This is a genomic window from Thioalkalivibrio versutus (genome assembly GCF_001020955.1).
GTDB lineage: Bacteria > Pseudomonadota > Gammaproteobacteria > Ectothiorhodospirales > Ectothiorhodospiraceae > Thioalkalivibrio > Thioalkalivibrio versutus.
This window is the reverse complement of record NZ_CP011367.1, coordinates 1,652,547-1,880,476: the sequence shown is the minus strand read 5'-3', so window position 1 is coordinate 1,880,476 and position 227,930 is coordinate 1,652,547. Positions and strand designations below refer to the sequence as shown.

At 65.2% G+C, this 227,930-nt stretch carries 214 protein-coding genes, 4 tRNA genes and 5 pseudogenes (2 of these 223 cut by a window edge); 129 read left to right on the top strand and 94 right to left on the bottom strand.

What is annotated here, in order from left to right; translation table 11 throughout:
- The 5 genes from TVD_RS08755 to TVD_RS08735 form a co-directional block, all read right to left on the bottom strand.
- Window positions 1-240, bottom strand: the 5' portion of a protein-coding gene (locus TVD_RS08755) for a DksA/TraR family C4-type zinc finger protein (RefSeq protein ID WP_018938096.1). 27 nt of this gene lie to the left of the window's left edge; only the first 240 of its 267 coding nucleotides appear in the window; its start codon is at window positions 238-240; the stop codon falls past the left edge of the window.
- 96 nt (window positions 241-336) lie between these two features.
- Window positions 337-1,533, bottom strand: coding sequence for a tryptophan synthase subunit beta (gene trpB, locus TVD_RS08750; protein WP_019568633.1), 1,197 nt, complete (start codon window positions 1,531-1,533; stop codon window positions 337-339).
- Between the two features lie 148 nt (window positions 1,534-1,681).
- Window positions 1,682-2,305 (bottom strand): phosphoribosyltransferase, encoded by a 624-nt coding sequence (locus TVD_RS08745; RefSeq protein ID WP_047251375.1) that lies wholly within the window; start codon window positions 2,303-2,305, stop codon window positions 1,682-1,684.
- Window positions 2,306-2,348: 43 nt separating this feature from the next.
- On the bottom strand, window positions 2,349-2,882 hold the full coding sequence (locus TVD_RS08740; protein WP_047251374.1) for a macro domain-containing protein: 534 nt from the start codon (window positions 2,880-2,882) through the stop codon (window positions 2,349-2,351).
- Window positions 2,883-2,974: 92 nt separating this feature from the next.
- Window positions 2,975-3,970, bottom strand: coding sequence for an LLM class flavin-dependent oxidoreductase (locus TVD_RS08735; protein WP_019568634.1), 996 nt, complete (start codon window positions 3,968-3,970; stop codon window positions 2,975-2,977).
- A gap of 92 nt (window positions 3,971-4,062) precedes the next feature.
- Between TVD_RS08735 and TVD_RS08730 the strand changes: the two genes are divergently transcribed.
- Window positions 4,063-4,536 carry an aminoacyl-tRNA deacylase gene (locus TVD_RS08730; RefSeq protein ID WP_019568635.1) on the top strand — a complete coding sequence of 158 codons (474 nt, stop codon included), beginning with the start codon at window positions 4,063-4,065 and terminating at the stop codon, window positions 4,534-4,536.
- Between the two features lie 101 nt (window positions 4,537-4,637).
- Window positions 4,638-5,075 (top strand): nucleoside deaminase, encoded by a 438-nt coding sequence (locus TVD_RS08725; protein ID WP_047251373.1) that lies wholly within the window; start codon window positions 4,638-4,640, stop codon window positions 5,073-5,075.
- Between the two features lie 51 nt (window positions 5,076-5,126).
- Here the strand turns inward: TVD_RS08725 and TVD_RS08720 are convergent, their stop codons facing one another.
- From TVD_RS08720 to sohB, 6 genes are all read right to left on the bottom strand, one after another.
- Window positions 5,127-6,200 (bottom strand): succinylglutamate desuccinylase/aspartoacylase family protein, encoded by a 1,074-nt coding sequence (locus tag TVD_RS08720; RefSeq protein WP_038038162.1) that lies wholly within the window; start codon window positions 6,198-6,200, stop codon window positions 5,127-5,129.
- Between the two features lie 97 nt (window positions 6,201-6,297).
- Complete coding sequence (rimK, locus tag TVD_RS08715; RefSeq protein ID WP_018144195.1) at window positions 6,298-7,203, bottom strand: 30S ribosomal protein S6--L-glutamate ligase; 906 nt, start codon at window positions 7,201-7,203, stop codon at window positions 6,298-6,300.
- On the bottom strand, window positions 7,200-7,703 hold the full coding sequence (locus tag TVD_RS08710) for an ATP-dependent zinc protease family protein (protein ID WP_047251372.1): 504 nt from the start codon (window positions 7,701-7,703) through the stop codon (window positions 7,200-7,202). Before TVD_RS08710 ends, rimK begins: the two co-directional genes overlap by 4 nt.
- Before the next feature lie 104 nt (window positions 7,704-7,807).
- Window positions 7,808-8,272 carry a DUF302 domain-containing protein gene (locus TVD_RS08705; protein WP_047251371.1) on the bottom strand — a complete coding sequence of 155 codons (465 nt, stop codon included), beginning with the start codon at window positions 8,270-8,272 and terminating at the stop codon, window positions 7,808-7,810.
- A gap of 194 nt (window positions 8,273-8,466) precedes the next feature.
- Window positions 8,467-8,970 carry a DsrE family protein gene (locus TVD_RS08700; RefSeq protein WP_018175758.1) on the bottom strand — a complete coding sequence of 168 codons (504 nt, stop codon included), beginning with the start codon at window positions 8,968-8,970 and terminating at the stop codon, window positions 8,467-8,469.
- 77 nt (window positions 8,971-9,047) lie between these two features.
- Window positions 9,048-10,133, bottom strand: a complete 1,086-nt coding sequence (gene sohB, locus TVD_RS08695; protein WP_019571719.1) for a protease SohB — start codon at window positions 10,131-10,133, stop codon at window positions 9,048-9,050.
- Between the two features lie 47 nt (window positions 10,134-10,180).
- Between sohB and TVD_RS08690 the strand changes: the two genes are divergently transcribed.
- The 4 genes from TVD_RS08690 to TVD_RS08675 all read left to right on the top strand — a co-directional run bounded on the left by TVD_RS08690 (window position 10,181) and on the right by TVD_RS08675 (window position 14,083).
- Window positions 10,181-10,570, top strand: coding sequence for a hypothetical protein (locus TVD_RS08690; protein ID WP_018144190.1), 390 nt, complete (start codon window positions 10,181-10,183; stop codon window positions 10,568-10,570).
- Window positions 10,571-10,868: 298 nt separating this feature from the next.
- A complete protein-coding gene (locus TVD_RS08685; protein WP_476718446.1) occupies window positions 10,869-11,762 on the top strand; it encodes a LysR family transcriptional regulator in 894 nt (297 codons plus the stop codon).
- A gap of 100 nt (window positions 11,763-11,862) precedes the next feature.
- The gene (locus tag TVD_RS08680; protein ID WP_019571722.1) at window positions 11,863-13,647 is read left to right on the top strand and encodes an N-acetylglutaminylglutamine amidotransferase; all 1,785 of its coding nucleotides are present in this window, start codon (window positions 11,863-11,865) and stop codon (window positions 13,645-13,647) included.
- Window positions 13,648-13,654: 7 nt separating this feature from the next.
- Entirely contained in the window at window positions 13,655-14,083 is a 429-nt protein-coding gene (locus TVD_RS08675) for a DUF488 domain-containing protein (protein ID WP_047251369.1), read from the top strand.
- A 10-nt stretch (window positions 14,084-14,093) separates the two neighbouring features.
- Here the strand turns inward: TVD_RS08675 and moaB are convergent, their stop codons facing one another.
- Entirely contained in the window at window positions 14,094-14,630 is a 537-nt protein-coding gene (gene moaB / locus TVD_RS08670; protein ID WP_018170056.1) for a molybdenum cofactor biosynthesis protein B, read from the bottom strand.
- A gap of 59 nt (window positions 14,631-14,689) precedes the next feature.
- On the opposite strand from moaB, the gene rluB reads away from it, so the two are divergent.
- The 4 genes from rluB to TVD_RS08650 all read left to right on the top strand — a co-directional run bounded on the left by rluB (window position 14,690) and on the right by TVD_RS08650 (window position 17,866).
- Window positions 14,690-15,694 carry a 23S rRNA pseudouridine(2605) synthase RluB gene (gene rluB, locus TVD_RS08665; protein ID WP_018144185.1) on the top strand — a complete coding sequence of 335 codons (1,005 nt, stop codon included), beginning with the start codon at window positions 14,690-14,692 and terminating at the stop codon, window positions 15,692-15,694.
- Window positions 15,695-15,699: 5 nt separating this feature from the next.
- Window positions 15,700-16,341, top strand: coding sequence for an endonuclease III domain-containing protein (locus TVD_RS08660; protein ID WP_047251368.1), 642 nt, complete (start codon window positions 15,700-15,702; stop codon window positions 16,339-16,341).
- A 79-nt stretch (window positions 16,342-16,420) separates the two neighbouring features.
- Entirely contained in the window at window positions 16,421-16,636 is a 216-nt protein-coding gene (locus TVD_RS08655; protein ID WP_018144183.1) for a LapA family protein, read from the top strand.
- Window positions 16,637-16,678: 42 nt separating this feature from the next.
- Entirely contained in the window at window positions 16,679-17,866 is a 1,188-nt protein-coding gene (locus TVD_RS08650) for an MFS transporter (RefSeq protein ID WP_047251367.1), read from the top strand.
- Between the two features lie 32 nt (window positions 17,867-17,898).
- Here the strand turns inward: TVD_RS08650 and TVD_RS08645 are convergent, their stop codons facing one another.
- Entirely contained in the window at window positions 17,899-18,618 is a 720-nt protein-coding gene (locus TVD_RS08645; RefSeq protein WP_047251366.1) for a hemerythrin domain-containing protein, read from the bottom strand.
- Window positions 18,611-19,237, bottom strand: a complete 627-nt coding sequence (locus TVD_RS08640) for a hemerythrin domain-containing protein (protein ID WP_082119107.1) — start codon at window positions 19,235-19,237, stop codon at window positions 18,611-18,613. The genes TVD_RS08645 and TVD_RS08640 overlap by 8 nt, the downstream gene beginning before the upstream one ends.
- 55 nt (window positions 19,238-19,292) lie before the next feature.
- Here TVD_RS08640 and TVD_RS08635 point away from each other — a divergent pair, with 55 nt between their 5' ends.
- The 5 genes from TVD_RS08635 (at window position 19,293) to rnk (ending at window position 22,094) form a co-directional block, all read left to right on the top strand.
- Window positions 19,293-19,691: a hypothetical protein gene (locus TVD_RS08635; protein WP_026305984.1), complete on the top strand. Its 399-nt coding sequence runs from the start codon at window positions 19,293-19,295 to the stop codon at window positions 19,689-19,691.
- Complete coding sequence (locus tag TVD_RS08630) at window positions 19,691-20,143, top strand: biotin/lipoyl attachment domain-containing protein (protein ID WP_018144178.1); 453 nt, start codon at window positions 19,691-19,693, stop codon at window positions 20,141-20,143. Before TVD_RS08635 ends, TVD_RS08630 begins: the two co-directional genes overlap by 1 nt.
- 10 nt (window positions 20,144-20,153) lie before the next feature.
- On the top strand, window positions 20,154-20,822 hold the full coding sequence (locus tag TVD_RS08625) for a glutaredoxin family protein (protein ID WP_018175769.1): 669 nt from the start codon (window positions 20,154-20,156) through the stop codon (window positions 20,820-20,822).
- Between the two features lie 49 nt (window positions 20,823-20,871).
- Window positions 20,872-21,219 (top strand): rhodanese-like domain-containing protein, encoded by a 348-nt coding sequence (locus tag TVD_RS08620; protein WP_018175770.1) that lies wholly within the window; start codon window positions 20,872-20,874, stop codon window positions 21,217-21,219.
- Between the two features lie 464 nt (window positions 21,220-21,683).
- Entirely contained in the window at window positions 21,684-22,094 is a 411-nt protein-coding gene (gene rnk / locus TVD_RS08615; protein ID WP_018144175.1) for a nucleoside diphosphate kinase regulator, read from the top strand.
- 15 nt (window positions 22,095-22,109) lie between these two features.
- On the opposite strand, the gene TVD_RS08610 is transcribed toward rnk, so the two are convergent.
- The 4 genes from TVD_RS08610 to TVD_RS08595 form a co-directional block, all read right to left on the bottom strand.
- Complete coding sequence (locus tag TVD_RS08610) at window positions 22,110-23,543, bottom strand: Y-family DNA polymerase (RefSeq protein ID WP_047251948.1); 1,434 nt, start codon at window positions 23,541-23,543, stop codon at window positions 22,110-22,112.
- A gap of 160 nt (window positions 23,544-23,703) precedes the next feature.
- Window positions 23,704-24,336, bottom strand: a complete 633-nt coding sequence (gene imuA / locus TVD_RS08605) for a translesion DNA synthesis-associated protein ImuA (protein ID WP_047251365.1) — start codon at window positions 24,334-24,336, stop codon at window positions 23,704-23,706.
- A 3-nt stretch (window positions 24,337-24,339) separates the two neighbouring features.
- On the bottom strand, window positions 24,340-24,957 hold the full coding sequence (lexA, locus tag TVD_RS08600) for a transcriptional repressor LexA (RefSeq protein ID WP_047251364.1): 618 nt from the start codon (window positions 24,955-24,957) through the stop codon (window positions 24,340-24,342).
- 331 nt (window positions 24,958-25,288) lie between these two features.
- Entirely contained in the window at window positions 25,289-25,780 is a 492-nt protein-coding gene (locus TVD_RS08595; protein WP_018938071.1) for an Lrp/AsnC family transcriptional regulator, read from the bottom strand.
- Between the two features lie 179 nt (window positions 25,781-25,959).
- On the opposite strand from TVD_RS08595, the gene TVD_RS08590 reads away from it, so the two are divergent.
- Window positions 25,960-27,645 (top strand): 2-isopropylmalate synthase, encoded by a 1,686-nt coding sequence (locus TVD_RS08590; RefSeq protein WP_018649961.1) that lies wholly within the window; start codon window positions 25,960-25,962, stop codon window positions 27,643-27,645.
- A gap of 151 nt (window positions 27,646-27,796) precedes the next feature.
- Here the strand turns inward: TVD_RS08590 and TVD_RS08585 are convergent, their stop codons facing one another.
- The 3 genes from TVD_RS08585 to TVD_RS08575 form a co-directional block, all read right to left on the bottom strand.
- Window positions 27,797-28,240 (bottom strand): type II toxin-antitoxin system VapC family toxin, encoded by a 444-nt coding sequence (locus tag TVD_RS08585; protein WP_018938069.1) that lies wholly within the window; start codon window positions 28,238-28,240, stop codon window positions 27,797-27,799.
- Window positions 28,224-28,451, bottom strand: coding sequence for a type II toxin-antitoxin system Phd/YefM family antitoxin (locus TVD_RS08580; protein ID WP_018938068.1), 228 nt, complete (start codon window positions 28,449-28,451; stop codon window positions 28,224-28,226). The genes TVD_RS08585 and TVD_RS08580 overlap by 17 nt, the downstream gene beginning before the upstream one ends.
- 90 nt (window positions 28,452-28,541) lie before the next feature.
- Window positions 28,542-29,384 (bottom strand): ion transporter, encoded by an 843-nt coding sequence (locus TVD_RS08575; RefSeq protein ID WP_019568654.1) that lies wholly within the window; start codon window positions 29,382-29,384, stop codon window positions 28,542-28,544.
- A 152-nt stretch (window positions 29,385-29,536) separates the two neighbouring features.
- Between TVD_RS08575 and TVD_RS08570 the strand changes: the two genes are divergently transcribed.
- On the top strand, window positions 29,537-30,139 hold the full coding sequence (locus TVD_RS08570) for a class I SAM-dependent methyltransferase (protein ID WP_018950837.1): 603 nt from the start codon (window positions 29,537-29,539) through the stop codon (window positions 30,137-30,139).
- Window positions 30,140-30,275: 136 nt separating this feature from the next.
- Here the strand turns inward: TVD_RS08570 and TVD_RS08565 are convergent, their stop codons facing one another.
- Genes TVD_RS08565 through TVD_RS08555 form a run of 3 tightly spaced genes read right to left on the bottom strand, consistent with a single transcriptional unit; the run spans window position 30,276 to window position 34,145 of the window.
- The gene (locus tag TVD_RS08565) at window positions 30,276-30,878 is read right to left on the bottom strand and encodes a Maf family protein (protein ID WP_047251363.1); all 603 of its coding nucleotides are present in this window, start codon (window positions 30,876-30,878) and stop codon (window positions 30,276-30,278) included.
- Window positions 30,871-32,706, bottom strand: a complete 1,836-nt coding sequence (gene oadA, locus TVD_RS08560) for a sodium-extruding oxaloacetate decarboxylase subunit alpha (protein WP_047251362.1) — start codon at window positions 32,704-32,706, stop codon at window positions 30,871-30,873. Before oadA ends, TVD_RS08565 begins: the two co-directional genes overlap by 8 nt.
- 20 nt (window positions 32,707-32,726) lie before the next feature.
- The gene (locus TVD_RS08555) at window positions 32,727-34,145 is read right to left on the bottom strand and encodes an acetyl-CoA carboxylase biotin carboxylase subunit (protein WP_047251361.1); all 1,419 of its coding nucleotides are present in this window, start codon (window positions 34,143-34,145) and stop codon (window positions 32,727-32,729) included.
- 130 nt (window positions 34,146-34,275) lie between these two features.
- Here TVD_RS08555 and TVD_RS08550 point away from each other — a divergent pair, with 130 nt between their 5' ends.
- The 6 genes from TVD_RS08550 (at window position 34,276) to TVD_RS08525 (ending at window position 38,391) form a co-directional block, all read left to right on the top strand.
- Window positions 34,276-34,797, top strand: a complete 522-nt coding sequence (locus TVD_RS08550; RefSeq protein WP_018175778.1) for a YceD family protein — start codon at window positions 34,276-34,278, stop codon at window positions 34,795-34,797.
- A 110-nt stretch (window positions 34,798-34,907) separates the two neighbouring features.
- On the top strand, window positions 34,908-35,105 hold the full coding sequence (gene rpmF / locus TVD_RS08545) for a 50S ribosomal protein L32 (protein WP_018144163.1): 198 nt from the start codon (window positions 34,908-34,910) through the stop codon (window positions 35,103-35,105).
- Window positions 35,106-35,204: 99 nt separating this feature from the next.
- Window positions 35,205-36,233 (top strand): phosphate acyltransferase PlsX, encoded by a 1,029-nt coding sequence (gene plsX / locus TVD_RS08540; protein ID WP_018144162.1) that lies wholly within the window; start codon window positions 35,205-35,207, stop codon window positions 36,231-36,233.
- Window positions 36,230-37,192, top strand: coding sequence for a beta-ketoacyl-ACP synthase III (locus TVD_RS08535; RefSeq protein WP_018144161.1), 963 nt, complete (start codon window positions 36,230-36,232; stop codon window positions 37,190-37,192). Before plsX ends, TVD_RS08535 begins: the two co-directional genes overlap by 4 nt.
- A 97-nt stretch (window positions 37,193-37,289) precedes the next feature.
- The gene (locus tag TVD_RS08530; protein ID WP_018144160.1) at window positions 37,290-37,766 is read left to right on the top strand and encodes a CYTH domain-containing protein; all 477 of its coding nucleotides are present in this window, start codon (window positions 37,290-37,292) and stop codon (window positions 37,764-37,766) included.
- Window positions 37,756-38,391 (top strand): uracil-DNA glycosylase, encoded by a 636-nt coding sequence (locus tag TVD_RS08525; RefSeq protein WP_047251360.1) that lies wholly within the window; start codon window positions 37,756-37,758, stop codon window positions 38,389-38,391. The genes TVD_RS08530 and TVD_RS08525 overlap by 11 nt, the downstream gene beginning before the upstream one ends.
- Window positions 38,392-38,488: 97 nt before the next feature.
- Here the strand turns inward: TVD_RS08525 and TVD_RS08520 are convergent, their stop codons facing one another.
- Both TVD_RS08520 and TVD_RS08515 read right to left on the bottom strand, forming a co-directional pair.
- Window positions 38,489-38,818, bottom strand: coding sequence for a type II toxin-antitoxin system PemK/MazF family toxin (locus TVD_RS08520; RefSeq protein ID WP_018938063.1), 330 nt, complete (start codon window positions 38,816-38,818; stop codon window positions 38,489-38,491).
- Window positions 38,808-39,008 carry a DUF2281 domain-containing protein gene (locus tag TVD_RS08515; RefSeq protein WP_018144158.1) on the bottom strand — a complete coding sequence of 67 codons (201 nt, stop codon included), beginning with the start codon at window positions 39,006-39,008 and terminating at the stop codon, window positions 38,808-38,810. The genes TVD_RS08520 and TVD_RS08515 overlap by 11 nt, the downstream gene beginning before the upstream one ends.
- 137 nt (window positions 39,009-39,145) lie before the next feature.
- Between TVD_RS08515 and uvrC the strand changes: the two genes are divergently transcribed.
- The 8 genes from uvrC (at window position 39,146) to TVD_RS14760 (ending at window position 48,033) form a co-directional block, all read left to right on the top strand.
- Window positions 39,146-40,972, top strand: a complete 1,827-nt coding sequence (gene uvrC, locus TVD_RS08510) for an excinuclease ABC subunit UvrC (RefSeq protein WP_047251359.1) — start codon at window positions 39,146-39,148, stop codon at window positions 40,970-40,972.
- A gap of 9 nt (window positions 40,973-40,981) precedes the next feature.
- On the top strand, window positions 40,982-41,533 hold the full coding sequence (gene pgsA / locus TVD_RS08505; RefSeq protein WP_018144156.1) for a CDP-diacylglycerol--glycerol-3-phosphate 3-phosphatidyltransferase: 552 nt from the start codon (window positions 40,982-40,984) through the stop codon (window positions 41,531-41,533).
- A gap of 76 nt (window positions 41,534-41,609) precedes the next feature.
- Window positions 41,610-42,959 carry a sensor domain-containing diguanylate cyclase gene (locus TVD_RS08500; RefSeq protein WP_047251358.1) on the top strand — a complete coding sequence of 450 codons (1,350 nt, stop codon included), beginning with the start codon at window positions 41,610-41,612 and terminating at the stop codon, window positions 42,957-42,959.
- 42 nt (window positions 42,960-43,001) lie between these two features.
- Window positions 43,002-43,077: transfer RNA gene (locus tag TVD_RS08495), tRNA-Gly, on the top strand.
- 91 nt (window positions 43,078-43,168) lie between these two features.
- Window positions 43,169-43,242 (top strand) — tRNA-Cys (locus TVD_RS08490).
- A 517-nt stretch (window positions 43,243-43,759) separates the two neighbouring features.
- Window positions 43,760-44,854: a GGDEF domain-containing protein gene (locus TVD_RS08485; protein ID WP_018649972.1), complete on the top strand. Its 1,095-nt coding sequence runs from the start codon at window positions 43,760-43,762 to the stop codon at window positions 44,852-44,854.
- Between the two features lie 269 nt (window positions 44,855-45,123).
- Window positions 45,124-47,568, top strand: a complete 2,445-nt coding sequence (locus TVD_RS08480; protein ID WP_156167538.1) for an EAL domain-containing protein — start codon at window positions 45,124-45,126, stop codon at window positions 47,566-47,568.
- Window positions 47,569-47,877: 309 nt separating this feature from the next.
- Entirely contained in the window at window positions 47,878-48,033 is a 156-nt protein-coding gene (locus tag TVD_RS14760) for a hypothetical protein (RefSeq protein ID WP_018950846.1), read from the top strand.
- Window positions 48,034-48,147: 114 nt separating this feature from the next.
- Here the strand turns inward: TVD_RS14760 and TVD_RS08475 are convergent, their stop codons facing one another.
- The 7 genes and pseudogenes from TVD_RS08475 to mgtE (TVD_RS08450) all read right to left on the bottom strand — a co-directional run bounded on the left by TVD_RS08475 (window position 48,148) and on the right by mgtE (TVD_RS08450) (window position 54,110).
- Window positions 48,148-48,411 (bottom strand): BrnA antitoxin family protein, encoded by a 264-nt coding sequence (locus TVD_RS08475; protein WP_019568665.1) that lies wholly within the window; start codon window positions 48,409-48,411, stop codon window positions 48,148-48,150.
- Between the two features lie 13 nt (window positions 48,412-48,424).
- A complete protein-coding gene (locus TVD_RS08470; protein ID WP_019562923.1) occupies window positions 48,425-48,703 on the bottom strand; it encodes a BrnT family toxin in 279 nt (92 codons plus the stop codon).
- Between the two features lie 64 nt (window positions 48,704-48,767).
- On the bottom strand, window positions 48,768-49,922 hold the full coding sequence (locus tag TVD_RS08465; protein WP_047251356.1) for a transposase: 1,155 nt from the start codon (window positions 49,920-49,922) through the stop codon (window positions 48,768-48,770).
- Window positions 49,923-50,422: 500 nt separating this feature from the next.
- Window positions 50,423-50,721, bottom strand: a pseudogene (locus TVD_RS14930) (pilin).
- Between the two features lie 8 nt (window positions 50,722-50,729).
- Window positions 50,730-50,889: pseudogene (locus tag TVD_RS14925) on the bottom strand (prepilin-type N-terminal cleavage/methylation domain-containing protein); the annotation flags it as partial.
- Between the two features lie 493 nt (window positions 50,890-51,382).
- Window positions 51,383-52,741 carry a magnesium transporter gene (gene mgtE, locus TVD_RS08455; RefSeq protein WP_018950850.1) on the bottom strand — a complete coding sequence of 453 codons (1,359 nt, stop codon included), beginning with the start codon at window positions 52,739-52,741 and terminating at the stop codon, window positions 51,383-51,385.
- Between the two features lie 10 nt (window positions 52,742-52,751).
- Window positions 52,752-54,110 (bottom strand): magnesium transporter, encoded by a 1,359-nt coding sequence (gene mgtE, locus TVD_RS08450; RefSeq protein ID WP_018950851.1) that lies wholly within the window; start codon window positions 54,108-54,110, stop codon window positions 52,752-52,754.
- Window positions 54,111-54,574: 464 nt separating this feature from the next.
- Between mgtE (TVD_RS08450) and TVD_RS08445 the strand changes: the two genes are divergently transcribed.
- The 4 genes from TVD_RS08445 (at window position 54,575) to TVD_RS14255 (ending at window position 59,795) form a co-directional block, all read left to right on the top strand.
- Entirely contained in the window at window positions 54,575-55,291 is a 717-nt protein-coding gene (locus TVD_RS08445; RefSeq protein ID WP_047251355.1) for an ABC transporter ATP-binding protein, read from the top strand.
- Window positions 55,288-57,831, top strand: coding sequence for an ABC transporter permease (locus TVD_RS08440; protein ID WP_047251354.1), 2,544 nt, complete (start codon window positions 55,288-55,290; stop codon window positions 57,829-57,831). Before TVD_RS08445 ends, TVD_RS08440 begins: the two co-directional genes overlap by 4 nt.
- 110 nt (window positions 57,832-57,941) lie before the next feature.
- Window positions 57,942-59,078: a lipocalin-like domain-containing protein gene (locus TVD_RS08435; RefSeq protein WP_047251353.1), complete on the top strand. Its 1,137-nt coding sequence runs from the start codon at window positions 57,942-57,944 to the stop codon at window positions 59,076-59,078.
- 171 nt (window positions 59,079-59,249) lie between these two features.
- Window positions 59,250-59,795, top strand: coding sequence for an REP-associated tyrosine transposase (locus tag TVD_RS14255; RefSeq protein WP_082119106.1), 546 nt, complete (start codon window positions 59,250-59,252; stop codon window positions 59,793-59,795).
- 143 nt (window positions 59,796-59,938) lie between these two features.
- Here the strand turns inward: TVD_RS14255 and TVD_RS08425 are convergent, their stop codons facing one another.
- The gene (locus TVD_RS08425) at window positions 59,939-60,139 is read right to left on the bottom strand and encodes a PA3496 family putative envelope integrity protein (RefSeq protein ID WP_018145403.1); all 201 of its coding nucleotides are present in this window, start codon (window positions 60,137-60,139) and stop codon (window positions 59,939-59,941) included.
- A gap of 216 nt (window positions 60,140-60,355) precedes the next feature.
- Here TVD_RS08425 and msrP point away from each other — a divergent pair, with 216 nt between their 5' ends.
- Both msrP and TVD_RS08415 read left to right on the top strand, forming a co-directional pair.
- On the top strand, window positions 60,356-61,330 hold the full coding sequence (gene msrP, locus TVD_RS08420; protein ID WP_047251352.1) for a protein-methionine-sulfoxide reductase catalytic subunit MsrP: 975 nt from the start codon (window positions 60,356-60,358) through the stop codon (window positions 61,328-61,330).
- A gap of 12 nt (window positions 61,331-61,342) precedes the next feature.
- Complete coding sequence (locus TVD_RS08415) at window positions 61,343-61,987, top strand: protein-methionine-sulfoxide reductase heme-binding subunit MsrQ (protein WP_047251351.1); 645 nt, start codon at window positions 61,343-61,345, stop codon at window positions 61,985-61,987.
- Window positions 61,988-62,587: 600 nt separating this feature from the next.
- Here the strand turns inward: TVD_RS08415 and argF are convergent.
- The 3 genes from argF to TVD_RS08400 form a co-directional block, all read right to left on the bottom strand.
- The gene (gene argF, locus TVD_RS08410; protein ID WP_018145406.1) at window positions 62,588-63,505 is read right to left on the bottom strand and encodes an ornithine carbamoyltransferase; all 918 of its coding nucleotides are present in this window, start codon (window positions 63,503-63,505) and stop codon (window positions 62,588-62,590) included.
- On the bottom strand, window positions 63,502-64,698 hold the full coding sequence (locus TVD_RS08405) for an acetylornithine transaminase (RefSeq protein WP_018938045.1): 1,197 nt from the start codon (window positions 64,696-64,698) through the stop codon (window positions 63,502-63,504). Before TVD_RS08405 ends, argF begins: the two co-directional genes overlap by 4 nt.
- Before the next feature lie 103 nt (window positions 64,699-64,801).
- A complete protein-coding gene (locus TVD_RS08400; protein WP_018145408.1) occupies window positions 64,802-65,383 on the bottom strand; it encodes a superoxide dismutase in 582 nt (193 codons plus the stop codon).
- Window positions 65,384-65,544: 161 nt separating this feature from the next.
- Between TVD_RS08400 and TVD_RS08395 the strand changes: the two genes are divergently transcribed.
- Together TVD_RS08395 and TVD_RS08390 are read left to right on the top strand one after the other, a co-directional pair.
- Entirely contained in the window at window positions 65,545-67,053 is a 1,509-nt protein-coding gene (locus TVD_RS08395; RefSeq protein ID WP_047251350.1) for an SLC13 family permease, read from the top strand.
- Between the two features lie 161 nt (window positions 67,054-67,214).
- Window positions 67,215-69,125: pseudogene (locus TVD_RS08390) on the top strand (methyl-accepting chemotaxis protein).
- 658 nt (window positions 69,126-69,783) lie between these two features.
- Here TVD_RS08390 and TVD_RS08385 read toward each other — a convergent pair.
- The 11 genes from TVD_RS08385 to TVD_RS08335 form a co-directional block, all read right to left on the bottom strand.
- Window positions 69,784-70,617: an amidohydrolase family protein gene (locus TVD_RS08385; RefSeq protein ID WP_047251349.1), complete on the bottom strand. Its 834-nt coding sequence runs from the start codon at window positions 70,615-70,617 to the stop codon at window positions 69,784-69,786.
- Between the two features lie 29 nt (window positions 70,618-70,646).
- A complete protein-coding gene (locus TVD_RS08380; protein WP_018145412.1) occupies window positions 70,647-71,084 on the bottom strand; it encodes a glutathione S-transferase N-terminal domain-containing protein in 438 nt (145 codons plus the stop codon).
- 722 nt (window positions 71,085-71,806) lie between these two features.
- Complete coding sequence (locus TVD_RS08375) at window positions 71,807-72,412, bottom strand: DsrE family protein (protein ID WP_047251348.1); 606 nt, start codon at window positions 72,410-72,412, stop codon at window positions 71,807-71,809.
- Window positions 72,413-72,511: 99 nt separating this feature from the next.
- Window positions 72,512-73,234, bottom strand: a complete 723-nt coding sequence (gene phoU / locus TVD_RS08370; protein WP_018145414.1) for a phosphate signaling complex protein PhoU — start codon at window positions 73,232-73,234, stop codon at window positions 72,512-72,514.
- Between the two features lie 286 nt (window positions 73,235-73,520).
- Entirely contained in the window at window positions 73,521-74,351 is an 831-nt protein-coding gene (gene pstB / locus TVD_RS08365; protein ID WP_019568776.1) for a phosphate ABC transporter ATP-binding protein PstB, read from the bottom strand.
- A 201-nt stretch (window positions 74,352-74,552) separates the two neighbouring features.
- A complete protein-coding gene (gene pstA, locus TVD_RS08360) occupies window positions 74,553-76,220 on the bottom strand; it encodes a phosphate ABC transporter permease PstA (protein WP_047251347.1) in 1,668 nt (555 codons plus the stop codon).
- A gap of 27 nt (window positions 76,221-76,247) precedes the next feature.
- A complete protein-coding gene (locus TVD_RS08355; RefSeq protein WP_047251346.1) occupies window positions 76,248-78,518 on the bottom strand; it encodes an ABC transporter permease subunit in 2,271 nt (756 codons plus the stop codon).
- Between the two features lie 212 nt (window positions 78,519-78,730).
- Window positions 78,731-79,705, bottom strand: coding sequence for a PstS family phosphate ABC transporter substrate-binding protein (locus TVD_RS08350; protein ID WP_018145418.1), 975 nt, complete (start codon window positions 79,703-79,705; stop codon window positions 78,731-78,733).
- A 300-nt stretch (window positions 79,706-80,005) separates the two neighbouring features.
- Window positions 80,006-81,328: a phosphate regulon sensor histidine kinase PhoR gene (gene phoR, locus TVD_RS08345; RefSeq protein ID WP_047251345.1), complete on the bottom strand. Its 1,323-nt coding sequence runs from the start codon at window positions 81,326-81,328 to the stop codon at window positions 80,006-80,008.
- Window positions 81,329-81,343: 15 nt separating this feature from the next.
- On the bottom strand, window positions 81,344-82,033 hold the full coding sequence (gene phoB, locus TVD_RS08340; RefSeq protein ID WP_018145420.1) for a phosphate regulon transcriptional regulator PhoB: 690 nt from the start codon (window positions 82,031-82,033) through the stop codon (window positions 81,344-81,346).
- Between the two features lie 146 nt (window positions 82,034-82,179).
- Window positions 82,180-82,965: a 3',5'-cyclic-nucleotide phosphodiesterase gene (locus tag TVD_RS08335; RefSeq protein ID WP_018176571.1), complete on the bottom strand. Its 786-nt coding sequence runs from the start codon at window positions 82,963-82,965 to the stop codon at window positions 82,180-82,182.
- 251 nt (window positions 82,966-83,216) lie between these two features.
- Between TVD_RS08335 and TVD_RS08330 the strand changes: the two genes are divergently transcribed.
- Window positions 83,217-83,292: transfer RNA gene (locus TVD_RS08330), tRNA-Ala, on the top strand.
- 1,234 nt (window positions 83,293-84,526) lie between these two features.
- On the opposite strand, the gene TVD_RS08325 is transcribed toward TVD_RS08330, so the two are convergent.
- Window positions 84,527-84,730, bottom strand: a complete 204-nt coding sequence (locus TVD_RS08325) for a helix-turn-helix transcriptional regulator (RefSeq protein WP_018176572.1) — start codon at window positions 84,728-84,730, stop codon at window positions 84,527-84,529.
- Window positions 84,731-85,284: 554 nt separating this feature from the next.
- Between TVD_RS08325 and TVD_RS08320 the strand changes: the two genes are divergently transcribed.
- Window positions 85,285-85,671 carry a hypothetical protein gene (locus TVD_RS08320; protein ID WP_047251946.1) on the top strand — a complete coding sequence of 129 codons (387 nt, stop codon included), beginning with the start codon at window positions 85,285-85,287 and terminating at the stop codon, window positions 85,669-85,671.
- A gap of 715 nt (window positions 85,672-86,386) precedes the next feature.
- Here TVD_RS08320 and TVD_RS14250 read toward each other — a convergent pair.
- Window positions 86,387-87,564, bottom strand: a protein-coding gene (locus TVD_RS14250; RefSeq protein WP_156167534.1) for an IS3 family transposase whose coding sequence is annotated in 2 segments (ribosomal slippage) — window positions 86,387-87,297 and window positions 87,297-87,564 — 1,179 coding nt in all. Because the reading frame shifts where the segments join, the coding sequence is not laid out codon by codon here.
- A 309-nt stretch (window positions 87,565-87,873) separates the two neighbouring features.
- The gene (gene lexA, locus TVD_RS08300; RefSeq protein WP_047251342.1) at window positions 87,874-88,518 is read right to left on the bottom strand and encodes a transcriptional repressor LexA; all 645 of its coding nucleotides are present in this window, start codon (window positions 88,516-88,518) and stop codon (window positions 87,874-87,876) included.
- A gap of 105 nt (window positions 88,519-88,623) precedes the next feature.
- Here lexA (TVD_RS08300) and TVD_RS08295 point away from each other — a divergent pair, with 105 nt between their 5' ends.
- Genes TVD_RS08295 through TVD_RS08285 form a run of 3 tightly spaced genes read left to right on the top strand, consistent with a single transcriptional unit; the run spans window position 88,624 to window position 92,976 of the window.
- Window positions 88,624-91,059, top strand: coding sequence for a DEAD/DEAH box helicase (locus TVD_RS08295; RefSeq protein WP_047251341.1), 2,436 nt, complete (start codon window positions 88,624-88,626; stop codon window positions 91,057-91,059).
- Window positions 91,046-92,296 carry a ribonuclease H-like domain-containing protein gene (locus TVD_RS08290; protein ID WP_047251340.1) on the top strand — a complete coding sequence of 417 codons (1,251 nt, stop codon included), beginning with the start codon at window positions 91,046-91,048 and terminating at the stop codon, window positions 92,294-92,296. Before TVD_RS08295 ends, TVD_RS08290 begins: the two co-directional genes overlap by 14 nt.
- An 11-nt stretch (window positions 92,297-92,307) precedes the next feature.
- Window positions 92,308-92,976 carry an SOS response-associated peptidase gene (locus TVD_RS08285; RefSeq protein WP_047251339.1) on the top strand — a complete coding sequence of 223 codons (669 nt, stop codon included), beginning with the start codon at window positions 92,308-92,310 and terminating at the stop codon, window positions 92,974-92,976.
- A 191-nt stretch (window positions 92,977-93,167) separates the two neighbouring features.
- On the opposite strand, the gene TVD_RS08280 is transcribed toward TVD_RS08285, so the two are convergent.
- Window positions 93,168-93,503, bottom strand: a complete 336-nt coding sequence (locus TVD_RS08280) for an MbcA/ParS/Xre antitoxin family protein (protein WP_156167567.1) — start codon at window positions 93,501-93,503, stop codon at window positions 93,168-93,170.
- 348 nt (window positions 93,504-93,851) lie between these two features.
- Here TVD_RS08280 and TVD_RS08275 point away from each other — a divergent pair, with 348 nt between their 5' ends.
- Entirely contained in the window at window positions 93,852-94,385 is a 534-nt protein-coding gene (locus tag TVD_RS08275) for an outer membrane protein (protein ID WP_420804903.1), read from the top strand.
- 28 nt (window positions 94,386-94,413) lie between these two features.
- On the opposite strand, the gene TVD_RS08270 is transcribed toward TVD_RS08275, so the two are convergent.
- The 3 genes from TVD_RS08270 to TVD_RS14755 form a co-directional block, all read right to left on the bottom strand.
- Window positions 94,414-95,142, bottom strand: a complete 729-nt coding sequence (locus TVD_RS08270; protein WP_047251336.1) for a DUF3320 domain-containing protein — start codon at window positions 95,140-95,142, stop codon at window positions 94,414-94,416.
- Window positions 95,139-96,134 carry a hypothetical protein gene (locus TVD_RS08265; protein WP_047251335.1) on the bottom strand — a complete coding sequence of 332 codons (996 nt, stop codon included), beginning with the start codon at window positions 96,132-96,134 and terminating at the stop codon, window positions 95,139-95,141. Before TVD_RS08265 ends, TVD_RS08270 begins: the two co-directional genes overlap by 4 nt.
- A gap of 77 nt (window positions 96,135-96,211) precedes the next feature.
- Entirely contained in the window at window positions 96,212-96,373 is a 162-nt protein-coding gene (locus TVD_RS14755; protein WP_205622105.1) for a hypothetical protein, read from the bottom strand.
- Window positions 96,374-96,696: 323 nt separating this feature from the next.
- Between TVD_RS14755 and TVD_RS08260 the strand changes: the two genes are divergently transcribed.
- The 3 genes and pseudogenes from TVD_RS08260 to TVD_RS08250 all read left to right on the top strand — a co-directional run bounded on the left by TVD_RS08260 (window position 96,697) and on the right by TVD_RS08250 (window position 98,658).
- Window positions 96,697-97,668 carry an ADP-ribosylglycohydrolase family protein gene (locus TVD_RS08260; protein ID WP_205622072.1) on the top strand — a complete coding sequence of 324 codons (972 nt, stop codon included), beginning with the start codon at window positions 96,697-96,699 and terminating at the stop codon, window positions 97,666-97,668.
- Window positions 97,669-98,266: pseudogene (locus tag TVD_RS08255) on the top strand (cyclin-dependent kinase inhibitor 3 family protein).
- A complete protein-coding gene (locus TVD_RS08250) occupies window positions 98,263-98,658 on the top strand; it encodes a hypothetical protein (protein ID WP_047251333.1) in 396 nt (131 codons plus the stop codon). The pseudogene TVD_RS08255 and the gene TVD_RS08250 overlap by 4 nt, the downstream one beginning before the upstream one ends.
- 15 nt (window positions 98,659-98,673) lie before the next feature.
- Here TVD_RS08250 and TVD_RS08245 read toward each other — a convergent pair whose 3' ends face one another.
- On the bottom strand, window positions 98,674-98,910 hold the full coding sequence (locus TVD_RS08245) for a type II toxin-antitoxin system HicB family antitoxin (RefSeq protein ID WP_047251332.1): 237 nt from the start codon (window positions 98,908-98,910) through the stop codon (window positions 98,674-98,676).
- Between the two features lie 198 nt (window positions 98,911-99,108).
- Here TVD_RS08245 and TVD_RS14920 point away from each other — a divergent pair.
- From TVD_RS14920 to TVD_RS14595, 4 genes and pseudogenes are all read left to right on the top strand, one after another.
- Window positions 99,109-99,393, top strand: a pseudogene (locus TVD_RS14920) (hypothetical protein).
- A 308-nt stretch (window positions 99,394-99,701) separates the two neighbouring features.
- The gene (locus TVD_RS08240; RefSeq protein WP_240472257.1) at window positions 99,702-100,181 is read left to right on the top strand and encodes a hypothetical protein; all 480 of its coding nucleotides are present in this window, start codon (window positions 99,702-99,704) and stop codon (window positions 100,179-100,181) included.
- A 130-nt stretch (window positions 100,182-100,311) separates the two neighbouring features.
- Window positions 100,312-100,938, top strand: a complete 627-nt coding sequence (locus TVD_RS08235) for an outer membrane protein (RefSeq protein WP_047251330.1) — start codon at window positions 100,312-100,314, stop codon at window positions 100,936-100,938.
- 430 nt (window positions 100,939-101,368) lie between these two features.
- Complete coding sequence (locus TVD_RS14595; protein WP_156167532.1) at window positions 101,369-101,695, top strand: hypothetical protein; 327 nt, start codon at window positions 101,369-101,371, stop codon at window positions 101,693-101,695.
- Window positions 101,696-101,839: 144 nt separating this feature from the next.
- Here the strand turns inward: TVD_RS14595 and TVD_RS08230 are convergent, their stop codons facing one another.
- The 3 genes from TVD_RS08230 to TVD_RS08220 form a co-directional block, all read right to left on the bottom strand.
- Window positions 101,840-102,817, bottom strand: coding sequence for a GGDEF domain-containing protein (locus TVD_RS08230; protein ID WP_047251329.1), 978 nt, complete (start codon window positions 102,815-102,817; stop codon window positions 101,840-101,842).
- Window positions 102,818-102,870: 53 nt separating this feature from the next.
- On the bottom strand, window positions 102,871-104,679 hold the full coding sequence (locus TVD_RS08225; RefSeq protein ID WP_047251945.1) for an AAA family ATPase: 1,809 nt from the start codon (window positions 104,677-104,679) through the stop codon (window positions 102,871-102,873).
- A 466-nt stretch (window positions 104,680-105,145) separates the two neighbouring features.
- Window positions 105,146-105,334, bottom strand: a complete 189-nt coding sequence (locus TVD_RS08220; protein ID WP_012982523.1) for a hypothetical protein — start codon at window positions 105,332-105,334, stop codon at window positions 105,146-105,148.
- 186 nt (window positions 105,335-105,520) lie between these two features.
- On the opposite strand from TVD_RS08220, the gene TVD_RS08215 reads away from it, so the two are divergent.
- From TVD_RS08215 to TVD_RS08140, 19 genes are all read left to right on the top strand, one after another.
- Window positions 105,521-106,552: a helix-turn-helix transcriptional regulator gene (locus TVD_RS08215; protein WP_047251328.1), complete on the top strand. Its 1,032-nt coding sequence runs from the start codon at window positions 105,521-105,523 to the stop codon at window positions 106,550-106,552.
- Window positions 106,549-107,157 (top strand): hypothetical protein, encoded by a 609-nt coding sequence (locus TVD_RS15055; protein ID WP_047251327.1) that lies wholly within the window; start codon window positions 106,549-106,551, stop codon window positions 107,155-107,157. The genes TVD_RS08215 and TVD_RS15055 overlap by 4 nt, the downstream gene beginning before the upstream one ends.
- A 20-nt stretch (window positions 107,158-107,177) precedes the next feature.
- Complete coding sequence (locus TVD_RS08205; RefSeq protein ID WP_047251326.1) at window positions 107,178-107,879, top strand: YajG family lipoprotein; 702 nt, start codon at window positions 107,178-107,180, stop codon at window positions 107,877-107,879.
- Between the two features lie 183 nt (window positions 107,880-108,062).
- Entirely contained in the window at window positions 108,063-108,725 is a 663-nt protein-coding gene (locus TVD_RS14230; protein ID WP_082119105.1) for a DUF4124 domain-containing protein, read from the top strand.
- A gap of 258 nt (window positions 108,726-108,983) precedes the next feature.
- Window positions 108,984-110,963 (top strand): type I restriction-modification system subunit M, encoded by a 1,980-nt coding sequence (locus tag TVD_RS08195; RefSeq protein ID WP_047251324.1) that lies wholly within the window; start codon window positions 108,984-108,986, stop codon window positions 110,961-110,963.
- Window positions 110,960-112,381, top strand: a complete 1,422-nt coding sequence (locus tag TVD_RS08190; RefSeq protein WP_205622071.1) for a restriction endonuclease subunit S — start codon at window positions 110,960-110,962, stop codon at window positions 112,379-112,381. Before TVD_RS08195 ends, TVD_RS08190 begins: the two co-directional genes overlap by 4 nt.
- Window positions 112,378-113,331 carry a GIY-YIG nuclease family protein gene (locus TVD_RS08185; RefSeq protein WP_047251323.1) on the top strand — a complete coding sequence of 318 codons (954 nt, stop codon included), beginning with the start codon at window positions 112,378-112,380 and terminating at the stop codon, window positions 113,329-113,331. Before TVD_RS08190 ends, TVD_RS08185 begins: the two co-directional genes overlap by 4 nt.
- 14 nt (window positions 113,332-113,345) lie before the next feature.
- Complete coding sequence (locus TVD_RS08180; RefSeq protein ID WP_047251322.1) at window positions 113,346-116,540, top strand: type I restriction endonuclease subunit R; 3,195 nt, start codon at window positions 113,346-113,348, stop codon at window positions 116,538-116,540.
- Window positions 116,541-116,774: 234 nt separating this feature from the next.
- Window positions 116,775-117,728 carry a toll/interleukin-1 receptor domain-containing protein gene (locus TVD_RS08175; RefSeq protein WP_047251321.1) on the top strand — a complete coding sequence of 318 codons (954 nt, stop codon included), beginning with the start codon at window positions 116,775-116,777 and terminating at the stop codon, window positions 117,726-117,728.
- Between the two features lie 77 nt (window positions 117,729-117,805).
- Complete coding sequence (locus TVD_RS14590; protein ID WP_156167530.1) at window positions 117,806-118,390, top strand: hypothetical protein; 585 nt, start codon at window positions 117,806-117,808, stop codon at window positions 118,388-118,390.
- Window positions 118,391-118,513: 123 nt separating this feature from the next.
- Window positions 118,514-119,236: an LEM-3-like GIY-YIG domain-containing protein gene (locus TVD_RS14225; RefSeq protein ID WP_205622070.1), complete on the top strand. Its 723-nt coding sequence runs from the start codon at window positions 118,514-118,516 to the stop codon at window positions 119,234-119,236.
- A gap of 117 nt (window positions 119,237-119,353) precedes the next feature.
- Window positions 119,354-120,331 carry a hypothetical protein gene (locus tag TVD_RS14585; RefSeq protein WP_156167528.1) on the top strand — a complete coding sequence of 326 codons (978 nt, stop codon included), beginning with the start codon at window positions 119,354-119,356 and terminating at the stop codon, window positions 120,329-120,331.
- Between the two features lie 202 nt (window positions 120,332-120,533).
- Window positions 120,534-121,766, top strand: coding sequence for a DUF6361 family protein (locus TVD_RS08165; RefSeq protein ID WP_047251319.1), 1,233 nt, complete (start codon window positions 120,534-120,536; stop codon window positions 121,764-121,766).
- A complete protein-coding gene (locus TVD_RS08160; RefSeq protein WP_047251318.1) occupies window positions 121,766-123,565 on the top strand; it encodes a phospholipase D family protein in 1,800 nt (599 codons plus the stop codon). The genes TVD_RS08165 and TVD_RS08160 overlap by 1 nt, the downstream gene beginning before the upstream one ends.
- Window positions 123,558-126,692, top strand: coding sequence for a helicase-related protein (locus TVD_RS08155; protein ID WP_047251317.1), 3,135 nt, complete (start codon window positions 123,558-123,560; stop codon window positions 126,690-126,692). The genes TVD_RS08160 and TVD_RS08155 overlap by 8 nt, the downstream gene beginning before the upstream one ends.
- Before the next feature lie 41 nt (window positions 126,693-126,733).
- On the top strand, window positions 126,734-127,192 hold the full coding sequence (locus TVD_RS08150) for a DUF6998 domain-containing protein (protein WP_047251316.1): 459 nt from the start codon (window positions 126,734-126,736) through the stop codon (window positions 127,190-127,192).
- A 348-nt stretch (window positions 127,193-127,540) separates the two neighbouring features.
- Window positions 127,541-128,146: a hypothetical protein gene (locus TVD_RS14580; protein WP_156167526.1), complete on the top strand. Its 606-nt coding sequence runs from the start codon at window positions 127,541-127,543 to the stop codon at window positions 128,144-128,146.
- Between the two features lie 437 nt (window positions 128,147-128,583).
- Window positions 128,584-129,471, top strand: coding sequence for a PD-(D/E)XK nuclease family protein (locus TVD_RS08145; protein WP_047251315.1), 888 nt, complete (start codon window positions 128,584-128,586; stop codon window positions 129,469-129,471).
- Window positions 129,472-129,479: 8 nt separating this feature from the next.
- Window positions 129,480-130,109: a hypothetical protein gene (locus tag TVD_RS08140; protein ID WP_047251314.1), complete on the top strand. Its 630-nt coding sequence runs from the start codon at window positions 129,480-129,482 to the stop codon at window positions 130,107-130,109.
- A gap of 426 nt (window positions 130,110-130,535) precedes the next feature.
- On the opposite strand, the gene TVD_RS08135 is transcribed toward TVD_RS08140, so the two are convergent.
- The 10 genes from TVD_RS08135 to TVD_RS08090 all read right to left on the bottom strand — a co-directional run bounded on the left by TVD_RS08135 (window position 130,536) and on the right by TVD_RS08090 (window position 143,402).
- Complete coding sequence (locus tag TVD_RS08135; RefSeq protein ID WP_047251313.1) at window positions 130,536-131,786, bottom strand: tyrosine-type recombinase/integrase; 1,251 nt, start codon at window positions 131,784-131,786, stop codon at window positions 130,536-130,538.
- A 238-nt stretch (window positions 131,787-132,024) separates the two neighbouring features.
- A complete protein-coding gene (locus tag TVD_RS08130) occupies window positions 132,025-134,490 on the bottom strand; it encodes a putative bifunctional diguanylate cyclase/phosphodiesterase (protein WP_047251312.1) in 2,466 nt (821 codons plus the stop codon).
- Window positions 134,491-134,617: 127 nt separating this feature from the next.
- Window positions 134,618-135,064: a cyanase gene (gene cynS, locus TVD_RS08125; protein WP_018145423.1), complete on the bottom strand. Its 447-nt coding sequence runs from the start codon at window positions 135,062-135,064 to the stop codon at window positions 134,618-134,620.
- 35 nt (window positions 135,065-135,099) lie between these two features.
- Window positions 135,100-136,011 (bottom strand): ABC transporter ATP-binding protein, encoded by a 912-nt coding sequence (locus TVD_RS08120; RefSeq protein ID WP_047251311.1) that lies wholly within the window; start codon window positions 136,009-136,011, stop codon window positions 135,100-135,102.
- A gap of 29 nt (window positions 136,012-136,040) precedes the next feature.
- Window positions 136,041-136,889: a nitrate ABC transporter permease gene (gene ntrB / locus TVD_RS08115; protein WP_047251310.1), complete on the bottom strand. Its 849-nt coding sequence runs from the start codon at window positions 136,887-136,889 to the stop codon at window positions 136,041-136,043.
- A 3-nt stretch (window positions 136,890-136,892) separates the two neighbouring features.
- A complete protein-coding gene (locus TVD_RS08110; RefSeq protein WP_047251309.1) occupies window positions 136,893-138,347 on the bottom strand; it encodes a CmpA/NrtA family ABC transporter substrate-binding protein in 1,455 nt (484 codons plus the stop codon).
- Window positions 138,348-138,535: 188 nt separating this feature from the next.
- A complete protein-coding gene (locus TVD_RS08105; RefSeq protein ID WP_018952024.1) occupies window positions 138,536-140,185 on the bottom strand; it encodes a sigma-54 interaction domain-containing protein in 1,650 nt (549 codons plus the stop codon).
- A gap of 198 nt (window positions 140,186-140,383) precedes the next feature.
- Window positions 140,384-141,223 (bottom strand): ABC transporter permease, encoded by an 840-nt coding sequence (locus TVD_RS08100; RefSeq protein ID WP_047251308.1) that lies wholly within the window; start codon window positions 141,221-141,223, stop codon window positions 140,384-140,386.
- The gene (locus TVD_RS08095; RefSeq protein ID WP_047251307.1) at window positions 141,220-142,503 is read right to left on the bottom strand and encodes an ABC transporter substrate-binding protein; all 1,284 of its coding nucleotides are present in this window, start codon (window positions 142,501-142,503) and stop codon (window positions 141,220-141,222) included. The genes TVD_RS08100 and TVD_RS08095 overlap by 4 nt, the downstream gene beginning before the upstream one ends.
- A 44-nt stretch (window positions 142,504-142,547) precedes the next feature.
- The gene (locus TVD_RS08090; protein WP_024327900.1) at window positions 142,548-143,402 is read right to left on the bottom strand and encodes an ABC transporter ATP-binding protein; all 855 of its coding nucleotides are present in this window, start codon (window positions 143,400-143,402) and stop codon (window positions 142,548-142,550) included.
- A 415-nt stretch (window positions 143,403-143,817) separates the two neighbouring features.
- Between TVD_RS08090 and TVD_RS08085 the strand changes: the two genes are divergently transcribed.
- From TVD_RS08085 to TVD_RS08070, 4 genes are read left to right on the top strand one after another with little or no spacing between them, the layout of a single operon-like run.
- Window positions 143,818-144,366, top strand: a complete 549-nt coding sequence (locus TVD_RS08085; protein ID WP_047251306.1) for an OsmC family protein — start codon at window positions 143,818-143,820, stop codon at window positions 144,364-144,366.
- Window positions 144,367-144,400: 34 nt separating this feature from the next.
- Complete coding sequence (locus TVD_RS08080) at window positions 144,401-145,540, top strand: acyl-CoA dehydrogenase family protein (protein WP_047251305.1); 1,140 nt, start codon at window positions 144,401-144,403, stop codon at window positions 145,538-145,540.
- Window positions 145,541-145,595: 55 nt separating this feature from the next.
- Window positions 145,596-145,976, top strand: a complete 381-nt coding sequence (locus tag TVD_RS08075; protein WP_019563543.1) for a DUF302 domain-containing protein — start codon at window positions 145,596-145,598, stop codon at window positions 145,974-145,976.
- A complete protein-coding gene (locus TVD_RS08070) occupies window positions 145,976-147,409 on the top strand; it encodes an FAD-dependent oxidoreductase (protein ID WP_047251304.1) in 1,434 nt (477 codons plus the stop codon). The genes TVD_RS08075 and TVD_RS08070 overlap by 1 nt, the downstream gene beginning before the upstream one ends.
- A 62-nt stretch (window positions 147,410-147,471) precedes the next feature.
- On the opposite strand, the gene TVD_RS14750 is transcribed toward TVD_RS08070, so the two are convergent.
- Window positions 147,472-147,636 carry a hypothetical protein gene (locus TVD_RS14750; protein WP_018140916.1) on the bottom strand — a complete coding sequence of 55 codons (165 nt, stop codon included), beginning with the start codon at window positions 147,634-147,636 and terminating at the stop codon, window positions 147,472-147,474.
- A 3-nt stretch (window positions 147,637-147,639) separates the two neighbouring features.
- On the bottom strand, window positions 147,640-148,686 hold the full coding sequence (ygfZ, locus tag TVD_RS08065) for a CAF17-like 4Fe-4S cluster assembly/insertion protein YgfZ (RefSeq protein WP_018938543.1): 1,047 nt from the start codon (window positions 148,684-148,686) through the stop codon (window positions 147,640-147,642).
- Window positions 148,687-148,864: 178 nt separating this feature from the next.
- On the opposite strand from ygfZ, the gene sdhC reads away from it, so the two are divergent.
- From sdhC to TVD_RS08030, 7 genes are all read left to right on the top strand, one after another.
- Entirely contained in the window at window positions 148,865-149,245 is a 381-nt protein-coding gene (gene sdhC, locus TVD_RS08060; RefSeq protein ID WP_047251303.1) for a succinate dehydrogenase, cytochrome b556 subunit, read from the top strand.
- The gene (gene sdhD, locus TVD_RS08055; protein WP_047251302.1) at window positions 149,242-149,580 is read left to right on the top strand and encodes a succinate dehydrogenase, hydrophobic membrane anchor protein; all 339 of its coding nucleotides are present in this window, start codon (window positions 149,242-149,244) and stop codon (window positions 149,578-149,580) included. Before sdhC ends, sdhD begins: the two co-directional genes overlap by 4 nt.
- A 10-nt stretch (window positions 149,581-149,590) precedes the next feature.
- On the top strand, window positions 149,591-151,366 hold the full coding sequence (gene sdhA / locus TVD_RS08050; protein ID WP_047251301.1) for a succinate dehydrogenase flavoprotein subunit: 1,776 nt from the start codon (window positions 149,591-149,593) through the stop codon (window positions 151,364-151,366).
- Window positions 151,367-151,472: 106 nt separating this feature from the next.
- Window positions 151,473-151,835: a TraR/DksA family transcriptional regulator gene (locus tag TVD_RS08045; RefSeq protein ID WP_047251300.1), complete on the top strand. Its 363-nt coding sequence runs from the start codon at window positions 151,473-151,475 to the stop codon at window positions 151,833-151,835.
- 57 nt (window positions 151,836-151,892) lie between these two features.
- Complete coding sequence (locus TVD_RS08040; protein WP_018169984.1) at window positions 151,893-152,594, top strand: succinate dehydrogenase iron-sulfur subunit; 702 nt, start codon at window positions 151,893-151,895, stop codon at window positions 152,592-152,594.
- 136 nt (window positions 152,595-152,730) lie between these two features.
- Window positions 152,731-152,985 (top strand): FAD assembly factor SdhE, encoded by a 255-nt coding sequence (locus tag TVD_RS08035; RefSeq protein ID WP_018938539.1) that lies wholly within the window; start codon window positions 152,731-152,733, stop codon window positions 152,983-152,985.
- Window positions 152,939-153,895, top strand: coding sequence for a NifU family protein (locus TVD_RS08030; RefSeq protein WP_167540814.1), 957 nt, complete (start codon window positions 152,939-152,941; stop codon window positions 153,893-153,895). The genes TVD_RS08035 and TVD_RS08030 overlap by 47 nt, the downstream gene beginning before the upstream one ends.
- A gap of 16 nt (window positions 153,896-153,911) precedes the next feature.
- On the opposite strand, the gene TVD_RS08025 is transcribed toward TVD_RS08030, so the two are convergent.
- Entirely contained in the window at window positions 153,912-154,844 is a 933-nt protein-coding gene (locus tag TVD_RS08025; protein ID WP_047251299.1) for an AraC family transcriptional regulator, read from the bottom strand.
- A 215-nt stretch (window positions 154,845-155,059) separates the two neighbouring features.
- On the opposite strand from TVD_RS08025, the gene TVD_RS08020 reads away from it, so the two are divergent.
- The 4 genes from TVD_RS08020 (at window position 155,060) to TVD_RS08005 (ending at window position 157,664) form a co-directional block, all read left to right on the top strand.
- Window positions 155,060-155,656 (top strand): HvfX family Cu-binding RiPP maturation protein, encoded by a 597-nt coding sequence (locus TVD_RS08020; protein ID WP_476718448.1) that lies wholly within the window; start codon window positions 155,060-155,062, stop codon window positions 155,654-155,656.
- Window positions 155,657-155,730: 74 nt separating this feature from the next.
- The gene (locus TVD_RS08015) at window positions 155,731-156,027 is read left to right on the top strand and encodes an HvfA family oxazolone/thioamide-modified RiPP metallophore (RefSeq protein WP_047251297.1); all 297 of its coding nucleotides are present in this window, start codon (window positions 155,731-155,733) and stop codon (window positions 156,025-156,027) included.
- The gene (locus TVD_RS08010; RefSeq protein ID WP_047251296.1) at window positions 156,017-156,901 is read left to right on the top strand and encodes an HvfB family MNIO-type RiPP peptide maturase; all 885 of its coding nucleotides are present in this window, start codon (window positions 156,017-156,019) and stop codon (window positions 156,899-156,901) included. Before TVD_RS08015 ends, TVD_RS08010 begins: the two co-directional genes overlap by 11 nt.
- Entirely contained in the window at window positions 156,894-157,664 is a 771-nt protein-coding gene (locus tag TVD_RS08005) for an HvfC family RiPP maturation protein (protein WP_047251295.1), read from the top strand. Before TVD_RS08010 ends, TVD_RS08005 begins: the two co-directional genes overlap by 8 nt.
- Window positions 157,665-157,899: 235 nt before the next feature.
- Here the strand turns inward: TVD_RS08005 and TVD_RS08000 are convergent, their stop codons facing one another.
- The gene (locus TVD_RS08000; protein WP_047251294.1) at window positions 157,900-158,886 is read right to left on the bottom strand and encodes a serine/threonine protein kinase; all 987 of its coding nucleotides are present in this window, start codon (window positions 158,884-158,886) and stop codon (window positions 157,900-157,902) included.
- 60 nt (window positions 158,887-158,946) lie between these two features.
- On the opposite strand from TVD_RS08000, the gene TVD_RS07995 reads away from it, so the two are divergent.
- From TVD_RS07995 to TVD_RS07945, 11 genes are all read left to right on the top strand, one after another.
- Complete coding sequence (locus TVD_RS07995) at window positions 158,947-159,651, top strand: TVP38/TMEM64 family protein (RefSeq protein ID WP_047251293.1); 705 nt, start codon at window positions 158,947-158,949, stop codon at window positions 159,649-159,651.
- A 162-nt stretch (window positions 159,652-159,813) separates the two neighbouring features.
- Window positions 159,814-160,800, top strand: coding sequence for an MBL fold metallo-hydrolase (locus TVD_RS07990; RefSeq protein ID WP_047251292.1), 987 nt, complete (start codon window positions 159,814-159,816; stop codon window positions 160,798-160,800).
- Window positions 160,801-160,950: 150 nt separating this feature from the next.
- Window positions 160,951-162,867, top strand: a complete 1,917-nt coding sequence (thrS, locus tag TVD_RS07985; protein ID WP_047251291.1) for a threonine--tRNA ligase — start codon at window positions 160,951-160,953, stop codon at window positions 162,865-162,867.
- Between the two features lie 22 nt (window positions 162,868-162,889).
- On the top strand, window positions 162,890-163,408 hold the full coding sequence (gene infC / locus TVD_RS07980) for a translation initiation factor IF-3 (protein WP_077276933.1): 519 nt from the start codon (window positions 162,890-162,892) through the stop codon (window positions 163,406-163,408).
- A 102-nt stretch (window positions 163,409-163,510) separates the two neighbouring features.
- Window positions 163,511-163,708, top strand: coding sequence for a 50S ribosomal protein L35 (gene rpmI, locus TVD_RS07975; protein ID WP_017942014.1), 198 nt, complete (start codon window positions 163,511-163,513; stop codon window positions 163,706-163,708).
- 20 nt (window positions 163,709-163,728) lie between these two features.
- Window positions 163,729-164,088, top strand: coding sequence for a 50S ribosomal protein L20 (rplT, locus tag TVD_RS07970; RefSeq protein WP_018145454.1), 360 nt, complete (start codon window positions 163,729-163,731; stop codon window positions 164,086-164,088).
- A gap of 189 nt (window positions 164,089-164,277) precedes the next feature.
- The gene (gene pheS, locus TVD_RS07965; protein WP_018145455.1) at window positions 164,278-165,306 is read left to right on the top strand and encodes a phenylalanine--tRNA ligase subunit alpha; all 1,029 of its coding nucleotides are present in this window, start codon (window positions 164,278-164,280) and stop codon (window positions 165,304-165,306) included.
- On the top strand, window positions 165,306-167,669 hold the full coding sequence (gene pheT / locus TVD_RS07960; protein ID WP_047251290.1) for a phenylalanine--tRNA ligase subunit beta: 2,364 nt from the start codon (window positions 165,306-165,308) through the stop codon (window positions 167,667-167,669). The genes pheS and pheT overlap by 1 nt, the downstream gene beginning before the upstream one ends.
- Window positions 167,670-167,672: 3 nt before the next feature.
- Complete coding sequence (locus tag TVD_RS07955) at window positions 167,673-167,972, top strand: integration host factor subunit alpha (protein WP_018140932.1); 300 nt, start codon at window positions 167,673-167,675, stop codon at window positions 167,970-167,972.
- Window positions 167,956-168,312 carry a MerR family transcriptional regulator gene (locus TVD_RS07950; RefSeq protein WP_018140933.1) on the top strand — a complete coding sequence of 119 codons (357 nt, stop codon included), beginning with the start codon at window positions 167,956-167,958 and terminating at the stop codon, window positions 168,310-168,312. Before TVD_RS07955 ends, TVD_RS07950 begins: the two co-directional genes overlap by 17 nt.
- A 251-nt stretch (window positions 168,313-168,563) precedes the next feature.
- Window positions 168,564-168,640, top strand: a tRNA-Pro gene (locus tag TVD_RS07945).
- Between the two features lie 77 nt (window positions 168,641-168,717).
- On the opposite strand, the gene TVD_RS07940 is transcribed toward TVD_RS07945, so the two are convergent.
- From TVD_RS07940 to flgA, 4 genes are all read right to left on the bottom strand, one after another.
- Window positions 168,718-169,434, bottom strand: coding sequence for a flagellar brake protein (locus TVD_RS07940; protein WP_019568523.1), 717 nt, complete (start codon window positions 169,432-169,434; stop codon window positions 168,718-168,720).
- A gap of 82 nt (window positions 169,435-169,516) precedes the next feature.
- On the bottom strand, window positions 169,517-170,002 hold the full coding sequence (locus TVD_RS07935) for a flagella synthesis protein FlgN (RefSeq protein WP_047251289.1): 486 nt from the start codon (window positions 170,000-170,002) through the stop codon (window positions 169,517-169,519).
- A 15-nt stretch (window positions 170,003-170,017) separates the two neighbouring features.
- Complete coding sequence (gene flgM / locus TVD_RS07930) at window positions 170,018-170,332, bottom strand: flagellar biosynthesis anti-sigma factor FlgM (protein ID WP_018938525.1); 315 nt, start codon at window positions 170,330-170,332, stop codon at window positions 170,018-170,020.
- Window positions 170,333-170,471: 139 nt separating this feature from the next.
- Window positions 170,472-171,149 (bottom strand): flagellar basal body P-ring formation chaperone FlgA, encoded by a 678-nt coding sequence (gene flgA, locus TVD_RS07925; protein ID WP_047251288.1) that lies wholly within the window; start codon window positions 171,147-171,149, stop codon window positions 170,472-170,474.
- 522 nt (window positions 171,150-171,671) lie between these two features.
- Between flgA and TVD_RS07920 the strand changes: the two genes are divergently transcribed.
- The 14 genes from TVD_RS07920 (at window position 171,672) to TVD_RS07855 (ending at window position 185,261) form a co-directional block, all read left to right on the top strand.
- The gene (locus tag TVD_RS07920) at window positions 171,672-172,610 is read left to right on the top strand and encodes a chemotaxis protein CheV (RefSeq protein ID WP_047251287.1); all 939 of its coding nucleotides are present in this window, start codon (window positions 171,672-171,674) and stop codon (window positions 172,608-172,610) included.
- Window positions 172,611-172,814: 204 nt separating this feature from the next.
- Window positions 172,815-173,630, top strand: coding sequence for a CheR family methyltransferase (locus TVD_RS07915; RefSeq protein ID WP_018145462.1), 816 nt, complete (start codon window positions 172,815-172,817; stop codon window positions 173,628-173,630).
- A gap of 216 nt (window positions 173,631-173,846) precedes the next feature.
- On the top strand, window positions 173,847-174,254 hold the full coding sequence (gene flgB / locus TVD_RS07910) for a flagellar basal body rod protein FlgB (protein WP_047251286.1): 408 nt from the start codon (window positions 173,847-173,849) through the stop codon (window positions 174,252-174,254).
- 27 nt (window positions 174,255-174,281) lie between these two features.
- Window positions 174,282-174,701 (top strand): flagellar basal body rod protein FlgC, encoded by a 420-nt coding sequence (flgC, locus tag TVD_RS07905; RefSeq protein WP_047251285.1) that lies wholly within the window; start codon window positions 174,282-174,284, stop codon window positions 174,699-174,701.
- Between the two features lie 10 nt (window positions 174,702-174,711).
- On the top strand, window positions 174,712-175,386 hold the full coding sequence (locus TVD_RS07900) for a flagellar hook assembly protein FlgD (protein ID WP_018145465.1): 675 nt from the start codon (window positions 174,712-174,714) through the stop codon (window positions 175,384-175,386).
- A gap of 37 nt (window positions 175,387-175,423) precedes the next feature.
- Window positions 175,424-176,668, top strand: a complete 1,245-nt coding sequence (gene flgE, locus TVD_RS07895; protein WP_018145466.1) for a flagellar hook protein FlgE — start codon at window positions 175,424-175,426, stop codon at window positions 176,666-176,668.
- A 32-nt stretch (window positions 176,669-176,700) separates the two neighbouring features.
- The gene (gene flgF, locus TVD_RS07890) at window positions 176,701-177,441 is read left to right on the top strand and encodes a flagellar basal-body rod protein FlgF (protein WP_018145467.1); all 741 of its coding nucleotides are present in this window, start codon (window positions 176,701-176,703) and stop codon (window positions 177,439-177,441) included.
- Window positions 177,442-177,486: 45 nt separating this feature from the next.
- The gene (flgG, locus tag TVD_RS07885) at window positions 177,487-178,275 is read left to right on the top strand and encodes a flagellar basal-body rod protein FlgG (protein WP_018145468.1); all 789 of its coding nucleotides are present in this window, start codon (window positions 177,487-177,489) and stop codon (window positions 178,273-178,275) included.
- A 4-nt stretch (window positions 178,276-178,279) separates the two neighbouring features.
- The gene (gene flgH, locus TVD_RS07880) at window positions 178,280-178,978 is read left to right on the top strand and encodes a flagellar basal body L-ring protein FlgH (protein ID WP_018145469.1); all 699 of its coding nucleotides are present in this window, start codon (window positions 178,280-178,282) and stop codon (window positions 178,976-178,978) included.
- Window positions 178,979-179,005: 27 nt separating this feature from the next.
- Complete coding sequence (locus TVD_RS07875) at window positions 179,006-180,223, top strand: flagellar basal body P-ring protein FlgI (RefSeq protein WP_018938519.1); 1,218 nt, start codon at window positions 179,006-179,008, stop codon at window positions 180,221-180,223.
- Window positions 180,223-181,263, top strand: a complete 1,041-nt coding sequence (gene flgJ / locus TVD_RS07870; RefSeq protein WP_047251284.1) for a flagellar assembly peptidoglycan hydrolase FlgJ — start codon at window positions 180,223-180,225, stop codon at window positions 181,261-181,263. The genes TVD_RS07875 and flgJ overlap by 1 nt, the downstream gene beginning before the upstream one ends.
- Before the next feature lie 62 nt (window positions 181,264-181,325).
- Window positions 181,326-183,218: a flagellar hook-associated protein FlgK gene (gene flgK, locus TVD_RS07865; RefSeq protein WP_047251283.1), complete on the top strand. Its 1,893-nt coding sequence runs from the start codon at window positions 181,326-181,328 to the stop codon at window positions 183,216-183,218.
- Window positions 183,219-183,239: 21 nt separating this feature from the next.
- Window positions 183,240-184,496 carry a flagellar hook-associated protein FlgL gene (gene flgL / locus TVD_RS07860; protein ID WP_047251282.1) on the top strand — a complete coding sequence of 419 codons (1,257 nt, stop codon included), beginning with the start codon at window positions 183,240-183,242 and terminating at the stop codon, window positions 184,494-184,496.
- A 75-nt stretch (window positions 184,497-184,571) separates the two neighbouring features.
- Entirely contained in the window at window positions 184,572-185,261 is a 690-nt protein-coding gene (locus TVD_RS07855) for a hypothetical protein (RefSeq protein WP_047251281.1), read from the top strand.
- A gap of 908 nt (window positions 185,262-186,169) precedes the next feature.
- Here TVD_RS07855 and TVD_RS07850 read toward each other — a convergent pair.
- Genes TVD_RS07850 through egtC form a run of 3 tightly spaced genes read right to left on the bottom strand, consistent with a single transcriptional unit; the run spans window position 186,170 to window position 188,920 of the window.
- The gene (locus tag TVD_RS07850) at window positions 186,170-186,919 is read right to left on the bottom strand and encodes an SIMPL domain-containing protein (protein WP_018169953.1); all 750 of its coding nucleotides are present in this window, start codon (window positions 186,917-186,919) and stop codon (window positions 186,170-186,172) included.
- A 12-nt stretch (window positions 186,920-186,931) separates the two neighbouring features.
- The gene (locus tag TVD_RS07845) at window positions 186,932-188,122 is read right to left on the bottom strand and encodes an SUMF1/EgtB/PvdO family nonheme iron enzyme (RefSeq protein WP_047251280.1); all 1,191 of its coding nucleotides are present in this window, start codon (window positions 188,120-188,122) and stop codon (window positions 186,932-186,934) included.
- Between the two features lie 15 nt (window positions 188,123-188,137).
- Complete coding sequence (gene egtC, locus TVD_RS07840) at window positions 188,138-188,920, bottom strand: ergothioneine biosynthesis protein EgtC (protein WP_047251279.1); 783 nt, start codon at window positions 188,918-188,920, stop codon at window positions 188,138-188,140.
- A 71-nt stretch (window positions 188,921-188,991) separates the two neighbouring features.
- Here egtC and egtD point away from each other — a divergent pair, with 71 nt between their 5' ends.
- The 4 genes from egtD to TVD_RS07820 all read left to right on the top strand — a co-directional run bounded on the left by egtD (window position 188,992) and on the right by TVD_RS07820 (window position 192,370).
- Window positions 188,992-190,014: an L-histidine N(alpha)-methyltransferase gene (gene egtD / locus TVD_RS07835; protein WP_018145478.1), complete on the top strand. Its 1,023-nt coding sequence runs from the start codon at window positions 188,992-188,994 to the stop codon at window positions 190,012-190,014.
- Between the two features lie 5 nt (window positions 190,015-190,019).
- Complete coding sequence (locus tag TVD_RS07830) at window positions 190,020-190,532, top strand: SixA phosphatase family protein (RefSeq protein ID WP_018145479.1); 513 nt, start codon at window positions 190,020-190,022, stop codon at window positions 190,530-190,532.
- Between the two features lie 2 nt (window positions 190,533-190,534).
- A complete protein-coding gene (gene ppx, locus TVD_RS07825; RefSeq protein WP_047251278.1) occupies window positions 190,535-192,034 on the top strand; it encodes an exopolyphosphatase in 1,500 nt (499 codons plus the stop codon).
- 120 nt (window positions 192,035-192,154) lie between these two features.
- Window positions 192,155-192,370 (top strand): hypothetical protein, encoded by a 216-nt coding sequence (locus tag TVD_RS07820; RefSeq protein ID WP_047251942.1) that lies wholly within the window; start codon window positions 192,155-192,157, stop codon window positions 192,368-192,370.
- A 223-nt stretch (window positions 192,371-192,593) separates the two neighbouring features.
- Here the strand turns inward: TVD_RS07820 and ppk1 are convergent, their stop codons facing one another.
- Window positions 192,594-194,678 (bottom strand): polyphosphate kinase 1, encoded by a 2,085-nt coding sequence (gene ppk1 / locus TVD_RS07815; RefSeq protein WP_019628077.1) that lies wholly within the window; start codon window positions 194,676-194,678, stop codon window positions 192,594-192,596.
- Between the two features lie 200 nt (window positions 194,679-194,878).
- Here ppk1 and TVD_RS07810 point away from each other — a divergent pair, with 200 nt between their 5' ends.
- Together TVD_RS07810 and TVD_RS07805 are read left to right on the top strand one after the other, a co-directional pair.
- Window positions 194,879-195,496, top strand: a complete 618-nt coding sequence (locus TVD_RS07810) for a hypothetical protein (RefSeq protein WP_047251277.1) — start codon at window positions 194,879-194,881, stop codon at window positions 195,494-195,496.
- A 49-nt stretch (window positions 195,497-195,545) separates the two neighbouring features.
- Window positions 195,546-195,875, top strand: a complete 330-nt coding sequence (locus TVD_RS07805; RefSeq protein WP_038068268.1) for a putative signal transducing protein — start codon at window positions 195,546-195,548, stop codon at window positions 195,873-195,875.
- Window positions 195,876-196,171: 296 nt separating this feature from the next.
- Here TVD_RS07805 and TVD_RS07800 read toward each other — a convergent pair whose 3' ends face one another.
- Entirely contained in the window at window positions 196,172-196,915 is a 744-nt protein-coding gene (locus TVD_RS07800; RefSeq protein ID WP_018650027.1) for a lytic transglycosylase domain-containing protein, read from the bottom strand.
- A 113-nt stretch (window positions 196,916-197,028) separates the two neighbouring features.
- On the opposite strand from TVD_RS07800, the gene TVD_RS07795 reads away from it, so the two are divergent.
- The 3 genes from TVD_RS07795 to TVD_RS07785 are packed head-to-tail and all read left to right on the top strand — an operon-like array spanning window position 197,029 to window position 198,819.
- Window positions 197,029-197,835, top strand: coding sequence for a biotin--[acetyl-CoA-carboxylase] ligase (locus TVD_RS07795; RefSeq protein ID WP_047251276.1), 807 nt, complete (start codon window positions 197,029-197,031; stop codon window positions 197,833-197,835).
- Window positions 197,828-198,610 (top strand): type III pantothenate kinase, encoded by a 783-nt coding sequence (locus TVD_RS07790; RefSeq protein ID WP_047251275.1) that lies wholly within the window; start codon window positions 197,828-197,830, stop codon window positions 198,608-198,610. Before TVD_RS07795 ends, TVD_RS07790 begins: the two co-directional genes overlap by 8 nt.
- Entirely contained in the window at window positions 198,598-198,819 is a 222-nt protein-coding gene (locus TVD_RS07785; RefSeq protein ID WP_019571771.1) for a hypothetical protein, read from the top strand. The genes TVD_RS07790 and TVD_RS07785 overlap by 13 nt, the downstream gene beginning before the upstream one ends.
- Window positions 198,820-198,826: 7 nt before the next feature.
- Here TVD_RS07785 and TVD_RS07780 read toward each other — a convergent pair whose 3' ends face one another.
- From TVD_RS07780 to dapC, 4 genes are read right to left on the bottom strand one after another with little or no spacing between them, the layout of a single operon-like run.
- Complete coding sequence (locus TVD_RS07780; RefSeq protein WP_047251274.1) at window positions 198,827-199,354, bottom strand: DUF2062 domain-containing protein; 528 nt, start codon at window positions 199,352-199,354, stop codon at window positions 198,827-198,829.
- Between the two features lie 13 nt (window positions 199,355-199,367).
- Window positions 199,368-199,721, bottom strand: a complete 354-nt coding sequence (locus TVD_RS07775; RefSeq protein ID WP_047251273.1) for an ArsC family reductase — start codon at window positions 199,719-199,721, stop codon at window positions 199,368-199,370.
- Complete coding sequence (dapD, locus tag TVD_RS07770; protein WP_018145491.1) at window positions 199,714-200,535, bottom strand: 2,3,4,5-tetrahydropyridine-2,6-dicarboxylate N-succinyltransferase; 822 nt, start codon at window positions 200,533-200,535, stop codon at window positions 199,714-199,716. Before dapD ends, TVD_RS07775 begins: the two co-directional genes overlap by 8 nt.
- 45 nt (window positions 200,536-200,580) lie before the next feature.
- Window positions 200,581-201,774: a succinyldiaminopimelate transaminase gene (gene dapC, locus TVD_RS07765; protein WP_047251272.1), complete on the bottom strand. Its 1,194-nt coding sequence runs from the start codon at window positions 201,772-201,774 to the stop codon at window positions 200,581-200,583.
- Between the two features lie 233 nt (window positions 201,775-202,007).
- On the opposite strand from dapC, the gene TVD_RS07760 reads away from it, so the two are divergent.
- The 4 genes from TVD_RS07760 (at window position 202,008) to TVD_RS07745 (ending at window position 204,373) form a co-directional block, all read left to right on the top strand.
- Window positions 202,008-202,385, top strand: coding sequence for an ArsR/SmtB family transcription factor (locus TVD_RS07760; RefSeq protein WP_047251271.1), 378 nt, complete (start codon window positions 202,008-202,010; stop codon window positions 202,383-202,385).
- Between the two features lie 112 nt (window positions 202,386-202,497).
- Window positions 202,498-202,968, top strand: a complete 471-nt coding sequence (locus TVD_RS07755) for an ArsI/CadI family heavy metal resistance metalloenzyme (protein ID WP_047251270.1) — start codon at window positions 202,498-202,500, stop codon at window positions 202,966-202,968.
- Between the two features lie 29 nt (window positions 202,969-202,997).
- Window positions 202,998-204,089, top strand: coding sequence for an ACR3 family arsenite efflux transporter (gene arsB / locus TVD_RS07750; protein WP_047251269.1), 1,092 nt, complete (start codon window positions 202,998-203,000; stop codon window positions 204,087-204,089).
- Window positions 204,086-204,373 carry a CC/Se motif family (seleno)protein gene (locus TVD_RS07745; protein ID WP_047251268.1) on the top strand — a complete coding sequence of 96 codons (288 nt, stop codon included), beginning with the start codon at window positions 204,086-204,088 and terminating at the stop codon, window positions 204,371-204,373. Before arsB ends, TVD_RS07745 begins: the two co-directional genes overlap by 4 nt.
- 121 nt (window positions 204,374-204,494) lie before the next feature.
- Here the strand turns inward: TVD_RS07745 and TVD_RS07740 are convergent, their stop codons facing one another.
- The 3 genes from TVD_RS07740 to TVD_RS07730 form a co-directional block, all read right to left on the bottom strand.
- Complete coding sequence (locus TVD_RS07740) at window positions 204,495-205,226, bottom strand: glycosyltransferase (RefSeq protein WP_047251267.1); 732 nt, start codon at window positions 205,224-205,226, stop codon at window positions 204,495-204,497.
- A 5-nt stretch (window positions 205,227-205,231) separates the two neighbouring features.
- Complete coding sequence (locus tag TVD_RS07735; RefSeq protein ID WP_018951981.1) at window positions 205,232-205,552, bottom strand: rhodanese-like domain-containing protein; 321 nt, start codon at window positions 205,550-205,552, stop codon at window positions 205,232-205,234.
- Between the two features lie 324 nt (window positions 205,553-205,876).
- Window positions 205,877-206,530 (bottom strand): Crp/Fnr family transcriptional regulator, encoded by a 654-nt coding sequence (locus tag TVD_RS07730; RefSeq protein ID WP_047251266.1) that lies wholly within the window; start codon window positions 206,528-206,530, stop codon window positions 205,877-205,879.
- A 691-nt stretch (window positions 206,531-207,221) separates the two neighbouring features.
- Here TVD_RS07730 and TVD_RS07725 point away from each other — a divergent pair.
- From TVD_RS07725 to TVD_RS07710, 4 genes are all read left to right on the top strand, one after another.
- On the top strand, window positions 207,222-208,262 hold the full coding sequence (locus tag TVD_RS07725) for a fatty acid desaturase (RefSeq protein WP_047251265.1): 1,041 nt from the start codon (window positions 207,222-207,224) through the stop codon (window positions 208,260-208,262).
- A gap of 732 nt (window positions 208,263-208,994) precedes the next feature.
- Window positions 208,995-209,171, top strand: a complete 177-nt coding sequence (locus TVD_RS07720) for a CsbD family protein (RefSeq protein ID WP_047251264.1) — start codon at window positions 208,995-208,997, stop codon at window positions 209,169-209,171.
- A 137-nt stretch (window positions 209,172-209,308) separates the two neighbouring features.
- Window positions 209,309-209,917 carry a PAS domain S-box protein gene (locus tag TVD_RS07715; protein WP_047251263.1) on the top strand — a complete coding sequence of 203 codons (609 nt, stop codon included), beginning with the start codon at window positions 209,309-209,311 and terminating at the stop codon, window positions 209,915-209,917.
- 22 nt (window positions 209,918-209,939) lie between these two features.
- Window positions 209,940-212,486, top strand: coding sequence for a chemotaxis protein CheB (locus tag TVD_RS07710; protein WP_047251262.1), 2,547 nt, complete (start codon window positions 209,940-209,942; stop codon window positions 212,484-212,486).
- Between the two features lie 418 nt (window positions 212,487-212,904).
- Here the strand turns inward: TVD_RS07710 and TVD_RS07705 are convergent, their stop codons facing one another.
- From TVD_RS07705 to TVD_RS07690, 4 genes are all read right to left on the bottom strand, one after another.
- Entirely contained in the window at window positions 212,905-213,219 is a 315-nt protein-coding gene (locus tag TVD_RS07705; protein WP_018169928.1) for a BON domain-containing protein, read from the bottom strand.
- A 112-nt stretch (window positions 213,220-213,331) separates the two neighbouring features.
- The gene (locus TVD_RS14200; RefSeq protein ID WP_018145506.1) at window positions 213,332-213,490 is read right to left on the bottom strand and encodes a DUF3309 family protein; all 159 of its coding nucleotides are present in this window, start codon (window positions 213,488-213,490) and stop codon (window positions 213,332-213,334) included.
- A gap of 628 nt (window positions 213,491-214,118) precedes the next feature.
- Complete coding sequence (locus TVD_RS07695; protein ID WP_047251261.1) at window positions 214,119-215,888, bottom strand: putative bifunctional diguanylate cyclase/phosphodiesterase; 1,770 nt, start codon at window positions 215,886-215,888, stop codon at window positions 214,119-214,121.
- A 408-nt stretch (window positions 215,889-216,296) separates the two neighbouring features.
- Window positions 216,297-224,939, bottom strand: a complete 8,643-nt coding sequence (locus TVD_RS07690) for a glycoside hydrolase family 94 protein (RefSeq protein ID WP_047251260.1) — start codon at window positions 224,937-224,939, stop codon at window positions 216,297-216,299.
- Between the two features lie 612 nt (window positions 224,940-225,551).
- On the opposite strand from TVD_RS07690, the gene TVD_RS07685 reads away from it, so the two are divergent.
- Entirely contained in the window at window positions 225,552-225,854 is a 303-nt protein-coding gene (locus TVD_RS07685) for a DinB/UmuC family translesion DNA polymerase (protein WP_240472255.1), read from the top strand.
- 296 nt (window positions 225,855-226,150) lie between these two features.
- Here the strand turns inward: TVD_RS07685 and TVD_RS07680 are convergent, their stop codons facing one another.
- A protein-coding gene (locus tag TVD_RS07680) for a TRIC cation channel family protein (RefSeq protein ID WP_420804902.1) crosses the window boundary here: on the bottom strand, window positions 226,151-227,930 show its 3' portion. It continues 422 nt past the right edge of the window; only the last 1,780 of its 2,202 coding nucleotides appear in the window; the start codon falls outside the window, past its right edge; its stop codon occupies window positions 226,151-226,153.

Sequence of the window (227,930 nt, the reverse complement as noted above, 5' to 3'; positions counted from 1 at the left end):
CCGCCGGTTGTAGGGGCTGGTGGCCTGCTGCGCCGCGTCCTCCGCCTCCTGGCAGCCCACGCACAGGCGCACGCCCGGCAGGGCCTGGCGCCGGCCTTCGGGAATCGGCGCCCCGCATTCCTCGCACTCTTTCAGACCTTCCCCGGTGGGAATCTGGCTGCGCACCCGTTGCAGGGCGTCCTCGACCGTGTTGTCGATCTGCTCCTGCTCCGCACCGTCTTTTGCCCATCCGCCTGCCATCGCGAGGCCTCCGCCCGTGGTCAACAAGACTGAGACCGGCGCAACCTGGCCTGAAGTTCCCGTAGCGCCGCCTTCGAGCCGTATTGGCGAGGCGGGCTACCCGTGTCCGAACTCGCGGGCGACGTAGTCGATGTCCTTGTCGCCACGACCGGAGAGGTTGGCCAGGATCGTCGTGCCCGGGTTCTCGCGGCCGTGCTTCATGGCCCAGGCGACGGCATGGGCGCTTTCCAGGGCCGGGATGATCCCCTCGGTGCGCGAGAGCTGGTAGAAGGCATCCAGGGCCGCGTCGTCGTTGATGGCGTGGTAGGCGACGCGCTCGGTGGTCTTGAGGTAGGAGTGCTCCGGGCCGACGCCGGGATAGTCCAGCCCGGAGGCGATGGAGTGGACCGGGGCCGGATTGCCTTCCGCGTCGGCCAGCAGCATGCACTTGAAGCCGTGGATCATGCCCGGCTTGCCGTAGGTCATGGTGGCGGAGTGCTCGCCGAGCTTGGTACCGCGTCCCAGCGGCTCCACGCCGTTGAGTTGCACCTGGGCGTCCTCGATGAAGCCGGCGAACATGCCCATGGCGTTGGACCCACCGCCGATGCAGGCGACCACGTGATCCGGCAGCTCGCCACCGCTCATCTCCAGGTACTGCTCGCGGGCCTCGATGCCGACCACCGACTGGAAGTTGCGCACCATCAGCGGGAACGGATGCGGCCCGACCACGGAACCGATCGCGAACAGGGCCTCGTCCGCTTGTGAGAGATAGGACTGGAAGGCGGAATCCACGGCCTCCTTCAGCGAGCGACCGCCAAAGGAGACGGGCACCACCTGGGCCCCCATCAGCTTCATGCGGGTCACGTTGGGTGCTTCCTTGGCGATGTCGATCTCGCCCATGTGGATCTCGCATTCCATGCCGAAGTAGGCCGCCGCAGTGGCCAGCGCCACGCCGTGCTGGCCGGCCCCGGTCTCGGCGATCAGCTTGCGTTTGCCCATGTGCTTGGCCAGCAACGCCTCGCCCATGCAGTGGTTCAGCTTGTGCGCGCCGGAGTGGTTCAGGTCTTCGCGCTTGAGATAGATATGCGCGCCCACCGAACGGCTCAGGTTATGGGCGTAGTACACCGGCGTCGGGCGCCCCTGATAGTGCTTGCGGATGTAGCGCAGTTCGTTCAGGAAATCGCCGGAGCGCGCCAGGGTCCGATAGGCGTGGTTGATCTCGGCGAAATGCGGTTCCAGTTCCGGCGGCAGGAAGGCGCCGCCGAATTCGCCGAAGTAGCCTTCCGGGTTGGGAAAATCCTTGAGATACGACATGGGCAGTCTCGATGCCAGGTTGGTGGGCCGGGTGGAAGGGCCCGTTGGGTTGGATCGGGTTTCGTGACCCGGGGTGACCGGGCCGGGTCCATATCATCCGTTCCCCGAACCCGATTGCCAACCCGGGCGGATCCCGGTCCGCGTCGTCCTACGCGGAAAAGGGCAGGTCGTTGTAGCGGATTACGCGGTCCAACTGGGCCGCGTCGAGTTCGAGGCCGTAGTCCTGCTGCAGACGCGTGCGCAGCTCGGTGGCGGTGGTCGGGGGCGGGTCCATTTCGCGGGCGAACTGGCCGACATCTTCGATGACGGCCCAGGGGTAGAGGATCCAGCGCCATTCCTGCACGGCCTGACTGTGGAAATCGGCGGGGCACTGGGTGCTGGCCTTTTCATGCAGCACGGCGGTGCGCACGGCGGCCGGTTGGAAGCCCTCCAGATGGGGGCGGGCGGCCACCAGGGTGTCGCCGGAGTCGTTGACGTCGTCGACCAGCAGGACCCGTTCGCCGCGCACATCCCCGGCCAGCGGGATGGTAACGGCCGCTCGCTGCTTTTCGCGCGCGCCCGAGGTGTAGTGCTCGACCTTGAGGCTGAGCAGCTTGTGCACTCGGAGGAAGTCGCACAAGAATCGCGCGGGCATGAACCCGCCGCGGGTGATGGCCACGATCGTGTCCGGCCGAAAGTCGCTGGCCCGTATCTGGCGTGCCAGGTCGTCGGCGCGGTGGACCACCTCCTCGACCGGGATCAACTGCACGGGCATCTTGCGCGGCGGGTTCATGCGTGGAGCTCGTGGAGGTGTGAAGCCGTGGGAACGGCGGTGATCATGCCGCCAGTTCGCCAAGGATGCGGGTATGGGTCTCCAGATCGCCCTCGGTATGCAGAACGAAGCGGACATGGCCGACGGCATCCAGCCGGGGCGTGGCGGCGATCACGGTTTCCAGGGCGATGCGGGCGGCTTCCTCGACGGGATAGCCGAAGGCCCCGGTGGACAGCGCGGGAAATGCGACGCTGTAGGCCCCGGCTTCTTCGGCGCGGGTGAGGGCGTTGCGATAGCAGGCAGCCAGCAACCGGCTGGCCGGTTCGTCGTGCCCGTAGACCGGTCCCAGGCAGTGGATTACGAAGCGATTGGGCAGGTTGTGGGCACCGGTCAGTACGGCCTGGCCGGGTTCAATCGGAGCCAGGGGCTGGCATTCACGCTCCAGACCGGGCCCCGCGGCGTGGTGGATGGCCCCGGCCACGCCGCCGCCGGGCCGCAGCCAGGCGTTGGCGGCATTGACGACCGCGTCCATGTCGCGCTGGGCGGCGATATTGCCGGTGATGCATTCGATGGTGATGCCGTGGACCTTGACGCGCATGTGTCCCCCTGTTTCTGAATGGGCTCGGCCACTCCGGCCGTCGCCTCAAGCATAGGGCCCCAGTTCGGTCGGGTGAACAGGTGGTCCGGTTTTCACATGGTGATTCGGTCGCGCACCTCCGCCGTTAGTTCCAGCGAGCGCCGGCGCGCCGCATGGTCAAAGGTGGAGGTGGTTACGATCAATTCGTCGGCGCCAGTCTGGTCGAGAAACTGGCGGATCTCGGTTTCCACCGTGTCCGGCGCGCCAATCGCGGAACAGGCCATCGTCTGTTCGACGATCGCGCGTTCGGCGCGGTCGAGGCGTTCGCGGTAGCCCTCGATCGGCGGCTGGATCGGTTCGGGGCGACCCCGCCGCAGGCTGACAAAGGCCTGTTCCATGGAGCTGGCCAGGGTTCGCGCCGCGGCGTCGGTGTCGGCGGCATACACGTTGTAGCCGAGCATGGCGTAGGGGCGATCCAGCCATGCGGACGGCCGGAACTGGCTGCGGTACAGCTCCAGTGCGTTCATCAGATGCCCGGGCGCGAAGTGCGAGGCAAACGCATACGGCAGGCCCATCTGGGCGGCCAGCTGGGCACCGAACAGGCTGGAACCGAGGATCCAGACGGGCACGTGCTGGCCGGCGCCGGGGATGGCGCGGATCACCTGGTCCGGCTGGGGGTCGTCGAAATAGCCCAGCACCTCGGCGACGTCACGCGGGAACTGGTCGGGGTCGATATCCGGGGCCCGGCGCAGGGCGCGCGCGGTGGTCGGGTCGGTGCCGGGTGCGCGCCCCAGCCCGAGGTCGATGCGGCCCGGGTACAGCGCGTTCAGGGTGCCGAACTGTTCGGCGACCACCAGCGGGGCGTGGTTGGGCAGCATGATGCCCCCGGCACCCACCCGAATGCGCTGTGTGGCGGCTGCCACCTGGCCGATCACCACCGCCGTGGCTGCGCTGGCGATGCCGGGCATGTTGTGGTGTTCCGCCAGCCAGTAGCGCTGGAAGCCGAGGGCCTCGGCGTGTTGCGCAAGATCGAGGGTGTTGTGCAAGGCGTGGGTGGCGTCCCCGTCAGCGGTGATCGGGGCCAGGTCGAGTACGGAAAAGGCAGTCATATGCTTGATTGTACCGACCTGCTGGATCCGTGCAGACGTAGGCGATCCCGGTGGGGTCTATAGTCGAAGGAAGACACTGCGGAGCGTGCGCCATGAGTATCCCCGGGACCCTGAACAACTTTCTGGCCGAACATGCGGTGGCCTACCAGCTGGTGCCCCATCCGCATTCGAATTCGGCCAGCCGCACGGCCGAGGCGGCCCATGTGCCGGGCGACGCCGTGGCCAAGGCGGTGTTGCTGGTCGAGGAGGATGGACAGTACCGATTGGCCGTCGTACCGGCCACGCGCCGCGTAAAACTGGGGCAGTTGCACCGGTTGTTGGGCGAGCACGTGGGCCTGGCTACCGAGGACGAGGTGGCCCGCGTCTTTGCTGACTGCGAACGCGGCGCAATCCCCGCTCTGGGCGCCGCTTACGGGCTGGAAACCCTGCTTGATGACAGCGTGCTGGAACAGCGCAACGTGTATTTCGAGGCTGGCGATCACGAGTCGCTCGTCCGGCTGCGCGAAACAGATTTCCTCCATCTGCTCGGCCTGCCGCGGCGGGGCCAGTTCAGCGCCCACATCTGACGCCCGCTCCATCGGCGTCTCACGCGTGGGGCGGACTCGATCTTGCAATGCCGCATCGGCTACCGTCAGCCTGAATTCGTTGCGACAACTGGGTGACGACGATGGATCCGTTTCTGGAAATGGCGCTCGACGAAGCGCGTACGGGGCTGGGCGAGGCGGGGATCCCGATCGGGTCGGTGCTGGTGCACCGGGGCGAGGTGATTGGGCGCGGGCACAACCGGCGGGTGCAGCAGGGCAGCGCGATCCTGCATGCAGAGATGGATGCGCTGGAGAACGCCGGCCGGCAGCCGGCGCAGGTGTATCGCGAATGCACGCTCTACACCACGCTCTCGCCCTGCGCGATGTGTAGCGGCGCGATCGTCCTCTACGGCATTGCGCGAGTGGTGATCGGGGAGAACGAGTCGTTCCTGGGGGAGGAGGCGTGGTTGCGCGGTCACGGCATCCAGGTGGACGTGGTCCAGGACCCGGGCTGCCGCGAACTGATGCGTGCGTTTATCGAGACGCACCCCGAGCTGTGGCACGAGGACATCGGCCACTGAGCCGGATGGCCGGCGCAAGGGCCGTGCCCGGCGTGTCCCTCGGCGTCTCCTTCAGGGTGTCTCGAGCCGCTGCTGATCGGCGTAGGGGTAGTCGCTGGCCTCCAGGTTTTCCTGAAAGGTCTCCAGGCGTTCCACGGCGAGGTCCGTACGGTTGAACTGGGCGATGTGGAACAGTGCATCCCCTTCGTTGATCAGCGGCAGGTTGAGCTGACCAATGATGATGCCGGAGGCCGGGGCGAGGATCTCGGTCTCGGTTTCGCCAAACGGGTCGGAGATGATCGCCAGGCGGGTCTGGTCGCGGACCACGCGGTCGCCGTGGCGCACGAAGGTGCGCAGGATGCCGCTTTGGGGCGCGCGGACCCAGCCGCTGGTGCGCGCCATGATGGGTTCCTTGCGCGGGCGCCGGCGTACGGCCGGCAGCATGCCCAGATGGCGCATCACCTCGATGATGCCGTGCACCCCGCCGCGGATGGAGAGCTCGTCGAAGCGCAGGGCCTCGCCGGCCTCGTACAGCAGGATGGGGACTTCCCGTTCCGCGGCGGCCTCGCGCAGGGAGCCGTCGCGCAGGGCCGAGTTGAGAATCACCGGGGCCCCGAAGGCGCGCGCCAGATCGAGGGTCTCGGCGTGATCGAGGTTGGCGCGGATCTGCGGCAGGTTGGAGCGGTGGATGGCGCCGGTGTGCAGGTCGATGCCATGGGTACTGTTCTGCACGATTTCGCGCATGAACAGGCGCGCAACGCGAGCCCCCAGTGAGCCTTTCTGCGAGCCGGGGAAACAGCGGTTCAGGTCACGCCGGTCGGGCAGGTAGCGGCTCTGGTTGATGAAGCCGTGCATGTTGACCACAGGGATGGCAATCAGGGTTCCCTTCATGCGCCGCAGGGCGGGGACTTTCAGCAGGCGGCGGATGATCTCGACGCCGTTGATCTCGTCGCCGTGGATGGCGGCGCTGACAAACAGCACGGGCCCCTTGCGCCGACCGCACAGCACCTGTACCGGCATGTTGGTCGGGGTGTGGGTGTACAGCGCTCCCAGTTCCAGCTCCACCGTGCGCCGCTCGCCGGGGCGGACGGTGGTGCCACCAATGGTGATCGGCTTGTTGCGCAGTGACTGGGGTATGCCGGGCATCAGGGAGCCACCGAACAATGTGCATACGCCCGCGCGGGTCGCTCTTGCGTGCGGTCCACCCGCTGCGAGTGAAGTGTAGCCTTGCGACTCAAGGACACTAGCCGCTCCCTTTGGTCTTCGTCCGGTTGGGCTTGGCGTTCTTCTCGATGAACTCGATGATCATGCCCGCCACATCCTTGCCCGAGGCATTCTCGATGCCCTCCAGGCCGGGCGAGGAGTTCACCTCCATCACCACCGCGCCATGGTTGGAGCGCAGCAGATCCACGCCACAGACGTTCAGGCCCATGACCTTGGCCGCGCGTACCGCGGTGGCACGTTCTTCCGGGGTGATGCGGCACAGGGAGGCGCTGCCGCCGCGGTGCAGGTTGGAGCGGAACTCGCCGTCCTTGGCCTGGCGCTTCATCGCCGCGACGACCTTGTCGCCGATCACGAAGCAGCGGATATCCGAGCCCTTGGCCTCCTGGATGTATTCCTGCACCAGGATGTGCTGCTTCAGGCCCATGAAGGCCTGGATCACGCTCTCGGCCGCCTGCTTGGTCTCGGCGAGCACCACGCCCAGCCCCTGCGTACCTTCCAGCAGCTTGATCACGCAGGGCGCGCCGCCCACGGTCGCCAGCAGGTCATCGATGTCGTCCGGCGAGTGGGCAAACCCGGTCACCGGCAGGCCGATGCCGCGGCGCGAGAGCAGCTGCAGGCTGCGCAGTTTGTCGCGCGAACGCGAGATGGCCACCGACTCGTTCAGCGGGTAGACGTTCATCATCTCGAACTGGCGCAGGATCGCGGTGCCATAGAAGGTGATCGATGCCCCGATCCGCGGGATGACCGCGTTGAACTGGTCGAGGATGTCGCCCTTGTAGTGGATCTGCGGGCTGTGCGCGGTGATGTTCATGTAGCAGCGCAACGGATCCACCACGCGGACCTCGTGGCCGCGCTGTTCGGCCGCCTCGACCAGGCGTCGGGTGGAATAGAGTTTGCTGTTGCGCGAAAGGATGCCGAGTTTCATTCAGGCGCCTGCTGGGCTGTAGGGATTTGCGGTCGGTGGCTGGCGACAAACGAGGCCTGGGGGTCGACAAGAAAGCGACCGCGCATGGCCTCGCGGCCGAGCAGCATGCGAAAGAGCATGGTATCGCGGCTGGTCAGGGAGAGTTCAACTGGCAGTACTACGGCACCGAGTTGCACCCGGGTGGCGATGAAGTAGCGCTCCCCGGTGTGCCCGCCGGAATCCGTCACCTTGCGGACGTCCAGCACCGGCGCCTCGCACCACATTTCGGTCTCGCTATCATGCTGGTGGGGGTGGATGCCGAAGCGCACCCACTCGTGGTCATCACGCGTGAAGGGTTCGATCTGGAAGGTATGCAGCGCGGAACTGCGGGCTCCGGTATCGACCTTGCACTTGATCGCGGGGATGCCGAGGTCGGGCAGGCCGACCCATTCGCGCCAGCCGAGGATGGGCCGGTCGCGGATGTCGGGTGAGGTCTGGCTGGAAGGGGACGGGCGATCCACGTCGGCTCCCGGAAAGGATGGAAGCCTCACTATAACCAATCGCCCGCCCGGCGCGAGTGAACCTCAGCAGGGCTGCGCCCGTGCGGCGGGGATCGAGCAGGTGCTCAGTCCTCGGCGATGGCCGCGTTGGTCAGGTTGTCCAGCGCGTTGCTCATGGTATCGAGGATGTCATCGCGGTCGTCGATGCCGTGGCGTTCGGCCACCCATTCCGGATCGTTGTAGGCGAGCCAGGTCTGGCCGTCTGCATCGGTCCACGCCAGCGCCTTCATCGGCAGGTCGATGCCGGCGGTCTGCTGGCTGGTGAACAAGTGGCTGCCGAGCGCCGGGTTGCCGAACATCAGGAGTTCGGTCGGGCCGAGTTCGATATCCACGCCGTCCGCCTTGGCGGCGTGGTCCCAGCGCAGGGCGACGCCGATATCGTTGGCTTCCAGGGCATTCTCCAGCCGATCCAGGGTCTCGGAGGCGGAATGCGGGCTGGCCTTGGCGATCATCCCGGGTACGTCGGCGGCCAGCGCCGGGGCCGCGATCAGGGCCAGGGGCAACAGCGCGGTCAGTAGCGTCTTCTTCATGACAAAGTCCTTGTGCAGTAATGGGTGCGTCGAGCGAGTGGCGACGATCGACCGGGTGGTTTCGTCATCACGTCCGGAAAAGGTAGACGACCCATGCAGAATTTTCAGCGACCGGTCTACGGAAGCGTGATCGGGTCGTGGGACAACGCCCGTGCACGGTGTTCGGCCCTGGGTGGCCGAACACCGTTCGAGGATTACTGCATCAGCAGATAGCCTTCGTGCTGCAGTTCGATGATCTCGGCATCGGCCATCGGTACGACGTTCACGAAGCCATGCACGTCTTCCACGTCGATGCCGCGCAGGCGCGCCGAGGCCTCGCACATGCGGAACTCGATATTGCCGGACTGGGTGAGCGAGCGCGCGCGACGCATCAGTTCCTCGTGCTCGCCAAACTCGTCGCGAGTGAAATACGGGACCTCGGCACCGTGCAGCACCAGGACGATGTGCGATTCGAACGGGTCCGCCTCGTAGACGTTGTTCAGCATGCTCACGCGGTCCAGTACGCCCTCCAGCTCGCTGGGGCTGCTGGTATACACGTCGTAGACCACCTTGCGGGGTTCGTACTGCCGGTCCATCTTTTCGGCCGAGCCCCAGGGCAGGTTGTCGTCCGCGCCGGCCACAAGCGGCGTGGCCATGAGACTGGCGGCGGCCAGCAGGATCAGCAGAAGACGGGTCAGTGGGTGGTTGTTTCGTTTCATGGGGGACTCCGATTGTTGCAGTAGATCGTGTGAGGTTGACGGTCTCGCCCGCCAAAGCGTTCCCCGGCAGGTGGACTTTACATCCGGGTTTCCGGCCCCTGGCTGCGCAAAACGCGCTCGAGGATGGATTCCATCGCAAAGGTGATGCGCCGGCCCAGGGTCTGCGGGCGGTGATAGGTCAGTTCGAAGACGTCCGCCTCGCGGGTCAGCTCCAGCAGCAGATCGTCGCTGGTGCGCAGTTCGTCGGCCAGCCCCATCTCGCGGGCCTGTTCGCCGTACCAGTGTTCGCCGGTGGCGACCTGGTCCAGGTCCAGTTGCGGGCGGTAGCGGGCGAGAAAGGTCTTGAATAGCTCGTGGGCCTCTTCCAGTTGTTCGCGGAATTTCTTCCGGCCCTCGTCGGTGTTCTCGCCAAGCATGGTCAGGGTGCGCTTGTATTCGCCTGCGGTCAGCAGTTCGATGTCGATATCGTTGCGCGACAACCAGCGGTGAAAGTTGGGGATCTGGGCGACCACGCCAATCGAGCCGAGCACCGCGAATGGCGCGGCGACAATGCGGTGACCGACCGCCGCCATCATGTAGCCGCCGCTGGCGGCGACGCGGTCCACCGCCACGGTCAGGTCCAGCCCGGCTTCGCGCAGGCGTGCCAGCTGGGCGGCCGCGAGCCCGTAGGAGGGCACCAGCCCGCCGGGGCTCTCCAGGCAGACGATGGCGCGGTCCTGTTCCGGTCGCGCCATGGTGAGGATGGCGGTGACCTCCTCGCGCAGGCTCTCGACGCTGGAGGCGCGGATATCACCGTCGAAGCGCAGGACGTACACGCGCGGGCGTTCGGCATCCGCCTCGCGGTCGGAACGGGTGCCACCGAGCTTGTCGGTCTGTTCGGTTTCGGTTGTGGCGGTCGAGTCCCCCATCCCCTTGCGCGGCAGCTTGCGTGCGGCCCAGTGGCGCAGGCGTTCCACCCGCCCGCGGCGGCGCTCCACCGCCCGGCGCACGGTCTTCTCCATCCGCTCGAAACGATCGTTCAGGCGTTTGACGTTCAACCGGTCCGGCTTGCCCTCGCGCGACCGGCCGACCAGGCCGGCGATCGCACTCAACACAATGAGCCCGGCGATGACGGCCGTGGCGGCCTTGGCGACGAAAAGTCCGTATTCCTGAAGAAATTCCATTGGGTGTCCTTGATGAGCCGGGATGTCCGCGCAGGCATAATGCCAGCATGGATACCGATACAGTTGAAGACCCTCGTAGCGCGGGACGGTTTCACGGCCAGGAAGGTTCCGCGGCCGGGCCGACGCCGGAGCCGATCATCCATGCCGGGTATGCGACCCTGAGTCTGCGCCAGGTCGATGCATGGAACGGCGTGCCCAAGGGCACGGCCTTCCGTCTGTTCAAGGCGCGCAAGCATCAGCTGCGCGAGGGCGTGGACTTCTTCTACATCCCGGAAGGTCGCGACCCCGAACTCACCGAGACCCTGCGTCTGGACGGGCGGATTTACCCCTCCACCGTACACCTGGTCCTGCTGACCGGCGCGGCCTATGCCCGCATGCGCGAGGAATGGCATGCGCGGACCCACAATCCGGGCTGCGGCTGCCCCGAGGAACACTAGGGGTGCGCGCATCAATGGTCCCGTTCGTGCTCGAGTCGATTGTGCTCGCGGACCCGGCAGAGCGACTGCCATGCCCTCGCTCTGCACAAGGGAGCCGCAACGCCGTCAGCGGGCCCAACGTTAGTAGAAGGCAAACGCGGCCGCGGCGCGTCATGCAATGGTGTGTGGGGTTGATGCCCCAGGTTTCCCGACCCTGTGTTGCGACCCGAGACAGACAAAAACCGGCCGGTAGCATCACGCTCGGTGGCGCGCCGCGCCAGGTCCCGGGAAACCCGGGGCACCAGCGCGAGCGGGTAGATTGATCCGCGTCACTCTCGAACAGTGGCGCATGTTGCAGGCGGTGGTGGACGCCGGGGGCTTTGCGCGTGCTGCGGAACGGGTGCACAAGAGTCCGTCGAGCATCAACCACGCGGTGCAAAAGCTGGAAGAACAGCTGGGCGTCGACGTCTTCGAGATCAAGGGCCGCAAGGCGGTGCTTACCGCGGCCGGCGCGGCGCTGTTGCGCCGGGCCGGCCACCTGCTGGAAGAGGCGGCGGAGATCGAGACCCTGGCCGGTGCGCTGGCCGCCGGGGTGGAATCCGAAATCCGGTTGGCAGTGGATCAGCTCCTTCCGCGGGCGCCAGTGATCGGGGCCCTGGAGGGGTTTTCACGGGCCTACCCGGCCACTCGCATCCAGCTGCACGAGGTGGTGCTGAGCGGTGGGCCGGATCTGCTGCGCGAAGCGGCGGTGGACATCCTGCTGGGTCCGGAACTGCCATCCGGCTACCTCGGGACCTGCCTGGGCGAGTTGTCGATGGTGTGCGTGGCGCACCCTTCGCATCCCCTGGCGCAGGGTGAAGCGCCGCTGACCCGGCGCGATCTGCAGCCGCACCGCCAGGTCGTGGTGCGGGACTCGGGTGCCCAGGCCTCCGGTGAGGGCGGCTGGGTGGAGGCGGACCAGCGCTGGACGGTGTCGCACATGGGTACGGCCTGCGAGATCCTGCGCTCCGGGATCGGCTTCGCCTGGATGCCGGAGGACCGGATCGCCGAGGATCTTGCCGCGGGAGGCCTGGTCGAACTGAATCTGGAGGCCGGGGCGCGTCATGCGGTGCCGTTCTACATTACGCATGCCGATCGCGACCGAGCCGGCGCGGCCAGCCAGTCCCTGATGGACGCACTGGAGCAGGCGTTTCGAACCGAGCAGTCGTCCTGATCGCCGCTTGGGGGAGCGGGTTTGCCCGCGAAGCCCCGCCCGCGTCGGACGATGGCCACGAAGCACAACCCAAGAAGTCCCAACCAGCAAGGAACCAATCATGTGCGGGATCGCAGGAGAATTCGTCTGGGGTGAACGGCGCGCGAGCGGCGAGGCGGTCGCGCGCATGCTGCCCTGTCTGGAACGGCGCGGGCCGGATGCCGACGGCCTGTGGGCTTCTGGTCGGGTCGCCCTTGGCCACCGGCGGCTGTCGATCCTGGACCTGTCGCAGCGCGCGCACCAGCCGATGTTCGATCCGGAGACCGGGCTTGCGCTGGTGTTCAACGGCGCGATCTACAACTTCCGTGCGCTGCGCAGCGAACTGGAAGGACGCGGCCACCGCTTCTTCTCCACCGGCGACACCGAGGTCATCCTGCGCGGCTACGCCGAGTGGGGCGAGGGCATCGTCGCCCGACTGCATGGGATGTTCGCGTTCGCACTGTTCGATGGCAACGCCCAGCGTCTGTTGCTGGCGCGCGACCGCATGGGCATCAAGCCGCTGTACCTGGCCCGCGTCGGTGAGGGCATCCGCTTCGCCTCCAACACCCAGGCGCTGCTGGCGGCCGGCGACGTGGACACCGAGCTGGATGCGGAGGCCCTGCACATGCTGTTCTCGCTGCACGCGGTGGTGCCCGCGCCGCGCACCGTGCTGCGCGGCATCCGCAAGTTGGAGCCGGGGCACTACCTGAGCATCGACGCGCGGGGCCAGGAGCGGTTGCAGCGCTACTGGACGCTGCATGCACACCGCCCGGCCGAGCCGGTATCGGACGGCGAGTGGCAGGAACGCATCGAGCATTCGCTGCGCCAGGCGGTGCGCAAGCGGCTGGAGGTGGCCGATGTGCCCGTCGGCGTGCTGCTCTCCGGTGGGCTGGATTCCTCCCTGCTGGTCGCGCTGGCGATGGAGGAGGGTGCGCAGGATCTGCGCACCTTTACCGTCGGCTTCGAAGACCAGCCGGAGGAGAAGGGCTCCGAGTTCGAGTATTCCGACCCCGTCGCGGAGCGCTATGCGACCGACCATCAGGCCACGCTGATCCCCAACGACCAGGTGCTGGCCCGGTTGCCGGAGGCGGTGGGTGCCATGGCCGAGCCGATGTTCGGCCAGGATGCGGTCGCGTTCTACCTGCTGTCCGAGCAGGTCTCGCAGCATGTGAAGGTCGTGCAGTCCGGTCAGGGCGCCGATGAGGTGTTCGGCGGCTACTTCTGGTATCCGCAGATGGCGGAGGATCGCCATGGCGACTGGGTGGAACGCTTCCGGCGCCACTACTTCGACCGCGATCATCCGGAGATGGCCGAGATGTTGCGCCACCCGCCGGCGAACGACGTCACTGGTGACTGGCTGCGCGAGCAGTTCGCCGAACTGGAGACCGACCGCGCGGATTCCTTCATCGACGCCGTGCTGGCGCTGGACGTGACCACGCTGATCGTGGACGACCCGGTCAAGCGCGTGGACAACATGACCATGGCCTTCGGCCTGGAGGCGCGGGTGCCGTTCCTGGACCACGAGCTGGTCGAGACCGCCGCCGCGATGCCGCCGCATCTGAAGCTGGGCGATGGCGGCAAGGACGTGCTGCGCCGCATCGCTCGTGGCCGGCTACCGGACGCGGTGCTGGACCGGCCCAAGGGCTACTTCCCGGTGCCGGCACTGAAGTACGTGCGCGGCGATTTCCTCGAGTTCATGCGCGACATCCTCACCTCGCGCGCCTCGCGCGAGCGGGGCCTTTATCAGCCGGCCTACATCGACAAGCTGCTGGACGCGCCTGATCAGTACTTCACCCGCATCCAGGGCTCCAAGCTCTGGCACGCCGCCCTGCTGGAGTACTGGTTGCAGACCCACGTGGACCGGTAATCGCCGTATGGAACAGGTGCGGATCCGGCGCGTCTACGACCCGGTCGATCCCGGGGATGGGACGCGTGTGCTGATCGACCGCCTGTGGCCGCGCGGGGTGAAAAAGTCGGCGCTCCTGCTGGCCGCCTGGGAAAAGTCGCTCGCTCCGTCCACCGACCTGCGACGCTGGTTCGGCCACGATGTGGAGCGCTGGCGCGAGTTCTGTCGCCGGTACCGGGCGGAACTGGGAGCGGCTCCCGAGGCTTGGGGCCGCTTGCTGGGGTATGCCCGTCGCGGCCGCCTGACGCTGCTGACGGCCACCCGGGACGCCGAGCACAGCCATGTGGCGGTGCTGCGCGCTCTCCTCGACGCCGAACGGGCCGAGGAGGAACCAACGGGCGAGCGCGCCTCGCCGGTATGCTTCGCGCCCGACGAGTCCGGGCCGGCCCCGGATTGATCGTGTTTCGTCAAACTTCCTTCAGGCGCGGCATCAGCATGGTGAGGTTGCAGGGCATGGTGCGGTCGTCGAGCTGGGCCTGGATGATGCGGTCCCAGGCGGTGCGGCAGGCGCCGGTGGAGCCGGGCAGGACGAAGAGGTAGGTGCCGTTGGCAACGCCGGACAGGGCCCGTGACTGCAGGCTGGAGGTGCCAATCTCATCGAAGGAGAGCATGCGGAACAGCTCGCCGAAGCCCTCGATGGTCTTGTCCAGCAGGACCGAGGCGGCCTCGGGGGTGCCGTCGCGGCCGGTAATGCCGGTGCCGCCGGTGGTCAGCACCGCGTCGATAGCGGGATCGGCGATCCAGCGCGAGAGTTCGGCGCGGATGGCATAGATGTCGTCCTTCACGATCTTGCGCTCGGCCAGCCGGTGACCGGCGCTTTCAAGGCGTTCCACCAGGGCGTCGCCGGAACGGTCCTCCGCGAGTTCGCGGCTGTCGGAGACGGTGAGCACGGCGATGTTCAGCGGTGTCTTGACGGGCGTGGTTTCCGGCGCGGAATCGGTCATGGCAACGTCCTGTTGGTGTATCGTGGCGTCCATCTTAATGAGTTGCTGGAGTTCCGGGAATGTCGGAGCGGGTACAGAAGGTCCTGGCGGCGCGCGGGCTGGGTTCGCGGCGCGAGATCGAGGGCTGGATCGAGCGCGGCGAGGTGCAGGTGAACAACCGCACCGTGAAGCTGGGCGACCAGGTCGACGAGCACGACGTGATCCGCGTGCGCGGGCGCATCGTGCGGCGCCCGGAGCATCCGCATCGGTGGATCGTGTATCACAAGCCGGTGGGCGAGATCTGCAGCCGCTCGGACCCCGAGGGGCGGCGGCCGGTGTTTGCCAGCCTGCCGCGGTTGAAGGGGCAGCGCTGGGTGGCCGTGGGCCGGCTGGATCTGAATACCTCGGGCCTGCTGCTGTTCACCACCGATGGCGAACTGGCCAACCGGCTGATGCACCCGAGCATGGCCCTGGAACGCGAGTACGCGGTGCGCGTGCTGGGCGAGGTGCCGCCGGCGACCCAGGACATGCTGCGCGAAGGCGTGGAACTGGAGGATGGCGCGGCCCGTTTCGACAGTCTGGAAGAGCAGGGTGGGGAAGGCGCCAATCACTGGTTTCATGTGGTGGTCAGCGAAGGCCGCAACCGGCTGGTGCGCCGCCTGTGGGATGCGGTCGGGGTCACGGTCAGCCGCCTGATCCGGGTGCGCTACGGGCCGGTGGTCCTCGGGCACGGGCTGAAGACCGGTGCGGTGCGGGATCTGGAGACCCGCGAGGTGGCCGGGTTGTACGAGGCGGCGGACCTGCCCGTGCCGGACTCCGTGCGCACGCGCGGTCGCGGCGGCCCGCGACGCGATCCGCGCGGCAAACCGCGGGATCAACGCCCCGGCAAGGCGGCGCCGGCGGGCAAGGCCCGCACCAGCCGGGCGGCGCGCGAGGACGGCTGGAGTTCGTCGCCGCCGAAGAAGCCGGGCAAGTCTTCGTCCCCCGCGGGGCGCGGCGGCTCCCGGGGCGCGAAGCCTGCGGGAGGTCGACCCGGCGGCCGCTCGGGCGGCGGTGGCAAACCGGGCGGTAGCCGTCAGCGGTAGCTCCTGTGCGGATCCCCGAGCTCCTGGAGGCCCTGCGCGCGGAGTACGGCGACCTGCAGTGGTGGCCGGCGGAGACGGCGTTCGAGGTGATGGTCGGCGCGGTGCTGACGCAGAACACCAGCTGGACCAACGTCGAGAAGGCGCTGGCCAACTTGCGCGGTATCGACGCGCTGTCGCCGGAGGGCTTGATGGCCCTGAGCCGGGAAGAGTTGGCCGAACACATTCGTCCCAGTGGCTATTTCAACGTGAAGGCGGATCGCTTGCGCCACCTGCTGGCCTTCCTGGAGGCGTCCGGCGGGATCGAGGGGCTGGCGGCGCTGGACACCGACGCGCTGCGCGCGGCGCTGCTGGGGGTCAAGGGTGTCGGGCCGGAGACCGCCGACGATATCGTGCTGTACGCCTTCGAGCGCCCGGTGTTCGTGGTGGATGCCTATACCCGCCGGTTGTTCGAGCGTCTGGACCTGCCGCAGGCACGGGCTCCGTACGATGCGCTGCGCGAGCACGTCGAGGTGGCACTGGGGCCGGATGTGGCGGCGCTGAACGACCTGCATGCGCTGATCGTGGAACATGGCAAGGAGCGCTGCCGGCCACGGCCGCGCTGTGATGCCTGTCCGGTGCGGCGGCACTGCACCCACGCCGAGGCCTGAAACCCACCGCCCGGCCGGTTGACGCCCGCGGCGGGGCGCCGGAACCTGAGAGGCATGTCCGACTGACCAGGGAGGTCCCATGCGTTACCTGTACACCCTGTTGATTATCGTGTTCGTCGCGGTGGTTGCGATCTTTGCGATCCAGAACCTGCGTCTCGTAACGCTCAACTTCCTCACCCTGTACGTAACCCTGCCACTGGCGCTGCTGATTGTCGGAATCTACCTGCTGGGCCTGGTCTCCGGGGGTGCCCTGGTCGCGTTGCTGAAGCGCTGGATACGCGGCGCCAGTCGTTGAGCCGCGTGGTGTCCTTCGGGGCGGCATCCCTCGATGGCTGACATGATCCGCCGCCATCCGCTGGCGGTGATCGTGGTGGCGCAGCTGTTCGGGACGTCACTGTGGTTTTCGGTCAACGGGGTCGGGCTGTCGCTGCAGCAGGCACTGGGGTGGTCGCCCGCCGAGATCGGCTGGCTGACGATGGCCACCCAGCTCGGTTTCATCACCGGGACGCTGGCGGTCGCCGCCACGGGGCTGGCGGATCGCTTTCGTGCTAGTCGTGTGTTCGCCATCTCGGCGCTTTTCGGGGCCGGGCTCAATGCCGTCTTCATTCTGCTCGCCGGCGTCTGGGAGCTGGCCCTGCTGACGCGCTTTCTGGTCGGGCTGGCGTTGGCCGGGGTTTATCCGCTGGGCATGAAGCTGGTGATCGGCTGGACCCCGCAGTACAAGGGCTGGGCGCTGTCCTGGCTGCTCGGAATGCTGACCCTGGGGACCGCGCTCCCTCATCTGCTGCGTGGCGCCACGCTCGATTTCCCGTGGGCGGTGCCCGTGCTTCTGGCCTCGGGCCTGGCCCTGCTGGCCGCGCTGATGATCCTGCGTCTGGGGGATGGCCCGCATCTGCCGCCACCGGGGAGCACGCCGGGGCTCGGGAAGGGCTTCCATGCCCTGGCACGGCGGGATTTTCGCGCCGTGGCCGGGGGCTACTTCGGGCACTGCTGGGAACTGTATGCGTTCTGGACGCTGGTGCCTCTGCTGGTAGCCCGTGAGCTCGCACGGATGGAGGCCGATGCGGCCCTGATTCCGTGGCTGGCCTTTGGCGTGATCGCGCTGGGTCTGGCGGGCTGTGTCTGGGGTGGGCGCCTGAGTCGGGGCCTGGGAAGCCTGCGTGTGGCGCGGGTGGCACTGGCAACCTCGGGCCTGGCCTGTCTGCTGTACCCGCTGCTTGCGGGGCAGTCGCCCTGGTTGCTGTTCGGCCTCCTGGCGCTGTGGGGGCTCACGGTGATCGCGGACTCGCCCCAATTCTCCGCGCTGGCCGCGGACAGCGCGCCGGAGGATGCCGTGGGTTCCGCGTTGAGCGTGATGAATGCAATCGGCTTTGCGCTGACCTTGCCGGGCATCTGGCTGACCGGCTGGTTATGGGCGGATGGCGGGGTTTGGGTCCTGTGGCTGTTGCTGCCCGGCCCGTTGCTGGGGCTTTGGGCGCTGGCGCGCCTGTCGGCGCCGCATCGCGCCCGGGAAGCCGTGGATTGACTCGAGTGCGGCCGCGCAGCCATGCGGGGCGCTCAGTTGCTGTGGGGTGCCGGGTCGGGTGCCGTTAGCAGGGTCTGGGCGCGTTCAAGCAACTCGGCGGCGGCATCGGGCTGTTCGCGCAGGGCGCGGCTCCAGTGCGGGAACAGGTTCTGTTCCTCGCGGCCTTCGTGCTTGGCCAGCGCGCCGGAGATCAGGGCGAAGAACGGGGCCACGGCCCAGGCCTCGTCCACGCCTTCGCTGAATTCGTGTTCCAGCATCGCGGTCTGTTCCAGGATCTCGTCGTGCTCGCGCAGCATGATCGAGGTGGGATCCTGGCCGTTCGGGCTGCGGGGCAGGTCCAGCAGGGGGACGATCAGTTCGTTTTCCACCTCCACGTGGCGACGCAGGCCGTCGACATAGGCGTGGAAATCCGGCGCTGCGCCTTCGAGGTCGCCGGCGTTGACCTTGTGCAGGGCGCTGGCGAACAGGCGGTCGATGCGCAGGTGATCGCGTTCCAGCAGGTCGACCAGGTCCACCGGGGCGACGTCCTCGCGGCGTTGTACCGCGAGCTTCCACAAGGGCGGGCCGTCTTCGAGCACCCGCCAGTGGATGGCCTGACGCAGCTGCAGGCTGACCGCGTCCATCAGCATCTTCGGTTCCTGATCCAGCCAGACCTCGAAGACCTGACCGCTGCGCAGTTCGCGCAGGGTGTAGTACGCGCGGGTGTGGGCATGCTCGGCCAGGCCGCGGAGGTCGAGTACGAAATCAGCCACGGTCTGCGCTCGCGATGCCCCGGCGTGCGGCCATGGCGGCACCGATGGCGCGGCGGTCTTCCGGGCCTAGCAGGTGCTCGGCAAAGGGGAGTACGGCGCGCTCTTCCAGATCGAGGTGGATGCGGTATTGGCGTATCCAGGCGTCGGCCCCGTCGAGGTCCGCCGGCTGGCCCGCGGCGATGCGTTGCAGGGCCGGCTCCAGTCGATCCCAGCCGGCCTCGATCTCGTCATGTTCGGCGGTCAGGCGGTCCAGCCATTCGCACAATTGCGGATGACTCTCGGGGTGGCCACAGTGCTGGCGCAGCACGGGGAACAGGTCCTGGTCCTCGTCCGCGTGGTGGTTGGGCGCTGCCTCGTGAAAGTAGTTCAGGACCCGTTGCGCGGCGCCTCGGGCCTCTTCGTCGGCGCCGTTGTCGGCCAAATGAGCGGGCAGGCGCTCGAGGATGTCCAGAGAGTTGAGGATTCGGCGATGGCACGCCCGCAGCAACTCGATGGGCTGCTGGAATCCGGGAACACTTTCGTGGAGTTGCGCGTGCATGGGGTATCGGACCTTCGCAGAGTGGTCAACAAGCAGGCGACTTTCGCCGAAGCGCTCGCGCCCCGTCTTGATCTCGATCAATGTAAATTGAATATAGCTTAAAGTATGCTGTGCGAAACCTGGCCTGGAGCTTTTGATGCACCCTCGGAACCGGATGTTCATCCTCGCGGCCCTCGCCTATGCCCTGCTGGGCGGGCTGCTCGGCATCCTCTGGCTGGCCCATCCCGGCCTGATCCCCGGCAATGTGCCGCGCATCCATGGCCACCTGATGCTGCTGGGGTTCGTGACCATGATGATCTATGGCGTGGGTCTGCATGTGTTGCCGCGCTTTTCCGGACGTTCGCTGTTCTCCGAGCGCCTGGGCCATGTGCAGTTCCTGCTGGCCAATCTCGGGCTCCTGGTGATGATCGCGGGCTGGCTGGCCTTTCATAACCCGACCGTCGCGGTCGGCGGGGCGATGGCCTGGGGGGCGATGATCCTGTTCGCACTGAACATTGCACTCACCGTGCGTCACTACGGTCCGAAGGGGGCGTAATGAGTCATACGGAATACAACGGCTGCGAGCTGCCGGACGACCTGTTCTATGACCTGGATTATGTCTGGGTCCGTCCGGAGGACGACGGCACCTTTACCCTCGGGATTACCGATCCCGCCCAGACCATGGCGGGGCGGGTGCAGTACTTCCGCTTTCGCAAGCCGGGTTCGCACCGCGCCGCGGGCAAGCCGGTGGCGCGGCTGGAGTCCGGCAAGTGGGCGGGGGGCATCCCTACGCCGTTCGACGGCACCATTGAGCGCATCAATCCGGCCGTGGAGGCCGATCCGGGGCTGGTGAACGTGGCCCCCTATACCGATGCCTGGGTCGTGGTGATGCGCCCGGACGATCCGGAAGCGGCGCTGGAGCGGCTACATACGGGGGCCGAGGCGATTGCCGGTCTGAAACAATGGGTCGATCGCTACGACATCCACTGCATGCGCTGCGCGGACTGAGGGCGGGATCATGAAAGTGGAACTGCTGGTGTCCGAATGGTGCGCCTCCTGCCACGATGCCGAGCGCATCTGGCGCGAGGTGGCGGAAAACAAACAGATCGACTTCGCGGTGGTCGACATGGGCCAGCCCGAAGGGCGCGAACTGGCGACCCGGCTGCGCATCCGGTCGATCCCGGCCGTGGTGGTGGATGGCGAGCTCAAGCACATCGGGCTGCTGGATCGCACCGCCGCGACCGCACTGGTGGCGGAGGCCCCGGAACGCACACAGAAGGCCGCGCGCCATGTCGGGCTGGGGTTGTCGGCCTCCAGCCGGGCCTCGGTGCTGGGCGCGATGATTTGGCTGCTGATCGCGGGTGCCGCGTTGCCACTGGGCGGGTTCTTCCTCGAGGGTGCGGCGCGTCCGGCCGCGCTGCATGGCTTTACCCTGGGTTTTCTTCTGTTGCTGATCATGGGGCTTGGCGAGCACATGCTGCCGCGCTTTACCGGCCACCCGATCGCCAGTGGCTGGCTGTGGGCCTGGACGCCGCAGGTCCTGGTGCATCTGGCCGTGCTGGGCATGGGGCTCGGCTGGATCCTGGGCGTTGCGATGTTAACGGCGGTGGGTGCGGTGGCGGCGCTGGTCGGGCTGGTCCTGTTCACCCTTCGGGTGGTCCCACTGCTGGTACGTCCGTCGTTGTGACCCGGGCGCGCGCTAAACTTGCGGTTCACGCAGCCAACGGAGTCCTCCTGTGAGTCTTTTCGAGAAGCGTATTCGCGAGCTGGAACAAAGCCTGCCGCATCTGGAACCAGGGGAGGTGGCGCGCTGGCTCGAGGAAGAGAAACCGTTTCTGCTGGTGGATGTGCGCCAGCCCGAGGAGGCGGCCGAGGGGACGATCGAGGGCGCGATCAACATCCCGCGGCCCAAGCTAGAGGCCGGTATCGAGTCTCATATGGCGGATGCGGACCAGCCCGTCGTGGTGTTCTGTGGCGGTCGCGGCCGGTCCCAGCTCGTGGCCGACAGCCTGCGCACGATGGGTATCAATGCGCATGTGCTGCGCGGGGGCTACGCGGCGTGGCGGGAGACCTGGCCTCGGTGAGGGCGCAAGGCAAAGGCTAGGGAGACGCTGATTAATTCGCACGTCCGCGTTGGTGCCCCATTTTTTCCGAGACAAGGCGCGGTGCGCAGCGCCGTAGTCACTCTACGGTCAAACGCCGCAACGCAGGATCGGGGAAAATGGGGCGCCAACCCCTTGAGGGCTCGGCCGCCCGTTGTTGACGAAAATGGGCCCGCTGACCGCGTTGCGGCTTGCTTATGTAGCTCGGCTACACTTCGCTCACCGCGCCTTGTCAGCGAGCAAAATCGATCGAGCGCGGACGTGCGAATTAATCAGCGTCTCCCTATGTGCGGCTCCCGCTTACGAGCACGGTGATGGGCGCTATAGCTTTTTTGCCGGGTCTTGGCTAGTCTCCCGAGTAAGTTTCCCGGTTTCCGGAAATTCCCTGAATATTATTTGCCTGGCGCGTCTCCCCGGAGGCGCGTTCTGCATTCTGGAGTAAGAAAGTGAACAAGCCGAAGATCATTGTCTCCACCACGGACATGGAGCGCCTGGACAAGCTGCTGGAGTCGCTTCCGGATGGCAGTTTCCCCGGCAAGGCCGATCTCGAGTCCGAACTGGATCGCGCGGATGTCGTGGATTCGCACGAGGTTCCGGGTTCGGTGGTGACGATGAACTCGAAGGTCCGGTTCCGGGTGATCGAGTCCGGCGACGAGTTTTCGATGACACTGGTGTACCCACGTGATGTGGACGAGAGTGGCGGCACGCTGTCGATCCTGGCGCCGGTGGGCAGTGCGCTGCTGGGCCTGTCCGAGGGCGACGAGATCGAGTGGCCGCGCCCGGGCGGGGGGCAGATGCACGTGCGCATCGAGGAGGTCGAGTACCAGCCGGAGCGCGCGGGCGAATACCATCGCTGACGCGGCGTCCCCCCCTCAGCCCCAGTAACCCTGGCGATACCACTGGCCGCTGCGCAGGCAGCGGTACAGCCAGAGCCGGCGGCCCTGACGGTCGCGGCTGCAAGCGTAGTCGCGGCGCGCGTCCTGGCCGTGATCCCACCAGCCGTCTTCCAGTCGTCCCAGCCATTGGGGCTGGTCGGGGGGCGCGGCGGGCTCGGGGCCCTGTAGCCAGAGGGCAGTTCCGCAGGCCCGTTGGCCCGGGGTTGGAGCGGTGGGGGCCGGAGTGGTGGCGAGATCGTGTCGCGGCCGCTGGGCATCCTCCGGTCTCGGTGTGCGGCGGTTGATCAGACGGGCGACGGCCTGCTCGCCCAGCCGGGCGCGCAGGCGAGCCAGCACGGCGGGTAGCTGATCGGCCGGTGGTCTGCTCGCCGGGTCTGCGGCGAGCAGACTGTCGCCCCGGGCCGGTGGGTCCAGCAAGCGGGGTGCCTGCAGGCGCAGGCCGATCACCGCCGCCGGCAGGGTCTCGCGATCCAGTCGGGTCTGCCACAGGGGCAGCCACTCGTCGGTGCGAATGCCCGGCTGCCCGCGCTCCAGTGAGATGCGGGTATACGCCTCGCGGTGGGCCAGTTCCAGTGTCATCCCCTGCAGGCTGCGGTTCAGGCCGCGCAACTGCGCCTCGGCCTGGCGCAGCAGCCGCTTGAGCGGGAAGGCCAGGGTCGCCGTGGCGTGGATCTCGTGCTCCAGGCGCAGGGACAGATCCAGCACCGGGGGTGGCGCAAAGCGGGGCAGGGTCTCCGCGCGCCGCGCCAGCAGTCGGTCCAGCAGGTCCAGCAACTCCGGTCCGTGGCGGCGGGCCAGTTCGGGGCGCGACAGGCGCAGCAGATCGCCCAATTGGCGCAGGCCCACGGCGCGCAGGCCCTCGCGGGTCGCGGCGGCCAGTGGCAGGGCCTCCAGCGGAACCGGGGACAGGATGCGGCGCAGGGCCTCGGGGTCTTCCGCGATCGCGGGGTTGCGCAGGCGGGCCAGCAGGCGCGCGGCGGCGGGGCTGCGGGCCAGTCCGATACGGGGATGGAAGCCCAGTTCGGTCAGGGTGTCCCGCGCCTGGTCGCGCAGGGTCTCGAGGCCGCCGAACAGGCGGCGGCTGCGCCCGACCTCCACCAGGATGCGCTGTGCCTCCGGCTCCGGGTGCACGTGATCGGAGAACCGCAGCAGTACGCCGGCCAGCATCTCCAGTTGGGTCTGCAGGGTGTCCGGGGCATGCTCGACCAGTTCCGGGGTATCCAGCACCGCCAGGGCATCCCCCAGCGCCATGCCGGGGCGGGCACCCGCCTGGCGGGCGGCGCGGTTGGCGGCGTGCACCCGGGGGGCAGGGTCGGATTCCACCACCAGCAGGGGGCGCTGAAGCCGCCCGGGGTCCGGCTCCGTCCGGGCCAGCGCGTCCAGCGCAAGGTGCGGCAGGTCGATTGCCATCCAGTGTTCCTGCCGTTGCCGGGCGGCGCGGTTGGCGGTATGCGTCTCCGGTGGCCGGGGTGCGGTGACGGGCAGGGCTGCGGCCGGAAGCAGGCTCAGTTGTTGTCGGACCGGCTCCGGGTGTGTGGTCGCACGCGAGGGACGGGCAGGCTGGCCCATCTCAGGCCTCCGGTGGTTCGGGAACCTGCAGGGGGTGGCCGGAGCGGGCCCAGTGGCCGGCCCCCTTCAGGCAGTGCAGTTCCAGGCCGGAGGCCGCGGGCTGCCAGCGCAGGCGCTGGTGGGCCGGCGAAGGCTGTGCCGCGGCGTTTGGTGGCCGGTACAGGATCGCGCAGGCCCGGCTCTCGCTGGCGGCCAGACGCAGTCGGCGCAGCAGGGCCGTCTCCACGGGGCCGCGCAGCCAGGTGAGCAGGACGCCAAAGGCGGGGTCACGCAGGCACTGCTCGCCGGCCCACAGGGTGTCGCGGTCGTGCTCGGTATGGATCAGCAGGACCCGCTCTGGCGGGATGCCGAGTGTCTGCCAGCCGGGCAGCCAGGGCGTGGCCGGGGGCGCGATCATCGCGATCCAGTAGCCGTCGCGGCCGCAGGCGGCGAGCATGGGGACCAGCAGCCGGGTCTCGCCACAGCCGAACGGGGCCCCCAGCAGTTCGATCAGCTGGCCGCGTGGCCAGCCCCCGCCCAGGGCCCGGTCCAGTTCCGCATGGCCGCTGGGCCAGACCGGGGCATTCGGGGCCGGGACGGCACTGCGCCCGCGCCAGAGCGCCGGGTGGTCGAGCAGGGTATCCAGCGCGCCCATGGCTTAGGTCTGGGGTTCGAGATCGCGCAATACGCCCACGCCGATGCCCTCGATGGCCAGGTCCTGGCGCTCGAGGTCGATCTCGATGGGGGCGAAGTCGGGGTTCTCCGGGAGCAGGCGCACCTTCGGGCCGTCCTGCGCGAAGCGCTTGACGGTGACCTCGTCCTCGATGCGGGCGACCACGATCTGGCCGGGCCGGGCCTCCGGGGTCTGGCGCACGGCCAGCAGGTCGCCGTCGAGGATGCCGGCGTCGCGCATGCTCTCGCCGTGTACGCGCAGGAGATAGTCCGGGCGGCCGCGGAACAGGGCGTCGTCGACCCGGTAGTGGCGCTCGATATGCTCGGTGGCAAGGATCGGCGAGCCGGCGGCGACGCGCCCGACCAGAGGGAGTTCGGCCGGTGCGCCACGGGCGGCGCCCGGCAGGCGTATGCCGCGGGAGGTGCCGCCCAGCAGTTCGATCGCGCCTTTCTTCTCCAGGGCCTTCAGATGGCACTCGGCCGCGTAGGGCGAGCGGAAGCCGAAGGCCCGGGCGATCTCGCTGCGGGTCGGTGCCGTGCCCTGGGTAGCGATGGTCTCGGCGATGTAGTCGAAGATGGCTTGCTGGCGTTCAGTAAGCGACACAAGGCGCCCTCCAGTAACTGTCTATATATACAGTACAGGGGTGGCTGGCGCGAGGACAAGGGCGGATGCACCACAGAGGACACGGAGGGCACGGAGAAGGGCAAGGGCGATTCACAGGAAGGTTGGAAGATCGGAAGGATTTTCAGGGCCGGTAGGATGTGATGAGCGGAGCGAATCGCATCGTGTAGTTATCCCCGTGGCAGCGACGCTCCCGGATTGATGCGTTTCGCTTCGCTCAACAGCATCCTACCCCTCTGAAAGCCCCGTGATTTTCTCTGTGATCTCTGTGCCCTCTGTGGTGCAACCGCCCTTGACCTTAAGGCGCTCGTGCTCAGGTGGGGGTGTAGTCCAGTGGCAGGGCAGTGCGGTCGACCACGCGGCGCAGCACGAAGCTGGAATGGACGCTGTCCACGCCCTCCAGTCGGGTGATGCGGCGCAGCAGGAATTCCTGGTAGGCATCCATGTCGGGGACGACCACCTGCAGCATGTAGTCCGCCGACTGGCCGGTGATCAGGTAGCAGTGCTGGACCTCGGCGTAGCTCGCCACGGTCTCCTCGAAGTGGGCGAAGCGCTCCGGGGTGTGGCGGTCCATGCCGATATGGATCAGGGCGGTCAGCTCCAACCCCAGGCTGCGCCGATCCAGCAGGGCTACGCGGCTCAACAGGACGCCGGCTTGTTCCAGCGCACGCACCCGACGCAGACAGGGGGAGGGGCTGAGCCCCACGCGATCGGCCAGGGCCTGATTGGACAGGCTCGCATCCTCCTGCAGGATCTCGAGGATGCGGCGGTCATAGCGGTCGAGTCGGTGTGGTTCGGATTTCATGGTTGAATATTGCTCTACAGTGGCTTTATTGCGCAAGGATAGTGCGCAACTATTGCGTTCTTAGGGAAAAACGCAAGGTTATGCCGGGGACAATGCGTTAGGATAATGCACAGACAGAAATCCGGAGCGCGGCACCCGACCACACGGCGAGGCCGCGCCCCTTACAGGAGACGAACACGATGGCCTTCGATCACACCAAGTACGCCCCGTTCCCGCCGATCGACAAGTCCGATCGCCGCTGGCCGGCGCAGCGCACCACGGCCGCCCCGCGTTTCTGCGCGGTGGACCTGCGCGACGGCAACCAGGCGCTGGTGCACCCGATGAGCGTGGAGCAGAAGATGCGCTTCTTCGAGGTGCTGGTGGGGATCGGTCTGACCGAGATCGAGATCGGCTTCCCGTCCGCCTCGCAGATCGACTACGACTTTACCCGCCGCCTGATCGATGAAGACCGGATCCCCGAGGGCGTGTACATCCAGGTGCTGACCCAGGCGCGCGAGGACCTGATCCAGAAGACCTTCGCGGCGCTGGAGGGCGCCCCGCGCGCGGTGGTGCACGTGTACAACTCCACCAACCCGGCGCAGCGCGAGCAGGTCTTCCGCATGGATCGCGACGGCGTGCGCGGCATTGCCGAAAACGGTGCGCGCTGGGTGCGTGACCATGCGGCGAAGTACCCGCAGACCGACTGGATCTTCCAGTACTCGCCGGAGAGCTTCTCCACCACCGAGCTGGACTTCGCGGTCGAGGTGGTCGATGCGGTGAATGCGATCTGGCGCCCGGACCAGGGCCAGAAGGTCGTGATCAACCTGCCGGCCACGGTCGAGTCCGCCACGCCGAACGTCTTTGCCGACCAGGTCGAGTGGTTCTGCGACCACGTGCAGTACCGCGAGCATTTCTGCGTGTCGCTGCATACGCACAACGACCGGGGCACCGGCGTGGCCGCGGCCGAGCTGGGGCTGCTGGCCGGGGCCGACCGCCTGGAAGGCACGCTGTTCGGCAATGGCGAGCGCACCGGCAACATGGATCTGGTCACCGTCGGCATGAACCTGTACTCGCAGGGCATTGACCCGACCATTGACCTGTCCGACATGGAGCGGCTGATGGACGTGTACAAGGAGTGCACCGACATGCCCATCAACCCGCGCCACCCGTGGGCGGGCGAGCTGGTCTACACCGCCTTCTCCGGCAGCCACCAGGACGCGATCCGCAAGGGCCTGGCGCATTACAAGGAGAAGGGCGGCCACTGGAACGTGCCCTACCTGCCGATCGACCCGAGCGATCTGGGCCGGCGTTACGAGGAGGTCGTGCGCATCAACAGCCAGTCCGGCAAGGGTGGGGTCACGCATGTGCTGGAGCGCGACTACGGCATCGAATTGCCGCGCTGGCTGGCGATCGAGTTCGCCCGCATCGTGCAGAAGGATGCCGAGACCTCGCAGATCGAGGTCTCCTCGAAGCGCATCCACGAGCTGTTCGAAAAGCATTACCTGACGCCGGTTACCGGCTGGGATCTGGTGCGTTACGAGATCGAGAAGGACGGTCCTGTGGTGCGGCTGGATGCGACCATGGGCCCGCCCGGGCGTGAATCCCGCCTGCGGGGCGAGGGCCACGGCGCGGTCGCGGCGCTGACCTCCGCCATGGAGGCCGAGCGTGGCGTGCAGGTGAAGATCACCCACTTCGACGAGCACGCGATGGAGTCCGGCACCGAGGCGCGCGCCATGGCCGCCGTGGACGTGCAGGTCGATGGCGAACGCTCCGTGGGCGTCGCCCTGGGCGAGGACACCACTGCCGCGACGCTGCAGGCCGTCCTGAACGCCACCGGCCGCCGTCTGGGCGAACGCGCTGCCGAGCCGGCCGCCGTTAACGCCTGATTTCGGCGGGGCCCCGCCCCTGCCAGTCTGCGGTCTACCGTAGGGTGCGTAGAGCAAAGCGAAACGCACCGTCACCCAGGCGTTTGGGTCGCGATGCGATTCGCTGCGCTCATCGGCATCCTACCTACGGATAGGTTGGGTGCCCGAGGCGTCAGAATCGACGAACGGTCAGCCCCATCGATGAAGCCGCATCCGCGAGGACGTTGTCTGCGGTGGCGATCACCGGAATCTCATGGTGGCGCGCGGTTGCGATGTGCAGCGCGTCCAGCGTCCGCAATGGATGTTCGGGATAGCGGGTGATCAGGTTGGTCGCTTCGTCGAACAGTGAGTCGTCGAAGGGATAGAGTTGTAACGAGGCGCTGGAGATGTCGTCCTGGAAGGTGGCGAAGATGATCGTTTCCAGTTCCTGCGGCAGCTCCCCTATGCGTCGGCGTCGTGCGAGCAGGGACCGCAGTTCGGTCGCTACCAGGCGGCTGATGATCGCGACGTCGACGCGCTGCAGATAGTCGACGAAGGCCTCGGATCCCGGTTCGTTCAAATACCACTTGGCCAGAGCACTGGTGTCGAGGTAGCTCCGTTCATCCGCGCTCGTCACGCTCTTCCCTCAGGAGGGTTTCCGAGGGAACCAGTGGTCCGGTGCGCTGGCGAAGTTCGTGGTGGTCGGGGCGCTGGCGCCCGCGACGAACGGGCAGGACCCGTGCAATGGGCTTTCCGTGACGGGTGATGGTGATTTCCCCGGACGCCTGGACGATTTCGTCCAGATGCCCAATGGAGGCTCGCATTTCGCGGACGTTGAGCTCTTTCATGGCGCCTCCCTAAGTGTGCTTCATTTTTCGATATTGAAGCACACCGCCGTGTGTTCGGCAATGACGGGGCCGAGTGAGTAGTAAAGGGGGTTAACGTACGCGTTTCTCCAGCATGGTTTGCATGCGGGTCAGGCGTTCCTGGAGCTTGAGGGTTTCCTGCTGTATCTCGTGGATCTCCGCGTGCAGGGCCTGGTTCTCTTCGTGCACGCTGTCGTGGATCATCTGCTGCTCGATCTCCATCGAGCGGTCGTGCATGCGCTGCATGGCGTCCACGATGATGGCGATGAACAGGTTCAGCACGGTGAAGGTGGCGATCAGGATGAAGGGCACGAAGAACGCCCAGGCCCAGGGGTAGATTTCCATCACCGGGCGGGCGATGTCCTCGGACCAGCCCTCCAGCGTCATCACCTGGAACAGGCTGTACATGGTGGCGCCGAGCGTGCCGAACTTCTGCGGGAAGGATTCACCAAACAGGCCGGTAGCGATGATCGCGAACACGTAGAAGATCAGCACCAGCAATCCCATGATGGAGATGATGCCGGGGATCGCCCGCAGCAGCGCCTCCACGATGAAGCGCAGCTTCGGCACCATGGAGACCAGGCGCAACAGACGCAGCACGCGCAGCACCGAAAATGGCCCCGAGGCCGGGATCAGTGCGATCCCCACCACGAAGAAATCGAACACGTTCCACGGGTTGCGCCAGAACCGCAGGCGGTAGACGAACAGCTTGGCCAGCACTTCGGCGGTGAAGATCGACAGGATGATGGCGTCCGCACTCAGGATCACCGGGCCGATCCAGCCCATTACGGTGTCCGAGGTCTCGAGCCCCAGGGTCAGGGCGTTCAGCAGGATCAGGCCAATGATGAAGCGCTGGGTCAGCCGGGCCTCGATAAAGTGTTCCAGGCGTGCGCGCAGCGTGGGAGTTTCGCTCATGGTGTCGAAGATCGTTGGAGTCCTTGGGGACGCGCAAGAGTAGGGTAAAGCCGGGGTTCCGGCAATCGCGCGAGCGCAAGCACGCGCCACGTCAGGAGTGCCTGGCAGACGGCACGAATGGACAGATTCCCGGGAACGGAAGGAGAGCAGGGATGTGGGATGAACGTTACGCCGAGGACGACTACGTCTACGGCACTGAACCGAATGATTTTCTGCGCGCGGCAGTGGCCAACGTGCCGCGCGGGCGGGCCCTGTGCCTGGCCGAGGGGGAGGGCCGCAACGCGGTGTTCCTGGCGCAGCAGGGTTTCGACGTGCTGGCGGTGGACAGCTCCGCGGTCGGCCTGCAGAAGGCCCAGCGCCTGGCCGAGGACCGGGAGGTACAGATCGAGACCCTGGTGGCGGATCTCGCCGATTACGCGATCGAGCCGGACTCCTGGGATCTGATCGTATCGATTTTTTGCCATTTGCCACCGGACGTTCGGCGCCGCCTGCACGCTGAGGTGGTCGCGGGCCTGCGCCCGGGCGGGGTGTTCATCCTCGAGGCCTATACGCCGGCGCAACTCGAATGGGGCACGGGAGGTCCGCCCACTGCGGAATTGATGATGAAGCGGGAGGCGCTGACCGAAGAACTGGAAGGGCTGGAGTTCGAAGAGGCCGTGGAACGCGAACGCGACGTGATCGAGGGGCGTTTCCACACCGGGCGCGGTGCGGTGGTGCAGGTCCTGGCGCACAAGCCGCGGAACGACTGGGGCTAGGGAAACACTGATTAATGTACGCGCTCGAGTCGCTTTTGCGTGCGAACAAGGCGCGGTGATTGCCGTGCAGTCATCCTGCACAAGGGAGCCGCAACGCCGTGCGCGCGCCCGTTCTTGGAGGTTGCCGGGCCGGTGTTCAGGCCGCTGCGGGCGGGACGGCCACACCCGCTTCGCGCAACCAGTTTCCCAGGGTGATCAGTGGTAGCCCCACCAGCGCGGTCGGGTCGTCGCCGCTCATGCGCGCGAACAGGCTGATGCCCAGCCCCTCGGACTTGAAGCTGCCGGCACAGTCCAGCGGCTGGTCCAGTGCAACGTAGCGCCGGATCTCCTCGGCGCTCAGCTCGCGGAAGGTCACGGTGAACGGGACCTGGCCTGTCCGCACCTTCCCGGTGGCCGTGTCCAGCAGGCACAGGCCGGTGTGGAACGTAACCGTTTCCCCGGACAGCGCCGCGAGTTGCGCCTCGGCGCGGACGCTGTCGCCGGGCTTGCCGAGGATGTGCCCGGCGTGGCTGGCGTTCTGGTCGGAGCCGATGACCAGATGGTCGGGATAGACATCGGCGACCGCCCGGGCCTTGGCCTCGGCCAGGCGTGCCACCATCGCCTCGGGCAATTCATGCGCCAGAGGGGTCTCGTCCACCGCTGGGCGCGCGGTCTCGAATGGCAGATGCAGCCGCTCCAGCAGTTCGGCGCGATAGCGCGAGGTGGAGGCGAGGACCAGTCTTCGTGCGGTATCAGCCATCGTCGCCGTCGATCTCGATCAGAGCGTCGTCCGGATTGGCGGCGGCCCCTTTGGTGATGTTCACTGCGGTGACCGTGCCGGATACGGGTGCGGCGATCTCGGATTCCATCTTCATCGCCTCCAGCACCAGCACTGGCTGCCCGGCTTCGACCTTGTCACCCTCGGCCACCAGCACGTCGATGATGGTGCCGGGCATGGAGGTGGTGACGTCGCCCGGCCGGGTCGCACGGCGCGACTTCTTGCCTCCGCTGGCCCCGCGGCTGCGTTCGGCGCCGCCGTTTCCGGCGGTCTCGATGCTGTCCAGGGTCTCGATCTGGACCTCTTCCGGCATCCCGTCGACCGTCACGTACATCGGGCGGGTGTCCTCCCGGTGGTGGCCGGAGCCATTGACCTGGATGTGGTAGGTCTCGCCGTGGAAGGTGACGTTGAACTCCACCGGGGCCGGGCAGCCGGCCTGGGTGTTCTCCGGCAGGTTGAGCGGTTCTGGGCTGAGCGTGCCGTCGCGGCGCTGCTCCAGGAATTGCCGTCCTACCTCGGGGAACAGGGCGAAGGTCAGGACATCCTCCGGGCCCCGGGCGAGGTCTCCGATCTCGTCAGTCAGGGTGGCCATCTCCGGTTTCAGCAGGTCGGCCGGGCGGCAATCGATGACATCGGCATTGCCGATGGCCTGTTGCCGCACGACGCTGTTGATCGGGCCGGGCGCGCGGCCGTAGTGCCCGGTCAGGTATTGCTTCACCTCGTTGGTGATGGTCTTGTAGCGCTCCCCGGCGAGGACGTTCATCACCGCCTGGGTGCCGACGATCTGCGAGGTGGGGGTGACCAGCGGCGGGTAGCCCAGGTCCTCGCGGACCCGTGGGATCTCTTCCAGCACCGCATCAAAGTGATCCAGCGCGTTCTGGTCACGCAGCTGGTTCGCCAGGTTGGAGATCATCCCGCCGGGCACCTGGTTGATCTGCACGCGGGTGTCGACGCCGGTGTACTCACTCTCGAAGCGCTGGTACTTCTTGCGCACCTCGTGGAAGTACAGCCCGATCTTCTGCAGCGCGACCAGATCCAGGCCCGTGTCGTGCTCGGTGCCGGCGAGGGCGGCGACCAGGCTCTCCGTTGGCGGGTGGCTGGTGCCCCCGGCGAATGCCGAGATCGCGGTCTCGATATGCCGGCAGCCGGCCTCGATGGCCTGCCAGTGGCACAGCTCGGACAGCCCCGATGTGGCGTGGGCGTGCAGGTGGATCGGCACGTCCAGGGCATCCACCAGCTCGGTGACCAGCTCGCGGGTGGCGCTCGGGGTGAGCAGCCCGGCCATGTCCTTGATCGCGATGCTCTGTGCGCCCATCGCGACTAGCTCGCGTCCCAGGGCGACGAATTCGGCGGCCGAATGCACCGGTCCGGTGGTGTAGCAGAGCGTGCCCTGGGCATGGGCGTCGGCCTCGCGGGTGGTCTCGATCGCGGTGCGCAGGTTTCGCGCGTCGTTCATCGCGTCGAAGATGCGGATGATGTCGATGCCACCGGCGATCGAGCGCTCGATAAAGGCGCGCACCACGTCGTCGGCGTAGTGGCGATAGCCGAGCAGGTTCTGTCCGCGCAGCAGCATCTGCAGGGGGGTGTTCGGCAGCGCGGCCTTCAGCTGGTGCAGCCGCTCCCAGGGGTCCTCCTTGAGAAACCGCACGCAGGCATCGAAGGTGGCACCACCCCAGACCTCGAGCGAGTGAAAGCCGATGGCGTCCATCTGCTCGCAGATTGGCAGCATGTCCTCGGTGCGCATGCGCGTGGCGATCAGGCTCTGATGGCCGTCGCGCAGGGTGACATCGGTGATGTGAACTCGATCCATGGTCAGTCCGGTGGCCGGGGTTATAACCCGTGGTGGGCGGCGAGGGCTGCGGCAACGGCCACCGCCAGTTGGCGGTCCGAGCGCTTGCCGGGGAAGTGCGTCAGCTCCGGGTGGGCCGCGACGAACCCGGTATCGAAGTGCCCGCTGCGGAAGGTCGGGTGGTCAACGATGGCCAGGTGGAACGGGATGGTGGTCTTGACCCCGAACACGCCCATGTCCCGCAGGGCACGATTGGCGCGGGCCAGCAGGTCGTCCCACTCCAGGGCCCAGCAGATCAGCTTGGCGCACATCGAGTCGTAATGCGGCGGGATGGTGTAGCCGGTGTAGATGGCCCCGTCGGTGCGAACGCCCGGGCCGCCCGGGGCGAAGTAGCGGGTGATGCGGCCGAAGCTCGGCAGGAAGTCGTTCTTCGGGTCTTCCGCGTTGATGCGGAACTCCATCGCATAGCCGCGGCGGGTGATCTGCGACTGTTCGTAGCGCAGCGGCTCGCCGGCGGCGATGCGCAGCTGTTCCTGCACGATGTCGACCCCGGTGATCATCTCGGTAACTGGATGTTCTACCTGAAGTCGTGTGTTCATTTCCATGAAATAGAACGAATCATCCGCGTCCATCAGGAACTCGACGGTGCCGGCGTTCTGGTAGCCGACGGCGAGCGCGGCGCGCACCGCCAACTCGCCCAGATACTGGCGCTGCGCCTCGTCCAGTTGTGGCGAAGGGGCGATCTCCACCAGCTTTTGGTGGCGGCGCTGCACCGAGCAGTCGCGTTCGAACAGGTGGATCGCATGGCCGTGGGCATCGCCGAGGATCTGCACCTCGATGTGTCGCGGATTGACCACGGCCTTCTCGAGGAAGATCTCGGTGCTGCCGAAGGCACGGGTGGCCTCGGAGCGCACGCGCTCGAAGTTGTGTTCCAGAGCGGCGGCATCCTCGCACAGGCGAATGCCGCGTCCGCCGCCGCCATTGGTGGCCTTGAGCATCACCGGGTAGCCGATGCAGTCGGCCACCTCCAGCGCTGCGGTGACGCCCTCCAGGTTGCCCTCCGAGCCGGGTGTGACCGGCACCCCGGCCTCGATCATCGCCCGGCGCGCGGCCACCTTGTCGCCCATGCGGCGGATCACCGACGCATCCGGGCCGACCCAGATCAGATTGCGGGCGGCGCAGGCCGCGGCAAAGTCGGGGTTTTCGGAAAGGAAGCCGTAGCCCGGGTGCACCGCGTCACAGCCGGCGGCGCGCGCGACGCTGATCAGGCGATGGATGCTGAGGTACCCGCCCATGGAGTCCGGGCCGATGGCGTAGGCCTCGTCGGCCTTCTTCACGTGCAGGGCGTGGCGGTCGGCATCGGTATAGACGGCGACCGAGATGATCCCCAGTTCGCTGCATGCCCGGATCAGGCGCACGGCGATTTCGCCCCGGTTGGCAATGAGCAGCTTGCGAATCAAACGGAAGGCCCCGGGCAGGTCGATGACAACCCGAGTATCGACGTCGTTTGGGGCGGCTGCAAGTTTCTGTTTCGCTTTGACAGATCGCCCTCGCGCGCGTATATTCCGCGCCCTTGCAACCGAGCCGTTTATGAGTCGCATCCCCGTTTCTCTTGACCCGTGGCAACCACGTGCGCGGCACCTGGAATTCGAGGGTGACCTGCGTGCGGAAGAGCTGCCGCGGTTGCGTGCCGATGCCCTGCCGGGACACCCGTTGCGGGTGCACGCGCAATTCCAGCTGGAACGCGGGGCGCTGGACGAGATACGGCTGAGCGGGACGATTACCGGCGAGCTGTGGCAGACCTGTCAGCGCTGCCTGCAGCCGATGGCATGGGAATTCCGCCTCGAACCGGATGCCGTGCTGCTGCCACCGGAAGGCACTCCGGCCGGCATGAGCGAGGGCGATGACTTTGTCGCTCTCGAAGCGGATGGCCTGTTGCGCCCCGCAGCATGGGTCGAGGAAGAGATCCTGCTGGCGTGGCCACTGGTGCCGCGCCATGCGGACTGCGAACCCGCCGCCGGGGCCGAATTCGAGGAAGGCGAGGGCGCCGAGAATCCGTTCGCGGTGCTCGAACAACTCAAGAAGGGCGGCCCGGACCGGGGCGGCTCATGACGTGAGCGCCGGCCGGGGCATTGTCCGGGCCGAACCGTTATACTTGCGCCCGATTTGATACCGGGCTCACTCCCGTCGCCACGGGATTTTGATCAATCTGGAGATGCATCATGGCTGTTCAGCAACGCCGCAAGACTCGTTCCAAGCGCGATATGCGCCGCTCCCACGACAGTCTGACGGGCGCTACTCTGTCGACCGACCCGACCACCGGCGAGATCCATCGTCGTCACCACATGACTCCGGATGGTTTCTACCGCGGTCGTCAGGTGATCCAGCAGGCCGTCGAAGTCGACGAAGACGAAGATTAAGGTCCAGGGAATGACCGTCCCGGGGCCACGGCTGCGTTTGCGCCGTGGCCTTTCCGCGTTTGAATACGGCCGCTGTGCGGTCGTCCGTCGGGCCCGAGCATGACTGCCAGTTTTACCATCGCACTGGACGTGATGGGCGGCGACCACGGTGCGTCCGTCATCCTTCCGGCTGCGCGCCGTTCACTGAAGGTCGCAGACGATTTCCGCCTGCTGCTGGTCGGTGACCAGGAGACCATCGAGTCCGGGATATCCGGCTGGTCCGCGAGCGAACGCGAGCGGGTCGAGATGGTGCATGCCAGCCAGGTGGTCGGCATGGACGAGCTGCCGGCCGTGGCCCTGCGTACCAAGCGCGACTCCTCCATGCGGGTCGCCATTGACCAGGTGAAGAACGGGGCGGCCCAGGCCTGCGTCTCCGCCGGCAATACGGGTGGTCTGATGGCCACTGCGCGGTACGTCCTGAAGACCCTCCCCGGCATTGATCGTCCGGCCATCGCCACGGCCCTGCCGTCGATGAACGGGCATACCCACATGCTCGACTTGGGCGCCAATGTGGATGTCGAGGCCGCGCATCTGTATCAGTTCGCGGTGATGGGATCGGTGCTGGCGAATGCGGTGGACGGCCTGGAGGCCCCGCGGGTCGGCCTGCTGAACATCGGCTCCGAGGCGATCAAGGGCAATGACCGCGTGCGCGAGGCCGGCCGCATGCTGGAAGAATCCAGCCTCAACTACATCGGCTTCGTCGAGGGGAACGATGTCTACTGTGGCGACGTGGACGTGGTGGTCTGTGACGGCTTTGTCGGCAACGTCGCGCTGAAGATCAGCGAAGGCGTGGCCAAGATGATCTCCTCCAAAATGAAGGCGGAGTTCGATGCATCGGTGTTTTCTCGATTGTCCGGCCTGTTCGCACTGCCGGTACTGCGCCGGATCCGTCATCGGTTCGACCACCGCCGCTACAACGGCGCTTCGCTGCTGGGCCTGCAGGGCGTGGTGATCAAGAGCCACGGCAGCGCCGACGAGCTGGCCTTCGAGCACGCGATCCGCATTGCCCGCATCGAGGCCGAGGCGAACATCTCGAGTCGGATCGACAAGCAGCTTGGCCAGCTCCTGGGCCAGGAGACAAGCGAGTGAAGCATGCACGCATCAGCGGGACCGGGAGCTACCTGCCCGAGCGCATCCTGACCAACGCCGAGCTGGAGGCGATGGTCGATACCTCGGATGCCTGGATCCGCGACCGCACCGGAATCCGCGAGCGGCATATCGTCGCCGAGAACGAGGTGACCTCGGATCTCGCGCTGAAGGCCGCCGAGCGTGCAATGGACGCCGCCGGCATCCGCGCCGCCGACCTCGACCTGATCCTGGTCGCAACCACCACCCCCGATCAGATCTTCCCCAGCACCGCGTGCATCCTGCAGGCCAAGCTGGGCGTGGGGGGCTGTCCGGCCTTCGATATCCAGGCGGTGTGCAGTGGGTTCGTGTACGCCCTGGCCACTGCCGACCGCTTCATGCAGAGCGACGAGATCCGGCACGTGCTGGTCGTGGGGGCGGAGACGCTCTCGCGCATTACCGACTACACCGACCGTGGCAACTGCATCCTGTGGGGCGACGGCGCGGGTGCCGTGATCCTGTCGCGTTCGCCGGACCCGGGCATCATTTCCACGCACCTGCATGCCGACGGCCACCACAAGAGCCTGCTGGAGGTTCCGGGTGGCGTGTCGCAGCCGGACAGCAACCCGGATCTCGACTTCATTCGCATGGAAGGCCGAGCCGTCTTCCGCGTGGCAGTGAATACCCTGGACCAGATCGTCGACGAGACCCTCGAGTACAACGGGATCGACAAATCCGAGCTGGACTGGCTGGTGCCGCACCAGGCGAACATCCGTATCATCCAGGCGACCGCGAAGAAGCTGAACATGTCCATGGACAACGTCGTGGTCACGGTGGATCGCCACGGCAACACCTCGGCCGCGTCCATCCCGCTGGCGCTGGATACCGCCGTGCGCGACGGTCGCATCAAGAAGGGTGACCTGATCCTGACCGAGGCCTTTGGCGGCGGATTCACCTGGGGCTCCGCGCTCATCCGGATGTAACCGGGGTCCGCGGACGCGTCATCGCGAGGCGCGCAGCGCCGTGGCGATCGACCGGGAGGGTCCTCGGCGTCCTGGGGAAACACAAGGAGCATTCGGCATGGGCCGCGAGATCGAACGCAAATTCCTGCTGGCCAGTGATGCCTGGCGTGACCGTGTCGTGCGTGCGCAGCGCATGCGGCAGGGCTACCTGTGCGGCAACGACCGTGCCTCCATCCGCGTGCGGGTGGACGAGGGCGGTGCCAACCTCAACATCAAGAGCGCGACCCTCGGCGTGGAACGCGACGAATACCAGTACGACATCCCCGTGGACGAGGCCCACCGCCTGCTGGACACGCTGGCCGGCCCGCAGGTCGAAAAGACCCGCCACTGGGTGGATGTCGAGGGCTGGGAATACGAGGTCGACGTGTTCGAGGGCGCCAATGCAGGCCTGATCGTGGCCGAGCTGGAGTTGCCGAGCAGCGACGCCGAATTCCCGCGTCCGGACTGGCTGGGCGAGGAGGTCTCGCACGACCCGCGCTACTACAACACCGAACTCGCCCGGAATCCCTATCGCGAGTGGCCGGATGCCTCCTAGCGAGATCTTCGCCGCGGACTGCCGCGCCTGCCCGCGCCTGGCGGGCTTTCTGGAGGATGTGCGGGCGAAGCACCCCGAGTATCACGCCGCGCCCGTGCCGTCCTTCGGCCCGCTGGATGCGCGGCTGCTGATCGTTGGCCTGGCACCGGGTATGCACGGGGCCAACGCCACCGGGCGCCCTTTCACCGGCGACTATGCCGGTGTGCTCCTGTATCAGACCCTGCACGAACACGGCTTCGCCAGTGCACCGGAGAGCGTGCGCGCGGACGACGATCTGGAGCTAATCGACTGCCGCATCACCAACGCGGTCAAATGCCTCCCGCCGCAGAACAAGCCGACGACCGAAGAGATCCGCACCTGCAACGGGTTTCTGGCCGCCGAGATGACGGCCATGCAGCCACGGGTGATCCTGGCACTGGGCAAGATCGCCCACGACGCCATCCTGCGCGCGAAGGGCCTGCCGCTGTCGAGTCTGCGCTTTGGCCACGGCGCCGAACACGAGCTGGACGCACACACCCGTCTGATCGACTCGTACCACTGCTCGCGCTACAACACCCAAACCCGCCGCCTGACTCCCGCCATGTTCGCCGAACTCTTCGCCCGCATTCGCACTTACCTCGCGTAGATATTCGCGTCGGAGGTCAAATCTTCCAGTCATTGCGAGGCGCTTAAGGCGCCGTGGCAATCGGCGGGGCCGGCGAGGCGGTCAACTACTTATGCGATCAGCACCCGAAGTGGCGGCAAAAGTGGGCGCGGATATCTGCAAAGGTTGGTTCTCCCAGTTTTGCGTACTGATGGGTGATCAGTCGGCTACTGAGGGTGAAGATCTTGTCGTAGCGGACCCAACTCGTTTTGGGAAGAGAACCCTCTGTCAGCACCTCGGAGGTGATTTCGACCGCATGAGTGCGGGTCGGTGCCGACGTGACCGCGAGAGCAGCAAAATCTCCGAAGCGATCGACCTCGGAAAGGACCAAAACGGGGCGGCGTTTGCGGGTCGTCAGGTCCGAAAAGGGGAATGGGATTGCAACGATGGCCCCCGGCTCAGCGGTCATCCCAGACCTCGTCCTCGGGGGTGTCCCAAATCGGTCCCAGTGTCGTCTCCTGCGCCTTCTTGAGGTCTTCGATCGGGGTGTCACTCAAACCGTGCTTGGCCTCCAGATAACCAATGAAATCGAGCACCTCGCGCGAGAGGGGCTCCGGCAGGCGCTTGGCCTCCTGATAGATCTGTTCGGCGATGTCCATGGTTCGACCCTCTCGAGACGTTGGCCTCCGGGGCGGGAGGCAAGAGACAAACTGAGTATCAGGATAGCCCGAACATCGCCGGGCTCGCACGCGGGCTATGCCGGGCGGCGGGGGAGTTCGGGTATCCTGAAACGATCATGAGTACCTCCGAAACCGGATTCGATCACAAGCGCTTTGTGCAGACGCTGACGCAGTCGCCCGGCGTCTACCAGATGCTGGATGCGGCCGGGAACGTGCTGTACGTCGGCAAGGCGCGCAACCTGAAGAGCCGGGTGCCCAGCTATTTCCGTGGGAGCGACGACCGCGGCCCGCGCATCCGCTCGATGGTGCGGCAGATCGCGGATATCCGCGTTGCGGTGACGCATACCGAGGCCGAGGCGCTGCTGCTGGAGGCCAACCTGATCAAGCGTCACCGGCCGCGCTACAACGTGCTGCTGCGCGACGACAAGAGCTACCCCTACATCTACGTCTCGAACCAGGAGTACCCGCGCCTGGGGTTCCATCGCGGCGCGCGCAAGAAGGGCATGCGCTACTTCGGGCCGTACCCCTCGGCCGGCGCGGTGCGCGAAAGCCTGGCGCTGCTGCAGAAGCTCTTCCAGGTGCGCCAGTGCGAGGACAGCGTGTTCGCGCATCGCTCGCGCCCCTGCCTGCAGTACCAGATCGGGCGTTGCACCGCGCCCTGTGTCGGCTACATCTCGCCGGAGGACTACGCGCGCGACGTCGAGGCATCGGTCAAGTTCCTCGAAGGCAAGAGCGAGGCGGTGATCGAGGAGCTGATGGAGCGCATGGAGGCGGCCTCGACGCGTCTGGATTTCGAGCATGCCGCGCGCCTGCGTGACCAGATCGCACGGCTGCGCCAGATCTCCGAACAGCAGTTCGTCTCCGGCGGCGAGGGGGATGCCGACGTATTCGCCCTGGCGCAGGAGGCGGGGACCTGCGCGGTGGAGATCTTCTTCGTGCGCAACGGCCAGAACCTGGGCAACAGCGAGCTGTTCCCGAACGTGCCGGAGGCGACCGAGACCGACGAGATCATGGCCGCGGTGCTGGCGCAGTACTACGCGGAACGCGAGCCGCCGGCGCGCATCCTGCTGTCGCACGAGCCGCAGGGTGCCAAGACACTGGAGGCTTACCTGGCCGAGCGGCGGGGCGGCAAGGTCGGGCTGGCCTGGTCGCTGCGCGGCGACCGCGCACGCTGGCTGGACATGGCGCGGCGCAATGCCGAACTGGCCCTGAAGACCCGCATTGCCAGCCAGGCGGGACAGACGGCGCGCCTGGATGCGCTGACCAGCGAGTTGGGCCTGGAGGAGACGCCCAAGCGCATGGAGTGCTTCGACATCTCGCACACCGGCGGCGAGGGCACGGTGGCCTCCTGCGTCGTGTTCGGGCCCGAAGGGCCGATCAAGTCGGATTATCGGCGCTTCAACATCGAGGGGATCGAACCGGGCGATGACTACGCGGCCATGCATCAGGCGCTCAGCCGGCGCTTTGCACGGCTCAAGAAGGGCGAGGGGCAGGAACCGGATCTCCTGTTCATCGATGGCGGCAAGGGCCAGGTGACCCAGGCGCTGAACGTGCTGGCCGACCTCGGGCTGGACCACATCAAGGTCGTGGGCGTAGCCAAGGGCGAGGAGCGCAAGGCGGGCATGGAAACCCTGATATTGAGCGGGGTAGAGGCGCCCTCTATACTCCCCGCGCATTCGGGTGCGCTGCATTGGATCCAGCAGATCCGCGACGAGGCCCACCGCTTTGCGATCACCGGGCACCGCGCCCGCCGTGCCAAGGCGCGCAAGGAGTCCACCCTGGAGGCGATCCCGGGGTTGGGGCCGAAGCGTCGCAGCGCACTGCTGAAGCACTTTGGTGGCCTGCGCGGGGTCAGCCGGGCCGGGGTCGAGGAGCTGACCAAGGTGCCGGGGATTCACCGCCGGCTCGCGCAGGCGATTTACGACCAGTTTCACGAGAGTTGAGCCACTGCCATGTTTCCCCAATTGCCCACCTGGCTGACCTGGTCGCGGATCGTGATGATCCCGTTACTGGTGCTCGCGTTCTACGGCCTGTCCATGCCGCAGGGCGGAATCGTGGCGGCCATCATCTTCGCCCTGGCGGGCGTGACCGACTGGCTGGACGGCTATCTGGCCCGGCGCTGGGAGGTGACCAGTCGGTTCGGGGCATTCCTCGATCCAGTGGCGGACAAGCTGATTGTCGCCGCGGCCCTGGTGCTGGTGGTGGACCACAACCCCGAACTCGGCATTGCGCTGGCCGCGATCGTCATCATCGGGCGCGAGATCGCGATCTCCGCGCTGCGCGAGTGGATGGCCGAGGTCGGCGGCAGCGCCAAGGTGGCGGTGTCGTGGGTGGGCAAGGTGAAGACCACCGCGCAGATGGTGGCGATCTTCCTGCTGTTGTGGGCCGAGCCCATTGTTGGCTTGCCCACCTTCCTGATCGGCGAGTGGCTGCTGTACCTGGCCGCCGCCCTGACCCTGGTCTCCATGATCCAGTACATGCTGGCGGCCGCGCGCTCGCAGTAAGGGGGCGGCGTGTTTGTCGGCCGGGGCTTTGGGGCTACACTGCGGACACCTGCCCGGTGCTGCGCGTGGATTGCCCATGCCCGATTCTGATCTTGATCTTGACAACATGCAGACCCTGGAGGCCCTTCAGGGGCTGCTGCCGGGTTTTGTCTATCAATTGCGCAGGACGCCCGATGGGCACTTCGACTTTCCCTATGTGGGTGAAGTGGTGGAGGGCTGGTTCGGTGTGGATCGTGCGGCCCTCAAGAAGGATGCCGCGCCGTTGCTGGACTGTATCCATCCCGAGGATCGTGAAGCGGTGATGCGCAGCTCAATGGAATCGGCCGAGCACTCGGAGCCCTGGCTTCAGGAGTTCCGCATGCAGTCCCGCGATGGCACAGTGATCTGGCTGTCGGCCTATGACACCGCGCGGCGGCTGGCGGATGGCACGATCATCTGGACCGGCTTCGCCACCGATATCACCACGCGCAAGGAGCTCGAGGCGGAACTGCGCCAGAGCGAGGCGCAGTTCCGTGCCTTCGTCGAGACTGCCAGCGACGTGATCTATTCGCTGCGCCCGGACGGCGTGCTCACCTACGTCTCGCCCAACTGGACGGAGAACCTCGGCCATCCGGTCAGCGCGGCGATCGATCACTCGATCGACGAATACGTAGCCCCGGAGGATCTGCCCGCGTGTTACGCGTTCCTGCAACGGATTGCGGACAGCGGGAAGAAGGAAAGCGGCATCGAGTACCGCATCCGCCACCAGGACGGGCATTACCGCTGGCACACCAGCAATGTCTCGCCCGTGCTCGACGACGCGGGCCGGGTGACGGCGTTCCTCGGCATCGCTCGGGACATCACCGAGCGCAAGGAGACCGAGGCGCATATGCAGCGCCTGGCGCATTACGATCCGTTGACCGACCTGCCCAATCGGACCCTGTTCTTTCAGATTCTCGATCACGAACTCACGGGGGCTCGCCGAATGGGTCAGCAGGTTGCGCTGATGTTCGTGGACCTGGACGAATTCAAGCCGGTCAACGACCAGCACGGGCATGCGGTGGGCGACATGCTGCTCCGCCTGGTGGCGCAGCGCCTGTCGGGTGCCTTGCGCGACAGTGATGTGGCCGCGCGCATTGCGGGCGACGAGTTCGTGGTGATGCTGCCTCGCTTCCAGTCGGTGGAGGAGAGCCGGGCGCATGCCGCGGCGATCGGCGAGAAGATCCGAGCCCTGCTGGCGGACCCGTTCAACTGCGACGGGACCGAGGTGCACATCTCCTGCAGTATCGGGGTCGCCTTGTTTCCGCTGGACGCGACGGACGGGCCCGCCTTGTCGCGCGCGGCGGATGCGGCGATGTACGTGGCCAAGAACGCCGGGCGCAACCAGGTGGTCGTATTCGACCGGGCGGTGCACGGCGCCGAGGCAATTGGCTACCGTGGGTATTGACCTGCGAGCAATCTGCGGTAGAATACGCGCCGATAACGAAGAGCGGGAATAGCTCAGCTGGTAGAGCACAACCTTGCCAAGGTTGGGGTCGCGAGTTCGAATCTCGTTTCCCGCTCCAACAGATTTTTGAAACCCCGGTTCGCCGGGGTTTTCTGTTTCGGCCTCTGGAGGTGCGCCAGCATCTGTGGGGCCGAAACCCACCCGATACAGGCTGGGTGGCAGAGTGGTTATGCAGCGGATTGCAAATCCGTGTACGCCGGTTCGATTCCGACCCCAGCCTCCATCACTGCAGCACCCGCGAAAGGCCGCCCCTCGAGGCGGCCTTTCGCGTTTCCTGATCAGCAACGAGCGTCAGCCAGGCTCAAGGCCCGTGCGGGCCCGGGTCTCCAGGCGCCTCCTACATCGTCATCCCGGAAACCGTGCAGCGGTTATCCGGGATCTCCACGGTATGAGTGACCCGTACGTTGGGGCTAGAACGGCGTGTGGAGATCCCGGCTCTCCGCTGCGCTACGGCCGGGATGACGGGGAGGGGCGCCACTGCCGGGATCACAATCGGGGTGCGCTCCGACCGGGATGACAGGGCAGGGGTAACGGAGCTCGGGAGGGTGATGTTCCCGGGGAGGCCTAGATCAAAGTGGCCCGGGGCGGGCCATGCACGTCCCCAAATGGGCCCCGCCACTGGCTGACGATCGTTGCTAATCAAGTCGCGTTTTGGGAGCGTTGTCCTCGGGGCGGCGCGTGGATGCCAGGCTGGGGCCCATCATGGGTATCTTCGTGACGCCTGAAGGAGGAAAGGTGGAATGCAGGACGAAGCGATCGGCAGCGCACGAGCGGAGGCGGAACGGGTGGAGGCCCGCAAGCGGGGGGTATATCTCGTCGTATTGCCCGCCGGTATCGCGATCTTCCTGCTCAGTTGGGCCGTTCGCACACCGGGGGATGTCTACCTCGCGTATCTCTATCCGTTGTTTGCGTTCGTCCTGGCCGCGCTGTTCGTAGCGGTGTGGCGGGCACCAAAGGCCTTGCCGCGGCTGGAAGCCTGGATGCTGGCGATGGTGGCTATGATGATTCTCAGTCGTCTCGCATGGCATTTCCACGCGGGCGGCCCCCTGGACGAGCACCTTCTGGTGCTGGCCGGCGGGCATTACTGGGCGGTTGGAATCGTGATCCTGGCCGCGTTCGTGATGCTTGAGCATCGCCGGGGGTTTCGGGCCGGAGTGGCCATCCTCGTGGTTGCCACCCTGATTGCCGCCTCCGGTGCCGCAGGGGAGTGGCTGCGTGGCGAGCTTTCGCGCGATGCGGGCGTCTATCTGGTGCGGGTGCATCTGTTTCTGGCTGTCTTGTTGGCCCTGGCCAGTGTCGCGACCTCCATGCGCGATACCGTCAAAGACGCTCTGGTGCGCAGCGAGGCGCTGGAACAGGCGGCGCAGACCGATCCCCTGACCGGTCTGGCCAACCGGCGGGCGGCCGAGTCCGTGCTGCAGCGGCATGCCGCCTCGGTCCGGCGCTACGGCGTGCCGGTCGCTGTGATCGGAATGGATATCGATCACTTCAAGGCGGTAAACGATACCCATGGTCATGCGATCGGCGATGCCGTGATCGCCGGCATTGCACGAATCCTGCGATCTTCGGTGCGCGAGCCGGATTCCGTCGCTCGCTGGGGAGGGGAGGAGTTCCTCATTGTGGCGCCGGAGATCGGCCGCGAGGGCGCCCTGCAACTTGCCGAGCGCTGTCGGGAAGCGATTGCCCGCGAACCGATCGCCGGGGTTCGCGTCACGGCCTCGTTCGGTGTAACCAGCTTCGGCCCGCAGGACAGCCTGGATGCGGTCCTGAAACGTGCCGACAAGATGATGTACCGCGCCAAGGAGGAGGGGCGCAATCGGGTCCTTCTTGGATGACGCCGCGCGCCTGGATCCAGCTATTGGGGTGCGGAGCCAAGAAGGCGTGGTATCCGACGCGCATCAATGGGCCGAGCATGGCACTATGCGGATGTCGGTCTTTCCAAGAGAGTGTCGTGCGCGCAACGGATTGCTCCCAATCGCCTCGAACGCGGCGGCCCCTCCGGAGGCGATCGAGGGACCTGCGCGTATTCCTCAGCCTCTCGTTTGTTGGCCTGCTGCTTGCCTCCTGGGCGCCGTCCTCCGCGGCCTCCGCGCCGGATTTGCGCGTGGGCGTGTACGACAACGCGCCCAAGGTCAGCGTGGACGAGCACGGGGAGGCCGACGGCCTGTTCGTCCGCCTGTTGGACTCGATCGCCCGTCGGGAGCACTGGCAGATCGAGTATGTCCCATGCCAATGGTCGCAATGCCTTGCCGATCTGCGCGAAGGCCGGTTGGATCTGATGCCCGATGTGGCCCGGACCGACACGCGCGAGGCGTTCTTCGGGTTTCACCAGATTCCGGTCGTCCAGGGCTGGAGCCAGATATACGCGTTCCCGCAGTCGGGGTTCAGCAGTCTGGAGTCCTTGGGTCCGCGGCGCATTGCCGTGCTGGAGGGTTCGGTGCAGGAAAGCCACCTGCGCCGGCAACAAATCGGCGACCCGGGTCTCGAGTACCAACTGGTTCCCTACAGCGATCTCCCAGCGGTGCTGGCCTCGGTGCCGGCCGGCGAAGCCGATGCCGCCGTCAGCAATAACTTCTACGGACGCCAGCACGCCCGCGCCTACGGGCTGGTGGAGACGCCGATCACCTTCGGCCAGGTGGGTCTGCACTACGCGGCCGCGCCGGGGGCGCAGGCGGAGCGTCTGGCACTGATCGACGCCTATCTGGAGCGCTGGAAGCCCCTGGCGGGCTCGCCCTACCAGGAGGCCCTTGAGGCCACGCTGCTCGCGCAGGGCGAACCGGGGCTACCGGGCTGGGTGATGTGGACTCTGCTCGCAGCGCTGGCTCTGGTAATGCTATTGGCGGTGATGGGCGTGTTCCTGCGCTGGCAGGTGCGTCTGCGTACCAGTGAGCTAAGGGCGGTCAACCAGCGTCTCGAGCACGTGCTGGACAGCGGACCTGCGGTGACCTACCAGCTCGACGCCCGTACCTTCGAGCCCTTGTGGGTTAGCCCCAATCTGCAGCGCCTGTTCGGGATTGAACCTGCGAACGCGATGCGTCCTGGTTGGTGGGAACACCAGTTGCACCCCGAGGACCGAGCGAATGCGCTGCGCGAGAATCAACGCCTCCTTGAGGATGGCGAGATCGTGCGCGAGTTTCGCCTGTTCGACGGCTGGGGCAAGCTGCGCCACGTGCGTGACGACATACGCGTGGTGGCGAGCGATAACGTGCGCGGCGGGCAGGAAATCGTCGGCAGCTGGACCGACCTGACCGCCAGCATGGAGCAGAAGGAACAGCTCCGGCAGATGACGCACTACGATGTGCGTACCGGCTTGCCCAATCGCGCCCTGTTGCAGGATCGCCTGGGACACACGGTGGAACGCGCCATGGCGGACGGCGAGGCGCGCTGGGTTGTGCTGATGGATCTGGACCGCTTCCGCAACGTCAACGAGACCCTGGGGACCGCGGCGGGGGATACCGTGCTGCAGGGCATCGCACAGCGCCTGAGCCAGGCCCTGTCGCCCGAGGACACGGTAGCCCGCATCGGTGCCGACGAGTTCTGCCTGATCATCGAGAGCCCGCCCGTGGAAGCCCTGGGCACCTTCGTGCAGTCACTGATCGATACCCTGCGGGCCCCCTTCGAGATCGCGGGGCGCGCGCTGGTGCTCACGGCGAGTGTCGGTGTGGCACGTTTCCCCGGCGACGGCCAGACGCGCGAAGAGCTCCTGACCGCCGCCGAGCTGGCGATGCAGGATGCGCGGCGCCGGGGAGGAGACAGCTGGTGCGCCTACGACGCCGAGATGGGCACCCTGACCGAGCATCGGCTGTTCCTGGAAAACGACTTGCGGCAGGCCATCGTCAACCACGAGTTCGTGCTCCACTTCCAGCAACAATTCAACCTGGCCAGTGGCGAGTGCGTGGGGGTCGAGAGCCTGGTGCGTTGGAACCATCCGCACCGGGGCATGGTATCCCCCGCGGAGTTCATCCCGCTGGCCGAGGAGACCGGTCTGATCCAGGCGATCGATCGCTGGGTTCTGGAGGCGGCCTGCCGCCAGCTCGCAGCCTGGGACGAGGCGGGCCGGAACGTCCCGTTGATCGCCGTAAACTTGTCGGCGCGCGAGCTGCACGACGAGCAACTCGTCACCACCGTACGCGAGACCCTGGGGCGCTTCGCCATCGCGCCCGAACGCCTGGAGGTCGAGCTGACCGAAACCATGATCATGGAGTACCCCGAGCGCGCCCTGGCGGTCCTGCGTCGGCTGGACAGCCTCGGGGTGCGTCTGGCCATGGACGACTTCGGCTCCGGCTACTCCAATCTCGCGCACCTGCGCCGCCTGCCGCTGCACCGCCTCAAGGTCGACCAGTCGCTGGTGCGCGACATCGGCCATTCCCGCCACAACGAGTCGATCATCCGCGCGATCATCGCGCTGGCCGCCGCCCTGGAGCTGGACCTCATCGCCGAGGGTGTCGAAGAAGAGCCCCAGCGCGCCTTCCTGCTGCAGGAAGGCTGCGCCATCGGCCAGGGCTTCCTGCTCCACCGCCCGGCGCCAGCCGCTGATTTGTTTCGCTAATCGTGTGGTGAGGGAGTTTCTGAGCGGCGAGGTGATCTAGCCAGGCGTGAGCGCCTGGAGTAGGCGGCGAGTGAAGCCCGGACGGATGCTATATTCGTACCCAGTTGAGTGATTGGTCGATGGATGACTTTCCGCGTGACGGCAGCCCATGATCAGGATGCGCAGTTGGCCCTGAACCGCGTCACGGGTTTGGCATCCGAGGCGGCGGAGATTGAGAGGGAAGAGCTTTGGGGGGGGGCGTCTGAAGTGATTTGGTTCGGTTCATGAGCCAAGGGAACCGCCCGGCCGCATTCCGATATCGACCTAGCTGTGATCCCTTCGGGGAAGGCAACAAGCCAGTATTGGGGCCGACTTCGTGAGCGCACCGAGGAGCTTCCGGCGCTGTACAGCTTTGACCTGGTGGATATCAGCGCGGCAAGCGAGACGTTGCGTTCGGAGATCGAACAGTACGGGGTGCGAGTGTGACTTCGCGGGTCGGTTTCACTCGATAGCGCGTCGGGCTTTAAGGCTGTGCAGGGGGCGGATCCGAGGGGAGTGATCAAGGGTCCAACACCTGGCGTCCTGCGATGCGTCGGCAATTCAGGACTTCGTCGTTGGATGATGCTCCCGGAGCCATTCTTTCAGGGCACCATCCATGCGGGTTTGCCAGCCCTTTCCGGTCGCGCGGAAGGCCTCCACAACCTCCGGCGATAGGCGAATCGTGATCCGTTCCTTGGTGACATCCATTGGGGGGCGGCCGGGGCGCCGCAGTGCCCGCGCTTCTTCCTCGTCGGGCGCGCGTGTCTCCGGGTCCGCTTCGATGCCGGCCTCAATCGCCGTTTCCTCTTCCGGGTTGTTCAGCAAGACCCGACGGCCATTACGTAGCGTCAACGATCTGGACATAACGACTGATCTCTCGGTTATTCGCCTTGCGCAGGCTGATGATTCTTCGAACATTCTCTCGGTCCGTGAAGATGACGCAGTACAAGCGATCACCCATCAGGGCGTATCCCAGCATGCGACATTCGCCGTAGTCCTTTCGACGATCCTCCATGGCCAGAAGGGTCTCCCACTCCAGGCTCGCGGCCAGCGCGAGTGAGACCCCGTGCTTGGCCTGATTCGCGGCATCCTTGTCCGCGTCGAACTCAATCGCCATTTGATTATTGTATGTACAAAATCATTGCTGGGCCAATGGCTGGTCTTGGTTCCGGGGGGCGGGATCAGGCTGCCAACCGAGGGAAGAGCTGCCGGGCGGTCGCCATGCCTCGCAGATAGCGTGTTTGGCGGGCATCGCACCGGGCCGTGAGATGGGTCGGTGTTCCGATGGCGCTGCCGAATTGCTGCAACATGCGGCTGGCCGCACGGATGAACTGATCGGGATCAATGCCCAGACGTGCCAGCAGGGGCGGGGTGCCATCGTGGATGAAGCCGCGCTTGTCCTCGCGGATGACGCGCCCCGTCGCCTCCACGAGCTCCAGATAGTCCTCGAAGCCGAAGGGCACGGCGCACTCCGCGCGGCCAGTGGCGTCGAATGGAAGTAGCGGGGCGCTGACCAGGTGGTCCAGGACCGTCTCCGGCTGCAAGGATTCTGTTTGGTGCGGAACGGATCGTGACCGGTTCGCTCGTGTGTCGAATCTCGTAGCGTTGGTGTGTCCCGGCGCAGTGCTGTCGCCTGGAACCGCAGGATCGGCGGCGGCGCGTTCGGCTACCGTTGTTCTATCCCCGGACGTCGCGCGCAGCACGGCAAGCCGTTCCGCGACCGAGGTGTACTCGGAGGCCTCCGGCGTGGGGGCCATCCCGGCCCGGATCGGGTTCAGGTCCACGTACGCCATGGCCGTCAGAACCGCTTGCTCGTCGAGCAGGGCCTGGCTCTTGAAGCGCCCCTCCCAGAAACGTCCCGTCACGCCGTCCTCGGCGTTCGCCTGGCGGGCGATCGACTCGTTCAGCACGCGCATGAACCACGACAGGTCAGCGAGTCGGGAGCGGTACGTCTCCACCCAGGCATCCACGATCTTCATCTCGGCCGCACCGAGCCGCTGTGGATCGGCCAGATACCGCTGCACCATCACCGGCCCCGAGAAGAGCTGCGTCCAGCGACGCAGGATCTCGTCGCGCTCCAGGCGCTCGACGCGCGCCTCGTCCACCCGCACAACGATATGGAAGTGGTTGCTCATCACGGCATAGGCCGCGATATCGACGGCGAACACAGACGCAAGCTGTTTCAGACGATCGGCGATCCAGCCGCGGCGATGCTCAAAGGATCGCCCGGAGTGGGCATCGTGCCCGCACAGAAACGCGCGGCGGACGCAGCGGGAAACGACGTGGTACCAGGGCGTGTCATCCAGAGAGACGAGGGTCGAGCGGGGTTGGGTCATGATGGGCTCCTTCCGTGGAGTAGGTCTTGCAGCAACGCAGGTTCGTTACGTTCCTGTCGTTAGGATAGTGAATGCCTTGGAGTTTTTCAGGGCGTAGCGAAACCGCGTTCCAGGGTTCCGTTAGAGCGGGGCGAGCAAGGTGGGTTTGTCCGAGGTTCGGGGGACGGGTTGCAGACGCGGGGCTTGCGGCCGATTGCTTCGGCGAATCCGGCTTATGACAACAAAATGGGTGTCCCAGAGTATGTCAACGAAGTGGGTGTCCCAGAGGCTGGTTCTACAACACCGTTCGCATCCACTCGACGCTGGGCTACCTGCCTCCCAGCGTCTACGAGCAACCAACGGCAGCCAACCCACCTAACGCGGTGTCCGAAATCACTTGACCACCACAAAGTCGCAACGAAAAAGCCCCGGCACGATGGCCGGGGCTTTAGTACTGAGTGGGTGTCCTTACCCTCTGAGTGGGTGTGCTTACCCGTTACCTCATCCTATTCGATCTGGGGTTACTCTGCTACGCAGTTACCAGGCCGAAATTTGGCGTCGAGGTCGGTTTCACAGGTCCACCGACCATCGTCATCACGATTCAGAGTAATTCGATCGCCGTTAATGCGGGGGCCACGTTTTGGTCTAGTACGATCCTGATGAAATTGTCACCGTCCTCTTCCGTACTGTATGCAAGACTTATCGTCCCATAGGCGCTCGTGTCAGACTCGAGACCGATATACCCGACATCGTCTGGCTCGAGGGTGGGCTCTTCACCGCGCAGGAAAGTTTCTTCAAAGGCTGTACGAGCTGAAGTGATTTCTGCGAGGCCGCTAGCAGCTTGACTGCGAGCGACGTAGTCCTGATAGGCTGGAATCGCAATAGCAGCCAAAATACCAATGATCGCAACCACGATCATCAGTTCGATAAGAGTGAAGCCCTGCTGGGCCTTCGGCTTGCTGAGTCCAGTACGCATGGCTTGATGCATGGTGATACTCCCTTGATGTGATGAAAGCTGGGCCTTCGGCCCGGCCACCCCGTGGGTAGCTGTCTGAGGAGATGCATTGGGCGTGCCAAGAGCGCGGGAATGCGTGAAAACGGCGCCCGGACGCGGTGTGGTCTGTGGCATGGGTCACGCCCACACGCTTCCCGGGTGTGTCACGTGACAAAAATGGGCATGTGAAGTGACGCACGTTGTCACTCTGGGGGCTGGGGTGCCTCTGGTTGTCATGGCCGGGGGTCTTGATCTTGGGGGTTCGAACGGTGGAGATCCCGGCTCTTCGCTGCGCTACGGCCGGGATGACGGGGGGCTGGTGCTGTGGTCGGGATGACCAGGGGGCGTGACTGGGGCCGGGATGATGAGGTCTGTCGGCCGGGTGATGTGGGGGCAAGGTTCGCGGCGTTTTCCGGGTTCGGCTTTGGGCGGGGGCTTCGCGTGCGAGCACGCTCCTACAGGGAAGGTTGGGGGCGGGGGCTGGGAGCTAGAGGCCGAGGATGGCGACGGCGGTGGCGAAGTAGATGGTGATGCCGACGACGTCGACGACGGAGGTGATGAGCGGGGCGCTGGCGACGGCGGGGTCGACGCCCAGGCGGGTGAGGGTGAACGGCAGCAGCAGGCCGAACAGGGAGCCGAACAGGACGACTAGGAACATGCCGAGCGCGATGGCGTTGGCGACCTCGAGGCTGCCCAGCCAGTAGCCGGAGAGCCAGATGGCACCGGCCAGGGTGGCGCCCAGGGCGGAGGCGACCAGGATCTCCTTGCCGCCCAGGCGCCACCAGTCCTGGGGCTTGATGTCGTTGGTGGCGAGCGAACGCACGACCAGGGTGGAGGCCTGCGCGCCGGCGTTGCCGCCGGAGGCGATGACCATCGGCAGGAAGAAGATCAGTGCGACGACGGTCTCGATGGCGGCCTCGAAGTGGGCGATGGCCAGGCCGGAGAGGATGTTCACGGCGACCAGGATCACCAGCCAGCCGATGCGCTTGCGGTAGAGCAGTTGCATGCTGGCATCGCGCAGCGAGAGCACGACGTCGCCCACCGCGGCCATGCGGTGGAAGTCCTCGGTGGTCTCGGCGCGCAGTACGTCCATTACGTCGTCGACGGTGATGATGCCCAGCAGGTGGCCGTTGTCGTCGACCACCGGGAGGACGTCCAGGTCGTAGTGGCTGATGCGGTGGGCGGCCTCTTCGCGGTCTTCCTCCGCACTGATGCTGACGACATCGGTGTTCATGCGCTCGCGCACGCTGGTGGTGGGGCGCGACAGCAGCAGCCCCTTCAGGCGCACCCAGCCGAGCAGTTCGCCGGTGGGCGTGACCACGAAGATGGTGTTGATGGTCTCGGCCAGGTCGCTCTGTTCGCGCAGGTGGTCCATGGCCTCGGCCACCGACCAGTCGGGCTGGACCGTGGCGAACTCGGGCGTCATCAGGCGCCCGGCGCTCTCCTCCGGGTAGCCGAGCAGGGTCTCCAGGGCCTCCTGGTCTTCGTCCGGGAGGGTCTCGAGCAGGGACTCGGCCTGTTCGTCCTCCAGCCCGTCGATCACCGAGACCGCGTCGTCGTAGGACAGGGCCGCGACCAGGCGGCTGGCGTGCTCGTCGTCCAGCGCCTGAAACACGCGGGACTGATGATCCGATTCCAGGTGGGCGTAGATATCCGCGGTGCACTCGACATCCAGGCGCTGGAAGAAGGCCTCCATCTGTTGGGCCGGCAGGGCCTCCAGCGCGTCGGAGAGATCCGGCGCCGCGTGCTCGGCGCACAGGCTCTGCAGGGCCTCGGCGGTGGGCGCGGTCAGCGCGGTCTGCAGGGCCTGGGGCAGGGTGTCGAGATCCGGTTCGGTCGGGCTCATCCGGGAGGTCCTATGGGATTGCCAGGCCGAGCAGGGCCGTGGCCAGCGTGAAGTAGATGAGGATACCGCCGATGTCGGCGAGCGAGGTGACCAGCGGTACGCTGGCGGTCGCCGGATCGAGGCGGAACTTGTTCAGGACCACCGGCAGCAGCATGCCGAGGATGCTGGCTACGGTAACGATGATGGTCATCGACAGCGCGACCAGCAGCGCGATCTCCGGCCCGCCGCGCCACAGCCCGACCAGCGACACCGCCACACCCATGCTGAGTCCGAGGGTCAGGGACACGCCCATCTCCTTGGCCCAAAGCCGGAGCCAGTCGCGCGCGGTGACCTCGCCGGTGGCCATGGCGCGCACCATCAGCGTGGAGCTCTGCGCGCCCGCGTTCCCGCCGGAGGCGATCAGCAGCGGCAGGAAGAACACCAGCACCACCACCGCCTCGATGATGTCCTCGTACTGGGAGATCATCAGCGCGCCGATGGTGTTGAAGGCGACCAGACCGAGCAGCCAGCCGATGCGCTTGCGATAGAGCAGGAACGGGCTGGCCTCCTGCGGGGACAGCGGCAGGGTGCCCACCGAGCCCAGCTTGTGGAAGTCCTCGGTGGACTCGGCCTCGATCAGGTCCATCACGTCGTCCACTGTGACCACGCCCAGCAGTTCGCCGATCTCGCCGACCACCGGCAGGCTCTCCAGGTCGTAGTGCTGGATGCGGCGGGCGGCCTCCACCGCGTGTTCGGAGACGGCGATGGTGATCGGGTCGGCTTCGCCCAGCAGTTCGCGCACCGGGCTGTCGGCGCTGGCGCGCAGGAAGTGGCGGATGGGGATGGCGGCCAGCAGCACGCGGTCCTGATCGACCACGAAGATCACGTTGTTGGAGTGCTCGTCCGCGTTGCGGCGGATGAAGGCCAGGGCGCGTTTGAGCGTCCAGTCGGGATCGACCGCGACGACGTCCGGCGACATCACGCGGCCGACCGAGTCCTCCGGGTAGTTGAGCTGCTTGAGCGCGCGGCGGATCGCGCGGAACGGCAGCAGGCGCAGGTAGCCGCGGAGGGTGTCCGGGTCCAGGGTCTGCAGCAGGGCGGTGAGGTCGTCCGCCTCCATCTCGGAGAGGATGAAGCGGGCGTCCTCGCGCGGGGAGGCCTCCAGCAGGCGGATCTGGTGCCCGGTGTCGAGGTAGGCAAAGACGTCCGCCTTGCGGCCGGGAGGCAGCAGGTTGAAGACGGCGATAAGGTCTTCCTCGCCCAGCTCCATCAGCGCGTGGGCGATATCCTGCACGCGCATGTAGTCGAGCAGTTCGTGGAGCCCGTCGCGGTCGTCCAGACGCAACAGCTCCTTCAGCTCGATGATGGACTGCTCGAGGTGAAGCTCCATGCCCTTCTCCCGGCGGCATCGGGGCAGCGCGCGGACTGTGCACGGGCACAGGCCATCGCGGCGCCGCACGAATGCGGTGAATGGTGCAGGTTCGGGTCGGGCGGGGCCCGGCCGTTCCCGGCTCTTTGATCAAAGAGGCCTGACGGGAAGCGACCGGTTAGGGAACGGACGCTTGCCGCTAGGCGCAGATAGATCGGCTGCGTGATCGGCTGCTTGATCGGCGTGTCAAGGCGCGTTCCCGTGTGTGGAGATGGCGCTTATTCTAACGGATGCCGGGCCTCAATCAACCGCTTGTGTGGCATTTTGAAACATTCATCTAGTCTTAATGGTCTGTGATGGGCTGGAACGTGTGGGGCGTTCGGTGAGCGCTGTTCGCCTGCGAGCAGGCTCCTACGGTGGGCTTTTCCTGCCGTGTAGGAGCCTGCTCGCAGGCGAAGATTCGTGTGATTGAAAAGGTGTCTGCGATGGAGCAACAAGGCTCGGTAGAAGGCGTGGTGCTGTCTCTGACCGATGTGGCGTTTGCCTACCCCGGCGAGGGCGAGGTGCTGCACGGTGTGGACTTCGAGCTGGCCCCCGGCGAGCGCGTGGCGATCGTGGGCGAGAGCGGGAGTGGCAAGTCCACCCTGCTGCATCTGGCGGCCGGGCTGGAGGCGGCGGATCGCGGCGAGGTGCATCTGGCGGGCGAGGCGCTCGCGGGGCTGGACGAGGCGGCACGCACGCGGCTGCGCCGGGCCCGCGTGGGGATCGTGTTCCAGTCGTTCCATCTGATTCCGACGCTGACGGTGCTGGAGAACGTGATGCTGCCGCTGGAGCTGGCAACGCAGGCCGATGCGGCCGCCCGCCGCGAGCGCGCCGGACGCCAGCTGACGGCGGTAGGGCTGGGGGACAAGGGTGAGCGGTATCCGGAGGCGCTGTCGGGTGGCGAGCAGCAGCGGGTCGCGATCGCGCGGGCGCTGGTGCACGAGCCGGCGCTGATCCTCGCCGACGAGCCGACCGGGAACCTCGACTCGCGCACTGGCGAGACGATATTCGGGCTGCTGCTGGAGCAAGTACGGGCGACCGGGTGTTCCTTGTTGCTGGTGACCCACAGCAATGAACTGGCGGGGCGACTGGATCGGGTGCTGACGATGCGCGACGGGGTCCTTCAGCCTCCGGAATCGGTGGAGGGGTTGCCGGCGTGAGCGGTCTCGTTCTGCGTGCGTGGCTGCGCGACTGGCGTCGGCGGCCGCTGCAGCGGGTGCTGACGCTGGTCGGTGTGATCATCGGCGTGGCGGTGGTGCTGGCGGTGGATCTGGCGAACCAGTCCGCCCAGCGGGCCTTCGACCGCTCGATGGACGAGGTGGCCGGGGCCGCTACGCATCAGGTGCTGGGGCCGGCGAGCGGCTTCGACGAGGCCTTTTACCGCGACCTGCGCATGGCCGGGTGGCGGGATACGGCCCCGATCGTGGAGGGCCCGGCGCGACTGCCGGATGGCACGACGATCTACGTGCTGGGCGTCGATCCGCTGGCCGAGGGGCCGTTTCGCGGGGCGGCCTCGGATATCGGCGATGCCCCGGTGCAGCGCCTGGTGACCGAGCCGGGAACGATCCTGCCGCCCGCGGGCTGGTTTCGGGCGAGCGGGGAGGCGCATGAGGCGCGCCGGGTCCTGGAGGCGGCCGGGGGCGAGCACGAGGTCACGCTGATCGATCGTGCTGCCGAGCGTGACGAACCGGATGAGGCCCCGAGTGATGATGCGGGTGCCTCGCTCTGGGTGACGGACATCGCGACGGCGCAGGTATTGCTCGACCGGCTGGGGCGGCTGGACCGGATCGACCTGCGGCTGGCGGATGACGAGGTCGAGGCCCTGGTCGCGGCATTGCCCGCCGAGCTGGAGCTTGTGGCGGTCGAGAGCCGGGGGCAGGCCGCGCGCCAGCTGGCGCAGGCGTTCCGCATCAACCTCACCGCGATGAGCCTGCTGGCGCTGCTGATCGCGGCGTTTCTGATCTACAACACGCAGACCTTTGCGGTACTGCGCCGGCGCGAGGTGATTGCCAGCCTGCGCCTGGTTGGTGTCGGGCGCCGGGCGATCTTCGGGGTGGTGCTGCTGGAGGCCCTGCTGGTCGGCGTGATCGGCACGCTGCTGGGTGCGCTGCTGGGGGTGGCCCTGGCACAGGTGCTGGTTGCGCAGGTCGCGCAGACGGTGACGGATCACTTCTTCGCGGTGGCGGTGACCGGGGTCACGCCGCGGCCATTGGCTCTGGCCGCGGTGCTCCTGCTGGGCGTGGGGCTGTCGCTGGCGGCCGCACTGGCCCCGGCCTGGGAGGCGGCGCGGGTGGCCAGCCCGGCCGGCACCGGGCGCGGGGGGCTGGAACGGCGAGCCCGTGGCTGGGCCGTGTGGCTGGCGCTGGCGTCTATCGTTCTGTTGCTGGCGGGTGTCGGGTTGATCGTGACCGGTGCCGGGGCGCTGGTGGGCGGGTTTGTCGCACTGTTCCTGCTGATTGCGGGGTTCGTGTTGCTGCTGCCCTGGGTGCTGGCGTGGACGCTGCGTGGCCTGGCGGTGCTGGTGCGCGGGGCGGCCTTGCCGCGCATTGCGGTTCGCAGCCTGGAGCGCAGCTTGTCGCGCAGCGCGCCCGCCACCTCGGCGCTGACCCTGGCGCTGGCGGCGGCGATAGGCGTGGCGGTGATGGTGGGGAGCTTTCGCGGCAGCGTCGAGCAGTGGCTGGGGCAGGCGCTGACCTCGGACCTGTACGTAGTGCCGGCGGCCCCGGCCTCGGCGCGCGGTGGGGCGCGCCTGCCGGAGGACTGGACGGCCGACCTGGTGGCCCGGTCGGGTGCTGTGTCGGTCAGTTCCGGCACCAGCCAGGAGGTCGTCAGTGACCGGGGACTGGTGGACCTGTACGTGGTGCGTCCGCATGCCGACTGGCTGGACTACCTGCCGCTACTGGAGGCGGCCGTGCCCCGCGAGGCGCTGGGGGCACGGCTGGCCGCGGACGATGCCGTGTTGGTGACCGAGCCGTTTGCCGCGCATCACGACGTGGGGTTGGGCGATCGGCTTTCGCTGGCCGCGGCGGGGGGGCGGCGGGCGTTCGACATCCTCGGGATCTATCGCGACTACGGGAACCCGCAGGGTACGGTGCTGATGACGCAGGCGGCGTTCGCGCGTGGGGGAGCGCCCCCGGACGGGGTGGGCTCATTCGGGCTGCGCCTGCCGGACGGGGCCGACGCCGAGCAGGCGGTGGAGCACCTGGAGGCGTGGCTGGCGGCGCAGGACCACGCGGCGCTGGTGACGCGGCCGGGGGATATCGAGCAGGAGTCCATGGCGATCTTCGATCGGACCTTTGCGATCACGCATCTGTTGCGGGTGATCACGCTGGTGGTCGCGTTCATCGCGATCCTGGGGGCGTTGATTGCGTTGCAGATGGAACGGGCGCGCGAGTTCGCCACGCTGCGCAGCCTCGGCCTGTTGCCCGGCGGCGTGCGCGGGCTGGTGGTGCTGCAGGGCGGGGTGCTCGGGGTATTCGCCGCCCTGGCGGCGATCCCGCTCGGGCTAGGGATGGGCTGGTTGCTGATCGAGGTGATCAACCGCGAGGCCTTTGGCTGGGGCATGGACCTGCGCCTGCCCTGGGTTGAGGTCGGGGAGACCGTGTTGCTGGGGGTGGGGGCTGCATTGCTGGCGTCGGTGATCCCCGCCTGGCGGATGGCGAGGATGCGGCTGGTGCCGGCGCTTAGGGAGGTGCCGTAATGCGGTGGTTTGATTTTGTAGGAGCGGGCTTGCCAGCGAATGGCTCGCGGCAGAATCCAGCGCGGGCGGGGGCTTCGCGGGCAAGCCCGCTCCTACAGGGGCTTCTGGTCATGTTGTTGGTGGGATTACTGGCCGCATGCGGGGGTGTGGAGCCGCCGGAGGCGGACGATTCGGGGGTGACCGGACTGCGGGTGAGCGAGGCGCTCGGGGGTGAGGACACCACGGGCTTTCGCCGCGCCGATGCGCCGCGGGCGTTCGAGTTTCCGCGCGATCATGGGCCGCATCCGGGGTTTCGCAACGAGTGGTGGTATCTGACGGGGAATCTGGACGGGCCCGAAGGCGAGCGTTTCGCGTTTCACGTGACGTTCTTCCGCGTGGGGCTCGCGCCCGGGCTCGCTGGGGATCCGGTCTGGCACGAGTCGGCCTGGGCCAGCCCCGATCTGTGGATGGTGCATACGGCGGTGCTGGACCGTGACGCGGGGTTTCACGCATCCGAGGAGCGGTTCGTGCGCGATGGCGGCGGGCTGGCCGGGGCGACCGAGCCTGTGGGGCGTGTCTGGGCCGAGGATTGGGAACTAGCCGGGCTGGAGGGGGCGCGCTGGACGCTGCGCTTCACGGTCGAGGACTACGTGCTGTCCCTGGACCTTGAGCCGGCGCGCGAGCCGGTGTTGCAGGGCGAGGCCGGCCTGAGCCAGAAGGGGCCGGAGCCGGGCGATGCCTCGTATTACTACTCGATGCCGCGTATCGCGGTGGCCGGCGAGGTGCGCCGTGCTGCTGGGGCAACGCTGGACGTGACCGGGCAGGCGTGGATGGACCGCGAATGGAGTACCAGTGCGCTGGCCGAGGATCAGGCGGGCTGGGACTGGTTCGCGCTGCAGCTGGATGACGGGCTGGACGTGATGTATTACCAGTTGCGGCGTCCCGATGGCACGCCGCATGAGTTATCGAAAGGTCGCTGGATGCCGGCGAATGCCCAGGACGCCCTGCTGGAGCCGGAGCAGGTGCAGCTCGAACCCACCCGCTACGCCACCCAGCCGTCCGGCAATCGCTATCCGGTGGAATGGTCGATGCGCATCGAGCCTCCGGGTGGCGGGCCTGTGCGCGAGTGGACCGTGGTCGCGGTGCGCGACGAGCAGGAGATGGACACGGTGGTCCGCTATTGGGAAGGGGCCGTGGATATCCTCGACGCGGATGGCGAGCCGGTCGGCCGGGGCTTCGTGGAGTTGACGGGGTATGAGGACGGGTGAAGGCCTTGGGTTGGGGGCCTCTGCCTGAGGGGTTGATGCGATTCGCTTCGCTCATCGCATCCTACGAAAATTCTACCCGCCCTTGTAGGATGCGATGAGCGGAGCGAATCGCATCGCGTCGGAGCAGCACAAACATCGGTTCGAACCAATCCCAGGGAAGGGAGGCGACGGATGACGGATTATCGCCGTGTGCGCGTGCCGGGTGGCACGTATTTTTTCACTGTGAATGCGGCCGTTCGGGTAGGAAACACCCTATTTACGGATCACATTGACGCGTTGAGAGACGCGTTTCGCGAGGTGCGGCATCGTCATCCGTTCGTGATCGACGCGATGGTGGTGTTGCCCGAGCATCTCCATTGTATCTGGCGCCTGCCGGACGATGATGCCGATTTCAGCCGCCGATGGCGGTTGATCAAGGCGCGGTTCTCGCGGTTGGTGTGTGCTGGCGAAGCGCGCACGCGTAGCCGGGCAAGACGCGGTGAGCGAGGGCTCTGGCAACGCCGGTTCTGGGAGCATTGCATCCGCGATGAGGATGATTGGGTCCGCCATGTCGATTATATCCATTACAACCCGGTGAAGCATGGCTGGGCACGTTGTGTGGCCGAGTGGCCGTACTCCAGTTTTCACCGGTTTGTGCGGGCAGGTGTGTATCCGGTGGATTGGGGTGGCGTGCCGGAATCGGATGGCTTGGTTGTGGGGGAGGCCCGGGGTGGTTGATGTATCCGAGTGATGCGATTCGCGGGGCTCATCACATCCTACGAGGGGAGAAATGGGTTCGTAGGATGTGATCAGCGGAGCGAATTGCATCGATGATGTGGGGCGTTTCGGAAATGGGGTGGCGGTGCGCGCCACCCCGGGGGTTACCACTCCAGGGCTTCGTGGGCGGGGGCCAGGTCGAAGTCGTCCTCGAGGTGGGCGCGCAGGGCGCGTTCTTCCATCAGGCGTTCCAGGGCGCGGCGAGCGGCGTGGCGTGCCGGGCCGCGGTCATTGACGAGCTGGTTGTCGAACAGGCTGGCGATTTCGTCGGCACCATCGGCCACGTCGTCGATCGTCGGATCCATTGTCGGGTCTCCTGACAAGCCGGCCGGGCCACCCCGGACTGCGGTATCAGAAAAGCCTTATATATCGTTCCCGGCGCTGCGCAAGCAGAAAATTCTTATTGTTCGGCGGATTGTCTTATGGGCATGGCGCGCCGAACTCGGGACGCTGCTTCTGGTCCATCGTGCACGAGTGGCAGCGCTTCTCACTGTCACCCCAACCAGTCGCGAGGGCAGGCCATGCTGATCCGCAACCGACGTCGTTCCGAGTGTTCCCATAGCGAGATCACCCCGCCGGAGGTCTACGCGCGGCGGCGCGAGTTCCTGCGTGCCGGGGTCGGGTTGGGCGCCGGTCTTGCCCTGGGGGGGCTGGGCATGGCGTTGCCGGCCTCGGCCGCGCTGCGCGGCTACCCGCTCGAGTTCGAGGGCAGTGATTACTCCACGGACGAGTCGAAGACCGCGTATGACGAGATCACCAGCTACAACAATTTCTTCGAGATGGGGCCGGGCAAGAGTGACCCCAAGACCTACGCCGACCAGCTGAAGACCGACCCCTGGACCATCACCGTGGACGGGCTGTGCGAGAACCCCGGCGAGTATGCGGTCGAGGATTTCATCAGCCCCTGGTCACTGGAGGAGCGGATCTATCGCATGCGCTGTGTCGAGGGCTGGTCCATGGTGATCCCGTGGATCGGCTTCGAGCTGAATCGCATCATCGAAAAGGCACAGCCGCGCGGCGGTGCCCGCTATGTCGCCTTCGAGAGCATCTACGATCCGGACAACCTGCGCGGCCAGCGCCGCCGCCGCGGCAGTAGTGGCGGGCTCGAGTGGCCCTATACCGAGGGGCTGCGCCTGGACGAGGCGATGCATCCGCTGACGATTCTGGCCGTGGGGTTGTACGACGAAGTGCTGCCGAATCAAAACGGGGCGCCGATCCGCGTGGTGGTGCCGTGGAAGTACGGCTTCAAGAGCATCAAGTCGATCCAGCACATCCGTTTTGTCGAGGACCAGCCGCCGACCCTGTGGAATCAGGCGCAGTCCGACGAGTACGGTTTCTACAGCAACGTGAATCCGGACGTGGACCATCCGCGCTGGTCACAGCGCACCGAGCGCCGGATCGGCGAGTTCCGCCGCCGGCGCACGGAGATGTTCAACGGCTATGCCGATGAAGTCGCCTCGCTGTACGAGGGGATGGACCTGACGCGGTACATCTGACGCGGTGACGGCATGACGGCCTCAACGCGCCGGGCGCGCGCCCGTCCACCGCGTGGCGTCTGGTGGGCGGTGCTGCTGGCCTCGCTGGTCCCGGCGGCCTGGATTGGCCTGCGTACGCTGGGCTGGTTCGACGGGCTGGGCGTGAACCCGATCGAGAAGTTGTTGGAACTCTCCGGCACCCACGCAATGATCGCGCTGCTGATCGCGCTGGCGGTCACACCGCTGCGGCAGATGACAGGGCTGTCCTGGATCGTGCGGCTGCGGCGAATGCTGGGGCTGGTGGCGTTCGGTTACGTGACCGCGCACGCCCTGATCTGGCTGGGGGTGGATCTGTTCTTTGACTGGGAACTGGTGCTCTACGACCTGACCGAGCGCCCGTTCGTGATGGTTGGCTTCGCCGCCTGGCTGATCCTGCTGGCGTTGACGCTGACCTCCACCAACGCCGCCCAGCGCTGGCTCAAGAAGAAGTGGGTCTGGCTGCACCGTGGGGTGTACCTGGCCGGCGTGCTGGCGGTGCTCCACTTCCTGTGGCTGGCACGCGCCGACTACGTGGAGGTCGCCCTGTACGCGGCCATCCTCGCCTTCCTTCTCGGCTGGCGCGTGCTCTACCGCTGGCAATCCCGCCGCCGTATCCATGCCCGCGGCGTTAGCGCCTGATCCCGCCGCCGTTACGCCAACCAAGAAGCGCACGAAGGAGGCCAATAGCCTGGAACCACAGAGTTCACAGAGAAGGGCAGGAAAGCTGATGGGATGCGGACAACAGGCTTGGCGCGCGGACACCGGATTCCACTGCTTCTCGAGGTTTCCTGATTCGCCACATGGGTCAGCCAGGTCCAGGGATCGTGCGGGCCCGGGTGTGTACCGCACCCGGCGGCCGAAGGTGGCCCTGGAGCGCAGCGGTACGCGCTCCAGGACTCCCCGCGCCGCCTTTTTCGTCATCCCGGAAACCGCGTAGCGGTTATCCGGGATCTCGGCGGCTGGGGTTGCCCCAACGGGGAAGATCCCGGCTCTTCGCTTCGCTCCGGCCGGGATGACAGTGCAGGGGCAAGGGCCGGGGAGGGTGACATTCCCAAACGGCCCGGATTAGAGCGACCTGCGACGGGCCATTTACGTCCCCGGACGATCCCCGTGACTGGCTGACTCTCGTCGCCAATCAGGCGATTTTTCTACCCTGGATCTGCTCTGTGTCCTCTGTGTCCTCTGTGCCCTTCGGATCTTCGTGTGCTTCGTGATGGATAAAAGGGGACGCGAAGAACGCTAGCTGGCGTTGAGGGTGATCAGGAATTCGAGCAGGGCCTTCTGGGCGTGCAGGCGGTTCTCGGCCTCGTCCCAGACCACACTTTGCGGGCCTTCCAGGACATCCGTGGAGACCTCTTCCTCGCGGTGCGCCGGCAGGCAGTGCATGAACAGGGCGTCGTCGTTGGCGAGCCGCATCAGGTCGGCATCGACGAAGAAGCCGGAGAAGGCCCGGCGCCGCGCGCTCTTTTCCTGCTCCTGGCCCATGCTCGCCCAGACATCGGTGACGACCAGATCCGCACCCTCGGCCGCGGCACGTGCGTCGCGCGTCAGCTCGAAGTGTTCCTGCGTGGTTTCGACCACGCTGGGCTCCGGGTCGTAGCCTTCCGGGCAGGCGGCGACCAGCTGGAAATCCAGCTGGCGGGCGGCGTACATGTAGCTGTGGCACATGTTGTTGCCGTCGCCGATCCAGGCCACGCGCTTGCCGCGGATGTCGCCGCGGTGCTCGACGTAGGTCTGCAGGTCGGCGAGCAGCTGCGCCGGGTGCTCCAGATCGGTCAGGCCGTTGATCACCGGGACCGAGGAGTGCTTGGCGAACAGTTCGATCTTCTCGTGCTCGTAGGTGCGGATCATCACGCAGTCGACCATGCGCGAGAGTACGCGGGCGGTGTCTTCGATCGGCTCGCCGCGGCCCAGCTGGGTGTCGCGCGGGGACAGGAACAGGGCGTTGCCGCCCAGCTGCTGCATGCCCACCTCGAACGAGACCCGGGTGCGGGTGGAGGACTTCTCGAAGATCATGCCCAGGGTCTTGCCGCGCAGCAGGTCGTCGTGGTGTCCGCCCGACTTCAGCTGCTGCTTGAGCTCGATCGCCCGTTGAAGCAGGGCACGGGTTTCATCCCCGGAGAGATCGAGGAACGAGAGGTAATGGCGAGGGTTCATGCAGAGACCTCCTTTGGGACAGAGGATGACAGGAAGGCATCCACCAGGTCGGCTACGGTGGCGGCGATCTGTTCCACCTGCTCATCGTCGATGATCAGCGGCGGCAGCAGGCGGATCACGCGGTCCGCCGTCACGTTCAGGATCAGGCCGCGTTCCAGGGCGGCCATCACCAGCTCGCCCGCCGGGCGGTCCAGCTCGACGCCGATCATCAGGCCGCGGCCGCGCACGGCGACCACGCCCGGGTGGTCGCTCAGGCGGTCGCGCAGGCGACCCAGAAGGAATTCGCCCTGGCGGGCGGCCTGTTCGCACAGGGCCTCGTCCTGCATGACGTCGAGCACGGCCAGCGCCGCCCGGCACACCAGCGGGTTGCCCCCGAAGGTGGTGCCATGCATGCCGGGACTGAACAGCTCGCGCGCCGCACCGGCGACCAGATTGGCGCCAATGGGGATGCCGTTGCCGAGACCCTTGGCCAGGCTGACCACGTCCGGCGTGATGCCTTCATGCTGGAAGGCGAACCAGTATCCGGTGCGTCCGATGCCCGCCTGGATCTCGTCCAGCATCAGCAGCCAGTCCTTGCGGTCGGCCAGCTCGCGCAGGCGCCGCAGGTAGCCAGGGGGCGGGACATGGATCCCGCCTTCGCCGGTGACCGGCTCGACCAGGATTGCGACCACGTCGGGGTCTTCGGCCAGGGCCTCCACCGCATCGAAGTCGCCGTGCGGGACATGCACGAAGCCCGAGACCAGCGGTTCGAACCCGGCCCGCACCTTGGGGTTTCCGGTGGCGGACAGCGTGGCCAGGGTGCGGCCGTGGAAGCTGCCCTCCATCACCACGATCTTGGGCTCGGCGATGCCCCGGGCGCGGCCGTGCAGGCGGGCGAGCTTGATCGCCGCTTCGTTGGCCTCGGCTCCGGAGTTGCAGAAGAACGCGCGGTCCATGCCGGCCAGCTTGCACAGACGCCGGGCCAGCTGTTCCTGCAGCGGGATGCGGTACAGGTTGGAGGTATGCACCAGCGTGCTGGCCTGGTCGCAGATGGCTTGTGCCACCTTGGGGTGGGCATGTCCGAGACCGCACACGGCAATGCCGGACAAGGCATCCAGATAGCGCTTGCCGTCGGTGTCCCACAGCCAGGCGCCTTCGCCGCGTTCAAAGGCGACGGGCAGGCGCTTGTAGGTGTTCTGCAGGGCGTCGTTCATTGGGTTCTCCGAAACCAAAGAGCCGGCGGAGGACCGCCGGCTCGATGAAAGGCGCAGCCGCATCATGCGGCCAAAGGCGCCTAGTATATAAACCCTTTGGGGTTTACTTCATCTGCTGGGCAGCAAAGTCCCAGTTGACCACGGCCCAGAAGTTCTCGAGGTACTTCGGGCGCGCGTTGCGATAGTCGATGTAGTAGGCGTGCTCCCAGACATCGCAGGTCAGCAGCGGGGTCTTGCCGTCGCGCAGCGGGTTGGCGGCGTTGGAGGTGTTGACGATCTCCACCGAGCCATCACTGTTCTGCACCAGCCAGGTCCAGCCGGAACCGAAGTTGCCGACGGCGGATTCGTTGAACTTCTCCTTGAAGGCATCGAACGAACCGAAGGCGCTGTTGATCGCGTCCGCGAGCTTGCCGGAAGGTTCGCCGCCGGCGTTCGGGGCCATGCAGTTGAAGTAGAAGGTGTGGTTCCAGACCTGGGCGCCGTTGTTGAAGATGCCGCCGGCCGGGGCCTTCTTGATGATGTCTTCCAGCGAGGCATTTTCGAACTCGGAACCCGGCAACAGGCCGTTCAGCTTGGTCACGTAGGTCGCGTGGTGCTTGTCGTGATGGTATTCCAGCGTCTCGGCGGAGATGTGCGGCTCCAGCGCGTTCTTGGCGTAGGGCAGATCGGGCAGTTCGTAGGCCATGAAAGACTCCTTGTACGGTGTCGTGAGAAACTGAGGCGGCGGCGCACCCGAACCGGGAGCGACGCATAACGGGTCAACGATAGTCACGTTGCCCGGGCGATGCAATTTCCGATGACACCGGTTGGTTTTCACTCCGGCGGATTTCCCACAAGACGAGGCGCATGGCGGATACCGACGAGACGGGGCAGGAAGGCGAAGCGGCGGTGGCGAAGGGCTCGACGGTGGACTGGCGCGCCCGGATCGGCCTGATGCTGGGCCCGGCGATCTTTGTGCTGTTCCTGCTGGTGCCGGCGCCGACGGGGTTCGATCCGGCGGCTTGGTGGGTGCTGGGGCTGACGCTGTTCATGGCGACCTGGTGGATCAGCGAGGCGTTGCCGCTGCCGGTCACGGCGCTGCTGCCGATCGCGATCCTCCCGGTCCTCGACATTACCTCGATGGAGAACGCGACCGCGCCCTACGCGAACCCGATCATCTTCCTGTTCATGGGTGGCTTTGCGATCGCCTTGGCGGTGCAGCGCTGGGATTTGCACCGGCGCATGGCGCTGGCGATCGTGGCCCGTTCCGGGAATCGTCTGCACGCCCTGGTCGGGGCCTTCATGCTGGCCACGGCCGGGTTGTCCATGTGGGTCAGCAATACCGCGACCGCGGCGCTGATGCTGCCGATCGCACTGTCGGTGCTGGGCCTGATTGAACGTGGTGCATCGCCACAGGGTCCGGGGGCGAGTGCGGAGTCGCGGCGCCCGGCCCTGGCGTTGTTGCTGGGGATCGCCTTTGCCGCAAACATCGGGGGCATGGCGACCATTATCGGCTCGCCGCCGAACGCCCTGACCGCGGCCTATCTCGGGGATCGCCACGGGATGGAGATCGGGTTTCTGGAGTGGATGACCCTGGGCCTGCCGCTGGCGGCGATCCTCCTGGTCCTCGCGTGGTGGCTGCTGACGCGCTGGGTGTTCCCGGTGCACCGGGTCGAACTGAACGGCCTGCGCGCCCTGCTGGACGAGCAGCGCGCCACGGTCGGGCGCTGGTCGACCGCAGAGAAGCGCGTGGCGGCGGTGTTCTTGCTGGTCGCGCTCGCCTGGCTGACACGACCGCTGCTGGAGGGGTGGCTGCCCATCTCGCTGACCGATGCGGGCATTGCGATCCTGGGCGCCGGCTTGTTGTTCCTGATCCCCTCGGGTTCCATGGAGCAGCGCAGGTTGTTGGCCTGGGACAACACCCGCGAACTGCCCTGGGGCGTGCTGCTGCTGGTCGGAGGCGGCCTGAGCCTGGGGGCGGCCATCGAGTCCAGTGGTCTGGCGGAGCTGGCGGCCGATGCCCTGGTGATCGCGCAGACCTGGCCGCTGATCCTGATCATGGCCGGGGTGGTGTTGCTGACCATGACGCTGAGCCACGTAACCAGCAATACGGCCACGGCCGCGACGCTGCTACCCCTGGTCACCGCGTTTGCGCTGAGCATGGACGTGCCGGTCCTGATGCTGGCACTCCCCGTCGCCTTTGCCGCTTCCGTGGCCTTCATGCTACCGGTGGCGACCCCGCCGAATGCCATCGTGTTCGCCAGCAACCGCCTGCAGGTGCTGGACATGGTGCGGGGCGGGGCACTGCTTTCCGTGGTGGCGCTGGTGCTGATCAGCCTGGCGGTCTACGTCTTCGCCGAGGCCCTGCTGGTGTAGCCGCGGCGCGGATTCGTTCTGTGAGTGCCGTGTCCCCGACGTTCTTGTGGGGATGAAAAGCCTTCCATGCTCAAGTTCTAGGATTCGCCGCCGCTAGGGAGGACGAACGGCCCATTATTTTGCGAGCTGGCGCTGACCGGCAGACCGAAGGACGCACCGACATGTTCAACAATATTCGAATTGGCGTACGGCTCATGGTGGGCATCATCGGCGTGGTGGTCCTCGCCGTGGTGCTGACCCTGGTCGTGGTGATGAATGCCCTGGGTACGATGGCGGACAGGGCGGAGCAGCGGGAGCTGAACGACTTGGCTGGCCAGTTGCTGGATCGGCTGGACCAGGAGTCGGCGCGCGCGACCGCGATGGCGGAGACCGTGGCCCGCATCCCGGATGTGCAGGAGGCCATGGCCAATGGGGATCGCGATCGGTTGGCCGCACTGACGGTGCCGAGCTTCGAGTCCCTGAGCGCCGATTACGGCGTGCGCCAGTATCAGTTCCACACGCCGCCGGCGACCTCCTTCCTGCGCGTGCATCGCCCGGATCGTTATGGCGATGACCTGTCCGGTTTTCGCCAGACGGTCGTCGACACCAACGACCGCCGCGCCCCGATCTCGGGCCTGGAAGAGGGCGTGGCCGGCCTGGGTATCCGCGGCGTGGTCCCCATCGCTCACAACGGAGAGCACGTGGGTTCGGTGGAGTTCGGGCTGTCCTTCGGCGACCCCTTCTTCGAGCAGTTCACCGAGGAACTGGGTGCACCGGTCGCGCTCTACCTGCGCGATGAGGGACGGTTCAACCGCTTTGGCGGGACCATCGAAGGCGAAGCGACCTTCAATGCGGCCGAGATGCGCGAAGTGCTCCAGGGCGAGCGCCTGGTGCGCAACGTGACCTACCAGGGCGAGCCGATGGCGGTGATCGCCCGGCCGGTGCGTGATTTCTCCGGCGATGCGGTGGGTGTGCTGGAACTGATGGTGGACCGCAGCGCCTACGTGACCATGACCCGCAACGCCACCGGCACGGTGGTCATGGTCGGCGTGATTGCGGTGGTTCTGGGCGTGCTGCTGGCCTGGTTCCTGACCCGCAGCATCGTGCGCCCGCTGTGCCAGACGGTGGAGCGTCTGGACGACATCGCCAGTGGCGAGGGTGACCTGACGCGTCAGCTGGAGGTGTCCGGCCGGAACGAGCTGGGCGATCTGGCGGTGGTGTTCAACCGCTTTGTCGAGAAGATTCGCGTGTTGATTCAGCAAGTGGCGGCGGGTTCCGATCAGGTCGCTGCCGCGTCCAACGAGCTGTCCGCGACCAGCGAGGAGACCAACGAGCAGGTGCGCCGCCAGAAGGCGGAGACCGACCAGGTCGCCACCGCGATGAACGAGATGACCGCCACCGTGCAGTAAGTCGCCCGCAATGCCGCGGATGCGGCGGCGGCCGCCCAGGCCACGGACCAGGACGCCGTGGCCGGTCAGCAGGTGGTGCAGAAGACGGTCACCGCGATCAACGGCCTGTCCAGGCAGGTCGACAATGCGGCCGAGGTCGTCACCCGCCTGTCGCAGGATGCCGAGCAGATCAACAAGGTCCTCGAGGTGATCGGCGATATTGCCGACCAGACCAACCTGCTGGCGCTGAATGCCGCGATCGAGGCGGCCCGCGCTGGCGAGCAGGGCCGCGGCTTCGCCGTGGTGGCCGACGAGGTGCGTACCCTGGCCAGCCGGACGCAGGATTCGACGCACGAGATCCAGCAGATGATCGAGCGGGTCCAGAGCGGTACGCGCGAGGCGGTGCAGGCGATGGAAGATGGGCGTTCCAAGGCCCACGAGAGTGTCGAGCAGGTGAACCTCGCCGGCGAATCGCTGAACGCGATTACCCAGTCGGTGACCCGCATCAGCGACATGAACACGCAGATCGCCAGCGCCGCCGAGGAGCAGTCCACCGTGGCCGAGGAGATCAACCGCAACGTGGCCAACATCACCGAGGTGCTGGACCAGACCGCGGCGGGCTCCGAGCAGATCCGCAATGCCTCGGAGGAGCTGTCCAAGCTCGCCTCCCAGCAGCAGGAGCGCGTGGGTCAGTTCAAGGTCTGATACTCGACCCGATGGTATCGAGCCCGCCTCCCTGTTCGGGGAGCGCGGGCTTTTTCATGCGTGTGGGGAAAAGGGCAGACGAGGAAGCCAGGTCAAGGGCGATCCTGATTAGCACCGAGCGTCAGCCAGGCTCAAGGCCCGTGCGGGCCCGGGTCTCCAGGCGCCTCCTACATCGTCCTCCCGGAAACCGCGCAGCGGTTATCCGGGATCTCCACGGTATGAGTGACCCGTACGTTGGGGCTAGAACGGCGTGTGGAGTTCCCGGCTCTGCGCTGCGCTACGGCCGGGATGACGACGACTGGCATCACAATCAGGGTGAGCTCCGCCCGGGATGACAGGGCAGGGGTAAGCGCCCCGGGAGGGTGACACTCCCAGGAAGGCCTGGATCAAAGTGGCCCGGGGAGGGCCATGCACCTCCCCAAATGGGCCCCGCCACTGGCTGACGATCGTTGCTAATCAGGAGGGCGATTGGACCACGGAGGACACAGAGGACTGGGGGAAGGGCTGGGAAGGATCAGGTCGGATGATGGCCGTGCGACGTCAGACCACAGTTCGATCGTGATCCTTCGTCACTGTCCTTGCCGTTATCTGTGACCTCTGTGGTTCAGGGCTTTTGCCCGTCTTCGTGCCTTGTGGCCTTCGTGGTGACTAAAGGCCCTTACTGAGCGGGAAAGAGGCGTTCGCCGTTTTCGAAGGCAATGGCGCGGGCGACGTTGTCGGGCAGCTGGTCGAGCCAGGCGCGGGTCTCGTCTTTCAGGTGGGTGTACTGTTCCCAGCGCGTGGTGGTGAAGGTGTCCACGCCGATCATGAAGCGATCCGGATGGGTGAGGAACAGCTCGAACCAGTCGTCGTCGATCTGACCACCGGGGTTGATGCGCGGGTTGCGCATGGACAGGTCCATGTTCATGCGCGGGTGGCGCTCGAGGTAGTCCTGCACCAGGGGCGGGTAGGCGTAGCTGCCGGCGTGGGCCCAGAGGATGCGCACCTCGGGGTGGGTGGCGTAGGCATGATCGATCACGGCCGGGTCGCCGTGGATCATGATGGTCAGATCGCGGGCGACGGCCAGGTCCAGCAACTGTTCGAAGCCGGGTCCGAAGCGGTCGTCTGCCAGGATGTGAAACTCGCCCAGCCCGCGCCAGGCCACGTCGGATTCGTCCAGCATGTCGGCAATGCGGGCGCCCAGGTCCTCGACGTGCATCCAGTCCATCTTCTTGCCCAGGCGGTGGGAGACTTCCAGAAACGGCACGATGCGGGTATCCGAGCCCGCTTGCAGGCGACGAATCAAGCCGCCTTCGGTCGACATGACGATGGCGCTGCGCACGTCATTGGAGGCCAGGGTGCGGCCCACGTCGCTGATGCCAAAGATTTCGGCCACCGCCGGGCGATAGTGCAGGTGGGCATCGAAGATCGGCGGCTCGGCGCTGGCGACCGTGAAGGGCAGGGCCAGCCCGAGCGTGGCGCCGAGCAGGGAACGGTGGAGGCGATGGTGCATGGACAGACCCTTCGGAAGCCAATTCGACATCAGGAACGCGGCGGACTGTTGGGCGCAGGGGTCGGATCGGTCGTCTGTGCCGGATCGAAGCGCTCGCGCAGGTAGCGGATGATGGCATCGGATTCGTATAGCCAGCGCACCGAGCCGTCTTCTTCCTCGATTCGCAGGCAGGGCACCTGCAGGCGGCCGCCCTCGTTCTGCAGTTCCTCGCGCCAGGGGCCGGTGGCCTGGGCGTTGCGCAGTTCGATATCCAGCGACAGGCGCTGCATCGCGCGGCGGGCCTTGATGCAGAACGGGCACGCCGGGAAGTGATACAGGGCAAGGCGTTGCGTCTGTTCGTCGATTCGGGCTTGGTCGGCCGGGTCCCGTTCGATGCCGCGTGGGCGCGAGACGCGCTCACCGATCAGCATGAACGGGGTCAGAATCAGGCGGACGCCACGGAAGAAGGTGCGAATCAGGAATCTCATGGCGAAAGGATGCCACAGGAGCCCGACACCGTTACAGCATCTCGAGCGATGGAGGCGTTAGTTCCACCCTCAAACCCAAGAGCGCTCCTGATTAGCAACGATCGTCAGCCAGTGGCGGGACCCATTTGGGGACGTGCATGGCCCACCCCGGGCCACTTTGATCCAGGCCTTCCTGGGAGTGTCACCCTCCCGGGGCCCTTACCCCTGCCCTGTCATCCCGGGCGGAGCTCACCCTGATTGTGATCCCGGTCGTAGTGCCCCCTCCCCGTCATCCCGGCCGTAGCGCAGCGGAGAGCCGGGATCTCCTCACGCCGTTCCAGCCCCAACGTACGCGTCACTCATACCGTGGAGATCCCGGATAACCGCTGCGCGGTTTCCCGGATGACGATGTAGGAGGCGCCTGGAGACCCGGGCCCGCACGGGCCTTGAGCCTGGCGGACGCTCGTTGCTAATCAGGAGAGCGCTTTTCCACAAACCGCATGAAGGCACGAAGAAGGTCAAGGGCGGTCTTACCACGGCGTATACAGAGGGCGCGGCGTGAAGGGGTCCAAGGGTGCGCAGAAAAGGGTATTGGCGCACCGATCCGTGCTGCTCAGCCCGCATCAAAGCTCCGATCCCGTTAACCATCCTGCCGTTGTCGGTGTCCGGCCGTGACCTCCATGGTTACAGGCTCTCGACCGTCTTTGCGTCTTCGTGACGCGTATCTTTGTGAATCGGCAAGCTCAGGGGGTGCCGAAGTCGAACTCCCAAGGGTCTTCCGGGGGCGCGTCGAGTAGTGACGGGCGCAGGCGGATCACTTCGAAGCCCAGTTCGCGATAGTCATCGAGGCGGTCCGGGGCGCGGTCGGCGACCTCGACGAAGTCGGCAAATACCTCCGCGTCCAGGCCGCGCCAGCCGGCAAAGGTGCCGCAGACTGCCACGTTCACACCTTCTTCGCGGACCAGGGCCTCCACCTCGTCGTGCAGGCTGGGGTGCTGCGTCGCCTCGCGGCGCGTCAGGGTGAATTGTTCCGCACCGTGGGAGACGACGGCCACGGGGTAGTCGGGGTCGCGTTCGCGCAGGCGGGCGACACTGGCCCGAATCTCGGGAAGAAGCGCGGATAGCGCTGCGCGGTCGTTCTCGATGATCTCGAAGACCACGCCTTCGGGAAGCTTGTCGCGTTCCAGGAGTTCGAGGACGGCCGCGGAGGGTTCGCCCGGGGGCAGCGGGGCAGGGGAGGTCACGGGTCCCGCGTGCAGGCTGGGCATGGCCAGCATGACAATGAGGCCGCCCACGAACAGCCAGGCGGGAAGCGGAAATGGTCGAGGGCGTGAGCGGGTAATCCACATGGCCCCATTCAAGCGGGGATCGCCGAACCACGCAAACACCCGCGCACGGGGGCAGCAGAATCGGGGCTCCCGCGCGCGGGCAGAGTCGAGTCGCCGGGGTCAGTGGCGGTCCCCGGTGGCCTGCTCGGCCATTTGCTCGTAGCTGGTGTGGCGCACGTCCTTGCCCTTGACGAAATAGACGACGTATTCGCAGATGTTGCGCGCGCGGTCGCCGATACGTTCCAGGGAGCGGGTGGCCCAGACGATGTCCATCAGGCGCGGGACGGAGTCCGGGGCGGCGGTCATCTGCCGCATCAGTTTGTGGGTGACGGTTTCGTACAGGCTGTCGATCTGGATATCGAGCTGGGCGACGCGCACGGCCTGTTCCACGTCCATACGGGCGAAGGCATCCAGGGCCCCGCGGGTCATCTCGCGGACATGTTCGCCCATGCTGGCGATATCCGACATCGGGGCGCTGTTGCGGTCTTCATCCAGCAGGTGCAGGCCCATGCGGCCGACCCGCTCGGCCTCGTCGCCCATGCGTTCCAGGTCGGTGATGGTCTTGATGACCGCGATCACCAGCCGCAGGTCGGAGGCGGTCGGCTGGCGCCGGGCGAGGATGTGGGTGCACTCCTCGTCGATCTCGACCTCCTTGGCGTTGACCTCGTAGTCGGAGGTCATGACCTTCTCGGCGAGTTCGGCATCGCCCTCGACCATCGCGTGGACGGCATCGGCGAGCTGCTGCTCGACCAGGCCGCCCATGGCCATCACCTGCTTGATGATGTCTTCCAGCTCGGCGTTGAACTGCTGCGAGATGTGTTGTTTGAAGAAGCTCTTGTCCATGGTGTTTTCCTAGGGAGACACTGATGAATGTACGCGTCCGCGCTCGAGTCGGTTTTGCCCGCTGACAAGGCGCGGTGACTGCCGTGCAGTGACTCTGCACAAGGGAGCCGCAACGCTGGCAGCGGGCAAAAGCGGCCGAGCCCCGACCTCTAAGTGAGGACATACGGGGTTGTTGCCCCATTTCCAGAGTGTTGGTACCGGCAAGGGCCTTGTCGGCCTGTTTGTAGCGCTTGCTCTCGCACAAAATGGGGCACCAACGCGGAGGTGTGGATTCATCAGTGTCTCCCTAGCCGAAGCGGCCGGTGATGTAGTCCTCGGTCTGCTTCTTGGCAGGCGAGGTGAACAGGGTGTCGGTATCCGCGTATTCGATCAGCTCGCCCATGTACATGAAGGCGGTGTAGTCGGAGACGCGCGCGGCCTGCTGCATGTTGTGGGTGACGATGACCAGCGTGTAGTCCTTCTTCAGCTCGATCATCAACTCCTCGATCTTCAGCGTGGCCAGCGGATCCAGCGCCGAGCAGGGCTCGTCCAGCAGCAGGACTTCGGGGTCGATCGCGATGGCGCGGGCGATGACCAGGCGCTGCTGCTGGCCGCCGGACAGGCCGAAGGCGTTCTCGTGCAGGCGGTCTTTCACCTCATCCCACAGCGCGGCGCGCTTGAGCGACTTCTCCACCACCTCGTCCAGCTTGCGGCGGTTCTTCACGCCCTGCAGGCGCAGCCCGTAGGCCACGTTCTCGTAGATCGACTTGGGGAACGGGTTCGGCTTCTGGAACACCATGCCCACTCGGCGGCGCAACTCGGGGACATCCACGGACTTGTCGTTGATGTCCGCGCCGTCCAGGCGGATGGTGCCCTCGATGCGTACGGAATCGATCAGGTCGTTCATGCGGTTGAAACAGCGCAGGAACGTGGACTTGCCGCAACCGGACGGTCCGATGAACGCGGTGATGCGGTTCTTCGGGATGCGGATGTCGATGCCCTTGAGCGCCTGGTCCTCGCCGTAATAGAGCTTGAGGTCTTCCGCGGTGAGGCAGATGTCCTCGCGGTCGAGGCTCAGGCCGCGCGGTGCCTGGTTGTTCTGGGCCACGTTGACGGCGTGGGTCTGGGTGTCACTCATTTCGGGTACTCCATGGGGAATGGGGTTCGACGCATCCCGGCACCGCGAGGGGGCGGAAAAGCACCGTCATTGCGAGGCGCGCAGCGACGTGGCAATCGGTTTGGGTGCCTCCGGCGTGTGGGGTACCGGAAGCCGATTGCCATGGCCCCTGCGGGGCCTCGCAATGACGATGTATGCGAGAGACGTTGTGCATGTCGTATCTCAGTCACTGTCGGCGCGGTACTTCTCGCGCAGGTAGTTGCGGATCGAGATCGCGGTCAGGTTGAGCACGATGATCAGCATCACCAGGATCAGGGCGGTCGCGTAGACCAGCGGCCGGCCGGCCTCGACGTTCGGGCTCTGAAAGCCGACGTCGTAGATGTGGAAGCCCAGGTGCATGAAGGCGCGATCCAGGTGCAGGTACGGGAAGTTGCCGTCCACCGGCAGGCTGGGGGCCAGTTTGACCACCCCGACCAGCATCAGCGGGGCCACCTCGCCGGCCGCGCGCGCGACGGCCAGGATCAGCCCGGTCATCATCGCCGGCGCCGAAAGCGGCACGATCAGGCGCCACAGGGTCTCGGCCTTGGTCGCGCCCAGGGCCAGCGAGCCGTGGCGGATGCTGGCGCCGATGCGGGTCAGGCCTTCCTCGGTGGAGACGATTACCACCGGCAGGGTCAACAGCGCGAGCGTGAGCGAGGCCCAGATGATCGCCGGCGAGCCGAAGGTGGGCGAGGGCAGGGCGTCGCGGAAGAACATCTGGTCGATGTTGCCGCCGACCAGGTAGACGAAGAACCCGAGGCCGAATACACCGAACACGATGGAGGGGACGCCCGCGAGGTTGTTCACCGAGATGCGGATGATGCGCACCAGCGGGCCCTGCTTCGCGTACTCGCGCAGGTAGATCGCGGCCAGCACGCCGAACGGGGTTACGACGATCGACATGATCAGGACCATCAGCACGGTCCCGAAGATCGCCGGCAGGATGCCGCCTTCGGTGTTGGCCTCGCGCGGATAGCCGGTTATGAACTCCCAGAAGGTGTGCACGTAGTGCCCGAGCTTCTGCGGGATGCTCATGTCGTTCGGCCACCAGGCGTTCACGACATCCGCCAGTGCGATCACGGATTCGGCGCCGTCGGCGGTCTCCATCAGGATGGCGTAGCGGCGCAGTTCGTTGCGCAGCTCGTTACGCTCGTTTTCCAGCTCCGCGTACTGCTCCTCGAGTTCCGCGCGTTCGGCCTGCAGTTCGGCCTCGCGCTCGGCGCGCTCCTCGATCGACAGCTCGGTGGCACGCTCGATACCGCGCAGGGCAATGCGAATCTGCTCGATCTGGAAATTGATCGCGCCGATGTCCACGCGTTCGATGCGTTCGATCTGGCGGACCAGGCCGCGGGTCTCGGGGATAACCGCCTCGAAACGCACGCGGGCCTCGTTGCCGGTGGCCACGGCCTCGCCGTCGACGCGGAACTCGCGAACAAAGCCGTAGAAGTTGCCCCACTGCAGGCGTTCCAGCACCACCGCATCGCGAGGCATCTCGCGCTCGCCCATGAAGTCGTCCAGATACCAGCGGAAGTCTCGCGAGTCGAGGTCACGATTGCCGCGCTTGACCAGGTGCCGCACCACGATTTCCTGGCCTTCGGGCACGTCGAAGCCGGCGTCGCGCATGGCCTGGGCGGTCATTGTCTCGGAGCGCTGGAACTCGCCCATGACCTGGGTAGGCTCGCTTTGCTGCGCCGTCTGGTATTCGAACTGGGCCACGTTGGACGGCCAGAAGAACGACAGGCCGTTGACCGCAATCATCAGGATCAGCCCGAAGACCATCACCAGCGAGGTGGCCACCGCGCCCGCATTCAGCCAGATCCAGGGGGTGCCGGATTTGAACCATTTATTCATCGGATCGAGACCTGTCTGGAATGCGTTTTAAAGGGAGGCGTACTTGTTGCGCAGGCGCTGGCGCACGATCTCGGCGACCGTGTTCACGAAGAACGTGAGCGCGAACAGCACCAGTGCGGCGAGGAACAGGATGCGGAAGTGGCTGCCGCCGACCGCGGCCTCGGGCATCTCGACCGCGATGTTGGCGGAGAGCGTGCGCATGCCCTCGAAGATGTTGAAATTGACCACCGGCGAGTTCCCGGTCGCCATCAGCACGATCATGGTCTCGCCGACGGCGCGCCCGAAGCCGATCATGACGGCCGAGAAGATGCCGGGGCTGGCGGTCAGCAGGACGACGCGTACCACCGTCTGCCACGGGGTGGCCCCCAGCGCCAGCGAGCCCTGGGTCAGGTGCTTGGGCACGTTGAACACGGCATCCTCGGAAATCGAGTAGATGGTCGGGATCACCGCGAAGCCCATGGCGATGCCGATCACGAGGGCGTTGCGCTGGTCGTAGGTGATGCCGTTGTCGGTCAGCCACTGGCGCGCGTCGCCGCCGAACATCCAGATCTCGATCAGGGGGCTCAGCGTCACCGCGAACCAGCCCACCAGCAGGATCACCGGGATCAGGATTGCGGCCTCCCAGCCCGCCGGTATGAATGCGCGGACCTGCTCGGGGAGCACACGGGTCCAGACGAAGGCCATCAGCAGCATGGACAGCGGCAGCAGAATCAGGATGCTCGCGACGGCGGGCAGGTTCGCCTCGATGAACGGAGCCAGCCACAGCCCCGCGAGGAAGCCGAGGATGACCGTGGGCAGCGCCTCCATCAGCTCGATCGACGGCTTGGTGAGCGTGCGCATGCGCGCCGACATGAAGTAGGCGCTGTAGATCGCCCCCATGATCGCCAGCGGGGTGGCGAACAGCATGGCGTAGAAGGCGGCCTTGATGGTGCCGATGGTCAGGGGGATCAGCGAGAACTTGGGTTCGAACTCGTCGGTGGCCGAGGAGGACTGCCAGACGTAGTCGCCACCCGAGCGCCCCTCGTACCAGACCTTCTGCCACAGCACGTGGAAGGAGACCTCCGGATGACGGTTCTCCAGGCGCTGCAGGTGCCAGTTCTCGGCCTCGTCGATCGCGATCAGCAGGCGGTTGCGCGGGTCCACGTACACTCGATGCAGCGCCTGATCGGTAATCTGGCGTTCCACCAGGGTGCGCTGCGAGGTGGGGTAGTGGATCTTGATCTGGCCGGTTTCGTCGGCGGTCAGGAAGCCCTTGCGGATGTATTCGGGCTGGATGTTGGTGACCGGCCCGGCGTGCGCGGGGAATTCGCGCACGCGGGTGATGCGGTTCACGTTGTCGGCGTCGCGCACCAGCATGTACTGGGTGACCGATCCGTCCGATCCGCCCACGACGATCGACACCGTGCCCAGGAGGTATTCGAGCGAGGTGACTTCGGCCTCGTCTCCGCGAATGACGCGCTTGCTGTCTTCCAGGGTCGCGCTGGCCGGACGACGGATGTCGTAAGAGTGCAGGCGCCCCTGGTCGTCGCCCACGAGCATGATGCGGCCGGTGATGTCGAGGAGGATGCGGGTGGCCGTGCTGCCTTCCGGCAGGGCGGGCATGTCGTAGGCACTGCGGCGCACCTGGGTTTCGCCGGTCATCATCGAGGTGGTCTCCTCGAACTGGACCAGGCGGATGCGGCCGTCTTCCGTGGTGGCGGCGACACGAATGCCACTGGAACCGCGCTGGATCCCGACCACGCTGATGGCGGGGCCATCGCCGTCGATATCCAGCAGTGCGGAGTCTTCGTCACCCAGCGGGTAGACCACGCGTGGGTCATATTCGCGGCCCTCGGGGGTGAAGCGCTCGTTGTATTCGTACTCGATGGCGAGGACCTGCCCGTTGTCGAGGCCAAGCGCCACCAGGCGGGTGCGCGGCTCGGCCGCGGTGAAACTGGTGACCCGGACGTCATCGGGAATCGGCAAGGTCTGTTCGCGCACGATTTCGCCGGTATTCGGGCGGAAGAACACGGCACGCCGGTCGTCGGTGATGCGCACGGCCATTTCGCGGTGGCGATTCACCGCCAGGTGCACGGTGCGGGTATCGGCGCCGCCGGGGGCGTCGTACTCGGTCAGGGGGTCGAGCTTGGCGCCCTGGAACATCGGCAGGGTTTCGCTCAGGAGGTAGACGAACATGAGGGTGAGGGCACCGACCACGGCGATCCCGAAAAACCCGATCATGTAGCGCGCGGAGCGATCCTTGGTGCGGCGCCAGCGCTGGAAACCGGCGAGACGCGGGGCGATGGTGGCGGTGGACATGAAGTTCCCCTGAGAGCCGCCGCGAAGGGCGTGCAAAACCATTGGATGTCGGGGCGTGATGCTACGGCCGCTATGTGACAGGGACGTGACATCCATGTGACGGCTGGTTGACCGGTGGGCGAGGAAGGCCTGCGCGCAACACACAAAAAAGGCCGGAACCCTTGGGTCCCGGCCTTTGCACCCATTCCCTGGGCGCGGGTACTGCGCCCGGTTTATTCCAGACCGAGGTTCTTGCGCTCGCGCTCGGCGACCGTGGCCGGCAGCGGGATGAAGCCATCACGCACCACGACTTCCTGGCCTTCCTTCGACAGCACCATCTTCAGGAACTCGGCGGCGCGCGGGGTCAGGCCGTCTTCCGGGTGCTTGTTGACCATCACGTAGAGGAAGCGGGCCAGCGGGTAGTCACCGGAGGCGGCGTTCTCGCCGTTCGGCTCGAAGTAGTTGCCTTCTTCGGTGCCCAGCGGGATGGCGCGCACACCCGAGGTGGAGTATCCGATGCCGGAGTACCCGATGCCGTTCAGGGACTCGGAGACGCCCTGAACCACCGAGGCGGAACCCGGCTGTTCGTTGATGGCGTTCTTGAAGTCACCATCGCACAGGGCGTGCTGGCGGAAGTAGCCGTAGGTGCCGGAGACGGCGTTACGGCTGTACAGGGTGATGTCACGGTTGGCCCACGAGCCTTCCAGCCCGAGCTGGCCCCAGCGGGTGATGTCCTCGGCACCGCCGCAGCGGCGGGTGGAGGAGAAGACCGCGTCGACCTGATCGATGCTCATGCCTTCGATCGGGTTGTCGCGGTTCACGAACACGGCGATGGTGTCGATGGCGACCGGCACGGCGGTCATCTCGTAGCCGTGGCGCTGTTCGAACTCGGCATGTTCGCTGTCACGCGGCATGCGCGACATCGGGCCGAAGTCGGCTGTGCCTTCGGTCAGGGCGGGCGGGGCGGTGGAGGTGCCGGCACCCTGGATCTGGACGTTCACGTTCGGGTAGAAGCCCTGGAATTCTTCCGCCCACAGGGTCATGAGGTTGTTCAGGGTGTCGGAACCGATGCTCGACAGGTTGCCGGAGATGCCGGAGACCGTCTCGTAGGCCGGGATGTCGGCATCGACTTCAGCCGCGGCGGTCAGCGGGGCGATGGCGAGGGCTGTGGCCGTGGCCAGCGCGAGGATGCTTCGCTTCAACAACATGGGTGTACTCCCTTGGGCTTGCTTGAGGTTTTCAAGGCCGAGTGGCTCGGTCCTTGATGACGAATTATCGGGAGCGGTGCTTGCAGTTGCGTGACGCGCATGTGACAGCCGCGTGACATCTGGCCCGGTAGGGATGGGGCCGGGTTCGTGGGGGGTGATTACTTCGTTGCGTTTGCAATGACGGGTATTGGTATAGGTCATTGCGAGGAGCGAAGCGACGCGAAAATCGGTCCGAAAGGCCCATGGGTTCGGGGCGTTTGCGGACGATTGCCACGGGCCCTGCGGGCCCTCGCAATGACGTTAGTTGGAGGGGCCGGATGGTTCGGCGCGGCGGATACGGGCCAGGGGGAACAGGCAGGTGAAGCGGCTGCCGCGGCCGACCTGGCTCTCGATGGCGAGGTGGCCTTCGTGGCGGGCGAGGACGTGCTTGACGATGGCCAGGCCCAGGCCTGTCCCGCCGCGCGACTGGGTGCGTCCGGCATCCACGCGATAGAAACGTTCGGTCAGGCGCCCGAGGTGATGGCTGGCGATGCCGGGCCCGGTGTCCTCGACGCTCAGGCGTGCGCCGTCGTCGTCGACCCGCCAGCGCAGGGTGATGGTGGTCCCGCCAGGGGTGTACTTCACGGCATTGAACAGCAGGTTGGCGCAGGCCGAGCGCAGTTCGTCCGGGTTGCCCTGGAACTCCAGTTTGGGGTCGGCGTCCAGCACGATCGCGTGCGCTTCCGTGCCGGAAAGGATGCGTGCCTCGTCCGTCAGCTTCTGGAATAGTGGGAACGGGTTGAACCAGTCCTGCGGGCCGGTGGTTTCACCGGTCTCCAGGCGTGAGAGCAGCAGCAGGTCGTCCACCAGCAGTTTCATGCGCTCGGACTGTTCGCGCAGCATCTGGACCGAACGCGCGAGCTGAGGTTGGTCCTCCAGTTCGTCTTCCAGGCTCTCGGTGACGCCGTAGAGTACGGTCAGCGGCGTGCGCAGCTCGTGCGAGACGTTGGCGATGAAGTCGCGGCGCATGACCTCCAGGCGGTGCAGGTGGGTGGTGTCCCGGGCCAGCAGCAGGTACTGCGCGTCGCCATAGGGGAGCATGCGCATCTCCAGTTGGCGTTCGCTGTCCAGGGGGGAGGGCACGGTCACCCGCGCGAGGGACTCGCGGGCACGTTCCATGAACGTCAGGAACTCCGGGTGGCGCAGGAGATGGGTAATGCGCTGGCCCTCGTCGCGCGGCCAGTGGAGCCCGAGCAGCTGGCAGGACATGTCGTTCAGCCACTCGATGCGCAGGTCATCGTTCAGGACCACTACCGCGTCGGGCATGGCCTTCGCCGAGTCCCGGTAGCGCTCCAGCAGCTGGCGCAACCGATGCACGCGGTTCTCGTGGCGTCTGCGGCGGCGGTAGAGGTGGTCGAAGATCACGCCCCACAGGCCGCGCACGTCCGGTGGGTCGGCACGGCCGCCCCGGCGCAGCCAGGTCTCCAGCCACAGCAGGTTGGCGATGTTCCAGGCCAGTGCAGCCCCAAGCAGAAACGCCAGGGTGGGCCAGAACTGGCCGGTGGCCCAGCCAAGCGCCAGGAGCGGCAGCGCGATCAGCAGGCTGGTAATGAGGATGTCGGGCCAGGTCTTGCGGGGCTGCACGGGGACCGCCGAAGGTCAGGGAAGTTGCGAGAAACGGTACCCTGAACCACGCACGGTTTGCACCAGGTGGTCATGCCCGGTGTCGGCCAGCGCCTTGCGCAGGCGGCGGATGTGAACATCCACCGTGCGTTCCTCCACATAGACGTTGGTGCCCCAGACCTTGTCCAGCAGCTGTTCGCGGCTGAACACCCGATCCTGATGGGTCATGAAGAAGTGCAGCAAGTTGTACTCGGTCGGGCCCATGCTGATGGCCGCGCCGTTGCCGGTGATGCGATGCGAGACGGGATCCAGACGCAGGCCCTCGATCTCGATCGGTTCCTCGCTGGTGGTGGGCGAGGTGCGGCGCAGCACGGCCTTCATGCGCGCGACCAGCTCGCGCGGCGAGAACGGTTTGGTTACGTAGTCGTCGGCGCCGACATCCAGGCCGCGCACGCGGTCTTCTTCCTCGCCGCGGGCAGTCAGCATGATCAGCGGGATGTCCTTGGTGACGGGGCTGGTCTTGAGCGTACGCGCCCAGTCGATGCCGCTGATGTCCGGCAGCATCCAGTCCAGCAGGATCAGATCCGGCGGGTCTTCCAGCAGGAGGGATTTTGCCGAGCGGACATCTCCCGCCTCGCGGACCTCGTAGCCCGCCTTCTGGAACGGCACCTGCAGCATCTCGCGGATCGCTGCATCATCTTCCACCAGCAGAATTCGAGTGGCCATGGCCCCGTCTCGTGATTACCTGGTCCGCATTAGATAACAGGGATGTTACAGGCGTGTGAACGGGAGGTGGTGCGGTGGCAACCAGCCTGTGGCGTGTTCGGGCGGCTCGCGACCGATCGCCGTGGATGACGAGCGATGAGTAGCCGCTAAGGGTGGGCGCCGAGTTCGAAGCGTTCGTCGCCGTGCAGGAAAATCATGCCGTCGTGGTGCGGCGAGCGGGCGAGCTGCTGGCGGATGGCCTGTTCGTGGCCGGGCTTGAGATGGGTAATGGCAATGCGCGGGCGGTGCTGCAGTTGCGCCAGGTCCTCGCCCAGGTGCTGCGGGGTGTAGTGCTTGGCCAGGTCCGCCATGCCCTCCATCTCGTCTGGGAGGCCGGTCTCGATCATCAGCAGATCGAGGTGGGGCAGGGCGTTCAGCGCGGGCCAGAGCAGGTGCGAGGAGGTGGTGTCGCCGCTGAAGGCGAAGGCGGCCCCGTCGCTGTTGGTGACGCTGTAGCCGACCGCGGGCACGGTATGGCGGGCGGGCAGCACCTGGATCTCGCGATGTTCCACCGCGATGCTGTGACCGGGTTGCAGCGACTCCAGGCGGATCAAGGGCTGATCGGGCCGTGGCAGACGGGTGAAGTCCGGCCAGATCACCCAGTTGAAGACGTGATCGCACAGGGCCTTGAGTGTTGCCGGGAGGCCGTGAACGTGGACGGGCGGGGCATCCGGGCTGTAGACCATGTCCGCCAGCATCGGGAGGAAGGCGATATGGTCCAGGTGCGAGTGGGTCAGGAAGACATGGCGAATGCGCCGCAGCTCCTCCAGGGTCAGATCGCCCACGCCACTGCCCGCGTCGATAAGGATGTCGTTATCGATGAGGATGGATGTGGTACGCCGGCCCGGGCCAATCCCGCCACTGGCGCCAAGGATGCGAACGGACAAACTCATGTCGGACAGTATATCGAGCGAGCAGCGGGCCGTCGTGTGGCCAGACCCGCGAGCCAGAGGCTGGGGTCGGTCGCCCCGGGTCGTTGGAGGTGGGTGACGGACATGCCCTAATGCTAGACCGGGTCCAGGCCCAAGTTCCGTGACGTGCGGCGCGAAAAGGTGATCCCGAGGCACGGCGGGGCGTCTCGCGAATCTTGTGCGGGCGGGGCTTCCCGCCACCCGGTGGAGTTGCTAGAATGCGCGTCCTGTTTGGGGCGGTAGCTCAGCTGGGAGAGCGTCGCGTTCGCAATGCGAAGGTCGGGAGTTCGATCCTCCTCCGCTCCACCAAACACCCCAGAAAATCAGGAAGTTATAGGGCAAAAAACGCCGTATATACCATCCTGTGTGCCATTCTTAGGAACGGTAGGCCCCGCCGGTAAATTACTGGCGGGGCTTTCTTTTTTGGGCCCTACGCTTCCCGAGGCACGAAAACAGGGCCAACAGGTAAAAATCGGCATAGACGCCCCGTCCGACTTGTAGATTCTGCTGGACCACCTCGCAGACGACACGGCCGAAGTGCTGGACACATAGACAAAACAGACCCTGGCCATATACGAAACCGGGGTCGGCCGAGCGCAAGAGGCATACCCGTGGCGCCAAACGGGGGGTACGTGCTCGACCGGGCTGCGGGCAGATCCACGGCCGCCCTGTATTCGCAATGCCTCTTTGCCCTTTCCCGCAGGTTCCTATCGGTCAGCGTAGTTGTCACCAGATCCAAGCAGTCGTAGTGACTCTGCTCCGCGCTATCGGATAGCGGTTCTAAGTCCTGCGTGGCCGGGGCTTCCTCTTTCACCCCTGAAGCACTGACCCAAGTGAAAGGGGCGCGTCAGCAGCAGGTCGGTGATGCGGCGGTTGAAGCTTACGACCATACCGTTGGTCTGGGGCCCCTTGGGGGCGGATCAGACGGCGGTCGATGTCGTTCTCGGCACACAGCCGGTCGCAGGGATGCTCCCCGCCGGCTTCCGCTCTCGGGCGGCGCCAAAGCGACCAGTAGATTTCTTTCGGTCCTCGTTCAAGGCATGGCTCATATGGCAAGGAGCGTTGCACAGCCGCTTTTTCGGAATGCCTGTCGCGGCCTCGGCACTCTGCGAGCCCTCTGGAGCGCCAGATAGACCAAGCGACTGGCGCGGTGGATGGCGATGCACTGATAGCCGGACGATGGTCGGCCATCTGGGGTATGTGTCTGAGGCCCAGGTGCAAAGCCTGGGATAAATTGCCGAAACGGCTCGTGCGTCGTCTCCGCGGCCTCCTCGGGCTACGTCCCCCGCAGGGCTCGCAGTGTGCCCACGCCCTGTCGGGGCGAGTAGTCGGCCAGGGCCGCCCACCGGGTACCAACTCACACGCCACGAACACCAAGCCATCCAGGGACAGCGAGCCAGTTGGGGTCGCTTACGTGGATGGAGCTTCACGCCCCTCTCCCAGCATCTCTGGCGCGCCTCACGCGTCCGAATGACGCGTGCTCGCCGTGATGCCTGCCCACGCCGTTTGCAACCACGCGTGCCCCAACACTTTAGTGCCCTGATCACTCTGCATCTTGGTTGGCAGGCAGCTTATCGATCCAGCGTTCAATGCTGGAGAGGCGCCATCTGACGCACCGAGCGCTGATTCGACGGGGAGCCGGAAAGGCATCGCGCTGGAGCAATCGATAGATCGACGCTCGCGACAGGCGTGTCATGTCGCATACGTCGCGGATGGTGATTAGCGTGTCGATTTGTTTCGTATCCATTTTCGCTTTCCTTTTCGTATCTTTGGGCTTTCCTTGGCTTTCTCGGCTTCTCCCTGGATCTAGGGCTGACCGTTGATACGCGTACTACCGTGCCCGATTTCGATTAATTCTGCACAGGTCGTTTTTCACGTAGTGCGGCTGACGCGCACAGTGGTCTCTGAGAGCCTTCAGTCTTTTCGTCTCCTTGGGGTTCTAGACCTGACAAGAAATGGACAGTCAGGATTACTCGGATACGTTGGTCTCGTCCTGCCCGTCTGGCATGGACGAGACCAACAATCACGAGGGATAGCGATATGAAGACATATAGGTTCCAAACAGCTCCAGCGACTATTGGGATGGGGCCATCCGCCGGCTGGTGGCGCAGCTATAGAGTGGCGTTGAGCGATGGCCGGTCGATTTTCATCAACGCCTCATCGAGTCACGATCACATGCTCTATGACCTATCCAGTGGGGTGAGTTCTGACATCTTCGCGCAACGGATATGCGCACTCCTTGGGCTGGACTATCGGCCCTGCAGTTGCACGGTGCGGAAATTGGGTTCGGGGTCAGCCTCGATGCTGATAGAGGCTTCAGTAATCGAGCAAAGGGTCGATCTCGTTGTCAGCGAGATTGATCCGACCTTGGTTTCCGGCGAGACCTACGCACTTTGGGGGTTAGCGGCGGTTATAGCAGAAGTGTACGTGGAGCGGGCCCTCCACGAGATCGGCCAGGAGATTACCAGCTTCCGCATGCCTGATGCGGAAGCTAAGGAGATACTGGAATCCGCGCTGGTGGTATGTCTGCGCTCGGTGGCGCGCGAGTGGGAAGGGAGCCCCAGTGGAGATCTAGCCGCTGCGGTGCACTCTGCTGTGACCGGGGATTGGGTGCTCCGCGATGCTATGTCGTCGGTTGCTGCCGATTACGTCCGGGCGCAGCAGGAGCTAATCGATGCAATGGCATGAGGCGGAATGGATATTGGGGTCGCTCGAAGCGTCCACCGCGGTGGGGATCGACTACGACGGACGAGTGATACACGCCATAGCGGTGATGACTCCGAGTGGGTATGAGTGGTATCGGTACTCGAAGGAACCAAGGATAGAGGATATGCGGCGATGTCTATGGCGGGCTGCCACACGATGGAGCCGACCAGATGTGCCGCGGGACACGATCGATCGGGCGATGTGGTTAGCGGAATACGAATTGGGCCGCGGAATCCACGCGATGCCATTGGCCTATGGCTTCGTTGCGCTCCACCGTCGACTTCTTTTCGCTGACAGCCCCGCTGAGGTCTAAGGCCTCGGATTGGGTATTTCGGGCAAGGGAACTGACCCCGGGTTCTGTCCACTGTATTAACTATTTGGAATGATGACCCATCATTCACCTTAGGGATTCGGCGGACCATCCGTAGCCTAGCCACCCCGAATGTGCTCAACTTCCAACATTCCACTTAGCGCTAAATGGAATGTTGGAAGGTTTTTCCCTTGTCTCAACTTCCCCATCTCTGCTATGACACAGCGGTCATCATTCCACTTAGGGTTAAGTGGAATGATGACCGCTGTGTCATTTCTATCCGCCCGGGAATCCGCAAGGGGAGGAGCGATCATCATTCCATTTAGCGCTAAGTGGAATGATGATCGCTGTGTCATTTCCATGCTACTCGATCGCATCCTGTGGTGGTCAAGTGATTTCGGACACCGCGTTAGGTGGATTGGCTGCCGTTGGTTGCTCGTAGACGCTGGGAGGCAGGTAGCCCAGCGTCGAGTGGATGCGAACGGTGTTGTAGAACCGAGCGATGTAGTCCGCGATATCCCGCCGCGCCTCGCCGTGGTTCGAGTAGCGGCGCTGCCAGACGCGTTCCGTCTTGAGGCTCAGGAAGAAGCGTTCGACGACGGCATTGTCCCAGCAGTTACCCCGGCGACTCATGCTCGCCTGGATCTGGTGCCGGGCCAGCAACCGCCGCCAGGCGGCGCTGGTGTATTGGCAGCCCTGGTCGGAGTGCAGCAGCAGTCCCCGCTCCGGTTGGCGCTGCTCCAGCGCCATGCGCAGGGCCTCGCAGGTCAGGCTCGCCGGCATCTGCCGATCGAGGGCCCAACCGATGACCTTGCGCGAGTACAGGTCGAGGATGACCGCCAGGTAGCTCCAGCCGGTGGCGGTTGGGATATAGGTGATGTCGGACGCCCACGCCTGGTTCGGTCCGGCCGGGGTGAACTCGCGGTTGAGATGGTTTTCGGCGACAGGGGCCCTGTCGTCGCGTTGCGTGGTGGTCACGAAGCGCCGCCGCCAGACGGGCCGCAGGCCGCGCTCGCGCATCAGCGTCCGCACCCGGTAACGGCCCACGACGGTGCCATCCGCCTGTAAGGCTTTTGCCAGACGCCGGCTGCCGTAGGTTCGCCCGGAAGCCGCGAACACGCGCTCGAGGTGAGCGCCAGCGGCGCAGGGCACGCTTGGATGTTCGGCCCGCGCCCGCGCCGCGTAATAGCCGGCCCGGCTCACTCCCAGCAGCCGACAAAGACGATGGACAGGGCCTTCTCCGCTCAACCGCGTGATGCAGCGATGCATCACTTCAGTTCCCGGGCGAAGAAGGCCGACGCTTTTTTTAGAAGCTCCTTGTCCTCCTTCAACCGCCGGTTCTCCTCCTCGAGCTGGCGGATCCGTTGCTGTTCCGCCGTGAGCGGCCGACCCTCGCCCGGTTGTCCCGTGCGCTCCGCCTTGAGTTGATCGACCCAGCGGCGAACGGCCGTCTCGCCTAGATCCTGATCCCGGCATACGACCGAGACCTTCAGGCCGTCATCGACCACCATCCGGGCCACGCGCTCCTTGTATTCGCTTGAAAAACTTCGGCGCTTGCGTGCCATGGTTGTTCTCCTCGTCCAGGGGGTATCGTCCCACCTAACGAGGTGTCCATGGAAATTAGACCAGCTCATCCAAGGGGCAGAACTTTCATCATTCCATTTAGCGCTAAGTGGAAACATGGAAGCTCTGCCCCTTAAGTGAGAATCATTGACAAGCCTGTTTCGCGGCCGCGAAACGGACTCTTCCGGGCGTCGCAAGCCCTATGCCCGGATCGCGTTTCGCGGCCGCGAAACAGATGCCTCGCAACCAATTTTGGTGTGGGATCCGACCAGTTTCGCGGCCGCGAAACTCAGACGCAGGCAGGGAACAAATTAGGCCGAGTAACGCCGCATTAGTCCGACGAGTACCCCTTGGATTTGCAGCTGTTCAGGGACGAGGGTGAGCGGAGGATACGCTGGGTTCGCTGCGTGCAGCAGGACCTGTTCTGGCGTTTGCTCGATGCGCTTTAGGGTGGCTTCTTCGCCATCGATCAGGGTGACGACGATCTCGCCGTTGCGGGCATGGCTGCGCGACTCGATCACCACCCAGTCGCCGTCGAGGATGCCGGCGTCCTGCATGGAGTCGCCCTTTACCTCGAGGACATAGCACTCGCCACGCGCGCGGAGGGCCGGCGGTACCTCCACGGGTTCGGGGTTCGCCAGCGCCTCGATCGGCTGGCCCGCTGCGATGCGGCCCAGAAGAGGCAGGGTGCCGGAGCCCCATGAGCCGGGTCCCGTCGTGCCTTCGTCGACAGGCGAATCCAGTACGTCATCGGCCAACCGGATGCCTCGATGGCGTCCCTGGGCGGGCTTTACGTAGCCCGCGGCCTCCAGGGCGCGAATGTGCTTGTGCAGGGACCCGCGTGAGCGGAGACCCAGGGTCTCGGCCAACTCGTCCAGACTTGGCGCGTGCCCCTCGGCCGCGAAGCGCTGCAGGGCCTCGAGCACCCGACGCTGGTGCGGGGTCAGTGCCTCCATGGCATCCGTTCTCCAGGATCGTCATCGCACAGGGCAGAGAACAATGTTCTCCGTTTGTTCTCCGAGCTATGATCGCCACTGTACGGCTCCCGCGAGAAGATTGCCATGACCGAACCGGCGCGCGTCCTCCCCGAAGTCCCCGAACCCGAGCTGCGCACGGAACGCCCGGTCACAGAAGGGGGTGCGCGGCGCCTGGTTGAGCGCATCAAGGAACGTTACGCCAAGCGCATCACCGGTGAGCTGGTCCTGCCGGCGCGCCCCGCCCAGTACGCCGATCTGCCCGCCGATCTTGACCCGGCCATTGCCGGCGCGCTCCGATCCCGGGGCGTCGAGCAGCTCTACAGCCATCAGCGCGCCGCCTGGGACCAGATCCGCGCCGGACAACACACGGTGGTCGTGACCCCGACCGCGTCCGGCAAGACGCTTTGTTACAACCTTCCGGTTCTCCAGGCGGCCCGCGAGAACAAGGCCAAGGCGTTGTACCTGTTTCCCACGAAGGCGCTGTCGCAGGACCAGGTGGCAGAGCTTATGGAGCTCAACGAGGCCGGGGACCTGGGAGTCCGCGCCTACACGTTCGACGGTGATACCCCGGGGGATGCCCGCAAGGCGGTGCGCACCCGTGGCGATATCGTCGTCACCAACCCGGACATGCTCCACCAGGGCGTCCTGCCGCACCACACCAAGTGGGCCCAGTTTTTCGAGAGCCTGCAGTACGTGGTGATCGACGAGACCCACACCTATCGGGGCGTGTTCGGATCGCACGTGGCGAACGTCATGCGGCGGCTGCGCCGGATCTGTCGCTTCTATGGCGCGGACCCGGTGTTCATCATGAGCTCGGCGACCATCGCCAACCCGGAGGAACTGGCCTCGGGCCTGATCGGGGAACCGGTCACGGCGATCACCGAGAGCGGGGCGCCGGCGGGGGAGCGCCATCTTCTGCTGTGGAACCCGCCGGTGGTCAACGCGGATCTCGGCATCCGCGCCTCGGCCCGATCCCAGGTCACGCGGATCGCGCGCATGGCCCTGCGCGGCAAGCTCACCACCATCATCTTTGCGCGCACGCGGCTGATGGTCGAGGTGATTACCCGCTACATGAAGGACGTGTTCGACAACGACCCGCGCAAGGCCTCGCGGGTCGCCGCGTATCGGGGCGGCTATCTGCCCAACGAGCGGCGCCAGACGGAGAAGGCCCTGCGCAGCGGCAACGTGGACTGCGTGATCGCCACCTCCGCGCTGGAGCTGGGCGTGGACATCGGCAGCCTGGATGTCTGCCTGCTGACCGGGTACCCCGGAACCATCGCCAGCACCTGGCAGCGCCTGGGCCGCGCGGGCCGGCGCAACCGCCCGTCGCTGGGGGTGCTGGTCGCCAGTTCCGATCCGCTGGATCAGTACATCATCCGCAACCCGGAGTTCTTTCTGGGCCAGTCGCCGGAGCAGGCCCGGATCGCGCCGGATCAGCTCCTGATCCTGCTGGACCATGTGCGCTGCGCCGCCTTCGAGCTGCCCTTTCGCAAGGGCGAGACCTTCGGTGGCGAGGATCTGGAGGCGTTGTTGGCGTATCTGGAGGAGCAGGGCGTGCTGCACCGCGAGTCCGACACCTGGCACTGGACCGAGGACAGCTATCCCGCCCAGAGCGTCAGCCTGCGTTCCGTCGCCGAGGGCAACTTCGTGGTGGTGGATACGACCGAAGGCCAGCAGCAGATCATCGCCGAGGTGGACTTCTCCAGCGCGGCCGAGACCCTCTACGAGGGCGCGATCTACCTGGTGCAGGCCGTGCCCTATCAGGTCGAACGCCTCGACTGGACCGGGCGCAAGGCGTTCGTCACGCGCACCCGCGCCGACTACTACACCGACGCCATCGACTACACGCGTCTCAAGATCCTCGACGACTTCGAGCGCGCGCCCGCCGGCCAGGGCGAGGCGGCCCGTGGCGAGGTCCACATCGTCCGGCGCATCCCGGGCTACAAGAAGATCCGCTACTACACCCACGAGAACATCGGGTACGGCAACATCCACCTGCCGGACCAGGAGATGCACACCACCGCCGTCTGGTGGCAGATGGCCCCCGAGGCCCTGGAGCAGCGCTTCGCATCCCGCCACGAGGCCCTGGATGGGTTTCTCGGTGCGGCTTACGCCATGCATCACGTGGCGGCGCTGGTGGTGATGTCCGAGCCGCAGGATCTGGGCCGGGCGGTCGGCGATGGCGATGCGCGCTGGTTTGCGACCGTGGGATCGAACGGCCGCGGCCAGTTGCGCACCCTCGATGGGGGCGAGTGCGATCCGGAGCAGGAAGGCCGGTTCCGCCCGGCCGTGTTCCTGTACGACCACTATCCCGGCGGCGTCGGGCTGTCGGCACCGCTGTTCGACAACCGGGGCCGGGTCATTCGCGATGCACTGAGCCTGATCCGGCAGTGCGACTGCGCTCACGGTTGTCCGGGTTGCATCGGTCCGATCCTGGCGAGCGACGAGGTACGCGGGTTTTCGCCGAAACAGGCCGCGATCACGGTCCTCGAAGGCCTGGAATCCCATGGGGCTGCATGATCGACTGAATACCCTGCGCCGCCAGGCGGGCAGTGATCCGCCGGCGCCCGGCCGAACTTCAGCCGAGGCGCACGCCCCGGCGTCCGAACCGGCATCCGGCAACGTGCTGGACGAGATCCGGGCGCGACTGGACCGGATGGGCGTCGCGGGAACGGGGCGTACCCGCGCAAACCCGCCACCCTCCAGTGCCGTCGTTCGCCCCGATGAACTGGCGAAGCGCCTGAACGGCGAGCTCATCGACGAGCATCTGGTCCGGGTTGATCGCATCATCGCGGCGAGCCACGCCCATGGACGCCACACGCTCGAACTCGCCCGCGAACCGGCGAGCCCTTTCTGGTCATCTGACCAGCGGGTCGGTTTCATCGACACCGAGACCACGGGTCTCGCCGGCGGTGCCGGCACCGTCGCCTTCATGGTGGGATTGGCGACGCTAGAGGGAGGCCAGGTCCGCCTGCGCCAGTGGTTGATGACCGCGTTCGCGGGGGAGGGGGCGCTGCTGGCCGCCGTGGACGCGGCCCTTTGCGACTGTGACCATCTGGTCAGCTACAACGGCAAGACCTTCGATCTGCCGTTATTGCGGGATCGCCGCCGCATGCAGCGCCGACCCGATGCCCCCGAGACCGCGCACACCGATTTCCTTCACCCGGTGCGTAGCCTGTACGGGCACGCCTGGCCGGACTGTCGCCTGCGCACCGTCGAGGAACGCCTGCTCGGGCTCGACCGGCAGGACGACTTGCCGGGGTCCGAGGCCCCGTGGGCCTGGAAGGCCTATCTCAGCTTCGGGCGCAGTGAGGATCTCGAGCGCGTGGTCCAGCACAACACCGATGACATCCTCTCCCTCACGCTGCTGGGACCGGCGCTGGCCAGCGTCCTGGCGCAGCCCGTCGCCCATGAGGCGTCGGTCGAGGGCGCAGCACGCCTGATGGAGCGCCTCGATGGCCCCGCGGCGGCTCGTCGGCTGCTGGAAGGCCACCAAAAGAGCCTGTCGGCGCCGGGCCTGCTATGGCTCGCGCGCGAATGGCGGCGAGAGGGGCGATACGACCAGGCGGTGCCTGTTTGGGAATCGCTGGCCGAGCGGGGCGTTCAGGAGGCACTGGAGGCGCTGGCCAAGTACCACGAACACCAGCGTCGGGACTGGGAGCGGGCGCTCCGGTACGCCGAGCAACTGGAACCTGGACCTCGCGCCGATGGGCGTCTAGAAAGACTTCGAATGCGACATGAGGCGGCTACCCGGTAAGGCGATACCGAATGTGCGGACGATTTGCGCGCTACAGCGCGACCAGCGAGCTGGCCATGCGGTACTTCCAGGTGCCGGTGGACGAGGGATTCGATGCCCCTCGGTACAACGTTGCCCCGGGCACCGATATCGAGGCCTTTCGGGCGGGGGAGGAAACGCCGGCCGCGTTTCAGCCGATGCATTGGGGGTTCCGGCCCAAACGGGTAATGGATGGGCCGCAGCCCATCAACGCTCGCGCCGAGAAGGTCGCCACCAGCCCGTACTTCCGCAGTGCCTTCGCGGATCGGCGCTGCATCGTCCCGGCGGATGGCTGGTTCGAGTGGCAGAAGACCGGACAGGGCAAGCAGGCGCATTTCATCACGTTGACCGACGATGCGGCGCAGGACGTGCTGTTCCTGGCGGGCATCTGGGCGCCGACCGCGGACGGAGGGGCCTGCTGCGCGATCATCACCGAGCCTGCGTCCGAACACCTGGCGCATATCCACGACCGACAGCCACTCGCGCTCGACGCGGAATGCCGATGGGATTGGCTAGATCCCGAGATCACCGAGCGTGAGCAGGTCCGCCATATCACTCGCCGTATGCCGCCCTCCGCTTTGCGGGCGTATCCAGTTTCCACCCGAGTGAATCGTCCGGCGAATGACGATCGGTCCGTGCTTGACCCTGTAGATCCTGCCTAGTCCCCGGACGTAATTTTGGGGCGGGAGTTTCGCGGACGATTTATCGGCCGCTGCGCGGCCATCCCCACGGAACATGTTCTCTCGTTTGAGCATGGCACCCGGACAGACTTGCCCCTGCGGAAAAACGGGTACCTATCGTCATTGGCTCGACGGCGCGAGTGAAGCAGGCCGCGCCTTTGGCGGGTCGTCGGTTAGTGGGTTCGTGTCCGATCTAGGTACGTACGCACCATCAGCAAGCCCGGAAATCCGTACTCGACGATTATCTCGGCCGGCGTGAGCTGATCGAAAGCGCGGTTTCGGGTGCGGATCCACCGGTACGCCAGATCGCGTTCGTGCGGGAACATCAGACGTAAGGTCTTGTGTATGGCCAGCAGGTGCCCGGCCCGGTCCAGCATGTCCCGGTTCGCGGACAGCGGCTCGCCTTTGCGATAACGCGTCAGCCAGTGGCGAGAGGCTTTCGTCATCCCCAGCATGGCGAGCGATTCGTCTTCATCCAGCGCCCAGTGGTTGAACAGCGTGGTCACCATTCGGGCGAGTGCGCGGCGCTCGTTTGGAGATCGCTTGGGCATCATTGAAGGCATGTTCCCTTCTCCTTCGGTCACTTGGACAGCCTACATCTGAACCTGATGATCCATATCAGGGCGACACCTACCGTCGCATGTCCCGTGTAGCTTCGTGGCCTCGACTCCAGGGCAACCCGCACAAGGTTGCTCTGGGCCGTTTTTCTGGCGCGTTGCAGAGCGCGTATCCACGGCTATGAAGAGGAGCGGTACATGGTGCATTGGAAGGGACGAGGGGCGTCGGCCCTACTGGGCGGAGTGCTGTTGGTAGGGGCCGGTTCAGTGGCCCACGCGAGTGGTTTTGATGGCGGTTATGTGGGTGGTCAGATCGGTGGGGCCTCGTACGATGCGGATGTGGACCTGGACGGCGTCGCCAGCCTGTCGGGCCTGAGTGCCACGGGGTTCTCCGCCGGCTTTTTCGGGGGCTACGGTGTCGCCTCGGCGTCGGGCGTCTACACGGGGTTCGAACTCGATGTGATCGGTGAGAACGCCGATGCTGCAGCCCGCATTGAAGGCGAGGGCACTGCCTCGGTGGAGGCCCGCCACAGCATCGGGGGCAGTCTCCGCGTGGGCGGTCTCGTCAGCGACAACGTCCTGTTGTACGGCTCGCTTGGCTATCAGCACACCGAGTTCCGGGGACGTATCCGTGGGGCGGGTGTCAACAATGTTTCGGATACGGACGATGCGAGCGGCCCGCGCGTCGGTGCCGGTGTCGAGATCCAGGGCGACAGCGGCTGGTTCATGCGCGGCGAAGTGACCTATACCGCGTACAGCAGCGAGTCCTATGGCGATCTTGAGGTCGACCTGGGTGCGACCCGGGTCAATCTGGGTCTCGGCTATCGCTTCTGATGGCGTGGCGCCGATCTCGGCGCATTGATCAGGCGCTCGGTCGAGGCCGCTCAAAGGATTTTCGGCCGGGCTCCAACCCCTCTTTTCCCCGAACCAGCAATCCTTCCTTTAGCGCCTGGTCCAGCGGCGTCTGCAAGCGCTCCCGTGCGTTCTCGGTCAGACGGATGAAGCCCATGCGGTAAAGGGCGTCGTTCAGGGCTGTATCGACCGCGAGCGAGCCGGCCTCCACCACCGTGCGTACGAGTGAGAGCATCAGCTCGGCGTCGTGGACGTGATCGAGCTGGCGCAGGTTGTCCGGCAAGCCGCTCCAGTCCCGAAGACACGGAACCAGAAACTGCTCCGGGCGGCCGCTGAAGTCTCCATCAAGCCGGATCTGTCCGGTGGCCCCCAATGTTGCACGCCGTTCATGGATACGCGCCTGGATCCGCGAGCCGGCCCGACTGAACCCCGCAGCATCGAGTAATCGCTGAGTCAGCACTCGAAGGTGGACGGGGCCTTCGGTATCCACTACCCGCATGATCGCTTCGTCCAGATCGGATTCCGGGATGTCGTGGAAGTGGTCGTGTCCGTCGAGGCCCAGAGAACGGGAATCCGTTTCCGGATAAGCAGGGTCATCGAAGGTCACCACAAAACCGCAGGTCTGTTCACGGCAGTACGCGCGCCACGCCGCGCAGGCCTCCCGCGGGTCAGGATTCCGGATCAGGGTCTGATGGATCTGCACCAGGGCATCGAGGGAGCCGGGGCGGGGATCGCTCATGCCTCCCCCTCGAACACCAGCTCCACGCCCATCGCTTCGGCCGTGAGATCGATCATCGTTTCCTGCAGCAGCGTTTTTGGGCCATCCAGCAGACAGGCATCATCCAGGGCGAGCAGGGTCTCGGCGACCCGGTAGGGGGCGTTGTCCCGCGCATAGGCGCCCGCGATCGACACCAGCACCCCGAAGACTGGCTCGATGTCGTCGGGTGGCAACGGTCCCAGCCAGGTGTCCCACTGACGCCCGGCCTCGGCGATGTCCTCAAGAAGGGCCGCCTCGGCCACCGATGTACTGGAGTTATCGGCACCAGGTTGGGGCGGATGGGTGGAACCGCGCCCCAGTACCAGCAACGCGAAGGCGAGGGCGGCGAGCTGATCCCGCGAAGGCCAGTCGGCGATCGACACGGCTTGTTCGTCGAGGACGCGTTGCCCGAGCGGCTTTACATCAGCCAGAGCCACGTCGGGCCGGGCGGCTTCCTCCTCGGCCAGGCGGCGCCGCGCGACGGCGGCCGTTCCCAGGCGGTGAAGGCCGCCCAACAGACCGGTAACCATCCGTAGCAGGGCACCCACGAACCAGGAGGCAGCCGCGAATAGCCCATACAGCCCCTGGATGGCCGCGGCATTGTGCCCGCGCAATTGAATCCCCGCGATCTTCGCCGAGGAGCGCCCCGGCCGGATCCAGTTGAACGACCCGATCGGCGTCTTGGTGGAGACCGTGACGCCGGATTTGGAGAGGTTGAACTTCGCCGCATCCGAGCCGTAGCGCCCGCGCAGGATGAAACGCCCATTCTGCAAAGCGACCTGGGTGTTCTTCGCCAGGCGGGTCGAGACGCGAACGCCGTGGCGGGTGTTCCCGGTGAGATTCACGCCGGCCGCTCGGGTCTGCGCCCGGAGCGAGAGCCCGCCGGTCCGGCTGGCGCGGAGATACTTTCCGCTGTGCTCGATGCGCTTCTGGCGCCCGTCGCGGTCCTTTTCTCCAACCTTGAGCATCGTCACGGTCGGTTCCCGTCAGCTCGGGGTCGGGCAACCATCCAGGCTTGCATGCCTCAAGCGCTCAGCCTTGCATTCGGATTTCACTCGCCGTCCTTCTTTTCGCCTGCGTCTTGGTTCGGTTCATACAGCACATCGAACCCGACGCCCATCTGGCCGTCGCTGCGCCGCTGCATATTCTCCAGGCGCTGTTGGCGTTCCTGCTCTTCCAGCTCCTTGTCCCGCTCCTGCTCTTCATCGTCCATGTTGCGCTCCATGCCTTGATTCGTGGCGGTGGCGTTTCGTATTTGTTTGGGGGCGTTCTTCACCCCATGGCATGCATGCTAACGGCCGGTCGTTGGATGTGGCGATTGGGGGCGCCTTTGACCTTGAGGGTCATGGGACGCCGGATTGCGCCGCAGTGATGACCGGTGGCCGGACCACGATACTGACATGGTCGAGTGCACGGTGACGCGTCAGGGGATGACGCCTGCGTGTGCTATCAACAAAGCGAAGACGCCGTTGACCGGCCGCAATCACGCGCGTGTATCGTCCGGGTTCCATCAAACCAGCAAGAAGAAGGCGGGGCATGCCGACACTCGAAGACCGTTACCGGGGCGCTATGCTGGGACTGGCATGCGGCGACGCACTCGGTACCACCCTGGAGTTCCAGCGTCCCGGCCGTTTCACACCCATTACCGATATGGTCGGAGGTGGACCGTTTGGTCTGCAGCCGGGGCAATGGACGGACGATACCTCGATGGCGATCTGCCTGGCCGAGAGCCTGGTCCACTGCCACGGGTTCGATGCACACGACCAGATGGATCGGTACGTGCGGTGGTGGCGGGAGGGGTACGCGAGCAGTACGGGACGGTGTTTCGATATCGGGAACACGGTGCGCGCGGCACTCCATCGCTATGAGGATTCCGGCGACCCCATGAGCGGCTCGGAAGACCCACAAACCGCCGGCAATGGATCTTTGATGCGGCTGGTGCCGATCCCCCTGTCCTATCGGCGCACACCGGTTCAGGCACACGTTGCGGCGCAGGCGAGTTCGGGAACGACGCATGGTGCACGTGAGTGCCTGGATGCCTGTCGTTTGTGCACGGCCTATACGTTGGCCGCTCTCGAGGGCTGGGGCCGGGAAGAGATCCTGGAACGTCCCTGGCGCGGGCTGCCGGGCTTCGAGGCGCAGGACGCGCTGGCGCCTCGGGTCGAGGCGATTGCGCAGGGGTCATTCCGGCAGAACGATCCGCCCCGCATCCGCGGCACGGGCTATGTGGCCGATAGTCTTGAGGCCGCACTATGGGCCTTTTCCCGAAGCCGCGATTTCCGGGAAGGGGCCCTGATGGCGGCCAACCTGGGCGATGACGCCGACACCACCGCCGCGATCTTCGGCCAGTTGGCCGGGGTCTTCTACGGGGAGGCGGGCATCCCCGAGGAATGGCGCGCCCGGCTCAGCCAGCACGATCGTCTGGCCGAACTCGGAGATGCATTGTTACAGCTCGCGGATGTGGCCCCTGCGGGGGTGAGCGATGCCCGATCTACGGAGGGCATCTGAATGACCCCCAAACGGACCAGTGCTAGCCATCCGCTGCAAATAGCCGAGATCCCGCTCGCGGAGGGTGGCGTCATCGGCGTGACCTTCTGCCCCGGCAAGCAACAAATGCAGGCGATGACCGGCCCCTGGGCCCGGGATCTTCAGGCCGATGTGACGCGGATAAAGACCTGGGGTGCGGCCGCCGTGGTGACCCTCACCACAATCGACGAATTGGTCGAGTTGAGTGTTCCGGGATTGGGCGATTGCGTCAGTGACGCCGGGCTGACCTGGTACCACCTTCCCATCCCCGACATGGCGGCATCCCGATGCGCGGTGGGATGATCGGTGGCAGGCCCTGGCGCCGGAAATCCACCGCTCGCTGTATGTGGGTGGGCGCGTGGTGGTGCATTGCAAAGGCGGTCTGGGCCGAGCCGGCACCTTGGCGACCCGGCTCCTGATTGATCGGGGCATGCCCCCAGTGGCTGCCATCGAAAAGGTGCGCCAGGCCCGACCCGGTGCCATCGAGTCCCATGCGCAGGAGCGCTATCTTGAGCGGGTAGCGGTGGGGCAGTACGCGAGCAGGATCGACGAGACACTCCCAGGGGAGCTTGGTGGATGAGCCGTGCGTGGGTGGTTTGGCTCGGGTGTGCACTGTGGGTGGCCAGCTCACCCGCACCCGCCGACGGCTACTTCAAGTGCGAAACGCCGCAGGGGGTCGAGTACGCCGATGCCCCCTGTGCCGGTGACGCCCAGCGCCGCGACTTTCCGAACCACGACGAGCAAGAACAAAGGCGTGCCGAGCAGCAGCGCTTTGCCGCCTGCTTTCGTCCCTCCCGATCCTTTGAGCCTGGCGACAAGGCGTCGGACCTCGCCGAACTTTGTGGTACGCCACGCAGGGTGCGGCGGCTGGCGACCGTTCGCGGTGCCGAAGAGCGATGGGAGTATCGGCAGGGACAGGGCGCGGCGTTCGTATGGGTCGAGGACGGTATCATCACGGCCATCCGCGACTAGGCCGGGTTTGGACAATCAATCCGCCTTCACGCGGATCAGCACTTCGCCCGGTTCCGGGCGCGAAGCCGAGGGCAGCGGGCGCCCATCAAGCCGATAGCCCTCCAGAGCGACCATCAGCGCATCGGCCATCTCGGTCTTGGCTTCATCACGTTCAGCGCCGTCGGTGAGCGCCTCCGGTACGTCACGGCAGGTGGCGAGGTACCGTCCAGCGGCGTCGCGCTCGATGCGGACAGGGTAATGCTGTGCGTTCATGGCGATGCTCCTGGTCTTGCGTCAACCGTCGATAAGGCGGTCTTTCCAGTGACCCACGAGGCCGATTTTGAAGGGCGGTCGCGGGACCGGGGAATGAATTCCGTTCCACCCGATACGACACGATACAAAACCTGGGCGACAGAAAACGACGCACTGGGGTGAGATGCTGGGAACGCATTCAGCCGGAGCACGAGGCCAATGAAGGGGAAGCGCCTAGCCCGGGGTATTGCCCCGCTTGTGCTGGCCTTGCTTGCAGGCTGCACGACTCCGACGCTCCCCTCGGGGAATAGCCACCACGTGGGCTAGCCCCTGATCCGCGACGCGGATGGCCGGATCACGGGATACGTCGACGAGAAGCGGTTCGGGCCGACATACATTCGTGCCCCGGACGGGCGGATCCTGGGGACGGTAGAAGAGGGACCGGGCTCGGCACTGACTTATGTTCGCGGAACGGATGGTCGAATCCTGCGCCAGATCGACTGATTAGGGTGGGCAGGTGGCAAATGCCTGAACCCACGAACGGTCCCTGATTCGGCAGTGGGGCGGGGTAGCGCCCCCATGTACGCGGCCGCCTGTGAACCAAGCAGTGGGTTCTCGCATGGCTTCCGGGTGGTTGGAATGGATTCAAGGGGGATGAAGTGGAAGATTTCGAGAGCCGCGTTGTAGAGCATGGCGATGGCGGTTGGACACTATGGGTCCAGCAACCGGGAAGCGGCCCACTCGCTGTTCTTGAGAGCCATCCCGGTACCTCGGCAAACGGGCGAGGTTTAGCGCGATGTGGACCCGCCGCCTTGAGTCTCCGCCTGGAGGACGACCGTGACGGTCTTGGTGGGTCCATTGCCGAGGTCCATGTTGGCGGGCATGAGCCACGCGCCAAGCGCATTCGGTTCCCGCGCGCCCATTCCTCGGAGGTCGCCGGATTTTTCCAGCGCGCGCTCTCTCCGGGGATGATGGGTATCGATGCGGCCGATGTGTTCTCGGTGCTGCCGGCGTCTCGTGGGGTGGGTGTACTGGCCGAGTATCCGGCCCCCAGAGCACAACGCGATATGGAGGACGTCGAAAGGTATCTCGCCACACAGATGAGCCGGTGTGGTCCGGTGTCCTCGGCTCTGGTGGTGCTTCCGGTCGATGCCACCATGACGCCGGCAACGGTGGATAGGGTTGCGCAATCCGTAACCCGAAACCTTTCCGAAGGATCCGACCTGGTTCTGGCCGCACCGCTGTCGATAACAGGTGGAGAACCGATGACGATTTGTCTCTTTGGGGAATAGCGGCATTCGCGTGCGGTTCGTAGTCCGATGTCAGGGCTCTATTTCCAGGCGTCAGGGATGGTCGCCTTTCTCCTTCAGTCTCTGAATCCCGCCCGCATACGGGTGATTCATCCAGACTAAGGAGATCGACATGCAGAAACGGATCATCACGACCGCCGGCCTCATCGCCATTCTGGGGCTCGGCGCCACGACCGCTCAGGCCTCCGGTTTTGACGGTGGCTACATTGGCGGTCAGGTGGGCGGGGCGTCCTACGACATCGATGCCTCGTTGAGCGGGCTGGGCAGCCTGTCCGGTCTCAGCGGAACCGGGGCCGTCGGAGGCCTGTTTGCGGGGTACGGTGGCGTCTCCAGCGGCGGTGTCTACGGTGGCGTGGAGATCGACGCCCAGATCGAGGATGCGGATGCTACGGTGTCGATCGACGGCGAAGGCACTGCGGGTGTCGAGGCCCGTCACAGCTACGGAGTCACCGGACGTATAGGCGGGCTGGTGAGCGACAACGTGCTCGTCTACGGGCTTTTGGGTTACCAGCAAACGGAAGTCCGCAGCAGCGTGCGCGGTCCGGGCTTCGTGAACGGCTCTGATACCGACCGCATCAACGGTCCGAGGATTGGGGCGGGCGTGGAAGTGCAGCGCGATACCGGATGGTTCATGCGGGGCGAGGTGTCCTACACCGCCTACAGCAGCGAGTCGTATGGCGACCTGGAGATCGACCCCGGTGCGACCCGAGTGCAGTTCGGGCTTGGCTACCGGTTTTGACGGATCGAATCGCGCCTTCGTGCGCATGTGGGATGACCGTGCCGAGCGGTATCCGATACCGGGAGGTGGCGTCGTTGCCATCTCCCGGTTTTGCGTTGGGGCAGGTCGCCTGTCAGTCTGAACAGGGGGCTGGAGCCTACGCCGGATGAACAGGGAGCCGGAGATGAGTCAGGGCAACGGAATGCGTGCCACGCTACAGCGGCAGTCCCGCCGTTTGAGCGCACCGGAACTGGTCGAACACCTGCAAATGCACGGATTGTCGAACACCTTGTGCCCACCGATTGGGATAGGGAGGCGCTGTCCGGCTTCCGTCCGGCGGGCGCGGATGAGCGTGGAAGAGAGTTCAGAGTGAGATGGTCAGTTTTTGAGTCGGGTGGTAGTGCGGGTGGGCAATGAGAGTTTTGGCGATTTACTTTCAGGGAAAATTTAAATGAAAGAGATCTGGGATGGATCCATGGATACGGTCTACTACACCAGTGATGAAGCAACGTTGCGCGCCCCATGCAAGGTTACGATTGGGCGCGATCAGATTAGCGTCTCATATGATCTTGAAGGGGAGAACTATCAGTATACCGGAACGGCTGATGCTCCTGGTCACTTCATATTGGCTTTGGCGAATAGACCTGAAGAAACTGGAGGAGCAACATTGCACCGATTTCCGAACAGCAAGCTGCTGGAAGGATACTGGGAGGAGGGTGGAGTGAAAGGGTTCTGGCGCATCCGTCTTCACGAAAAATTGGAACCCCTCGGCGGCTAGCCGTTCGTGATCGCATAGCGGGATTGTGAGGTCGTCCGTTCGGAGTTCAGCATCTGAGTGGAACGATACGGAAGGCGGAGGACGAATGAGCAAGCGAGTCCGGGGTGAAAGCCGATATTGAGAAGTCGCATCTGAGAATGGGTTCTACCTGGTCGCCGCTTGATCCACTCGTAGTCGGTTTCGACCTGAACGTTTCGCTGTTGATAATGCGTCGTCGGCCCGAACGAGGAGGTGCTCGAACCCCTCGCCTTCGAGCCGCGTCGCGGCTCCGATCGATACGGTCATCCTGTGCTCGTTGTTCATCCCCGGCACGTCGAGGGTTGGTATTGCCTCGACGATGCGCGCACCGAGCTGTTCAGCGCCCAACTGATCGGTTTCCGGCAGGAGCATCACGAACTCTTCGCCGCCGATGCGCCCCATGAAATCGGTATCGCGCAACAGGCGGGCACAGCACTGTGTGAACTGGCGCAGGGCCTCATCCCCTTGGGCGTGACCGTACTGGGTGTTGATCGTCTTGAAGTGATCGATGTCGAGGACGAGTAGCGAAAGGGGACGGTGGTGGCGGTGAGCACGTTGGATTTCATGCTCGGCCTGCTCGAAGAGGGCCCGCCGGTTGGCGATGCCGGTCAGGGGGTCGGTGTAGGCCGCCTCGCGCCAGTACTGTTCGACTTGTTTGCGGGGCGTGATGTTGACCGCGACCCAGAGGACCACCGGCTTTGAATGATCGTAGCTGGGCAGCGGAAGGGCCCGGCCCTCGAACCACTGCTCGGCCTGGTGGTGATCGTTGTCCCGGACGGACGGAGGAAGCAGCGCCACATCGGCAACGCATAGTTGATACTCCAGCGTTTGCATCTCTCCGGTGTGGAGGGCTTGCTTCACGTGGGTCAAGCATGCCTCGGCGACCGCTGGCGGAAGAGCATCCGCGAGCGTATAGCCTTCCAGAGACTTGCCGCTCGCATACATGGCCTCATTGGCCCCGCCGATGACCTTCACGTACCGCCCTTCCGCGTCCAGCACGAAGGAGATGTCGGGTAAGGCTTTCAGGAGCGTGAGGAGTTGATCCCTTTCCGCCTTCAGGGCGGCAATGGTGGCAGCTTGTGTCGACTCTTGAATGTCATCCATGTGGCGTCCCTTGGCCTCTGCAATCCGTGCTGCTACGTGTTGGCGGTTTTGGGTCAGGCGAAGCCGGCCCGTCGCGCGCCCGCACCGGGCTTGATGCGATGCTCGGCGACCAGGGCGTTGGCAAGTGCCTGCAAGGTGAGGCCCGCGCTTGGCGTGCCCCGGAGCGATTGGCTTCGCACCACCGTCGCGAAGTCGCCAGGAGTGAGCCCGTCGAGCTGGCGTACGATGGCGTGAGCGGTATCGAGCGCGGCACGATCGTCTGCATCGCTCGGCTGGAGTCGCGAGACAAGTTGGTCGAAGAGTTGCGCGCGTTGCTGGTGATCCAGTGGGCGCAATTCCAGCTTGTGGTCGAAGCGGCGCAGGGCGGCCGGGTCCAGGGCTTCGAGGCAGTTGGTGGCGCAGATGAGGATGCCGTCGAATGCCTCGATCTGGACCAGCAGTTCATTGGTTTGCGTCATCTCCCAGGTCTGGCGGGCCCGGGACCGAGCCGTGAGGAAGCTATCCGCCTCGTCGAGTAACAGAACGGCCCCTTCCTTCCGCGTTTCCCGAAAAGCCTGGGCCAGGTTCTTCTCGGTCACCCCCACGTATGGCGAGATCAGTTCCGAGGCGGTGCGCTTGCGCAGCGGACGGTCGGCGTGTTCGGCAAGATGATGAGCCAGCGCTGTCTTGCCGGTGCCGGGTGGGCCATACGCCAGCAGGGTGCCTTGCCCACCAGCGACCAGGTCCTGGATGACGGCCTCGACCGGCGTGTCGGTATTGAGATATTCGAGGCCGTAATCCAGTGCATCCAGCCCACGGGGCGTGATCATTGGTGGGCGCCCCTGAAGTTCTGCTTGCTGGTCAAGGTGATTCGCCATAACCAATTCCGGCGCATCCGGGCCATTACGTAGAAGCCGTGCCACCCGGGCGGCGCGGCTGATCTCGGCGGGGGTCAGGGCGTCTCTCCCGGCCGTGTAATCGAGCCAGCCCTCGGTCACGCCGAGGCCTTCACAGGCACGCGCCAGCAGTGCGCGTCGGACCGAGCGTGGTGGGTGCCCTACCTCGAGCGCGTAGTCGAAACGGCGCAGGTACGCTGGGTCCAGTTGATCCCAATGGTTGGTGATCCAAATCGCCGGAACGGGATTTTCCTCCAGCATCTGGTTGGTCCAGGCCTTCCCGCGGTTTTTCGAGCGATGGTGGCCGCCAAACTGCGCCGCGTCTGAACTGGCGTCGAACACATCCTCGATTTCGTCGAAGACGATCAATGCATCCTTGGTGCGGCGCAGCAGGTATTGGCAGAGCTGGTAGGCGCGTTGCCGACGGTGCGGTTCCATCGGGCTACCGTTGTCATCTTCGTGGTTCACCTCCCGTGCGTGTAGCTCGGCTTCGTAGGCGACGCGGCGCGCGATCTGCGTCTTCCCCGTGCCTGGGGGTCCATACAGCAGGATGTTGACGCCCTGAACGCCATCCCCGGCCGCCTGCAGGAGCAGCGCCTTGACTCGTTCGATATCGGGTTCGAGGTGTGACAGGGCAAGTTGATTCTCCTCGGGAACGGGCGCGTCACGGAAGAACCCCGCGAAGATGCGGTCGGGGGAATTCAGCGTTCCGAGCAGTTGGGAGGCGAGGCTGTCCAGCAAATCGAACCCGAGATCGCGGCTGTTGTACGACGACACCGTGACAAGGCCAGAACGGACCAGGGTTTCGCCGTGCGAGAGGGCGTTCTGGATCTCCCCTGTGGTGCGGTTCAGGGCGAGCGCGACGATTTCTGCCGAGGCCAGGTCGCAGGATTCGCGAACTTCGGATAACAGCTTTTCAAAGCTGTAGTGGGACGCATAGATGGTGAGAAACTCCAGGATTTCGCATTCGGTGTCGTTCAGGCCCAATGGTTCAGCAAGGATCCGGACATTCCGCGCGATCGCGCGGTCCTGGAGCCGCGATTCATCGGCCTCGAATATCTGAAGGCGGTCCTGAACGGCTTGCTCCAAGGCGAGATGGTCATCCTCGTCTTCTTCGTCGAGGTGTATGCCGAGTCCCTTTAGCTCGCCTCTATTTGCCCAGGAAGTCAGATTGTCGCTCGCATCCCGCGGCAGGGCCGTTGCAAGGATTCGCAGGCTCCACAGCGTTCTCATGTTTCGTACGTCGTTCGAGGGGGATGGACGGCTGGATCGCATGCGGTGCCTGCGTAGGCGACGACGAAGGTTCAAGGGCATGGAGCACTCCTGGATCTAGTGAGGCCCCAGCTTCATCCAGGGAGGCGACAGAGTTTGACGCATGACAGATTCGGAAGGACCGTCCTCGTCCCTCTAAAGGGACGGGCCTCGTACTCCTTGGCGAATGCGTGTTGCCCCATCAGTCGCGGATCTCGTAGAGCAGCACGCCTCGAGTATCGCGGACCTGCTTCTGACCCAAGGCGCCTTCGGTGATGTAGCCCTTGCGGTTCCCGTCGGCGTCATAGATGGAGGGCTTCCCGAATCCGGCAGGCACCGTCGCGGCGCACCCTGCCAACAGGCATGCGATTCCGATCACGATCCATCTCATGGCGATCTCCTGATCCGGTGATGATTCGGACAGTCTGGCGCTTTTGTGCGACATGACCTGACGCCCCGATGCGATGTACTGGGAGGAAACGGCACGGCAGGGGTCCGGTTTGCCATGAGGGCGGTGTGGGATAAGGTGGCGGCAAATGCACCGGCATTTAACGGACCGGGCGACAGGAGAGAAGGGATGCCGGAAGGGCAGGGAATGCGCGCCACGCTGCAGCGCCGGATGTTATTGCTGGGGATGATCCCGCGGCAGCCCCGTCGAGTTAGCGCACCGGATCTTGTCGGACGCCTCCAGACACGCGGGCTCTCCACCACGCTGCGTACCATCGAACGGGATCTGGAGGCCCTGTCTGGGTTCCTTCCGCTGGGTCGGGATGAACGGGACCGCCCGTACGGCTGGTACTGGCTGTCCGAGGCGCCGTTGCAGGACGTGCCGGCGATGGATCCGGAAACGGCCCTGACCCTCCAGATCCTGGACGCGCATTCCGCACAACTGCTACCGCCTTCGGCCCGGGCGCGACTCAAGCCGCAGGCTGCCCGCGCGCGGGAAGTCCTGGACTCCACCGGCGAGGCCTCCGGTCTGAGCCTGTGGCCCGAGCGGGTTCGCATCCTTTCCAACGGTCCGCCGCTCACTCCGCCCGAGATGCCGGACGGCGTGTTCCTGGTCCTGCAGCAGGGCCTGCTGGAACGCCGCTGCCTCGATATCACCTACCGTTCCCGTTCGAAGGGGCAGGTGAAGGATCACCGGATCCATCCGCTGGCACTCGTGTTCCGCGAACCGGTTACCTACTTGCTGGCCACGATGGAACCGCATCAGGATGTCGTGCATCTGGCGGCCCACCGTATCGAGGCCGCGGCCCTGACCGATCAGCCCGCCCGCGATCCCGAGGGCGGATTCGACCTCGACCAGATCATCCGCAACGGCGCCTTCGACTATCCCGAGGGTGATGCCATCCCCCTGGAACTCCGGGTAAATGCGGACCTTGCCTACCACCTCCACGAGGCCCGCCTGGCGGAAGACCAGCTCATTGAGCGGGGTCCCGACGGTACCTCGCGTGTGACGGCCACCGTGCGCGACACCGCCCGGCTCAAGTGGTGGCTGCTGGGGCTGGGTGCAGGCGTCGAGGTCGTTGGACCCCCGTCACTGCGCGACGCCGTTGCCCAGGAATTGGAATCCGCCCGTCTGGCCTACCGCACGAAGGATCCCGCATGAGAGCCTTCCGTGCCTTGCGCAACAGCTGGGCGTGCTTGTCCGGTCGCAGGCGCCTGGCAACGCGCGAGGACATTCGGGCATGGACCGTGGGCAATCTGTTGCTGGAGCTTCCGCGGTGCACCCGCCGAGTTCGGCTTCTGTCACCCCAGCAGGGGCAGTCAGGCGTCGGCTGTGAATGGATTGTTTCCGCCCGCGACCTGGAGCACTGGCTGGAAGAACGTGACCCGCCTGTGGTCGCGGCAAGACCGGACGGGCCTCGTCGGGCCTTTCGGTTATGGCTGCAGGCCGCGGACGATCGTGTCGATGCCATCACCGATCTCCCGGACGCGTTTCGGTCCGAACTGCGCGGCCGGTTCACGCAAATGGTTTCGGCGATCGCGGGAGAACTTCGCTGTGTGCGATGCGACGACGTCGTGACGTGCCTGGAAGAGGTGTGCGGCGACAAAACCCAGGACGGAGCCTTCACCGTCTGGACGACGCAGACCCGGTGTGTGCGAGGGCATGACCTGTTCAGCGAGGCGCACGCGACCGAGTTTTATTTCGGGGGACGAGCGAGTCGACACTCGGCCTCGCCATCAAGTCGCAGGCAACAGGCTAGGGCCTGAACCCAAGAGGGGCAGAGATAGTGATCAGCGGAAAACTGGCAGGGGTGATGTTGGGCGGGATGTTGCTGGTCGGGTGCACCACGACGCCTGTCAGCCTGGATCCTGCGCAGGGCAGTGACACGGTTGGCGTCGGTTCGGCGAATGTCGAGATGGGTTCCGTTACGGACAGCCGGCAACACGGCTCGAACTGGCTGGGGGCCATTCGGGGTGGTTTCGGGAATCCATTGCAGACGCTCGAGACCGAGGAGCCGGTATCCGAGGTGGTTCGCGGACAGTTCATCACGGGGCTGGAACAGCGCGGCATGCTGGCGCAGGAAGGAGAGGGGGATTTCATCCTAGAGGTCGATATCGAGCAACTGGATTCGAACCAAGTGATGCGGCGTGAGGCGCATTCGAGGCTTGATGTCACCCTGATCGAACAGGGCTCGCGCACGATCGCCTACGAGAATTCGGTTCGCTCAAGCAATGTCGAGGGCGGTGCCGGGGGCGGCGTCTTCGCATCCATCGAGAAGCTGGAAGAGATCCTGACGCGGACCCTGTGGGAGACCATCGGCGAGGCCCTGGACGACGAGCGTCTGCACCAGGCCATCGCCCACGGCCCCGCCGAGGCTCAGGTATCAAGTGAGTTGGAGGCGGATATCGAGGCGCTCCGACGGCTTCGAGACCGCGGTGTGATTACGGAAGACGAGTACCGCGAGCGCGTACTGCATCTGGTGGACTAATGGGCGGTTGCAAATCGGGTCGGTTTCTCGGATCTGACCGATTTTCTCGTTCCTCTTCGAGAGTATCGAGTCTGCATTTCGTCCGGGGGGTAATGGATGGGTAGGGCGGTGAGCCCGCGCGGCTTCGCCCTCTAGCCAAATATTCCTGGTCCTGTGGCGCGCTGAGCGGATCAAGGTGGTGATATGAAAGGAATTACGAAGCTCGTTCCCGCGGTCATCTTGTTGTTGATGATCGTATCTACGGCCGAAGCGCGCGATGTTTACCGTTGCATCGATGCGGATGGCGGTACAACGTTGTCCGATAGGCCTTGCGCAGGGACGCCTAGCGGGACGCTCCGGCTGAATCCAGATGCAAATGTGCTCGATGGATCCGGTGATCGACGTTTTCGGGCTGAGCGAGAGTCGCGCCAAAGGCTGGAAGAGCGGGAGCGCCAGGCGGTGACTCAGCGCGTCCCAACGGGACCCACGATGGAGCACGAGTGCTCATCAATGGAGATCCATCATTATTCGACGTTTGATCGGGAAACGGTAGTCGGCGGATTCGTGGATGGCACCGTGGATCCCGGCGGTTTCGTTTCCGGAACCGTAAGCGGAGGTCAGGTGAGAAAAAATCGATGTGTGAACGTTCAGTTTCTCATAAAGGGCCACGGTGGCCGGATCAATAACAGCCGGTACATGCGCGAGTTGGCGTCGAATTTCGTCGCGGTTTTTTCGAATGGTGCGAGGCGAGAGGGGGAGCGCGCTCGAGTGACTACGCCGGGCCGCATCCATTTTGGTGAGATCCAATCGGGCAGCGTTTGTTTCGGCGAGAGTGATTTCGAGATTGCTGACCTCGTCTGCAACTGATCCTGTGAGGCAACCTACGGGAGCAACCCCTGCGTATTGACGAGCTGAAACAGGTGCTCGAGGGCGGCTCATTCCAGCCTCGTGGGCCTCGGGACTCAGGCGGCGGCAATTGTCGCCTGAAGCTGGCAGGCTGGGGGTTGGGCGCGAGCAATAGCGCCATCGGACGTGTTCGCGCGGCGTGAAGGTTTGCTGCAACAATGCCGGCACCATCGGGTGCCCGGCCTTGGGCAGAGTGAATAAAGAGCAGGGGAGCAGGGCTTGAACACGGAGAATCATTCGGAGACGGCGGCGTGGATCTGGTCGGTGGCGGATCTGCTGCGGGGGGACTTCAAGCAGTCGCAGTACGGGCGGGTGATCCTGCCGTTCACGCTGCTGCGGCGGCTGGAGTGCGTGCTGGAGCCGACTAAGGACGGCGTCCTGGCCGCCGCGAAGGAGCACGAGAACAAATCGGAGACCGTTCGCGAGCAGCTTCTGCTGCGCAAGGCGGAGCAGCCGTTCTTCAACACCTCGCCGCTATCGCTGGGCAGTCTGTCGGATACGCAGACGGCCGAGGACCTGATGAGCTACATCGAGTCCTTCAGCACCCATGCCCGCGAGATCTTCGATCACTTCCACTTCGAGGATTTCGTCCAGCAGCTCGCGGCCAACAACCTGCTGTACCAGGTGGTGCAGCGCTTCGCCGCGATCGACCTGCGCCCGGCGCGAATCACCAACTTCGGCATGGGCCTGATCTTCGAGGAGCTGATCCGCAAGTTCGCGGAGAGCTCCAACGAGACGGCGGGGGAGCACTTCACCCCGCGCGACATCGTGCACCTGACCACCTCGCTCGTGCTCACCGGGCAGGAGCACAAGCTCAAGCCGCACAGTATCGTCACCGTGTACGACCCCACCTGCGGGACCGGGGGCTTCCTGTCCGAGAGCGACGAATACGTCCAGCAGATCAGTCAGGACGTGACCGTGTCCCTCCACGGGCAGGAGCTGAACCCCGAGTCCTACGCCATCTGCAAGGCGGACATGCTGGTGAAGGGGCAGAACGTCGAGAACATCAAGCTCGGCAACACGCTCTCCGACGACCAGCTCGACGAGCTGCAGGCCGACTTCATGCTCGCCAATCCGCCGTTCGGCGTGGAGTGGAAGAAGGTCCAGAAGCAGGTGACCGACGAGCACAACCACAAGGGCTTCAACGGCCGCTTCGGCCCCGGCCTGCCGCGCGTGTCCGATGGCTCGCTGCTGTTCCTGCTGCACCTGGTCAGCAAGATGCGCGACCCGCGCAAGGGTGGCTCGCGCATCGGCATCATCCTCAACGGCTCGCCGCTGTTCACCGGCGGGGCCGGCAGCGGCGAGTCCGAGATCCGCCGCTACCTGCTGCAGCACGACATGGTGGAGGCCATCATCGGCCTGCCCACCGACATGTTCTACAACACCGGCATCGCCACCTACATCTGGGTGCTGAACAACAACAAGCCGGCCGAGCGCCGCGGCCGGGTGCAGCTCATAGACGCCACCGACCGCTACGCCAAGATGCGCAAGTCGCTGGGCTCCAAGCGCCAGTACATCGACGACGCCAACATCGACGCGATTGTGCGCACCTACGGCAGCCTGGAGGAGAGCGACAAGAGCAAGTTCTTCCCCAACGAGGCCTTCGGCTACCGCCGCATCACCGTCGAGCGCCCGCTGCGCCTGAACTTCCAGGCCAGCCCCGCGCGCATCGAACGAATGCTGGCCGAGAAGCCGATCCAGAAGCTAGACGACACCACCCGACTCGGCGTGCAGGCCGCCTGCGAGCGGCTGGACGCCGACCGCGTCTACACCAACCGCGAGGCCTTCCTGAAAGACCTGAAGGCCACGCTGAAGGACCTCGGCATCAAGCTGGGCGCGCCGGCCCTCAAGTCCATCTGGAACGCACTGAGCGAGCGCGACCCGGAAGCGGACATCTGCACCGACAACAAGGGCAACCTGGAGTCCGACAGCGACCTGCGCGATACCGAGAACGTCCCGCTGGGCGAGGACGTGTTCCAGTACTTCGAGCGCGAGGTGAAACCGCACGTCCCCGACGCCTGGATCGGCGAAGCCAAGCGCGACGAGCAGGACGGCGAGATCGGCATCGTCGGCTTCGAGATCCCGTTCAACCGCCTCTTCTACGTGTTCCAGCCCCCACGCCCGCTGGAGGAGATCGACGCCGATCTCAAGGCCGTCACAACCCGCATCAAGCAGATGATCGAGGAGCTTTCGGCGTGAGCTTCCCGAAATACCCCAAGTACAAGGACTCCGGCGTCGAGTGGCTCGGCGAGGTTCCGGAGCATTGGAGCATGGTTCCAGTTCGGGGTTTGGCACGGGCCGGCCTTGATACTTTCACCGACGGTGACTGGATTGAGTCGCCGTACATCGCCGACGAAGGCGTTCGGCTGATACAGACGGGAAATATCGGCGTCGGGGAATATCGCGAAAAGGGTTTCAGGTATGTCTCTGAACAGACCTTCCACCTCCTCCGTTGTACCGAGGTTTCGCCTGGCGATATTTTGATCTGCCGGCTAGCCGATCCGGTTGGCCGAGCTTGCTCGGCACCGAACCTCGGCGCTCGGATGATCACATCAGTAGATGTTTGCATCCTCAAGATAAGACGCGGTGTCGATTCACGATACGTTGTCTATTTTTTCTCCTCCTCGCCATATCTAGCGTTTATGAAGTCGGTTTCCCGCGGAGGAACGCGAGAACGTGTAAGCCGAAGTTTCTTGGGGTCTGTCAGGTTCCCCCTACCAAGCAAGAAAGAGCAAGATGCGATCGCGGCCTTTCTCGACCACGAGACCGGGAAGATCGATGCGCTGATCGAGGAGCAGCGGCGGCTGATCGAGCTGCTGAAGGAGAAGCGGCAGGCGGTGATTTCCCACGCCGTCACCAAGGGCCTCGACCCCAACGTGCCCATGAAGGACTCCGGCGTCGAGTGGCTGGGCGAGGTGCCGGTACACTGGGAGCTCTGGAAGGTGTCACATGCATTCAGAGGGATCGGGAGCGGGACTACCCCGCCCAGTAATCAGCCTCAATGGTATGAAGAAGGAACAGTCCCGTGGGTTACGACCAGTGAACTGCGTGAATCCTCTATCGTTGACACGAAAAAACGAATTACCGAACGAGCCCTGAGTGAGTTTTCATCGCTACAAATGCATCCACCGGGCTCACTAGTAATAGCTATGTACGGGGCGACAATTGGAAGGCTTGGATTTCTGAATGTCGCCGCGACGACCAATCAAGCGTGTTGTGTCCTTTCGAGGCCGGAGGCAGTTGAACCGGCTTTCGCGTTCTATTGGTTTCTTGCTTTTAAGGATGTGGTCATTCGGCTGTATGCTTCAGGGGGCGGGCAGCCGAATATAAATCAAGAGACTATTGCAGCACTTCGTGTCGCTGCTCCATCCAGGCAAGAACAGCAGTCTATCGCGCAGTTTCTGCATCAGAACTTGGCGGGCATGGATGCTCTGATAGAGGAGGCACAGAGCGCGATATCACTTTTTCAGGAGCGGCGCTCGGCTCTGATCTCCTCCGCCGTCACAGGCAAGATCGACGTACGCGGCTGGCAGGCCGGAGTCGAGTCGGATGAGCCGGAGCTGGCGATGGTCGCCGAGGAGCCGGCCGGGTATTCGGGGCAAGGCGGTGCCGCATGACCCAGGGCCGCAGCATCCGACTGTTCTTGGTCGATGGAACGCCGCACGGGTTGCTGACGGCGGAGATCATGAACTGGACCGGCCATGTGCTGACCGGGCCGCGCGGCAAGCTGAGCGAGCTGGTGCAGCGGCCGGAGTGCGGTCGCACCGGCGTCTACTTTCTGGTGGGGCCGGATGCGGAGAACAGCGTGCGCCCGCAGGTGTATATCGGCGAGTCGGATGATGTCGGCAAACGGCTGAAGCAGCACAACCGCACCGAGGAGCAGGGCGGCAAGGACTTCTGGGAGAAGGTCTGCCTGATCACCAGCAAGGACCAGAACCTGACCAAGGCCCACGTGAAGGTCCTGGAGAGCCTGCTGATCCAGCAGGCCCAGCGCGTGGGCCGCTGCAGCCTGGTCAACGGCACCCGCCACGACTACATCGGCCTGCCCGAGGCCGACCAGGCCGACATGGCCTTCTTCCTGGAACAGATCCGAACCGTACTGCCCGTGCTCGGTTTCGAGTTCCTGCGCGACTCCAGCCGGCCCCCAGTCAGGGAAATGGCAGCCAGCGTCACCCCTGCACCCACTTCAGACGATGCCTCACCCCGCTTCCGCATGGTGCTGCCCAAGAACGGCATCACCGCCTACGGACAGGAGCTGGACGGCGAGTTCTTCGTCCTGGAAGGATCACAGGCTCGCGAGGCGTGGGTGGGCCCTACGCCCCACGGCTATCAGCGCCTGTTCGAGCAACTGGTGGAGGAAGGGGTGCTAGTGCCGGATGGCAATGGCCCCATGCGGTTTTTACGCGACTACGCATTTTCCAGCCCCAGTGCGGCCGCTGCTATGGTGGTCGGAAGAACCGCAAATGGCCGCAAGGAATGGCAACGCGAGGACACCGGCCAGGCCTACGGCGAATGGCAGGAACAATTGGTCGCCGAAGCGGCGGATGTAACCCCCGAAGAACCCTAAGAACGAGAAACGGAATGGCGGACAGCAGGGAAGCGCAGTTTCAGCAGGACATCATCGACGCGATGACCGCCGACGGCTGGCTCACCGGTCCGGCCAGCGGGTATGACGCCGCGAACGCGCTCTATACCGAGGATCTGGTCGGCTATCTGCAAGAGGCCTGGCCGGAGCATTGGGAAAAGTTCGCCGCGAAGAATGCACAGGACCCGCAACGGGCCCTGGTGCGTGCGGTGACCCGCGAGCTGGATCGCCGCGGGACGTTGGATGTGCTCCGCCATGGGGTCAAGGACCGGGGCTCGAAGCTGGATCTGTGCAGCTTCAAGCCCGACCACGGCATGAACCCCGAGTCCCTGGCCCGCTACCGTGCCAACCGCCTGCGCGTGGTGCCGGAGGTCTCGTACTCGCCGCATGCTCGCAGCGGGGAGTACAACCCGCGGCTGGATCTGGTGCTGTTCGTCAACGGTATCCCCACCGCCACGCTGGAGCTGAAGAGTGAGTTCAAGCAGTCGGTCGAGAACGCCAAGCGCCAGTACCGGCGCGACCGCCCGCTGAAGGACCCGGTCACCCGCAAGCCCGAGCCGCTTTTGACCTTCAAGCGCGGGGCGCTGGTGCACTTTGCGGTCAGCCAGGACCAGGTGGCGATGGCCACGCGCCTGAACGGCAAGGACACCGTCTTCCTGCCCTTCAACCAGGGCACGGAGGACGGCGGCGCCGGCAACCCCGCGCCCCCGAACCCGGACTGCTACGCCACCGGCTACCTTTGGCAGCGCGTGTTCCAGCCGGATGCCTGGCTCAAGATCATCGGCCGCTTCCTGCACCTGGAGGACAAACCGGAGGAAGACTTTCACGGAAAACGGCGCAAGAAAGAGTTGCTGGTTTTTCCGCGCTTCCATCAGTGGGAGGTGGTGAACCGCCTGATCGGGGCCACGCGGGAGGAAGGTGCCGGCCAGCGTTACCTGATCCAGCACAGCGCGGGTTCCGGCAAGTCCAACTCGATCGCCTGGATCGCGCACCAGCTCGCCTCGCTGTACGACGAGGCGGGCGGCAAGCTGTTCAACTCCGTGGTGGTGGTCACCGACCGCACGGTGCTGGACAGCCAGCTCCAGGACACCATCTACCAGTTCGAACACGCGCACGGTGTGGTGCGGCCGATCACCCGCGACGTTGGTAACCAGAGCAAGTCGGAGCAACTGGCCGAGGCGCTGGCCGAGCAGACGCGCATCATCATCGTGACCATCCAGACCTTCCCGGCGCTGTTTGACGCAATGGATAAGCGCCCGGAGCTGGCCGCCGGGCGCTACGCAGTGATCGCCGACGAGGCGCATTCCTCGCAGACCGGGTCCTCCGCCACCAAGCTCAAGGCCATCCTGGGCACCGACAAGCCGGAGGATGAGGAGATCAGCGCCGAAGAGCTGATGGATGCGGCCGTCGCCTCACGCAAGCCGACCGAGCGCATCAGCTACTACGCCTTCACCGCCACGCCCAAGGCGAAGACCCTGGAGCTGTTCGGCCGCCCGCCGGATCCGGATCTGCCGGCTTCGGCCGACAACAAGCCGGAGCCGTTCCACCTGTACTCCATGCGCCAGGCGATCGAGGAAGGCTTCATCCTCGATGTGCTGAAGAACTACACGACCTACTCGACCGCCTGGAAGCTGGCTCACCCGCATGGCGATGACGAAGAGGTGGAGTCGCGCAAGGCCTCGACCAAGATCGCCCGCTGGGTGCGGCTGCATCCCCACAACATCAGCCAGAAGGTCGAGGTGATCGTCGAGCACTTCCGCGCCAACGTGCGCCACCTGCTGGACGGCCAGGCCAAGGCGATGGTGGTGACGGGCAGTCGGCAGGAGGCGGTGCGCTACGCGCTGGCGATGCGCGAGTACACCCAGGACAAGGGCTATGGCGACGTGCACGCACTGGTGGCCTTCTCCGGTTCCGTACTGCCGGACGAGGTGATCCCCGAGGAGGTGACCGAGCACAGCTCGCTGCTGAACCCGGGCCTGAAGGGGCGCGACCTGGCCGACGCGTTCAAGACCGCCGAATACAACGTGATGATCGTGGCCAACAAGTTCCAGACCGGGTTCGACCAGCCCAAGCTCTGCGCCATGTACGTGGACAAGAAGCTGCAGGGCGTGGAGTGCGTACAGACGCTCTCCCGTCTGAACCGCACCTTCCCGGGCAAGGAGGACACGTTCGTCCTCGACTTCTTCAACGACGCCGAGGACATCCTCGAAGCCTTCCGCCCCTACTACAACAAGGCCGAGCTCGCCGACGTCTCCGACCCGAACGTGGTCTACGACCTGCAGCACAGCCTGGACGCCTCAGGCATCTACCACTGGGACGAGGTCGAGAACTTCGCCCGCGCATTCTTCGATCCCAAGGTCAACGCAAGCCAGCTCAGCTACTACTGCCAGCCCGCCCGGGAACGCTACACCACCCGCTACAAGGCCGTGATCGAGCAGATCCAGACCTGGAAGGCCGCGTACGCCGAAGCCGAGCGCAATGGCGACAAGACCGGCCTGCACCGGGCCGAGCAGGAGCTGAAGGACGCGCACACCACTCGCGACGAACTCGACCTGTTCCGCAAGAACCTCCAGAGCTTCGTACGCAGCTACGAGTTCCTCTCCCAGATCGTCGACTTCGAAGACCGCGAGCTGGAGCAGCTATGCGTATACGCCCGCGGCCTGCACCCGATGCTGAGCACCCAAAACCTGGAAGAAGACACGATCGACGTCTCCGAACTGGAACTGACCCACTACCGCCTGAACAAGCGCGCCGAACACCAACTGAACCTAGGCGAAGAGGGTGAGGACTACAACGGCCTCAAACCCCTCTCCGACGTCGGCTCTGGCAAGCCCCACGACCCGGAAAAGAAGCGCCTCTCCGAGATCATCGACCATCTCAACGACCTCTTCGGCGCCGAGGTGAGCGACGAAGACAAACTCCAGTTCGCCAACGGCATCGCCGACCGCATCCGCCGCGACGACGCCGTAATGGCGCAGGTCGAGAACCACAGCCCCGACCAGGTGATGCATGGCCTGTTCCCCAAACGCGTCACCGACACCGTCCTCGACGCCATGACCGACCACGAAAAACTCTCCATGCAGGTCCTGGACGACCCCGAACGGCAGCGCGACTTCGCCCTACTGATCCTGCGCCTGCTGACCGCCGGGGCAGGCGACCAACACCCGACGCCCAAGAGACCCGCTCAATGAACAAGCGCCTCAGGGCATTGGCGCTCGCTTCGGCAGCCCGGGGGCCGAACGGCACCACGCCGCAATCCCGCCATTCCGTTCGCCAAGCGTGCTCCCATCCGCGCGTTGGCAACCGAACGGTATGGAGCGCTTTGCTCGCGGGATTTCACGGCCAAGTGGGTGTTATACAGAATCTTTATAGCGCCAATATCCCAGATTCTGTCTAATACACTGTTATAAGCAAGAGGTCACCACATGAGCCCTAGTGTTTTTATCAGTCATGCCAGTGAAGACAAAGACCGATTCGTCACCAACTTCGCGACGAAGCTCAGGGAAAACGGCGTTGATGCATGGCTAGATCGCTGGGAAATGCTCCCAGGCGATAGTCTTGTCGACAAGATCTTCGAAGAAGGCCTGAAGGAGGCCCATGCTGTAATCATTGTCCTTTCCAAGTTCAGCGTTTCGAAACCTTGGGTGACAGAGGAGCTTAACGCGAGCATGGTCTCGCGCATCTCAAAGGGTACCAAGATCATCCCCATTGTAATTGATGATTGCAGTGTTCCTGAAGTGCTAAAGTCAACCTTGTGGGAGCGAGTCGAAGATACAGGGAACTTTGAAACGCTACTTAAGAGAATTGTGGCGGCAATTTACGATGTCCGCGAAAGGCCACCTGTAGGAGAACCCCCCGATTTTGTTCAGAAGACCACTAGCGACATTGCGGGACTTCCAACAATAGATACGCTCGTGTTGAAGCGGGCTGTCGCATTCGATTTGGAGAACAACGCACACATTTTCGAGCCCGAGGAAATTTTTCGAGACCTTGACGCCCTTGGGCTAACAAAAGGTCAGGTAAAGGAGTCCATCGAGATTTTGGGGGCGGATGGCTACTTCGAGTTATCGCATTACTTCGGCGGAGGGCCAGATCGGTACGGATGCCATATTCGAGTTACTGGCTATGGTTTCGAGAAATATTGCGGCTCCGAGATTGATGGGTACGATCATCTGAAGGAACAGTGCGCAGGCCTAATCGTCAATGAAGACGTGAAGGACAACAAAACATTAGCAGATAGAACAGGGGCTAAGCTTCGGCTAATTGAACACATTCTGGACGTGTTCGAATCCAATGGGCTAATTAGTGCCACGAAGTTCCTCGGGGGCAATATTTCTATTCATCACGTCCATCCGAAATTTCGTAGGATGTTGGCATGATTGCTTATAACACAACGCTCCACTCGACCAAAAACCGCTATGCGGTTTTCGTCGGGTGAGCTAGGCGTTAGGAATATATGCAACCCCTTGAATTCATTCTTGGAGTTATTGAAGCAACCGCGTGGCCCGCAGTAGTGCTCGCAGCGGTTTTCTTGCTGAGAAAACCCCTTGCTTCAATTTTACGGGCACTCACCAAGTTACGTTACAAAGACCTAGAGTTGGATTTTGGACGTGAACTCAGGGAGCTTGGCCAACAAGCAGAAGAGGCCCACTTGGTCACTGAGCAAACGCGAAAGAGTCGCGGCGGCCCAAAAGAGCCGGCTGAGTTGCTTGATGAAGCCGAACAGCTAGCTGAGGAATTTCCAGAGCCAGCAGTCGCAGTGGCATGGTCCGCGGTTGAAAGTGCTTTAATTGAAGCAGCCGAGTCCCACGCCGGTTCTGATCAACATCGTAGATTTTCACCTAGCCGGAATATGAAATTCCTGGCCGATAGCAACATTTTAGACAAGCGCACGTTAGAGTTACTGCACGGGATGCAGCGGCTTCGAAACGTTGCTATCCATGAGCGTTGGAACGCTTTTGGTGGAATTTCTACGGGTGAAGCTTACGAGTTTATACGGCTAGCACGGGGAATCTGCGGTAGGTTGACCCCTAACCAATAGTTCCAGTTCGTTCCGGGCCTTGCGGCCCTCCACCGGACAGCCTTGTCGCCGCTTCGGTCTGCCAAGACTGCCGCTGAACGTCGGCGTTAAAGCTATAGTTTAGAGAACAGAGGAATATTCACCTTGGATAGATTTCCACCCGAAGTAATTGAGAATCTGAAAAACTACGTTTACCGACTAATCGACCCGCGTAATGGCGAAACGTTTTACGTGGGACGCGGTGTTGGAAATAGGCTGTATTCCCATATTCATGACGAACTAGGTAGTGATTCCGACGAGGTGGGCGACAAGCTGAAAAGGATAAGAGCAATACGTCTTGCGGGTTTCGAGGTTTCCCATGTGGTGCATCGGCACGGAATGGAGCCCAGCGTAGCAAGTGAAGTCGAGGCTGCATTGATCGATGCATATCCAGGGCTTACAAATTTCATGGGAGGAGAGGGTAGCGGCGATCGCGGTGCAATGCACGCGGACGAGATAGTTCGTGAGTATCTGGCTGAACCCGCGGCGATTCGGCATCGGGCGTTATTGATCAGTGTGAATAGAAGCGCCTTAGAGCAGCCGCTTTACGAAGCGACACGATTTGCTTGGAATCTCAGTCAAAAGCGCGCCAACGAAGCAGAACTGGTCCTGGCCTCAGAGAAGGGGATTATCCGAGGTGTGTTTATCCCTGAAAAGTGGTTGGAAGCAACGGCAGAGAATTTCCCTGGCCGCCCAGACACGCCTAGTAGACTAGGCTTCGTCGGTCGAGAGGCACCACCCGAGATCCAAAATGCCTATGTCGGCCGGCGAATACCCGATGAATATAGGTTCGGCACTGGGAATCCGATTAGGTATACGTGGAATTGAAGGCGGACTCTAGCGAAGGGTTCAACCGGACGCCGGTGAGCTTGCGGGCGGCGAAGGCGGTCGAGTTCGGTGTCGGCGCCGGTTAACCCAAACGTTGGGCGCCTTGGAGCTAGCCTGATGACTAGAGACGATCTCATTGAGATTATCGAGGAATCCCGAATATTTCAGCACTGGCATTGGTTCAGTTGGCACTTTAACCACACATTGAAAGGTGTGCCGAACCTGCTAGCAGATTCAATTGTCGATGCTTGCCTTGTTTGCGAAAACTGCATCCCCGGCTACGCTAAGCGAACGATTTCCATTATTTCCAGCATTGGCGGAAGGGAAAAGCATTTGCCAGATTGGGAGCAATTGCTTCAAGTCCTCGCGGAGCTTTTGGTTGTTAGTCACGTTTTGGGGCGCAAGTGGGAAGACTCCACTACATTTGAGTCGGAACCTTCCGTTGAAAAGCGGGGAAAGAACCCAGAAATATTGGTTCAGAATGAGCGCATCACCCTTGCTGTAGAAGTCAAAGCGCCAGCCCTTTTCTCTCACCAGGAGGATCGCGCGGCCAATCCTGAGCAAGTTGCTGCAAGGTTTGGATCTCAAGACCAAATCAAGCAACTGCTCGCTAATCCAGAGAAGGTAACCCTTCCAAGGGACAATCCCATCAAGGATTTCCTGATTAGTTCCGAGTCGAAATTCGAGCAATTTCAGGTAAAGAAAAATTTCGTCGGAGTGCTAGTAATTGTTTGGGATGACTTCATTTACGAACCACTATCATCCTTGCTGCACCCTGGTTCCGGTTTGCTCACTGAGAATAGCTTTTGCAAAGATGCTGATGGCAAGCCAATTGTCTTTCCTTCAGTAGGTGCCGTGGTGTTGATTAGGCAACTGCACCAAATTGTGCGGGCGTGTCGTGATGAACAACTTGCCGATGGTTTGGTAAACCCTTTGCAGTACAGTATTCCTCATGGGTTTCCGCCGAAGGTCTTGGTTGCGAATGGTGTGGCCAATCAAGATCTAAGGCAATTGGAAGAAATCTTCGAAGCCTTGGCTCCAGATCATAAAATGGGGGCGGAGTATACGCCAAAGGAACTGGTTTGGTGGATGTAGTAAGAGCGGCGCCCAACAAATTGTGTCACATGCGCACCACATCTCGGGGTCGGACCTCGGTAGGTTGCTGTAAACGAATGCGTTAAAAGAGGTGAAGGCGGCTCTAGGAATCTTAGAAGGGTGGTTTTGGGGCGAAAATGATGGTCTGGCGGATTGGCTCGGGCGTATGAGGCGGCCCTGGCGGAATGGGGAGGGAAAGCGAATGCTCCAGTCGAGAATAGCCTGGCTTGATCACGATGCGGAGGCGCGCGAACGAAGCATTCGTGTGCTGGCCATGTTCGGTGAGCGCGATACCCGGGATGAGCTGGGGCTGGGCTCTATTCGGGACAATCTGGCCGACTTGCTGTTTCCGGGTACGAGTACGATTCAGACGCGGTTGCGCTACATGTTCTTCGTGCCCTGGGTGTACCAGCAGGTTGAGTCGGAGTTGGCTCGCGGAGCATTGGAGGCGGATCGTGTGCCGGCGAGGGCCTCGGATCTGGAATTCCGGATCGTGGATGCGTTGCTGGATTCGGACGATCAGGCTGGGGTGTTTGGGGTGGGGTCGGGGCGTACCCTGAAACGCCTGCCGAGCTCGGTGTACTGGGCCGGGCTTGAGTCGTGGGGTATTCGGGAGGTTTCGCTGTCACAGGATCGCTACGTGCGAAGTGTGGCGGGGCTGGTGGGACGGCGACAGGCGGCCCAGTCCCTGCGGTTGGAGGTGGATGGGGATGCCGGCGGTTTGGGGTATCGGACCTGGCACGCGGGGTTACCGGAGGCGCCTGAGCGATTCCCGGCCGGCATCTCGCTTTCGCTCACGAGCGAAGAGGCGGCCTTCATTCTGGATCGGGTGCGCGAATGCCACCCGTCGAGCCTGTTGGCCCATCTGTTCGAAGGCTGTTTGCCCGCAGGCGTGGATTATCCCTGGGAACATCCGGATCGCTCGGGCTTCAGTGATAGCCAGCAGGAATTACTGGACCATGCGGAGAAGCTCGCGGTGCTCGCGCATGGGTCGTTTCTTCTCTACAACCTGGCGCTTTCCGAACGAAGGGAACGCGAGGACTGGGTGGAACATTACGAACATCGGTTGGATGACTGGTCTGCATCTGCCCAGGAGTTGCCGTTCGCGGAATGGAGTCTGGATGAGCTGTTCGGGTGGACGAGGGCGGGTTCTCTGCGGGTATCGGAGGGCGCGCGTACGTTTCTTCGGGAGTGGCTTGCGAAGGTGCTCGAGTGTGGGAGCGATGGTGGGCGGCTTCGTGCGGATGAGGGGGCGCGTGAGTTGATCCGACTGCGCGAATCGCTCCTCAAGAAGTCGCGCTCCCGGTTCAACAACCCGCAGGCGCTCACGCAATGGAGCGGTAAATCGGGTGCGGATCGCTACAACTATCGCTGGGCGACGGTGAGTCGGTTCCATCGGGACCTGTACGCGGCGTTTCAGCGGGATGGCGGCTGATGCTCGATCCCAACGGCCGGAACCTCTACACCCATCTGCTCACGCCACCCCCCGGATACTCGCTGGACCAGGCACTGGGCACGACGTTCTCGCTGGATATCCCGACGCTGCTGACGATTCCCGTGCATTTGTCGCTGCTGGGTGCAGAGCGGCGGGATGACGGCATCGCGGTGTATGAGTCGGTCCGGCGGACGATGGACCGGGTGACGCTCTATCTCCAGCGTGGCCAAATGCGCGCGCCGCAGAAGGAAAACCACCTGTTCGGATTGCTGGAGCCCTGCATGGTGGAGGTGGAACCGCCCGGCAGCGGGGTCTTTCATCCCAAGATCTGGGTGTTGCGGTTTATGCCGGACGACGGGGTGAGTGATCCACCGCTGCTGCGGGTCGCAATTCTGTCGCGCAATGTGACCGATGATCGCTCCTGGGATCTTTCGCTGCAGCTTGATGGGTGGCTGGGTACCGGCCCTTCCGAAGTGAACCGGCCGCTGGCTCGATTGGTGGAGGCATTGCCCGGGCTTGCCACCCGGGCGATCGATCCAGATCGGCGTGAGCAGGCGCAAGCACTGGCGCGAGACGTGATGGACTGCGAGTTCCAGCTGCCCGCCGGCGCTGATTCGATCGAATTCGCGGTTCTCGGCTGGCCGACGAGTCGGTGGCGCGCGGAGCCGAGCGACCGACTCGCCGTGATCTCTCCGTTCGTGAAAGACGAAGCATTGAGGCAACTGGCCAGCGTCAGCGCCCAGCCGGTGGCGTTGATTTCTCGACCGGATGAGCTGGAGTCTCTGTCCTCGGCGTCTTTCACTGCCTTCGGGGGTTGTTACGCGCTGCACGAGGCGGCGGAGAGCGAGGACAACGAGGGCGAGATTGATCACGACACGCACGGGCTCCATGCGAAGGTCTGGATTGCGGAGCAGGGGCCACAAACGGTCATGACCATCGGTTCCGCAAACGTTACCGATGCCGCCCTGGGCGGGCAGAACAACGTTGAAGTGATTGCGACCCTGCGGGGCCCGCGCCGTGAGATCGGGGGTATTGATGACCTCCTCGGCGAGAAGGGACTCGGGAGCGTGTTACAGCGCTGGGAGCCAGGGGTGGGCGCGGCCACAGAAACGGATGAGCTGGCCAGAGCGGCGCAGGAGCGGCTGGAACGCGCGCGTAAAGCGCTTGCCCGGAGTGAACTAGCGGTCGAATGCGAACCCGGGGCTACGGAGGGCATGTGGCGGTTGTGGTTGCTCGGGCGAGTCGAGCTGCCGGAGTCGGTCGTCTGTCATGTTTGGCCGGTAAGCCGCCCGCCGGGCGACGCATTGATGTTCGGGGCAGGTGAAGAGGCGGGGCGGATCGAGCTTGCTCATTCCGGGGCGGCCTACCTTACCGGTCTCATCGCCTTCGAACTGTCGGATCCGGCGGCGGAGCAGCCGCTGCGCTTTGCATTGAACCTGCCGATCGAGGGCCTGCCGGCGGAGGAACGGGAGGCGGCTATCCTGCGTGCGGTGGTAAAGAACCGGGACGGTTTTCTACGGTACCTGATGTTGTTGCTGGCCGGCGACGAAGCCTCCGCGGCGGCCTTCATGCCGACGGCAGGGAGCGGGCACGGGCGTTGGCACAAGGCGGCACTGGACGAATTGCCGTTGCTGGAAGAAATGACCCGGTGCTACAGCCGCGAGCCGGAGCGGCTTCAGGATATCGCCGGGATGATCGAGCGCCTGCAAGGGCGCACGGGCACGTCGGACCTCGTGCCGCCGGAGTTCGAGCAACTGTGGCAGACGTACCAACAAGCGATGGAGCGACGCGGTGAGTGAGCTCGAAGGATTCAATGCGGCTCCGGTGCTCGCCTCGCTCAAGCCGTTCCAACGACGGACGGTCGACTACGCATTCGAGCGGCTGTTCGCTGCGGACGGGAGCGGCCGTTTTCTGGTGGCGGATGAGGTGGGGTTGGGCAAGACCCTGGTTGCGCGCGGTGTGATCGCGCGGACCCTGGAGGCGCTGAGCGGGCAACAGGGTCGAGTTGACATCATCTACGTGTGCTCGAACGCGGCGATTGCGCAACAGAACGTTCGACGGATGAATGTCCTGGAGAATAAGGATTTTGCCCTGCCGACTCGTCTGACCCTGCTGCCGGAGAAGGTCCATAAGCTTAACCAGAACCCTGTCAATTTCATCAGCCTGACGCCGGGCACGACCTTCAACCTGCGTTCAACTACCGGTATCGCGGGGGAACGGATCCTGCTGTTCCATATGCTGAATGGCATGGAGGGGTTGAGTCGGATCGGACTGCGCAATGGATTGCAGTGCAGCGTGGGCGAGCGTTGGCACCAGATGCTGGAGGAAGGGCCACCTGAGATGGATGCGGATTTGGCGGCTTCGTTCTTCGAGGACGTTCGTCTGGATCCCGAGCTACGTGAACGGCTGCGACACCTGTGCGAAACGTTCGAACGTCCGGAGAATGAACGGGGCGATGGGGCCAATGCCGAGCGGAATCTGGTGGTCGGGCTGTTGCGCCGGCGGCTGGCTCGAATCTGCCTCGAGGCGCTGCGGCCCTCTTTGGTGATTCTGGACGAGTTTCAGCGCTTCTCCGATCTGCTCGGGGGTGATACCGAAGAGGCAGAACTTGCTAAGGACCTGTTCTCGCTGGATGGCTCCCGGCTGCTGCTGTTGTCGGCGACGCCGTACCGGATGCTGAGTATGCATGGCGAGGCCGATGAGGATCACCACGAGAACTTCCTCGCGACGGTTGGGTTTCTGTATGACGAACCCGGTGAAGTGGCACAGCTCCGCGGGGATCTCGAGGCCTATCGCCAGGGCTGCCGGCTGTTGGCCGACGGGGATCAAGGCACGATCCACGAGGCGCGGGAGCGCCTGCAGGCGCGCTTGATGAAGGTGATGTGCCGCACGGAGCGGGTCGGTCTGACTCGCCGGCGCGATGCGATGCTGGAGGGCGATGAACGTGAGGTTCGCCTCAAGCCAGACGATCTCGAGTATGCCCGGGTCGTCGACGCTACCGCTCGGGCGGCGGGTCTGCCGGATGTGATCGAGTACTGGAAGTCGATCCCGTACATGCTGAGTTACATGCGTGATTATCAGATCCGCAGGGAGCTTGATGCGCTGGGCGACACGCCCTCTGCCGAGTTGAGGCAGACCATCGGAGACGGGCGGGGCCTGAGTACCATCGATCCTCGAAGGATCGAGGATTATCGGTCGCTGGAAATGCCGCATGCGCGGATGCGTGGCTTCGTCGACGAGACCGTGGATAAGGGCTTGTGGAAGCTGCTTTGGCTACCTCCCTCGCTACCGTACAGCGAGCCCGCCGGTCACTGGGCCGAGGTGGGTGATGTGACCAAGCAACTGGTGTTTTCGGCCTGGAATGCGGTGCCGGATGCCATTGCGACGATATGCTCTTATGAGGCTCAAGCCAGGGCGTTTGCCGGAGCGGACGGGAACGTCACGTACAGCAATACCTACGAGCGTGTGCGGCCCCTGCTGCGGTTTCAAACGGATGCTGCCGGCCGGCTGACCGGGATGCCCGCGTTGATGCGCATCATGCCGGCACCTCGCCTCGCTCGGGAGGTGGATCCGCTTCGCATCGTTGTTGAATTGGGCGATGGCACGCCCCCTTCGCTTGATGTGGTGCTGGGAGAAGCAACACGGCGATGTTCAGCTCTCTTGGCGGAGCTGCCACCCGGCGATGTGGCCGGCCGCATCGACGAACGTTGGTATTGGGCGGCAATCGCGATGCTGGAGGCTAACCCGGCCCTGATGACCTGGATGCAGGCGGCTTCTGGTTGGTCCGAGGCGATCCCCGAGCGCGAGAGTAGTGATCAGTTCCAGGCTCACGTCGATCACATGGTCGAGACCATGCGCGATGGGCTGGATCTGGGGCGGCGGCCACCCGACTTGGCCGAGGTGCTGGCCCTTTTCGCGCTGGGAGGCCCGGGTGCTTGCTCCGTGCGTGCGCTGCGGCGCGTGGCCCCGGATGTCGAATGGAATGCGGCAGCGCTGCTGTCTGGAGCGGCGCGGATCGCGAATGGCTTTCGGACCCTGTTCAACCTCCCTGAGAGTATCGTTCTGATCCAGAATCGGGATGAGCTCCCGTACTGGCGCCAGGCGCTGGAGTACGCGGTCGAGGGGAACCTTCAGGCCGTGCTGGACGAGCAGGTGCATGTGCTGCCGGAGCAGCTTGGCCTTGCGGGTGCACCATCCGCCGACCGCATCGATCGCGTCGCCAGGGCTGTAGCGGAATCGCTGTCCATGCGCTCGGCGCAGCTCAAGGTGGATGACGTTCGCGTGAAGCAGCGCCGCCTCGCCGTCGACGACGTCATGATCCGGTGCCGTTTTGCCCTGCGCTTTGGTGACATGCGAGACGATGCCGGCGGTGCCATTGCGCGCGCCGACTCCGTACGGGCCGCTTTCAATTCACCGTTTCGTCCCTTCGTTCTGGCCAGCACATCGGTGGGGCAGGAGGGGCTGGATTTTCACACCTGGTGCCATTCCGTCGTTCACTGGAACCTGCCGTCGAACCCAGTGGACATGGAGCAGCGGGAGGGCCGCGTCCACCGTTACAAGGGGCATGCCGTGCGCCGAAACGTGGCGCAGGATATCGGTTTGCATGCGCTCGCGGGGTGGGGTGGTGAAGGGGATCCGTGGACATATCTCTTTGAGCGCGCGGAAGGTACCGATTCCGGGCAGGAGTCCGATCTTGCCCCCTGGTGGATCTACGAGGCGGGTGATGCACGCATTCAGCGACGGGTTTTGCTTCTGCCGCTGAGCCGGGATGTCGGCCGCCTCAAGAACATGAAACGCCAGTTGGCGCTCTACCGCATGGTGTTCGGCCAACCGCGCCAGGAAGACCTGATCGCGTACCTCGATCACGCCCTGCCGGAAGACGCGCCAGAGGACTGGCAGATTTCCCTACTGCCTCCCGCGACGTAACGTTCGTCACCGGATTTCGACAGAGCTGAGAGGCATTGCAAATGGATAAGGAGCATCTGCCGAAACTGGTAGGCGAGTTGTATCGCGTTGTGGGGGCGTTAGAGGCGATGTTTCCCGGAAGGCATTTCACGCCGGATGGTCACCTCGTGGGCAGTCTGGGTGAGTGCCTCGCGGCCTATCATTACGGGCTTGATCTCCTCCGGGCATCTTCACCGGGCGTGGACGCCGTTAAGGATGGGCGAGAGATCGAGATCAAGGCGACCCAAGGAACAAGAGTAGCCCTTCGAAGTGGTCCGGAGCATTTGCTAGTGCTAAAGCTGGACCGAGAAGGCGGCTTCGCGGAAACCTACAACGGGCCGGGCAAATTCGTCTGGCGTGAATTCGAGGGAAAGCCGAGACCGAGTAACGGCCAGTATCAGATTCCGGTAGCGCGCCTGATCCAGTTGATGCAGAACGTTCCTCCCGATCTGAGGGTGCCAATGGTGATTCCGAACGGGTGATCGGACCTGAGACTTCCGGGTTAGCGCACTTTGGACCCGTCCAAGGGCGATAGGGGGAAAGTTTTCCCAGCTTAAGGCACGCTGGGGTGAATGAGAGCCGGCGGGATCCAGACCGGGCGCCGCCCTCCGAGTTCGGTCCAGTAGTAGCCAGGGTTTGAGGCGAGATGAACTGCCCCAAAAGTTCTTAGTGACCACATTGGACAGCGACTTATGGTAAATCCGAAACCAGTATTCGAAAACCAAATGAAGCCCAGTCCAGAGAACCCTTTTCCGGGCTGCGACGGGGGTGATCCAGGATCCCAAAACCGGCCTTCCGTTTGGGTATTCGGATTAGAGCCCGGTTGGTCCGTGCGAGATGAAGAGGAGTATGACGAAGCCAATCACGAGGATACTCGGTTTGCAAATTACGAGGTCGACCTACAGCTGGGGTGGCCTTTCAATCGCAACGCTTTCAAGCTGTTATCGAGCATTGATGGATTCCCTACATCCGGCTATCGAGAGTTTGCGAAGGAGAGAAGAATCTTTGAGAGGAATAGCCAAGGATATTTTAAAGGAAATTTATACCCTATCCCTTTCAATAATATGGCGGCGTGGGACGCCGATACCTCCCGAAATACCGGATTTAGTTCGAAATCCGATTATCAAAAATGGTGTCGAAGCACCAGATTTCCGATTCTTCGAGAATGGGTTAAGAAGCATCGTCCACGGTTGCTCGTTTGCGCCGGCGTTACTGCTATTCCGGAGTACATTGACGCTTTCGGAATCGCAGACTTGAAAGTCGCGACTTTCTCCGTCAATGGTTACAAAAAGGCCGTCTACTACGGAGAACTACCAACACACGCTCCTGCTGTGATCGTTCCTCATCTATCCGGCGGCTCTCATGGGCTTAACAGTAACGAGGCGATTGGCCTCGTCGGCTCGTTTATTCGAGGCGAGTTATTAGGGGAATTTTGACCAATGCGTCTTCAACGAACGGATCTCCGGGGCCAAGCCTTTCCATTTACCCGTTTATAAAGGGATGGAAAGCCAAACTGGGTGTGCATAATCTAGGTGTGAAGTACGTGCTGACGAAGAATCTTTGAGTCTGGACGAAAGGTCGCGGTTCGAGGCGCACATAGTGCTCGCCTGTGCCTTTCCCCTATGAGTTGGATTGAAGTCAAACAACAAACTAGGTCTGGTCCCAGGCCGGCCCGCTACTCGAATTGGAGAGAGGGGGGGGGTCAGTTGCACGAACCTCCGCTGGCTGCGGATGAGGGGGGCAGGGTAGTGGCTTAGGATGGTTATTGTTTACTTGTTCAAAGAAGGGACAGCCTGTCGATGTATACCCTCCGGGAGGCGTTTTGGATGTTGATGTCGAAAGAAAACCGGAAACATGGATCAGGAGGTTCCTTATGAGCAGCTACCCGTCGAGAGGGGTAACCGGTTCTGATCCTGTGTCCCGGATGACCGGAGAGGAGGGTCAGGACGGCGGTAATCCGTTTGAACGCGCTGGCAGACAAATGGACCGATTAACGCATCTAATCAACCAAGACAAAGCAGCCAAGTTTCTAGATCTTTTTGGTGGCGTGAAGATGCTGGGGGAGGCTGTTGGCGTAGTGAGTGAAAATCCCGTTCCGCGTGAGTGCGGTTGGCACCCTGAGAGTTTGACATCTCTCATCGGAATGCGACCCGGCTCGATCGGGAAGGACACTCATGGTCTGCTTTTTCAGGGTGCCGCCTACTTGCAAAGTCCGACCGAGCCACAGGTTACTAAGGCGCTGGCTGCGGCCCTCGATGCACCTAAAGATCCAGAACAGCGCCGTGAGCGCATTTTGAATTTTCTCACGGCGCTGGGTACCCCCCAAGTGGTTCAGGAAGGCCTATTTTGCGAGCTGGCGGCGCAGTATCCGCGAATAGTGGCCGAGCAAGAGACCCGCCATGATATAGAGGGCGGTACTGATGGGCGGCTGAAGAAGGGTGCACTGGATCTGGTTTTGTGGGGGCCAAAACGAAACGATTCCACGCCCATGGTCGTGATCGAGGCCAAGTTCGGCCACCAGGTCACCGAGGGTCAGTTGGAAAACTACGCTCGCTGGATCGAGAGAAATTGGGCTAGCGGTGGCAATGTGGACCGTGTGATCCTCTCTGTCGATGGCGGCCGTAAGGCGCGAAACCGCCACGCCGACTGGCGTAATGTGAGCTGGTTTTCGCTGATGCGGAAATGGGAGGAGCTGTCGTTGGAGAGTTGTCCTTCCTTGCGTCTCGTCAAATCGATTATCTGGGAAAAACAGAAGGAGTGAGAAATTCCATGAACGAACTCGAAGTCCCCGAGTCCCTTCAACGCTATCATGGAAGTAGAATACATCGTTCTGCGATCGACTTGGTCATTGTAAAGAAGGGCATGGCCGAAGCCGAATTCGATTGGGATAGCTTGGATCTATTTTATCAAAGCTATCTCAGCGCCGAGATTACACGCTATGATAACTGGAAGTTTTTATTGGAGGCCAATCGCCTTATATGGGGGAAAGAGTTACCAGACTTTGGTGGTTCTCTCAAGGAGTGCAGCACAACATACTACGAACGGGAGAATTCAGCTCAATATGCATGGGAGGAGCAGAGTCTGTACCGCTCACTCGTACGCCCAGACGAGATATCAGTGGGGCCAGAAGAAGCATTGATTGGTTGCTGGCTGGACGGGCCGTTTTTGAGGCTCTTTATGTGGCTCAGAGAGACCGGAGACAGTTATTCCAGCAATGATTGGAGTCTAGGGGACAAGTGGGAAGTCAAACACTACGACTCGGAGCGTCGGACTGCCAGGGGTCTGAAGAAAGAATACGTCAACCTTTCGAAGGCGAAGCGCTTGGATCTTGTTGACCTCAAGGCGGCGGCAGATGACGCCATTGCGTTGATAAAAGAGAACATTCGACGAGCGGGCTGAATCGGAAAACATGGCCCGAGCTGTGTGTCTGAGATAATCCGGGTGCTTTGGTCAGTTACGTGGTCCTGGAGGGCCAGGACATGATCGTGATGCAGGCGAAGGCCGAAAAGCTCGGTATGCCCCTCTGACGCAAACGGATTTTTGCACGCGACTCATGGAGGCCATTGGGCCAGCGTCGATGCGGTCGGTTGCTGGCGGTACGGTCAAGCGATTGGCGCCAGCCTTCGTTCAGTAGTTCGCTGTGGGCTACAAAGTTATCACCCAGGACGGTTTATGGCTTCTGGACGGGAAAGAGTCCAAAGATCCGGGTGGTCGGTAGGGCACTGTTCTTCCTGACCGATGGTCGGGCGGTGTGAGCTGGGCCGGGATGTCTGAGGGGATATTGACGTTCCGTGGTTTTGACGACGATTCTCTTTGAACCGGTCTTCAGACCCGAGCATCCTCGATGCTGGTAACGGTGGCCGCGTCTGGCGTCCCTTTGCGGAGAAACCGCGCCCAATCCGCCATTAGTCGCGCCCGCTGAGGTAACAACTCATCGCGGGCATAGGCCGCTCGGGTGGCGTCGCTGTTGACGTGCGCCAGCGCTAATTCGCTCACCTCATCGGCGTAGGTGGTGCAGGAGCGGGCCCAGTCCTTGAACGTCGATCGAAATCCGTGCGGTGCCGCGTCCACCTGCATGCGTTTGCAGACGGCGCTGATACTCATATCGGACAGCGCACCGCCTCGGGGTGCGGTGAATACCAAATCGGAGTTCGCGAAGCGGGGCAGGGCTTCCAGCAGGGCCACGGCTTCATCGGACAACGGAACCCTGTGCTGTTTGCCTGCTTTGATCCGTTCAGCAGGCACTGTCCATGTTCGGACGTCCAGATCGATTTCATCCCACGTTGCGCCGCGCACTTCACCCGATCGGGCGGTCGTCAGGATGGCGAATTCCAGCGCCCGTGCGCCCATGCCGGGCCGTTGGCGCAGCGCCTCCATGAATGCTGGGACATCGTTCCAGGGCAGGGCGCGGTAATGGTCGCGCTTGCGGATCTTGCGCGGGGCAGGCAACGCAACCTCCAGGTTCCCTTTCCAGCGGGCCGGGTTGTCGCCTTCGCGATAACCACTCACGGTGGCCCAGCTGAGGACCGATTCAATGCGCTGGCGTATCCGGCTGGCCGTCTCGGTCTTTTCTTTCCAGATGGGGTCCAATACGGCTTTGACGTGCCCCAACTCGATAGCGGAGACCGGAAGTTTGCCCATCGTTGGGAAGGCGTAGTGCTCCAGGGAGCGAATCCAATCCTTGCGGTGCTTCAGGTTGCGGAACTCGTCTTGCTTCGCGGCATGGCATTGGTGGGCGGCCTCGGCGAAGGTGAGCTGCTTGGCTTCCTCGGCGCGCCTGGCGTCCTCTGCGGCCCTGCGTTCGGCTACTGGATCGATTCCCCGCCACAGTTGATCCTTTAGCTCCCGCGCCCGCTCACGGGCTTGTCCAAGCATCACGTCGGGGAACCCGCCAAGGCCGAAGTTGCGGCGCTTCCCGGCCACGCGCGCGCGTAACACCCATTGCCTCGATCCGGTGTCCGTCACCCGCAGCGTTAGGCCGGACACGCCGCCCACCGCATGGAAGCCTGGACGGTCGATCCGTTTGACCTCAATGGCGGTTAGCTCCTTCGCCTTCTTCGGCACGTCGTCCCTCACAGAGTTATGTGGAGGCTTTTTGTGTAGTGCCTCCTGTATACCCAAAAAAGATGTTCTTGGATGCTACAGGTTGAGACGAAGTTCAACAAGGAGAGACCGGGAATTCCGGAATAGGGCCGAAGAACCAGAGAGATAGAGGGGTTCTGTGAGACCTGTTGAAACACCGGGGCGGTGGTCCTCCGCTCCACCAAACACCAAGGAAAAGGCCTGCTTTCGCAGGCCTTTTCCTTTTTCAGGGTTAGCTGCGCAGGTGGCGTCGTGGGGCCATGGCGGCCTTTACCGGGGTCCGGCGCGCGAACGGCTCGGGTTCGTGGTCGTTCACGAGCCGGGCCAGGGATGCGGCGGGAAGCGGGCGGCTGCACAAGTAGCCCTGCCAGGCATCGCAGCCCTGCGCGGCCAGAAACGCGCGTTGCGCCTGGGTTTCAACTCCCTCGGCGAGCACATCCAGCCCCAGGTTGTGGGCCATGTCGATGATGGTCATGGCCAGCTCGGCATCGTTGCGGTCCTCCGGCAGGTCGCGCACGAAGGTCTGGTCGATCTTCAGGATGTCGATCGCGAATTCCTTCAGGTAGGCCAGCGACGAATACCCGGTGCCGAAGTCGTCGATGGCCAGCGCGATGCCCAGGCCCTTGATCTGCTGCAGGGTGCCACGGGTCGTGTCGGCCTGTTCCATCAGGGTGCTTTCGGTGAGCTCCAGGGTCAGGCGTTGTGCGGGGAGTCCGGATTCGTGCAGCACCTGGCGGAGCTGATGGAGCAGGCCCGGTGCGGCGACCTGGCGGGCCGACAGGTTGACCGAGACCTCCAGCGGCGGCAGGCCCTGACGATCCCATTCCACGACCTGGCGGCAGGCCTCGCGCAGGACAAAATCCCCGATGGCGGTGATCAGGCCCGTTTCCTCGGCCAGCGGTATGAACACGTCCGGCGCGATCAGGCCGCGCTCGGGGTCCCGCCAGCGCACCAGGGCCTCGATCCCGGTGATCTTCCCGGACGTCATGTGTACCTGAGGCTGGTAGAACACCTCCAGTTCGTTCTGGACCAGGGCGTGCCGCAGCCGGTTCTCGATCTCGAGACGCTGGTTGGCGGCATCGGTGAGTGCGGTCCGGTAAAAGCGGAAGGTGTTGCGCCCGGCGTCCTTGGCCTCGTACATCGCCGCATCCGCCTGGGTGAGAAGCTCACCGGCTTCGGTGGCGTCCTCCGGGAACAATGCAATACCGATGCTGGCGCCTACCTGCAAGTTGGTCCAGCCGCCGACGGCAAAGGGTTCGGCTATGAGCTCCAGAAGCTGGCGGGCGCGGGCCTCCAGCTCTTGATGTTCTGCGGCGTCGTCGATTACCGCGATGAATTCGTCGCCCCCAATCCGGGCCACGGTGCGAGCCTTGAAACGCGTCTTCAGGCGCTCGCCCAGGATTTGCAGGAGGTCATCGCCGACGCGGTGGCCGAGGCTGTCGTTGATGTTCTTGAAGCGGTCCAGATCCACGAACAGGATGGCCACCAGGCCTTCCCGCTGGCTAGCCTGTTGCATGGCCTCGTCAAGGTGCTCCTGCAGCAGCGTGCGGTTGGGCAGTCCGGTCAGCGGGTCATGCCCCGCCTGGTACGCCAGGCGAGCTTCGTGTGCGCGCAGGCGGCCCTCCGCCGCGCGGCGTTGCTCGACCTCCAGTGAAAGCCGCCGGGTCAGACGGCGGTAGTAGAGCGCAGCCAATCCGCTTAGCAGCAATAGCCCCGCCATGAAGCCGAGCAGGACGTCCGGCCGAGCCTCCCAGTAGGCGCGCAGGGTGATTGCCACGGTGCGGTCGTAGGGCGGGCGGCCGAGTTCTTCCAGGAGTTCGTGTACCGCCGCGTAGGACAACGGGGCCGACCAGCCGTGGTACCCGCCTTCGCGCGCCGCGGGGTGATCCGCGGGCAGGCTCAGCAGGGCGATCGTGACGGCTTCGGCCAGTTGGTCAGGGGTGTGCCCAAGGCGCGAGAACGGCCATTCGGGGTAAAGCCGGGTGGAGTGGGCAAACGGGAAGCCCGCCGTTTTGCGGGGCGCCAGTACACGCAGGGTGTCGGCGGGCAGCTCGCCCGATTGCAGCCGTTCCTCCAGCACACCGGTGCGCACCATGCCGGCGTCGGCCTCGCCGGTTAGCACGCCCTCGAGCACCCGGTAGTGAGGCATGCCCGTGTAGTGAACGGACGCCAGGTCCTCGAATGGCTCCACCCCAGCGTCGCGCAGGGCCCCGTAACCGGCCAGCCAACCGCCCAGAGAGTCTTCTTCCACCGCCAGCAACCGCTGCCCGCGAAGGTCGTCCAGTGACTGGAGGTCATTGCGTTCGTCGAGGACCAGGATCGTCCCGCCGAACTGACGAATGGGCTGGCCTTGCTCCTCGGCGATGAGGGTGGCCAGGCGGGTGATGCCTTGTTGCGCCTCCAGGCGCACGTAATGGCCGGTGTTGGTGAGGACGAAATCGACGTCCCCGGTGGCGACGGCCTGCTCCAGGTCCGGATAGTTAAGTGCCTGAATGCGAAATTCGGCCGCGTCGACCTGCGTGCTCAGGTAGTCGGCTGTGGGTTGCCACTGGGCCGTGGTCTCTTCGGCATCGCGAAAGGCCAGCACGCCGATGGTGTATACGCTGGCGCCGTCACTATTTGCCGCCATTGCGGGCGCGGCAACAGACAGGCTGATCAGCAGGATCAGCAGACGGGGCAGGGTGGATGGATGGCGCATCGGCAAGAGCCTACTATGCGAAGGGACTTGCCGTACACGTTGGGGCGCGAACGGGCGCTGGGCTACCGGCTCGCGGGAAGGGGCGGTCACGCGGCGCGTCTGGCCGCCGCGTGACCGATGGGACACGCTACCAGCTCTTGTAGGGCAGGAATTTGCCGTTCCAGGTGATCTTCACACGGTCGCCCTTCGGGTCCTCGACCTTGTCGATGTCCATGGTGAAGTCGATGGCGCTCATGATGCCGTCACCGAACTTCTCGTGGATCAGCGCCTTCATGGTGTCGCCGTAGACGTTGATCGCCTCGTAGAAGCGATAGATCACCGGGTCGGTGGGGATGGTCTTGTCCCAGGTCTTGTGCGGGAAGGCCTGCAGCGCCTGCGAGACCTCGGGGCCGAGACCGAGGAAGGTCGCCAGCTTGTCGGCCTGGTCGCCCTCCAGGTGGTTCATGCCGTAGCAGGCGGAGGTCACGTAGACCTCGTGCAGCCCGGTGGCCTCGGCGATCGCGGCCCAGGTGGTTCCGCGGTTCTCCTTGGCCTCGAGGATGGTGGTGGTCATGGCGCTCTTGCTGAGACTCATCATGTGCTCCTTGAATGCGATGGATGGACTGGGGGTCAGACCGCGCGAACCATGCGCGGACCGGGTTCCGGGTTGGCCTCGGGCTTGGCCGGGTTGACGATGCGCGGGCTGTGGCGCGGGTTGTCACCGCGGGCGGCGCCCGCCTGGGCCTTGGCCGACATCTCCTTGGCGCCGTTCACGAGGAAGTCGACCAGGTGGTTGCGGATCGGGTAGTAGGCCTCCTGCTGATGCAGACTGGCGCGCTCCCGCGGCCGGGGGATGTCGATCTTCACCGACTCGGCGACCTGGGCATGCGGCCCGTTGGTCATCAGCAGCACGCGGTCGGCAAGCAGGATCGCCTCGTCCACGTCGTGGGTGATCATGAACACGGTCTGGTGGGTCTCCGACCAGATCTTCAGCAGCTCCTCCTGGATGACCCCGCGGGTCAGGGCGTCCAGGGCTCCGAACGGCTCGTCCATCAGCAGCAGCTTGGGTTCGATGGCGAAGGCCCGGGCGATGCCGACGCGCTGGCGCATGCCGCCGGAGAGCTGCGCGGGCTTGCGGTCCATGGCGTGGTCCAGGCCCACCATGTGCAGGTAGCGCTCGGCGTGTTCCAGGCGTTTCGCCTTGCTCCAGTTCGGCCAGCGGGCGCGCACCGCGAACATCACGTTGTCGCGCGCCGACAGCCACGGCAGCAGGCTGTGGTTCTGGAAGATCACGCCCTGGTCGAGGCTGGGGCCGGTAATCTCCTTGTTGTCCATGATCACGTTGCCGTCGGTCGGTGTGGCCAGACCGGCGAGCACGTTCAGGATGGTGGACTTGCCGCAGCCGGAGTGACCGATCAGGCAGACGAACTCGCCCTTGTTGATGGTCACGTCGACGCCCTCGAACACGGTCATCAGTTCGCTGGAGTCGGGCTGCGGGAAGCGCTGGCTCAGGTTCTCGATTTCGAGGAATCCCTTGCTCATGATAGGTCTCCTGGTTGGGCTGCGCCGACTCAGTCGGCGTAGCGCACGAATTTGGTGGCCTGGGCGAGGGAGGCATCCAGCAGGAAGCCGACGATGCCGATCATGATGATCGCGAAGATCACGCTGGCGAGATCGAGGTTGTTCCACTCGTTCCAGATGTAGTAGCCGATGCCGGTGCCGCCCACGAGCATCTCCGCGGCGACGATGACCAGCCAGGCGATGCCGATGGAGATGCGCATGCCGGTGAGGATGGTCGGGGCCGCGGCAGGCAGGATCACGGTGAACGCGGTGCGCAGGTTCGACAGTTGGTGGGTCTTGGCCACGTTCAGCCAGTCATTGCGCACCGAGGCGACGCCGTAGGCGGTGTTCACGAGCATCGGCCAGATCGAGCAGATGAAGATCACGAAGATCGCCGACATGTTCGAGTCGCGGATCACGAACAGGGCGAGCGGCATCCAGGCCAGGGGCGAGATCGGCTTGAGGATCTGGATGTACGGATCGAACGCCTTGTTCAGCAGCGGCGACATGCCGATCACGAAGCCGAGCGGGATCGCGATCAGCGCGGCCAGGGCAAAGCCCAGCAGGACCCGGTAGATCGAGTAGGCCAGCTGGATGCCGATGCCCTTGTCGTTCGGGCCCGCGTCGTAGAACGGGTTGCTCAGTTCGCTGAAGGCGTGGCTGAACACCTGGATGGGGGCCGGGATGCCGCTGCTGGAACTGCGATCGGTCCCGCCCCCCATCAGTTGTTCGTATTCGCTCAGCTCGCCCTGCTGCGGCGCGAGGACCTCCGGGGCGGTGGCGAGCTGCCACACGCCCAGGAAGACCACGAGCATCACCAGCGAGAGAACGGTCGCCCGGAAGTTGAGATTGCTCAACATGGCTTAGCTCCTGCGGATGTCGAAGCTGTCGAGATAGCCTTCCGGGTCGGTGTAGTCGAACACCTTCCCCATGATCTCGAAGTTCTTGTAGGTGTCGCTCGGCGCTTCGTAGCCCAGCTCGGTCATGACCTCGGCACACTCGCTGGCGAGGAAGACGTCTTCCGCGAGGCGGTTGTAGTCGAAGTCTCGATCCACATAGCCCCAGCGCTTCATCTGGGTGAGGATCCAGGTGGCCATCGAGTGCCAGGGGAAGGGGTCGAAGTCGATCCGGTGCGGGTCGTTCTTGACCTCGCCCAGGCCGTCGGCATAGCGCCCGGTCAGCACCTGCTCGACCACCGATTGCGGCTGGTTGAGATAGGCACGCGGGGAGATGGCCTCGGCGATCTCGGCGCGGTTGTTGATATCCGAGCTGTACTGGGTGGCCTCGATCAACGCGCGGAACAGGGCGCCGAAGGTGTTCGGGTGCTCGTCGGCGAAGGCGGCCGAACAGGCGAAGGCGCAGCACGGGTGGCCGTCCCAGATCTCCTTGGTCAGCATGTGAATGAAACCGATGCCGTCCCAGACCGCACGCTGGTTGAAGGGGTCGGGGGCCAGGTAGCCATCGACGTTCTCGGCACGCAGGTTGGCGACCATCTCCGGCGGCGGCACGACGCGGATGCTGATGTCGCGATCGGGATCCAGCCCGTGCTCCGCGACGTAGTAACGCAGCAGGAAGTTGTGCATGGAGTACTCGAAGGGCACGGCGAAGGTGAAGCCCTTCCAGTCCTTGGGATCGCGCTTGTCCTTGTGCTTGTTGTGCAGGGTGATGGCCTGGCCGTTGATGTTCTCAACCGCCGGCATGATGTAGTGCTCGCGCGAGGAGCCGGAGCCCAGGGTCATCGACAGCGGCATCGGCGAGAGCATGTGCGAGGCGTCGTACTCACCGGACAGCGACATGTCGCGGGCCACCGCCCAGCCGGCGGTCTTGATCACGTCGACATCCAGGCCGTGGCGCTCGTAGAAGCCCATGGGGTGGGCCATGATGATCGGCGTGGCGCAGGTGATCGGGACGAAGCCGACGCGCAGCTTGGTCTTTTCCAGCGGCCCGCCGTCCTTGATTGCGGCCTTGACCTTGTCCAGCGGCAGGATGGAGCCCAGGGCGGCGGCCACCGTGCCGCCCCCGATCATCTGCAGGAAGCGGCGGCGGTTGATCTCGTTGTGGCCGAACATGCCGCGGACGATGGCGCTCTCCACCGCGCGATCGACCATGGCCTCGTCGCTCAGGTCCTCGCCGGTGGCGTGGGCATCGGCCTGTACGGGCTCATGGGTGGCGTGTCGTTCCAGTTTCTCTTCCAGGTCCGGGGACGCGGTGTCGAAGCAGCTGCAGCTGCCGGGACCGGTGTGCCCGTGGCGGCAGCTGGAGCCGTGGCGCAGGTCGGCGTTGGCGTCAAAGGGATCGTGAAGACTCTTGGTCGGCATGGTCGGCTCTCCTCGTGGGTCGAATCGATGCGGGCATCTTTGCCGCGCATGTCGAGGGTCATTGCAGGTGCCATGCCAAGCGTGGGGAATGGGCCGCCAGGGCGGCGCGCGAGTGCCGGGAGATCGGACCCTTCGTCGACATTGTCGACGAAGGGGACAAAAGGTCCGCTGGTGTCTGAGCGGTGGGCCTAAGTGGTTTCTATGCCGAGCTTTTTCAGGCGATAGCGCAATTGCCGCGGGGTCAGGCCCAGGTCCATCGCGGCGCGGGTCTTGTTGCCCCCGGTTTGCTCGATCGCGCGCTTCAGGCGCTCCGCCTCGGTGGCGTGCACGCGCTGATATGGGCGCACCGCGCTGGTGCAGGACGCGCCGGAAGAGGGCAGGGTTCGGGGCTCGTTGTGCCGCGATGGTGCCGGTGCATGCTCGTCGCGGAGGCCGTGCCGCTCGCCCTCGAACGGGCTGATGCGGGATTCCTCGTGCAGGATCTCGTCGATCAGCGGCGTGCCGATGCGGCCATCCGTGGATAGCAGCACGGCGCGCTCCAGCACGTTCTCCAGCTGGCGGATGTTGCCGGGCCAGTCGAAGGCCTCCAGGCGTTCCAGCACGCCTTCGTCGACGACCACGTTCCAGCCGTGCAGGTGGGTGTAGCGGTCGAGGAAGTGGCGGGTGAGCAGGCGGATGTCGCTGGCACGGTCGCGCAGGGCCGGCATGTGCAGCGGGATCACGTTCAGGCGGTAGAACAGGTCGAGCCGGAAGTTCCCGGCGTTCACCGCGGCCTGCAGGTTCTGGTGGGTTGCGGCGATGATGCGTACGTCCACCGGGAGATCGCGGTTGCCGCCAATGGGCTGGACCACCCGTTCCTGCAGCACACGCAGGATTTTGGACTGGAGAGCCTCCGGCATGTCGCCGATCTCGTCCAGAAACAGCGTGCCGCCGTCGGCCAGGGCGATCTTGCCGGTCTTGGCGCTGGACGCGCCGGTGAAGGCCCCCTTTTCGTGGCCAAACAGTTCGGATTCCAGCAGGTCGGCCGGGATGGCGGCGCAGTTGATGGAGATGAACGGCTTTGCATTGCGCTGGCTGATCCGGTGGACCATGCGCGCGATCTTCTCCTTGCCAGTCCCGGAGGCCCCGGTGATCAGGACGGTGGCCTGGGTATCCGCAATGCGGTGGACCTGCTTGAGGACGTGCCGCAGGGCCGGGCTTTCGCCGAGGATGCCGTACTGCCCGCCCTGGGTATCCAGGGCGCTCTTGAGGTAGCGGTTCTCCGAGACCAGCTCGGCGGTGCGCTCGGCGATCAGCTGGTGGATGCGCAGCACCTGGCCGATCATGCTCGCGATCACCCGCAGCAGGTTCAGGTCGTCCTGGAACTGGCGCGAGCGGCGTCGCAGCCGGTGCACACCCAGCACGCCGATGGCGTGTTCGTCCTGGACGATGGGCACGGCGATGTAGGCGACGGTCTCCTGCGGCAGGGTGGAACGGTCAATGGCGCGCGCGAGGTATTCGGGCTCGTTGTCGATGTCCTGGATCAGGGCGATCTGGCCGGTCTTCATGACGCGCCCGGTGACACCCTCGCCGAGGCTGTAGCTGCCGCGGTCGCGCTCGGCATCGGTCAGGCCGTAGGCGTGGCGGATGCGCAGCTGGCCGCTGTTCGGATCCGGCAACAGGACGCGGCCGCGGTTGAGCCCCAGTAGCTGGGACATCATCCCGAGGATGCGGTAGATCGCGGCATCCGGGTCGCCGGAGCGGCCCATGAGCTTGGCAACCTCCAGCAGCAGGGTGATCTCCTGCTCCCGGGTGGCCAGGTCCGGTGGGGTCGAATCGGATATGCGGTGGAGTGCCATGCCGTGGGCTATGCAGAAAGCCTGCCAGTGCGGAAACGACGTATTGGTGGGCGTTCGGGGGCGTCTGGCCGGGTCGGGATGACGCGGTTGCCTCGAGGCGGGGCAGGGCCTTGCACTGTTGGGTTGCGCTTGCCCGCTTTGCGGGCGCACAAAAAGGCCCGGCCATGAATGGCCGGGCCCGGGTATTGCCCGAGGGGATCAGCCCTCCGCGTGATAGCTGCTGCGCTTGATCAGGCGTACGCAGATGGCGTCGAGCATGTAGCCGATAATGCCGATGACCAGGACAAATGCGGCCAATTTGTCGTACTCCAGGGTGTCGCGGGCATCGTTGATGGCGTAGCCCAGCCCCGAGGTGACGCCCAGGTACTCGGCCGGCACCAGTACGATCCAGGCCACACCCACCGCCAGGCGGATCCCGGCGAACACATCCTGGGCGATCGCGGGCATCACGATGTAGCGCAGGGTGTGGTACGGATTGGCGCCCAGGTTGTTGCCCACCTTGAGCCACATTGGATCGATCCGTTGCACCCCGTGCGCGGTGGCGTAGGTAATGGGCCAGACGGCCGCGATGGCAATCAGGAAGATGATGGCCGCATCCCAGGTGGCGAAGGCCAGTACCGCGACCGGCATCCAAGCCAGCGGCGAGATCATCCGCAGGAACTGGAACGGGACGTGGGTGACCTGCTTCAGCGTCAGGAAGTAGCCGATCATGACGCCGAGCGGCACGCCGATGGCAATGGCGTAGGCCAGGCCCCAGCCCACGCGGTACAGGCTGGACTCGATCGGCGACCACACGGCCCCGGAGCTGACGATGTCCCAGAAGGCCGCCAGCGTGGGCCCGGGGGCGAAGCTGGCGAAGGCCATCGTGTCCTCGTTGTTACCGATGGCCCAGCCGCCCCAGTACCACAGGGCGAACAGGCCGGCGATACCCAGCGCCGGGTACTGCAGCGCCCGGCGTGCGCGGTCCGCGAGCCGCAGCAGCGGCATGAGCCGCTCCGCGGTCGCGGTGTCGACGGAGAGAGTGGCTTCGCGATTCATAGCACCACCACCTCCTCGCGGGCATAGGGCGAATCCATGTCCACGCCCGGGGCGCCCTGCCAGGCGGTGTGCGTCTCCATCGCCTTGCGCACGAAGTCGTAGTTGACCAGGTCGTCGGTGACGAAGTCCGGGTCCAGGCCTTCGAGGAAGGTGGTGTCGCCGCCGACCAGGGTCTCGTTCATGGCGCCGACCAGCATCTTGGTCGCGGACGGGTAGGGCCAGGGCGAGAAGTCGATGCGGCCGTTCTCCCATTCGGGGTGACGGATCGCGCCGCTGTCGGCGTAGGTGCTGTCGTCGTGGTAGTTCGTCATCGCGCGTTCCACCACGTTGGCGGGCATCGGGAGATACCCCTTGCCATCGCGCGAGAGCATGGTGGCGACACTCTTCTTGTCTTCCTGGATCGTGCCCTGGGCGCGGACCACGGCGTTCATCACCTTCTGGGTCCACTCCGGCTCGCGGTCGGTCAGGCGCTCGTTCATGCACACCACGCAACAGGGGTGGTTCTTCCAGATATCGCCGGTGAAGCGCAGCACGTTGCCGCGCGCCAGCAGTTCGCCGGCGGCGTTGAACGGCTCGGCGACGATGTAGGCATCAATGGAGCGCGCGGCCAGGGCCGGCGGCATGTCCGGCGGCGGCATGAGCATCAGGTTGACCTCGTGCGCCTCCAGGGCGTCGCCCTGATCGCGGATCACCGGCGTCAGGCCGGCATCGCGCAGGGCCATCTGCATGACTACGTTGTGCATGGAATACCAGTAAGGCACGGCCACGCTCTTGCCGCCGAGGTCGGCGAAGCTCTGCACGTCGACATGGCGGCCGGTCACCACGGCCGAGCCGTTGGTGTGGGCCCAGGACATGATTTTCACCGGGAAGTCATTCTGGTAGCGCATCCACAGCGGGATCGGCTTCAGCAGGTGTACCAGGTTGAATCGGTTGGCGGCAAAGGACTCGATCAGCGGCGACCAGCCGCGGATCAGCTGGGGATCGGCGACCTCCAGTCCTTCGTCCTCGAAATAGCCCTCGGAGTGGGCGACCAGCAGGGCGGCCGCGTCGGTGATCGGGATGTAGCCGATGCGCACGACGCCGTCGAAGTCGCTGACGACGCCTTCGGGCTCTTCGAGGCTCCCGGGTTCGGCCCCGAACAGGGAACCGGGCAGGGCAAGCCCGCTCCCGGCCAGGCCGCCGACGGCGGCGGTACGCAGGAAGTTGCGACGGGAGAAGCTGCGATCCAGCAGCCGGTCCAGTTCGCTGTCGATGTCGTGGTGGTTGTCGCAGTTGCACATGGTGGCGGTTCCTCGCTCGGGTTCGGGGCAGTGGTGGAGATGGATCAGGCGGCGCGTACGCGCGCCCGGGATTCGGATGAAGAAGACTCGTCTTGTTCGCTTTCGGTATCCGGCGTCGGGGCTTCGGCCTCCGCTGAACCCTTGTCAGTGGCCGGGGTGCGGGTGGCGCCGAAGTAGCCCATCAGTTCGGCCTTGCGGTCGACGAAGGCCTGGCTGTTGCGATCGCGCGGGTGGGCAATGTCGATCGGCAGTTCGGCGGTGATGGTCCCCGGGTTGGAGCCCATGACCAGCACGCGGTCGGCCATGGCGACGGCCTCTTCGATGTCGTGGGTGACGAACACCACCGAGATCCCGCGTTCCCGGGCCAGGCGGGTGACTTCGTCCTGCAGGGCGACGCGGGTAAAGGCGTCCAGGGCCGAGAACGGTTCGTCCAGCAGCAGCAGTTCGGGGTCGGTGGCCAGGCTGCGGGCCAGGGCGACGCGCTGTTGCTGGCCGCCGGAGAGCGACTGCACGTTGACCTCGGCCTTCTCGCTCAGACCCACGGTCTCCAGCAGCTGGTCGATGCGTTCGCGCATGTCGGTCTTGCGGCCCTGGAAGATCAGGCCCAGCGAGGCGTTCTTGCGCACCGTCATCCAGGGGTAGAGCGAGGGCTTCTGGAACATCATGTTCCAGCGCGGGCTCGGCTTGATGACCTGGTGGCCGTTGATGCGTACACAGCCTTCGCTGGGCAGCAGCAGGCCCGCGAGCATGTGCAGCAGGGTGGACTTGCCGCAGCCACTCTGGCCGATCAGGGCGACGGTCTCGCCCGGTGCGACGGTGACCTGGATGTCCTTGAGCGTGGGGGCTTCCTGCCCGGGATAGTGGTGGGTGATGTAGTCGATGGAGATGGCGGCGCCCATGGCGTTTCCCTCTTGACCTTCGTTCATGAGCCGCCGGATGGATCGGATCGGCGGCGCGTTCAAGGGGGTTCCTTACAAGGGGCGTGCCAAACCCGTCGTGTTGCCCGGGAATTTCGTCCGGACCGGGGGCGAAACGGCGCGCTGGTGCGCAATACAGGGAGCGGCGAACGAGGCATCGCAGAAGCGGGGGGATCCGGCGTGGGGGGCGAGAAGTGGACAATCCGGACAATGCGGACCAGTTCGAGTGGACAAAGCGGACGGATTGTCCGACGGGGGGATGGGTTGGATTCGGGTGGCCCGGCTGGAAATGGCTTTGTGGTGCGGTCCGCACGGTTTTGGCACGGCTTCTGCACCGGGATGGACGACCCGGTCGAATGCCGGGGATCCACGAATCCCAACTATCAGGAGCACCACCATGTCTGCAGCCGAAGCCACTACCTCCCTGTCCATCAACGCCCTGGAGCCGATCGACCAGGATGGCCTCAATAACCTAGCCGCCAAGGGCAAGGCCAACCCCGAGAACATCGTGACGCTGAAGGCCACCACGGTCTGCGAAGGCAAGTTCCGCAACCTGACCTTCGTGCGCGACCTCGAGGCCCACGTGATCGACGAGCCGCCGCACCTGCTGGGCGACGACACCGCGCCGAACCCCTCCGAGGCCGCGCTGGCCAGCTTGGGTGCCTGCCTGTCCGTGGGGATGCACGCCAACGCCATCGATCGCGGTATCACCCTGACCAAGCTCGAGTTGACCCTGGAGGGCGACATCAACGTGACCGCCGTATGGGGCGTCGGGGATACCGACGTGCACAAGCACCTCGGCTTCTCCGATATCCGGGTGAAGGCGAACCTGGAAGGGGATGCCAGCGAGGAACAGCTGAAGGAGCTGGTCGCCCATGCCGACTTCTGGTCGCCGGTGGCCAACACCATGCGCAACCCGGTCAAGCTCAGTGTAGAGCTGGCCTGATTCCGGTCCTGCTGCCCAACGGGAGTAAACCCCAATGCTTGAAACCCGCACTCACGACGTGACGGGGGTGTCGCCGGCCGCAGGGCCGGCGGATGCCGATGCCGCGCTGCAGGCGCTGGTGGAGCGCGATCTGGCTCCGCTGACCGCCCGTATCGACCGCGAAGGCCTGTACCCCGAAGACTTCCTGCGCGAGGCCGGTCGCCTCGGCGCCTTCAACCGCCACCTGGCCAGCCAGAACGCCAGCGGCACCACGGATATTGCCAGTGCCATCCGCGCGACCGAGGTGATCTCGGCCGAGTGCATGACCACCGGCTTTGTTGCCTGGTGCCAGAACGCCTGTGCCTGGTACGTGGAGAACAGTGCCTCGGACACCCTGAAGCGCGAGGCCCTGCCGAGGCTGGCAAATGCCGAGGCACTGGGTGCCACCGCGCTGTCCAACCCGATGAAGTGGTTTGCCAATATCGAGGACCTCAAGCTCTCCGCCGAACGTGTGGACGGCGGTTATGTGGTCTCCGGTGCGCTGCCCTGGGTATCCAACCTGGGCGAGGACCACTACTTCGGGGCGATTTTCCGCACCACCGGCACGAACCCGCGGCCGGTGATGGCACTGATCAACTGCTCCGACCCCGGCTTCAGCCTGACCCCCTGTCCCGAGTTCACGGCCCTTGAGGGTTCGCGCACGTTCGGCTGCCATTTCGATCGCGTGTTCGTGCCCGATGAGCACGTGCTGGCCGACGCCCTGCCCGAGTACATCCGCCGGATCCGACCGGGGTTCGTGCTGCTGCAGATGGGCATGGGGCTGGGGCTGATCGATGGCTGCATCCAGACCATGCGCGAGGCCAACGAGACGCTGGCCCATGTGAATGGCTATCTGGATGACCAGGTGGGCGAGCTGGAAGAGGCACTGGAGGATGGTCGTTCGGCCTGTTATGCCTTGTCGGAGACCCCCTTTGATGAATCCGAGCGCTTCTTTGCCGATGTCCTGCAGATGCGCCTGACCGGTTCCGAGCTGTCGCTGCGCGCGTCGCAGTCGGCATTGCTGCATGCCGGGGCCCGGGGGTATCTGGCGAATGCCGCCGCCCAGCGCAAGCTGCGCGAGTCGTACTTCGTGGCCATCGTCACCCCGGCGATCAAGCACCTGCGCAAGGAGCTGGCGCGGATCCACGCGCACTAGTCCACCACCCACGGTCGGGGCCTACCGGGGCCCCGCACCGAACGAAGGAATCGTCATGCTGGAAACCACTACCCGACTGGACCCCGAGACCGCGGTCGCGACCCTGAAGGAGGCGATTGACGCCCAGGGGCTGAAGCTGGTCTCGCACATCAATGGCCAGGCCAATGCCGCGAAGATCGGGGTCGAGGTCCCGACCGACCAGATCCTGGAGATCTTCCACCCGAGCTATGCGGTGCGTGTCTGGGAGGCCTGCAAGCCGGCCGGCATCGACATCCCGTTGCGCATCCACGTCTCCGGCGATGGCGAGATGCTGCGTGTGAGCACGCGCTCCGCACGGGACGTGTTCGCGCCATGGGCCAACCCCGATCTGGACGCCATCGGGTCCGAACTGGACCCCAAGCTGAAGGCCATTCTCGATGCCGTGGAGGCCGCGTGATGAGCACCGAAACCGACGAGTTCAAGCGCTATATCTGCAAGGTCTGCGGGTATATCTACGACGAGGCCAAGGGCGACCCGGATTCCGGTCTGGCCCCTGGGACCCGCTTCGAGGATATCCCCGACGACTGGTATTGCCCCGACTGTAATGTGACCAAGGCGGATTTCACCGCCCTGGAGCCGCGGGCCGAGACCGCGGACGCCGGTGCTGCCGCGATGGCCTGGAGTGCCGGGGCCGGCGCGGCCGATCCGGATGCGGTGGTGATCGTCGGCGGCGGCATGGCGGGCTGGGCCCTGGCCGAGGCCCTGCGCGAGCGGGATCCGCGGCGCACGATCCGCCTGCTGACCGCCGATTCCGGTGATTACTACACCAAGCCGCGGATCTCCAATGCCTTTGCCCGGGGCGTCGCGATCGCGGATCTGGTGGAGGAGACTGGCGTGGCGCGGGCGGCCCGGCTCGGCATTGACCTGATGCCGTTTGTCCGTGTGCTGGATGTCCAGCGGGCGCAGCAAAAAATCATCACCGCCCGTGGCGGCGTGCCGTACGGCCAGCTGGTGCTGGCCACCGGGGCGCGTCCGCGGCAAATGGCGTTCCCGGGTGGGGCCGGGGCGCCGCTGTCGGTGAACACGCTGGAGGACTACCGTGCGCTGCGCGCGGCCCTCGAGGCGCAAGCCGGGTCACCGGCCCATACCCGTGTGGCGATCATCGGCGCCGGCCTGGTGGGCTGCGAGCTGGCGGACGACCTGGCGGCCGGTGGTTATCCGGTCTCTTTGATCGAGTGTGCGTCGCGGCCGCTGCCGAATCTGCTGCCCGAGTCGCTGAGCGGCGATCTGGAGAAGGCGCTGGCCGACCGCGGCGTGCAGTGGCACACCGAGGCGACCGTCGAGCGCATCGAACCGGTGGCGGAGGGAACGACCCGTCTCGTCCTTGCCAGCGGCGAATCGGTAGAGGCCGAGGTGGTCATCAGCGCGCTCGGGCTGGTGCCCAACCGCGAGCTGGCCGAGCGGATCGGTCTGGCCTGCCACGCGGGGATCGAGGTGGACGCACTCTTGCGCACGACCGACCCGGCGGTCTTCGCCCTGGGCGATGGTTGCGAGTTCGACGGCCAGTTACGCCCCTACGTGGAGACCCTGCGCGGGCAAGCAGCTGCGCTGGCGCGAACGCTGTCCGGCGAGCCGACGGTGTACCGGCCGGATGCCGGGATCGTGCAGGTCAAGACCGGGAGCCTGCCGTTGAACGTCTGCCCGCCGCAGACGGACGGGGGCGAATGGGTGGAGATCTCGGGCGACGGCGAAGGGCGTCACCTGGAGTATCACGCCGATGCACGGCTCGAGGGGTTTGCCTTGTCGGGTTGCCATGCACGCCAGGCGCGGGACCTGGAGACGCGCCTGGGCGAGCCAGTGGCGGATACCCGGACCCGGCTGGCGTCCTGAGCCGCGTGGCCCGGCCGGTGCCGGGCCCGCGGGGGGCGGCGATGCGGATCAGAGGATTCGGGTCATATGACCCCGTCGAGGCGCAAATAGCCGATCAGGAACAGTACTGCCAATACCCCGGCCAGGGCGTAGAGCCAGTTGGATAGCGTGGGGTTGTCGGGGCGGCTGAAGAAGGCCGCCCACAGCGCCAGCAGGATCAGGACGAAAAAGAAGAACAAAAAGCGCATGCGTCAGGCTCCTTCGGGGACTGCGTAGGGCAGTTCGACGACCTCGGCCTTGGCGCCGTCGGGTGCGTCCCAGCGCAGTTCGCCCTTGGCGGCCGCGACCTGCAGTACCGCCAGGGCGGAGTACAGCCCGTCCGGGTGCAATTCGGCTGCGACGATCTCGCCGTCCGACTGGTCCGGGTTGCCGCCGGCCTGGAACACAGGCGAGCCGGGTTGGGGTGGAGTCTGGGTATGGATAGCCAGGCGGAACATGCGCCGCTTGAGCTTGCCCAGGTAGTGCATGCGTGCCACGACCTCCTGGCCCGGATAACAGCCCTTTTCGAAGCTGACCGCGCCCAGGGCATGCAGGTTGAGCATCTGCGGCACGAACTTCTCGCTGGTTTCCTCCACCACGGTGGGGACCCCGGCCAGGATGTCCAGCAGTGCCCAGTCGCGCGGGCCCACCGGGGCCGCGTGGACGTTCAGGCCGTCCCACGCCTTGCGCATGGCGTCGATCTCGCCGAACAGCTCGAAGCGCGGGTGCACCCCGGGTACCCGGACCACGGTGACGCCGTTTTTCTCGACGACCTCCTCGACCTCGGCGGGACAGACACCCAGCGCGCTTTGCAGCTCCTTCTCGGCATCCGGTCCGGAGCAGCCGAAGTGGATGCGGGAGTCGCCGGCCTGTTCGATGATCACGTTCGCGCGCAGCACGAACATCTGCAGGCGCTTGGCCACCGGCTCGATCCGGTCTGCGGGCATCTCCAGCAGGTAGCCGTCGCGGGTACGCAGCACGCGGAACACGGCGTAGGCGCGGCCCTTGGGACTGGAGTAGCTGGACAGCTGGCTGTGTTGCCCGTCCACCGCGCGGATGTCGTTGCCGAACTGGCCCTGCAGGAAGTCGGTGGCGTCGTCCCCGCGAACCTCCAGCAGGCCGCGATGGGAGAGGTCGCAGATCACCTCGCCGTTGATGGCCATGCGGCGTTCACGTTCCGGGTTGCCGTAGTGCAGGAGGTCGTCCTCCTCGAACTCGGCGCCGGCATCGATCAAGTGGTTTTTCCAGTCTTCGCGCATCGGAAATCTCCCGTGGAAGCGCTCGCTGTCGTCCGCCGTCGGGCTCGATTGGCTATCGGTATCCGGGGCGCACGGCCAGGGTTTGAGGTGGTAAGCTGAACCAAGCGGCTCGATAGTAGACGAACCATTTGCAGGGTGTCAGCCCTGGTTTCTTTATCTTCCCGTTCAAGGGGGTGGCATGACTCGGCAGGGACGTCCCGTCTTTCTGGATTTGCGCAAGATCCGACTGCCGCTGAATGCCGTGGTCTCCATTCTGCACCGGATCACCGGTGTCTTCCTGATTCTGTCGATTCCCGTGCTGCTTTGGCTGCTGGACCGCTCGCTGGCCAGCCCCGAGGGCTTCGCCCAGGTCGTGGCGATCATTTATCACCCGATCGGCCTGGTGGCGCTGGCACTGGGGCTTTGGTGGCTGCTGCATCACCTGTTTGCCGGGATTCGCTACCTGCTGATGGAATTCGGCATTGGCGAGGATCGCGCGGGCTCGCTGCGCACGGCGCGCGATGCCCTGTACGCAGGCATCCTCGGCACCGTTCTGGTGTGGCTGGGGCTGGTCCTGTGAGGCTCCTGAGCGGACAGCGCGCCTGGCTGCTGCAACGCATCACGGCGGTGTACGTGGGCGTGTACGTGATCCTGGCCCTCGGATTCTTCGTGCTGGCCGCGCCGGCGGATCATGCCGCATGGCTGGGTGTGGTCGGGCACCCGGTGGTGGGGTTGCTGACGGCGGTGTTCGTGCTGCTGTTGCTGCTGCATGCGTGGATCGGGCTGCGTGACGTGGTGATGGACTACGTGCATGCACCCGGCACGCGGCTCCTGGTGTTCGTGCTGGCCGCCGGCGGGTTGATCCTGACGGGGCTGTGGGCATTTTTCATTCTGATTCGGGCGGGACTGGCATGAAGGGACTGGCATGAACGTGGCGCGACGCAAGTTCGACGCCCTGATCATCGGGGCCGGCGGGGCCGGCCTGCGCGCGGCGCTGCAGCTGTCCAATGGCGATGCCAAGGTCGCGGTGGTCTCCAAGGTGTTTCCCACGCGCTCGCACACGGTGGCGGCGCAGGGCGGGGTGAACGCCGCCCTGGCCAACGTCCTGCCGGACTCCTGGCACTGGCACATGTTCGACACGGTGAAGGGCTCGGACTATCTGGGCGACCAGGACGCGATCGAATACATGTGTCGCGCCGCGCCCAAGGTGGTCTACGAGCTGGACCACTTCGGCGTGCCGTTCTCGCGCCTGGACAACGGCACCATCTACCAGCGCGCCTTTGGCGGGCAGAGCCAGAACTTCGGTCAGGACCAGGCGGCGCGCACCTGCGCCGCGGCGGACCGCACCGGGCACGCGATCCTGCACTCGCTGTACCAGCAGAACCTGCGCGCGCGCACCCACTTCTTCGACGAGTACTTCGCGGTGGACCTGCTGCGCGACGCGCAGGGCTACGTGCTGGGCGTGCTGGCGTTCGAGATCCTGACCGGCGAGCCGATCGTGATCGAGGCCAAGACCACGTTGATCGCGACCGGCGGGGCGGGACAGCTGTTCCGCACCACGACCAACGCGCTGATCAACACCGGTGACGGCATGGCGATGGCCCTGCGCGCCGGGGTGCCGCTGGAGGACATGGAGTTCGTGCAGTTCCACCCGACCGGCATCGCCGGGCGCGGGATGCTGATTACCGAGGGTGCCCGCGGCGAGGGCGGGTTCCTGATCAACTCCGAGGGCGAGCGCTTCATGGAGCGCTACGCCCCGCGGGCGAAGGACCTGGCCTCGCGCGACGTGGTGAGCCGCTCCATTGCCACCGAGGTGCGCGAGGGACGCGGCTGCGGGCGCAATGCGGATCACGTATTGCTGGACCTGCGCCATTTGGGCGCCGATACGATCATGCAGCGCCTGCCGGGGATTCGCGAGACGAGCATGACCTTTCTCGGGGTCGATCCGATCGAGGCGCCGATCCCGATCTTCCCGACCTGTCACTACAGCATGGGCGGCATCCCGACCAATCGCTTCGGGCAGGTGGTGGCGCCGGAGAAGGACACACCGGAGGACCCGGTCCCCGGGCTGTACGCGGCCGGCGAGACGGCCTGTGTCTCGGTGCACGGGGCCAACCGCCTGGGCGGCAATTCACTGCTCGACATCCTGGTGTTCGGCCGCGCGGCGGCCAATCACATCCTCGAGTACCTGGCCGAGAATCGTTACCACCGTGCGCTGGACGAATCGGCCGTGGAACAGGCGATGGCGCGGCTCACGCGCTGGGATCGCAAGGACCCGGGCGATGGCTCCGCCGAGCAGGTCGAGCCGCTCAAGCGCGAACTGCGCAAGGTGATGGAAGACCACTGCTCGGTATTCCGCACCGACGAGGTGATGCGCGAGGGGGTGGAGAAGGTCCGTGCGTTGCGCGAGCGCCTGAACCATGCGGTGATCGCGGATCACTCCAGCACGTTCAATACCGCGCGGGTGGAGGCGATGGAGCTGGAGAACCTGATGGACTGCGCGATCGCGACCATCCGCTCCGCGCTGGGGCGCGAGGAAAGCCGCGGCGCTCACTCGCGGATCGATTTCCCCGAGCGCGACGATCAGCACTGGCTCAAGCACAGCCTGTACTCGCTGGCGGATGACAGCCTGGACTACAAGCCGGTGCGGACGCAGCCGAATACCGTCGCCTCGTTCCCGCCGAAGGAACGCGTCTATTGATGGGTCGACTCGACCGTAGGATGCGGATGAGCGAACCGAATCGCATCAGGGGGCATGGCAGCCCGCGCGTTCAACCATGGGCAACGCGCCCAATGGGAGACGAACCATGAGCAACCCCACCGAACCGGTACCCGAGGCGTGGCTGCACGAGCAGCTCGAGGTGCTGCTGACGGAGCTGGATGCCGCGCTCGCGGGCGCCGCCGACAGCGGCGCGACCGTGGAGCTGGACCAGCAGCGCACCGGACGGCTCTCGCGGATGGACGCGCTGCAGGGCCAGGCCATGGCCAAGGCGAGCCAGCAGCGGCGCGAGGCCCAGCGCGTTCGCGCCCGCCGGGCGTTGAAGCGGCTGGAGGAGGGCGAGGGCGGACTGTGCATCGACTGCCTGGAGCCGATTGCCCGCTCGCGGCTGGAGATCGACCCGTCGGCCGAGCGATGCATTGCCTGTGCCGAGGCGCAGGAACAGGATTGATTGGGGCTTACCGCAGCGTGTGACAACGGTGGCCGCGGTCACCGACAGGAGATACCGATGGAGTTCTCGATCTACCGCTTCAACCCGGAGACGGACACGCTGCCGAAGATGCAGCGCTTCAGCCTGCCCGATGACCAGGTCGAGCCCGGGATGATGCTGCTGGATGCCCTGCTTCTGCTGAAGGAACAGGACGACTCCCTGGGCTTTCGCCGCTCCTGTCAGCACGGGGTGTGTGGCTCCGACGGCATGAACATCAACGGCACCAATGGCCTGGCGTGCATCACGCCGCTGGCGGAGCTGGACTCACCCGTGACCCTGCGCCCGTTCCCGGGCATGCCGGTGATCCGCGACCTGATCGTGGACATGGACAACTTCTGGGAGCAATACCGCAAGGCCGAGCCCTGGCTGGTCAATGACAGCCCGGAACCCGAGGTGGAGCGCAAGCAAAGCCCCGAAGACCGCGAACAACTGGACGGGCTCTACGAGTGCATCCTGTGCGGCTGCTGCTCCGCTGCCTGCCCATCCTACTGGTGGAACCCGGACAAGTTCCTGGGGCCGGCGGCGCTTTTGCAGGCCGCGCGCTTCATCCACGACAGCCGCGACGAGGCCACCGAGCACCGTCTCGAACAGCTGGATGATGCCTGGAAGCTTTACCGCTGCCACACCATCATGAACTGCACCCAGGTGTGCCCGAAGGGCCTGAACCCGAGCCGCGCGATCAGCGACATCCGCCGCACCATGCTGAAGAAGTCGCTGTGATCGGCGCGACCCCCAACGGTTGTTCCACCCCGGTAGGAGCCTGCTTGCAGGCGAAGCCCCTGCCCGCGTCCTGCTTTGGCAGGGGCATTCGCCTGCAAGCAGGCTCCCACAGGGGGCCTGGACTGGTGTTTGGGTGATGGAACCCGATAACCGGACACGCTGGCGCTGCCGCCGCGGCATGCTGGAGAACGACTGGCTGCTCGGCCACTTTCTCGCGCAGGGATATGCGCAACTGGACCAGGAGGGTCGCGATGCCTTCGAGCGCCTGCTCGATTACCCCGACAACGTGCTGCTGGACGTGGTCATGGGTCGCCAGACCACGGTGGACGAGGGGATAGCCCGTCTTGTCCCGGCGATCCGCGCCGCCACTCAGGCTTCGGCTCCGGCCTGACCCGGTTCTTCCCCGGCTCGCGCTCGCGGGCCAGATCCTCCTGCTCCTGGCTGTGGCCGCCTATGTGCTGGTGTACAGCCCGTTGTGGACGCTGGCCCCGGTCTTCGGGCTGGCCATCGCCGGGTGGTGGTGGCAAGGGCGCTCGCAACCGCCGGCCTGGGACTGGCTGGGGCAGACGCCCGAGGGTGCAACCTGGCTGGCCACCGCCGAGGGCCTGCGCCAGGAGCAGGTGGACTGGGTGGAGGTGCTGCCCGATACACGGGTGTTGCGTCGGGTCGTCATCCTCGTCGTTCGGGTGCCCGCGACCGGCCGGGTATGGCGCCTGTGGCTGCACGCCGGGCGCATGCATCCGGAGGACCTGCGCCGTCTGCGCGTGCGGTTGCGCTGGTCGCCCGCGCGCGAGGTGGTGGATCCCGGCTGGCGGGTGCGGCTTCGCGCGGGGGTGGAGCGGGGCGTTGCTATACTGGCGAAAAGCCGAGTACCCGGAGGCCCGAACATGGCTGGACCCGACAATGCGCAGGTGATGGTGGACGTGTCGCATCTGCTGAGCGACGAGCCCGATCACGTGTACAGCGAGGATGAACTGGACGCGATCGAGGAACTCGATCCGGAGCTTGCGCTGCGCCTGGACCGGGCCCAGACCTTCGCCGAGCGCGAGGCGGCGGACGTGCCGGCCGATGGCCCGATCGACGTCGACGCGGTGCGCGCCGCGATCGAGGAGGCGCGGCGGATCATGATGCAGGACGGTGGCGATATCGAATTCGTGGAGCTCGATGGGCGCACCGTGCGGGTCCGACTCAAGGGGGCCTGTGTGGGCTGTCCGCGCTCCACGCTGGACCTCAAGAATGTGGTCGAACGCCTGGTCCGGTCGCGTGCGCCGGGCGTGGCCAGCGTCGCCAACACCTTCTGAATCCGAGTTTTGGCAGTCAAGCCTGGCCGGCACCGAGCCGGCGCAGTAGCTGCCGGATGCGCCCCGGCCCGAAACCGTGCACCCGCTTGAAGGCCTTGCGAAAGGCCGCCTCCGAGGTATAGCCCACCGCGTCCATCACGCCCGCGACTGACTCCCGCCCGTCACGTAGCAGGCGTTCCGCCAGGACCATCCGCCACTGGGTCAGGTAGTCGATGGGCGTCTGGCCGACCAGCGCATGAAAGCGCTCCGCGAAGCTGCTGCGCGACATGGCCGCCTCGCTGGCCAGCCCCTCCAGGGTCCAGGCCGCCTCCGGCTGGGCGTGCAGGGCATCCAGTGCCCGCCGGATGCGGTCGTCGGCCAGGGCGGCGATCAGCGATCCCTCCGAGTGTTCGCGTTGCGAGCAGATGTGATGGCGCACGGCCATCACGAACAGGGTGTCCGCCAGGCGGTCCAGCACCGGCCGATAGCCGGAGGAGCGCTCCGCGAGTTCGATGTTCATCAGGTCCGCCAGGTGTGACAGCCGGTCGCCGGATTCGCGGCGGCGGATGATGATGTGATCGGGGAGCGCGGCCAGGATCGGGTTGCGGCGGCCTGAATCGAACTCGAAGTGGCCGCACAGGAGCTGGGTGACCGGGATATCCGGCGGATCCTCGCCTTCCACCAGCGTCAGATGGTTGTCGCGGTCGGGTACGGTGTCGCGGCTGGACATCAGGTGCCAGTCATCATGCGGCAGCAAGAGAAGATCGCCGGCCTCCATCCAGACGGGGGCCATCGCCTCCATGTGCAGATAGCATCCGCCTTCCCCCACCAGGTGAAAGCTGGCATTCCCCGAGCCCGACGTGCTGAGCTGCCACTCCCCGCACAGGCGCGGGTTGGTGTCGATGCGGGCACGCAGGTTGTAGGCGGCCAGAACCGTCGACAGCACGTCTTCGTGGGGGCTGATGTCCATCAAACCTTCCTTTTGCCTGTTCCTGTTGGTTCTTCACCTTAGACCTTTGGGCGCCCGGTTGCCGGGCGCCACGGGCCTCTCCCCGTGGTCCCGGACGATCGGACATAAAAGCCGGCGGATCACCCCGCGTACAGCGTGAGCCCGAGGTCTAGGCTTTATACCCAGTAGGAGGGGAAAAGGAGATCAGGACGATGGCTGCGACTGGAACCTTGGCAGTGCGCTTGCAGGGTTGGCTGGACTGGACGCGAGGCGCGGACTTCCTGGCGCCCCTGCTGTTGCGGCTCTACCTCGCCCCGGTGTTCTGGATGGCGGGGACCAACAAGCTGGACGGGATCCTGCCGAAAGAGAACGTGGTGATGTGGTACGGCAACGCGGACTGGGGGCTGGGCATGCCCTTCCCCTATCTGATGGTGATGCTGTCGGCGTATGCCGAGGTGCTGGGTGCGCTCGCGTTGCTGCTCGGACTGGCGACGCGCTGGTTCTCGATCCCGCTGATGATCACGATGGTGGTGGCGGCCGTGACCGTGCATCTGGAACACGGGTGGCAGCGGATCTCCGACCCGATGATGTGCCTGTTCAACTGTTCCGGGATCGAGGAGGCACAGATGCGCCTGGATCGCGCCAAGTCCATTTTGCAGGAGCACGGCAACTACAATTGGCTGACCGAGACCGGAAACTTCGCGATTGTGAACAACGGGATCGAGATGGCCGCGACCTTCTTCGTGATGCTGCTGGTCCTGTTCTTCTGGGGAGCGGGACGTTATGTCAGCATCGACTATTACATCCGTCGGAGGATGATGAGCAGGGGATGAGTCCAAGAGCTGTTTCAGCAGCCATTACACAACGGGTCCAGCGGATCCATCATCGCAACACGAGGAGTACGACCATGAAGAACGAACTGTTTTCCACCAAGACCCTGGCCGGTGCCGTCGGCACGGCGGCGATCGGCGTGGCCATGTCCACCAGCCCGGTGTTCGCATCGGCTGACCTGAACCAAGGCTATCAGCAGGGCGGCCAGTCGCCGCTGATGCTGGCCGAGGGTTCCTGTGGCGAAGGCACTTGTGGTGACGCGAGCGATACCAAGGACAGTGAAGGCAGCTGTGGCGAAGGCGCCGATGGGGGCTCGGACGGCGACGAGAAGGATTCCGAAGGCGCCTGTGGTGAGGGGACCTGTGGCGGCTAAGGTCGTCCACCCTGCCAACCCGGCCCGCGTTAGTGGTGCCGGGCTCGGCTTGCGGCGGGCCCTGCTGGGCCCGCTGGCCGAGGCCCCGGAGGCGACGGAACGCCTGGGGTTCTTCGAGGCGGCACCGGAAAACTGGATGCACCTGGGCGGACGCCTGGGCCGCATCTTTCGCGAATACACCGAGGCCCAGCCCTTCGTCTGCCACGGGCTGTCTCTCGACATCGGCGGGCCGCGCCCGCTGGACAAGACCTTCCTGCAGGACCTGCGTTCCTTCCTGGATACCCACGGTATCGAGGATTACAGCGAGCACCTCTCCGCCTGTGGCGACGGCCAGGGGCATCTGTACGACCTGATGCCGATCCCGTTTACCGAGGAGGCAGTACGCTATGTTGCCGATCGGGTGCGCCAGGTGCAGGACATCCTCGGGCGCCGGATGGCGCTGGAGAATGTGTCCTATTACACCCCGGTGGGCGCCGAACTGGACGAGATCACCTTCGTCCGGGCCGTGCTGGAGGAGGCCGACTGCGACCTCCTGCTCGACGTGAACAACATCGTTGTCAACAGCATCAATCACGGCTACGAACCGACCGAGTTCCTGGATGCAATGCCGCTGGAACGGGTGCGCTACCTGCACATTGCCGGGCACGAGGAGGAGGCCCCGGACCTGCGGGTCGACACCCATGGCCAGCCGATCTGCTCCGATGTCTGGGCGCTGCTGGAGGCCACCTATGCGCGCATCGGGCCCGTGCCGACCCTGCTCGAGCGCGACTTCAACTTTCCGCCGGTGGAGGAACTGCTGGCGGAGACCGACCGGATTCGGGATCTGCAGTTGCGCGCGCGCGCCGGCCAGGAAGAGCCGCTCCTGCATGCCTGAGGCGGATTTCCAGCAGGTGCAGGAGGCATTCGCGCGGCACTTGCGTGACCCGGAGCGCTATCCGCCCCCGGAGGGGATCGAGAGCCGGCGCCTGGCGATCTACCGGCGTCTGTTCTTCAACAACGTGGCGAACCTGCTGGCCAGGGGGTTCCCGGTCCTGCGGGGACTGCTGGAGGCGGCCGCCTGGGAACAGCTGGTACGCGACTTCTATCGCGATCATGGCAGCGAAACGCCGTACTTTCCGCAGCTGGCGGCGGAGTTCGTGCGCTACCTGGCGGAGGAACGCCCGGCGCAGCCCGGCGATCTGCCCTTCCTGGCCGAGCTGGCCCACTACGAGCGGGTGGAGACCGAACTGGTCTATGCGGATGCCACGCCGCCTCCGGAAGTCGAGCCGGATGGCGACCTGATGATTCAGGTTCCGGTGTTTTCCCAGGCCGCGCGGCTGCTGGCCTACGAGTACCCGGTGCATCGGATCGGGGCCGACTTCCAGCCGGATCAACCGGGAGAGGTGCCCACCTACCTGCTGGCGTACCGCACCGGGGAGGAGCGGGTGCGGTTTGCCGAGCTGAACCCGCTCGGCGCCCGGCTGCTGTGGCGGGTGATCGAGACACCGGCGACCGGCGATGAACAGATCCGCCGGGTGGCCGGCGATTTCGGGCTGGAACGGTCGGACGAGCTGGTGGCAAGTGGGCGCCGGTTGCTGGAGCACTACCGCGGGCTGGGTGCCATTTTGGGGACCCGGACTGACCGCGCATCCGCCTGAGGCGGAGGGACCGGACGCGCGCGTCGCAGACCCGGACGCCCGGGCATGGGCAACGAACGTCCAGGGCAGCCGCAAGGGAAGCAGGAAGTCGCTGTCCCCCAGGCGCCACCGGATATGGGCGCAGTTGCCTCGGTACAGCGGTGCCATTGTCTCTTTGCTGATGGCGCTCTCGTGCCTCGATGACACCCGTGACTCGGTGCTGGAGCGGATCCGGAACCTGCGGTGAGACGGGGCCTCAGTAACCCAGGTCGAGGGCGGGTTCGTCGAGGGCGGCGGCCTGCTCGCGCAGGGTGAGGATGTGATCCTCCCAGAAGCGCGGCGTGTAGAAGATCGGGAAGCCGTCGACAAAGGCCGGGTCGTCGGCGCGCCGGGCCAGCCAGGCGGCGTGGCGCAGGATGCGCAGGGTGCGTAGCGGGGCGATCAGCCCGAGCTGGCGGCGATCCAGCGGTACGAAGGTCTCGTAGCCCTCCAACAGGGCCTGCATCTGCCAGGCCATCTCGGGCGGTTCGCCGGACAGGAACATCCACAGGTCCTGCATGGCGGGGCCGGTACAGGCGTCGTCCAGGTCGACAAAGTGCGGGCCGTCGTCGGTCCACAGGATGTTGCCGGGGTGGGTGTCGCCGTGCAGGCGCAGCTGTGGGACCGGGCCGATCGTGTCGAGGTCCCGCTGGATCCGCCCCAGGAGGTCGGCGCTGAGATCGCGGTACACGGATTCCAGCTCCAGGGGCAGATAGCCGGAGTCGAGCACGGCCTGGCGTGCCTCCTCGCCACGCGGGACGGGATCGAGCACGGGCCGCTCGTGAAAGCGGGCGGCACGTCCGACCTCGTGGATGCGGGCGATGAAGCGGCCGATGCGGACCAGGGTGTCGCGCTGTTCCAGATCCGGTGCGCGACCGCCGCAGCGCGGGTAGACGGCGAACATGAACCCGGCGTGATCGTGCAGGGTTTCGCCTTCAGGATCGGCCAGAGGGGCGACTACCGGGATCTCGCGGCTTGCAAGTTCCTGGCTGAAGCCGTGTTCCTCGCGGATGGCGGCGGGTGTCCAGCGTTGCGGACGATAGAACTTGGCGATGACCGGTGTGGTGTCCTCGATGCCGACCTGGTAGACGCGGTTCTCGTAGCTGTTGAGGGCCAACAGGCGCCCGTCGCAGCGCAGACCGGTTGTTTCCACCGCGTCGAGGATGACACCGGGTTTCAGTTCGTCGTAGGGATGTGCATGCATGCTTGCAGTGTACGGGTTTGCCGCGCATCGTTCCGGCAAAGTGACCGCGAGGAGTCGCGCTTGAATCGCTATTACTGGGGGTTGGTTGTCGCCCTGGTGGGTCTCGTCGCCGTCTGGCTGGTGGTTGCGATGGGGCCGGGTCTGGATCTGAAGACCCTGCAGGTCGCGCGCCTGCAGGTGGAGGACTGGCGGGTCGCGCACCCGTTCGTCACGGCCTGGGTGTTCTTCCTGTTGTACATGGTGGTGGCCGCCTTTTCGGTGCCGGGGATCGTGGTGATGACCCTGGCCGGCGGTGCCCTGTTTGGCGTGGTCTGGGGCACCGTGCTGTCGTCGCTGGCTTCGACGCTGGGGGCGACCCTGACCTTTGTGGTGGCGCGGGCGCTGGCGCGCGATGCTGTTCAGCGTCGTTACAAGCACCAACTTAGGCGCATCAATGCCGGCTTTGAGCGCGAGGGCGCGTTCTACCTGTTCGCGCTGCGGATGATTCCGGTGTTCCCGTTCCTGTTGATCAACGCCGGGATGGGCCTGTTGCCGATCCGGATCTGGACATATTTCTGGGTATCACTCGTGGGGATGCTGCCGGCCACGGCGGTGTTCGCGAATGCCGGGACGCAGTTGGGGCGGCTTGATGGCATCGAGGGCATTCTCTCGCCGGTGCTGGTCCTGTCCCTGGTTGCCACGGGGCTTTTTCCGCTCCTGGCGCGGTGGCTGGTGAATGCCGTGCGCCGCAGGCGGGGTCGATTGGAGAACCCGGACACGGACTAAGACGCACGCAGTATCTGCCATCGCGTATATAATAGGGTTTACCGTTGGGAGGCGGCCGTGGAGCGCGCACCGCCGGACACAATCTCGAGTTTCAACGAACGATCCCGTCACATATTGCGTGCGCTGTCCGACTCGGGGCGCGAACGACACAAGGAGTTTTCCATGACATTGAATGTTTTGTTGCGCCAGGGTCAGGTGGCCTTCCTCGCGCTGGGCCTGATCGGCTTCGGCATGGCCGCCGTGCAGGCGGAGGAAGCGTCGCTGGATCGTCCGATCGAGAAGGTGCTGGAGCCGATTCAGCTGACCGACCGGGTTCATTACTTCTACGGCTCGCTCGAGAACCGCACGCCGACCAATCTCGGTTTCACCAATAACACCGGCTTCGTGGTGACCGACGAAGGCGTGGTGTTGATCGATTCGGGGCCGAGCTACCAGGTCGCCCAGCGCATGGAGAAGGCGATTGCCGGGGTCACCGACAAGCCAATCACGCACGTGATCTCGGTGGGCAGCCAGGACCACCGCTGGCTGGGCAACGGCTACTTCCACGAGCAGGGGGCGGAGCTGGTTGCGCTGCAGCGGACCGCGAGCACCCAGGCCGATCGTGGGGAGGGGCAGATCGCCTCGCTGGCTAACTCCGTGGGCGAAGAGGCGATGGAGGGCACCCAGCCGGTTCCTGCACCGAACCCCATCGATGCCGATGAATACACGCTGACCGTCGGCGGTGTGGACTTCGAGCTGATCTATGCCGGGGATGCCCACTTCCCGGGCGACATCATGGTTCACCTTCCGGGCGAGGACGTCGTCTTTACCGGTGACATCGTCTACACCGAGCGCATGCTGGGCATCCATCCCTTCAGCAATCCAGTGGAGAAGCTCGAGGCCTTCCGGCACCTGGAATCCATCGATCCGGATATCGTCGTGCCGGGGCACGGCCGCGCGACCGATATGGCCGAGGCACGCCAGGATACGGGTGATTACCTGGAACTCCTGGTGCGCGAGGTGACGGCAGGCATCGAGGACTGGGAATCGCTGGGCGAGGTGGTCGACCGCCTGGCGGATCTGGAACAGTTCAAGCACCTGCGCCACTACGATGACTGGCACCGCCCGAACGTGAACCGGACCTACCTGTTCATCGAAGGCAACATGTAACAACCGCACGGTAATCCCGGTCACAGCCCGGGAGATCTGCCGACGGCGCGGGGCACATGGTATGCTTCGCGCCGTTGTCGTTTCCGGCAACTCCAAATTTCTGATACGCGACGTTCGACCCCGCGTATGGGTCGGCGAAGGAGCCTCGCAATGCCCGCAATAACCCTCCCCGACGGCAGCCGCCGCGAGTTCGATCACCCGGTCACCGTGCTGGACGTGGCGAAGGACATCGGTCCCGGCCTGGCCAAGGCCACCCTGGCCGGCAAGGTCGATGGCGAACTGGTCGATGCCCGCCACGAGATCGACACGGACGCCGCGCTGGCGATCGTGACCGACCGCGACCCGGAAGGGGTGGAGATCATCCGGCATTCGACCGCGCACCTGATGGCGCAGGCGGTCAAGCAGCTGTTTCCCGACGCGCAGGTGACCATCGGCCCGACCATCGAGAACGGCTTCTACTACGACTTCGCCTATGACCGCGGCTTTACGCCGGAGGATCTGGAGAAGATCGAGAAGCGCATGAAGGAACTGGCCAAGCAGGACCTGCCGGTGGAGCGCTCGCTGATGGATCGCGACGAGGCGGTGAAGTACTTCCGCGACATGGGCGAGGCGTACAAGGCCGAGATCATCGCGAGCATCCCGCAGGGGGAGAACATCTCGCTGTACAAGCAGGGCGACTTTGTCGATCTCTGCCGGGGCCCGCATATCCCGTCCACCGGCAAGCTGAAGGCCTTCAAGCTGACCAAGGTGGCCGGCGCCTACTGGCGCGGCGACTCCGACAACGAGATGCTGACGCGTATCTACGGTACCGCCTGGCCGAACAAGGACCAGCTGAAGGAGCATCTGGATCGGCTGAAGGAAGCCGAGCGCCGCGATCATCGCAAGATCGGTCAGGAGCTGGATCTGTTCTCGATCCAGGACGAGGCCGGTGGTGGCCTGGTGTTCTGGCACCCGAAGGGCGCCCGCATCCGCCGCGAGATCGAGAAGTACTGGTACGACATGCACGAGAAGGCCGGTTACGACTTCGTGGTCTCGCCGCATATCGCGAACCTGGAGCTGTGGAAGACCTCCGGCCACGCGGATTTCTACGCCGAGTCCATGTACGAGCCGATGGAGGACGAGCACCAGTCCTTCCAGCTCAAGCCGATGAATTGCCCGTTCCACGTGCTGATGTACAAGGACCGGCTGCATTCCTACCGCGACCTGCCGCTGCGCTGGGCGGAGATGGGCACGGTGTACCGCCGCGAGATGTCCGGTGCGCTGCACGGGCTGATGCGCGTGCGCGGGTTTACCCAGGACGATGCCCACATCTTCTGCCGCGAGGACCAGATCGAGGCCGAGGTCATGGGCGTGATCGACCTGACCCTCGAGGTTCTGCAGACCTTCGGCTTCGAGAAGTTCGACGTGAACCTGTCGACCAAGCCCGAGGATGCGGTCGGGTCGGATGAAATCTGGGAACACGCGACCGCTTCGCTGCGCTCGGCGATCGAGAAGAAGGGCCTGGAATACTCGGTGGACGAGGGCGGCGGTGCCTTCTACGGTCCGAAGATCGATATCAAGATCCATGACGCGATCGGCCGCGAATGGCAATGCTCCACGGTGCAGCTGGACTTCAATCTGCCCGAGCGTTTCGACATGGAATACGTCGCCGAGGACAACGAGCGACGCCGTCCGATCATGATCCACCGCGCGCTGCTAGGCTCGGTGGAACGCTTCTTCGGCGTGCTGATCGAACACTATGCCGGACACTTCCCGGCGTGGCTGGCCCCGGTGCAGGCCGAGGTGCTGACCATTACCGAAAGGCAGGACGAATACGCCCGCGAGGTCACGAAGACACTGCGCGCGATGGGGTTCCGGGTCGAGGCCGACTTGAGAAACGAGAAGATCGGCTTTAAGATTCGCGAGCACACGCTCAAGCGCGTGCCGTACCTGCTGGTCCTTGGAGACAAGGAGATGGAAAATGGGCAGGTGGCGGTGCGTACGCGGAGCGGGGAAGACCTCGGCGTGATGCGCCTTGAGGACTTCGGCGAACGCCTCCGGGAGGAGGTCGGCAGTCGCCAACACTGAACCCTGAACTGGAGAGAAGGCTATTAGCGCAGCGAAAACGGTCCGCCTGAACGATCAGATCACGAGTCCGCAGATCCGACTGATCGACGCCGAAGGCGAGAATCGCGGTGTCTGCAGCACTGCAGAGGCCCTGGAAATGGCCCAGGAAGGTGGTCTGGACCTGGTCGAGATCTCGCCGAATGCCGAGCCGCCCGTGGCCCGGATCATGGATTACGGGAAGTTCAAGTTCGAGCAGGCGAAGAAGGCGCAGGAAGCCAAGAAGAAGCAGAAGCAGATCCAGATCAAGGAAGTGAAGTTTCGTCCGGGTACGGACGAGGGCGACTACAACGTCAAGCTTCGCAACCTGCGCCGCTTCATCGAGGCCGGTGACAAGGGCAAGGTGACCATCCGCTTCCGCGGGCGCGAGATGCGCCACCAGGAACTGGGTGGCGAGCTGCTCGACAAGGTCGAGAAAGACATGGCCGACATCGCGATCGTGGAACAGCGGCCGAAGATGGAAGGACGCCAGATGATCATGGTGCTGACGGGCAAGAAGAAGTAAGTCCGTCAGACGACAAGGGCGATCGGGTTTCCGCATACCCGCATCGCTTTTTCATAAACGGTCGGCCCGCAGTGGGTACGGCCCAAAATGCCGGAGAGAGTAATGCCGAAGATCAAGACCAATCGGGGTGCGGCCAAGCGCTTCACCCGTACCGGGTCGGGGAAGTTCAAGCGGTTCCAGTCGCACCGCAGCCACATCCTGACCAAGAAGCCTACCAAGCGTAAGCGTCACCTGCGCAGTCCGGCGATGGTGCACGAGTCGGATGCCCCGGCCGTGCGCAAGCTGCTGCCGTACCGTTGAACTGACCGAGGAATCGAGACATGCCACGAGTCAAGCGCGGTGTAACCGCTCACGCCCGTCACAAGAAAGTCCTGAAGCAAGCCAAGGGCTACTACGGCGCCCGGAAGAACGTCTTCCGTGTTGCCAACCAGGCCGTCATCAAGGCTGGTCAGTATGCCTACCGTGACCGTCGCCAGAAGAAGCGTCAGTTCCGGTCGCTGTGGATCGTCCGCATCAATGCGGCGGCCCGTCAGTTCGATCTCTCCTACAGCCGTTTGATGAACGGTTTGAACAAGGCGGAGATTGATATCGACCGCAAGACCCTGGCCGATCTGGCCGTGCACGACCTGACCGCGTTCGGCAAGATCGCGGAGAAGGCCAAGGCTGCACTGCCGGCCTGAGCCGCAGGGCCTGAAGGACTGCCCGTCGGCGGTGTGCCGGCGGGTCCCGAGAAGGGAGGGTCGATGCCCTCCCTTTTTTGTTTCGGGAACAGGAAACGAGGCGCCTGCAAGGCAGCGGCCCGCACTCGGGGGCCGCTGCCTTGCAGGCGAATAGGGGGCCGGGGAGGCCCGTACCAGTCGGGGGAAGTCGTGGAACAACTGCAACAGCTGGTCGCCGAGGCGCGCGAGCGCGTCGAAGGGGCCACGGACCTGAAGGCGCTGGACGAGGTCCGGGTGCACTATCTCGGCAAGAAGGGCGCACTCACGGCACAGCTCAAGGAGCTGGGCAAGCTACCGGCGGAGGAACGGCCGGCGGCGGGGCAGAAAGTGAACGAGGCCAAGACCGAGGTCGCCGGCCTGATCGAGTCGCGCAAGGAGGCCCTGGCGCAGAGCGCACTGGCGGAACAGCTGGCGGGCGAACAGGTCGACGTGACCCTGCCGGGGCGGCGTCAGGCCGATGGCGCGCTGCACCCCATTACACAAACCCTGGAACGCATCGAGACCTTCTTTGCCGGGTTGGGCTTTCGCGTGGCCGAGGGCCCCGAGGTGGAAGATGACTTCCACAACTTCGAGGCCCTGAACATCCCCGAGCATCACCCGGCGCGGGCGATGCACGACACCTTCTACTTTGATGCCCACCGCGTGCTGCGCACGCATACCTCGCCGGTGCAGATCCGCACCATGGAACAGGAGCGCCCGCCGCTGCGCGTGATCGCGCCAGGGCGCGTGTATCGCTGCGATTCGGATCTGACGCATAGCCCGATGTTCCACCAGGTGGAAGGGCTTTGCGTGGATACGGACATCACGTTCGCGGATCTGCGCGGCGTGTTGAGTGCATTTCTGCAGGCCTTCTTTGATCGGGACGATCTGGCCACGCGCTTTCGGCCGTCGTACTTCCCGTTCACCGAGCCGTCGGCCGAGGTCGACATCCAGTGCGTGCACTGCGGCGGTGACGGCTGCCGCGTTTGCAGCCACACCGGCTGGCTGGAGGTGATGGGCTGCGGGATGGTGCACCCCAACGTGCTGGGTCACGTGGGGATCGACGCCGAGCAGTACACCGGCTTTGCCTTTGGCCTGGGCGTCGAACGCATGGCGATGCTGCGGCATGGCGTGAACGACCTCCGGCTGTTCTTCGACAACGATATCCGCTTCATCGGGCAATTCGGGCAGACAGGCTAATGCGTATCAGTGTGCAGTGGCTGCAGGAATGGCTGCAGATCGACGAGACCCCGGAACAACTGGGCCATCGCCTGACCATGGCGGGTCTGGAACTGGATGCGATGGAAGCGGCGGCGCCCGCGTTCAGTGGGGTGCGGGTGGGCCACGTGGTGGCAGTCGATCCGCACCCGGATGCGGACCGCCTGCGCGTGTGCCGGGTCGAAGCGGGCGAGGCGGAGCCGCTGACCATCGTCTGTGGCGCGCCCAACGTGCATGAAGGCATGCGGGCGCCGGTGGCGGTGATCGGTGCGGTATTGCCCGGCGATTTCCGTATCAAGCGCTCCAAGCTGCGCGGCGTGGCTTCCGAGGGCATGCTCTGCTCCGCTCGCGAGCTTGGCCTGGCAGACGATGCCGAAGGCCTGATGTCGCTGCCGGCGACGCTGGAGGCCGGCCAGGACCTGCGTGAGGCGCTGGGGCTGGACGACACCATCCTGGAAGTGGACCTGACGCCGAACCGGGCCGATTGCCTGGGCATGCGCGGGATTGCGCGGGAGTGCTCGGCATTGCTGGACCGGCCGCTGCATGCCCCGGCGATGCCGGCCGTGGACGTCGCCAGCGATGCCCGGGTGAGCGTGATCATCGAGAATCCGGAGGCCTGCCCCTTGTATGCCGCACGGGTGCTGGAGGGTCTGGACGCCAAGGCCGCGACGCCGCTGTGGATGACCGAACGCCTGCGCCGTGCCGGGGTGCGCCCGCTGAGCGCGATCGTGGATGTGACGAACTACGTGATGCTGGAACTGGGCCAGCCACTGCATGCCTTTGATGCCGATCGCACGGGCGCCCCGATCCAGGTGCGCCAGGGCAAACAGGGGGAAACTCTGACGCTGCTCGGAGGCGACCAGACGGTGAAATTGTCGCCGCAGGATCTGGTCATTGCGGGTGATGACGGCCCCCTGGCGCTGGCCGGAGTGATGGGCGGCGCCGCCAGCGCGGTCGATGCCAGCAGCACCACCCGCGTGATCCTCGAATGTGCGCATTTCGCACCGCGCGCCCTGGCCGGTCGGGCGCGGGCCCACGGCCTGCATACCGATGCCTCCCACCGTTTCGAGCGGGGTGTCGACCCGACCCTGGTCCCGCAGGCGGTGGAACGCGCGACCCAGCTTCTGCTGGAACTCTGCGGCGGGCAGTGTGGCCCGGTCGAGCAAGTGGGCGCGACGCCGGCGTCCCATGCGGAACAGGCGATCGTCCTGCGCCCGGATCGTGTCCAGCGCTTGCTTGGGGTGACCCTAGAGGCTTCCGAGGTCGAGCGGATCCTGGAGGCACTGGACTGCCGCATCGAAACGAGCGCGAGCGGCTGGTCGGTACGTGCCCCGCGGGCCCGATTCGACCTCGAACGCGAGGAGGATCTGATCGAAGAGCTGGCCCGGGTGCACGGTTATGACGCCCTGCCGCAGACACTCCCGAAGCCGGTTGCGCCGGTGACGCCGGAGTCGGGTCTGCCGTCACTGCGCAACGGGCTTGCCCGCCAGGGCTTCCATGAGGTGATCAGCTTCAGTTTTATCGCTCGCGAGGCCGCCAGTGCGTTCTACCCGGACGTGGAGCCCCTGGCGCTGGCGAATCCCATTTCGTCCGACCTGGCGGTGATGCGCCCGGGGTTGTGGCCCGGGTTGGTGACCACTGCGGCCTACAACCAGGCGCGCCAGCAATCGGACCTGCGCCTGTTCGAGCATGGCCTGCGCTTTGTTCCGGATGCGTCCGGTCTGCGGCAGGAGCCGCGACTGGCCGGCCTGCTTGGCGGGAGGGTGGCTCCGGAGGCCTGGGAAGGCGAGGCGAAGAAGGTCGATTTCTTCGACGCCAAGGGCACCGTGGAAGGCCTGTGCGCACGCGTCACCGGTCCGCTCGGCTTTCGCGCGGAACGGCATCCGGCGCTGCATGACGGGCAATCCGCACGGGTACTGGTGGACGGGCAGCCGATCGGTTGGGTCGGGCGCCTGCACCCGGCGCTGTGCGAGCGCTTCGACGTGGAGCCGGTCTACCTGTTCGATCTGGACGCGACCGCCGTGGTGCACGCCCCGGTGGCGCAGTTCTCGCCGTTGTCGCCGTACCCGTCCATCCGTCGGGATCTGGCGCTGGTGGTGGCCGAGTCGGTGGCGGCGGGCGATGTGCTGGCGGCCATTGACGAGCTTGGCCTGGAGATCCTTCAGGACGTTCGCCTGTTCGATGTGTACCAGGGCAAAGGCTTGAATCCGGACGAAAAAAGCCTGGCTTTGGGCTTGATTTTACGGGCTTTTGATCGCACCCTAGGCGAACAGGACGTGGCTGGCGTCACCGACGCGGTGGTGCAGCATCTCCAGGCCCGGTTCAACGCAACCTTGAGACAATAGCCGATGGCAGCTGTAACCAAGGCGGATCTCGCCGCCGCGCTAAACGAGGAACTGGGTCTCAACAAGCGCGAGGCCAAGGAATTCGTCGAGATGTTCTTCGAGGAGATGCGGCAGTCGCTGGAGACCGGCGAGGGCGTGAAGCTTTCCGGGTTCGGGAATTTCATCCTGCGCGACAAGAACCAGCGGCCAGGGCGCAATCCGAAGACGGGCGAAGAGATTCCGGTCTCCGCGCGTCGTGTGGTGACCTTCCGGCCGGGACAGAAACTGCGCGAGCGGGTAGAGAGCTATGCTGGAGGCGAGTAACCACCAGGAACTGCCCGCCATCCCGGGCAAGCGCTACTTCACCATCGGCGAAGTCGCGGAGCTGTGCCAGGTCAAGCCGCATGTGCTGCGGTACTGGGAGCAGGAATTCCCGATGCTGGAGCCGGTCAAGCGGCGCGGCAACCGCCGCTACTACCAGCGTCAGGACGTGATCCTGATTCGTCAGATTCGCGCATTGCTGTACGAAGAGGGCTACACCATCAATGGTGCCCGTCAGAAGCTCTCCGGCGACGAAGCCAAGGGTGATCGTCAGCAGGCCCAGCAGATCATCCAGGACACCATCTCCGAGCTCGAGTCGGTTCTGCGCGTGTTGCGCGCCTGAGGCTCCGACCCTGCGGGGGTGGCTTCCGGGCGTTGTGTTGATGCGATTCGCTACGCTCGTCGCATCCTACGGTGTCCGTCTGAACCCAACTCCAATTCGAAATTCCCACTCTGTAGGATGCGATGAGCGTAGCGAATCGCATCAATACGCCACTCTCGGTGTACGTGGCACGAATGGTCCGCACGGATCTCGCAGCAATGGGGTGGCCGATGCTTTCGTGAAGGCGGGGAATCGGATATAGTTCGCGGCTTCGGGGCGTGGCGCAGTCTGGTAGCGCATCTGCATGGGGTGCAGAGGGTCGCAGGTTCAAATCCTGCCGTCCCGACCAAACAGGAATGATCAAAAAAGGCCGCTTGAAGCGGCCTTTTTTGTGTTCGGAGTTGCAGGTGGCGGCGTCGCCTGGGCTCAATCCATCGAGCGGCGGCGTGCCTCGCGCTGGTAATGGAGCAGGGCGATGTTGGTCTGGCGTTCCATCCACTGGGTCATTCCGACGATCTCGAAGCCTGCAAACTCAAAGCCATCACGCGTGCTGCGGCGACGGTTGGCCAGCCGCAGGTCCCCGGAAAGGCGTTCACTGACATCGGGGAGCAGGAGGTTCTCGAAGGCCAGGTTCGCCTGGTCCTCAAGCGCATCCAGAAGGGTGGTGGACAACTCGATGCACATGCCCTGGGCAGAGAGGTCGGCAACCTCGCCAATCACGGGATCCTTCCAGGCCTTTGCATGGAGTTCGATCTGAGGCCGCTGGGCCATCGGGATGTGCACGCGGAACGTTTCGCGGCGTTGCAGGTAGTACAGAGTTTCCGGATAGGTGCAGACGTAGAGCGCGCCTTTTTGCTCCTGCTCGATGCGTGTCACATGCGTGCCGAATCGCACTGCAACCCCGCGCAGCGCCGCGAAGACGCGCAAGTCCATGCCGGCCTGAACCTGCTGGTGCGCGCGAGGCGGGGTCAGCTCGTCGAGAAAGAGTTCCTTGGCGGCTGGGTCCAGACGGACCAGGGCCGAGGTGTACAGGGGGCCGTCGGTATCCACGCGAACGCTCACGACGGTGAGCTTGTGGTCGAGGTCCTTGAGGATGCCGGCAATCCGGTCCGGCTTATCGACGGTATAGTCCGTGTCGTCCATGCGTCCGAAGTGTTAGGAAGGTGTGAGGACGCAAGGTACTGGTGGATGCCGCGAAAAGCCAGCCTCCACCAGCATCGGCCTCTCAGGCCTGGGTGATCTGGCGTCCGCCGCGGTTTCCGGGCCGGGCGCGGCCATACGGGTCGTAGGTAGCCGCGGGGCCGGTTTCCTCGCCGCGAAGGATCTGCATGGAGAGTTCCACGCGCTGGCGGTCACGGTCGATCAGGCGCGCATTGCCCTGATTCAGAGTGTCGCAGCGTTCGATGGACTGGCGCAGGGCTTGCCACAGGTCGTTCAGTACGACGCCATCGTCCATCTTCGAGAACAGGCGCGCGACGCCCTCGGGGCTGAAGGCCTCGCCGGCGGCCTCGACCAGGCCTTGCTGGTTGCGGGTCTCGGTTTCCAGTTCATGCAGCAGGGTCTGCTTGCCGGTCACCACGTCCTGCAGCGTATCGGGTTGGCGCGCTTCGACCGCGCGCGTCTCCTTTAGCAGACTTTCTTCCAGCTGATGAGCCAGCCGGATTGAGGTCTCGAGCGAGCGTTGCAGTTTATGGTGCGCGTCGGCATTCATGGGCGATAGACCGGGTTAGCGCAGCAGGCTTTCGAGGTCGATCATGCGATCGGCCAGCTGCTGGTTGTCCACTGGATAGTTGCCGCTGGAGATCGCCTCGCGCAGTTCGGCAACGCGGGCGGCGTCGAAGGGGGCGGTGTCACCCGCGCCGGCCGCGGCATTCATTGCCTGGGCGGCCCCGGTGAGCGTGACCGAATCATTGTTTGCCGTCGATGCGTTACCGGAGGCCGGGGCACGGCTTGCCGTGTTGCCGGACTCGTCGCGACCCTTTACCCCGGGGTTCTGGCTGTCGGGGCGCAGGCTGTTCGTATTGAGGCCCTTGATATCCATGATGCCTTCCTGTCGTTGTAACTGTGCTGCAATTGTTTACGGCCAGCGTTGCTGAAACTGTAGGCCTCGGGGGCGGAAAAGTGTAACGGGCTTCACAGTCCGCCTCGAAGATCGTTGGCGTGCCTGGTGGGGCGAGACCTCAAAGCGCTACCCGGATGTGGCCGGAGGCCTGGATTTCGCCTTCGACGACGCGCCCGGAGGATGCGTTCTTGACGCGGATTCGTTCGCCCAGCGTCCCGTTCTCCAGCGCTTCGCCCTGCATGCGGATGGCGATTGAGCCGTTCTCTGCCAGGATGGTAACCCGTTGGCCGCGACTGATGATCTCGCGCGGGCTCACGTGCTGGGTTCCGATGATCTGACCCGGGCGGATGCTGCGCCGGGTCTGTTGGCCGATCAGGGCATTCTTTTCCTCATGATAACTGCCGGCATGGCGCGAGGTCTCGATTCGCTGGAAACGCAGGTCGCCCGCCGAGAGGGTGTGCTGGCGCGGCAGGGTGCGGTTCGCAACCAGCACTTCGGCGTAACGTTCGACCGTCGCCGGCACGTATAACTGCCAGGTCACCGGGCCGGCACACTGGATATGGACAGCGGTGTTGCCGTCACGCCGCCCGCCGGGTGGGAAACGCGCTTCCAGGCCGTCCGTGCAGGGGACGAGGCGCAGACGCTTGTCGAGCTGACCAATCTCGATGGAAACATCCTTCTCGGTATCGGTAACGCCCAGTTCCTGAATCAGGAACTGCTCGGCGGCGAGACGGATGTCGTCAACCGGGTGGACTTCGGCCCGGGCGCTGGTAGACAGCAGTACCAGGGTGAACAAGAGGGTGACTCCGGCAAGGAGACGCGGAATGGCTCGCACGTTTGCGCTCGAGTCGATCACGCTCGCTGGCGAGGCACCGGAGGGCCCGCCTTTTCCTGGAACGAATGAGGCCCCAACGCGAATGAGCGAACGGATCAGCGTCTTCCTGGCAGCGGAAGAAAATTCTGAAATGGGTCGGCGCTGGTTCATGTCGCGGTCCTGTTTGGTCCTGTCCTGCGCAGCCAGTTCGGTGCGGGCGTCGGACTGTGCGCGAATGGCTCGGATTTGGCGGATCTTGCGTCGATGTCGAGCGAGTCGCGAGCGGTTTCAGTACGCAAAAACATGCAGATGTCGTGCCAATGAATGGGCATCCCGCGCCACGCGCACATTCAAGGCCCGTCGCGGGCGGCCGTTATGGCCATGAGGCGGCGTCAGAAGGCGCATGCACGCAAATGCAAATGACAGGCCGGGGTTGCGCGGTGCACACTTGGCCTTTGAGGCCTGTCCGGTGCTAAGAGCAATCGGGGCAAGGAGAGCGGCACGATGAGTCAATTCATTGACGATGTGAATCAGCGAACCCAGTTGGTGGGGCAGAACCGCATGGAGCTTCTGCTGTTCCATCTGGGCGGGTCGCAGACCTTCGGGATCAATGTCTTCAAGGTCCGCGAGGTGATTCCGTCGCCGCCGCTGCGTCAGATTCCCGGCTCCATGAGCGTGGTACGCGGGGTGGCGACGTTGCGTGGCGGTACCGTGCCAATCATTGACCTGGCGCGAGCGATGGGCCTGCGTGGCGCCGTCGGGGCGGTCGACAACGGGGAGCAGAAGGTGGTGGTCACCGAGTTCAATCGTTCGGTGCAGGGCTTCTGGGTGTCGGCCGTGGACCGTATCGTCAACGTGAACTGGCAGGACGTGAAGTCGCCCCCGCGCGGAACCGGGCGCGAATCCTTCCTGGTGGCCGTCACGGAGATCGACAACAAGCTGGTCGAGATTATCGATGTCGAACGGGTGCTCTCCATCGTGAACCCGCTGCCCAGCGAGATATCGCCATCCATCCGCGAGAATGCCCGCGAGGCCAGCGGGCGCAAGGTTGTGATCGTCGATGACTCGGTGGTGGCGCGCAAGCAGATCGAGGGGGCGATCAAGGGGCTCGGTTTCGAATACGATGTCTTCAAGGATGGCCAGGAGGCACTGGACTTCCTTGAGCAGAAGGCCGCGGAAGGGCCGGTAGGCGACCAGGTCGAACTGGTGATCTCGGATATCGAGATGCCACGCATGGACGGCTACACCCTGACCGCGCGCATCCGGGACAATCCCGCGCTGCAGAATTTGCGGGTGCTGCTGCACTCCTCACTGAGTGGGGAATTCAACACGGATATGGTCAAGCGCGCCGGGGCCGATGCCTTTTTGTCCAAGTTCAATCCCGACGAGCTGGCGAATGCGGTGCTGGACCAGACCGGGCGCCCGGATCAGCAGGCCGAATGACCGGTCGGGCGGAACCGCGTTGCCGCTCGGCAAGCCCGGAGCGGCGACGGGTGGCCGCCACTCGGGCTGTATGGTGCCATGCGCGCGACGCCGTATACTCGACCCGATCTTCGGGATCACCCCGGTTTTCCGGCCAAGAGGCCCCGGCCAAGGATTCGTCATCAGGATGCCTAATCACGATGGACAGCGCTCAGGGATGACTTGGTGATCGATTCCCGCGACTACGAGGAGTTCTCCCGCTTCCTGCAGGACTGCTGCGGTCTGGTGCTGGGCGACAGCCGCCAGTACCTGGTTTCCAGTCGTCTGTCGCGGCTGCTCGACGAGTTCGACTTCAAGAGCGTCCCGGAACTGCTGCATGCCATGCGGCAGGCCCCGAATCCGCGCCTGCGCACCCGCGTGATCGATGCGATGACGACCAACGAGACGTCCTGGTTCCGCGATGGCTTTCCGTTCGAGATCCTGCGCCACGTGCTGTTGCCGGAACTGGCCGCGAAGGGAGGCAGCATCAAGGTCTGGTCCGCGGGCTGCTCCAGTGGGCAGGAGGCCTATACGATCTCGATGGTGGTCTCGGAATGGGAGGAGTCGCGGCCGGCCCGGAAGGTACCGGTTTCCATTCTGGGCACGGACCTGTCAGAGAAGATCCTGGACGATGCGCGGCGGGCCGTGTACGACGGCCTGAGCATCGTGCGCGGGCTCAGCGAGAGCCGGCGCGCGCGCTTCTTCGAGACCGTCGCGGATGGCCACAAGGTGATCCCGGATGTGCAGCGTCGCTGTCGCTTTCAGAAGCTCAACCTGATCGACAGCTATGCGGCGCTGGGCAAGTTCGACCTGGTGTTCTGCCGCAACGTGCTGATCTATTTTTCGGGCGACACCAAGCGACAGGTTCTTGACGCTATCGCCCGGCAGATGAATCCGGGCGGGTATCTGTTTCTTGGCGCTTCCGAGACCGCAGGGCCCTATACCCAGGCTTTCGAGACCGTACGAACCGAGTACGGCTCGGTACTTCGTCTGAAGTCCTGACGTAATCCAGCCCCGGGGCTGATTCCCGGGAACGCCCGTGCAATGCGGGCGGCGAGTCGTTCCATCCCTTCCCCTGGCTGCACGCTGTGCCTGCGCCCCTAAGGCACGCCGCTCGAGAATGGCATAACGATTGCTTCAGTTCCCCTGCGAAGGGTCGCAATCGGTGCGCCCCGTTCTCCAAGCGAGGGTCCGCCACGGGCGGACAGGACGGAAGCGATGAGTCTCTCTCTCGACAAGGCGATGGGTATTTCTCCGCAGGCGGTGAATGTGCGGGCGCAGCGCATGGAGCTGTTGGCCTCCAACATCGCCAACGCGGATACCCCGAACTACAAGGCGCGGGATATCGATTTTCGTGCGGTGCTCGAATCCGCGGCCGGCGGCGGCAATAGCTTGCCCATGGCGCGCAGCCAGGCGGCGCATCTCGACCCCAACGCCGGCGTGATGAACGGGCAGGTCGAGGCCCTTTACCGCGTCCCCTCGCAGGCGTCGCTGGATGGCAACACGGTGGACCCGCAGATGGAGCGGGCCGCCTTTGCCGAGAACGCCGTTCAATACCAGAGCAGCCTGGAATTCCTCAATCGCCGGGTCTCCGGCATCCGCGAAGCCCTGCGGGGCGACCGCTAACGCGGACCTGATCGGGAGATCGATGTCGTGAGCAACCTTTTCAGCCTGTTCAATACCTCCGCCTCGGCGCTGTCGGCGCAGTCGGTGCGCCTGAACACCGTGGCCTCGAACCTGGCCAACGCGAACACCGCCGCGACCAACCCCGACGAGGCCTATCGCGCCAAGCAGGTGCTGTTCCAGAGCGTGATGAACCAGGCCAACCCGAACGGTTCGTCGACGGCCGTTCGGGTGGCCGGCGTGACCGAGTCGCAGGCGGCGCCGCATGCGCATTACGAACCCCATCACCCGCAGGCCAACGAGGAGGGCTACATCTTCCGTCCGGCCATCAGCGTGGTGGAGGAGATGGCCAACATGATGTCCGCCTCGCGCAATTACGAAGCCAACGTGGAGGTGATGGAGACCTCGCGTCAGCTGCTCCAGCGCACATTGCAGATCGGTCAAGGCTAGGGAGCCATCGATGACACAGATATCCCCCGAATTGCTGGATCGCCTGGGCCTCTCGCGCCCCGAGCAGAAACAGGACAAGGACATGGACCGCCTGGGCCAGTCCGACTTCCTCAAGCTGATGACGACCCAGCTGGAGAATCAGGACCCGATGGAACCGATGGACAACGGCGACTTCCTGGGCCAGATGGCGCAGTTTTCGACCGTGACCGGCATCGAGGAGCTGTCCAAGTCCTTCCAGCAGCTGGCGCAGTCGCTGGGGCAGAACCAGACGCTGCAGGCCGCCTCACTGGTAGGCAAGGACGTGCTGGTTCCCGTCGAATTCGGCGAGCTGGGTCCGGACGGCATGGTCAAGGGTGCGGTGGACCTGGATCGCTCCACGGAGGAGCTGCAGATCGACGTGTACAGCCCGAACGGCGAGCGCATCCGCCGCATGAACCTTGGGGCCGCCGGCAGCGGACTGCAGGAGTTCAGCTGGAACGGCATGCGCGACGACGGGACCTTCGCACCCCCGGGCGTCTACGAGTTCAAGGCCACGGCCCGCTCCGGGACTCAGTCCGAGGCCGTGGATACCTTCCTGGATGCCCGTGTGGAGAGCGTCGCGGTGGGCAACGATTCCGGGCTGGCACTGACCGTGCAAGGCCTGGGCGAGATCAGCTTTTCGGATGTACGGCGGATTGGCGGCTAACGCCCCGCAACAAGAACCCTGACGGAGGAAACACCCCATGCCCTTCAATATCGGATTGAGCGGACTGAACGCGGCCCAGGCCGACCTGCAGACCACCGGCAACAACGTCTCCAACTCGGGGACCACTGGCTTCAAGCGCTCGCGGGCGGAATTCGGTGACGTGTTTGCCCAGAGCTTCGGTGGCATTAGCCAGACGGCCATCGGCTCCGGCACACGCCTGCAGGCGGTGACCCAGCAGTTCTCGCAGGGCCGGACCGAGTTCACCGAGAACGGCCTGGACCTGGCCATCAACGGCGAGGGCTTCTTCGTCCTGAACGACCAGGGCAGCACGGTGTACAGCCGGGCGGGAGCCTTCCAGGTCGATCGCGACGGCTACCTGGTGAACAACCAGGGGCTACGTCTGCGTGGCTATGACGAGGCTGGTGGGACCAATCTCGGAGATCTGCGTCTGCAAACCGATACGGCCGCTCCCCAGGCCACCTCAAACCTTGAGGCACTGATTAACTTGCGTTCGGATGCGGCGACATTGAGTGACGATCCGGACGATTTCGTTCTCGATGACCCGGAGACCTACAACTTCTCCACCTCGCTCACCATGTATGACTCCCTAGGTATTGCGCGGGACGCCAACCTCTACTTCGTGAAGACTGCCCAGAACGAGTGGAATGCCCATGTTGCGGTGCGGCGAGACGATGGAAACTTGGAGGAGCTCGCTAACTATGGGGGTGGTGATTCAGGGCCGTTGGGTCTGGAGTTCGATGTCAATGGCCAGCTGGTGGGTGTAGATCCGCCCGCGGAAGGCCTCACCGTCCCGGGCGGTAGCTTGGACGGCGCGGATGACTTGGTCTTCGATATCAACTTCGACGGGACCACGCAGTTCGGTGGTGATTTCTCGGTGAACGACCTGAATCAGGACGGTTTCGCCTCCGGCCAGCTGACCGGCATCGATATCGACCAGACCGGTGTAGTGTTCGCGCGCTTCACCAATGGTCAGTCCTCGGTTCTCGGCCAGCTGGCGCTGGCGAATTTCCCCAACCCGCAGGGTCTGGAACAGCTAGGTGACAACAACTGGGCCGAAACCTTCGCGGCGGGTGACGTGCGACTGGATCGTCCAGGGTCGAGCAACCTAGGTTCCGTACAGGCCGGTGCACTTGAGGCCTCCAACGTGGATATCGCGCAGGAGCTGGTGAATCTGATCACTGCGCAGCGCAACTTCCAGGCGAATGCGCAGACCATCTCGACGGCCGATCAGGTCACCCAGACGATCATCAACATCCGTTAAGTCGCGGATGAGACGCTGAAGAGGGCTTGAGCATGGATCGATTTCTGTACATCGCGATGTCCGGTGCGAAGGAGACGATGCACGCACAGGCCATCAATAACCACAACCTGGCCAACGCCAATACCGACGGCTTCCGCCAGGCCCTGGCTACGGCGGACACCTTGCCGGTGCGCGGGCCGGGCCATGCCTCGCGTGATTACACCCAGATCGGCAACGATGCGGTGGATTTCAGCAAGGGCAAGATGCAGAGCACCGGGCGCGATATGGACATCGCCATCGAGGGCGAAGGCTTTATCGCGGTCCAGGGCCCGGACGGGGAGGAAGGCTACACCCGCGCCGGCTCGCTGCATGTGGATGCCTTTGGGCTGCTGCGCACCGCGCAGGGTCACCAGGTACTGGGGGATGGCGGCCCGATTGCCATCCCGCCGGCGGAGCAGATCGAGATCGGCACCGACGGCACCATCAGCGTGCGCCCCCTGGGAGTGGGCCCGGAGGCCCTGGCGGCGGTGGAACGCATCCGCCTGGTCAACCCGGACACCGACGAGCTCCAGCGTGGGGATGATGGCCTGTTCCGCCTGGCGGAAGGGGGCGAGGCGCCGGCGGATGCCGAGGTGCGCGTGGTCTCCGGGATGCTGGAGGGCAGCAACGTGAACACGGTGGAGGCGCTGACCCGGATGATCGAGTTGTCCCGCCACTTCGAGATGCAAGTGAAGATGATGGACAGCGCCAACACGCTGGAACAAAGCAGCAACCGCCTGCTGGGCCTCGGGTAATTTCCCGGGACTCGCGCGGCACTTGAGAGAAAACAGGAGAACACCATGAACCAGGCACTGTGGATCGCCAAGACCGGCCTCGACGCGCAGCACACGCGCATGTCGACGGTCTCGAACAACCTGGCCAACGTGAACACCACCGGCTTCAAGAAGGACCGGGCGGTGTTCGAGGATCTGATCTATCAGACCGTGCGCCAGCCAGGCGCCCAGGCCACTCAGGATCAGCAGCTGCCCTCGGGCCTGCAGATCGGTACCGGGGTGCGCGCCGTCTCCACCGAGAAGATGTTCCAGCAGGGCAACCTGCAGCAGACGGACAATTCGCTGGACATGGCCATCGAGGGCCGCGGGTTCTTCCAGATCCTGCTGCCGGACGGAAATGTGGGTTACACCCGGGACGGCAGCTTCCAGTTGAATTCGGATGGCCAGGTCGTGATGTCCAATGGCTACCCGCTGCAGCCGGGTCTGTTTGTGCCGGAGGACACCCAGTCCCTCTCGATCGGCAAGGACGGCACGGTGACCGCGCAGATCCCGGGGCAGGCCGCACCGGTGGAGCTGGGCAATATCCAGCTGGCGGACTTCGTGAACCCGGCCGGTCTGCAGGCGGTGGGTGAGAACCTGTTCCGCGAGTCTGCGGCCTCGGGCGTGGCGCAGCAGTCCCTGCCGGGCCTGAACGGCACCGGCACCGTGGTGCAGGGCTCGCTGGAGACCTCGAACGTGAACATTGCCGAGGAGCTGGTGAACATGATCGAGACCCAGCGCGCCTACGAGGTCAACTCCAAGGCGATCTCCGCGGCCGACCAGTCGCTGCAGTTCGTTAACCAGACGATCGGGTGATCTGATGACGCGCCTCGGAACCGTTCTCCGCCTGGCCCTGGCCGTGACCGCCGCATTGTTGCTGTCCGCCTGCGCCGCCACTCAGACGACCAAGCCGGACGACAACCCGGAGTACCAGCCGGTGATGCCGGCGCAGCCGGTCCCGCAGTCGCAGAACAATGGCGGCATCTACCAGGCCGCCCACTCCCAGGGGCTGTTCGAGGACTACAAGGCGCGCAATGTCGGCGACATCCTGACGGTCATCCTGGCGGAGAGCACCAACGCGCAGAAGTCGGCGTCGACTTCCACCGGCAAGGATTCCAACCTGGAGCTGGGCAATCTCTCGGCCTTCGGCCGCGATGCCACGTTCAACGGTCGCCCGTTGTTTGGGGCGAGCAACTCGAGTTCGCGGGACTTCGACGGGTCCGGGGACTCCTCGCAGAGCAACCAGCTCGACGGCGAGATCACCGTGACCGTGGCCGAGGTACTCGCGAACGGCAACCTGGTCGTGCAGGGCGAGAAATGGCTGGGCATCAACCAGGGCGAGGAGTACGTGCGCTTTCGCGGCATCGTGCGCCCAGTGGATGTGACTACCAACAACACCGTGCTTTCCACCCAGGTGGCCAATGCCCGCGTGTACTACGGCGGTTCCGGCGTACTGGCGGACAGCAACACACCCGGGTGGATCACGCGCTTCTTCAACAGCCCGATCTGGCCCTTCTGACCCGGCATGACCGTGGCGAGGTACGACATGGATTCCACACGCACGACACAACGCGCCTCAGGCTTACCGGCTGCGCCGTTCGGCGACTGGCGCCGGCTGGGGCTACTGCTCCTGGCGGCGCTGCTGGTGGCGGGGCTCGGGAGTGCCGCGGTCTCGGCGCAGACCGCGATGCAGCAGCAGGTGGCCATGCAGGAGCGCAGCTATATGGAGCGGGTCAAGGATGTGGCCAGTGTCTCCGGCGTGCGGGATAACCAGCTGATCGGTTATGGCCTGGTGGTCGGCCTCGATGGTACCGGGGACCAGACCACCCAGACCCCGTTCACCGTGCAGAGCCTGAACAACATGCTGGGCCAGCTGGGGCTGACGCCGGATGCGGGCAACCCGCAGCTGCGCAACGTGGCCGCGGTGATGGTCACGGCTGAACTGCCACCGTTCGCCAAGGCGGGTCAGCGGATCGATATCACCGTGTCGTCCATGGGCAACGCGACCAGCCTGCGCGGCGGCACGCTGCTGATGACACCGCTCAAGGGGGCGGATGGTCAGACCTACAGCATCGCCCAGGGCAATCTGATCGTGGGCGGTTTCGGTGCCGAGGGCACCGATGGCTCGCGCATCACCGTGAACGTGCCCAGCGTCGGCCGTATCCCCAACGGCGCAACCGTGGAGCGCGAGGTCCCAACCGCGTTCGCCCAGGGCGATCACGTCACCTTGAACCTCAACCGACCGGATTTCACCACCGCCAATCGCCTGGTGCAGACGGTGAACGATACCTTCGGCCATGGCGTGGCCCATGCCCTCGACGGCTCGTCCGTGCGGGTGCGGGCGCCGGCGAACCCGGATCACCGGGTCGGTTTCGTGGCCGAGCTGGAGAACCTGCCGATCGAACGCGGCACACCGCCAGCGCGCGTGATCGTGAACTCGCGCACCGGGACCGTCGTGATCGGCTCCAGTGTGCAGGTGACGCCTGCGGCCGTCTCCCACGGCAGCCTGACCGTCACCATCAGCGAGGCCCCGCAAGTGGTCCAGCCTGCGCCCTTTGGCGAGGGCGAGACCGCCATCCAGCCGGATACCGACATCGCGATCGAGGAGGGCGACAACACCATGTTCCTGTTCGACCCGGGCACCTCGCTGGACGAGATTGTCCGCGCCGTGAACAACGTGGGCGCGGCCCCGGGCGATCTGGTCGCGATCCTGGAGGCCCTGCGCGAGGCCGGTGCCCTGCGCGCGGAGCTGGTGGTCATCTGATGATCGGCTCGGGCGTCGATACCCAGATGCAGGCCCGCGCGGCCATGGCCTCGGACCCCAGTGGTCTGCAGGACCTGGCCCGGGGCGCGCGTTCGGGCGATCAGAAGGGTCTGGAGGCCGTGGCCCGCGAGTTCGAGGCCATGCTGATCGGCCAGATGCTCAAGCAGATGCGTGAGGCCTCTCTGGGCGACGGCCTGTTCGACAACGACCAGAGCGAGATGTACCTGGAGATGCAGGACCAGGAGTTCGCCAAGGCCATGAGCCAGGGTGACGGCATCGGCCTGCGTGATGCCCTGATGCGCCAGCTCTCCGCCCAGCAGCCTGTCGATCCCGAGACACTGAATGATCCGGATCGCCAGGCGGCTCTGGAAATGCCGCGTCGACGGTCGGAGCTGGATACCCTGCGGGCGTTGCAGGGCGAGGCGGAATTCGAGTTGCGCCCGGTGGGCCCGCAACGCCCGGAAGCTGTGTCGCCGGAGGCGGCTCGCAAGGCGGCGCCGCAACCGGCCCCCATCGCCTGGCCGCCGCGGGATGCCGCGGACTTTGTGCAGACCCTGGAACCCCTGGCGCGGGAGGCCGCGGCGGAGCTGGGCGTCGAGCCCGGCATCCTGCTGGCGCAGAGCGCGCTGGAGACCGGCTGGGGGCAGCACGTGCCGTCGCGGGCCGACGGCCAGCCGAGTTTCAACCTGTTCGGGATCAAGGCCGACAGCCGCTGGGATGGCGATCGCGTCTCCGTGGGCACGCTGGAGTTCCGCGAGGGCGTCGCCCAGCGCGAACAGGCCCGCTTCCGGGCCTATGCCGATCCGTCCGAGTCGTTCTCCGATTACGTCGATTTCATTCGCAACAATCCGCGTTACCACCGGGCCCTGCAGGCCGGCGATGACGCGCAGTACATCCGCGAGCTGCAGGACGCCGGCTATGCCACCGACCCGGCTTACGCGGACAAGGTCCTGCGGGTGCGCGACCAGATGGCCGCGCATCGTGACAGTGGATCGACTCAAGTCGCGGCGGATGCCGCCGTTACCCGTACCAAGGGGTAGAGCATGAAGAAGAAATGGCCCAGTCCGGTGATTGAACAGGCGTTGTCGCGGGAGGCACGGGCATGAGCGCGTCCGGCATCGGCACCTCCGCGCTGCTGGCGTTCCAGCGCGCGATCGGCACCACCAGCAACAACATCGCGAACTCGGCCACCGAAGGCTACAGCCGCCAGCGCACCGAGCTGTCCAACCTGACGCCGCAGTTCCTGGGGGGCAGCTTCCAGGGCCAGGGCGTGCAGGTGGACACGATCCGCCGTATCTCCGACGACTTCGTGAATACCCAGCTGCGCAACTCGATCTCCGATCAGTCGAACGCCGAGCTGAAGGCCTCGCTGGCCGGGCGCATCGACGACCTGCTGGGCAGCTCCAGTTCCGGGCTGACGCCGGTGCTGCAGGACTTCTTCGGCGCCGGCCAGGATCTGGCCAACGACCCCACCTCCAGCGCCGCGCGCACGGTCTTCCTGACCGAGGCGGAATCGTTGGCCGAGCGCTTCGCCTCGATCGACCGGCGCATCGAGGAGCAGCGCGACATCATCAACGGCCAGATCCGTACCAACGTCGACGAGATCAACTCGCTGACCGAGGCGGTCGCGGGGCTCAACCGCGAGATCGTGTCCAAGTCCACCCAAGGCACCCCGAACGATCTGCTGGACCAGCGCGACCGCGTGCTGAACCAGCTGGCGGAGAAAGTGAACGTCCGCATCACCGAGCAGGACGACGGCGCGGTCAATGTGTTCGTCGGCAACGGCCAGGCGCTGGTGCTGGGCGGTAACAACCGCGAACTGGTCGCCCAGTCGCTGACCGGGGATCCGCGTTCGCCGGATATCGGACTGGCCACCAGCGGCGATCCGGTCAACATCTCCCGCTTCATCCAGGGCGGCGAGCTGGGTGCACTGCTGGAGACCCGGACCGGGATCATCGACGAGGCCCAGAACACCCTGGGTCGGCTCGCGATCAGCATCGGGGCGGAGTACAACCAGCAGAACAACCTGGGGCTGGATCTGGGCGGCCAGCAAGGGGGCGATATCTTCGGGATCGGCGATCCGTCGGTACGTGGAGTCCCTGGCAATAATTCAGAGGATGTCCCGGATGTTGAGTTTGGCGATGTGCGGGACCTGACCACGTCCGATTACCGTCTGAGTTTCGATGGAGCGGAATACCAGCTCACACGCCTGTCGGATGGCGAGACCACAACGCTGGACTTCAACGGCGGAACAGTGGCAGAGCCTGTCGATGGGCTGGTTATCGATGTCGATGATCTCGGGGCGGAGGAAGGTGACCAATGGCTGATTCAGCCGACACGCTACGGGTCGCGCGATCTGTCGGTGGAGATGACCGACCCTGGCAGGATCGCCGCGGCCGGTCCATCTCTGCAGGCCTCAGCCGATGAGAACAACACCGGCATGGCGACCGTTGATGGGGTGGAGATCACCGAGGAAGGCTTTGATCCGGGGGTGTTGGAGAATCCGGTAACCGTCAACGTGGTGGATAACGGCGGCCTCTCTTATGAGGTGAATGGATCCGAGTTTGCGGTTGATCCAGCCGGTACCGAGATCGAACTGGATGGGTGGACCCTGACGCTAAGTGGGAACCCAGATGCAGGTGACTCTTTCGTTGTCGAATTGGATCGCGATCGTCCGGGTGATAACCGCAATATGCTTGCGATGAATGACCTGTCGGACGAGCGGCTGGTGGGTGGTGACCGGACCTTCGGGGATGGCTACAACAGCCTGCTGGCGAACGTCGGCACGCGCACCCGCCAGGCCCAGGTCGCGCAGGAATCGGCCGATGCGCAGCTGGAGCAGGCCCGGGCGCAGCGCGAGGCGGTGTCCGGCGTCAATCTGGACGAAGAGGCGGCGGACCTGATCCGCTATCAGCAAGCCTATCAGGCGGCGGCCCAGGTCATCTCGGTCAGCAATTCGCTGTTCGATACATTGCTCGGCGCGGTCCGCCGCTAGCGCCCACCGGGAGACACGAGCATGCGCATTTCGACCACCCAGATTTTCCAGACCGGGATCGACCAGATCCAGCGCGGCCAGACCGAGCTCAACCGGACCTCGCTGCAGATGGGACGGGGCGAGCGCATCCTGTCGCCGTCCGATGACCCGAGCGGTGCGACCCAGGTCAATCAGTTCGAACGCATCATCCAGGCCACCAAACAGTACCAGCGCAACATCGACAACACCCAGCCGCGCCTGCAGCAGGAGGAATCGGCCCTGCAAAGCGGAACCGACCTGCTGCAGCGCGCGCGCGAACTGGTCGTGGCCGGGAACAACGACAGCCAGACCAACGAGACCCGTAGCTACCTCGCCGGCGAGCTGCGCCAGCTGCGCGAAGGGATGTTCGACATCGCCAACACCAAGGACCCGAACGGCGAATATCTCTTTGCCGGAACCAAGTCGTTGCAGCAGCCCTTCCAGCAGGACGGCAGTGGTGCGGTGCGTTACGAAGGGGCCGAGGGAACCGGGAGTGTGCGCGAGGTGGCAATCTCGGCCAACCGGAAGATCCCGGTGGGCGACACGGGCGCGCGCGTGTTCATGGATATCCCCGAGAATGACGGGCGTGTCGGGGCCGAAGTGGTTAATCGCGAGCCGGGCAGTAGCCTTGTTGTGGAGCAAACCGGTGTAAGCGACGTTGGTGGACTGGATGAGCGCGACTACACGATTGAATTCTCCGAAGACGCCGACGGGAACGTCCAGTTTTCCATCACCTATGTAGATGAGAATGAAGATACCCAGTTCGCCGAAGATAATTCCGGGAATTCGATGGAAGATCGGCCTTTTGTGGCCGGTGAGGCGGTCCTTTTTGAGGGGCGGAGTATCACCCTGAGTGGCACACCCCATGCTGGGGATCAGGTCTTGTCCCGCGCCGCCGAAAACAAGAATGTGTTCGAGACGCTGGACGCGATCATCGCGGCGCTGGAAGAGGGCGGCGCCAGTGGCACCAGCCGGGCCAACCTGGCCACCGCGACCAACACGGCCCTGGCCGACCTGGACACCGTGCTGGGCAACTTCAGCGACATCCGCGCCGAGGTGGGGTCGCGCCTGAAGACCTTTGATCAGCAAAAGGATCTGAACGAGGACCGGCTGGTGGACCTGAACAGTGCGGTCTCCGAGATTCGCGACCTGGACTACGCCGAGGCGATTAGCCGCTTCAACCAGCAGCAGGTGGCCCTGCAGGCCGCGCAGCAGACCTATACCCAGGTGAACCGCCTGTCGCTGTTTGACTTCCTCTGATCAATCCCCCGTCGGGCGGATCATGGTCGTGCCTTTGTGCGACCATGTCGCCATTGTGATCTGCGAGAGTCCGGCATGGCCAAGAACAACGAACCCTCCGCGCCCATCCAGTACCGTTCCACTGGGCGTCCCCCGCGTTACCTGATTGTCCTGCTGATCCTGGCTGCGTTGTGGGCCGGTTTCTGGGGTGTGATCCACCTGCAGTCGGGCGAGCCCGAGGCGGTGACGCTGGATGTCGAGGAGCAGGCCGAGCTGGAGGCCAAATTGCAGGCGCTGGGGCCGCGCGATGCCGAGCCCCGCCCGGATCAGGCACCCGCCGACCCCATCATCGACCTCGATGCCGAGGCCGAGCCGCTGGTCCCGGAACTCTACGAGGAACGCGCCGAGGCGCGCAGCGTGCGCTTCAGCGAGCGCGAACTGAATGCCCTGATCGCCCAGGACCCGGACCTGGCCGGACGCGTGGCGATGCGTCTTACGCCGGGGCAGGTCAGCACTCGGGTGCGCATCGATGTTCCGGCGGATATCCCGCTGCTGGGAGGTCGTGTCCTGAATGTACGCTCGGGGGTGCGCTTCGAGACCGAAGATGGGCGGGTGCATGCGCGCCTGGTCGGCGTGAGCGTCGCCGGAATCCCGCTGCCGGATGCCTGGCTGGGCGGGCTGAAGGACGAAGACCTGCTGGCGCTGGAGCCCTTCCAGCAACTGCGCGCGGGCATCGAGTCCATCGAGGTCCGCGACGGCGAACTGGTGCTGGAACTCGCCCGCTAAAGCCGCTCGAGTCCGTCTGCGAATCACACCGTTTCCCGCACGCGTTCATCTTTCCGTCAGTGCCTCTACTAGGCGCGGAGGAGCGCGGGGCGGTTGCGGTGCCCCTGATGCGTTTCGATCCTCAGGGAGACGCAACGCATAAACGGCGATGGCATGGAGTCCCAAGCCCATCGGCCGCCCGGATCCTCACCGTGAGCCCGTCATCCCGGAAACCGCGCAGCGGTTATCCGGGGTCTCCATCGTTGGAGGTGGCACAGATGTCGGGGTGTTTGTGCGCGGGGAGATCCCGGCTCTTCGCTGCGCTACGGCCGGGATGACGGGGAGGGGAGCGCTACGGCCGGGATGACGAGGAGGGGGGCGCTGCGGCCGGGATGATGGGAAAGCAGGGTCCCGCCGGGATAACGGCCGGGAGATTGGGGCTGGATGGATGCACCCACGTTCGGAATGACCGTCTAACGCTCGGAATGACCACCCAACCCCCGTCATCCCGGAAACCGCGTAACGGTTATCCGGGATCTCCATCGTTGGAGGTGGCACAGATGTCCGGGTGTTCGTGCGTGAGGAGATCCCGGCTCTTCGCTTCGCTCCGGCCGGGATGACGGGGAGGGGAGCGCTACGGCCGGGATGACGAGAATGGGAGCGCTGTGGCCGGGATGAGGATTGGGGGCTGTTTGCTGCGGGCGTCGGCTTGGGCTGCGTACGGCCTTGAGGCGCCCGTTGGTAGCCCGCCGAGGGGCGGTTTACGGACTCTACATATCCGAGGGCTATCCCTGATCATGAACGACGTAGGGTGCCAATGAGCGCAGCGAATTGCACCGATCGTGGCGCGGGGCGCTCGGGGACCGGGGCCTGCATGGGAACGGTGCGGTTCGGCTGGCACCTCACAGCACCCTACGGTGAGGTAGGTGCTAACGCGGGGTGACGCGCAGGGTCTCGGCGCCCAGGGCCTGCAGGCGTCCACGTACGCTGAGGGTCAGGGTGGAATGCCCGGCCTCCAGCGACGGCTGGCTGGCTGACTCGTCCATGGCGCGCATGGCCATCATGGGCTGTGGCCGATCGTAGTGATCGTCCGGCAATTCCACTTCCAGTGTGCGCAGGTGCGTGGCCCCCAGCGAGCGGGCGATGACGCGCGCTTGTTCCTTCAGGTCTTCCATCGCCTCTTCGATCATCGCCTCGCGATGTTCCTGGCGCGCCTCGGGGCTGAGGGAGAATCGGATCTGGCTGACGTTGAGGTCCCGCTGCTGGAGCGCGCCGACCAGTTCGGTCAACCGATCGAAATCAGCTCCGGTCAGTTCCAGGTTCTGCTGGACCAGCCAGGCATTGATGCGGCTGCGGTCGTCGGAGTCGTGAATGGCGCGGGTGGAATAGCCGATGGTGCGGGCGTCAATCCCATCCTGTTCGCCGGCGCGTTCCAGTGCGGCCTGCATGTTGCGGTTGACGGTGGCAGCGGCCGTGGCGGCCTCCGGGGCGCGGGCCTCAGTCGTCATCAGCACGGTCATGTGGTCGTTGGCGACCTGGCGCTCGGCCTTGCCGGTCAGGGCCAGCGTGGTTCCGCCGTCGCTTGCGATGGCCGTAGCCGGAAACGCCAGGACCAGGGCGGCGAGCCCGGCGACGAGCCAGGACGGGCGGGACGCGAGGGGGGTGTTCTTCGGTGGCATGTTCATGAACCTCTACAGATTGCGCGCAAGCCGGAGGCCGGCGAACACGTGACGTTTTTCGGGGGTGAAGAAGTTGCGCATTGTAGAGCGCGTGAGCAATGGATCGCTCCAGGCGCTTCCGCCGCGTAGAACGTAGTGTTCGCCGTCGAACCAGGGCAGGGAGTATTCCTTGTACGGAAAGGGCTGGAAGCCCGGGTAGGGCTGAAAGGTGTTGCCGCACCATTCCCATACCTGGCCCGTGGCGCGCAACCGCCCGGCCTGGGCGGCGTGTTCCCATTCGTGTTCGTGGGGGAGGCGGGCACCCACCCAGCGGGCGTAGGCCGAGGCCTCGAACCAGGAGAGTCCGACGGCGGGTGCATGCGGATCGAGTGCCTGGGTGCCGTGGGGGAGGGTTTGTACCCGGGTCCCGTCGGGTAGCTTCCACCATCCCAGAGGTGCCGCGATGCCTGTTTGTTCCAGCCAGGTTCGACCCGGCGGGTCCCAGTGGGGGCCCGGGCGGTAGCCTCCGGCCTCGATAAACGCGGCGATCTCGGCATTGGAGACCGGATGGGAGCGGATCGTGTGGGGCGCGAGCCGGACCGGGTGGAGGCCCCGCTCGTTGTCGAAGGCGGTCGCCGCGTCGCTACCGCTGACATGTTCGCCGCCCGGGCACTCGATCCAGTCGCCGCCGGCCGCCAGTGCGGGTTTTGGCTCCTGCGTTCGGGGTGGGGCGGGGCGATGCAGGCGGGCGAACCAGCGCACCTGCTCCAGGCTTTCCAGGTGCATGGCGTGGTGCTGCGCGAGAAAACCGGTCAGGTAGTCCCGCTCGAGCAGGGGATGGCGCCGCACCGCCGGATGGTTGTGCAACAAGTCCAGGTGATGTTGCTGGCTGGCCTGGCCCCATTCCAGCAGGGATGCGCGCGTCGGGAGTCTTCCGCCGCGGCGCCACTTCGGGCTCTGTTCCGGGAAGTAGAGATCGTGCCAGTCGCGCCGGTCGGGCGGAGGTTCACCCAGGATGCGTTCGTGTAGCCATACCGCCTCGATGAAATGGCAATGGGCGTAGTGCCACCCGATGGGACTCAGGTCCGGGTGATACTGATTGCGCCATTCGTTCCCCGGTGTCGACTCCAGTGCCGTGTTCAGGCGGTCGTGCTGGGTCGCCAGGCAGTCCAGGAGGTCGGATGGGTGCGGGCTTGCACTTGGCTGCGGATGGGCGGCATTCATATCCGGTGGAGCGTGTTACAGCGCCAGGAGTTCCGGCGGTTCGTCGGGATCGAGGATCAAAAGATGGCCGGGCGGGACCGGGCGCCAGCGTTCGCGGTCGGTGAGGGGTTCGGAGGCCACGACCACGCTGTCGTTGGGGAACGTCTCGTCATCGGTGGTGTAGTAGAGGCTGGGACAGGGCGCATTGACCGCATGGCGGCTGGCGATGATGCGGCGGCCGTCGGACAGGATCACGTTCAGCAGGGCGGTGTCGGCCCCCAGCCAGGTCTCCACGGTGGAGAACGCCTCGCCGAGGGCGCCCTCCAGCGTCGCGTTGTCGTCATCGGCCAGGTATTGCCGGACCAGGGCGAAGAGGTATTCGGAATCGGTGGTTCCCTCGATGCTCGATTCGACCTCCTGGCTGAGGATGTTCTGGATCTGGCGCCGGATGTCGGGACGGAAGCGGCTGATCAGGCCGTTGTGGCTGTACAGCAGGCCGTCGCGGGCGAATGGCTGGGCGTTGACGGTGTCGCCGCCGAAGCCGGGGGTTGCGCTGCGGATGGCGGCAACCCACAGGGGCTGGGTCATGTCGCTGGCCAGATCCACCAGGTTGGGATCCTGCCAGAGCGGATCGGCGCGCCGGTAGTGGCGCGCAACGCCCCCCTCGCCAAACCACCCGAAGCCGAAGCCGTCGGCGTTGACGCGGGCATACACCAGCTCCTGCGGGGCCATGGCTTGCTCGATCAGGTTGTGTGGCGGATCCAGGATCAGGCTGCGTAGCGTGATCGGAGGACCCAGATAGGCGAGGTGTCGGCACATGGCTAGGGTCAGTTGGGGCGTCCGGGGTTTCGTGCTAGCGTGCCGCAAACCACCCCGATACGGAAGCCCGGATGTCCGCCGAACCCAGTGCTGTCTCTATTTCCCCTCGTTACAGCCGCCAGGTGGTGGAGGAACGCGACGCCCACGCCGACTTGCTGGCCGATTTCCGCGCGGGGATGCTCGAGCCGCCCCGGTCCCTGCCGCCGAAGTATTTCTACGATGCGCGCGGATCGCAGCTGTTCGATGCGATCTGCGATACCCCGGAGTATTACCCCACGCGCCTGGAGGCCGACCTGCTGGAGCGGCATGCCGAAGCGATCCTGGAGGCATCCGGGGCGCGCACGCTGTTTGAACTCGGCAGTGGGACGTCGCGCAAGACCGAGTACCTGCTGGCGGCGCTGGAAGCCCGCGTCTCCGCGCCCCATTACGTCGCGAACGATGTCTGTGGCGAGATCCTCGACGAGGCCGGCGCGCGACTCCTGCAGCGCTTCGATCAGATGCGCGTGGACAGCCTGTGCGGGGACTATGCGGCGGCGTTGACCCATCTGGCCGATGTTTCCGGTGCGCAAGCCGACGGTCCGCGCCTGTTTGCCTTTCTCGGCAGCAGTCTGGGGAATTTCGAGGACGCCGAGGCGGCTGCACTGCTGCGACGAATCCGCGACACCATGAACCCCGAAGACCGGCTGCTGCTGGGGCTGGACCGGGTCAAGCCGCGCCCGGTCCTGGAGGCGGCCTACAACGATGCGGCGGGGGTAACCGCGGCATTCAACCTGAACCTGCTGTCGGTGTTGAATACCGAGTTGGGGGCGGACTTCGATCCGGAGGGTTTCGAGCATCGCGCTCCGTTCGTCGAAGACCTCTCGCGGATCGAGATGCACCTGGTGTCGCGGCGACAGCAGACGGTGCGCGTGTCGGAGCCGGAGGCGGTTCTGGAGATCGCCGAAGGCGAGGTGATCCGGACCGAGATCTCGCGCAAGTTCAGCCGCGAGGCCATCGACCGTCTGCTGACGGCGGCCGGGCTCGAACATGCGGCACAGTGGTCGGCGCCCGAGGAGTGGTACTCCCTGTTTCTGCTGCGGCCGGGGGCGGACTGAGCGGGATGCGCGCACCGCGGCTGGTGCTGGTGCGGCACGCCCAGGCCGGAAATCCCGGCGACTGGGACGGGGCGGATCGTGACCGGCCGCTGACCGACAAGGGCCAGGTGAGTGCGGTACGCATGGCGCAGGCGCTCGGGGATCTGCTGCCGGGATCGGTCGAGCTCCTTTGCAGCCCCTATCTGCGGGCCCGCCAGACGGCGATCCCCCTGTCCCAGGCGCTGGATGTCCCGGTGCGGCAGAAGAAATGGCTGGCGCCCGGACAACCCACGGGGCTGGAGGTCGAGGCCCTGGCCCGCAATCTCCCGGCGGATGGTGGACTGGTGATCGTGGGACACGAGCCGGACCTGTCGCTGCTCGTAAGCTGTCTGCTGGGCACGACGGGCGGGCGGAGTCTGGTTCATATGGGCAAGGGCGATGCCTGCGGATTGACGGGCGCGCTGCCGGGCCCCATGCAGCTCGCCTGGCACCTGCCCCGACGTATCCTCGAACGGCTGGCCGGCGGTGAGGCGGATTGAACATGCACACGGAGAACGATGCCGAGACGGTTGCGGCCGTTGATCTGGGTTCCAACAGCTTTCACATGATCGTGGCACGGCGCCAGGACGGCGAGGTCCTGAAGGTCGACCGCATCAAGGAGACGGTGCGTCTTGCCAGCGGTCTGGATCCCGATGGACAGCTGGATCCGGAGGTGGGGCAGCGTGCCCTGGCTTGTCTGGATCGCTTCGGCCAGCGACTGCGCCAGCTGCCGCGCGGCTGCGTGCGCGTGGTCGGCACCAACACCTTGCGCCAGATGGACGACAGCCGCGCCTTCCTGCGCGCGGCGGAAGAGGCTCTGGGGCATCCGGTTGAGATCATTGCCGGGCGCGAGGAAGCGCGGCTGATCTACCTGGGTGTGGCGCATGCGCTGGCGGACGATAGCGGCCGCCGGCTGGTGATGGATATCGGTGGCGGCAGTACCGAATTCATTATTGGAGAGCGCTTCGAGCCGGTCCTGGCCGAGAGCCTGGAGATGGGCTGCGTGACGTTCACCCAGCGCTTCTTCGCCGATGGCAAACTGACGCGCAAGGCCTTCGCAGCCGCGCAACTGCAGGCGCAGCGGGAGCTGCAACCGATCGCGAGTGCCTACCGCGCGGCCGGCTGGGAGCAGGCGCTGGGGGCGTCGGGTACGATCCTGGCGCTGGACCGCATGGTGCATGAGGGGGAATTGGACGAGGCGCCGGGTGTAAGCCGCGAGAACCTGGAGCGGCTGCGCGATGCGCTGATCGAGCAGGGGGCCATCAAGCGGCTGAAATGGCCTGGTCTGGCCGAGGACCGGGCGCCCGTGATTGCCGGTGGCCTTGCGGTGCTTCTGGGTGCCTTCGAGGCGTTGGGGATCGAACGGCTGCACCCCTCGGACGGGGCCCTGCGCGAGGGCGTGATTCACGACCTTCTGGGACGTTTTCGGCACGAGGACGTGCGTGGCAGCACCATTCACCATCTGCGCCGGCGGTTCGCGGTCGATGCGTCCCAGGCGGAGCGGGTGCAGGCGACGGTGGCGCGCCTGGTGACCGCCGTTCGCGCTGCCTGGGAGCTTGGCGAGGACGACGCGGAACGCCTGGATTGGGCGGCCGAACTGCACGAGATCGGCCTGGCACTAGCCCACAGCAAATACCACAAACATGGGGAGTACATCCTCACCTGGGCCGACCTGCCGGGTTTCTCGCAGCCCGAACAGGCCGAGTTGGCGTGGCTGGTGCGCCTGCACCGGGGCGGGCTGAAGCCCAAGTTGTTGTCCGGGGTGCGAGAGGATCGCGCGCGGCCGCTGCTGTTCATGGCGGCCCTGTTGCGTCTGGCCGTGTTGCTGCATCGTTCGCGTGCGCCGGATCCGGTGCCGCTGGAGCGCATCGAGGCGACGCATGAGGGTCTGACGCTGACCTTCGCGCCCGACTGGCTGGATACCCACCCGCTAACGCGCGCCGATCTGGATGCGGAACGCGAAGATTGGGCGCGCCACAAGCTGGAACTGGAGTTCGAGTGAGCCCCTATTCCGAACCGGACACAAGGAACGCAGGATGCTGACATTGGTGGTCTGGATCTCTAAGTACTCGCGGTGCCGCTGTGGATCGGCATCTGGTGGTCGGCGACCGGGTTTCGGTTGATGCGACACAACCGGTTGCTGGCACTGCCCTTCCTGCTCCGCCATGTGCAGTCGATCGGCCTGAATTTCGGGCTATTCCTCTGCGTGGCCGGGATCGTGGTCCTGCTGCAGGACCTGCTGCGGCACCGCGACGCCGAGGTCAGCTTGCTGGGCGGGATGCACGATGTCCCGCGTTCCGGCACCGCTTCAGCGGACCGGGACCACGACAAATCCTGACCTGACCAGCCATGACGTTCAGCCAGTCGCCGGGTCGCAGGATGGGATGAGCGCAGCGAATCCCATCAAGGGATTGGCATGACGCGGGAAATGGTGCGTTTCGCTGCGCTCAACGGCACCCTACCGCGGCGGAAGGGAGCCAACGCCTGGGAGAACGTTCCCTGCAATTGGCTGAAGCTCGTTGCCAATAAGGGATTCTGCAGTCGGCGAGACAGAGGGTCGCTCAGCCCGTGGTGGCACCCGACAGTTGGGCGGTCAGGGATTCCTGGGCGGAATAGGGGATCTCGCCCGCGGTTGGCCGGATGCGTTGGTAGCTGCCGTCGGGCTGCAGTGCCCAGGCGGTGGCGTTGTCCTGCAGATAGTTGAACAGGGATTCCTCGGCGACGCGGTCGCGCAGTTCCGGGTCGCGTACGGGGAAGGCCACTTCGACGCGGCGGAAGAAGTTGCGCGGCATCCAGTCGGCGCTCGACAGGAACACCTCGGGGTCGCCGCCGTTCTCGAAATAAAACACGCGGGAGTGTTCCAGGAACCGGCCCAGGACCGAGCGCACCTCGATGGTTTCCGAGATGCCGGGCACCCCGGGGCGCAGGCTGCAGATGCCGCGCACGACCAGCTGGATAGGGACGCCCGCCTGCGAAGCCTTGTAGAGGGCCTGGATGATCTTCGCCTCGTTGAGCGAGTTCATGCGCGCGACGATGCGGGCGGGCTTCCCGGCTTGGTGGTTGTCGATCTCGCGCTGGATCTTCTCGAGCATCGCGGCGTGCAGGCGGAACGGCGCCTGGAGCAGCTGGCGCAGCCGGGTCACCTTGCCCAGGCCGGTGAGCTGGAGGAACACGCGGTGGACGTCCTCGGTAAGCACGGGGTCGGCCGTCAGCAGGCCGAAGTCGGTATATGCCTTGGCAGTGCCGGAGTGATAGTTCCCGGTGCCCAGGTGGGCGTAGCGGGTGATGCGGTCGCCATCGCGGCGCACGACCAGCGCCAGCTTGGCGTGGGTCTTGTAGCCGACCACGCCGTAGGTCACATGGACCCCCGCGTCCTGCATGCGGTTGGCCAGTTCGATGTTGTCGGCCTCGTCGAAGCGCGCCCGCAGCTCGATCACGACGGTGACCTCCTTGCCGGCCTGCGCCGCCTCGATCAGGATCTCGACCAGCGGCGAGCGGGTGCCGGTGCGGTAGAGCGTCTGCTTGATGGCCAGCACCCGCGGGTCCGCCGCCGCCTGGCGCAGGAAGTCGACCACCGGCATGAACGACTGGTAGGGGTGATGCAGCAGCAGCTCCTGGTCGCGGATGCAGGCAAAGATGCCGCTGCCGCTCGTGTCACTGCGGGGCAGGGCCGGGACCAGCGGGGGAAACTTCAGGTCCGGCCGGTCCACCAGTTCGTGCACGGCCATCAGACGGTTCAGGTTGACCAGGCCCGTGACCTGATACAGGTCGTCCGGCTCCAGGTGGAATTGCTGCAGCAGGAACTCCGCGACCTCCTGCGGGCAGTTGTCCGCGACCTCGAGGCGCACGCCGGCACCGTAGTTGCGCTGGGGCAGCTCGCCCTCCAGGGCGTTCAGGAGGTCGTCGATCTCCTCTTCCTGCACGAACAGGTCGGAGTTGCGGGTCAGCCGGAACTGGTAGCAGCCCGTGACCTTCATGCCCTGGAACAGCTCGTCCACGTGCGCATGCAGGATGGACGACAGCAGCACGAAGTCGTTGTCGCCGCTGGCGACCTCGCGCGGTAGCCGTACCAGGCGCGGCAGGGAACGCGGGGCCTGGACCACGGCGCGGCCGGATTCACGCCCGAAGGCATCCTTGCCCTTGAGAGTGACGATGAAGTTCAAGCTCTTGTTGAGGATGCGCGGGAATGGATGGGCGGGGTCCAGGCCGATCGGGCTGAGGACCGGCTGGAGTTGTTGGCGGAAGTACTCCCGCACCCAGTCCCGCTGGGCCGCGTCCCAGTGGGTGCGCCGAACGAAGTGGATCCCCTCCGCTGCGAGCGCCGGGATCAGCTCGTCGTTCAGGGTGCTGTACTGCTGTTCCACCAGGTCGTGGGCGCGCGGCGCGATCTGGCGCAGCTGTTCAGCGGCCGAGAGGCCATCCGGGCCCGGGGCCTGCACGTTCAGTTCGACCTGCTGGCGCAGCGAGCCCACGCGGACCTCGAAGAATTCGTCCAGGTTGGTGGAGGAAATGCTGAGGTAGCGCAGGCGTTCCAGGAGCGGGAAGGCCGGGTCCTGGGCGATGGCGAGTACCCGGCGGTTGAATTCCAGCAGGGACAGTTCGCGGTTGAGGAACAGGTCGGTTTGGGTCACGTCGGCATCCGGCATGCACGACTCGCGGCAGAAGTGGGACCGAGAGTCTATGACGGCATTATGTCAGTTCCGTGAACCGGGGTCGGTTGGGACGGCCCGGAACGGTCCTGGAAGTCCCCGGGCGGCGTACCTGAACTGCGCTGTCTCGGCGCTGGTGGCTATACTTGAATGCTTGATCATGCAGCGCGAAATGCGCTGCCGTAAGGAGAAGTCCGTTGGCCGAATTTACCCTGACACTGCACGCGCGCGACGAGGCACAGCCGGAGCTGCACAAGGTCTCGGTGGTCGCCGAAGGCGAGCTGCCCGAATACGGTCAGGTCTGGGTCTGGGACATCCTCTACGCCCGGCAGTTGTTCGCCCTGGGCGAGGTGCAGGCGGCCCAGGACCTCAAGGAGTCCCTGGACCTGTGGGCAGTGAACATGTCCAGCAAGGTGTTTCAGCCCCACGGCCATATCCTGTCCAAGGGCTACCTGGACCTGTCCGAGAACCTGCAGCTCGTGACTGGGGACGATATCCCCGCCGCGGCCGAAGGCGATCGCCAGGTGGTGGTCTCGGTCGATGGCCAGGCCGGGCAGCTGCCGGATGTCGTGGTGTCGCCGGAGAGCCTGACGGCCGAAGAACGCCAGGACCTCGTGCTGGGGCTCGGGCAGTACTTCAACTTCGAAAATCCGATGTTCGCGCGCGAGCTGCCGATCCACGTGCTGGCCATGCGCAAGTACTACGCGGACATCAACTTGCCGCATACGCAGATCGCCCTCGACGAGGCCCCGTTCTTCGCCATCCAGAAGGCGATGGAGTACTTCCAGGCCGCCAACCAGGGCACCGTGCAGTAGGCACTGCCGCCGCTGCGCCGGGTCCGCGCTGCGTGCTACGGTCGCGATCATGAGGACCGTCTATTCTGCCGCCGACCCGGTGATGGCCGGGTTCATCGAGACCCTGCTGCAGGAGGCCGGCATCCCGGCCTACGTGAACCAGGCTGGGCTTTACGGTGCCGTCGGGGAAGTCCCGCCGACCGAGACCTGGGCCCGCATCATGGTCGTGCACGAGGAACAGGCCGAGGAGGCGCGCGCCATCATCCTGGAATACCTGGAGGGCGAGCCCGAACACGACGGCCGCGACTGGAAGTGCCCGCGCTGCGGCGAGGTGATCGAGCCGCAGTTCACCCAGTGCTGGAACTGCGGCCGGGACAAGCCTAGGGAGACGCTGAGTTAATCGCACGTTCGCGCTCGAGTCGCTTTTGCGTGCGAACAAGGCGCGGTGACTGCCGTGCAGTCATTCTGCACAAGGGAACCGCAACGCCGTGCGCGCGCCCGTTTTTATCAACGACGGGCGGCCGAGCCCGCTCTTTCAATGATTTGTCGGGTTGGTGCCCCCTGTTCCCCGATCCTGCGTTGCGCCGCTTGCGGGTAGAACCACTACCCGCTGCACGACGCGCCTGGTCTCGGGAAACAGGGGGCACCAACGCGAACGTGCGATTAAATCAGCGTCTCCCTAAGGCCTGAGGGTCGTCAGTCGGGCCGCCCGTTGCCGCCATACTGGGCGCGGATGCGCTGGATGTAGTTCTGTGTCTCGCGAAACGGGGGCACGCCGCCATGCCGTTCCACCGCGCCGGGGCCGGCATTGTAGGCGGCCAGGGCGAGATCCAGATCCCCTTCGAAGCGATCGAGCATGGCGGCCAGGTAGCGCGTGCCGCCATCGATATTCTGGGCGGGATCAAAGCGGTCGGTCACCCCGAGATCGGCGGCGGTAGCGGGCATCAGCTGCATCAAGCCGTGCGCGCCCACCCGGGATACCGCCTGCGGATCGAAGCAGGACTCCACGTGAATCACCGACTGCACCAGCGCCGGGTCCACGCCCTGGCGGTGGGCGGCGTTGTGGATGAGGTCCGCGAAGTCGCCACCGCCGGTGGCCAGGGCATTGCGGGCGCGGGCACCGCAACGTGCGCGGGCGGTCGGTCGGCCGTAGGTGGCGATCAGCTCCATGCCGCTATTCTGCTGACGCTGGTTGGTGATCAGGCGCTCTCCACCCGGGCCCTGGAACACGAAGATCTGACTGGGTGACCAGTTTCCACCGCCGGGTGTCGAGGTAACCGTGCCGGCACCGCCGGGCGAGCGGATGGTCTCGTAGGGAACGCCCTGCGGGCGCTCGTCGGTCAGGACCCGAGCCCCGGAGGCATCGCGAAAGGAGTAGAGCTCGGCCGCGCTGGTGCCGGCCAGAGCCAGCCCCGCCACCAGTATCAGCAGGCGCAGCACCGTCCGACCGGAATGCTTACCATGGTGCCTTGTATGCAAGCCCTGTTCCCCCTGGCCCGGATGCGAGCCGAGTACTGATCCCGATGACCGAGACCGCGTTCACAGTTTGCATTATGGCGCCGGAGAGCGCACGCCTGAAAGCGCGTGTCGAACGCCTGGTCGACGGGGCGGGTGTGACGGCGCCGGCGGTCGAGGTGCTGGAGTCGGTGGACTCGACCAACGGCTATCTGCTGGAGACCCGCCGCGAGACGGGCGATCTGCCACGCGCCTGCGTGGCGCAGGCCCAGACAGCGGGCCGCGGGCGGCGCGGTCGCGTCTGGCATTCGCCTCCGGGGGCGAGCCTGGCGCTGTCGCTGGCATGGCCCATCATGCAGGGGCGGGTGCCGCCCGCCTATCCGGTCGGGGTTGGCGTTGGGGTCATCCGTGCGCTGGAAGCGCTGGGTCTGGAAGGTGTACGGCTCAAGTGGCCCAATGATCTGATGGTCGATGCCGCCAAGCTGGGCGGCATCCTGGTGGAGCAGCGCGCGGCGAGTGGTGGCCAGCCAGGCTGGCTGGTGGTGGGGATTGGTCTCAACCGGCAAGGCGCCGGTGCCCTGGAGCTGGACCGTGCGGTGACCGATCTCGCGACCCAGCTCCCCGGTCCGGTTCCGGATCTCCTGGAGCTTGCAGCCCGGGTGATCGCGGAGCAATGTCGCCTGCATCCGCTGTTGATGGGCGAAGGGCTTGTGCCGCTGGAGCGTGAGCTGGTGCGGCTGGACTGCCTGCGCGGCCGGCCGATCGAAATCCTGGATGACGGCGTCCGCGGACAGGCGCATGGAATCGATCCGGCGAGCGGCTGCCTGGTTGTGCAGTTCGACGACGGTGCGATCCGGCACCTGCATTCGGGCGAGGTCTCGGTACGGAGTTGCGAACATGGCTGACATTGCCCTGGTGGATATCGGCAGTACCCGTGTGAAGTGGCAGGTGCGCAACGCGGAGGGCGAAGTGCTGGGGTCCGGGGCGAATCGCGACCCGGCCGGTTGTGTCCGTGGCCTGGCCTCGATGGCGCGCGAGGCCCCGCTCACGGCCGTCTGGTTGTCGCGGGTCGGGCCCGGCGAGCGCGAGGCGGCGTTCTCGGCCGAACTGGCGGCTGCCGGGATCGACGCGCCGGTACACGCGGTGACGGTGCCGGCGAACGGCCCGCATGGCCTGCGGATCGACTATGCGGCGGGGCAGTTGGGAGTGGATCGCTACTGCGCGCTGGTCGCGGCGCGGGCCCGCTGCGATGCGCCGATGATCCTGGTCGATGCCGGCACCGCCGTCACCGTGGATGTACTGGAGGCGGACGGTCGCCATGCGGGAGGCTATCTGTTGCCGGGGCGCCAGCTCGGCTGGGAGGCGCTGCAGACGCGTCTGACAGATCGCATTGCGCCGCGCGAGGCCACGCAATGGCCGGATGATCTGGAGACCGCGCCGGGCCTGAACAGCACCGAGGCCCTGGAGCGCGGATGGAGCCTGGGGCTGGCCGGCGCGCTGGATGGGTTGATCGCGCGCTCGCGGACCGCGGAGCGGGCGGGCGCGGCCTGCTGGCTGACGGGGGGCGATGCTTACTGGCTGGCGCCGGTGTTGCGTGCAGAGTCCACGATCTTCCCGAACCTGGTGCTGGACGGTCTCTGGGAGCTGTCGCGCTGGGAGGGCGCCGAATGCGCTGGCTGATCCTGTTTCTTGCGTTGGTGAACCTGGGGTATTTCACCTGGGCCTGGCATGACGGCCGCCTCAACCCCGATCCCTACGCGGACGTGCCTCCGCTGGAGCGCAATGGTGGCGAGGTGGAGCTGCTGGATGCGTGGCTGGAGGCGCCTGCTGGTGACCCGGACCCGGGCGATTCGGTGTGGCGTGAATGGCGTCGGAGCGAGGTCCCGTAGTGGGTCTCTAACGCTCCCGCTGTGCAGCGCGTTCGGCACGGCGCCGGGCGCGGTGGCGTTGCCAGGCGGCCGACAGGCGGCGGGAGGCCCAGTAGCCGGCAATGGCGGTTGGCGTGGCGATCAGCAGGCTGCCCATCAGGGTATAGGTGATCTCGTCCCCGATGCCCTGCAGATACCAGGCGTCGGGGTCGTGCGAGATCAGGGGGACATGATAGAACACGGCCTCGCCGAGTTCGTGGAAGCCCCAATACAGCGGCGCGGCGGTGAAGGGGTTGCTGACGAACGAGGCCACGAACGCCGTCGGAAAATTGCCCGCCAGTGCAATGCACAGAATGATCATCAACACGGTCTGGAAGCCGACCGTGGGGGTCAGGCCAATAAACAGCCCGATCGCGACCCCGCGGGCCAGCGCCTCCGGGCCGCTCTTCATGCTCCCGGCGGCATGCAGCCCGGAATGCAGGCGCGGATGACGGGCCAGCCAGTTGTGGGCGCGCCAGCGCAAGGCCCGCCAACGGATGCTGGCCCGCCTCAGCATGGCCGCGAGTGCCTCAGGCCGCTCCCCACCGGGCCGCAGTCTCGGGGGTCCAGCCGACGGTGATCGCGTCGTCCTGTTCGATGACGGGCCGCTTGATGAGCGCCGGGTGTTCGAGCATCAGCGCGATGGCGCGTGCCGCATCCAGTCCCTCGCGCTGATCGTCCGGGAGTTGGCGCCAGGTCGTGCCGCGCCGGTTGACCAGGGTCTCCCAGCCGACGGCGTCGACCCAGCCGCGCAGCCGATCCGCCTCCAGCCCGTCCCTGCGAACGTCCACGAAACGATAGCCCACGCCGGCCGCATCCAGCGACCGACGGGCCTTGCGGACGGTATCGCAGTTGGCGATGCCGTAGAGCGCGATCTCAGACATCGCGCAGCAGGGCGTTCAGGCCCACCTTGGCCTTGGTCTTCTCGTCGACGCGCTTCACGATCACGGCGCAGTACAGCGAGTACTTGCCGTCTTTCGACGGAAGGTTGCCGGAGACGACCACGGAACCGGCCGGCACGCGGCCGTAGAGGATTTCGTCGTTCTCGCGGTCGTAGATTCGGGTGGACTGGCCCAGGTACACGCCCATGGAGATGACCGCGCCTTCCTCGACGATCACGCCCTCGACCACCTCGGAGCGTGCGCCGATGAAGCAGTTGTCCTCGATGATGGTCGGGGCGGCCTGCAGCGGCTCCAGTACGCCGCCGATACCCACGCCGCCGGAGAGGTGCACGTTCTTGCCGATCTGAGCGCAGGAGCCGACCGTGGCCCAGGTGTCCACCATCGTGCCTTCATCGACATAGGCGCCGATGTTCACGTAGGACGGCATCAGCACGGTGTTGGGGGCAATGAAGCTCCCGCGACGGGCGGTGGCCGGGGGCACGACGCGCACGCCCGCCTCGCGGAAGTCGCGGCTGGAGGTGTCCGCGTACTTGGACGGGACCTTGTCGTAGTAGTTGGTGAAGCCGCCCTTGATGAACTCGTTCTCGGAGATGCGGAACGACAGCAGCACGGCCTTCTTGAGCCATTCGTTCACCACCCAGTCGCCGTCCTTTTTCTCGGCGACGCGGGCACGGCCGGTGTCCAGCATATCCAGCGCCTCGTTCACGGCGTCGCGGACGTTGGTTTCCACGTTGCGCGGGTTGATGTCGGCGCGGCGTTCAAAGGCGGCTTCGATGGTGCTCTGGATATCGGACATTAGGTATTCCCTTTAAGGCAATGAAAAATAAACTGATGAGTGGCGTTAACGATAAAGCGCAGTGATTCGCTCGGCCGCCTCGATGCAGGCGGCGGGCGCGGCGACCAGCGCCATGCGCACGTGTCCGGCCCCGGGATTGTGCCCGGTCTCCGGGTCGGTCCGGGAGAGGTAGCGCCCCGGCAGGACCGTGACCCCCGCCTCGCCGTAGAGGCGTCGGGCAAAGCCCTCGTCGTCACCATCCGGCACGCGCGGCCACAGGTAGAAGCCGGCGGCGGGTGCTCGCACCTCGATCACCGATTCCAGGATCGGGACCACTGCAGCGAATTTCTCGGCATAGAGGGCACGATTCTCGGCCACGTGGGCCTCGTCTGACCAGGCGGCGCGGCTGACGGCCTGGGTCGGCGGCGGCAGGGTGCAGCCATGGTAGGTCCGGTACAGCGCGAAGCGGTCGAGCAGGGCCGCATCGCCGGCCACGAAACCAGAGCGTAGCCCCGGCAGGTTGGAGCGCTTGGACAGGCTGTGGAAGACGATGCAGCGGTCGAACGCGGCGTTGCCCATGCGCGCCGCGGCCCCCAGCAGGCCGGCCGGCGGCTCGCCATCGGGGTGGTAGATCTCGGAGTAGCATTCGTCCGCCGCGATGATGAAGTCATGGCGCTCGGCCAGGCGGATCAGATCCTGCATCGCGGCCTCGGACATGCAGGCCCCGGCGGGGTTGCCCGGGTTGCAGATGTAGACGAGCTGCACGTCCTCCCAGGTGGCCGCGTCGACCGCCGAGAAGTCGGGTAGATAGCCGTTCTCCGGCGCCAGGTCGTAGAAGGCCGGCGCGGCCCCGGCGAGCAGCGCCGCGCCCTCGTAGATCTGGTAGAACGGATTCGGCATCAGCACGCGGGCGCCGGGCTTCTCCGCCACGACCGCCTGGGCAATCGCGAACAGGGCCTCGCGCGTTCCGCTGACCGGAAGCACCTGCCGTTCCGCGTCCACATTGCCGAGGTCAAACCGCCGTTGCAGCCACGCCGCGATGGACTCGCGCAGGGCCGGTTCGCCGCGTGTGGTCGGGTAGTGGTTGAAGCCCTGGAGGGAGGCCCGCAGGACGGGTTCGACGAAATCGGGCAGTGCATGACGCGGCTCGCCAATCGACAGTGCGATGGGCTCCCGGTCCGCAGGCGGTTGCAGGTCCGCGAACAGCCGGCGCAGGCGTTCGAACGGATAGGGCTGTAGCCGGTCCAGGCGCGGGTTCATTGCGGCTCGGGCGTCGTGGTCGGAGTTGAACGGAAGACCGCGCAGTATACCGGGCCTCGATGCCCCGCGGGAAAACCCCGACAGACCGGCGGCGACCGGGTGGTCCGGCGCGAACCCTGCAGGCTGAGCGGGGAGGCATCGGGCGGTTCTTGAGAAAGAGGTGCGCGCCCGCGGCAACGGCGACTGGGTCCTGTCACTTGACAACGATACAAGGAGGGTTGAAGTATTTGTCCATGGACAAGGTCACCGCCACCCACATGTTCGAGTCGCTGGCCTCCGGCATTCGCCTGGATATCGTGCGCCTGCTGGTGCGTTATGGCCACGATGGGCGGGTCGCCGGCGAAATCGCCGAAACCCTGGAACTGCCGCGCACGAACCTCTCGTTTCACCTCAAGACCCTGACGCAGGCGGGCCTGCTGACCGTCACGCAGGAAGGGCGCTATCAGCGCTATCGGGTGAATCTCGACGCGATGCAGGAGCTGGTCACCTACCTGACCGAAAACTGCTGTGCGGCCGACTCCGACAGCTGCGCGTTGCCTGCGGCCCTGGACTGTGCAGGGGATACGGAAGCCACAGCGGCTCGGCCAGTGGCGGGCCGGCACGTTCGATAGACCACGCGCCCGGGTGGGGACCGCAACAACCGAGCCGGGCCGGGTCCACCCGGGATGACCCGTGGGACCCCGGGCCGATCCGCGAGATGGAGTGAATCGAGGAGTCTGATCCATGAAGCGCATGCACCTGCACGTTTCCGTGCCGGAACTGGAACCGGCGATCCGCTTTTATTCGCATCTGTTCGCGGCCGAGCCGAGCGTGGTCAAGGGCGACTACGCGAAATGGATGCTGGAGGACCCGCGGGTCAATTTCGCGGTGTCGGCCCGCGGTGCGCCGTTGGGCCTGAACCACCTCGGCATCCAGGCCGAAGAGGCGGGCGAGCTCGACGAACTGGGCCAGCGTCTGGACGCCATCGACGCGGACGTGCACGAGGAGATGGGCACGCATTGCTGCTACGCGCAATCCGACAAGTACTGGACCACCGATCCGGGCGGGATCGCGTGGGAGAGTTATCACACGCTCGGGAGCATCCCGATGTTCGGCGCACAGGATGAAGGTACCGGTGACTGCTGTGTACCGGAAGGGACATCAACCGTCTCGTGCCAGCCAGCTAGTGACAATGAAGCCAAGGGTTGCTGCTGACGCGTTACCCGGGAGATACGGAGGAAGCAATGACCGACCGGAACGCCTCCGTCGAGGAGATCTCGACGAAGGAAGGCATGGGGATCTTCGAGCGCTACCTGAGCGTGTGGGTGGCGCTGTGCATCGTGGCGGGCGTCGCCCTGGGGCAGCTCCTGCCCGTCGTTCCGGAGACGCTGTCGCAATGGGAATACGCGCAGGTCTCCATCCCGGTGGCCATCCTGATCTGGGCGATGATCTACCCGATGATGGTGCAGATCGACTTCTCCGCCATCCTCGGCGTGCGCCGGGAGCCGAAGGGCCTGGCCATCACCACCTCGGTGAACTGGCTGATCAAGCCGTTCACCATGTTCGCGATCGCCTGGTTCTTCTTCATGGTGGTGTATGCCGCCTGGATCCCGGAAGACCTCGGGCGTGAATACCTGGCCGGGGCGATCCTGCTGGGCGCGGCGCCGTGTACCGCGATGGTGTTCGTCTGGAGCTACCTGACCCGCGGGGATGCCGCCTACACGCTGGTACAGGTGGCGGTGAACGACATCATCATGCTGTTCGCCTTTGCCCCCATCGTGGTGCTCCTGCTGGGCGTGTCCAATATCCACGTGCCCTGGGACACGGTCGCGCTGTCGGTGCTGCTGTACATCGTCATTCCGTTCGTCGCCGGCTACCTGACGCGCATCTGGCTGATCCGCAAAAAGGGCATCGAGTGGTTCGACAACGTGTTCATGAAGCGTCTGGGCCCGGTCACGCCGATCGGCCTGCTGGTGACGCTGGTCCTGCTGTTCGCCTTCCAGGGCGAGCGCATCCTGGAGAACCCGGGGCATATCGTGCTGATCGCGATTCCGCTGATCATCCAGACCTTCCTGGTGTTCTACATCGCCTACTACTGGGCCAAGGCGTGGCGGGTGCGTCACGCGGTGGCGGCCCCCGGCGCGATGATCGGCGCGAGCAACTTCTTCGAGCTGGCGGTGGCCGCGGCGATCGCGATGTTCGGCCTGCAGTCGGGTGCCGCGTTGGTGACCGTGGTGGGCGTGCTGGTCGAGGTGCCGCTGATGCTGGCGCTGGTGCGCATCGCCAATCGCACCCGCCACTGGTTCCCGGCGGACACCGAGGCGAGATCGGCATGACCGCGATCACCCTGACCGACGCCGCGCGCGAGTGGCTGGCCGGGCAGGGCGGCGAGGTGGTGCTGCGATGGTCCACGCGCCACGGTTGTTGTGGCGGACAGGCGGCGGTTCCAGTGGCCGAGCGCGGCGCGCCCCGCCGGGCCGACGGCTACACGGAGCGCGAGATTGAAGGGATCCGGGTCCATGTGGCGGGGGACCTGGGTCCGGGCCCCTACCGGATTGACGTCGAGGGCCTGTTTCGCTGGCGTCGCCTGGTGGTGGAAGGGGAGATGGGGCGGCGTTGATACTCGGGGCGGGGGAACACGATGTCCGAACGAATTCAGGTCGCGGTGGATCGATGGTTCGGTGGCCGACGTTGTCGACATCCTGATCACCGGGGCCCGATTTCGGCGTTCGGTCTCTTCCTTACTGCCGTCGTGGGCGGCTGTACCAGAACCAGCTGAGGCGGCGTGAGCGCAGGCTCCAGGGGAACAGCAGCACCTGCGTCACCACGAGGATGTGGCGACCTGGATGGAACCAGTCCGCCTTGCGGCCGGAGGTCAGTACGGGCGTTTCCAGGATCTCGACGCGCTGGCCGTGCGCGCGGCCCCAGCGTTTCAGCGCGCGGGACAGGAATACCTCTTCCCCCGCGTACACGGCCTCGCTGAAGCCGTCCACCGCCGCGAAGGCCTCGCGGGTGCAGAAGACGTAGCAGCCAGCCGCCAGAGCCAGGCGCGCGGAGAGGGTGTTCCACGCGGTGGCACCCCAGCGATAGATCCGGTGGCTGAGGTGGTCGAAGGTCACCCGAGCGCCACCCCCACAGACCTCGCCGCTGTCCAGCGCGTCCAGTGTTGCCTGCAACAGGGCGCGGTCGGGCCAGGTGTCGGCATCGACGAACAGGAGGTAATCGCCGCAGGCTACGGCCGCGCCGGCATTGCGGGCGCGGCTGATGCGGCGCTCGGGTTCGAACACGACGCGGCATCCCGCGGCCTGGGCAATCTGGGGCGTGCGGTCGGTCGAGGCGTTGTCGACCACGATGATCTCGCTGTTCCGGTCAATGCCGGATAGCGCTTCCTGCACCGCCGCCAGGGTGCGCGGCAGCCATTCGGCCTCGTTCCAGGCCGGGATGATGATCGACAGGGCCGGTCTGCGGGACACGCGGGTCAGTAGGTCGGCATGTGGGGATCGACATCGCGCGCCCAGGCATCGACGCCGCCGGTCAGGTTGATCACGTGCTGGAATCCGGCCCGGTCCAGGAATCCGCAGACCTGCTGGCTGCGCACCCCGTGGTGGCAGATCACCACGATCTCGCCCTCGGCGTTCAGATCCTGATAGGCCGTCGGGATCTGGCCCATCGGGAGCAGTTGCGAGCCCCCGATGTGGCAGTGCTCGTATTCCCAGGGCTCGCGTACATCCAGGAGCAACGGCGGGTGCTCCGCCTGGGCGAGGTAGTCCTGTAGTTCTCGGGGAGACATCTGGCGCATGGGTCGATCCGTGCCTGAGTAAGCCCGCCACGCTAGGGTGCGGCGGGCCGGGGCGCAAGAAACACGATCATTACCGCGTCGAGGGGGATTGACCGGCATGCTGTCGCGGAGGGAGACACCCATTCATGGGTACGGCGGGTCGAGGCGCCCGGGATCGTATCGTGTGGTTTGCGGCAGGAGGGCTGGCTGGAGGTTGCGGCGGTTCTTGTATAACTGCGGCGATGGGGAGGCGTGCGAGAGCATGCGAATGGCACCCGGGCCCGCGACGTTCGTGGTGGATGGGCCCGGCACCAGGCGCTGCATCCATGGCGATCGCGGGGGCTGTCAGCGAGACACGCTTAATCGGCCTCCCGTTTGCAGGTCAGGCGTCGTCGACAGCAGACGATGGTATTCCGCCCGCACCGCCGCATAGCATTCACAGGCACACGCCTCCAGACCGGGCCGGTCGAGCACGGTGATGTGCCCGCGGTGATACTCGATCAGCCCCGCTTTTTGCAGTTTTCCGGCGGCGCAGGTGATGCCTTCCCGGCGCACGCCCAGGATATGGGCGATCAGTTCCTGGGTCATTTCGAGGGTGTTCGCGTGCAGACGGTCGAGATTCAGGAGCAGCCAGCGGGCTAGTTGCTGGTCCAGGGTGTGGTGACGGTTGCATACCGCCGTTTGTGCCATCTGGGTCAGCAGCGCCTGGGTATAGCGCAACAGCAATTGCCGCATGTGCCCGCCGTGGGTGAACTCGTCTTTCAGGACCTGGGCCTTCAGCCGGAATCCGTGTCCGGCGCTATGCACGACAGCGCGGCTGGATGTGCTCTCGCCGCCCATGAACAAGGAGACCCCGATCATGCCCTCGTATCCAACCACGGCAACTTCGGTCGTTGCGCCATCCTGCATCACGTTGAGGAGGGACACGATGGCCGTGGTGGGGAAGTAGGCGTAGCGCATCGGGTGTCCGGGCTCGGCGAGGACTTCCCCCAACGGCATGGGTACCGCCTCCATGTGCGGGGAAAGATGCGCGTAATCGTCGAGCGGAAGTCCTGCGAGCAACTCGTTCGCGCGAAGTCTATCGGAGTACGGCATCCTGGCCCCCCTGCCCGAAGGTTGAATCAGTACATAAGCCCCCCCCGGTGGCCGCAAGCGCGACGGTGCCCCATCGCTGCTGGCTGAAGTGTTCATGGATTCGATCGTTACAAAGCCATGTTGTTTTAATAGCCTCACGGATGCTGGGCGTCAACGCTCTATTTACGTAAACGTGAAGCTGACAGGATTCTTTCGGGGGGCGTCCAGCCGCATGCGTGTCGACCCGGGCCACGCGGGTGCGGAGCCGGGACGGAATCGCGGGCCGATCGCGCAACACCGGGGTGCCGCAGAGGTCTGGACGTTCCACTTTCAATGTGCGTGTCCAATTGGCGTGACCAGGGTGTCTGCACGGACTCGCGGAGGCGAACAGACGACAAGGTTCGTGGGGGGAGGGGCCGAAACTGCCATGGTACTGCGGGCGCAGTGTGTGGGATCGAACATACAGTGAGCGCGCCTGGCCCCACTATAGGCTGGAAGTGTACGGCTTTCGGACCCGCTCCTGTATCGAGACCGAAAGCCCGGTGTTAGAAACCGGCTCGCCGGCGGCGGGGTGCGAACCCGGCCGCTGGAGTCGAGCCAAGTACGGAGTCCCAGCATGGAGCCACAAGCAGCGGTTGTCGAACCCGTCGATGATCCCCGAGCGTTACAGCGCGCACTGTCCGCATATCGTACGCCGCTTCTCGCGCGCAGCGTGTTTGAACTGGTCGTTACCGTGATCCCGTTCGGCCTTTTCTGGTTTCTGACCTGGGCCAGTGTGAGCGCCGGCTACTGGGTTGGCCTGGTGCTGGCCATTCCCGCTGCCGGATTTCTCGTGCGGCTGTTCATGATCCAGCATGACTGCGGGCACGGGTCATTCTTCCCGTCCCGGCGCGCGAATGACTGGGTGGGGCGGGCGCTGGGCGTCTTCACGCTCACGCCCTACGACTTCTGGCGCCACACGCATGCCCTCCATCATGCGCACTCCGGCAATCTGGATCGCGCGGACGAGGGGAGCATCGATACCTTGAGTGTGCGGGAATACCAGGCCCTGTCTGCCTCGCATCGCCTGCGTTACCGGCTGTACCGGCACCCGCTGATCCTGTTCGGGCTGGGTCCGGTGTACCTTTTCATGTTGAGCAACCGCCTACCCGTCGGGTTCCTGCGCGCGGGATGGATGCCCTGGTTGAGCACCATGGGTACCAATGCAGGCATTGCGCTGGTCGTCGTTGGGATGATGTGGCTGGTGGGTGTGGGCACCTTCCTCCTGGTGCACCTGCCGATCGCGGTTCTGGCGGGCGCGATCGGTGTCTGGCTGTTCTATGTCCAGCACCAGTTCGAGAATACGCGGTGGGCGCACGACGAGGCGTGGAGCTTCCAGGAAACGGCGCTCTACGGCAGCTCCTATTATGATCTGCCCGCCCCGCTACGCTGGATGACCGCGAATATCGGGATCCACCACGTCCACCATCTCGCCAGCCGCATTCCGTTCTATCGATTGCCCGAGGTGCTGGAAGACCATCCGCAGCTTCGCAAGATCAGCCGTGTCACGTTGAAGCAAAGCCTCCATTGCGCCCGGCTCGCCCTGTGGGACGAGGAGCGGCAACGTCTGGTCCCCTTCGAACACGCAAGCACGCAGACACCTCCGGTACGCGCGTAGACAGACAGAGCGGGGTCTCCGGCAGGGCGCTCGACGCGTGCGTCGACCGCCGGTACCGGACGTGCGAATGGACCAGGGTCTCCCTGGCGCGCAACCGGCCATGCCGGATGGCGCACCCTGTCTGGAAGATGGCGGCCTGTGGCTGCTCCCCCGAATGACCGGCGGACTGTTCGGCGGCCCGGCAAAGCTGCGGGCAAACCCTCCGCGGCGACGATGCGGGTCCTATCGGAGTCCGAAGAATCCCAGGATGAACAGGACGATAACGATGGCGCCGACGATGTAGATGATCTGGTTCATGAGCTTTTTCCTGGTTGGACGGGTTCGGCAACAGGCTGTCCGAACCCCGTGATTCGCCTTCAAGCGTATGCGTGGCCGGATTGCCCGTCGGTGCGGCACCGCACAGGGCGTTTCGGGACTCATTCAAGCGGGCCGCGCACGCTGCGAGGTCACTGCAATGGCTGGCTTGTGACGCACAGACACCCGCATGGCCGCATGCCGAAGCAGGACGGGTTGTGTTCCGCTGCCGGGTTTTGTTCGGCAACAGACAGACGCTGGGCTTGGCGCTCACGTAGCTTGAAGCTGGCGAAACGCCGGGAACGCGAGTGGTCGCTCGGACACGCCGGAGACCGTCGCAGAGATGCGGGTCGGGCCCCCGTAAGTGATTGACGGGTGGGCCGGGCGGCCATCTCGGATGTGACTCCTTTTTTCGACCATCGTTAATGGGAGAGGGACATGAACAAGGACCAGATCAAGGGCCGCGTCGAAGAGGCGAAGGGCCAGGCAAAGCAGACGGCCGGAAAGGTCGTTGGCAACGAGGAACTGGAAGTGAAAGGGCGCGCTCAGAAGGCGGGCGGTAAGCTGCAGGCGGGGTATGGCGACCTGAAGAAGGACATCAAGGATTCCACTTGACCCGGACTTCCGACGGGTGGCCCCGGTCACCGGCTGCGATCACGGTGCGTGCGCCGGGAAGCAGAGCGACCCGGCACCGGGCTATCATGCGGGCACCAGAGGTCGTGACCTCGGGAAGGATTTTGACTGGAGGACCGATGCGGAAGCTGAGCCCGGAGTTCGAGAGACAGTTGCAATTGCGCCATGAGGCCGAGTCCCGGCTTAAAGAGGGCTCGGCTCCGCCTAACGGTGGCTGGACGGTTGGCCCGGATTCGCTGACGCTCCTTTATCGCCTGGCAAGCGACCCCGATACCGCCGCGGATGCGCTCAGGCTGCTGAGTGAACTGCAGACCCACCAGGTCGAGCTGGATCTGCAGAACTCCCAGCTGAGAACCGACCAGGAGGAGCTGGACCAGGCCCTGGCTCGTTATCGGGGTCTCTATGAGTTTGCACCGGTGGGGTACCTGGTGGTCGGGCTCGATGGAAGAATCCTCGAAGGCAATCGTGCCGGCGCGGAGCTGCTCGGTACGGCACCGGATGGACTCGAGGGCGCGCCCCTGGCGTCGTGGTTCGCGCAGGGCAGCCACTCGGCGATCCAGGGCGTGGTTGATGCGTGCCGGGAAGGCGCCGGGGGTGTCTGCTGCTCGGTTGAATCCAGCGGCCGAGGGGATAATGGCGCGGAGCCGTTGCGAATCACCGCGAGCCTGGGCCCGGGGGGCGAGGACGTATTGCTGATCGTCTCGAGGTGCGAATCATCGCCGCGATGAGCCTGCGCGGGAGGCGCTGAGTATGGGTAACCGTTCCCCTGTCGATGCTCCGGAGGCGGTACGCATTATAGGAATCGGGGCATCGGCCGGCGGTCTGGTCGCGCTGGAGGAGTTTCTGCACCGCATACCGCCGGATCGCGGCATCGCTTGTGTCGTGGTGCAGCATCTTGATCCCACCCAGAAGGGGCTGCTGCCCGAACTGCTGCAACGGGTTACGGCCATGCCGGTGCGTGCGGCCGAGCAGGGCATGCGCATCGAACCCGGTCACGTGTATGTGATTCCGCCGAACACGGAACTCACCGTGGTCGGCACGACGCTGCACCTGGGCGCACCCGCAGAGCCACGGGGCATGCGCTTGCCAGTCAATATCCTGTTTTCGTCGCTGGCCGGTGGGCAGGGCGAGCGCGCCATCGGTGTCGTGCTCTCCGGTATGGGCTCGGACGGAACGGCGGGCCTGGAGGCGATCAAGGCCGTGGGCGGCCTGACGGCGGTGCAAGACCCCGAATCAGCGCAGTTCGACTCGATGCCCCGAAGCGCGATCAATGCGGGGTGTGCCGATATCGTGGCGACGCCGAGCGAGCTGCCGGAACGGATCCTGGCCGTCGTGCGCGAGGCGAGCGCCGTTTCGGGCGAGGCGCTCCCCTCGGCCATCTCCACGCCTCTGGAACGGATCGTTGCCGCGTTGCAGCAGCGGATTCGCCATGACTTTTCGCTGTACAAGCCCAGCACGCTGCAGCGCCGGACGGAACGGCGCATGGCCATCCATGGCATCGCCTCGCTGGAGGAGTACGCAGCGTTCCTTGAACACAACGCGCAGGAAGCCGAACTGCTGTTCAAGGAACTGCTGATCGGCGTGACCAGTTTCTTCCGTGATCCCGCCGCCTGGGAGTATCTGGCGGATACGGTGCTGCCCGAGCTGCTGGAGCGACAGAAGGGGGCAGAGAAGCTTCGCGCCTGGGTGATTGGCTGTTCGACCGGCGAGGAGGCCTATTCGCTGGCCATGGTGTTCACCGAGGTCATGGAGCGATCGCAGCCGCCGCCTGCCGTCACGCTGCAGATCTTCGCGTCGGACTTGAGTCCGGACGGCATTGCGACCGCGCGCCGGGGCCGGTACCCACTCGCGATCGCGGACGATGTGTCGCCCGAACGACTGGCGCGTTTCTTTACCGCCCATGAACACCACTATCAGGTGATACCGGGCATTCGGGACATGGTGCTGTTTTCCCAGCATGACGTGATCCTCGACCCGCCATTCACCAAGCTCGACCTCATTGCCTGCCGCAACCTGCTGATCTATTTTGGGCCGGTATTGCAACGCAAGCTGCTGCCCCTGTTCCACTACAGCCTGCGCCCGGGTGGCGTACTGTTTCTGGGGACTTCCGAGACCGTCGGGCAATTCAACCATCTGTTCACGCCGATCGAGTCGCGGCTGCGGTTCTATCAGCGCCAGGATCACACCTACATGGGTGGTCGTGATTTCCTGCTGCATGCCTTCCCGCCGCTGTCCGGCCCGAGCAAGGAGCGTCCCGTGTCCCCATCCGAGGTTTCCTCCCAACCCACCGATGCGCTGCAGACGGAGGCCGATCAGGTCCTGCTGCAGGTATACGCGCCGGCCGCGGTCGTGCTCAATGCCGATGGGGATATCGTCTACGTCAGCGGCCATACCGGAAAGTACCTCGAGCCGGCCGCTGGCAAGGCCAACTGGAATATCTTCGCCATGGCGCGCGAAGGCCTGGGTGGGCCTCTGGCCGGCGCGTTGAAAAAGGCCGCGAAGGCCGACCGCCCCGTGCACTTGCATAGCCTGGAGGTGCCCACGCACGCCGGAGTGCAGCGCGTCGATGTCACCGTGCATGCCTTTCATGACGCATCCCCCTTGCGGGGCATGACCATGATCGTATTCCGCGATCTGGCCCCGAGCACGGCCGGGCGGGGCGGGCGCAGGAACAAGGGCAAGGGGGCAATGCCGGCCGCGCATGCCGCCGAGCTGCAGCAATACCGCGCCGAGATCGAGGCCTTGCGCGAGGAGGCGCGCACGGCCCGGGAAGAGTCGCAGGCTGCGACCGAGGAGCTGCAATCCGCCAACGAGGAACTGCAATCGTCCAACGAGGAGCTCAACAGCTCGAAGGAAGAGATGCAGTCCATGAACGAGGAACTGCAGACGATCAATGCCGAGCTGCAGGCCAAGCTGGACGATCTCGCACTCGCGCAGAGCGACATGCAGAACGTGCTCAACAGCATCGATATCGCCATCCTGTTCCTGGATCAGAATCTGGATGTCCGGCGTTATACCGATCAGGCGGCCCGAGTCTTCCGACTCCGGGAGAGCGATGTCGGCCGGCCGCTGAGCGATCTGACCACCAGCCTGGAATACCCGGAACTGCATGACGATGCCCGCGATACCCTGCGCACCCTGGCCGTCTCGGAGAAACAGATCACGACCGACGACGGGCGCTGGTTCACGGTCCGCATCATGCCCTATCGGCGGGTGGACAACGTGATCGACGGGGTGGTGATCACCATGGTCGATATCACCGAGACCAAGAGGCTGGAAGCCGGGTTGCGGGACTAGGGAGACGCGGATCTATCGCACGCCCGCGTTGGTTCCCCCTGTTTGCCGAGACAAGGCGCGTCGTGTAGCGGGTAGTGGTTCTACCCGCAAGGGGCGCAACGCAGGATCGGGGAACAGGGGGCGCGAACCCCACGAGCTATTGAGCGCAGGGGCTCGGCCGCCCGTTTTGACAAAAACGGGCGTGGGAACGGCGTTGCGGCTCCCTTGTGCAGAATGACTGCACGGCAGTCACCGCGCCTTGTTCGCACGCAAAAGCGACTTGAGCGCGAACGTGTACATTAATCAGTGTTTCCCTAGGGCAAACCGATGACGGCCCGCCCCAATGGGCGGGCCGTCATGGAGCATGGGCGAGTGGCGGCGCGCCACCGCGATCGCGGCCTCGGCAGGGTGGCCGAGCGTGCGTAGCGGGGTCCGACCGCTATTTGAGCTGCATGTCGTTTTCGACCGACCGTACGCCCTCGACGCCACGTGCGATCTCGACGGCCTTGTTGATGTCCTCCTGGGAACTGACGAAGCCGCTCAACTGCACGCGGCCCTCGTAGGTCTCGACGCTGACTTCGAAGCCGCTCAGGGATGGCTCGTTGAACAATGCCGCCTTCACCTTGGTGGTGATCACGCTGTCGTCGACGTACTCGCCGACAGTCTGTCTTTCATTCGATGCAGCGCAACCCGCGAGGAGCAGGGCCAGCAAAAGGGTCAGGAAGATCGGGGGTAAATATCGCAACTGTCTCATTTCTTGTTCTCCAGATGGGTATGGACCAAGTCACCGTGGACGGTGTCGGTCTGGTGCTGCCTTGGCTTCGGGGTGTCGGTGGCTGCATGTCCGTCGGCAGGAACGATGGGGACTAGATCCGGCCGGTGAGTAGCAGGATGAGAAGGATGATCAGCACCACGCCGATTACCCCGCCCGGGGCGTAGCCCCAGTTCCGGCTGTGCGGCCACGTCGGGATCACGCCGATCAACAGCAGGACAAGGACGATGAGCAGAATGGTTCCCAGTGTCATGGCGTTTCCCTCAGTGTTGTGGGCCGTTTTGTGGCCGGGTCTTCTTGACCAGCACCTGTGAGAAAGTCTGGCGTGTGCCCGATGGGCTGTCTGTACGATCCCGCACACATAGCGGGTCTTCCCGCAAGCGAGAAAGATCCGGCGTTACTGCGGGGCCGGCGGGCCGGCTTGAGTTCAACCGGCGCGTGGGGCCCCCAACTTGTCGACCAACGGCCGGGTACGCCGTCCCTGAGCCGGTTACCGATCAAAAGGGCAGGGCAAGGAAGGTGGCTTTGTTCGGCGGCGAACAGAGTCGTGCGCAGGGGCATGGCATTCTTGTCCGGTCGCGTTTGCCCAAGCCGGGTCCGCCCGGGTAACGGGTTGGCGGCTTTCTGCCTGGGGAAGCCAGAACGAGGCGGGCTGTCCGCGCTATGGAACGCGCATTCGGTCCGGAGAGAGGAGTGATCATGACCGCCAACGAGCTCGGAAACGCCCCCGGTGATGCGCTCGACCGTACGGGTAGCTGCGCAGACGGGGGCGATGGCCCGGTCTTCTCCAGGAGTGCCCTTGCCAGAATCTGGAGCGGGCAGGAACGGCTGCGGCAGAAAATGCGGAGCCGAACCTCGACGAGCGCTGCTCACCGCAACGGCTAAGGGCACGGCCCTGCCTTGCGCAGAAGGCGCTGAAAGTCGTCCAGTGGCAGTGGCGCACTGAACAGGAAACCCTGGAAGGTATCGCAGTCCTGGTCGGCGAGGAGGCGGCGCTGTGCCTCGGTTTCCACGCCTTCGGCAACGGTCGCGAGCCCAAGGCTCTTGGCCAGGGCGAGGATGGCCGTAACCAGGGTGGTGTCGGCACCCGGTTGGCCCATGCTGGCCACCAGCGAGGGGTCGATCTTGATTTCCTGCAGCCGCAGCCGGGTAAGGCGAGACAGGGACGACCAACCCCTTCCGAAGTCGTCCACCGATAAGCGAACGCCGATCTCCCTCAGTTGCCGCGACCGGGCCATAGTCGCTTCACTGCTGTCGAGGGTCGCGCCCTCGGTCAGCTCCAGGGTCAGCCTTTCCGGATTGGCGCCAGTGGACTCCAGTGCCTTGCGGACCTGATCGACGAAATCGTCCTGCCGGAACTCCAGCGCACTGATATTGACCGCCAGGGTAAGTTCGCGGGTGGTGGGATCCTGTGCCCAGGCCGCGAGCTGGGCACAGGCGATCTCCAGCACCCAGCGTCCGATGGGCAGGATCAGACCGGTCTGTGCGGCCATCCCGAGGAAGGCGCCAGGCGCCATCAATCCGTGTTTCGGATGTCGCCAGCGGAGCAGCGACTCGGCTCCCACCACGCGCCGTGTTCCATCGAACCGGGGTTGGTAGTGCAGTTCGAGTTGCCCCTTGCTGAGTGCCTGGCCCAGTGCGTCCTCCAGGATGCCCCGGGCATCGAGCACTGCCTGCATCGACGGGTCAAAGAAGATTACCCGGTTGCGCCCGGCCGATTTCGCCCGGTACAGGGCCAGATCGGCATGCTGAAGCAATTCTGCTTGGGTTTCGCCCGGACCGAACAGGCGCACGCCGATGCTGGTCGTGCAGTGGAACGCGAAGTCGCCGAAATCGACGGGCTCGGCAATGCTTTGACGCAGCTTTTCGCCAATGCTCTGGGCGAGCAGGGCGGCGCTGTCCCGCGTTGGGCCGAGACCGTCCAGGATGACCACGAATTCGTCTCCGCCCATGCGCGCCACGGTATCGCCTTCGCGCAGCCCGGCACGCAGGCGCTGACCCACCTCGGCGAGGAGTCGATCGCCGGCGTCGTGACCCCGGGTATCGTTGAGCACCTTGAAATCGTCGAGGTCGAGAAACACGATCGCGCCGTAGAGTCCCTTGCGCTCGGATGCCGCCAGCGTCTGGGCCAGGCGGTCCAGAAGCAGGCGTCGGTTGGGAAGGCCGGTCAGTGCATCGAAATAGGCGAGCCGGTGGATCTCGGCTGCGGCCTCGGCGCGCTCAGTGATGTCGAAAAACGCGATGCGCATGGTGTTCCCGGTGTGGGAGCGGTCCAGCGCGCCGCATTGCAGTTGGGCCGGGAACTGTGAGCCCTCCGCGTTCTGGAGTAGAAGTTCGTGCTCCTGGGGTGTGTCGAGGCGGCCGGCCCACACGGCCGCGGCGCGTTCCTGCCATCGCTCCCGGTCGCAGGAAGCGATGAACTGGTCAAAGGAATGTTCAAGCAACTGTAACTGGGTGAGGCCCAGGAGCCGGGTGGCGAGTTGATTGGCGTCGGTCAACCGGCCATCGCGCGCAACGATGACATAGGCCACCGGGGCGGATTCGAAGAGATCGACATAGCGGTTACGCGATTCCTCCAGTTCATGCTGGGCTTGACGCAGGGTCTCGTTCTGCATCTCCAGCTCGATCTGGTTAACCCGGAGTTCGTGCACGAGCGCCTGGGTCGATTCGGGGGGCTCCCGGGAAGCGACTCTTGCGAGTCGGGCCTCCGCCGCGCGCCGCAATGCGTTCTTGGTCTGGTACTCATCCCTCATCTGGTACTCAAGCCTCATGGTATCGTCCCTGTCGCATTCGATGCTCGGCACGCCTCGTGGCCGCCTGCGTGTACCCCCAGGTGTAAAGATTCATCACAAGCGATTCGACCGGACGCATGACGATGGCAGGGCGGCGCGGTGTCCGCGCGGGGTCGAATGCTCATGGCCAACCCTGGCACCGACCCTCCGGGGGGTCTGTGCGCTAGCGAACACGCGGCCGGTTCAATGGGTGTTGCCATCCCTCCGGGCCGATGGGCCGGGCCGTGTGGGCCCTGCGGCCACGGTCGCTGGTGGGTGGGGGCGTGATCACGCCTTTGTAGCAAGATGGAGTTCGACATGATGTTCCTGGTGGTCGTCCACCAATGGGATGCGTGAATCCGGGCACTCGACACCGTCCACCGTCATGCGCGTCGCCTGACCTTCAGGTTCCCCGGTCGGCTGGATGGTGATGTGGTAGACCGTCTCGCGGTAGCGGTAGTGGATGCGGTAGGTGTCCCAGTCCGCAGGGATGCGGGGCGCGATGCGCAGATGGTCGGCTTCCAGGTGCAGGCCCAGCAGGGTCTCGACCGTCAGCCGGTACATCCAGCCGGCCGCCCCGGTGTACCAGGTCCAGCCGCCGCGGCCGGTGTGCGGTGGGGCGCCGTAGATATCCGCGCACATCACGTAGGGCTCGACCCGGTAGCGTTCCATGGCCTCCGGGGTGCTGCCCTGGTGGATGGGATTGAGCATGGCGAAGAACTCCCAGGCGCGTTCCGTGTCGCCCATCCTGGCGAATGCCATCGTGGTCCAGATCGCGGCATGGGTGTACTGGCCGCCGTTCTCGCGCACACCGGGGATGTAGCCCTTGATGTACCCCGGTTCCAGGTCGGAGTGGTCGAAGGGCGGGTCGAGCAGCTGGATGATCCGCGCGTCGCGTCGCACCAGGCGCGTGTCCACCGCCGCCATGGCCTGGCGGGCGCGCAGCGGGTCGCCACCCCCGGAGAGGATCGCCCAGCTCTGGCTGATCGAATCGATCTGGCACTCCTCGTTGCTGGACGAACCCAGCGGAGTCCCATTGTCGAACCAGGCGCGTCGGTACCAGGCACCGTCCCAGGCTTCGGCTTCGATGTTGTCGCGAAGTGCTTCGGCCTGCGCGGTGCACAACTCGGCAAAGTCCGCGTCGCCGTGCTTGCGCGCGAGGTCGGCGAATTGCTCGAGATTCTCGAACAGGAACCACGCGAGCCATACGCTCTCGCCCTTGCCCTCGTTGCCGACCAGGTTCATGCCGTCGTTCCAGTCGCCGCAACCCATCAGCGGCAGGTGGTGCACGCCGAAACGCAGGCCGTGCCGGAGGGCGCGGACGCAGTGTTCATAGAGGCTGGCCGATTCCGACGAGGTCTGCGGCTGGTCGTAGTAGGCCTCCTCGTCCGCATGGAGTTCGCGGCCCTCCAGGAACGCGATGGACTCGTCGAGCACGCCGCTGTCCCCGGTGGCTGCCACGTAGCGACAGGCGGCATAGGGCAGCCACAGGTAGTCGTCGGAGAACCGGGTGCGCACGCCCTGGCCGTTGGGCGGGTGCCACCAGTGCTGCACGTCGCCCTGCGGGAACTGGCGTCCGGCACAGCGAAGCAGCTGTTCGCGGGCCAGCCAGGGCGTGGCATGGACGAGCGCCATGGTGTCCTGCAACTGATCCCGGAACCCGTAGGCACCGCCGGACTGGTAATAGCCGCTGCGGCCCCACAGCCGGCACGATATCGTCTGATACACCAGCCAGCCGTTGGCCAGCACGTTCAGGGCGGGGTCGGGCGTGTCCACATGCACCGCGCCCAGCGTGTGATTCCAGTATTCCCAGACCGCTTCGAGTGCGTGGCGCGCGCCGGCGCGTCCGCCGAATCGCTGGATGTACTGGCGCGCCTCGTCGGCGTTGGCGGCCGCACCGAAGACGAACACGATCTCTTGTTCCTCTCCTGCAGCCAGTTCGATCCGGGTCTGGAGCGCGGCGCACGGGTCGAGGCCGGGCCCGGTCTTGCCGGACAGCCGCTTACGGCGCATCGCCTCCGGGCTGGCCAGCGAGCGGTTGCGGCCAATGAATTCGTTGCGACTCCCGCTGATCCAGCGCTCGCGTCCGCCGACATGGGCAAACACCACCCGGTTGGCGCATTCGCGGCCGTAGGCATTGCGGGCCAGCAGCGCCCCGGTTTGCGCATCGACTTCGGTGACGATGTGCATCATGTTCGCGTGCCGCCACTCGCCGAGCACCAGTTCCCAATACCCGGTCAGCGACAGGCTGCGTGGCCGCTGCGATGTGTTGCTCAGTTTGACCCGTACGATCTTCACCGGAGCGTCCATGGCGACGTAGGTATGCAGCTCCGAGGCGATCTCCGATTCGGTGTGCTCGAACACGCTGTAGCCAAACCCGTGCCGGCATACGTAGCCGGATTGGCCGCGGGCTGGCAGCGGCGTGGGTGACCAGAACATCCCGGTCTCCTCGTCGCGGATGTAGAAGGCCTCGCCGCTGGCGTCGGAGAGCGGATCGTTGTGCCAGGTGGTGAGGCGGAACTCGTGCGCGTTCTCGACCCAGGTGTAGGCACTGCCGCTCTCGCTGACGACCGTGCCAATGTGGGGGCTGGCGATGACGTTGACCCACGGCGCCGGGGTCGTCTGGCCGGGCTCCAGGGTGACCACGTATTCATGCCCGTCGGGGGTGAAGCCGCCCAGCCCGTTGCTGAATACCCGCTCGCGTGACGCCAGCGGATGAACCGCTTCGGGGGTGGCAGGCTTGGCGGGTTCCAGCAGATCGGAGGCACGCGTTGCGGTCACTCGCCGGTCCACCGATCGGCCCGGCTTCGAGCGGCGCCGATCCACCGATCGTCCCTTGTTCGAGACCCGCCGATCCAGCGACTTGGCCGACAGCCTCCGGTCCATCTCTTCGCTCAGGTTCTTGGCCGTGTCGCTGAAGACGATCCGCGCCACCGTCTGCAGCAGGACCCGTTCGTCCTCGGTCAGTTCTTCGGCACGCCGTACGAAGACGCCGCCGGGGTGGTCGACGACCTGCGCCTCGGGTCCGGCGTGGATCAGCCCCATGATTTGATCCTGGAGCAGGGCGCGGTAGCCGGAGAAGTCCTCGTTCACGATCACCAGGTCCGCGGCCAGGCCCTTCAGACGCCAGTAGGTGTGGGCCTGCAGGATCTGTCTGACCAGGCCGATGCGATCCAGGTTGCGGATGTGCAACAGGACAATGGGCAGGTCCCCCGAGATGCCGAAGCGCCACAGCCCGGACTGGCCCAGCCGGTTGCGCGCGATGGTGGCGGGCTCGGTGCGGCGCAGGGCGTTGCCGTAGACGACGGAACTGGCCAGGCGACCGAAGAGCTGGGCATCGACTTCGGTGGCATTGATGTGGCGCAGCACCTCCTGGCTCTGGAACCAGGCCATCTCGAATGCCCGCTCGACAAAGTAGCGGTCGCAATACTTTTCCAGCAGGGCCAGTGCGGTCTCGCGGGTGTCCACGGCCCCGGAGATGATCTGCACGCTGGCCGACTCGTCGGGCGCCAGGGTCAGGGTGCGGCGGATCGCGACCACGGGGTCGAGCACCGGCCCATCCGTATTGGAAAGGGTCGCTTCGCTGTCCGGCTTGTCGAGCACCAGCGGGTTGGCGGCGCTGCGCCCGCGGCCGATGAAGCGGGCACGGTCGGTCTCGTAGGAGGGTTCGTCGGTTGTCGCACCCGGGGCTGCCATCAGGTGGAACATCCAGGGCACTTGTTCGCCCGGCGTGCGTGGGCGCCGCGTGCAGAGGATCGCCTGGCGCTCCGGCAGGATCTCGGTCTGCACGAACAGATTGCTGAACGAGCGGTGAGCGAGGTCGGCGTTCAACGGCGCCAGGACCACCTCCGCGTAGCTGGTCACCTCGATGTGGCGGGTACTGGACGACTGGTTGGTCAGGGTGACGCGGCGGATCTCGACATCGTCCTCGGGCGATACACAGATCTCGGTGTGGGCCTCGATCGCGTGGTCGCGGCGGCGGTATTCCGCCCGCCCCTGGACGAAGATTGCCTCGTAGTGGTCGGCGGGGCGCAGGGTGGGCTGGTGGGCTGTCGACCAGTAGGTGCCGCTGTCGCGGTCGCGCAGGTAGATAAACGTGCCCCAGCCATCGGTGGTGGCATCCTCGCGCCAGCGGGTGACGGCGAGGTCGCGCCAGCGGCTGGCGCTGCCGCCGGCATGTGTCGCCACGACGTGGTAACGACCGTTCGACAGCAGATGAACCTCGGGCATCGGCGTGTCCGGGTCGGTGAACATGCGCATGATCGAACCGGTGTCCGCGCCGGAGGGGCGAGCGGCGGCACTGACCTCCGCGGCGTGCGGGTGCACGGTGGCGCCCTTCTTCGGCACCCGTTCCTGGAGCAGCAATTCGGTCGCCCGCACCAGCGGATCGGACATGAAACGGCGCTGCATTGGCTGATCGAGCAGGACATGGGCAAAGGCGAGCAGGCTCATGCCCTGGTGATGCGCCATGAAGGAGCGCACAACGGCATGCGGATTGCCGTGCGGCACCCGGGTCGCCGTATAGTCGATCGCCTCGTAGAACCCGTAGGCGCCGAGGAATCCCTGATCCGCCAGGTTCTGGAGGTTACGGCAGGCGTCCTGCGGTGCCACGGTCAGGGCCAGGGCGCTGGCGTAGGGTGCGATCACCAGGTCATCGCCCAGCCCCCGCTTGAGCCCGAGGCCGGGAACGCCGAAGGCGCGGTACTGGTACACCTGATGGAGATCCGTGGCGCTGTAACAGGACTCGGATATACCCCAGGGCACTGCCCGTTGACGGCCGTATTCGATCTGGCGTGCCACGGCCGCCTTGCCGGTCTGGTCCAGCAGGGTATTGGCGTAGCTCGGCATGATGAGCTGCGGCATCAGGTACTCGAACATGGAGCCGCTCCACGAGATCAGGCTGATGTCGCCACCATGGCGAGTCAGCAGGCGGCCGAGCGTGAACCAGTGTTTCTGCGGCACCTGTCCCTGCGCGATGAGCAGGAAACTGGCCAGGCGGGCTTCCGATGCCAGCAGGTCGTAGCACGATGGGTCACGCCGCCGTTCGGTCACGTCATAGCCGATGGCCAGCAGGTCGCGCGGCGCGTCGTAGAGAAACTCGAAATCCATGGTCGCCAGTGCGCTGCAACGCCCGATCAGGTCATCGATGCGGTCGATCTGCGCCCGGGCCCCGCCATCTCCAGTATCCGCCCGGGCCAGTTCCGCCAGCGTCGGGAGGCCGTTGTCCGGCCACGTGGCGGGAACCAGCGTTGCGAACTCTTCCTGAAGGGCTTGGGCCTGGCGCTGGAATGCCTGCGTCCAGGCCTCCAGTTCAGGGTCGATTTCGGTACCTGGCGGTGGCTCCTCGAGGAGCATGCCTCCGAGGCGGTGAAGCTCGCCGAGCGCACGGGTGGCGGCCTCCAGGGTCTGCGGGGGGCCGTTCAGTATCAGAGTGCGCAGGGTCTCCTGCAGCCGGCCGACGGTTTTCGTCAACTCGGGCGCAGAAGCAGGGGGCAAGTGTTCGGCGAGCACCTCCAGGGTGTCCTGTAGGCCCTGCCACGCGTTCGCAGTCAGAATCGGTTGGTGTTTCAGTTCCTCCAGGCCGGCTTGCAGGGTCAGCAGGCTGCCGGCCAGGTTACCGCTGTCCACCGACGATACGTATTGCGGCTGGAGGGGTTGCAGCGTGCGGGTGTCGTACCAGTTGTAGAAATGCCCGCGATAGCGCTCCAGCTGCTCCATCGAGCCCAGGGTATTGCCGATGCGTTCCAGGCATTCCCCGGTCGTGAGATAGCCGAAATCGACCGCCGCCAGATCGGCCAGTAGCGCCATGCCCATGTTGGTCGGCGAGGTCCGCGTGGCGATGGCCGGGGCGGGGGATTCCTGAAAATTGTCGGGTGGGAGCCAGTGATCTTCGGGGCCGACGAAGTCCAGGAAGTAGCGCCAGGTACGTCGGGCCACGGCCCGCAGGAAGGCCCGCTGATCGGCGCTCAGGTCCGGAGTGGAAACGATTAGCGGCCGGCTGATCCACCAGCCGATCACCGGCGCGATCAGCCACAGCAGCAGGATCGGGGCGGCAGCAAGCCAGACCGCCGCCGGGCTGCCGGTCAGGGCCAGTAGCACGCCCAGCACGACGGCAAGGCCGGGTGCGCTCGCCATCTCCCGGAAAAAACCGGCCGGCGTCTGGCGGGCGTTGCGGCGCGCGTACGAAGGCAGGTACCACAGCAGCAGACCGCTGCGCGTGTACAACATGCGGATGCCCGAGTGCAGGATCGCACCCACGCTGATCCGCGCGTCGTAGGGCAGGAAGGCCAGGGTCAGCAGGGCGAGCAGCAGCGGCCGGCCGGTCGACCGTCCGGTCAGGTTCAAGTGTGGCGCCCAGTCGCGTCCGGTGGGCTTGTCGATCAGCTCGATGATGCTGGACAGCAGGGTGGGCAGGAGCACCACGGCCACGACCAGCAGGGTCCACAGCCACGCCGGTCCCAGCAGCCAGCCCCCTGCAAGCAGGAGCACCAGCGCGGGCGCGACCAGGCTGCGCCGCAGGTTGTCGAACAGTTTCCAGCGCGACAGGGCCGAGAGCGGGTTCGGCTGGCGCGGTCCCATGGATCCGTCCGGGCCGGGCGGCCCCGGTACCCGCGGGCGCAGCCAGCCTGCCAGTTGCCAGTCGCCCCGTATCCAGCGGTGGCGCCGACTGGCCTCGGTGGCAACGCTGGCCGGGTGTTCCTCGATCAGTTCGATATCGGTCACCAGGGCCGACCGCGCATACCCGCTTTCGAGCAGGTCGTGACTGAGGATCAGGTTTTCCGGAAAGCGTCCGTCGACGGCCTGGCGGAACGCATCCACGTCGTAGATGCCCTTGCCAATAAACGAGCCTTCGCAGAAGACGTCCTGGTAGACGTCCGACACTTCACGGGTATACGGGTCGAGGCCGGACTCACCGGCAAACAACCGGCTGAAGTGCGACTGCTCGGCGCTGGTCAGGCTGATCGTCGCGCGCGGCTGGAGGATCGCATAGCCTTCCACCACGCGGCCCTTGTCGGGGTCGTAGACCGGGCGGTTGAGCGGATGCGCCAGATTGCCGATCAGGGCGCGGGCGGCGTCGCGCGGTAGCTGGGTATCGGTATCCAGGGTGATGACGTACTGGATCGACGCGAGCACGGACGGATCGCCAACAAGGTCGGAGAAGGCGGTCAGGGCTTCGCCTCGCAGCCGCGCATTGAACTGCTCCAGCTTGCCGCGCTTGCGCTCATGGCCCATCCAACTCTGCTCGAACGGATTCCACACCCGGGGCCGGTGGAACAGGTAAAAGATGCAGGGGCGGTCGTCGCTGTAGGTCTGGTTGAGTTGTTCGACTGCACTGCGCGCATGGGCGAGCAGGGCCTCATCCCCGGGCATGGTTTGTTCGGGCGCGTCGCGGAAGTCCGTCAGCAGGGCGAAAAACAGGTTGGGATCGCGATTCCCGAGATAGCGGATCTCCATGGCTTCGAGCAGATCATCGACATCCTGCGGACTGCCCAGCAGGGTGGGTACGACCACCATGGTGCGGTGGCGGTCGGGAATCCCGTGGGAAAAATCCATGCGGGGCAAGGCCCGTGGTGGCAGAACGCGCGTGTACAGCAGGTTCACCAGGGCGATCGCCAGCGCCGAGGCGGCGATCAGGAGCGGCAGCGCAAGCAGCCAGTTCCACCCGGAACCGGCGCCGAAGAAGCCTCCAGGGGATGCCGCAACCCCTGCGATGACGAGCGTGAGCAACCCAATGGGCCCGAGATAGAGGGGCAGGCTGTGTTCCCGGAACACCTTGCGGATGCGGGATCTCCACGAGGGCCGATAGCCCACTGCATGCTCCAGGTCCGGACGTCCCCGGTCGACCAGGTAGTAGCCCACATGCACACCGCGGTCGCGGTGGTTCCGGTGTGTGGCTGCCGCTTGCGCCAGACCGATGGCTTCGTGCGCGACGCTCGGTTCGCTGCGGCCGCTGTGGCGCGCCACTTCCTCGATGACGTGGCGGTACCGGTCGCGGGTCGCGAAGTCCTGGTCGGCGTAGCTGCCCATCGGATCCTCGCTCAGAATCCGCTCCACCACGCTGAGTGACTCGACATACTGCTTCCAGTCCATCGAGGAGATGAACCGCAGGCTACCGATGCAGTTGGCGATGGAAATCTGGTTGGCTGCCGCCGTGCGTCCATACGCCTCGGACAGTCCGCTCGTGGTGACCCCCTGTTCCTGCAACCGTTGCTCGACCCAGGTCTGCACGAAGGCCATGGCCGGCCCCTGCGCCTGGAGCCGGCCGTAGAACTCCTCCACGAACGGCGCCGTCAGCGGCACATCGGCACTGGCAAACTCGGCCAGCAACTGGATCAGCTGCGCGGGTTCGCGTTCGGCGGCCGCGAGCATACGGTCCGCCCAGGTGATGGCCGCGTCACGCTCCACGCGGCGCTGGGCGATGCGTACCCCGACGCGGCGCAGGTTCTCCAGCAAGGCCAGCTGGAGCATGATCGGGAATGCCCACAGCTCACCCAGTTTCAGGGGCTCGACGGTTTGATAGGCGGCGACCATTTCGGTCGCGTTGTCGCGATCGACCCGCCCATCCATGTGCGAGATCAGGCCCAGCGCCAGGTCGTAGATGCGCGGGAAGCCCGCCGAGGGGCCATCGGCCAGGTGCGGCAACTGCCGGCTGTAGCCGTCCGGCAGATGGCGGCGTGCCATCGCGATCTGCTGCTCGATCAGGTAGAAGTTGTCGAGCAGCCACGCCTCGTCCGGCACGATTCGCTGGCCCGGTACTTCGGTACGGGTGGCGGTGACGACGTCGTAGGCCGCGATCAGGACCCGTTCATTGTCCGCCAGGCGCGGCAGCAGCCGGTCCGGTCCGGGGCGCGGATCGATACGATGCTGCTCGGCCAGCGTGACCGCATGCCGTTTGAGCTGCTCGACGCTCAGAAGCTCCGAACGCAGCAACTCGGTGTCGCGGTCGTGGCGAAGCGCCTCGCGCGTACGCGAGGAAGATCCGAACGCCTTGATGTCGATGACCTTCTCCTTGTCCGGACGCAGGTGGGTCAGGGCCGGGCTGGCCTACCCCGTCGTAGGCAACGATTTCAGTCTTGCACCTTGGGTCAGTGCCGTATGTTCGCCAGCGCACGGTGGGGTTCACGCAGATGTGATGCAGCGACAAGGGGGAGGCCTCAGGACTAGTCAGAGAAACACGGTCCGGATAAGCGCCAAACGGACTCCCAGTGCCGGCGCGCTTCAATTGCCAGATCGGGGTTGTTCGAGGGTGTTTGCGCGAGGGTGGGGGCCTAGCGTCAGAGGTCTGCTGGATGGTTTGTACGACGGGGGCCTGCCGTGACTGGTAAGAGGGGTCACCAACGCCCTGGAGCCCGGAACGAGAAAGGGCACCCGGATGGGGTGCCCTTTCTCTGGAGTGTGGAGTGCCCGGAAGGATAGCGGCGACGCTGCGCGCCTTGCCCTTCCGGGTGTCGGCCTGGGGCCGACACGTTCCTCGCTGCGCTCGGGACCGAACCGGGTTGTTGAACGGAGGTTCGAATCGTTTGTGCCAGCGCAAACGAAAACGTGATTAGCAACGAGAGTCTGCCAGGCCCAAGGATCGTGCCGCATCTGTGGACCAAGGGTTACCTGGGGCGGACGGTTGGTATCAAGATCCGGTATGACGATTTCCGTACGGCCACGCGCGATCTGACGCTTGAGGCCTGGACGGCCGATCCCGAGCAGATCCTGGCGGCCACCCGCGACTGCCTGCGCCGTACTCCGCTGGATCGCCCCATGCGCTTGCTGAGGGTGCGGATCGGCAAGCGGGCCCTGGACACGCGGCAGGGGGCGATGGAGGAGTGGCAGCAGGCCGTCCTTCCGTTCTAGGGAGACGCTGATTTAATCGCGCGTTCGCGTTGGTGCCCCCTGTTTCCCGAGCCAAGGCGCGTCGCGCAGCGGGTAGTGGTTCTACCCGCAAGTGGCGCAACGCAGGATCGGGGAACAGGGGGCACCAACGCGACAAGTGATTGAAAGAGCGGGCTCGGCCGCCCGTTATTGATCAAAAACGGGCGCGCGTACGGCGTTGCGGTTCCCTTGTGCAGAATGACTGCACGGCAGTCACCGCGCCTTGTTCGCACGCAAAAGCGACTCGAGCGCGAACGCGCGATTAAATCAGCGTCTCCCTAGTGGGCCCCGGTCTGCATCATCATCTGCCGTTGGCGGCGGTCGCTGACGGCGGCCACGCCGCCTGGTGACAGACGCTGGTCCACGTAGTCGGCGAGCATCCACATCATCCGTTCGACCCGGTGGGTGCGTTGTAGCACCTGGTCCAGGGCGCCGCCGGGCGCTGGATCGGCCTGGAGATACCGGGCTCGGAGGTCGTCGAAACGTGCCCGTTGGTTGCGCGAGAGTTCCTGCAACCATTCGAAGTCTTCCCGTTCGCCGCTTTCCACCGCCATGCTGACGGTGTCCAGCAGGCTGCGCAGGCCCTCGGATACTCGGGTCTCCAGTTCGCCGGCCTCTTCCGCATCCGGTAGAGCGTCGGCGATCGGCATACGCAGGTGGTCATAGAGTTGCTGCTCCAGCGCGCGCAGTGTCTCGAACCGGGCGCGGAGGTTTTGATAGCGCATGACCGTGGACTCGAACAGCGGTTCTCCGGCCAGAGCGGTGAACTCTGTCTGCCAGGGCTCCAGGGCATAGCCGAAGTCCTTGTGCAGGGATTCCAGGCGTCTCGGGTCGACACCGCGGGCACGGCCGGTCTCGCTTTCTTCCAGGTAGGTCGACAGGCGCTGCCACAGGGCAGGTTCCGCCGCTTCCAGGGCATCCAGACGACGTTCCGGCAGGGTATGCGGGTCGCCCATCTGTAATGGGTTTACCCAGCCGGACCACAACACCAGAAGCCGCGCCACGAACAGGCTCACGATGACGCCGTTGGTGACCATCAGGATGTAGAACATCGAGAGTTCCACGGGCGGCCAGAGGAGCAGGAGCGAGTAAGCAATGCCGCCGACGATCGCGATCTCGGCGAAGGAGTCGCGCTTGAGCATGTCGATGTTGAAGTCCGAGCGAACCACGTCGCGCATGATCACGCCGAAGGATGCCGTGACCACGGCCATCACCGGGCCCCAGAGCCATAGCGGGCTGGCGTGGGCTTCTACGGCCACGCCCACGCCGATCACGGTGAACGCGGCCACCGCCCAGGCATCCAGGCCGTGCTGCACATTGCCGACCATGCGCCCGCCGAGGCCCGCGCGCTGACGCGCCAACAGTCGCTGTGCGGGGGCGAGATGCACGAGCCAGTGGTCATGCAGCTTGTAGAGCGCGAAGCCGCCCAGCACCACCGCCAGTGGCAGTAACAGGAATTCGGGCGTTTCGAAGATGTATATCGGATCGCGTCCCAGCAGCAGGTCACGAAGCACACCGCCGCCGATGGCTGGAAGCGTGGCCAGTATCAGGGCGCCGAACAGGTTGTAGCGCTCGCGGCGCGCCAGCATCACGCCGGAGGCGGAGAAGGCGAGGATGCCCATCAGTGTCAGTACGTTGAACCAGCCTTCGCTGGTGGTCATGGCCAGAAACGCGGGTAGCAGGTGTTCTACTTCGAGGTTGGCGATCCGGCGGCTGTCCCCCAGAGCCTGCAGCTCGGCATCGAAGGCCTCGACGAATTCGCGTGGAACGGTCGCGCGGCTGAACATGACCCGTACGCCTACCGAGCCGAGATCGAGGCGGGCGCGGCGGACCTCGTTGGTCTGTCCGCTTTGTGCCAGGAACAGGTCGAGGATCACCGGGTCGGCGATAAACCCGTCGATACGGCCCTCCACCAGGGCGGCTACGTTCGCCGCATCGCTGTCAGTCTCCAGGATTTGGGCTGCATCGCCTGGGTCCCGCACGAGGCGCGCGACCTCGGGATCGGCGAAGGCGTAACCCCGTGTGATGCCCAGGCGAAACGCGCCGGCTTCCACCGCC

Coding starts and splice junctions, on each gene's coding strand:
- trpB (WP_019568633.1), bottom strand. CDS start 1,533: ATGTCGTATCTCAAGGATTTTCCCAACCCGGAAGGCTACTTCGGCGAA.
- TVD_RS08745 (WP_047251375.1), bottom strand. CDS start 2,305: ATGAACCCGCCGCGCAAGATGCCCGTGCAGTTGATCCCGGTCGAGGAG.
- TVD_RS08740 (WP_047251374.1), bottom strand. CDS start 2,882: ATGCGCGTCAAGGTCCACGGCATCACCATCGAATGCATCACCGGCAAT.
- TVD_RS08735 (WP_019568634.1), bottom strand. CDS start 3,970: ATGACTGCCTTTTCCGTACTCGACCTGGCCCCGATCACCGCTGACGGG.
- TVD_RS08730 (WP_019568635.1), top strand. CDS start 4,063: ATGAGTATCCCCGGGACCCTGAACAACTTTCTGGCCGAACATGCGGTG.
- TVD_RS08725 (WP_047251373.1), top strand. CDS start 4,638: ATGGATCCGTTTCTGGAAATGGCGCTCGACGAAGCGCGTACGGGGCTG.
- TVD_RS08720 (WP_038038162.1), bottom strand. CDS start 6,200: ATGCCCGGCATACCCCAGTCACTGCGCAACAAGCCGATCACCATTGGT.
- rimK (WP_018144195.1), bottom strand. CDS start 7,203: ATGAAACTCGGCATCCTTTCGCGCAACAGCAAACTCTATTCCACCCGA.
- TVD_RS08705 (WP_047251371.1), bottom strand. CDS start 8,272: ATGAAGAAGACGCTACTGACCGCGCTGTTGCCCCTGGCCCTGATCGCG.
- TVD_RS08700 (WP_018175758.1), bottom strand. CDS start 8,970: ATGAAACGAAACAACCACCCACTGACCCGTCTTCTGCTGATCCTGCTG.
- sohB (WP_019571719.1), bottom strand. CDS start 10,133: ATGGAATTTCTTCAGGAATACGGACTTTTCGTCGCCAAGGCCGCCACG.
- TVD_RS08690 (WP_018144190.1), top strand. CDS start 10,181: ATGGATACCGATACAGTTGAAGACCCTCGTAGCGCGGGACGGTTTCAC.
- TVD_RS08680 (WP_019571722.1), top strand. CDS start 11,863: ATGTGCGGGATCGCAGGAGAATTCGTCTGGGGTGAACGGCGCGCGAGC.
- TVD_RS08675 (WP_047251369.1), top strand. CDS start 13,655: ATGGAACAGGTGCGGATCCGGCGCGTCTACGACCCGGTCGATCCCGGG.
- moaB (WP_018170056.1), bottom strand. CDS start 14,630: ATGACCGATTCCGCGCCGGAAACCACGCCCGTCAAGACACCGCTGAAC.
- rluB (WP_018144185.1), top strand. CDS start 14,690: ATGTCGGAGCGGGTACAGAAGGTCCTGGCGGCGCGCGGGCTGGGTTCG.
- TVD_RS08655 (WP_018144183.1), top strand. CDS start 16,421: ATGCGTTACCTGTACACCCTGTTGATTATCGTGTTCGTCGCGGTGGTT.
- TVD_RS08650 (WP_047251367.1), top strand. CDS start 16,679: ATGATCCGCCGCCATCCGCTGGCGGTGATCGTGGTGGCGCAGCTGTTC.
- TVD_RS08635 (WP_026305984.1), top strand. CDS start 19,293: ATGCACCCTCGGAACCGGATGTTCATCCTCGCGGCCCTCGCCTATGCC.
- TVD_RS08630 (WP_018144178.1), top strand. CDS start 19,691: ATGAGTCATACGGAATACAACGGCTGCGAGCTGCCGGACGACCTGTTC.
- TVD_RS08625 (WP_018175769.1), top strand. CDS start 20,154: ATGAAAGTGGAACTGCTGGTGTCCGAATGGTGCGCCTCCTGCCACGAT.
- TVD_RS08610 (WP_047251948.1), bottom strand. CDS start 23,543: ATGGCAATCGACCTGCCGCACCTTGCGCTGGACGCGCTGGCCCGGACG.
- imuA (WP_047251365.1), bottom strand. CDS start 24,336: ATGGGCGCGCTGGATACCCTGCTCGACCACCCGGCGCTCTGGCGCGGG.
- TVD_RS08595 (WP_018938071.1), bottom strand. CDS start 25,780: ATGAAATCCGAACCACACCGACTCGACCGCTATGACCGCCGCATCCTC.
- TVD_RS08590 (WP_018649961.1), top strand. CDS start 25,960: ATGGCCTTCGATCACACCAAGTACGCCCCGTTCCCGCCGATCGACAAG.
- TVD_RS08580 (WP_018938068.1), bottom strand. CDS start 28,451: ATGAAAGAGCTCAACGTCCGCGAAATGCGAGCCTCCATTGGGCATCTG.
- TVD_RS08575 (WP_019568654.1), bottom strand. CDS start 29,384: ATGAGCGAAACTCCCACGCTGCGCGCACGCCTGGAACACTTTATCGAG.
- TVD_RS08570 (WP_018950837.1), top strand. CDS start 29,537: ATGTGGGATGAACGTTACGCCGAGGACGACTACGTCTACGGCACTGAA.
- TVD_RS08565 (WP_047251363.1), bottom strand. CDS start 30,878: ATGGCTGATACCGCACGAAGACTGGTCCTCGCCTCCACCTCGCGCTAT.
- oadA (WP_047251362.1), bottom strand. CDS start 32,706: ATGGATCGAGTTCACATCACCGATGTCACCCTGCGCGACGGCCATCAG.
- TVD_RS08550 (WP_018175778.1), top strand. CDS start 34,276: ATGAGTCGCATCCCCGTTTCTCTTGACCCGTGGCAACCACGTGCGCGG.
- rpmF (WP_018144163.1), top strand. CDS start 34,908: ATGGCTGTTCAGCAACGCCGCAAGACTCGTTCCAAGCGCGATATGCGC.
- plsX (WP_018144162.1), top strand. CDS start 35,205: ATGACTGCCAGTTTTACCATCGCACTGGACGTGATGGGCGGCGACCAC.
- TVD_RS08530 (WP_018144160.1), top strand. CDS start 37,290: ATGGGCCGCGAGATCGAACGCAAATTCCTGCTGGCCAGTGATGCCTGG.
- TVD_RS08525 (WP_047251360.1), top strand. CDS start 37,756: ATGCCTCCTAGCGAGATCTTCGCCGCGGACTGCCGCGCCTGCCCGCGC.
- TVD_RS08520 (WP_018938063.1), bottom strand. CDS start 38,818: ATGACCGCTGAGCCGGGGGCCATCGTTGCAATCCCATTCCCCTTTTCG.
- TVD_RS08515 (WP_018144158.1), bottom strand. CDS start 39,008: ATGGACATCGCCGAACAGATCTATCAGGAGGCCAAGCGCCTGCCGGAG.
- uvrC (WP_047251359.1), top strand. CDS start 39,146: ATGAGTACCTCCGAAACCGGATTCGATCACAAGCGCTTTGTGCAGACG.
- pgsA (WP_018144156.1), top strand. CDS start 40,982: ATGTTTCCCCAATTGCCCACCTGGCTGACCTGGTCGCGGATCGTGATG.
- TVD_RS08500 (WP_047251358.1), top strand. CDS start 41,610: ATGCCCGATTCTGATCTTGATCTTGACAACATGCAGACCCTGGAGGCC.
- TVD_RS08485 (WP_018649972.1), top strand. CDS start 43,760: ATGCAGGACGAAGCGATCGGCAGCGCACGAGCGGAGGCGGAACGGGTG.
- TVD_RS08470 (WP_019562923.1), bottom strand. CDS start 48,703: ATGGCGATTGAGTTCGACGCGGACAAGGATGCCGCGAATCAGGCCAAG.
- TVD_RS08465 (WP_047251356.1), bottom strand. CDS start 49,922: ATGACCCAACCCCGCTCGACCCTCGTCTCTCTGGATGACACGCCCTGG.
- mgtE (WP_018950850.1), bottom strand. CDS start 52,741: ATGAGCCCGACCGAACCGGATCTCGACACCCTGCCCCAGGCCCTGCAG.
- mgtE (WP_018950851.1), bottom strand. CDS start 54,110: ATGGAGCTTCACCTCGAGCAGTCCATCATCGAGCTGAAGGAGCTGTTG.
- TVD_RS08445 (WP_047251355.1), top strand. CDS start 54,575: ATGGAGCAACAAGGCTCGGTAGAAGGCGTGGTGCTGTCTCTGACCGAT.
- TVD_RS08435 (WP_047251353.1), top strand. CDS start 57,942: ATGTTGTTGGTGGGATTACTGGCCGCATGCGGGGGTGTGGAGCCGCCG.
- TVD_RS14255 (WP_082119106.1), top strand. CDS start 59,250: ATGACGGATTATCGCCGTGTGCGCGTGCCGGGTGGCACGTATTTTTTC.
- TVD_RS08425 (WP_018145403.1), bottom strand. CDS start 60,139: ATGGATCCGACGATCGACGACGTGGCCGATGGTGCCGACGAAATCGCC.
- msrP (WP_047251352.1), top strand. CDS start 60,356: ATGCTGATCCGCAACCGACGTCGTTCCGAGTGTTCCCATAGCGAGATC.
- TVD_RS08415 (WP_047251351.1), top strand. CDS start 61,343: ATGACGGCCTCAACGCGCCGGGCGCGCGCCCGTCCACCGCGTGGCGTC.
- argF (WP_018145406.1), bottom strand. CDS start 63,505: ATGAACCCTCGCCATTACCTCTCGTTCCTCGATCTCTCCGGGGATGAA.
- TVD_RS08405 (WP_018938045.1), bottom strand. CDS start 64,698: ATGAACGACGCCCTGCAGAACACCTACAAGCGCCTGCCCGTCGCCTTT.
- TVD_RS08400 (WP_018145408.1), bottom strand. CDS start 65,383: ATGGCCTACGAACTGCCCGATCTGCCCTACGCCAAGAACGCGCTGGAG.
- TVD_RS08395 (WP_047251350.1), top strand. CDS start 65,545: ATGGCGGATACCGACGAGACGGGGCAGGAAGGCGAAGCGGCGGTGGCG.
- TVD_RS08385 (WP_047251349.1), bottom strand. CDS start 70,617: ATGCACCATCGCCTCCACCGTTCCCTGCTCGGCGCCACGCTCGGGCTG.
- TVD_RS08380 (WP_018145412.1), bottom strand. CDS start 71,084: ATGAGATTCCTGATTCGCACCTTCTTCCGTGGCGTCCGCCTGATTCTG.
- TVD_RS08375 (WP_047251348.1), bottom strand. CDS start 72,412: ATGTGGATTACCCGCTCACGCCCTCGACCATTTCCGCTTCCCGCCTGG.
- phoU (WP_018145414.1), bottom strand. CDS start 73,234: ATGGACAAGAGCTTCTTCAAACAACACATCTCGCAGCAGTTCAACGCC.
- pstB (WP_019568776.1), bottom strand. CDS start 74,351: ATGAGTGACACCCAGACCCACGCCGTCAACGTGGCCCAGAACAACCAG.
- pstA (WP_047251347.1), bottom strand. CDS start 76,220: ATGAATAAATGGTTCAAATCCGGCACCCCCTGGATCTGGCTGAATGCG.
- TVD_RS08355 (WP_047251346.1), bottom strand. CDS start 78,518: ATGTCCACCGCCACCATCGCCCCGCGTCTCGCCGGTTTCCAGCGCTGG.
- TVD_RS08350 (WP_018145418.1), bottom strand. CDS start 79,705: ATGTTGTTGAAGCGAAGCATCCTCGCGCTGGCCACGGCCACAGCCCTC.
- phoB (WP_018145420.1), bottom strand. CDS start 82,033: ATGGCCACTCGAATTCTGCTGGTGGAAGATGATGCAGCGATCCGCGAG.
- TVD_RS08335 (WP_018176571.1), bottom strand. CDS start 82,965: ATGAGTTTGTCCGTTCGCATCCTTGGCGCCAGTGGCGGGATTGGCCCG.
- TVD_RS08325 (WP_018176572.1), bottom strand. CDS start 84,730: ATGGATACGAAACAAATCGACACGCTAATCACCATCCGCGACGTATGC.
- TVD_RS08320 (WP_047251946.1), top strand. CDS start 85,285: ATGCTGATAGAGGCTTCAGTAATCGAGCAAAGGGTCGATCTCGTTGTC.
- lexA (WP_047251342.1), bottom strand. CDS start 88,518: ATGGAGGCACTGACCCCGCACCAGCGTCGGGTGCTCGAGGCCCTGCAG.
- TVD_RS08295 (WP_047251341.1), top strand. CDS start 88,624: ATGACCGAACCGGCGCGCGTCCTCCCCGAAGTCCCCGAACCCGAGCTG.
- TVD_RS08290 (WP_047251340.1), top strand. CDS start 91,046: ATGGGGCTGCATGATCGACTGAATACCCTGCGCCGCCAGGCGGGCAGT.
- TVD_RS08285 (WP_047251339.1), top strand. CDS start 92,308: ATGTGCGGACGATTTGCGCGCTACAGCGCGACCAGCGAGCTGGCCATG.
- TVD_RS08280 (WP_156167567.1), bottom strand. CDS start 93,503: ATGGTGACCACGCTGTTCAACCACTGGGCGCTGGATGAAGACGAATCG.
- TVD_RS08270 (WP_047251336.1), bottom strand. CDS start 95,142: ATGAGCGATCCCCGCCCCGGCTCCCTCGATGCCCTGGTGCAGATCCAT.
- TVD_RS14755 (WP_205622105.1), bottom strand. CDS start 96,373: ATGGACGATGAAGAGCAGGAGCGGGACAAGGAGCTGGAAGAGCAGGAA.
- TVD_RS08260 (WP_205622072.1), top strand. CDS start 96,697: ATGCCGACACTCGAAGACCGTTACCGGGGCGCTATGCTGGGACTGGCA.
- TVD_RS08250 (WP_047251333.1), top strand. CDS start 98,263: ATGAGCCGTGCGTGGGTGGTTTGGCTCGGGTGTGCACTGTGGGTGGCC.
- TVD_RS08245 (WP_047251332.1), bottom strand. CDS start 98,910: ATGAACGCACAGCATTACCCTGTCCGCATCGAGCGCGACGCCGCTGGA.
- TVD_RS08235 (WP_047251330.1), top strand. CDS start 100,312: ATGCAGAAACGGATCATCACGACCGCCGGCCTCATCGCCATTCTGGGG.
- TVD_RS14595 (WP_156167532.1), top strand. CDS start 101,369: ATGAAAGAGATCTGGGATGGATCCATGGATACGGTCTACTACACCAGT.
- TVD_RS08230 (WP_047251329.1), bottom strand. CDS start 102,817: ATGGATGACATTCAAGAGTCGACACAAGCTGCCACCATTGCCGCCCTG.
- TVD_RS08220 (WP_012982523.1), bottom strand. CDS start 105,334: ATGAGATGGATCGTGATCGGAATCGCATGCCTGTTGGCAGGGTGCGCC.
- TVD_RS08215 (WP_047251328.1), top strand. CDS start 105,521: ATGCCGGAAGGGCAGGGAATGCGCGCCACGCTGCAGCGCCGGATGTTA.
- TVD_RS15055 (WP_047251327.1), top strand. CDS start 106,549: ATGAGAGCCTTCCGTGCCTTGCGCAACAGCTGGGCGTGCTTGTCCGGT.
- TVD_RS14230 (WP_082119105.1), top strand. CDS start 108,063: ATGAAAGGAATTACGAAGCTCGTTCCCGCGGTCATCTTGTTGTTGATG.
- TVD_RS08185 (WP_047251323.1), top strand. CDS start 112,378: ATGACCCAGGGCCGCAGCATCCGACTGTTCTTGGTCGATGGAACGCCG.
- TVD_RS08180 (WP_047251322.1), top strand. CDS start 113,346: ATGGCGGACAGCAGGGAAGCGCAGTTTCAGCAGGACATCATCGACGCG.
- TVD_RS08175 (WP_047251321.1), top strand. CDS start 116,775: ATGAGCCCTAGTGTTTTTATCAGTCATGCCAGTGAAGACAAAGACCGA.
- TVD_RS14590 (WP_156167530.1), top strand. CDS start 117,806: ATGCAACCCCTTGAATTCATTCTTGGAGTTATTGAAGCAACCGCGTGG.
- TVD_RS14585 (WP_156167528.1), top strand. CDS start 119,354: ATGACTAGAGACGATCTCATTGAGATTATCGAGGAATCCCGAATATTT.
- TVD_RS08165 (WP_047251319.1), top strand. CDS start 120,534: ATGCTCCAGTCGAGAATAGCCTGGCTTGATCACGATGCGGAGGCGCGC.
- TVD_RS08160 (WP_047251318.1), top strand. CDS start 121,766: ATGCTCGATCCCAACGGCCGGAACCTCTACACCCATCTGCTCACGCCA.
- TVD_RS08150 (WP_047251316.1), top strand. CDS start 126,734: ATGGATAAGGAGCATCTGCCGAAACTGGTAGGCGAGTTGTATCGCGTT.
- TVD_RS08145 (WP_047251315.1), top strand. CDS start 128,584: ATGAGCAGCTACCCGTCGAGAGGGGTAACCGGTTCTGATCCTGTGTCC.
- TVD_RS08140 (WP_047251314.1), top strand. CDS start 129,480: ATGAACGAACTCGAAGTCCCCGAGTCCCTTCAACGCTATCATGGAAGT.
- TVD_RS08130 (WP_047251312.1), bottom strand. CDS start 134,490: ATGCGCCATCCATCCACCCTGCCCCGTCTGCTGATCCTGCTGATCAGC.
- cynS (WP_018145423.1), bottom strand. CDS start 135,064: ATGAGTCTCAGCAAGAGCGCCATGACCACCACCATCCTCGAGGCCAAG.
- TVD_RS08120 (WP_047251311.1), bottom strand. CDS start 136,011: ATGAGCAAGGGATTCCTCGAAATCGAGAACCTGAGCCAGCGCTTCCCG.
- ntrB (WP_047251310.1), bottom strand. CDS start 136,889: ATGTTGAGCAATCTCAACTTCCGGGCGACCGTTCTCTCGCTGGTGATG.
- TVD_RS08110 (WP_047251309.1), bottom strand. CDS start 138,347: ATGCCGACCAAGAGTCTTCACGATCCCTTTGACGCCAACGCCGACCTG.
- TVD_RS08105 (WP_018952024.1), bottom strand. CDS start 140,185: ATGGCACTCCACCGCATATCCGATTCGACCCCACCGGACCTGGCCACC.
- TVD_RS08100 (WP_047251308.1), bottom strand. CDS start 141,223: ATGAATCGCGAAGCCACTCTCTCCGTCGACACCGCGACCGCGGAGCGG.
- TVD_RS08095 (WP_047251307.1), bottom strand. CDS start 142,503: ATGTGCAACTGCGACAACCACCACGACATCGACAGCGAACTGGACCGG.
- TVD_RS08090 (WP_024327900.1), bottom strand. CDS start 143,402: ATGGGCGCCGCCATCTCCATCGACTACATCACCCACCACTATCCCGGG.
- TVD_RS08085 (WP_047251306.1), top strand. CDS start 143,818: ATGTCTGCAGCCGAAGCCACTACCTCCCTGTCCATCAACGCCCTGGAG.
- TVD_RS08080 (WP_047251305.1), top strand. CDS start 144,401: ATGCTTGAAACCCGCACTCACGACGTGACGGGGGTGTCGCCGGCCGCA.
- TVD_RS08075 (WP_019563543.1), top strand. CDS start 145,596: ATGCTGGAAACCACTACCCGACTGGACCCCGAGACCGCGGTCGCGACC.
- TVD_RS08070 (WP_047251304.1), top strand. CDS start 145,976: ATGAGCACCGAAACCGACGAGTTCAAGCGCTATATCTGCAAGGTCTGC.
- TVD_RS14750 (WP_018140916.1), bottom strand. CDS start 147,636: ATGCGCTTTTTGTTCTTCTTTTTCGTCCTGATCCTGCTGGCGCTGTGG.
- ygfZ (WP_018938543.1), bottom strand. CDS start 148,686: ATGCGCGAAGACTGGAAAAACCACTTGATCGATGCCGGCGCCGAGTTC.
- sdhC (WP_047251303.1), top strand. CDS start 148,865: ATGACTCGGCAGGGACGTCCCGTCTTTCTGGATTTGCGCAAGATCCGA.
- sdhA (WP_047251301.1), top strand. CDS start 149,591: ATGAACGTGGCGCGACGCAAGTTCGACGCCCTGATCATCGGGGCCGGC.
- TVD_RS08045 (WP_047251300.1), top strand. CDS start 151,473: ATGAGCAACCCCACCGAACCGGTACCCGAGGCGTGGCTGCACGAGCAG.
- TVD_RS08040 (WP_018169984.1), top strand. CDS start 151,893: ATGGAGTTCTCGATCTACCGCTTCAACCCGGAGACGGACACGCTGCCG.
- TVD_RS08035 (WP_018938539.1), top strand. CDS start 152,731: ATGGAACCCGATAACCGGACACGCTGGCGCTGCCGCCGCGGCATGCTG.
- TVD_RS08025 (WP_047251299.1), bottom strand. CDS start 154,844: ATGGACATCAGCCCCCACGAAGACGTGCTGTCGACGGTTCTGGCCGCC.
- TVD_RS08015 (WP_047251297.1), top strand. CDS start 155,731: ATGAAGAACGAACTGTTTTCCACCAAGACCCTGGCCGGTGCCGTCGGC.
- TVD_RS08005 (WP_047251295.1), top strand. CDS start 156,894: ATGCCTGAGGCGGATTTCCAGCAGGTGCAGGAGGCATTCGCGCGGCAC.
- TVD_RS08000 (WP_047251294.1), bottom strand. CDS start 158,886: ATGCATGCACATCCCTACGACGAACTGAAACCCGGTGTCATCCTCGAC.
- TVD_RS07990 (WP_047251292.1), top strand. CDS start 159,814: ATGACATTGAATGTTTTGTTGCGCCAGGGTCAGGTGGCCTTCCTCGCG.
- thrS (WP_047251291.1), top strand. CDS start 160,951: ATGCCCGCAATAACCCTCCCCGACGGCAGCCGCCGCGAGTTCGATCAC.
- rpmI (WP_017942014.1), top strand. CDS start 163,511: ATGCCGAAGATCAAGACCAATCGGGGTGCGGCCAAGCGCTTCACCCGT.
- rplT (WP_018145454.1), top strand. CDS start 163,729: ATGCCACGAGTCAAGCGCGGTGTAACCGCTCACGCCCGTCACAAGAAA.
- pheT (WP_047251290.1), top strand. CDS start 165,306: ATGCGTATCAGTGTGCAGTGGCTGCAGGAATGGCTGCAGATCGACGAG.
- TVD_RS07955 (WP_018140932.1), top strand. CDS start 167,673: ATGGCAGCTGTAACCAAGGCGGATCTCGCCGCCGCGCTAAACGAGGAA.
- TVD_RS07950 (WP_018140933.1), top strand. CDS start 167,956: ATGCTGGAGGCGAGTAACCACCAGGAACTGCCCGCCATCCCGGGCAAG.
- TVD_RS07940 (WP_019568523.1), bottom strand. CDS start 169,434: ATGGACGACACGGACTATACCGTCGATAAGCCGGACCGGATTGCCGGC.
- TVD_RS07935 (WP_047251289.1), bottom strand. CDS start 170,002: ATGAATGCCGACGCGCACCATAAACTGCAACGCTCGCTCGAGACCTCA.
- flgM (WP_018938525.1), bottom strand. CDS start 170,332: ATGGATATCAAGGGCCTCAATACGAACAGCCTGCGCCCCGACAGCCAG.
- TVD_RS07920 (WP_047251287.1), top strand. CDS start 171,672: ATGAGTCAATTCATTGACGATGTGAATCAGCGAACCCAGTTGGTGGGG.
- flgB (WP_047251286.1), top strand. CDS start 173,847: ATGAGTCTCTCTCTCGACAAGGCGATGGGTATTTCTCCGCAGGCGGTG.
- TVD_RS07900 (WP_018145465.1), top strand. CDS start 174,712: ATGACACAGATATCCCCCGAATTGCTGGATCGCCTGGGCCTCTCGCGC.
- flgE (WP_018145466.1), top strand. CDS start 175,424: ATGCCCTTCAATATCGGATTGAGCGGACTGAACGCGGCCCAGGCCGAC.
- flgF (WP_018145467.1), top strand. CDS start 176,701: ATGGATCGATTTCTGTACATCGCGATGTCCGGTGCGAAGGAGACGATG.
- flgG (WP_018145468.1), top strand. CDS start 177,487: ATGAACCAGGCACTGTGGATCGCCAAGACCGGCCTCGACGCGCAGCAC.
- flgH (WP_018145469.1), top strand. CDS start 178,280: ATGACGCGCCTCGGAACCGTTCTCCGCCTGGCCCTGGCCGTGACCGCC.
- TVD_RS07875 (WP_018938519.1), top strand. CDS start 179,006: ATGGATTCCACACGCACGACACAACGCGCCTCAGGCTTACCGGCTGCG.
- flgJ (WP_047251284.1), top strand. CDS start 180,223: ATGATCGGCTCGGGCGTCGATACCCAGATGCAGGCCCGCGCGGCCATG.
- flgK (WP_047251283.1), top strand. CDS start 181,326: ATGAGCGCGTCCGGCATCGGCACCTCCGCGCTGCTGGCGTTCCAGCGC.
- flgL (WP_047251282.1), top strand. CDS start 183,240: ATGCGCATTTCGACCACCCAGATTTTCCAGACCGGGATCGACCAGATC.
- TVD_RS07855 (WP_047251281.1), top strand. CDS start 184,572: ATGGCCAAGAACAACGAACCCTCCGCGCCCATCCAGTACCGTTCCACT.
- TVD_RS07850 (WP_018169953.1), bottom strand. CDS start 186,919: ATGCCACCGAAGAACACCCCCCTCGCGTCCCGCCCGTCCTGGCTCGTC.
- TVD_RS07845 (WP_047251280.1), bottom strand. CDS start 188,122: ATGAATGCCGCCCATCCGCAGCCAAGTGCAAGCCCGCACCCATCCGAC.
- egtC (WP_047251279.1), bottom strand. CDS start 188,920: ATGTGCCGACACCTCGCCTATCTGGGTCCTCCGATCACGCTACGCAGC.
- egtD (WP_018145478.1), top strand. CDS start 188,992: ATGTCCGCCGAACCCAGTGCTGTCTCTATTTCCCCTCGTTACAGCCGC.
- TVD_RS07830 (WP_018145479.1), top strand. CDS start 190,020: ATGCGCGCACCGCGGCTGGTGCTGGTGCGGCACGCCCAGGCCGGAAAT.
- ppx (WP_047251278.1), top strand. CDS start 190,535: ATGCACACGGAGAACGATGCCGAGACGGTTGCGGCCGTTGATCTGGGT.
- TVD_RS07820 (WP_047251942.1), top strand. CDS start 192,155: ATGCGACACAACCGGTTGCTGGCACTGCCCTTCCTGCTCCGCCATGTG.
- ppk1 (WP_019628077.1), bottom strand. CDS start 194,678: ATGCCGGATGCCGACGTGACCCAAACCGACCTGTTCCTCAACCGCGAA.
- TVD_RS07805 (WP_038068268.1), top strand. CDS start 195,546: ATGAGGACCGTCTATTCTGCCGCCGACCCGGTGATGGCCGGGTTCATC.
- TVD_RS07795 (WP_047251276.1), top strand. CDS start 197,029: ATGGCGCCGGAGAGCGCACGCCTGAAAGCGCGTGTCGAACGCCTGGTC.
- TVD_RS07790 (WP_047251275.1), top strand. CDS start 197,828: ATGGCTGACATTGCCCTGGTGGATATCGGCAGTACCCGTGTGAAGTGG.
- TVD_RS07785 (WP_019571771.1), top strand. CDS start 198,598: ATGCGCTGGCTGATCCTGTTTCTTGCGTTGGTGAACCTGGGGTATTTC.
- TVD_RS07780 (WP_047251274.1), bottom strand. CDS start 199,354: ATGCTGAGGCGGGCCAGCATCCGTTGGCGGGCCTTGCGCTGGCGCGCC.
- TVD_RS07775 (WP_047251273.1), bottom strand. CDS start 199,721: ATGTCTGAGATCGCGCTCTACGGCATCGCCAACTGCGATACCGTCCGC.
- dapD (WP_018145491.1), bottom strand. CDS start 200,535: ATGTCCGATATCCAGAGCACCATCGAAGCCGCCTTTGAACGCCGCGCC.
- dapC (WP_047251272.1), bottom strand. CDS start 201,774: ATGAACCCGCGCCTGGACCGGCTACAGCCCTATCCGTTCGAACGCCTG.
- TVD_RS07760 (WP_047251271.1), top strand. CDS start 202,008: ATGGACAAGGTCACCGCCACCCACATGTTCGAGTCGCTGGCCTCCGGC.
- TVD_RS07755 (WP_047251270.1), top strand. CDS start 202,498: ATGAAGCGCATGCACCTGCACGTTTCCGTGCCGGAACTGGAACCGGCG.
- arsB (WP_047251269.1), top strand. CDS start 202,998: ATGACCGACCGGAACGCCTCCGTCGAGGAGATCTCGACGAAGGAAGGC.
- TVD_RS07745 (WP_047251268.1), top strand. CDS start 204,086: ATGACCGCGATCACCCTGACCGACGCCGCGCGCGAGTGGCTGGCCGGG.
- TVD_RS07735 (WP_018951981.1), bottom strand. CDS start 205,552: ATGCGCCAGATGTCTCCCCGAGAACTACAGGACTACCTCGCCCAGGCG.
- TVD_RS07730 (WP_047251266.1), bottom strand. CDS start 206,530: ATGCCGTTGGGGGAAGTCCTCGCCGAGCCCGGACACCCGATGCGCTAC.
- TVD_RS07725 (WP_047251265.1), top strand. CDS start 207,222: ATGGAGCCACAAGCAGCGGTTGTCGAACCCGTCGATGATCCCCGAGCG.
- TVD_RS07720 (WP_047251264.1), top strand. CDS start 208,995: ATGAACAAGGACCAGATCAAGGGCCGCGTCGAAGAGGCGAAGGGCCAG.
- TVD_RS07715 (WP_047251263.1), top strand. CDS start 209,309: ATGCGGAAGCTGAGCCCGGAGTTCGAGAGACAGTTGCAATTGCGCCAT.
- TVD_RS07710 (WP_047251262.1), top strand. CDS start 209,940: ATGGGTAACCGTTCCCCTGTCGATGCTCCGGAGGCGGTACGCATTATA.
- TVD_RS07705 (WP_018169928.1), bottom strand. CDS start 213,219: ATGAGACAGTTGCGATATTTACCCCCGATCTTCCTGACCCTTTTGCTG.
- TVD_RS14200 (WP_018145506.1), bottom strand. CDS start 213,490: ATGACACTGGGAACCATTCTGCTCATCGTCCTTGTCCTGCTGTTGATC.